Source organism: Nemorincola caseinilytica, assembly GCF_039540515.1.
Taxonomy (GTDB): domain Bacteria; phylum Bacteroidota; class Bacteroidia; order Chitinophagales; family Chitinophagaceae; genus Nemorincola; species Nemorincola caseinilytica.
Map to the genome: position 1 here is coordinate 1 of NZ_BAABFA010000008.1, position 230686 is coordinate 230686.

203 protein-coding genes and 2 tRNA genes (1 of these 205 cut by a window edge) are annotated in these 230686 nt (G+C 52.0%); 110 read left to right on the forward strand and 95 right to left on the reverse strand.

What is annotated here, in order from left to right:
* From ABD843_RS04990 to ABD843_RS05000, 3 genes are all read left to right on the forward strand, one after another.
* Positions 1-196 (forward strand): T9SS type A sorting domain-containing protein (locus ABD843_RS04990; RefSeq protein WP_345079437.1); only part of this gene is annotated, 196 nt, incomplete at its 5' end.
* A 248-nt stretch (positions 197-444) separates the two neighbouring features.
* A complete protein-coding gene (locus tag ABD843_RS04995) occupies positions 445-1023 on the forward strand; it encodes a D-sedoheptulose-7-phosphate isomerase (RefSeq protein WP_345079441.1) in 579 nt (192 codons plus the stop codon).
* 5 nt (positions 1024-1028) lie between these two features.
* Entirely contained in the window at positions 1029-1607 is a 579-nt protein-coding gene (locus ABD843_RS05000; RefSeq protein ID WP_345079444.1) for a D-glycero-alpha-D-manno-heptose-1,7-bisphosphate 7-phosphatase, read from the forward strand.
* A gap of 81 nt (positions 1608-1688) precedes the next feature.
* Here the strand turns inward: ABD843_RS05000 and ABD843_RS05005 are convergent, their stop codons facing one another.
* From ABD843_RS05005 to ABD843_RS05020, 4 genes are all read right to left on the reverse strand, one after another.
* A complete protein-coding gene (locus tag ABD843_RS05005) occupies positions 1689-2306 on the reverse strand; it encodes a hypothetical protein (protein WP_345079447.1) in 618 nt (205 codons plus the stop codon).
* A gap of 68 nt (positions 2307-2374) precedes the next feature.
* A complete protein-coding gene (locus tag ABD843_RS05010; protein ID WP_345079450.1) occupies positions 2375-3616 on the reverse strand; it encodes a sigma-54 interaction domain-containing protein in 1242 nt (413 codons plus the stop codon).
* A gap of 17 nt (positions 3617-3633) precedes the next feature.
* Entirely contained in the window at positions 3634-3996 is a 363-nt protein-coding gene (locus ABD843_RS05015) for a nucleotidyltransferase family protein (protein ID WP_345079453.1), read from the reverse strand.
* A gap of 3 nt (positions 3997-3999) precedes the next feature.
* Positions 4000-5514, reverse strand: coding sequence for a MiaB/RimO family radical SAM methylthiotransferase (locus ABD843_RS05020; RefSeq protein WP_345079456.1), 1515 nt, complete (start codon positions 5512-5514; stop codon positions 4000-4002).
* A 205-nt stretch (positions 5515-5719) separates the two neighbouring features.
* Between ABD843_RS05020 and ABD843_RS05025 the strand changes: the two genes are divergently transcribed.
* A complete protein-coding gene (locus ABD843_RS05025) occupies positions 5720-7075 on the forward strand; it encodes a Fic family protein (RefSeq protein ID WP_345079459.1) in 1356 nt (451 codons plus the stop codon).
* 92 nt (positions 7076-7167) lie between these two features.
* Here ABD843_RS05025 and ABD843_RS05030 read toward each other — a convergent pair whose 3' ends face one another.
* The 5 genes from ABD843_RS05030 to ABD843_RS05050 all read right to left on the reverse strand — a co-directional run bounded on the left by ABD843_RS05030 (position 7168) and on the right by ABD843_RS05050 (position 11764).
* The gene (locus tag ABD843_RS05030) at positions 7168-7503 is read right to left on the reverse strand and encodes a dihydroneopterin aldolase (protein WP_345079462.1); all 336 of its coding nucleotides are present in this window, start codon (positions 7501-7503) and stop codon (positions 7168-7170) included.
* 122 nt (positions 7504-7625) lie between these two features.
* Complete coding sequence (locus ABD843_RS05035) at positions 7626-8648, reverse strand: GHMP family kinase ATP-binding protein (protein ID WP_345079465.1); 1023 nt, start codon at positions 8646-8648, stop codon at positions 7626-7628.
* A gap of 82 nt (positions 8649-8730) precedes the next feature.
* Positions 8731-9528: a hypothetical protein gene (locus tag ABD843_RS05040; RefSeq protein ID WP_345079468.1), complete on the reverse strand. Its 798-nt coding sequence runs from the start codon at positions 9526-9528 to the stop codon at positions 8731-8733.
* A gap of 96 nt (positions 9529-9624) precedes the next feature.
* Positions 9625-10632, reverse strand: a complete 1008-nt coding sequence (locus ABD843_RS05045) for a hypothetical protein (RefSeq protein ID WP_345079471.1) — start codon at positions 10630-10632, stop codon at positions 9625-9627.
* Positions 10571-11764 (reverse strand): WG repeat-containing protein, encoded by a 1194-nt coding sequence (locus ABD843_RS05050; protein WP_345079474.1) that lies wholly within the window; start codon positions 11762-11764, stop codon positions 10571-10573. The genes ABD843_RS05045 and ABD843_RS05050 overlap by 62 nt, the downstream gene beginning before the upstream one ends.
* A 176-nt stretch (positions 11765-11940) precedes the next feature.
* Between ABD843_RS05050 and ABD843_RS05055 the strand changes: the two genes are divergently transcribed.
* Entirely contained in the window at positions 11941-12813 is an 873-nt protein-coding gene (locus ABD843_RS05055; protein ID WP_345079477.1) for a hypothetical protein, read from the forward strand.
* 7 nt (positions 12814-12820) lie between these two features.
* On the opposite strand, the gene ABD843_RS05060 is transcribed toward ABD843_RS05055, so the two are convergent.
* The 3 genes from ABD843_RS05060 to ABD843_RS05070 form a co-directional block, all read right to left on the reverse strand.
* Positions 12821-13600: a hypothetical protein gene (locus ABD843_RS05060; protein WP_345079480.1), complete on the reverse strand. Its 780-nt coding sequence runs from the start codon at positions 13598-13600 to the stop codon at positions 12821-12823.
* Between the two features lie 111 nt (positions 13601-13711).
* Positions 13712-14710 carry a glycosyltransferase family protein gene (locus ABD843_RS05065; RefSeq protein WP_345079483.1) on the reverse strand — a complete coding sequence of 333 codons (999 nt, stop codon included), beginning with the start codon at positions 14708-14710 and terminating at the stop codon, positions 13712-13714.
* 38 nt (positions 14711-14748) lie between these two features.
* Complete coding sequence (locus tag ABD843_RS05070) at positions 14749-15630, reverse strand: UDP-2,3-diacylglucosamine diphosphatase (protein WP_345079486.1); 882 nt, start codon at positions 15628-15630, stop codon at positions 14749-14751.
* A gap of 240 nt (positions 15631-15870) precedes the next feature.
* On the opposite strand from ABD843_RS05070, the gene ABD843_RS05075 reads away from it, so the two are divergent.
* Positions 15871-16422 carry a hypothetical protein gene (locus ABD843_RS05075; protein WP_345079490.1) on the forward strand — a complete coding sequence of 184 codons (552 nt, stop codon included), beginning with the start codon at positions 15871-15873 and terminating at the stop codon, positions 16420-16422.
* Between the two features lie 62 nt (positions 16423-16484).
* Here the strand turns inward: ABD843_RS05075 and ABD843_RS05080 are convergent, their stop codons facing one another.
* Genes ABD843_RS05080 through aat form a run of 3 tightly spaced genes read right to left on the reverse strand, consistent with a single transcriptional unit; the run spans position 16485 to position 17740 of the window.
* Positions 16485-16862, reverse strand: a complete 378-nt coding sequence (locus ABD843_RS05080) for a hypothetical protein (protein ID WP_345079492.1) — start codon at positions 16860-16862, stop codon at positions 16485-16487.
* Between the two features lie 5 nt (positions 16863-16867).
* A complete protein-coding gene (locus ABD843_RS16370; protein WP_425575668.1) occupies positions 16868-17053 on the reverse strand; it encodes a type II toxin-antitoxin system HicA family toxin in 186 nt (61 codons plus the stop codon).
* 39 nt (positions 17054-17092) lie between these two features.
* Positions 17093-17740 (reverse strand): leucyl/phenylalanyl-tRNA--protein transferase, encoded by a 648-nt coding sequence (aat, locus tag ABD843_RS05085; RefSeq protein WP_345079494.1) that lies wholly within the window; start codon positions 17738-17740, stop codon positions 17093-17095.
* 144 nt (positions 17741-17884) lie between these two features.
* Between aat and ABD843_RS05090 the strand changes: the two genes are divergently transcribed.
* Together ABD843_RS05090 and ABD843_RS05095 are read left to right on the forward strand one after the other, a co-directional pair.
* Positions 17885-20119 carry a carboxy terminal-processing peptidase gene (locus ABD843_RS05090; protein WP_345079497.1) on the forward strand — a complete coding sequence of 745 codons (2235 nt, stop codon included), beginning with the start codon at positions 17885-17887 and terminating at the stop codon, positions 20117-20119.
* A 117-nt stretch (positions 20120-20236) separates the two neighbouring features.
* A complete protein-coding gene (locus ABD843_RS05095) occupies positions 20237-21229 on the forward strand; it encodes an aspartate-semialdehyde dehydrogenase (protein WP_345079500.1) in 993 nt (330 codons plus the stop codon).
* Positions 21230-21379: 150 nt separating this feature from the next.
* On the opposite strand, the gene ABD843_RS05100 is transcribed toward ABD843_RS05095, so the two are convergent.
* The 6 genes from ABD843_RS05100 to ABD843_RS05125 all read right to left on the reverse strand — a co-directional run bounded on the left by ABD843_RS05100 (position 21380) and on the right by ABD843_RS05125 (position 29690).
* Positions 21380-22357 (reverse strand): GSCFA domain-containing protein, encoded by a 978-nt coding sequence (locus tag ABD843_RS05100; protein ID WP_345079503.1) that lies wholly within the window; start codon positions 22355-22357, stop codon positions 21380-21382.
* A gap of 24 nt (positions 22358-22381) precedes the next feature.
* Positions 22382-22951: a phosphoribosylglycinamide formyltransferase gene (purN, locus tag ABD843_RS05105; RefSeq protein WP_345079506.1), complete on the reverse strand. Its 570-nt coding sequence runs from the start codon at positions 22949-22951 to the stop codon at positions 22382-22384.
* A 32-nt stretch (positions 22952-22983) separates the two neighbouring features.
* The gene (locus ABD843_RS05110) at positions 22984-23541 is read right to left on the reverse strand and encodes a DUF4199 domain-containing protein (RefSeq protein WP_345079509.1); all 558 of its coding nucleotides are present in this window, start codon (positions 23539-23541) and stop codon (positions 22984-22986) included.
* A 2-nt stretch (positions 23542-23543) separates the two neighbouring features.
* Positions 23544-24812 (reverse strand): dihydroorotase, encoded by a 1269-nt coding sequence (locus ABD843_RS05115; RefSeq protein WP_345079512.1) that lies wholly within the window; start codon positions 24810-24812, stop codon positions 23544-23546.
* 47 nt (positions 24813-24859) lie between these two features.
* On the reverse strand, positions 24860-26893 hold the full coding sequence (locus tag ABD843_RS05120) for a BatA domain-containing protein (RefSeq protein WP_345079515.1): 2034 nt from the start codon (positions 26891-26893) through the stop codon (positions 24860-24862).
* Between the two features lie 121 nt (positions 26894-27014).
* Complete coding sequence (locus ABD843_RS05125; protein ID WP_345079518.1) at positions 27015-29690, reverse strand: Ig-like domain-containing protein; 2676 nt, start codon at positions 29688-29690, stop codon at positions 27015-27017.
* A 279-nt stretch (positions 29691-29969) separates the two neighbouring features.
* Between ABD843_RS05125 and ABD843_RS05130 the strand changes: the two genes are divergently transcribed.
* A complete protein-coding gene (locus ABD843_RS05130; protein ID WP_345079521.1) occupies positions 29970-31718 on the forward strand; it encodes an ABC transporter ATP-binding protein in 1749 nt (582 codons plus the stop codon).
* Between the two features lie 139 nt (positions 31719-31857).
* On the opposite strand, the gene galE is transcribed toward ABD843_RS05130, so the two are convergent.
* Positions 31858-32892, reverse strand: a complete 1035-nt coding sequence (galE, locus tag ABD843_RS05135) for a UDP-glucose 4-epimerase GalE (RefSeq protein WP_345079524.1) — start codon at positions 32890-32892, stop codon at positions 31858-31860.
* 201 nt (positions 32893-33093) lie between these two features.
* Here galE and ABD843_RS05140 point away from each other — a divergent pair, with 201 nt between their 5' ends.
* The 6 genes from ABD843_RS05140 to ABD843_RS05165 all read left to right on the forward strand — a co-directional run bounded on the left by ABD843_RS05140 (position 33094) and on the right by ABD843_RS05165 (position 36390).
* Entirely contained in the window at positions 33094-33255 is a 162-nt protein-coding gene (locus tag ABD843_RS05140) for a lmo0937 family membrane protein (RefSeq protein ID WP_345079527.1), read from the forward strand.
* Between the two features lie 116 nt (positions 33256-33371).
* The gene (gene dnaN, locus ABD843_RS05145) at positions 33372-34493 is read left to right on the forward strand and encodes a DNA polymerase III subunit beta (RefSeq protein WP_345079530.1); all 1122 of its coding nucleotides are present in this window, start codon (positions 33372-33374) and stop codon (positions 34491-34493) included.
* Between the two features lie 52 nt (positions 34494-34545).
* Entirely contained in the window at positions 34546-35055 is a 510-nt protein-coding gene (locus tag ABD843_RS05150; RefSeq protein ID WP_345079533.1) for a gliding motility lipoprotein GldH, read from the forward strand.
* 61 nt (positions 35056-35116) lie between these two features.
* Entirely contained in the window at positions 35117-35881 is a 765-nt protein-coding gene (locus ABD843_RS05155; RefSeq protein WP_345079536.1) for a UDP-2,3-diacylglucosamine diphosphatase, read from the forward strand.
* 60 nt (positions 35882-35941) lie between these two features.
* Positions 35942-36151: a 2-oxoisovalerate dehydrogenase E1 subunit beta gene (locus ABD843_RS05160; protein ID WP_345079538.1), complete on the forward strand. Its 210-nt coding sequence runs from the start codon at positions 35942-35944 to the stop codon at positions 36149-36151.
* Complete coding sequence (locus ABD843_RS05165) at positions 36148-36390, forward strand: type II toxin-antitoxin system HicA family toxin (RefSeq protein ID WP_345079541.1); 243 nt, start codon at positions 36148-36150, stop codon at positions 36388-36390. Before ABD843_RS05160 ends, ABD843_RS05165 begins: the two co-directional genes overlap by 4 nt.
* Before the next feature lie 6 nt (positions 36391-36396).
* Here ABD843_RS05165 and ABD843_RS05170 read toward each other — a convergent pair whose 3' ends face one another.
* Entirely contained in the window at positions 36397-37086 is a 690-nt protein-coding gene (locus ABD843_RS05170) for an aspartate/glutamate racemase family protein (protein ID WP_345079544.1), read from the reverse strand.
* Positions 37087-37298: 212 nt separating this feature from the next.
* Here ABD843_RS05170 and ABD843_RS05175 point away from each other — a divergent pair, with 212 nt between their 5' ends.
* The 6 genes from ABD843_RS05175 to atpA all read left to right on the forward strand — a co-directional run bounded on the left by ABD843_RS05175 (position 37299) and on the right by atpA (position 42532).
* Positions 37299-38012 carry a glycosyltransferase family 2 protein gene (locus ABD843_RS05175; RefSeq protein ID WP_345079547.1) on the forward strand — a complete coding sequence of 238 codons (714 nt, stop codon included), beginning with the start codon at positions 37299-37301 and terminating at the stop codon, positions 38010-38012.
* 282 nt (positions 38013-38294) lie between these two features.
* Positions 38295-39308 carry a F0F1 ATP synthase subunit A gene (atpB, locus tag ABD843_RS05180; RefSeq protein WP_345079550.1) on the forward strand — a complete coding sequence of 338 codons (1014 nt, stop codon included), beginning with the start codon at positions 38295-38297 and terminating at the stop codon, positions 39306-39308.
* Positions 39309-39373: 65 nt separating this feature from the next.
* A complete protein-coding gene (gene atpE / locus ABD843_RS05185; protein WP_345079553.1) occupies positions 39374-39625 on the forward strand; it encodes an ATP synthase F0 subunit C in 252 nt (83 codons plus the stop codon).
* A 172-nt stretch (positions 39626-39797) separates the two neighbouring features.
* Complete coding sequence (atpF, locus tag ABD843_RS05190) at positions 39798-40292, forward strand: F0F1 ATP synthase subunit B (protein WP_345079555.1); 495 nt, start codon at positions 39798-39800, stop codon at positions 40290-40292.
* Positions 40293-40312: 20 nt separating this feature from the next.
* Positions 40313-40876, forward strand: a complete 564-nt coding sequence (atpH, locus tag ABD843_RS05195; RefSeq protein WP_345079557.1) for an ATP synthase F1 subunit delta — start codon at positions 40313-40315, stop codon at positions 40874-40876.
* A 75-nt stretch (positions 40877-40951) separates the two neighbouring features.
* The gene (atpA, locus tag ABD843_RS05200) at positions 40952-42532 is read left to right on the forward strand and encodes a F0F1 ATP synthase subunit alpha (RefSeq protein WP_345079560.1); all 1581 of its coding nucleotides are present in this window, start codon (positions 40952-40954) and stop codon (positions 42530-42532) included.
* 288 nt (positions 42533-42820) lie between these two features.
* On the opposite strand, the gene ABD843_RS05205 is transcribed toward atpA, so the two are convergent.
* Positions 42821-43345 carry a DUF4402 domain-containing protein gene (locus ABD843_RS05205; RefSeq protein WP_345079563.1) on the reverse strand — a complete coding sequence of 175 codons (525 nt, stop codon included), beginning with the start codon at positions 43343-43345 and terminating at the stop codon, positions 42821-42823.
* A gap of 202 nt (positions 43346-43547) precedes the next feature.
* Between ABD843_RS05205 and ABD843_RS05210 the strand changes: the two genes are divergently transcribed.
* Complete coding sequence (locus tag ABD843_RS05210; protein WP_345079566.1) at positions 43548-43982, forward strand: GNAT family N-acetyltransferase; 435 nt, start codon at positions 43548-43550, stop codon at positions 43980-43982.
* A gap of 4 nt (positions 43983-43986) precedes the next feature.
* On the opposite strand, the gene ABD843_RS05215 is transcribed toward ABD843_RS05210, so the two are convergent.
* Positions 43987-45531 carry a T9SS type A sorting domain-containing protein gene (locus ABD843_RS05215; protein ID WP_345079569.1) on the reverse strand — a complete coding sequence of 515 codons (1545 nt, stop codon included), beginning with the start codon at positions 45529-45531 and terminating at the stop codon, positions 43987-43989.
* Positions 45532-45691: 160 nt separating this feature from the next.
* On the opposite strand from ABD843_RS05215, the gene ABD843_RS05220 reads away from it, so the two are divergent.
* Genes ABD843_RS05220 through ABD843_RS05230 form a run of 3 tightly spaced genes read left to right on the forward strand, consistent with a single transcriptional unit; the run spans position 45692 to position 47952 of the window.
* Positions 45692-46117 carry a cobalamin B12-binding domain-containing protein gene (locus ABD843_RS05220; protein ID WP_345079572.1) on the forward strand — a complete coding sequence of 142 codons (426 nt, stop codon included), beginning with the start codon at positions 45692-45694 and terminating at the stop codon, positions 46115-46117.
* 45 nt (positions 46118-46162) lie between these two features.
* Positions 46163-46942 (forward strand): enoyl-CoA hydratase/isomerase family protein, encoded by a 780-nt coding sequence (locus ABD843_RS05225; protein ID WP_345079575.1) that lies wholly within the window; start codon positions 46163-46165, stop codon positions 46940-46942.
* Positions 46943-46974: 32 nt separating this feature from the next.
* On the forward strand, positions 46975-47952 hold the full coding sequence (locus ABD843_RS05230; protein WP_345079578.1) for a hypothetical protein: 978 nt from the start codon (positions 46975-46977) through the stop codon (positions 47950-47952).
* Positions 47953-47966: 14 nt separating this feature from the next.
* On the opposite strand, the gene ABD843_RS05235 is transcribed toward ABD843_RS05230, so the two are convergent.
* Positions 47967-48524 carry a cob(I)yrinic acid a,c-diamide adenosyltransferase gene (locus tag ABD843_RS05235; RefSeq protein WP_345079581.1) on the reverse strand — a complete coding sequence of 186 codons (558 nt, stop codon included), beginning with the start codon at positions 48522-48524 and terminating at the stop codon, positions 47967-47969.
* Between the two features lie 48 nt (positions 48525-48572).
* Positions 48573-49274, reverse strand: coding sequence for an ABC transporter ATP-binding protein (locus ABD843_RS05240; RefSeq protein WP_345079585.1), 702 nt, complete (start codon positions 49272-49274; stop codon positions 48573-48575).
* A gap of 51 nt (positions 49275-49325) precedes the next feature.
* On the opposite strand from ABD843_RS05240, the gene ABD843_RS05245 reads away from it, so the two are divergent.
* Complete coding sequence (locus tag ABD843_RS05245) at positions 49326-50156, forward strand: 4-(cytidine 5'-diphospho)-2-C-methyl-D-erythritol kinase (protein WP_345079588.1); 831 nt, start codon at positions 49326-49328, stop codon at positions 50154-50156.
* Positions 50157-50357: 201 nt separating this feature from the next.
* Here ABD843_RS05245 and ABD843_RS05250 read toward each other — a convergent pair whose 3' ends face one another.
* Complete coding sequence (locus ABD843_RS05250; RefSeq protein ID WP_345079591.1) at positions 50358-52049, reverse strand: formate--tetrahydrofolate ligase; 1692 nt, start codon at positions 52047-52049, stop codon at positions 50358-50360.
* 150 nt (positions 52050-52199) lie between these two features.
* Complete coding sequence (locus ABD843_RS05255; RefSeq protein WP_345079594.1) at positions 52200-52616, reverse strand: BrxA/BrxB family bacilliredoxin; 417 nt, start codon at positions 52614-52616, stop codon at positions 52200-52202.
* Positions 52617-52836: 220 nt separating this feature from the next.
* On the opposite strand from ABD843_RS05255, the gene ABD843_RS05260 reads away from it, so the two are divergent.
* Both ABD843_RS05260 and ABD843_RS05265 read left to right on the forward strand, forming a co-directional pair.
* Complete coding sequence (locus tag ABD843_RS05260; protein ID WP_345079597.1) at positions 52837-53682, forward strand: tetratricopeptide repeat protein; 846 nt, start codon at positions 52837-52839, stop codon at positions 53680-53682.
* A 74-nt stretch (positions 53683-53756) separates the two neighbouring features.
* The gene (locus tag ABD843_RS05265) at positions 53757-54815 is read left to right on the forward strand and encodes a class I fructose-bisphosphate aldolase (protein WP_345079600.1); all 1059 of its coding nucleotides are present in this window, start codon (positions 53757-53759) and stop codon (positions 54813-54815) included.
* Positions 54816-54896: 81 nt separating this feature from the next.
* On the opposite strand, the gene ABD843_RS05270 is transcribed toward ABD843_RS05265, so the two are convergent.
* Complete coding sequence (locus tag ABD843_RS05270) at positions 54897-55418, reverse strand: RNA methyltransferase (protein WP_345079603.1); 522 nt, start codon at positions 55416-55418, stop codon at positions 54897-54899.
* Between the two features lie 63 nt (positions 55419-55481).
* A complete protein-coding gene (locus ABD843_RS05275; RefSeq protein WP_345079606.1) occupies positions 55482-58448 on the reverse strand; it encodes a serine hydrolase domain-containing protein in 2967 nt (988 codons plus the stop codon).
* 161 nt (positions 58449-58609) lie between these two features.
* On the opposite strand from ABD843_RS05275, the gene ribD reads away from it, so the two are divergent.
* Positions 58610-59680 (forward strand): bifunctional diaminohydroxyphosphoribosylaminopyrimidine deaminase/5-amino-6-(5-phosphoribosylamino)uracil reductase RibD, encoded by a 1071-nt coding sequence (gene ribD / locus ABD843_RS05280; RefSeq protein WP_345079609.1) that lies wholly within the window; start codon positions 58610-58612, stop codon positions 59678-59680.
* 7 nt (positions 59681-59687) lie between these two features.
* Here the strand turns inward: ribD and ABD843_RS05285 are convergent, their stop codons facing one another.
* The 4 genes from ABD843_RS05285 to ABD843_RS05300 form a co-directional block, all read right to left on the reverse strand.
* Entirely contained in the window at positions 59688-61145 is a 1458-nt protein-coding gene (locus ABD843_RS05285) for an aldehyde dehydrogenase (RefSeq protein WP_345079612.1), read from the reverse strand.
* 135 nt (positions 61146-61280) lie between these two features.
* Complete coding sequence (locus ABD843_RS05290) at positions 61281-61544, reverse strand: hypothetical protein (RefSeq protein WP_345079614.1); 264 nt, start codon at positions 61542-61544, stop codon at positions 61281-61283.
* 112 nt (positions 61545-61656) lie between these two features.
* Positions 61657-61794, reverse strand: a complete 138-nt coding sequence (locus tag ABD843_RS05295) for a hypothetical protein (RefSeq protein ID WP_345079617.1) — start codon at positions 61792-61794, stop codon at positions 61657-61659.
* A gap of 436 nt (positions 61795-62230) precedes the next feature.
* A complete protein-coding gene (locus tag ABD843_RS05300) occupies positions 62231-62755 on the reverse strand; it encodes a hypothetical protein (RefSeq protein WP_345079619.1) in 525 nt (174 codons plus the stop codon).
* A 569-nt stretch (positions 62756-63324) separates the two neighbouring features.
* Between ABD843_RS05300 and ABD843_RS05305 the strand changes: the two genes are divergently transcribed.
* From ABD843_RS05305 to ABD843_RS05330, 6 genes are all read left to right on the forward strand, one after another.
* Entirely contained in the window at positions 63325-63957 is a 633-nt protein-coding gene (locus ABD843_RS05305) for a hypothetical protein (protein WP_345079622.1), read from the forward strand.
* A gap of 219 nt (positions 63958-64176) precedes the next feature.
* Positions 64177-64249 (forward strand) — tRNA-Ser (locus tag ABD843_RS05310).
* A gap of 124 nt (positions 64250-64373) precedes the next feature.
* On the forward strand, positions 64374-65372 hold the full coding sequence (locus tag ABD843_RS05315) for an IS1595 family transposase (protein WP_345079625.1): 999 nt from the start codon (positions 64374-64376) through the stop codon (positions 65370-65372).
* A gap of 53 nt (positions 65373-65425) precedes the next feature.
* Complete coding sequence (locus ABD843_RS05320) at positions 65426-65776, forward strand: hypothetical protein (protein ID WP_345079628.1); 351 nt, start codon at positions 65426-65428, stop codon at positions 65774-65776.
* 276 nt (positions 65777-66052) lie between these two features.
* Positions 66053-66628 (forward strand): RNA polymerase sigma factor, encoded by a 576-nt coding sequence (locus ABD843_RS05325; RefSeq protein ID WP_345079631.1) that lies wholly within the window; start codon positions 66053-66055, stop codon positions 66626-66628.
* A 47-nt stretch (positions 66629-66675) separates the two neighbouring features.
* The gene (locus ABD843_RS05330) at positions 66676-67794 is read left to right on the forward strand and encodes a trypsin-like peptidase domain-containing protein (RefSeq protein ID WP_345079634.1); all 1119 of its coding nucleotides are present in this window, start codon (positions 66676-66678) and stop codon (positions 67792-67794) included.
* 66 nt (positions 67795-67860) lie between these two features.
* On the opposite strand, the gene ABD843_RS16375 is transcribed toward ABD843_RS05330, so the two are convergent.
* The 7 genes from ABD843_RS16375 to ABD843_RS05360 all read right to left on the reverse strand — a co-directional run bounded on the left by ABD843_RS16375 (position 67861) and on the right by ABD843_RS05360 (position 74951).
* Positions 67861-68250 (reverse strand): type II toxin-antitoxin system VapC family toxin, encoded by a 390-nt coding sequence (locus tag ABD843_RS16375; protein ID WP_425575671.1) that lies wholly within the window; start codon positions 68248-68250, stop codon positions 67861-67863.
* A complete protein-coding gene (locus tag ABD843_RS05335) occupies positions 68237-68464 on the reverse strand; it encodes a hypothetical protein (protein WP_345079637.1) in 228 nt (75 codons plus the stop codon). Before ABD843_RS05335 ends, ABD843_RS16375 begins: the two co-directional genes overlap by 14 nt.
* A 58-nt stretch (positions 68465-68522) precedes the next feature.
* On the reverse strand, positions 68523-70625 hold the full coding sequence (gene recG / locus ABD843_RS05340) for an ATP-dependent DNA helicase RecG (RefSeq protein ID WP_345080346.1): 2103 nt from the start codon (positions 70623-70625) through the stop codon (positions 68523-68525).
* Between the two features lie 97 nt (positions 70626-70722).
* Positions 70723-72090: an SGNH/GDSL hydrolase family protein gene (locus tag ABD843_RS05345; RefSeq protein ID WP_345079640.1), complete on the reverse strand. Its 1368-nt coding sequence runs from the start codon at positions 72088-72090 to the stop codon at positions 70723-70725.
* A gap of 23 nt (positions 72091-72113) precedes the next feature.
* Positions 72114-73361 (reverse strand): OmpP1/FadL family transporter, encoded by a 1248-nt coding sequence (locus ABD843_RS05350; RefSeq protein ID WP_345079643.1) that lies wholly within the window; start codon positions 73359-73361, stop codon positions 72114-72116.
* A 135-nt stretch (positions 73362-73496) separates the two neighbouring features.
* Entirely contained in the window at positions 73497-74195 is a 699-nt protein-coding gene (locus tag ABD843_RS05355) for a ComF family protein (RefSeq protein WP_345079646.1), read from the reverse strand.
* A gap of 21 nt (positions 74196-74216) precedes the next feature.
* On the reverse strand, positions 74217-74951 hold the full coding sequence (locus ABD843_RS05360) for a hypothetical protein (protein WP_345079649.1): 735 nt from the start codon (positions 74949-74951) through the stop codon (positions 74217-74219).
* A 97-nt stretch (positions 74952-75048) separates the two neighbouring features.
* Here ABD843_RS05360 and ABD843_RS05365 point away from each other — a divergent pair, with 97 nt between their 5' ends.
* Together ABD843_RS05365 and ABD843_RS05370 are read left to right on the forward strand one after the other, a co-directional pair.
* A complete protein-coding gene (locus ABD843_RS05365) occupies positions 75049-75297 on the forward strand; it encodes a hypothetical protein (protein WP_345079652.1) in 249 nt (82 codons plus the stop codon).
* The gene (locus ABD843_RS05370; protein WP_345079655.1) at positions 75294-75557 is read left to right on the forward strand and encodes a Txe/YoeB family addiction module toxin; all 264 of its coding nucleotides are present in this window, start codon (positions 75294-75296) and stop codon (positions 75555-75557) included. Before ABD843_RS05365 ends, ABD843_RS05370 begins: the two co-directional genes overlap by 4 nt.
* 10 nt (positions 75558-75567) lie before the next feature.
* On the opposite strand, the gene ABD843_RS05375 is transcribed toward ABD843_RS05370, so the two are convergent.
* Positions 75568-76647: a chorismate mutase gene (locus ABD843_RS05375; RefSeq protein ID WP_345079658.1), complete on the reverse strand. Its 1080-nt coding sequence runs from the start codon at positions 76645-76647 to the stop codon at positions 75568-75570.
* A gap of 191 nt (positions 76648-76838) precedes the next feature.
* On the opposite strand from ABD843_RS05375, the gene ABD843_RS05380 reads away from it, so the two are divergent.
* Complete coding sequence (locus ABD843_RS05380; RefSeq protein WP_345079661.1) at positions 76839-78617, forward strand: AMP-dependent synthetase/ligase; 1779 nt, start codon at positions 76839-76841, stop codon at positions 78615-78617.
* 187 nt (positions 78618-78804) lie between these two features.
* Here ABD843_RS05380 and rpsU read toward each other — a convergent pair whose 3' ends face one another.
* Complete coding sequence (gene rpsU / locus ABD843_RS05385) at positions 78805-79002, reverse strand: 30S ribosomal protein S21 (RefSeq protein WP_345079664.1); 198 nt, start codon at positions 79000-79002, stop codon at positions 78805-78807.
* A gap of 313 nt (positions 79003-79315) precedes the next feature.
* Here rpsU and ABD843_RS05390 point away from each other — a divergent pair, with 313 nt between their 5' ends.
* Positions 79316-80662, forward strand: a complete 1347-nt coding sequence (locus tag ABD843_RS05390) for an NHL domain-containing protein (protein ID WP_345079667.1) — start codon at positions 79316-79318, stop codon at positions 80660-80662.
* Positions 80663-80764: 102 nt separating this feature from the next.
* Here the strand turns inward: ABD843_RS05390 and ABD843_RS05395 are convergent, their stop codons facing one another.
* Positions 80765-82495, reverse strand: a complete 1731-nt coding sequence (locus tag ABD843_RS05395; RefSeq protein ID WP_345079670.1) for a M3 family oligoendopeptidase — start codon at positions 82493-82495, stop codon at positions 80765-80767.
* A 437-nt stretch (positions 82496-82932) separates the two neighbouring features.
* Complete coding sequence (locus ABD843_RS05400) at positions 82933-84612, reverse strand: NAD+ synthase (protein WP_345079673.1); 1680 nt, start codon at positions 84610-84612, stop codon at positions 82933-82935.
* A gap of 140 nt (positions 84613-84752) precedes the next feature.
* On the opposite strand from ABD843_RS05400, the gene ABD843_RS05405 reads away from it, so the two are divergent.
* From ABD843_RS05405 to ABD843_RS05415, 3 genes are all read left to right on the forward strand, one after another.
* Positions 84753-85574, forward strand: coding sequence for an SDR family oxidoreductase (locus ABD843_RS05405; protein ID WP_345079676.1), 822 nt, complete (start codon positions 84753-84755; stop codon positions 85572-85574).
* 253 nt (positions 85575-85827) lie between these two features.
* Complete coding sequence (locus tag ABD843_RS05410) at positions 85828-87084, forward strand: MBOAT family O-acyltransferase (protein ID WP_345079679.1); 1257 nt, start codon at positions 85828-85830, stop codon at positions 87082-87084.
* A gap of 20 nt (positions 87085-87104) precedes the next feature.
* Positions 87105-88136, forward strand: a complete 1032-nt coding sequence (locus tag ABD843_RS05415; protein ID WP_345079681.1) for a hypothetical protein — start codon at positions 87105-87107, stop codon at positions 88134-88136.
* A gap of 83 nt (positions 88137-88219) precedes the next feature.
* On the opposite strand, the gene ABD843_RS05420 is transcribed toward ABD843_RS05415, so the two are convergent.
* A complete protein-coding gene (locus ABD843_RS05420) occupies positions 88220-89119 on the reverse strand; it encodes a magnesium transporter CorA family protein (RefSeq protein WP_345079684.1) in 900 nt (299 codons plus the stop codon).
* A gap of 1 nt (position 89120) precedes the next feature.
* Positions 89121-90452 (reverse strand): DEAD/DEAH box helicase, encoded by a 1332-nt coding sequence (locus ABD843_RS05425; RefSeq protein ID WP_345079687.1) that lies wholly within the window; start codon positions 90450-90452, stop codon positions 89121-89123.
* A gap of 116 nt (positions 90453-90568) precedes the next feature.
* Here ABD843_RS05425 and ABD843_RS05430 point away from each other — a divergent pair, with 116 nt between their 5' ends.
* Together ABD843_RS05430 and ABD843_RS05435 are read left to right on the forward strand one after the other, a co-directional pair.
* Positions 90569-90790 carry a DUF2683 family protein gene (locus ABD843_RS05430; protein ID WP_345079690.1) on the forward strand — a complete coding sequence of 74 codons (222 nt, stop codon included), beginning with the start codon at positions 90569-90571 and terminating at the stop codon, positions 90788-90790.
* Positions 90791-90795: 5 nt separating this feature from the next.
* Complete coding sequence (locus tag ABD843_RS05435) at positions 90796-91044, forward strand: Txe/YoeB family addiction module toxin (protein ID WP_345080349.1); 249 nt, start codon at positions 90796-90798, stop codon at positions 91042-91044.
* Positions 91045-91075: 31 nt separating this feature from the next.
* Here ABD843_RS05435 and ABD843_RS05440 read toward each other — a convergent pair whose 3' ends face one another.
* Both ABD843_RS05440 and ABD843_RS05445 read right to left on the reverse strand, forming a co-directional pair.
* On the reverse strand, positions 91076-91552 hold the full coding sequence (locus ABD843_RS05440; protein WP_345079693.1) for a glucosaminidase domain-containing protein: 477 nt from the start codon (positions 91550-91552) through the stop codon (positions 91076-91078).
* Between the two features lie 102 nt (positions 91553-91654).
* On the reverse strand, positions 91655-92476 hold the full coding sequence (locus ABD843_RS05445) for an aminotransferase class IV (protein ID WP_345079696.1): 822 nt from the start codon (positions 92474-92476) through the stop codon (positions 91655-91657).
* Positions 92477-92579: 103 nt separating this feature from the next.
* Between ABD843_RS05445 and ABD843_RS05450 the strand changes: the two genes are divergently transcribed.
* On the forward strand, positions 92580-93383 hold the full coding sequence (locus ABD843_RS05450) for a rhomboid family intramembrane serine protease (RefSeq protein WP_345079699.1): 804 nt from the start codon (positions 92580-92582) through the stop codon (positions 93381-93383).
* A 326-nt stretch (positions 93384-93709) separates the two neighbouring features.
* Here the strand turns inward: ABD843_RS05450 and ABD843_RS05455 are convergent, their stop codons facing one another.
* From ABD843_RS05455 to ABD843_RS05465, 3 genes are read right to left on the reverse strand one after another with little or no spacing between them, the layout of a single operon-like run.
* The gene (locus ABD843_RS05455; protein ID WP_345079702.1) at positions 93710-94330 is read right to left on the reverse strand and encodes a TlpA family protein disulfide reductase; all 621 of its coding nucleotides are present in this window, start codon (positions 94328-94330) and stop codon (positions 93710-93712) included.
* Between the two features lie 36 nt (positions 94331-94366).
* Positions 94367-95170, reverse strand: a complete 804-nt coding sequence (locus tag ABD843_RS05460; protein WP_345079705.1) for a MerR family transcriptional regulator — start codon at positions 95168-95170, stop codon at positions 94367-94369.
* Between the two features lie 18 nt (positions 95171-95188).
* Complete coding sequence (locus ABD843_RS05465) at positions 95189-95773, reverse strand: hypothetical protein (protein WP_345079708.1); 585 nt, start codon at positions 95771-95773, stop codon at positions 95189-95191.
* A gap of 138 nt (positions 95774-95911) precedes the next feature.
* Here ABD843_RS05465 and murA point away from each other — a divergent pair, with 138 nt between their 5' ends.
* The 3 genes from murA to ABD843_RS05480 all read left to right on the forward strand — a co-directional run bounded on the left by murA (position 95912) and on the right by ABD843_RS05480 (position 106596).
* Positions 95912-97219 carry a UDP-N-acetylglucosamine 1-carboxyvinyltransferase gene (murA, locus tag ABD843_RS05470; RefSeq protein ID WP_345079711.1) on the forward strand — a complete coding sequence of 436 codons (1308 nt, stop codon included), beginning with the start codon at positions 95912-95914 and terminating at the stop codon, positions 97217-97219.
* A 623-nt stretch (positions 97220-97842) separates the two neighbouring features.
* On the forward strand, positions 97843-105489 hold the full coding sequence (locus ABD843_RS05475; RefSeq protein WP_345079713.1) for an Ig-like domain-containing protein: 7647 nt from the start codon (positions 97843-97845) through the stop codon (positions 105487-105489).
* A gap of 30 nt (positions 105490-105519) precedes the next feature.
* The gene (locus ABD843_RS05480; RefSeq protein ID WP_345079716.1) at positions 105520-106596 is read left to right on the forward strand and encodes a PorP/SprF family type IX secretion system membrane protein; all 1077 of its coding nucleotides are present in this window, start codon (positions 105520-105522) and stop codon (positions 106594-106596) included.
* A gap of 68 nt (positions 106597-106664) precedes the next feature.
* On the opposite strand, the gene ABD843_RS05485 is transcribed toward ABD843_RS05480, so the two are convergent.
* The 4 genes from ABD843_RS05485 to ABD843_RS05500 all read right to left on the reverse strand — a co-directional run bounded on the left by ABD843_RS05485 (position 106665) and on the right by ABD843_RS05500 (position 110642).
* Complete coding sequence (locus tag ABD843_RS05485) at positions 106665-107084, reverse strand: hypothetical protein (RefSeq protein WP_345079719.1); 420 nt, start codon at positions 107082-107084, stop codon at positions 106665-106667.
* Positions 107085-107095: 11 nt separating this feature from the next.
* Positions 107096-109162: an adenylate/guanylate cyclase domain-containing protein gene (locus ABD843_RS05490; protein WP_345079721.1), complete on the reverse strand. Its 2067-nt coding sequence runs from the start codon at positions 109160-109162 to the stop codon at positions 107096-107098.
* A 175-nt stretch (positions 109163-109337) separates the two neighbouring features.
* Positions 109338-110363, reverse strand: coding sequence for a glycosyltransferase family 2 protein (locus ABD843_RS05495; RefSeq protein ID WP_345079724.1), 1026 nt, complete (start codon positions 110361-110363; stop codon positions 109338-109340).
* A gap of 57 nt (positions 110364-110420) precedes the next feature.
* A complete protein-coding gene (locus tag ABD843_RS05500) occupies positions 110421-110642 on the reverse strand; it encodes a hypothetical protein (RefSeq protein WP_345079727.1) in 222 nt (73 codons plus the stop codon).
* A 135-nt stretch (positions 110643-110777) separates the two neighbouring features.
* Between ABD843_RS05500 and ABD843_RS05505 the strand changes: the two genes are divergently transcribed.
* The 5 genes from ABD843_RS05505 (at position 110778) to ABD843_RS05525 (ending at position 114488) form a co-directional block, all read left to right on the forward strand.
* Entirely contained in the window at positions 110778-111881 is a 1104-nt protein-coding gene (locus ABD843_RS05505) for a sensor histidine kinase (RefSeq protein WP_345079730.1), read from the forward strand.
* A 54-nt stretch (positions 111882-111935) separates the two neighbouring features.
* Complete coding sequence (locus ABD843_RS05510) at positions 111936-112289, forward strand: four helix bundle protein (protein WP_345079733.1); 354 nt, start codon at positions 111936-111938, stop codon at positions 112287-112289.
* Between the two features lie 147 nt (positions 112290-112436).
* Positions 112437-113435, forward strand: coding sequence for a beta-ketoacyl-ACP synthase III (locus ABD843_RS05515; RefSeq protein WP_345079736.1), 999 nt, complete (start codon positions 112437-112439; stop codon positions 113433-113435).
* 78 nt (positions 113436-113513) lie between these two features.
* Positions 113514-113584: transfer RNA gene (locus ABD843_RS05520), tRNA-Cys, on the forward strand.
* Between the two features lie 229 nt (positions 113585-113813).
* Positions 113814-114488, forward strand: coding sequence for a hypothetical protein (locus ABD843_RS05525; protein ID WP_345079739.1), 675 nt, complete (start codon positions 113814-113816; stop codon positions 114486-114488).
* Between the two features lie 19 nt (positions 114489-114507).
* Here ABD843_RS05525 and ABD843_RS05530 read toward each other — a convergent pair whose 3' ends face one another.
* A complete protein-coding gene (locus tag ABD843_RS05530; protein WP_345079742.1) occupies positions 114508-115371 on the reverse strand; it encodes a YicC/YloC family endoribonuclease in 864 nt (287 codons plus the stop codon).
* Between the two features lie 166 nt (positions 115372-115537).
* Between ABD843_RS05530 and ABD843_RS05535 the strand changes: the two genes are divergently transcribed.
* The gene (locus ABD843_RS05535) at positions 115538-116878 is read left to right on the forward strand and encodes a murein hydrolase activator EnvC family protein (protein WP_345079745.1); all 1341 of its coding nucleotides are present in this window, start codon (positions 115538-115540) and stop codon (positions 116876-116878) included.
* Positions 116879-116918: 40 nt separating this feature from the next.
* Here the strand turns inward: ABD843_RS05535 and ABD843_RS05540 are convergent, their stop codons facing one another.
* Positions 116919-117317, reverse strand: a complete 399-nt coding sequence (locus ABD843_RS05540) for a VOC family protein (protein ID WP_345079749.1) — start codon at positions 117315-117317, stop codon at positions 116919-116921.
* 467 nt (positions 117318-117784) lie between these two features.
* Between ABD843_RS05540 and scpB the strand changes: the two genes are divergently transcribed.
* On the forward strand, positions 117785-118417 hold the full coding sequence (gene scpB, locus ABD843_RS05545; RefSeq protein ID WP_345079752.1) for an SMC-Scp complex subunit ScpB: 633 nt from the start codon (positions 117785-117787) through the stop codon (positions 118415-118417).
* Between the two features lie 115 nt (positions 118418-118532).
* Positions 118533-120194, forward strand: coding sequence for a M20/M25/M40 family metallo-hydrolase (locus ABD843_RS05550; RefSeq protein ID WP_345079755.1), 1662 nt, complete (start codon positions 118533-118535; stop codon positions 120192-120194).
* A 74-nt stretch (positions 120195-120268) separates the two neighbouring features.
* Here the strand turns inward: ABD843_RS05550 and ABD843_RS05555 are convergent, their stop codons facing one another.
* From ABD843_RS05555 to ABD843_RS05585, 7 genes are all read right to left on the reverse strand, one after another.
* On the reverse strand, positions 120269-121675 hold the full coding sequence (locus ABD843_RS05555) for an MBL fold metallo-hydrolase (protein ID WP_345079758.1): 1407 nt from the start codon (positions 121673-121675) through the stop codon (positions 120269-120271).
* Between the two features lie 128 nt (positions 121676-121803).
* A complete protein-coding gene (locus tag ABD843_RS05560; protein ID WP_345079761.1) occupies positions 121804-122226 on the reverse strand; it encodes a molybdenum cofactor biosynthesis protein MoaE in 423 nt (140 codons plus the stop codon).
* 3 nt (positions 122227-122229) lie between these two features.
* Complete coding sequence (locus ABD843_RS05565) at positions 122230-122472, reverse strand: MoaD/ThiS family protein (protein WP_345079764.1); 243 nt, start codon at positions 122470-122472, stop codon at positions 122230-122232.
* 102 nt (positions 122473-122574) lie between these two features.
* A complete protein-coding gene (locus tag ABD843_RS05570) occupies positions 122575-123948 on the reverse strand; it encodes a hypothetical protein (RefSeq protein WP_345079767.1) in 1374 nt (457 codons plus the stop codon).
* 184 nt (positions 123949-124132) lie between these two features.
* The gene (locus ABD843_RS05575; protein ID WP_345079770.1) at positions 124133-126832 is read right to left on the reverse strand and encodes a TonB-dependent receptor; all 2700 of its coding nucleotides are present in this window, start codon (positions 126830-126832) and stop codon (positions 124133-124135) included.
* A gap of 208 nt (positions 126833-127040) precedes the next feature.
* Positions 127041-127652 (reverse strand): ribonuclease HII, encoded by a 612-nt coding sequence (locus tag ABD843_RS05580; protein WP_345079773.1) that lies wholly within the window; start codon positions 127650-127652, stop codon positions 127041-127043.
* Positions 127653-127746: 94 nt separating this feature from the next.
* The gene (locus ABD843_RS05585) at positions 127747-128085 is read right to left on the reverse strand and encodes a nucleotide pyrophosphohydrolase (RefSeq protein ID WP_345079776.1); all 339 of its coding nucleotides are present in this window, start codon (positions 128083-128085) and stop codon (positions 127747-127749) included.
* Positions 128086-128181: 96 nt separating this feature from the next.
* Here ABD843_RS05585 and ABD843_RS05590 point away from each other — a divergent pair, with 96 nt between their 5' ends.
* From ABD843_RS05590 to ABD843_RS05600, 3 genes are all read left to right on the forward strand, one after another.
* Positions 128182-129141, forward strand: coding sequence for an AAA family ATPase (locus ABD843_RS05590; RefSeq protein ID WP_345079779.1), 960 nt, complete (start codon positions 128182-128184; stop codon positions 129139-129141).
* A gap of 11 nt (positions 129142-129152) precedes the next feature.
* Entirely contained in the window at positions 129153-129626 is a 474-nt protein-coding gene (locus ABD843_RS05595) for a DinB family protein (RefSeq protein ID WP_345079782.1), read from the forward strand.
* Positions 129627-129773: 147 nt separating this feature from the next.
* Positions 129774-130388: a hypothetical protein gene (locus ABD843_RS05600; RefSeq protein WP_345079784.1), complete on the forward strand. Its 615-nt coding sequence runs from the start codon at positions 129774-129776 to the stop codon at positions 130386-130388.
* A gap of 54 nt (positions 130389-130442) precedes the next feature.
* On the opposite strand, the gene ABD843_RS05605 is transcribed toward ABD843_RS05600, so the two are convergent.
* From ABD843_RS05605 to ABD843_RS05615, 3 genes are all read right to left on the reverse strand, one after another.
* Positions 130443-130925: a TlpA family protein disulfide reductase gene (locus ABD843_RS05605; protein WP_345079787.1), complete on the reverse strand. Its 483-nt coding sequence runs from the start codon at positions 130923-130925 to the stop codon at positions 130443-130445.
* Between the two features lie 204 nt (positions 130926-131129).
* Positions 131130-132800 (reverse strand): T9SS type A sorting domain-containing protein, encoded by a 1671-nt coding sequence (locus ABD843_RS05610; RefSeq protein ID WP_345079790.1) that lies wholly within the window; start codon positions 132798-132800, stop codon positions 131130-131132.
* 198 nt (positions 132801-132998) lie between these two features.
* Entirely contained in the window at positions 132999-133520 is a 522-nt protein-coding gene (locus tag ABD843_RS05615) for a hypothetical protein (protein ID WP_345079793.1), read from the reverse strand.
* Positions 133521-134033: 513 nt separating this feature from the next.
* Here ABD843_RS05615 and lpxD point away from each other — a divergent pair.
* Positions 134034-135068 carry a UDP-3-O-(3-hydroxymyristoyl)glucosamine N-acyltransferase gene (lpxD, locus tag ABD843_RS05620; RefSeq protein ID WP_345079796.1) on the forward strand — a complete coding sequence of 345 codons (1035 nt, stop codon included), beginning with the start codon at positions 134034-134036 and terminating at the stop codon, positions 135066-135068.
* Here lpxD and ABD843_RS05625 read toward each other — a convergent pair.
* From ABD843_RS05625 to ABD843_RS05635, 3 genes are all read right to left on the reverse strand, one after another.
* A complete protein-coding gene (locus ABD843_RS05625) occupies positions 135065-135919 on the reverse strand; it encodes an SAM hydrolase/SAM-dependent halogenase family protein (RefSeq protein WP_345079798.1) in 855 nt (284 codons plus the stop codon). The genes lpxD and ABD843_RS05625 overlap by 4 nt on opposite strands.
* A gap of 25 nt (positions 135920-135944) precedes the next feature.
* Entirely contained in the window at positions 135945-138002 is a 2058-nt protein-coding gene (locus ABD843_RS05630) for a hypothetical protein (RefSeq protein ID WP_345079800.1), read from the reverse strand.
* Between the two features lie 288 nt (positions 138003-138290).
* Positions 138291-142709 (reverse strand): beta strand repeat-containing protein, encoded by a 4419-nt coding sequence (locus ABD843_RS05635; RefSeq protein ID WP_345079803.1) that lies wholly within the window; start codon positions 142707-142709, stop codon positions 138291-138293.
* Positions 142710-142944: 235 nt separating this feature from the next.
* On the opposite strand from ABD843_RS05635, the gene ABD843_RS05640 reads away from it, so the two are divergent.
* Complete coding sequence (locus ABD843_RS05640; RefSeq protein ID WP_345079806.1) at positions 142945-143841, forward strand: helix-turn-helix transcriptional regulator; 897 nt, start codon at positions 142945-142947, stop codon at positions 143839-143841.
* A 211-nt stretch (positions 143842-144052) separates the two neighbouring features.
* Here ABD843_RS05640 and pdxA read toward each other — a convergent pair whose 3' ends face one another.
* Both pdxA and ABD843_RS05650 read right to left on the reverse strand, forming a co-directional pair.
* Positions 144053-145123: a 4-hydroxythreonine-4-phosphate dehydrogenase PdxA gene (pdxA, locus tag ABD843_RS05645; RefSeq protein ID WP_345079808.1), complete on the reverse strand. Its 1071-nt coding sequence runs from the start codon at positions 145121-145123 to the stop codon at positions 144053-144055.
* 25 nt (positions 145124-145148) lie between these two features.
* Complete coding sequence (locus tag ABD843_RS05650) at positions 145149-146579, reverse strand: leucyl aminopeptidase family protein (protein WP_345079811.1); 1431 nt, start codon at positions 146577-146579, stop codon at positions 145149-145151.
* Between the two features lie 120 nt (positions 146580-146699).
* On the opposite strand from ABD843_RS05650, the gene rsmA reads away from it, so the two are divergent.
* The 9 genes from rsmA to ABD843_RS05695 all read left to right on the forward strand — a co-directional run bounded on the left by rsmA (position 146700) and on the right by ABD843_RS05695 (position 159812).
* Positions 146700-147458: a 16S rRNA (adenine(1518)-N(6)/adenine(1519)-N(6))-dimethyltransferase RsmA gene (gene rsmA, locus ABD843_RS05655; RefSeq protein ID WP_345079815.1), complete on the forward strand. Its 759-nt coding sequence runs from the start codon at positions 146700-146702 to the stop codon at positions 147456-147458.
* Positions 147445-148395 carry an NAD(P)-dependent oxidoreductase gene (locus tag ABD843_RS05660; RefSeq protein WP_345079818.1) on the forward strand — a complete coding sequence of 317 codons (951 nt, stop codon included), beginning with the start codon at positions 147445-147447 and terminating at the stop codon, positions 148393-148395. Before rsmA ends, ABD843_RS05660 begins: the two co-directional genes overlap by 14 nt.
* Positions 148396-148614: 219 nt before the next feature.
* Entirely contained in the window at positions 148615-152433 is a 3819-nt protein-coding gene (locus tag ABD843_RS05665) for a carboxypeptidase regulatory-like domain-containing protein (protein ID WP_345079823.1), read from the forward strand.
* Positions 152434-152491: 58 nt separating this feature from the next.
* On the forward strand, positions 152492-156517 hold the full coding sequence (locus tag ABD843_RS05670) for a hypothetical protein (protein WP_345079826.1): 4026 nt from the start codon (positions 152492-152494) through the stop codon (positions 156515-156517).
* A gap of 64 nt (positions 156518-156581) precedes the next feature.
* The gene (locus ABD843_RS05675; protein WP_345079829.1) at positions 156582-157670 is read left to right on the forward strand and encodes a PorV/PorQ family protein; all 1089 of its coding nucleotides are present in this window, start codon (positions 156582-156584) and stop codon (positions 157668-157670) included.
* Positions 157671-157757: 87 nt separating this feature from the next.
* On the forward strand, positions 157758-158231 hold the full coding sequence (gene greA / locus ABD843_RS05680) for a transcription elongation factor GreA (RefSeq protein ID WP_345079832.1): 474 nt from the start codon (positions 157758-157760) through the stop codon (positions 158229-158231).
* A 3-nt stretch (positions 158232-158234) separates the two neighbouring features.
* Positions 158235-158633 carry an HIT family protein gene (locus tag ABD843_RS05685; protein ID WP_345079835.1) on the forward strand — a complete coding sequence of 133 codons (399 nt, stop codon included), beginning with the start codon at positions 158235-158237 and terminating at the stop codon, positions 158631-158633.
* A gap of 99 nt (positions 158634-158732) precedes the next feature.
* Positions 158733-159458 carry a lipoprotein signal peptidase gene (locus ABD843_RS05690; protein ID WP_345079838.1) on the forward strand — a complete coding sequence of 242 codons (726 nt, stop codon included), beginning with the start codon at positions 158733-158735 and terminating at the stop codon, positions 159456-159458.
* Between the two features lie 9 nt (positions 159459-159467).
* Entirely contained in the window at positions 159468-159812 is a 345-nt protein-coding gene (locus tag ABD843_RS05695) for a cell division protein ZapA (protein WP_345079841.1), read from the forward strand.
* 8 nt (positions 159813-159820) lie between these two features.
* Here the strand turns inward: ABD843_RS05695 and ABD843_RS05700 are convergent, their stop codons facing one another.
* Together ABD843_RS05700 and ABD843_RS05705 are read right to left on the reverse strand one after the other, a co-directional pair.
* Positions 159821-161107 (reverse strand): UDP-N-acetylmuramoyl-tripeptide--D-alanyl-D-alanine ligase, encoded by a 1287-nt coding sequence (locus tag ABD843_RS05700; RefSeq protein ID WP_345079844.1) that lies wholly within the window; start codon positions 161105-161107, stop codon positions 159821-159823.
* A gap of 80 nt (positions 161108-161187) precedes the next feature.
* Positions 161188-162534, reverse strand: a complete 1347-nt coding sequence (locus ABD843_RS05705) for an SUMF1/EgtB/PvdO family nonheme iron enzyme (RefSeq protein WP_345079847.1) — start codon at positions 162532-162534, stop codon at positions 161188-161190.
* A 456-nt stretch (positions 162535-162990) separates the two neighbouring features.
* On the opposite strand from ABD843_RS05705, the gene porU reads away from it, so the two are divergent.
* Both porU and porV read left to right on the forward strand, forming a co-directional pair.
* A complete protein-coding gene (gene porU, locus ABD843_RS05715) occupies positions 162991-166734 on the forward strand; it encodes a type IX secretion system sortase PorU (protein WP_425575676.1) in 3744 nt (1247 codons plus the stop codon).
* Between the two features lie 86 nt (positions 166735-166820).
* A complete protein-coding gene (porV, locus tag ABD843_RS05720) occupies positions 166821-168020 on the forward strand; it encodes a type IX secretion system outer membrane channel protein PorV (protein ID WP_345079850.1) in 1200 nt (399 codons plus the stop codon).
* Positions 168021-168107: 87 nt separating this feature from the next.
* Here porV and ABD843_RS05725 read toward each other — a convergent pair whose 3' ends face one another.
* A complete protein-coding gene (locus ABD843_RS05725; RefSeq protein WP_345079853.1) occupies positions 168108-168629 on the reverse strand; it encodes a hypothetical protein in 522 nt (173 codons plus the stop codon).
* A 96-nt stretch (positions 168630-168725) separates the two neighbouring features.
* Between ABD843_RS05725 and ABD843_RS05730 the strand changes: the two genes are divergently transcribed.
* Entirely contained in the window at positions 168726-169169 is a 444-nt protein-coding gene (locus ABD843_RS05730) for a nucleoside deaminase (RefSeq protein WP_345079855.1), read from the forward strand.
* 4 nt (positions 169170-169173) lie between these two features.
* Here the strand turns inward: ABD843_RS05730 and gldD are convergent, their stop codons facing one another.
* On the reverse strand, positions 169174-169761 hold the full coding sequence (gene gldD / locus ABD843_RS05735) for a gliding motility lipoprotein GldD (protein WP_345079858.1): 588 nt from the start codon (positions 169759-169761) through the stop codon (positions 169174-169176).
* 107 nt (positions 169762-169868) lie between these two features.
* Here gldD and ABD843_RS05740 point away from each other — a divergent pair, with 107 nt between their 5' ends.
* The 10 genes from ABD843_RS05740 to ABD843_RS05785 all read left to right on the forward strand — a co-directional run bounded on the left by ABD843_RS05740 (position 169869) and on the right by ABD843_RS05785 (position 178072).
* Entirely contained in the window at positions 169869-170183 is a 315-nt protein-coding gene (locus tag ABD843_RS05740) for a DUF3467 domain-containing protein (protein WP_345079861.1), read from the forward strand.
* 47 nt (positions 170184-170230) lie between these two features.
* Positions 170231-171769 (forward strand): glutamine-hydrolyzing GMP synthase, encoded by a 1539-nt coding sequence (gene guaA, locus ABD843_RS05745; RefSeq protein WP_345079864.1) that lies wholly within the window; start codon positions 170231-170233, stop codon positions 171767-171769.
* Positions 171770-171976: 207 nt separating this feature from the next.
* Positions 171977-172732 (forward strand): TauD/TfdA family dioxygenase, encoded by a 756-nt coding sequence (locus ABD843_RS05750; RefSeq protein ID WP_345079867.1) that lies wholly within the window; start codon positions 171977-171979, stop codon positions 172730-172732.
* On the forward strand, positions 172732-173709 hold the full coding sequence (locus ABD843_RS05755; RefSeq protein ID WP_345079870.1) for an aldo/keto reductase: 978 nt from the start codon (positions 172732-172734) through the stop codon (positions 173707-173709). The genes ABD843_RS05750 and ABD843_RS05755 overlap by 1 nt, the downstream gene beginning before the upstream one ends.
* Positions 173710-173928: 219 nt before the next feature.
* The gene (clpP, locus tag ABD843_RS05760; RefSeq protein ID WP_345079873.1) at positions 173929-174624 is read left to right on the forward strand and encodes an ATP-dependent Clp endopeptidase proteolytic subunit ClpP; all 696 of its coding nucleotides are present in this window, start codon (positions 173929-173931) and stop codon (positions 174622-174624) included.
* A 211-nt stretch (positions 174625-174835) separates the two neighbouring features.
* Positions 174836-175420, forward strand: a complete 585-nt coding sequence (locus ABD843_RS05765; RefSeq protein WP_345079876.1) for an adenylate kinase — start codon at positions 174836-174838, stop codon at positions 175418-175420.
* Positions 175420-176424: a GTPase ObgE gene (obgE, locus tag ABD843_RS05770; RefSeq protein ID WP_345079879.1), complete on the forward strand. Its 1005-nt coding sequence runs from the start codon at positions 175420-175422 to the stop codon at positions 176422-176424. The genes ABD843_RS05765 and obgE overlap by 1 nt, the downstream gene beginning before the upstream one ends.
* Positions 176421-176720 (forward strand): rhodanese-like domain-containing protein, encoded by a 300-nt coding sequence (locus tag ABD843_RS05775; protein ID WP_345079882.1) that lies wholly within the window; start codon positions 176421-176423, stop codon positions 176718-176720. Before obgE ends, ABD843_RS05775 begins: the two co-directional genes overlap by 4 nt.
* Positions 176721-176768: 48 nt before the next feature.
* Positions 176769-177743, forward strand: a complete 975-nt coding sequence (locus tag ABD843_RS05780; RefSeq protein ID WP_345079885.1) for a MauE/DoxX family redox-associated membrane protein — start codon at positions 176769-176771, stop codon at positions 177741-177743.
* A gap of 77 nt (positions 177744-177820) precedes the next feature.
* On the forward strand, positions 177821-178072 hold the full coding sequence (locus tag ABD843_RS05785) for a hypothetical protein (RefSeq protein WP_345079888.1): 252 nt from the start codon (positions 177821-177823) through the stop codon (positions 178070-178072).
* A 3-nt stretch (positions 178073-178075) separates the two neighbouring features.
* On the opposite strand, the gene ABD843_RS05790 is transcribed toward ABD843_RS05785, so the two are convergent.
* The gene (locus ABD843_RS05790) at positions 178076-178924 is read right to left on the reverse strand and encodes a hypothetical protein (RefSeq protein WP_345079891.1); all 849 of its coding nucleotides are present in this window, start codon (positions 178922-178924) and stop codon (positions 178076-178078) included.
* Positions 178925-179029: 105 nt separating this feature from the next.
* On the opposite strand from ABD843_RS05790, the gene ABD843_RS05795 reads away from it, so the two are divergent.
* Positions 179030-179557, forward strand: a complete 528-nt coding sequence (locus ABD843_RS05795; RefSeq protein WP_345079894.1) for a glycoside hydrolase family 73 protein — start codon at positions 179030-179032, stop codon at positions 179555-179557.
* A 5-nt stretch (positions 179558-179562) separates the two neighbouring features.
* On the opposite strand, the gene ABD843_RS05800 is transcribed toward ABD843_RS05795, so the two are convergent.
* On the reverse strand, positions 179563-179982 hold the full coding sequence (locus ABD843_RS05800; RefSeq protein ID WP_345079897.1) for an acyl-CoA thioesterase: 420 nt from the start codon (positions 179980-179982) through the stop codon (positions 179563-179565).
* A 104-nt stretch (positions 179983-180086) separates the two neighbouring features.
* On the opposite strand from ABD843_RS05800, the gene ABD843_RS05805 reads away from it, so the two are divergent.
* On the forward strand, positions 180087-180578 hold the full coding sequence (locus ABD843_RS05805) for a hypothetical protein (RefSeq protein WP_345079900.1): 492 nt from the start codon (positions 180087-180089) through the stop codon (positions 180576-180578).
* Between the two features lie 9 nt (positions 180579-180587).
* Here the strand turns inward: ABD843_RS05805 and ABD843_RS05810 are convergent, their stop codons facing one another.
* Both ABD843_RS05810 and ABD843_RS05815 read right to left on the reverse strand, forming a co-directional pair.
* A complete protein-coding gene (locus ABD843_RS05810; protein WP_345079902.1) occupies positions 180588-180767 on the reverse strand; it encodes a hypothetical protein in 180 nt (59 codons plus the stop codon).
* A gap of 28 nt (positions 180768-180795) precedes the next feature.
* Entirely contained in the window at positions 180796-183381 is a 2586-nt protein-coding gene (locus ABD843_RS05815) for a DUF5686 and carboxypeptidase-like regulatory domain-containing protein (RefSeq protein WP_345079905.1), read from the reverse strand.
* Positions 183382-183631: 250 nt separating this feature from the next.
* Here ABD843_RS05815 and ABD843_RS05820 point away from each other — a divergent pair, with 250 nt between their 5' ends.
* The 7 genes from ABD843_RS05820 (at position 183632) to ABD843_RS05850 (ending at position 188779) form a co-directional block, all read left to right on the forward strand.
* Positions 183632-184945 (forward strand): 4Fe-4S dicluster domain-containing protein, encoded by a 1314-nt coding sequence (locus ABD843_RS05820; RefSeq protein WP_345079908.1) that lies wholly within the window; start codon positions 183632-183634, stop codon positions 184943-184945.
* 52 nt (positions 184946-184997) lie between these two features.
* On the forward strand, positions 184998-185774 hold the full coding sequence (locus ABD843_RS05825; protein WP_345079911.1) for a (Fe-S)-binding protein: 777 nt from the start codon (positions 184998-185000) through the stop codon (positions 185772-185774).
* A 97-nt stretch (positions 185775-185871) separates the two neighbouring features.
* The gene (locus ABD843_RS05830; protein ID WP_345079914.1) at positions 185872-186234 is read left to right on the forward strand and encodes a CoA-binding protein; all 363 of its coding nucleotides are present in this window, start codon (positions 185872-185874) and stop codon (positions 186232-186234) included.
* A gap of 124 nt (positions 186235-186358) precedes the next feature.
* Positions 186359-186535: a hypothetical protein gene (locus tag ABD843_RS05835; protein WP_345079917.1), complete on the forward strand. Its 177-nt coding sequence runs from the start codon at positions 186359-186361 to the stop codon at positions 186533-186535.
* Entirely contained in the window at positions 186522-186908 is a 387-nt protein-coding gene (locus ABD843_RS05840; RefSeq protein ID WP_345079920.1) for a type II toxin-antitoxin system VapC family toxin, read from the forward strand. The genes ABD843_RS05835 and ABD843_RS05840 overlap by 14 nt, the downstream gene beginning before the upstream one ends.
* Before the next feature lie 87 nt (positions 186909-186995).
* Positions 186996-187916: a carboxypeptidase-like regulatory domain-containing protein gene (locus ABD843_RS05845; protein ID WP_345079923.1), complete on the forward strand. Its 921-nt coding sequence runs from the start codon at positions 186996-186998 to the stop codon at positions 187914-187916.
* An 11-nt stretch (positions 187917-187927) separates the two neighbouring features.
* Positions 187928-188779 carry a carboxypeptidase-like regulatory domain-containing protein gene (locus tag ABD843_RS05850; protein WP_345079926.1) on the forward strand — a complete coding sequence of 284 codons (852 nt, stop codon included), beginning with the start codon at positions 187928-187930 and terminating at the stop codon, positions 188777-188779.
* Between the two features lie 9 nt (positions 188780-188788).
* On the opposite strand, the gene ABD843_RS05855 is transcribed toward ABD843_RS05850, so the two are convergent.
* Positions 188789-189874, reverse strand: coding sequence for a sensor histidine kinase (locus tag ABD843_RS05855; RefSeq protein ID WP_345079929.1), 1086 nt, complete (start codon positions 189872-189874; stop codon positions 188789-188791).
* A gap of 715 nt (positions 189875-190589) precedes the next feature.
* Here ABD843_RS05855 and ABD843_RS05860 point away from each other — a divergent pair.
* The 4 genes from ABD843_RS05860 to ABD843_RS05875 all read left to right on the forward strand — a co-directional run bounded on the left by ABD843_RS05860 (position 190590) and on the right by ABD843_RS05875 (position 198368).
* Complete coding sequence (locus ABD843_RS05860) at positions 190590-193112, forward strand: DUF2339 domain-containing protein (protein WP_345079932.1); 2523 nt, start codon at positions 190590-190592, stop codon at positions 193110-193112.
* The gene (locus ABD843_RS05865) at positions 193090-194319 is read left to right on the forward strand and encodes a hypothetical protein (RefSeq protein WP_345079935.1); all 1230 of its coding nucleotides are present in this window, start codon (positions 193090-193092) and stop codon (positions 194317-194319) included. The genes ABD843_RS05860 and ABD843_RS05865 overlap by 23 nt, the downstream gene beginning before the upstream one ends.
* A gap of 58 nt (positions 194320-194377) precedes the next feature.
* A complete protein-coding gene (polA, locus tag ABD843_RS05870; protein WP_345079938.1) occupies positions 194378-197212 on the forward strand; it encodes a DNA polymerase I in 2835 nt (944 codons plus the stop codon).
* A gap of 181 nt (positions 197213-197393) precedes the next feature.
* Positions 197394-198368: a potassium channel beta subunit family protein gene (locus ABD843_RS05875; protein ID WP_345079941.1), complete on the forward strand. Its 975-nt coding sequence runs from the start codon at positions 197394-197396 to the stop codon at positions 198366-198368.
* Positions 198369-198371: 3 nt separating this feature from the next.
* Here ABD843_RS05875 and recQ read toward each other — a convergent pair whose 3' ends face one another.
* From recQ to ABD843_RS05890, 3 genes are read right to left on the reverse strand one after another with little or no spacing between them, the layout of a single operon-like run.
* Positions 198372-200552: a DNA helicase RecQ gene (gene recQ / locus ABD843_RS05880; protein WP_345079944.1), complete on the reverse strand. Its 2181-nt coding sequence runs from the start codon at positions 200550-200552 to the stop codon at positions 198372-198374.
* A gap of 31 nt (positions 200553-200583) precedes the next feature.
* Complete coding sequence (locus tag ABD843_RS05885) at positions 200584-201036, reverse strand: SET domain-containing protein (protein WP_345079947.1); 453 nt, start codon at positions 201034-201036, stop codon at positions 200584-200586.
* A complete protein-coding gene (locus ABD843_RS05890; RefSeq protein WP_345079949.1) occupies positions 201033-201437 on the reverse strand; it encodes a hypothetical protein in 405 nt (134 codons plus the stop codon). The genes ABD843_RS05885 and ABD843_RS05890 overlap by 4 nt, the downstream gene beginning before the upstream one ends.
* A gap of 118 nt (positions 201438-201555) precedes the next feature.
* Here ABD843_RS05890 and gcvT point away from each other — a divergent pair, with 118 nt between their 5' ends.
* The 3 genes from gcvT (at position 201556) to ABD843_RS05905 (ending at position 204032) form a co-directional block, all read left to right on the forward strand.
* Positions 201556-202644 carry a glycine cleavage system aminomethyltransferase GcvT gene (gene gcvT, locus ABD843_RS05895; protein ID WP_345079951.1) on the forward strand — a complete coding sequence of 363 codons (1089 nt, stop codon included), beginning with the start codon at positions 201556-201558 and terminating at the stop codon, positions 202642-202644.
* Between the two features lie 214 nt (positions 202645-202858).
* A complete protein-coding gene (pyrH, locus tag ABD843_RS05900; protein WP_345079953.1) occupies positions 202859-203569 on the forward strand; it encodes a UMP kinase in 711 nt (236 codons plus the stop codon).
* 199 nt (positions 203570-203768) lie between these two features.
* Positions 203769-204032 (forward strand): hypothetical protein, encoded by a 264-nt coding sequence (locus tag ABD843_RS05905; RefSeq protein WP_345079955.1) that lies wholly within the window; start codon positions 203769-203771, stop codon positions 204030-204032.
* 41 nt (positions 204033-204073) lie between these two features.
* Here the strand turns inward: ABD843_RS05905 and ABD843_RS05910 are convergent, their stop codons facing one another.
* From ABD843_RS05910 to ABD843_RS05920, 3 genes are read right to left on the reverse strand one after another with little or no spacing between them, the layout of a single operon-like run.
* Positions 204074-204550: a GNAT family N-acetyltransferase gene (locus tag ABD843_RS05910; RefSeq protein ID WP_345079957.1), complete on the reverse strand. Its 477-nt coding sequence runs from the start codon at positions 204548-204550 to the stop codon at positions 204074-204076.
* Positions 204547-205479, reverse strand: a complete 933-nt coding sequence (locus ABD843_RS05915; protein WP_345079960.1) for a hypothetical protein — start codon at positions 205477-205479, stop codon at positions 204547-204549. The genes ABD843_RS05910 and ABD843_RS05915 overlap by 4 nt, the downstream gene beginning before the upstream one ends.
* A complete protein-coding gene (locus ABD843_RS05920) occupies positions 205476-206138 on the reverse strand; it encodes a WbqC family protein (protein WP_345079963.1) in 663 nt (220 codons plus the stop codon). Before ABD843_RS05920 ends, ABD843_RS05915 begins: the two co-directional genes overlap by 4 nt.
* A gap of 139 nt (positions 206139-206277) precedes the next feature.
* Here ABD843_RS05920 and ABD843_RS05925 point away from each other — a divergent pair, with 139 nt between their 5' ends.
* From ABD843_RS05925 to tamL, 3 genes are all read left to right on the forward strand, one after another.
* On the forward strand, positions 206278-209664 hold the full coding sequence (locus ABD843_RS05925) for a methylmalonyl-CoA mutase family protein (protein WP_345079966.1): 3387 nt from the start codon (positions 206278-206280) through the stop codon (positions 209662-209664).
* A gap of 326 nt (positions 209665-209990) precedes the next feature.
* Positions 209991-215138 carry a translocation/assembly module TamB domain-containing protein gene (locus ABD843_RS05930; protein ID WP_345079969.1) on the forward strand — a complete coding sequence of 1716 codons (5148 nt, stop codon included), beginning with the start codon at positions 209991-209993 and terminating at the stop codon, positions 215136-215138.
* The gene (gene tamL / locus ABD843_RS05935; protein WP_345079972.1) at positions 215135-217429 is read left to right on the forward strand and encodes a translocation and assembly module lipoprotein TamL; all 2295 of its coding nucleotides are present in this window, start codon (positions 215135-215137) and stop codon (positions 217427-217429) included. The genes ABD843_RS05930 and tamL overlap by 4 nt, the downstream gene beginning before the upstream one ends.
* A 15-nt stretch (positions 217430-217444) precedes the next feature.
* On the opposite strand, the gene ABD843_RS05940 is transcribed toward tamL, so the two are convergent.
* The 3 genes from ABD843_RS05940 to ABD843_RS05950 all read right to left on the reverse strand — a co-directional run bounded on the left by ABD843_RS05940 (position 217445) and on the right by ABD843_RS05950 (position 220361).
* Positions 217445-218596, reverse strand: coding sequence for an AI-2E family transporter (locus ABD843_RS05940; RefSeq protein ID WP_345079975.1), 1152 nt, complete (start codon positions 218594-218596; stop codon positions 217445-217447).
* A gap of 146 nt (positions 218597-218742) precedes the next feature.
* A complete protein-coding gene (locus ABD843_RS05945; RefSeq protein WP_345079978.1) occupies positions 218743-219363 on the reverse strand; it encodes a GyrI-like domain-containing protein in 621 nt (206 codons plus the stop codon).
* A gap of 20 nt (positions 219364-219383) precedes the next feature.
* The gene (locus tag ABD843_RS05950; RefSeq protein ID WP_345079980.1) at positions 219384-220361 is read right to left on the reverse strand and encodes a DMT family transporter; all 978 of its coding nucleotides are present in this window, start codon (positions 220359-220361) and stop codon (positions 219384-219386) included.
* 178 nt (positions 220362-220539) lie between these two features.
* On the opposite strand from ABD843_RS05950, the gene ABD843_RS05955 reads away from it, so the two are divergent.
* Positions 220540-221064: a DUF4402 domain-containing protein gene (locus ABD843_RS05955; RefSeq protein WP_345079563.1), complete on the forward strand. Its 525-nt coding sequence runs from the start codon at positions 220540-220542 to the stop codon at positions 221062-221064.
* 114 nt (positions 221065-221178) lie between these two features.
* Here the strand turns inward: ABD843_RS05955 and ABD843_RS05960 are convergent, their stop codons facing one another.
* The gene (locus ABD843_RS05960; protein ID WP_345079982.1) at positions 221179-221487 is read right to left on the reverse strand and encodes a hypothetical protein; all 309 of its coding nucleotides are present in this window, start codon (positions 221485-221487) and stop codon (positions 221179-221181) included.
* A gap of 41 nt (positions 221488-221528) precedes the next feature.
* Positions 221529-222650 carry a protein-glutamine glutaminase family protein gene (locus ABD843_RS05965; protein ID WP_345079985.1) on the reverse strand — a complete coding sequence of 374 codons (1122 nt, stop codon included), beginning with the start codon at positions 222648-222650 and terminating at the stop codon, positions 221529-221531.
* Positions 222651-222826: 176 nt separating this feature from the next.
* On the opposite strand from ABD843_RS05965, the gene ABD843_RS05970 reads away from it, so the two are divergent.
* From ABD843_RS05970 to ABD843_RS06000, 7 genes are all read left to right on the forward strand, one after another.
* Entirely contained in the window at positions 222827-224311 is a 1485-nt protein-coding gene (locus ABD843_RS05970; RefSeq protein WP_345079987.1) for a T9SS type A sorting domain-containing protein, read from the forward strand.
* 72 nt (positions 224312-224383) lie between these two features.
* Positions 224384-225406, forward strand: coding sequence for a 3-dehydroquinate synthase (gene aroB, locus ABD843_RS05975; RefSeq protein ID WP_345079990.1), 1023 nt, complete (start codon positions 224384-224386; stop codon positions 225404-225406).
* Complete coding sequence (gene aroA, locus ABD843_RS05980) at positions 225403-226671, forward strand: 3-phosphoshikimate 1-carboxyvinyltransferase (RefSeq protein WP_345079993.1); 1269 nt, start codon at positions 225403-225405, stop codon at positions 226669-226671. Before aroB ends, aroA begins: the two co-directional genes overlap by 4 nt.
* A gap of 36 nt (positions 226672-226707) precedes the next feature.
* On the forward strand, positions 226708-227685 hold the full coding sequence (locus ABD843_RS05985; RefSeq protein ID WP_345079996.1) for a chorismate synthase: 978 nt from the start codon (positions 226708-226710) through the stop codon (positions 227683-227685).
* A gap of 93 nt (positions 227686-227778) precedes the next feature.
* Positions 227779-228867, forward strand: a complete 1089-nt coding sequence (locus ABD843_RS05990; RefSeq protein ID WP_345079999.1) for a T9SS type A sorting domain-containing protein — start codon at positions 227779-227781, stop codon at positions 228865-228867.
* Between the two features lie 77 nt (positions 228868-228944).
* Positions 228945-229502: a DUF6580 family putative transport protein gene (locus ABD843_RS05995; RefSeq protein WP_345080002.1), complete on the forward strand. Its 558-nt coding sequence runs from the start codon at positions 228945-228947 to the stop codon at positions 229500-229502.
* A 316-nt stretch (positions 229503-229818) separates the two neighbouring features.
* On the forward strand, positions 229819-230469 hold the full coding sequence (locus tag ABD843_RS06000) for an NAD(P)-binding domain-containing protein (RefSeq protein ID WP_345080005.1): 651 nt from the start codon (positions 229819-229821) through the stop codon (positions 230467-230469).
* Between the two features lie 73 nt (positions 230470-230542).
* On the opposite strand, the gene ABD843_RS06005 is transcribed toward ABD843_RS06000, so the two are convergent.
* Positions 230543-230686, reverse strand: partial view of an Omp28-related outer membrane protein gene (locus ABD843_RS06005; protein WP_345080008.1) — the 3' portion only. Its footprint extends 786 nt past the window's final position; 144 of the gene's 930 nt are visible here — the last part of the coding sequence; its start codon lies beyond the right edge, outside the window; the stop codon is at positions 230543-230545.

Consider the following 230686-nt stretch of genomic DNA (forward strand, 5'->3'; position numbering starts at 1 on the left):
AAGGGCCGATGAGGCGGTTACGTTCGAGGTGACGGACATGCTGGGCCAGGTGGTATACCGTGGCAGCACAGTTGCCAAAGGCGGTACACTGGAAGCACGCATAGAGCTGACCAACACCCTTGCCAACGGCATGTACATGCTGAACATGAGCATAGGTGCAGAGCGCAAAGCGTTCCACTTCGTAGTGAAGCAATAATATCACTGATAGCAATAAAAGCGACAGGCTGCCATTAGGCAGCCTGTCTTGCTTTAAGGGGGTGAGGCAATGCAGGGCAAGTATGGAAAAAAATGAACACCTGCGGCAGAACTGGCCTTTTTACCACCATAACGCATGTGTTAAATATGAACAATGACACCGACATATGCTGTGGAAAAGTATTTCACATCTTTGCAACACATTTTTTCTGATCTTCGCAAGAACAGGGTATTTTTGAGCATATAGAGATGAAAAACAGGATAAAAGAAATAATAAAAGCATCCATCGATACGAAGCAGAAGCTGATGGACGATGCGGTGCTGATGGATACCATAGAGCAGGTGACACAGGCAATGGTGACCGCTTTCTCTAATGGTAATAAAGTGCTTTTCTGTGGCAATGGCGGCAGCGCTGCCGATGCACAGCACCTGGCGGCCGAGTTCAGCGGAAGGTTCTATACAGATAGGGATCCGCTGCCGTCAGAGGCGCTGCACTGCAACTCTTCTTATATGACGGCCGTGGCCAACGACTATGGTTATGACGTGGTATACAGCAGGATAATAAAGGGTACAGGCCGCCCTGGAGATGTGCTGGTAGGCCTTAGCACTTCGGGAAATTCTGTTAATATTATCAAAGCAGTGGAAGAGGCGCGAAAAATTGGTATGATCATTGTAGTATTTACCGGTGAGGGCGGGGGAAAGCTCAGGTCGATGTGCGATCACCTAATAAATGTTCCAAGCAACGACACGCCCAGGATACAGGAATCCCATATAATGGTGGGGCACATCATCTGCGAGCTTGTGGAATCGGAATTATTTAAAAAATGACCAAAATGAACCTCTTAGAGCAAAAGCCCGATATAGACAGGAGCTGGACATTATTTCTAGACAGGGACGGCGTAATAAACATTGAATCGGTAGGATCATATATAACATCGTGGAAGGAATTCCAGTTCCATGATGGTGCGAAGGATGCCATAAAAGCGCTGTCAAAGATGTTCGGCAGAATAGTGGTGGTCTCCAACCAGCGGGGTGTAGGCCGTGGCATAATGACCATGGATGCACTATGGGAGATAAGCGCCAACCTGCGCGATGCAGTGGCAGAACATGGTGGCCGTATAGATAAAGTATACAACTGCACGGCCGTGAACGATGACGACCACAACCGCAAACCTAACGTAGGTATGGGTATGCAGGCGCAGGAAGATATTCCAGAGATAGAATTCAGGAAGAGTGTGATGGTGGGCAATAGCATGAGCGATATGGAATTCGGCAAAAGGCTGAACATGCATACCGTATTCCTCACCACCAAGCACGACCCTGTAGAACTGCCAAACGACCTTGTGGACGAGCAGTACGGCTCGCTACAGGCATGGTCAAACACGCTGGAACCGGCCGAAATGATAAGCTGATACCTCCATACAGGAGCAACATAGGATCAATAACAAATGGCTGTCTCAGGAACCTTGAGACAGCCATTTTACATTACTGCATTATTTGTGTGCAGCAAAGGTATAGTGGGCTCCTATGGCATACTGTGCGCCCGGGCATACATGCATGCCACCGAACACTCCGAAATTATCTGTTATTCTTACTTTGGCATGTACCAGGCGTATCCCCAGATCTAAAAGGTTATATGGGCGGAATGTCTTGTAGATAGAGACGCCCATGCTATCAATAAAATGCATTGAAGATCGGGTGTGGTGTATTGCGATCCCAACGCCCGATCCTATACATATCTTACTCCTATTCAGGTAGTAGAAGTCGGCAGTTGCTGTAAATGCATGATCGCGCGACCAAGTGTCTTGCAAGTAGATAGTGCCGTTACGGGGGTCTTGCCATTGCTGCATGCCGGTACCCGAATTGTAGTAGGAATATAGTAAGCCTGCGCTGAACCAACGGGCCACCTGGTATTCGCCACCGGCAATGAGGCAACCGCGCGTAACACCACGGGTTGCCGTTGGTTCTTTCCAAAGCGCGCCCGGCAGACCATAGGCCCCGATGGCAGTGATAGAACCTTTAGAGAAGGCAGGTTCAGGCTTTTCGTTCTTGTCTTTTTTGAAGGAACAAAGACCGGATATGAGCAACAGGCCCATGAGTATTTTTTTCATAAGGTGTGCAACATACAAAAGATGGTGGTATCTCTCAAATGAAAAAGAGGCTTCAAAGCCTCTTTTATTTATTCGTCTATGTTGTACTCTTTTATCTTGCGGTAGAGTGTTCGCTCGGATATGCCCAGCTCTGCGGCCGCATCGCGGCGGCGGCTCTTGTGTTTGCGCAGCGCCTTGGTAATATATTCCTTCTCCCTGTCGGCCAGCAGCAGGGTCTCTTCTACTTCCTCGTGCCGGGTGTTGGGCTCTATGAGGATGGGTGTGGTGGTGGCGTTGTAATTGATGGGTGCATTGGTATGCTCCGGCTCGTTGTATACAGGTACCAGGTTGCCCGTGCCTGATGGCTCTACGGGTGTATAGCCCTGGTGCTGTGCCACATCGAATATCATCTGCTTCAGATCGTTCATATCCTTCTTCAGGTCGAAGATGATCTTGTACAGTATATCGCGTTCGGTACGGAAGTCGGAATTGCCACCCATAGCGGGTGTGCCGGATGCCGATACCACTGCCAGGCTGCGCGAGCGGTCGGCATGCTGGGGCAGGAAACGCTGCAGCGCATCGGCAGTGATGTACTTGTCGGTAGATAGCACAGATATCTGCTCGGCAATGTTCTTCAGCTCGCGCACGTTCCCGGGCCAGGGGTAATTGACCAGCACCTGCTGCGCTATTGCATCCAGCTGCACCGACTGTGTTTTATAGCGTTCTGCGAAATCGCCGGCGAACTTGCGGAACAGTAGGGGGATATCCTCTTTCCTGTCGCGCAGAGCAGGTACACGGATGGGCACTGTGCTGAGGCGATAGTAGAGGTCCTCGCGGAAGCGTCCCTGCGAGGTAGAGTCCAGCAGGTCGCGGTTGGTAGCGGCTATCACACGCACATCGGTCTTCTGCACCTTCGATGAACCCACGCGTATGAATTCGCCGGTCTCCAGTACACGCAGCAGGCGTGCCTGTGTGCCCAGCGGCATCTCACCTATCTCATCCAGGAATATGGTACCGCCATTCACGGTTTCGAAGTAACCCTTGCGGCTATCTACCGCACCGGTGAACGAACCCTTTTCGTGCCCGAAGAGCTCACTGTCTATAGTGCCCTCGGGTATGGCGCCACAGTTCACAGCTATGAATGGATTGTGTTTGCGCGGAGAGAGCGCATGAATGATCATGGAGAAGACCTCCTTACCCACACCGCTTTCGCCCGCTATGAGTACAGAGAGGTCGGTATTGGCCACCTGTACCGCTGTATTGAGTGCATGGTTCAGCGCAGGCGAATTGCCTATGATACCGAACCTGTTCTTTATGCTTTGAATATCCATTCCCTAGTAGATAGTAGTTAGTAGAAAGTATATGGTCGAAAGTAGAAAGCTGCTGCCTGAACATTGTTATTGGCATATATCAATTGCTTATCCCTATCGATACTTTTGATAAAAAATGGGTTCCGCATTTTTTCCTCGGCCACGAGATCTACCTTTCTTCCCAGCATATCCTGCAAGGTGAAAAGCAGGTCGAAATAATTGTCGGCATAGTCCATTTCGGGTATGTCTTCCTTCCTGAAGCGGTATAACAGGTCTATGTCGCTACTGTCATTGAAGTGGTCAGGTCGCGTAGTGCTGCCTATAAGATACAAAGACCTGACGTGATGCTTTTTGCAAACATCCCTGATGGCTTGTATGTTATTTTCTATAAGCGCTATCATGGTCTACATCATTTCTCCCATCAGCGTGGCCGATGTGGCGCTGCTGATGGTAACGGTGGCATAGTCGCCTTTCTGCAGTGGCCTTTCGTTCTTGGGGAACACCACTACCTTGTTCTGCGAGTTGCGGCCATACCAGTGCAGGTCGCTGCGCTTGCTATCGCCCTCTATCAGTACCTCGAAGGTCTTACCTATATCGGCCTTATAGCTATCGCGCGAATGGCTGTTCTGCAGGTTTATTATCTCTATCAGCCTGCGTTTCTTCACATCTTCGGGTATGTCGTCCTGGTAGCGGCGGGCGGCAAGGGTGCCGGGTCGCTCGCTGTAAGAGAACATATATGCCATATCGAACCGGGACAGCTCCATGATGGAGAGCGTATCCTGGTGCTCTTCCTCGGTCTCGGTGCAGAAACCCGATATCACATCGGTGCTCAGGCCGCAGTCGGGCATTATCTCGCGTATGCGTTTTACCTTGGCCAGGTACCACTCGCGCGTATAGGTGCGGTTCATGAGCTGCAGTATGCGGGTATTGCCGCTCTGTATCGGCAGGTGTATGTATTTGCAAATGTTGTTGTACCGCGCCATGGTGTGCAGCACATCGTCGGTAATGTCTTTGGGGTGCGATGTGCTGAACCTGATGCGCAGCAGGGGCGATATGAGGGCCACACGCTCCAGCAGCAGGGCGAAGTCTACAGCCCCCTCCAAACCTCCCCCCGAGGGGGAGGCTTTCCCCTCATTTTCAGATGTTTGCGAAACATCTCCCTCCCCTCGGGGGAGGGCCGGGGAGGGGCTATAGTAGTAGCTATCCACGTTCTGGCCCAGCAGTGTCACCTCGCGATAGCCTTTTTCAAAGAGGTCGCGGCACTCGGCTACTATGCTCACGGCATCGCGGCTGCGCTCGCGGCCACGGGTGAAGGGCACTACGCAGAAGCTGCACATATTGTTGCAGCCGCGCATGATGCTTACAAAGGCGGTCACGCCATTGCTATCCAGCCTCACCGGCGATATGTCGGCATAGGTCTCCTCGCGGCTCAGCAGTACGTTCACGCTCTTCTGGCCACCTTCGGCCTCGGTGATGAGGCCCGGCAGGCTGCGGTAGGCATCGGGGCCTACTACTATATCTACCAGCTTCTCTTCCTCCAGGAATTTTGCCTTCAGTCGCTCGGCCATGCAGCCCAGCACCCCTATCAGCATGCCGGGGTTCTGCTCTTTCACCTTGCGGAACGACAACAGGCGGTTGCGCACCGTTTGCTCGGCCTTCTCACGAATGGAGCAGGTGTTGAGCAGCACCAGGTCGGCCTCTTCGAAGTTGCGCGTAGCGCCAAAGCCCTCTTCGTGCAGTATAGATGCCACTATCTCACTATCGCTGAAATTCATCTGGCAGCCATAGCTTTCGATGTAGAATTTTTTATCAAATGAGTTCGGGTCTCCCGCGAAAGGCGCATATGCCTCTCCCTGCCTTGTCTCCTCTACGTCCTTCCTGTATAACTCGGTGTGACGTTGTTGCAGTGTTTCTGCCATAATTTCCGATCTTCCTTAATGGGCAAAGGTACGAGAAATGAATAAAAGGTATATTGTTAGTATAGGCCGAGATATGTAAAAGAGTTCAAAGTTTGCATGCTCTTTTGACATTCGATAATGACTTTTGTAACTTAGTTATTCTACAATAGATTTGAGCCCAGCAGATCTGTTGTAGAATAATTTTTAGAAGAAAGGAATTAAACTCATGATAACTTCATTAAATAAAGTAGATATACTGACTAAACAATTACGAGAATTGTTGCCTATGGACCCAGCAGATAGGCAAAGGCTGACTAAAAAATTTCGTCTTGAGTTCAATTACAATTCTAACCATATTGAGGGGAATACTTTAACATACGGAGAGACAGAATTATTGTTGATACTAGGTGATACAAAGGGCAGTCATACAATGCGTGAATATGAGGAGATGAACGCACATGATCTCGCTTTCCAGATGGTGGAAGAATGGGCTAAAGATAAAGAACGACCATTGACAGAGCGTGATATAAAAAACCTAAACGAAATAATATTGGTCCGTCCGTTCTGGAAAGATGCAATTACTCCAGAAGGGAATTTAACCCGAAGAATGATAAAAGTGGGAGATTATAAAGAATATCCCAACTCTGTGCGATTGCAGAATGGTGAAGTATTCGAATATGCAAGACCCTCTGATGTGCCAATATTAATGCAGGAACTGATAGATTGGTATAGAAGTGAGGAAGGATCTTTACACCCTGTTGTTTTGGCCGCTATGTTGCATTATAAGTTCGTGAGGATACATCCTTTTGATGATGGTAATGGAAGAATATCCCGACTTTTAATGAATTATGTAATGTTCCGTAACGATCTGCCTCCGGTCATAATTAGATCTAGTGAAAAGGTGAATTATTTACATGCACTAAATAGAGCTGATATAGGGGATCATGAAGTTTTCATCGATTATGTTGCACAACAAGTGATATGGTCATTAGAATTAGCTATTAAGGCAGCGAATGGAGAAAATATTGATGAAGTAGGAGATTTGGATAAGAAATTGGCTCAACTTAAGCGAAAGATCGCGCAGGTGTCGGATAATAGGGTTGAGCTGAAGCGTAGTATTGAAGTAATACGTTCTGTAGCAAGAGATGTAATAGCTCCCATTGCAATAGAATGGGAAAATAAGCTCAAGGAGTTTGATACTTTTTTCTTTTCTAGAAGTGTGCATATAGCTGCTACAGGCACAGGTAAACAGGGAATTTCAATGAGCGAGACGTTTGATCAGTTTTATAAAGAACAGTTGGCGGCATCGTTAAAGAAGGGAACGCTTATAACTGAGATAAAACTCATGGTCAGCTTTATTCGGCTACGCTCAGTTCAGAATAACACCAATTATAATGGTGGTGAGATCAAATTTCTATTTCATATGAATGCATATGAAATAGAATGTACAGGCCTGAAAAAAAGTATCAGCAAGCTTTATGATCAGACCTTGAGCAAGAATGAGATAATGCATATCGTAGACCATGTTGGTAATTGGTTTCTTAACAATATTGAAAAAGTAATTGAAAATGGAGGAAGCTAATCTCTTAACTATATGTCCTGCTTAAAATTACCAACCACATTTGACCACTTTCTTTTGAAGCTCTTTTGGTCTGTGCCTTCCAATTTTCCTATTTACATTTCATAGCATACCTGCGAATAGCCCACCTCGCCGGCCAGAGGTGGGTGCATCTTGCGCACGGCTATGCGCACTTTCTGCGCCATAGGGAAAAGCTCATATGTGGCTGCGTGAATACCCTGTACCAGGGTTTCCAGCAACCGCTGGCCGGGTATGGCAAATACATCGTGCACGGCCTTGTGCATCAGCGAGTAATCGGCAAATGGCCACGGCTGCGCATCGGGCAGCCATATATCCACATCGGTCTCGAAGGTGTTGTCGCGGGTCCATTCCTCGGGGTAGAGGCCTATGGGCGCCTTTACTACTATCTTATGAAGCGATACAGTGAGCATGGGTCGTCTTGGTTAAGCCCCTCCCGGCCTCCCCAAAGGGGAGGAGATGGCCTGTTGGGAGGCACAGTGCTGGTGTCTGTTGTATGCAATATCTTCATGTGGCATAGTACTCGTTATTTATTTCAGATGCGCCAGGTGAACAATCCTCTTTCGGTGAACTGGTAGGGGCTGATGCTGCCGCCAAAGGCCTGCAGGGTCTGCTGCACGGCATAGCGGGTATTGGCCGGGCAGTAGAACATCATGAACCCACCGCCGCCCGCGCCCGATATCTTGCCGCCTGTAGCGCCTGCTTTAAGAGCTGCCTCATATATCTCGTCCAGCGAGTCGTTGGAGATGCCCTTGGCCATCTGCTTCTTGAAGCGGAAGCCATAATCGAGTATGCTGCCTATCTCGTGTATGTTGCCTTTCAGTACGGCCTCCTTCATCATCTGCGCCTGTTCCTTCAGGTGGTGCATGGCCTCTATGGACCGCTGGTCCTTATCGGTCACATTCTTGCTCTGCGCCTCTATGATGGTAGATGACAGCCTGCTGGTGGCCGTGAAGTAGAGCAGCAGGTTATTGCCCAGCTCGTACAGGTATTCGGGTTTAATGCGCAGGGGGTTCACTATTACTTTATTGCTGTCGTAGAACTCCATGAAGTTCACCCCGCCAAAGGTGGCGGCATACTGGTCTTGCTTGCCGCCTGCCATGCCCAGGTCCACACGTTCTATATCGTAGGCCGCCTGTGCTATATCATAGTCGCCCAGGGGCAGATTCATCCATTCGGCAAATGCGCCCAGCAGGGCCACCACTAGTGTAGATGAGCTGCCGAGGCCCGAGCCTGCAGGCGCATCGACATGCGTAGTGATACGGAAGCCCGATGGTACCAGCCCGTATTTGGCTACCACATAGTTGTACACACCGGCCGCGAGGTCCAGCGTACCATCTATAGGCAGTTGCTCGGCCAGCGGGTAGGTGATGCTCTCATTCCTGTCGGTGGCCTCTATTATCACCTCGCGTATAGCCAGCGGCTCTATAGTGGCCGTGGCATAGAGCGATATGGTGGCATTGAGTATGGCGCCTCCATATATATCGCAGTAGGGGCTTACATCGGTACCGCCGCCTGCCAGGCCTATGCGCAGTGGCGCTTTGCTTCTGTATATCATAAACAGGGCTAAATTAATGAATAAATGCGTGCGGTATGACCTCTATGGTATACGGCACGCATTTGCGACGGCAGTGCTAGACCTAGTCTATAGCGTAGGAGTTAATGATATTTCCATCAGGGTCTTCCATGTAAATGGACAACTGACCATTGGTGCGGTCGTTGTACCTGCGGGCAAGCTGCTTCAGGTCGTCCACCTTTCCCGCATAGGTATATATGAAGTTGCGGTAGTATTCTGTTCGCTTTGCATCGTCCTCCTTGGTGAAAGTATTGCCCGGCAATACCGTTATGCGGTCGTACTGCACGGCCTCGCCTACGAAGGGCTGCGCACCATAGTATACCAGGGAATCGATGAAGCTTTGCGTATGCGCGAATGCTGTACTGTCGAAGCTATATATGACACCCAGTACGGTATTCTTTGGCAGCCTGCGCAGCACCTTGTTGATGAATGTCACATTATTGCCCCCATCGTAGAACACTATGAAGGCGCTATCGGTGACGGTGACAGAGCCATACATAGTGACACCATTGTTCACTATAGACAATGGGTATACCCCATTGGCAAGCTCGTACTGAGCATCGGTACGCGCATTATCCCTTCCGGGTTCGCAACCACCTCTTATCGAAAGACCCTGCAGGGAAAGCCTTATGGTTCCCTGGTCGAGCCTGCTGTCGGCGGGTGATATGTAATAATTATTGCAGTTCAGCACCTCTGTAGTGCTCACTTCTAGGGACAGTTTCTTCATGGCGCGCCATTCGTGCATGATCACCTCGTACTGGCCATTGTATGGTACCTTGATGGTGGGCGGTTCGGGCGGTGTGCGGCGGCACGCGGCCAGGGTACAGGCAACGAATAAAAGGAGCAGTGTGGTCTGTCTCATAAAATGGTGTTTTTGTGATGAATGGGCGTGAAAGGTATTACCCATATAGTATTCTGCTATGCCAAGATATTGCAAATTAACGTATTCTTAGATGAATTATTGTCCTAATGCATCGGCATATATATGGCCCCGCGGTGATACCAGCAGGTATTGTGTGGCCTTTGTGCCGGGCAGGCGATATTCTATACGCTGCAACATGTTGGCGCCGGAAGCATCGTAGTACAGCTCTTCTGCGTCTATCATGACGGTGGAATGGTGCAGCGTAAGCGGAGTCGGTGCGGCCGGGAACCGCAGCCCGCTGAACAGTTCTTTACCTTGCCCGTTCAGCAGCATATCCCCGGCCATGAAATGGCTATTGCCCAGCGAAATGAGGTCTTTGTACTTATAGGCGATGGCGGGATATTGTAGCTTGCCATCGGGGGCCATCACTGCTTTGTTGCCGTTGCTGTCCGTCACCATCACGCAGCGGCCGGTGTAGGGCGTGCCATATGCGGCCACACCCTTTGGCAGTAGACTGTTGTCGAACTCCTTATTGCGGAAAGTCTTTATCTCGCGGCCCGCACTGTCTATTATCATGAACCCATTGCCAATGGCGGTATCTATAAGCGCATAGCAGCGGCCGTTGTAGGGCAGCGGAAATGCTATCTGCCGTGGCTGAAAGGCCAGGCGTGTACGCCAGGCAGTATCTATAATGCCGTACAGGCTATTCTGCCTGGCTATCATAAGGCCATATTCCCTGTCTATGGCCAGTGGCATAGGCCCCGGCCCCGGAGCAACGATATAGTTGCGCCCTGTGTCTACTATGGCATAGAGCATAGCGCTATCGGGGGTGCGTGCGCGTACGGTAAAATAGCGAGCCATACCCCCATTCGGATGTGTGTGGTAGCGCTCTGCTATGTGTATGGACTCGAATTTCTGCCCATCCTTTACGAAGTATCGGCTGCCGTACACATCGGGTATGCCCAGCTCGTCGGTGATCCAATGCACTGAGCCCCTGTTAGATCCGCCACAGCTCCAGCTTTCGCGCGGATTCCAGTAGGGATCAAGCTCTTGCTCGCTTTTGCGCCAGCGGCCTGTAGCCGTTCTCCGGATCCAGCGGGCCATAACGGCTTCTGCGGTATATGCGGCCATGCCAGTCTTCGGCATTGGGGTATCTGCGCATTACCTGTGCGGCATTGTTGTAATAGACGTGCGCTATCAACTGGTCTTTTTCGTTCCTTTCTATTTTGTCGTAGTGCGTGGCCAGCAGTAGCCTGCCATCGCTGCCAAAGAGCCATGCGCCATGTACCATAAGTACCGTGGTGGTGGCGTTCAGTCTTTCGGGGCGCATAGCGCCATAGCTATAGGGTGGTGGTACCACAGGCTGCACCATCAGGTTGCCCAGCATGTCTACAAAGCCGGCGGTATCCTGCCGGTATATGATGAAGCCTTCAGGATATATATCGTTCTGGTGCTTTATCCTGCTGTAGCGGGGCTGTATCAGTACCTTGCCTGTAAGGTCTATTACGCCTGTACCGGTATCGCTTACCGTAATGAAGAAGGGATATTTTGTAGGCTGTGGTGCCGGGTAGTGCAGGTCTGAGCCACCCTGGCGATACTGGTAGTAGTATTTGGTGGGTGTGGACTCTTGATCGGGGTTATAGTCCCGTACTCTCAGTGCCGTAATGTCTTTGTATACCGGTGCCGCTATATAGCGGCCTGCAGTATCTACAATGCCATACCGCCCATTGCGGCGCACTTTGAAGTAGGCATACTTGTTCCAGTGGAACATCTCCAGCAGTTCTATCTCCTCCATCTCGAAGGGTATGAGCGCATGCCCATCATTGCGCAGTACGCCATACCTGCCCTTTATGCTGGCTATAAGAAAACTATGCCGTGTATACTGTGCATGGCGGAAGCGTGCTTTGGTACTGTCGTACAGCAGGGGTATCACTACGTTGTTGGCACTGTCTATATATCCCCATTGGCCTGCATCGTTATGGCAGTTCAGCAGCGCGTTGTCCAGGTTCCTTCTCAATATGCCGTTCCAGTGGCGCGACGGTGGTATGATGTAGCGCCCCAGTGTGTCTATGAGGCAATAGGCGCTGTCTTTGCGCACCACCGCCATGTGGTGGTAAAAGAGCTTTGCCTCCTGCCATTGCGGGGCGATGACGATACGCCTGCTGCTATCGCAGTAGCCCCACAGGTCTTTTTGCCTGTAGGGTATGAGACGGGGCTGCTGCGCCTGCGCCGCCATGGTGCAAAACAGGATCGCGATAAGAAGGTAACGGATAAGGTGTATCATCTGCTTATAAGGACGGATAACGGTCGCCCGGCCTTGGGTATAATGCATATAAAATTCGGATAAAAAATGAAGTTCTGTGCATAGGCCTGTTCGCAGGCATTTTTCAGACATTCGTACCTTAGAGCGCAATGAACAATAAACTGAGATACTGTATAGCCATATTGATGATGGCGCTGGCCATACCGGCAGCAAAGGCACAGGTGGCTACAGGCGGCAATATAAAAGAGGTATACAAAAAGCTATCGCCCAGGTATTATATACAGGCGCCGCCACTATCGCCGTGGGCCGAGGGGCAGAACATGCTCTTCGTATGCGACAAGCCTTTTCCGCTGGACTGTGATGTGGTGTTCCTGGCCCTGCACGATACATCGCTGGTAGGCGCGTACCTCCCGGCCGATACGGTATTTCTCTTCGATAACGATGGAGATGGTAAACTGGGAATGCCCATAGAACCCTTCCTGCTGCCCGTATGGGCCATAAAGCGGCATACGGTAGTGAGGCCGCGCGACACGGCCGTACTGGCAGTGCTGGACCGTATGTACAACAATGTGCTACAGGGAAACGAGACGCGTGTGGATGAGCAACTATCGGACCAGTATGAGCGGTACAAGGTGGATATGACCATGCCCAACCGCCACATCATATTGCTGTTCGATAACTACCAGGCGCTGGGCCGCTACCACGAGCAGCACCACCGCGTTGCCGATCCGCGCTTGGGTATAGCCTATATGAAGGCCCTGGCCGAAGAATGCACCACCCTGTATGGCAGGATACCCGCCATAGTGCAGGTGTATATGTGCGAGGCGCTGATACGCGCACATATGATGGATGCCGCACGCATTCACCTGGAAAAAGCGCTGGAACTCTACCCCGATTCTGTACCACTGCAGATATATGCCTACAGGCTGGAAGAGAATACCAAACAACAGCAAAAAATGCTGAACCGCCTGCGCGAACGCTATCCGCAGCACTGGGCGGTAAAGGCCATGACAGAGGAGTAAGGCAGCATCACCAGCCGGTACCTGTGCCGAAGAACTGGTGATCGGTGGTGAGGGCTATCTTCACATTGTCGCCATACCTTTTGAAGCGGTTCACGAGGGTGGTGATGTCGCTGGTGACGCCGGAGAAAGTATAAATGAAATTCTTGTATGGCCGTGGCATAGAGGGGTCCTTCTCATGCGTGAAGGTATTGCCTGCATAGGCGGTAAGGCTGGTGTATGATACCAGCGGGCCTGTGAAATCGGCAGCGCCATAATACTCCAGCGAATCGAGGAAGGTATCGGCTACAGCCGCATAGCCGCTGGCATAGTCTATGGTGCCCCAAAGTGTTTTGTCGGGTATGCGGTTCAGGTCGCTGTTGGTGAAGGTTATATTGTTGCCACCGGGATAGCTGATGGTGTATTTACTGTTGCTAACTGTAAGGGTGCCTGCCTTATCTGAGCCATCGCAGCTTATGGTAAGGTTGTAGGTCTTTACACCCAGTATGCCCAGCGATGGGGTATCTGTGGCCGGGCCATTGCCCGATGAGCAGGTGGCCGGCGCCGATACGCCGCTTACCTTCAGGTCTACGGTATTGCTGCCTATGGTAAGGGTATGACCTACGCCGTAGTTCAGGCAATTGAGGTCGGTATTGGACTTTATGAGCAGGCGCAGCTTACCGTCCCACGACTCGGACATGGTGAGGTTGTAGCCATTGGTATACTGGAACGACTGCGCAGGCAGGTCGTTCTTCTTGCAGGAGCCGAGTGCGGCGGCGCACAGCAGCAAAAGGGAGATGGTATTTTTCATATGGTGTCAATATTAAATATTCTTTTTGGAATAAAATAGGTATGTCTTGATATTCAACGGGTTATTGAATATCAAGACAGCTAATAGTAGGCCGATGGTTTGCCAGGAGCGCTAATTTGTTTTGAGGCCATGTGTGCGTATCACATGGGCTATTATATCGGCCGTCATATCGGGATAGTCGGCCTGTATGGGGCGGCCTTCGGCCAGCCAGCGGCGTATGATGTCGTAGTGAGGCGTGTCCAGCGTTTTGGCTACGGAAGCGCCCATAGATGCGGCCCCGGCGGCATTGCATTGCTGCTCGTACTGCACCTGCATGGGTATCACCAGTACTTTTTTGCCCAGGTACATGGCCTCGGCGGGGCCTTCAAAGCCTGCGCCGCATAGCACGCCTGCTGCTGAGGCCATGCTTTCTACGAATGCTTTGTTGTCTATCTTGCTGATGGTGACATTGCCTGCGGTGAACGGCTGCTTGTTGTGCTTGGAGAATACCTGCCACTGCGCCTCGGGGAACTGCGAGAGGTGCTTTACTATTGTCTCATCGCTGTAGGCTGGCAGGTATACGGTATAATGGCCTTTGTTGGTAGGGGTGAGGGCGCGTATCTCGCGGCGTATAACGGGTGTATAAATGTTCTCGCCATAGGCTTTGAAATGAAAGCCGTAGCCCGCTATCACAGGGGCATATCGCCGCAGTACCAGCTCGCCTACCAGGTCGCCCTTATCGGGGCGTGGGGCGGCGGGGTGCAGTACTGCATACTGGTGGCTCAGCGATACGCAGGGTACCTTCCTGCGTTTGCATGCCCATGCCGATATAGGCTCGAAATCGTTGATCACAAGGTCGTACTGCTCTACGGGTAGTGTGCGTATGTCGCGCAGCAGCCGAAAGAGCTTCATCCGCTTCGCGGTGTCCCAAATGTCCACCCCTCCGTTCTTGCCAAAGATGAAGCTCATGCCATAGCGCTTATACTTCACGGGGAAGGGTACATCCACATCGCCCTGTATGCCGCTTATCAGTACGTCCACATCGCCATGTTTCACCAGCTCGGGGTACACATCGCGTGCACGGCTCAGGTGCCCGTTGCCGGTGCCCTGTATCGCAAATAATATCTTCATCAGGTATGCTCGCTAAAGGTAAGATGTTCACGAAGTTATCACCCTTCTGCCACAAGTGAGGGTGTTTTTTCGTCGTTGCGGCCCTGCTTCATGTTCAGCTCCAGCAGCAGGCTTTCCATCATCTCTTTCGATGACTGTTTGTTCTTGTTCTTGCCAATGTCTATGGCCTGTGCCACGGGGTCGTTGGCATAGCTGTAGATGCGCCACTGGCCATTGTCATATTCCAGTGCGGTAAGGTTCTCTATCCAGTCGCCGGAGTTCATGTAGGTGACACTGCCGTTCTTCGTGGTCACCTTCTTTATCTCCGGGTGATGTATGTGGCCGCATATCACATGGTCGTAATTGTTCTCGGCGGCTATCTCGCATACGGTCTTCTCGAAATCGTTGATGAATTTCACCGCGCTCTTCACAGTGTTCTTTATCTTTTTGGAGAAAGAGAGCTTGCCACGGCCCATTTTCTGCGATATGAAATTCACCAGGCGGTTGATGAGGATAAGGGTATCATAACCCACAGCTCCCAGCCTTGCCAGCCATTTGCTGTTCTGCATCACCACATCGAACACATCGCCATGAAATACCCATACGCGCTTGTTATCTATCTTCAGCGATAGCTTGTTCACTATCTTCAGCGCACCCAGGTTGAAACCCTTGAAGCGGCGCAGCATCTCGTCGTGGTTTCCGGGAATGTAGTATACGGGTACGTCCTTTGCCATCAGGCCGGTGAGGTGCTTTACCACCATCATATGGGTGGCAGGCCAGTACCGCTTGCTGAACTGCCATATGTCTATGATGTCGCCGTTCAGTATCACGGCCCGGGGCTTTATGCTTTTCAGGTAACGAAGCAGTTCTGCCGCATGGCATCCGTAGGTACCCAGGTGAACGTCGGACAGTACCACGATGTCCACTTCTCTTTTTGCCATTTATGGTCTCGGTACGAGCATTTGGTCATACAAAATGACGGATATCGTATAAATAGAACATGAATGTGGAGTTAAATGAATATTAAGTGAACACATTTTAACATATTAATTGATAGTAACTAAACTGTGCACGCTTTAAAATATCGGTGACAAATGCTGGAAACAGGAACGCACTTGTGTTCCTTCCGGCTCCATGTGGTATCTTATATCTTTATTTTTGGTGTCTAAACGCTGCTTTCTATGTTCCGCAAAACTCTTTTTATCCTGTTCGTGCTGCCTGTTATGGGTGCCGCCATCATGATGTCCTGTGGCAAGGCCGATGGCTATATCTGCAATATGAATACCCGGTTCGATATAGAAAGAGATAGCGTATCGCCGCGTACAAAGCCTATGACCATTGTTCTGGAAGCCTATCAGAAGCTCACGAGCAATTGCTCTGCTCCTATCGTCAACCCCTTTCTCAGCACGAGTTATGCGATGCAGCCCGCATGCATAAAATGGCTGAACGACATAAAATGGAGCACGCTGACCATATCGTTCGACAGGCCGCTGCCTATGGGTGGCGATACCCTGCATGCAGGCGCCAATTTTATCGACCATCCGCTTATCAATGGCAGGAACAAATTCAAAAAGGAGACCGACTGCCATGCCGTAACATACAGGCAGGTACTGAGCGCGGACATTGTAAGGAAGATAGCCTTTGATACAGGTATTTACCAGATGTCCGTTCACTGCGAGACCTCCGATAACCGCATCATAGACCAGGTGTCTGCGATCGTATTCGAACGGTAGTTGTACAGGCTGAGAAATGTACTCAATTCGGGCAATCCAGCCTCTTTGTCTGTTATGGTGTATCAGAGCAGAAAGCGTACTGCAGCCAATTCACTGCCCAGCTGTTGTACACCTTTCAATATTCTTTGTGTTTGTGTGGCAGATGGCTTTTTGATGCCCTTTATATATTGGGCCAGCAGGCTTTGATCCATGCCTATACGTTCCGAGAGTGCTTTTGCATTGATCACTTTATAGAACTCGAAGAATTGAGAAAGTTCCAGTGTTATTTTCAGGTCTTCTTCTTTTATGGTCTTGCCCTTTTCTTCAAAATACAGGTTCAGCGCCGCTATCATATTGTTCTTCAATGTCTCCAGGTCTTTGCCTGTGGTATATACAGGATGTTTTGCAGCATATGCCGAATATCCCGTCCTAGTGCGTTCTACTATCATTTCGATCTTCATGGTCACTATATTAACCCTGCGTCTTTTTTGATCTTCAACTCAAGGCCCTTACCCACTTCGCTGCTGCCATGATAAGGGCAAACTATCTGACCTTTTTTGACAGGATGCTTCATTGTCATATGGCTTCCTGTTTGCCTTACAACGAACCATCCATCGCGTTTCAGTAATCGTACGAGCTCCGCAGATTTCATTTTTACAAAAGTAATAAATTTATTACTTCAGTTTCCTTGCTACACCCACTGCCGCACCATCTCCACAAATTCCTTTCGCGGTATCATCCTTGCGCCCAGGCTTTGCAGGTGTGCGGTATGTACCTGGCAGTCTATAAGTTGTACGCCATGCTGTTGCAGGTGCTGTACCCAGTTGATAAAGGCGAATTTGCTGGCATTGCTCACCCGGCTGAACATGCTCTCGCCAAAGAACACCTTGCCCAGCCATACACCATAGAGGCCGCCCACCAGTTGCCCATCTTGCCAGGCCTCGGCACAGTGGGCATGGCCCAGCCGGTGCAGTTGTGTATAGGCATGCGCCACATCGGGGCTTATCCAGGTACCATCCTGGCCGGGACGTGGCACCTGCATGCAGTGGCGTATCACCTGGGCAAAGCCGGTATTCATCCTGAACTCGAACGTGCCGCTTCTTAGCACCTGCCGCATGCTTTTGCTCACCCGCAGCCCGGCGGGGTACAGCACAAAGCGGGGATCGGGGCACCACCACAGGGGCGGCTCGTCCTCGTTGTACCAGGGGAATATGCCATTGCGGTATGCCAGCAGCAGCTTGTCGGCCGAGAGGTCGCCACCGGCGGCCAGCAAGCCATCGGGCAGGGCGTTCTCTACAGGCGGGAACCACAGCTTATCGTCGAGAATGGTGAGGCGCATCAGATGGTATCTTTGGGGGGCAAAAGTAACGCCGAATATCCCCCGCAATTTAACATCAGCGCGGTTTTTGATTATACTTTTATTAACATGAATTGGTCTACATTTGTTTAAGAAGATACCAAGTAATTTATTATGTTGCAATTCATGAAGAATAAGATCCTGATACCGTTGATGGTAATAGTGGCGCTGGGCGCATTTTTCTCTTTCAGATATGTACATGCTGCGGGTAGCAATACACAGCAGCGCCGCGCGCTGGTGATGGAGACCGTGCTGAAGACGATACAGGCCGCACATTTCTCTCCCCGCCCTATAGACGATACTTTTTCGGCCAGGGTATACAGGGGCATGATGTCTGCCTTCGATGGCGAAAAACTCTACTTTACCAAGGCCGAGGCCGATATGCTGAAAAAATACGAGTTCAGCATAGACGACCAGATACTGGCAGGCTCTACCGAGTTCTTCGACTCGTTCGAGGCGGCCTACCTGCGCCGTGTAGATGCTTCGGAGAAGATATATGAGAGCATCCTGAAAAAGCCGTTCAACTTCAATACCAATGAGACCGTGCAGCTGAACACAGAGAAAGGCCCGCATGGCGAGGAGACCGAGACGCTGATGCTGAACGCCGAAAAGGCCGACTATGCTGCCGATGAGAACAGTGTGGCCGAACGCTGGCGCAAACACCTGAAATACCGCGCACTGGCAAAGTATGTGGACCTGAAGACCGAGCAGGACAAGAAGAAAGAGAACAAAGACTCTGCCAATGTAAAGACACTCACCAATGCCGAGCTGGAAGCAAAGGCCCGCCAGGACGTGCTGAAAAGCAACCAGCGCTATATGAAGCGCCTGCGCAAGGTGAAGTCGGACGAGCGTTTTGCATTTTATGTGAACAAGCTCACCGAGACCGAGGACCCGCATACGTCTTACTTCCCCCCGGTAGAAAAGAAGGCTTTTGACGAGCGCATGAGCGGTAGCTTCGTAGGTATAGGCGCCCGCCTGAACCAGAACGACGACAAGACCACTGTGGCCTCTATCATCATAGGTAGCCCATCGTGGAAACAGGGTCAACTGAAGGCCGGCGACGAGATAATGAAGGTGGCCCAGGGCGATAAGGAACCTGTGGACATATCGGGCTACGAGATAGATGATGTAGTGAAGCTGATACGCGGCGAAAAGGGCACCGAGGTGCGCCTGACCGTAAAAGGCAGCGATGGCGCCGTGAAGGTGATACCCATCACCCGTGGTGTGGTAGAGATAGAAGAGACCTTCGCCAAGTCGGCCATCATACAGAGCAAGAACGGCCCCGTAGGCTTCATATATCTGCCTGAGTTCTATGCCGACTTCAACGGCACCAGCGGCCGTACCAGCAGCAAGGACGTGGCCGCAGAAGTAAAGAAACTGAAAGAGGCCGGCGTTACCGGCATCATACTGGACCTGAGGTATAATGGCGGCGGCTCGCTGAACGATGTGGTGGAAATGTCCGGCATATTCGTGGGCCGTGGTCCAGTGGTGCAGGTGAAATCGGGCCATTCTTCACCATCGGTACTGCGTTCGCGCGGGTACGATACAGCCCTCTATAGCGGCCCGCTGGCCATAATGATAGACCAGAGCAGCGCATCGGCATCAGAGATACTGGCCGCGGCCATGCAAGACTATGGCCGCGCTGTGATAGTAGGTTCTACATCGTTCGGCAAGGGTACCGTGCAGAAGATGGTATCGCTGGATGATATGATAGATGCGCCTACGCGCCTGGCCCTGGCAAACAGTGCAGGTGCCGAAGAGAACGCCTCGCTGGGATCGCTGAAACTGACCATGGAGAAATTCTACCGTGTGAACGGAGGCTCTACTCAACTGAAAGGTGTACGCCCGCATATAGACATGCCGGACCCATACGATGGCTATGACGATGAAGAGCTGGGCGAACGCCACAACAAGTCGGCGCTGCCATGGGACGAGGTGCCTGCGGTGTCTTACAAGGCTGCCAACAGCATATCGAACCTGGACGATGTGGTGGCTATGAGCAATGCGCGTATAGCGGCCAATCCCACCTTCAAGCTGATAAGCGAGAACTCGCACCTCATAAAGAAGAAGAGGGATGAGAACAAAGTATCGCTGAACGAGACCCAGTACCGTAAGGACCAGGAAGAGACAAATTCCATATCGAAGAAGTTGGAAGAACTACAGAAGAACGCCACCCTGCTGGAAGTGACCAACCCACAGGAAGACCTGGCCAGGATAAACCTGGATACGGCATCTGTGGCCAAGAACAAAGATTGGCTGAAGGCCCTGGGCAAGGACATCTATATAGCCGAGACCGTAAATATCATCAACGATATAAAGAAGGGCGGTATGAAGGTGAACATGGGCACAGGTATGAAATAACAGACCACTGATGACAGATATCCGAACGGCCATCTCCACAAGAGGTGGCCGTTGCTTTTTTTGCTACCCGGTGAGCGGTGCGGATCGTTTATCTTTGCACCCTAACAAGTACATACAATGAAAGTAGCAGTAGTAGGCGCCACGGGCCTTGTAGGCAGCACCATGATGAAGATACTGGAAGAGCGCAATTTCCCCGTCACAGAGCTGATACCTGTGGCCTCAGAGCGGTCTGTAGGTACAAAGGTGACCTATGCCGGTAAGGAGTATGCCGTGGTATCGGCTGCTACTGCTATTGCCATGAAGCCTGCACTGGCATTGTTCTCGGCAGGTGGCAGTGCCTCGCTGGAACTGGCTCCGCAGTTCGCTGCGGTAGGGTGTCGCGTGGTAGATAATTCATCGGCATGGCGTATGAAGGCGGGTATAAAGCTGGTAGTGCCAGAGGTGAACGGCGATGTGCTGACCCCCGAAGATATGATCATTGCCAACCCCAACTGCAGCACCATACAAATGGTGATGGTGCTGAACCCTATTCATAGAGTCTATGGCATAAAGCGCGTGGTGGTAAGCACTTACCAGAGCGTAAGCGGAACAGGCCAAAAGGCCGTAAAAGAGATGATGGACCAGCGCGCAGGCAATGCTGCGAATAGTGTGTATCCCCACCGTATAGACATGAACGTGCTGCCGCACATAGATGTGTTCATGGAGAATGGCTATACCAGGGAAGAAATGAAGATGACGCAGGAGACCTGCAAGATAATGGGTGATGATAGCGTAAAGGTGACAGCCACTACTGTGCGTGTACCCGTGGTAGGCGGCCATAGCGAGAGTGTGAACATAGAGCTGCACCGCGATTTCGACCTGAACGATATTCGCGAGATGCTTAGCAACCAGGCAGGCGTGATAGTGGTGGATAACCCTGCTATGAATGGCTATCCCATGCCTATAGAAGCCGAGGGGCGCGATGAGGTGTTCGTGGGCCGTATGCGCCGCGATGAGACACAGCCCAATACCCTGAACTGCTGGATAGTGGCCGACAACCTGCGCAAGGGCGCCGCCACCAATGCCGTGCAGATAGCCAAGCTATTGTACAATAACGGCTGGCTTGGTTAATGTGCTGAATGCAATAATGCGACAATGTGGAAGAAATGCGACAATGATATGTTCAGAAATACCTTCCGGTAGGCACGGTCCAAAACCACACTATCATTTTGTCTCCAATTATCGCATTGTCGCATTGACCAAATTATCGCATTCCCCGCATTATCGCATTTCAAAATAAGCTATCTCCTCTTTCATATCCAGCATGGGATAGCGCTCTGCAAGGGCTTTGCATTTGGCCAGGTAGCTTTCCATGAATTTGCGATGTGCATTGGTATCGGGGAAGCGGGTACGGTGCGCGCGGGCGGTCATTATCTCTCCCACCTGTTTCATTACATCATGTATAGCAGGGTCTATGCATGCTTTCATAAAATGTTCCCATACAAAGGTCGTTGCTGCAAAGTTGGGGTGTACCATATCTATGTCGTAGTAGCGGTGATCGCGCAGTATGTCTATCACCAGCTCGTAGGCCGGGAAGTAGTAGGCGTGTTCATGCATGCCACATAGCTCGTGTACAGCCTCCAGCAGGCGGGCCTTGCTGCGGTTGTTGTCCACCACGCCATCGCGTATATGGCGCACAGGGCTTATGGTAAAGATCACCTTTGCATATGGGTTAGCTGTCTGTAGCCGTTGTATGGTGCCATTCAGCGCGGCTACTATCTCCTCTATTGGCAGCAGCCTTTTCTCGAACCACTGTGCGGGCGCACGGTGATTATTGGCCACATGTTTGCCGCTTTCCCGCAGGTAATACTGGAATGCCGACCCCAGTGTGATGATGACCTTATCGGCCTTGCGAATGAATGCTGCGGCCTCTTCCTGCGCTCTATTGATACCGGCCAATGCGGCGGTCTTATCGGTATGCGAGAAGCGTGTGTGGTGGTCCCAGCTGTTCCATAGCTCATTCAGGTAAAAGAGGTCGGCTTCTGTGTATCGTTCACCTGATATATAGCTGTCCAGGCTCTGTGCCACGCTCAGCGGGTTGAAGAGTATGCCATGCGGGTTCTGCAGCACATGGAATTTGTAGTGTTGCAGCCTGTCGGCCATATGCTCGGTAAAGCAGGAGCCTATGAGCAGTATGTTATCAGTATAGGTGATGGGCCCGGGCAGTGGCGGTATGTCCAGCGATAGCATCATTTGCATATCCCAAAAGTACCTAAATGAACGCTATGCCTCCATATTATCCAGCAGGAACTCTATGGTGCGGGGGAAGTAATAATGCTCCAGCTTGTGTATCCTTTTGGCTAGTGCCCCGGGTGTATCGCCGGGCAGCACATTGCAGTGGGCCTGCAGTATCACATTGCCTTTATCGTACTCCTCGTTCACATAGTGTATGGTAATGCCCGAATGTGTTTCGCCCGCAGCTATCACTGCGGTATGCACATTGCCGCCATACATGCCCTTGCCACCGTACGATGGTAGCAGCGCCGGGTGTATGTTGATGATCCTGTCGGGGAAGGCCTGCGTGAGCGCCGGCGGTATCTTCCACAGGTAGCCTGCCAGTATGATGAGGGCAGGAGCGTGCGCCCGCAAAGCCGCTACAGTAGCATCGTCGTCAAATGTGTGCCTGTCTATCATCATCACAGGTATACCTTCACGCTCGGCTATGTTCAGCACACCGGCACCGGGCTTGTTGCATACTATAAGCGATACACGCGCCTTGCCATTGGCCTTGAACCACTCTATGATGGCCGCTGCATTGGTGCCTGTACCCGAGGCGAATATGATGAGGTTCAAAACGGATCTTTTAAATAAAGATGAAAAATGCGCTACTGCAGGTTATCGAACACAGGGCGGGGTTTCTTGATGATGAGGCTCACTATCAGCCCCAGGAAGCTATCGAGCAGCAGCCCGCCCATGTAGCTCATTATAGTGTTCTGCAGGTTGAACTTCCTCGACTTCTCTATGTCGTTCAGTGCCTTGTCTATCTGCTCATCGGGCAGCTTGGCTTTTTCCATGGCGGCCAGTGTGGCGTTCTTCACCTTATCGGTAAAGCCGGGGTCTATCACATATACATACAGGTAGTTGTAGGCAAATGAAAGTGTGCCTGCTACCAGCACTATCACAAATGCCGCGCCGAACACTTCTCTCAGCTCTATATAGCCGCCGTTGGCCTTGCGTACATTGGCCAGCATAAAGCCCAGTATCACCAGGTACACCAGGTAGCCTATACCTTTCAGCAGCATGTACAGGAACAGCGCATTGGCCGTCATGTTCAGCACGGTGCCTATGATAATGTAGATGACGCCCAGCACCAGGCCATTCATCATGGCCATTTTGTTGCGTGCTGCGGTGCTCAGTGGTTCGGATGATGTGATGTTCGCCATGGCTATTTGTTGATATGAACTTTATTGTTGTTGATGATACCCAGTACCTGCCCTGCAAGCGCCTGCCCTGCGAAGGGGTTGTTCACACCCTTCGACCGACCCTTGCCTGCTGCCAGTGTATAATTGCCTGTAGTAGTAAAAAGCGTCAGCGATGCCTGCGCACCTTTTGCAATGCTCTGCTCCCGCAGCCCGAATATCTTTCGTGGGGTAGTGGTAAGCGCCTCTACCAGCCTTTCTATACCTATGGTCTTGCGGATGCTGTCCCACAGTATGTTGTAGGCCAGCTCCTGTATGGCCATGCCTTCTGATGCATATTCCAGTTCTTTCTGCTTGGCGTCCCACTCGTGTGGGTGGTGGTGGCTGCCTATACAATCTATGGTGCCATCCTTCAGCGCGGCCACCAGAGCCTTCCTGTCGGCCTCGGTACGCAGTGGAGGGGCTACTTTGTAATTGCTGTCGTAGCCACGCATGGCCTCGTCGGTGAGGGCCAGGTGGTAGGGCGTTACAGAGCAGGTCACGTTCACGCCTGCTGCCTTTGCCTTGCGTATCATATCTGCCGATGCTGCAGTAGTGATACCCGATATGTGCAGGCGCGATCGCGTATAGCGTGCCAGCTCCACATCGCGGTACACCATCAGTGTCTCTGCAAGTTGCGGTATGCCTGCCATACCCAGTGCTACCGATACCGGGCCCTCGTTCATGAGGCCTCCCTGCGACAGGGCAGCATCTACGGGTAGCTGCATCACCACCCCGTTGAAGGCGGTCACATATTCCAGCGCCTTCATCATCAGGCCCGGGTTCTGTATAGGGTGCCAGCCGTCAGAGAAGGCTATGGCGCCTTGTGTGCGCATATCCAGCATCTCGGCCAGTTCCTTGCCATCGGCATTGCGGGTGGCTGCGCCTATAGGGTGCAGGTTCACCACATTGCCAGTGGCCTTTTGCTGCACATAGCCTATAGTGGCACGGTCGGTAAGGGCGGGGCGAGTATTAGGAGTGATCAGCACATCGGTAAAACCGCCTGCGGCTGCAGTGGCCAGCCCGCTCTTTATGGTCTCCTTATGCTCGTAGCCGGGTTCGCAATAGTCGGCAAAGGTGTCTACCCAGCCGGTGCTCACGCACAGGTCGGCGGCCTCTATCACGGTAGCATTATCTGTTTTTATGCCTGTGGCTATTCTTGTTATCACGCCGTCTTCCACCAGCAGGTCAGTGACCTTGTCGTGGTGTGCCGATAGCGGGTCTATGACCCTTGCCTTGCGTATGTGTACCTGCATGTGGATGAACTAGATAAAAATGTGCAACGGCATCTGCCGTACTTATACTATGCCGGGCGGGGCTGCTTCCGCGCAAGCAGGAAGGTCTCCAGACCCAGCATCACGATGGCCAAAATTACGCAAACTTTCCAAAGCGGGAAGTCGGCGCCTGTGCCGGTGGCCGCTATATTGCCACTGTTGTTTATCTCCTTCCACCTTATATTGTCGCCCTTCCATTCGTTTTGCAGGGCGGCTATGTCCCTGTAGCCCGGCTGCGACTCGGCCTTGTCCTGGTTCAGCGCTACCTGTGTGCTGTCGGCACCGGTAGCAGTAAGTGTATAGAAACCCGGGTACTGCAGCACATTGCCCACATATACATCCAGCCCGGCGCCATTGGGCCTTTGCTGGGGTACTACGTCCACACCGGGGGCATAGGCATGCAGTGTGTTGCGCTCCGATACATTGGCCAGTGTTATGTACACAGGCTCCTGCGAGCCCGCTCTTACGGCATATACGCTGCCGCCTCCGCCCTGCATGGCCATGAGGTATAGGAAGGGGGTAAAGAAATAGCTGCCGGGGAAATTGCCCGAACTGAGGTCGGCGCTGGTGGCAGAGAGGTACAATGCCCCGCGCGATGGTGTGAACTGCGCCAGCATGGGGTCGCCATTGCGGAAGGAAAGTACAGACCGCTGGTTGGCGCTGATGCCTGCCGTTACCACATAGTGCCAGTTGGCCACGGGTAGCTGCACATTCTCGGGTATTTTCTCAAAGAGGTCCTTTACCAGCGGGCTGCCCTGCTGTAGCTGGCTGGCGGCCTGTATGGCGGTATCTATGGCCGTAAGCTGTATATCGCCCACCTGTTTCAGCCCCTCGTTCAGGGCCTGTATATTGGTGGTGCGGCCGGGGAACACACACATGCTCTGCCCGGCCTGCAGGGCCTCGTTCATTTTACGGCCCATTGCATCGTCTATGCGGGTGATGCCGTTCAGTATCACCAGGTTGTACTGTTTCCAGTCGGTCTGTATGGCTGTGCTCACATCGGCCTGGTTCAGGCGAAAGCCATTGTATGCGCGGAAGGCCGCCTGTATGTATGGGTTCAGTTGTCCCTCGTTCAGCGCCAGTACCGATAGGTTGGGGGCGCAGCGCGCTGCTATGCGGAATGTATCGTCAAAGCGCATCACTGCATCGTTGAGCGCCAGCGATATCTGCTGCCAGCCTGCACCACTCACCTGGAAGGTAAGGGTATCTATACGTTCATTACTATCGTCAAAACTAAGCGAGGCGGCGCTTTTTACCTGCCCGTTCACCGACAGGTTCAGTACCAGGCTTTCTTTGGGCGCAGTGCCTGCATTGCGGGTATGCACCACCACATAGTTGCTCCTGTCGGCCTGCAGTACGGGGGTGGTGAGGTAGGCGGTGTCTATGTACACATTGCCGGCCTCTGCTGCCTGCACCGGTATGCCGTAGAAAGTGATGTGCTGCATCTGGCCTTTGGATGGCGGTGCGGGGAATGCGCTCTGCTGAAAGTCGGAGTAGTAGTACAGGCCGGCCTCGGTAGCGTTCTCGTTCTGCCGCGCTACTTCGGTCTCGGCCACTATCTTATCTACACTGAGGGTAGCGGCCGATATATCTATGGCCTGTATGGCGGCATATGCCTCGCCCATCTGCTGGGCATGGTAGCCTGTGGGTCTGTCGTTGGTGAGTACCAGGAAGCGTGTGCCGGGGCGTGCATTGCGTACCTGCCGTGAGGCGGCATCTTTGGCTATATCCAGCATGCGGCGCGGGCCCATGGCCGCACCCATGCTGTAGGAGTTGTCTATGTAAATGACCTGTAGCTGCCTGCCGCCTGCCGTTTTTTCCTTGTCGGGGAAGAAAGGCTGTGCAAAAGCGAATATGAGGAAGAAGAGGAACAACAGCCTTGCTGCCAGCAGGGCCTTATACCTTATTTCCGACCGTTTCCGGCTATTGAGCTGTATGGTCTTCAGGAAGCGGGTATGGGGAAATAGTACCGTCTTGTACTTGCGCAGGTTGAACAGGTGTATCAGCACCGGGATGGCCAGTGTGACGCCGGCCGCCAGGAAGAAAGGGTACAAGAAACTCACCGGGCAAATATAGTGGAATGGGGTGTTACGACAAAAGTTAAAACCTTGCGCATACAGGGCAGTGGTAAAATGCGCAGGCCGCCTACATACGGGCGGCCTGCGCATGAGGAAATGTATGGTCCTATTGTTTTATCAGCTTGTGTACCGATCGCTGGGTGCCTGCATCGTCGTACAGCATCACCATGTACAGGCCCGGTGCCAGCCTGCTTATGTCCACCTCGTGTGCATCTCCCTGCGCTATCAGCACCTTGCCCTCTGTGCTGGCTACCAGCGCGCGCACCCTTACAGGCGCATCTATGTTTATGGTGGTTGTAGCAGGGTTTGGGAATATCCTGTAGCGGTCCTTGCCCATGGCCGGGTCTGTAGTGCCCATGAACTCCCTGTAAGGATGCTTTATAGAGAAGCCCGCACAGTCATCGCTATTGGTCACCTTTACATAGTAGTAGCCGTAGTAGAGGGCCGCTGTGCGGTAGGTAGTAGCACCCGGTATGAGGCCCTGCAGGCTGTCGTACCACTGGTAGGTAAGGTAGCCGGTATCGGTATAGAAGGTGTTGGTGGCCGCAACATAGGAGATGCCGGGCGCAGGTGCGGGGTTCACCGCTATGGTCTTGTTCACGCTACAGCCGGTAGGCAGTGTATAGCGTACTATGGCCGTGCCGCCGGTAAGCACCGTCACCACGCCCGTTGCAGGGTTCACGGTGGCTATGGCGGGGGTAAGGCTGCTCCATGTGCCGCCGGGTGTAGCGCTGAACAGTGTATCCTTATCGGCCGCGCATTTTATCTCATCCGCACCCATTATAGGCTCGGGCAGCGGGTTTATGAGTACCGATGTATATGCAGGGCAACCTGCAGGTGTGGTATACGTTATATCGCCCATACCTGCCGACACACCCGTTACTACTCCTGTGCCGGGGTGAATGGTGGCTATAGACGGGCTGCCGCTGGTCCATACCCCGCCGCCTATGGCGTTGGCCAGCGTGGTAGTGGTACCGGGGCATGCCTGCATGGTGCCTGTTATGGCCGGTGCCGCAGGTTCTATCTGTACCGCTTTGGTGGTATAGCAGCCTCCCGGCATGGTATAAGTGATGGTCACATTGCCGGGTACATAGCCGGTTACCAGCCCCGATGACAGCAATACATCGGCCAATGGTGGTGCGCTGCTGCTCCAGGTGCCGCCTATGGTGGCATTGGCCAGCGCTGTGGTGCCGCCTACGCATACCGTGTCACGTCCTACTATAGGTGCAGGCAGTGCATTTATAGTGGCGGCTACGGTAGCAGTGCCGCAAGCATTGGTATACGATATAAGGGTGATACCGGCGCTCATGCCTATCACCAGGCCCGCAGGGGTCACCGTTGCTATGGCGGGTACAGCGCTGCTCCAGGTACCGCCGCCTATGGCATTGGTCACCGTCATAGACTGGCCTACGCATATGGGTATAGCGCCCATTATAGGGTCAGGGGCGGGATCTACTGTGACCACTGCTGTAGCCGTACACGAAAGCGCCGATGTGTAGGTTATGGTGGCCGTACCATCGGCCACGCCTGTTACCAGCCCTGTACCAGGGCCCGATACCGATGCTGTGGCTATGCCGGGTGCACTGCTGCTCCAGGTGCCGCCTGTACTGGTGTTGGAAAGTGTAGTGGTAGCGCCGCCCTCGCACACGGTGAGTGTGCCCGCTATAGGCCCGGGTGCGGGGTTCACGGTTATGGTCTTGGTCACAAAGCCGCAACCCGTAAAGGTAATGGTGGTAGTACCTGATGATACGCCCGTTACCAGGCCCGATGAGCTCACAGTGGCCACGCCCGGTGCGCTGCTGCTCCAGGTGCCGCCGCTAACGCCGCTGCTGTATGTGACAGGCGTACCCAGGCATACTATATCGGGGCCTGTGATAGTGGTAGCTACAGGGTCTACTGTCACCGCCTTCGTAGCATAGCAGCCTGTAGCGGTAACAGTATAAGTGATGTTGGTAGTGCCGCCCGATATGCCGCTCACTACGCCGCCGCCGCTCACGGTGGCTATGCCTGGTGCGCTGCTGGTCCACGCGCCGCCGCCTACGCTGGCGGTGAGGGTGGTGTTATTGCCCTGGCATATGGTAACGGGTGTGGCAGGTGTGATGGCAGGCAGTGCGTTCACCGTTACTACCCTTGTGGCCGCACATGTGCCTACGGTATAAGATATGGTGGTAGTACCTGCCGTTAGGCCAGTAACTACGCCGCCCGCTACTGTGGCTACACCGGGTACGGTGCTGGTCCATACGCCGCCGGGTGTGGTGCTGGCAAGGGTGGTGGTCTGCCCGGCACATATGGCCGCAGTGCCCGTAAGCGCCGATGGCGATGGCGATATAGTGATGGTCTGGGCAGATGATGTATAGTCTGGCGTACATGCGCCCGTAGAGGCCCATGTAACGTAGCAGAAGTAATAGTATGTGCCTGCTGTGGCAGTAGAAGGTGTATAATTGAGCGTGCCCGATCCGCCGGCAGGCGATGTGCCGCCTCCCGGGCCTCCGTAGGCCGTAGATCCGGGTATCGATGTGCCGCCTGTTGTATTATAATACCACTGTTCGGTATAGTTCACACCCGCATTCAGGATACCACCGCCCAGTGTACACTGGTCATATGTAAGGGTATTGGCGCTGGCGGCCGCTCCCTGGCAGTAAGATGTTGTGCCTGTCATAGACAGCGTAGTACTGGGTGTGTAAAGGTTGGTAAGGCAGGAAGACTGCGAAATGGTGATGAAAATGGCGCAGGCCAGCAGATATAAACTATCAGTGAATGGGTGTGTACTTGTTCTCTTCATAAAAAACCGAGTTATAAAGCGTGAAACAAATAATGGTACTGTATCTATTAAGCTATAGGCGTATCAGCAGATGGTCATGTTAGCTAATTTACGCTTTTCTGAAGGCATTTTATCAAAAAATATTTACATGTATTTTTTATAATAACAATAAATTTGTTTTTGCAATACATAAATAATTTTGTTAGTGTCTATTAACTGAATGGTAAACTCACTTTAACTAAAAGCACACATCGGGCGTTTTTTGCTGTAGAATGGCAGAACCCCGACCTTTGCTTTTCGATGAAGGATCTCCGCTCGCTCAATAAGTATTTCATAAAGTATAAATGGCGTTTGTCGCTGGGTCTATTGTTCGTGGCCATCTCCAGCAAATTCGCAGTGATGCCCGGCAATGTGATACAGCAGATGCTGGATAAGGTGGTGGCCATGAGCGCGCAGCAGAACAGGGGAGAGGAGATCTTTGGCATAGTACTGCAGGGAGGCCTGCTGCTGCTGGGCCTGGCACTGCTGCGCGGTCTTTTCATGTTCATGATGCGGCAGACCATCATAGTGATGTCGCGCCACATAGAGTTCGATCAGAAGAACGAGATATATGCCCACTACCAGCGGCTGCACACGGCATTCTTCAAGGCCAATTTCACCGGCGACCTCATGAACCGCATATCGGAAGATGTTTCGCGGGTGCGTATGTATACAGGGCCATCTATCATGTATTTCACATCGGTGGTGTTCCTGGTCATTTTCTGTGTATGGGATATGCTGCGGGTAGATGTGTGGCTTACCGTTTGCGTAGTGGCCCCGCTGCCTTTGCTGGCGCTGTCCATATTCTACGTCAACAAGATCATACACCGCAAGAGCAGCCGCATACAGGCACAGCTCTCGGCGCTCACCACTACCGCGCAGGAGTCTTATTCGGGCATACGCGTCATCAAATCTTTCGTGCAGGAGCGCAACATGATGCGTTTCTTTGAGACCACCAGCGAGCAGTACCGCAAAAGCAGTATAGATCTGTCCCTTACAGAGGCGGTCTACTTCCCGGCCATGAACCTGTTCATAGGTTTCAGCATGCTGTCCACGGTGCTCATAGGCGGCTACTTTGCCATCAATGGGCAGATATCTACAGGCAATATCGCGCAGTTCGTCATTTACATCAACCTGCTCATGTTCCCCATATCCAGCATAGGAATGGTAGCCAGTATGACACAGCGCGCAGGGGCATCGCAGGCGCGTATAGACGAGTTCCTGCATACAAAGCCGGCCATTGTGAGCCCCGCCAATGGCATAGCCACACCACCCGCTGGCGATGTGCATTTCAATGATATATCGTTCACCTACCCGCATACGGGCATCACTGCCCTCAGGCATTTTTCGCTGCATGTAAAAGCAGGGGAGAAAGTGGCCATAATAGGCAGAACGGGCTCCGGCAAATCTACCCTGGCACATATGCTGCTGCGGATGTACGATACCACGGAAGGAGCGCTGGAACTAGATGGCCACAATGTGAACAGGTATGACCTGGATATACTGCGAGGCGGCATAGCGTATGCGCCGCAGGAGGCCTACCTGTTCTCCGATACCATACTGAACAATATTCGCTTTGGCAGGGCATCTGCTACAGAGGCCGAGGTAAAAGAGGCCGCCCGCATGGCCGACCTGGACAAGGATATAGCGGGCTTTCAGCAAGGCTATGAGACGGTAGTGGGCGAGCGCGGCGTGATGCTGAGCGGTGGGCAGAAACAACGCATGGTACTGGCTCGTGCACTGCTGAAGAAGAGCAATATACTGCTGCTGGACGAATGCCTGTCGGCAGTAGATACACAGACCGAAAAGACCATACTGAACAACCTGGGCACTTACCTGCAGGGAAAGACAGTGCTGGTCATCACGCACCGTATATTCACCAGCTGGGCGTTCGATAAGATCATAATACTGGACAATGGCAACATAGCCGAGCAGGGCACGCACGATGAACTGATGGCCCTGGATGGCAGGTATGCAAAACTATACAGGCACCAGACCGAAGTGGCATAGCCCCATCCCGGCCCTGCCTGCGGCAGGCAGGCTTCCCCCGAGGGGAAGGAGATGATATCTGCATGTGTTTATTTCCAAAAGAATGGCCGGTAGATAAATAGCGTATTGCCGCATTACCGCATTCTCCACATTATCGCATTTAAGCTGATGCTTTCTTAGCCTCGGCCAGTACTTGCTCCCAGCGCCATGCGGTATCCATCATGGCATCAAGGCCATACTGCGTTTCCCAGCCCAGCAGGTTCCTGGCGCGGTCGTTGTTGGCATATATCTCTACTATATCGCCCGGCCTGCGTGGGCCCACCTTGAAGTTCAGCTTCATACCCGATACGCGCTCGAAGGCGTCTATCAGCTCCAGCACCGTTACCCCATTGCCTGTACCCAGGTTAAAGACCTCGCAGTTGTTCTTGTTGCGGTCCTCTATTATGTACTGCAGGGCGCGGGTGTGTGCATTGGCTATGTCCATCACATGTATGTAGTCGCGCACGCAGGAGCCATCGCGAGTGCCGTAGTCGTTACCGAACACGGTCATTTCCTTGCGTTTGCCTATGGCGGTCTGTGTTATCACCGGTACCACGCTTTCGGACAGGTCCTGGAACTCGCCTACAAGGGCCGATGGGTGCGCGCCTACGGGGTTGAAGTAGCGCAGCAGTATAGCGTTGAAATGCTTGTGTATAAGGGTGAAGTCGCGGCATATGGCCTCGCCCATCTGCTTGGTGCGTGCATAGGGCGATTCCGGCTCTACCAGCGGCGCCTCTTCCGATACCGGCAGCATCTCGGCATTGCCATATACCGAACATGAGGATGAGAACACGAAGTTGTCCACATCGAACTCCTCAGCACACTGCAGTATGTTCAGCAGAGAGTTGATGTTGTTGCGGAAGTACAGCAGCGGGTCGCTTACAGACTCGGGCACCGACTTGTATGCTGCAAAGTGTATGATACCCACTATATCGGGGTTCTCCAGGAAGATGGCCTCAGTATCGTCCAGGTCGCAGAGGTCTACTTTGTAGTTCTTCACTTTACGGCCGGTCACCTTCTCTATGCCATCCAGCATTTTCAGCGAACCCTTCGACAGGTTATCTACCGATATCACATCGAAACCGTTCTGTATCAGGTCTACTATGGTGTGACCGCCTATATATCCGCAACCCCCGGTAACGAGTATCTTCTTCATATTCAAAGTTTTTCTGTGAGTGTGTGTTGGTTTTGCAAATATATGCGACAGGACAGTTCAGAAGTATTATTTCTGATAGTTACTACCGTGCCCGTCGGCAACAGTTGCAGTATTACAATGGGTAGTATATAGTTGTAAAAAACATATTCCGGGGCATCGGGCAATTGACGTGGAATAACTATTTTTACTCTTTCACCGAATATGATATTACGCGGCCTACTGTACATTATCTCCGTCACCCTGTTCATAGGGTGGGCCGTGGGGTTTTTTCTGTGGCGGCCGGGTCCGCTTATACACATCATGGCCCTGCTGGCAGTGGTGGCTCTTATGCTGGGCATTACCCGCAAGGAAGGCATCCGCTGATCGGCACATTTTTTCCACATTCCTTTTCGGGCACATAATTTTGCTTTTATTTCAGATACCTTTGTTGCCCAACACACTATTTCTGGAATTCTAACATCCCAAATACATTTTTTATCATGCGTTTCATCGTCACTTCCTCAGCGTTGCTCAAGAATCTGCAGCAGATAGGCGGTATCATCAGTGCCAACAATGTGCTGTCCGTACTGGAAGATTTCCTGTTCCACCTGCAGGGCAATACGCTTACCCTCACCGCTACCGACCTTGAGACCATGATGCGCGTGCAGATGGAGGTGAACAATGCCGAGGGCAATGGCCGCATATGCATACCTTCCAAGATACTGCTGGAGTACCTGAAGAACCTGCCCGACCAGCCGGTGACATTCAACATCAGCGAGACCGACCTGTCGATAGACATGTCCAGCACATACGGCAAGTACCGTATAGTGGGCGAAAAGGCCGATGACTTTCCCAAGGAGCCGGCTCCTGCCGATACTTCTACCTTCTCTATGTCTTCCATAGCGCTCATAGAGTGCATCAGCAAGACCCTCTTTGCGGTGAGCACAGATACCCTGCGCCCCGCCATGACGGGTGTATACTTCGAGATGGCGCCCGATGGCCTGGGCTTCGTATCTACCGATGCGCATCGCCTGGTGCAACTGCGCCGCAACGATATCTCCTGCCCGTCGGCAGGCGGCTTCGTAGTGCCGCGCAAGCCGCTGCAGCAGTTGCGTGCCACTCTACCTACCGATGAGTCGCAGTTGCAACTGGCCTACAACAACAGCCACCTGTTTGTGACCGGCGAGCACATAAGCCTTAGCTGCCGCCTCATAGACGCCCGCTTCCCCGATTACCGCGCGGTGATACCTGTGGACAATCCCTACAGGCTCACTGTGAACCGTGCCGATTTTGCCAGCGCCCTGCGCCGCGTGAACATATTTGCCAACAAGACCACCAACCAGGTACTGCTGGATATAAACGGCAACAGCCTGGGCATAAGTGCGCAGGATATAGACTTCTCTTACGAGGGCCGCGAAACGCTCTCCTGCCAGTATAGCGGCGAGGATATGAAGATAGCCTTCAACGCCAAGCTGATGGTAGAGATAGTGAACAACCTGGATGGTGAGGAAGTAGTGCTGGAGCTGAGCACACCTTCGCGCGCGGGTATATTCCGCTCTATAGACAAGGCCGACAATGAGGATCTGCTGATGCTGCTGATGCCACTGATGGTGGGTATATAAGTTATTGTGGAAGCGTAAAAAAATACGGTCGTTGTTGTCTCAGGGTCTTAAAATGGTTTCAAAAAGGGCATCGTGGCGCGGTGTAGCGCTGGTGCTGTGCATGGCTATACTCTTTGCCGCCTGCCAGCCGGTACCGCACTACCAGAAGCACGAGGCCATACCCCACAATGCGTGGGACTACAATTTCAAGCCCTCTTTCACGTTCGATATCACCGACTCCAATTCGGTATACCAGCCCTACTTCATCATACGCCATACACAGGCATACCCCTACAACAACCTGTGGATGTGGCTGTACATAAAGACCCCGGGTGATACCGTGGCCACCAAGGCCCGCATAAACATAGTGCTGGCCGATGCCGGTGGCAAATGGCTGGGCCGCGGTATGGGCGAGATATACGAGCAGCGTATGCCCTTCTCTCTCGGCGACTCTGTAGACCTCAGCCGCCCCGGCACCTACACCATAGCGCTGGAACAGAACATGCGCATCAACCCCCTGCCCGAGATACTGCACATAGGTGTGCGCGTAGAGAAAGTGGCGCCCAGGGGAATGCGGTACTAACGCTACAATTCATAATTCAGCATTCATAATTCAGAAGTATTTTTGCCACCATCTATAGCACATGGTATTACCCGCAGGTAAAAAAATATATTTTGCTTCCGACTTCCACCTGGGAATACCCGACCATGCTACCAGCATAGAGCGCGAAAAGCGCATTTGCCGCTGGCTGGACGAGATACGGCCCACTGCCGAGCAGCTGTTCCTGGTGGGCGATCTTTTCGATACATGGTTCGAGTATAAGAACGTGGTGCCGCGTGGCCATACCCGCTTTATGGGCAAGCTGGCCCAGCTGCGCGACGATGGCCTGCACATAGAGGCCTTCACCGGCAATCACGACCTGTGGATGCTCGACTATTTCCACCGCGAACTGGACATACCTGTACATCATGGCCCTATAGTCAGAGAGGTGAACGGAAAAAGATTCTTCATAGCCCATGGCGATGGCCTGGGCCCCGGCGATACCGGGTACAAGATACTGAAGGCCGTGCTGCGCAGCCCGCTATCGCAATGGCTATACCGCCGCGTGCATCCCGATACGGGTGTGGGTATGGCCTCATGGTTCAGCAGGCTGGGCCCCAAGCATGCCGATATGCCTGTGAAGGGTTTCCTGGGCGAGGATAAGGAGATGCTGGTGCAGTTCTGCCTCGAAACGCTGAAGAAAGAGCATTACGACTATTTCGTTTTCGGCCACCGCCACCTCGCATTAGAACACCCGCTGCCGCAGAACAGTCTCTACATCAACCTCGGCGACTGGATACGCTACGACAGCTATGGCGTATTCGACGGAAAGGATATGCGGCTTGAATATTACAAGGAAAAGGGTTAGGCTTCCGATGCAGGTGGCCTGCTGATATAAATGCCTTAAATTTGTTGAAAACAGTTAGTGATGAACGAGATAATATTCGTAGTAGAGGAAAGTGATGAAGGAGGATATATCGCTAAGGCGCTAGGTACAGGTATCATTACCGAGGCGGAAACAATAGAAGAACTAAGGGAGGCTGTAAAAGAGGCCGTTCATTGTCACTACGAGGATGAGGCTACACGGCCCAAAATGATACGGCTACACCTGGTAAAAGATGAGGTTTTCGCAGCATGAGGATCCCAAGAGACCTTAATGGCAAAGAACTTATAGCCAGGTTGCGGGTATTGGGCTACGAGCCTACCCGGCAGACAGGAAGTCACATTCGTCTTACAACACTGCAGAATGGGGAACATCATATTACCATCCCCAACCATGACCCGTTAAAGATCGGTACTTTGTCTGCCATACTCTCGGTAGTAGCAGACCATTTCAATATCAGCAAGGAAGAATTACTCCGCAAACTTTTCCAGTAACAGTTATTACCCCAGGCTGAACGCTACCGCGGCCGCAGCATGTATGCGTGTGGTGTCGAACACGGGTACGTTCACATCTTCCTGCGTCAGCAGCATGGGTATCTCGGTACAGCCCAGTATTATGCCTTCGGCACCCTGTGCCACTAGTTCGTCCATTATATGCAGGTAGCGTTGTTTGGTATCGGCGGTAAAGATGCCCTTGCCCAGCTCTTCAAAGATGGTGTTGTGTATATAGGCCATATCATCCTGTGCCGGCACCAGGGTGGCTATGCCGTGTGCCGCCAGCTTCTGCTTGTAGAAATCCATGGTCATGGTAGGCAATGTACCCAGCAGCCCTACCGTCTTTAGCCCTTTGTCGTTTATGGCCTGTGCGGTGGCGGTGGCTATGTGTATCACCGGCATATTCGTAGCCTGCTCCAGCGCCTCGGCGAACATGTGCATGGTATTGGCGCACAGTACTATGGCCGTTGCGCCACCATCCTTCATATTGTTGCAGGCGGCTATGAACTGGCGCAGCAGCTCGTCCTTCCTTCCGCCGTCCACCAGGTCTTTCACCTCGCCATAGCTGAAGGAGTGCATTATGCAGCGCGAGTAGTATATACCACCCAGCCGCTCGTTGATGCCCTCATTTATATACTTGTAGTAGTCTACGGTAGATACCCAGCTGGTACCACCTATAAGGCCAAGGATCTTCATGGTATAAAAGTACGTTATGGGAAGTAGATAGTATGTAGTAGATAGTAAATGGTCGCGAGTCTAGTGCAACATATTTACCTATCCATTGTTATCGTTTTTTGTGGCCCTCTACTATCTACTACATACTATCTACCCGCACTTTTTGGCTTTCTACCGTCTACTGTCTACTTTTGTCGCCACTATAACGGTAATTGCATATATAAGAATACCCGATGAGCACGCTATCTATTGTCATTCCTGCATACAACGAGGGCCCTACCATTCACCGCATACTGAATAAAGTAAAGGCGGTGACCCTTGTGAACGACATGAAGAAGGAGGTGATAATAGTGAACGACTGCTCTCGCGACAATACCGAAGAGGCCATTATGGCCTACAAGCAGGCCAACCCCGAGCTGCCGATAAGCTACTACAAGCACGAGGTGAACCAGGGCAAGGGCGCCGCCCTGCACACAGGCATAGCCAAGGCCACGGGCGACTATGTAGTGATACAGGATGCCGACCTGGAATATGACCCCGAGGAATACAACATACTGCTGAAGCCTATACTGGCCGATTTTGCCGATGTCGTTTATGGTTCCCGCTTCATAGGCGGCAAGCCGCACCGCATACTCTTCTTCTGGCATTCTATAGGCAACAGGTGGCTTACCATGGCCTCCAACATGTTCACCAACCTGAACCTGACCGATATGGAGACCTGCTACAAGGTATTCCGCCGCGAGATGATACAGGGCATAAAGCTGGAGGAGAAGCGTTTCGGCTTCGAGCCCGAGGTAACGGCCAAAATATCGCGCATACCCAAGGTGCGCATATACGAGGTGGGCATATCGTACTACGGCCGTACCTACGAGGAAGGCAAGAAAATAGGTATGAAAGATGCCTTCCGCGCGCTCTACTGCATCATCAAGTACAATCTTTTCCGCTAGGCCGTACCCGTGCGCCCGGTACTTTTGGTGTTCCCGTGCCATTATATTTTTTTCTCTCCGAAAAATATTTTTTGAGAACATAAAACACATATCTTTGCGCAAAATTTCAGAGCGGTAATGTGTCGTAAACGTCTCTTTTCCTTATTGATAGTGGCTTTCGGACTGTTTTGGGCGGTGAATTCCTCATTTGCACAAACAGAAGAAAACCACGAAAATGCCACTTCTGAGAGCCATGAAGCGGCCACAGAAGAAAAAAAAGAAGGAATTAACATTACCGAACTGGTGTTCGGCCACGTTGGTGATTCTCACGAATGGCACCTGTTCAGCCTCGAGGGCGAGCATGGTCATGAGACCGAGGTAGCCATGCCGCTGCCCGTTATCACCTATCGTCCCAAGACAGGCGAGTTCTCTATGTTCTCTTACAGCAGGTTCCACGGTGGCTGGTATCTCGATGAGTTCGGTAATCACATCAGCAATACCTCTTATGACGGCCTGTATGTAGAAAAGAACATGAAGGAGAAGATACGCGCCGATAATGGCGATCCCGTATACGACCTCTCTATCACCAAGAACGTACTGTCTATGATGATATCTGTTGTCATCATACTGCTGCTCATGACATCGGCCGCAAAGAAGTACAAGACCGCAAGCCTGCAGGCTCCCAAGGGTTTCCAGAACGCGCTGGAGTCTGCCATCATCTTCATCCGCGATGAGGTGGCCAGGCCCAACCTCGGTCCCAAATACCTCAAGTTCATGCCCCTGCTGCTCACCGTATTCTTCTTTATATGGGTGAACAACTTGCTGGGCCTGCTGCCCGGCGGCGCCAATTTCACAGGTAATATAGCTGTTACCCTCTGCCTCTCTATCGTATCTTTCATAGTGATGGTGGTAAAGGCCAACAAGCACTTCTGGGGTCACCTGCTCAATCCTCCGGGCGTGCCTACAGGTATCAAGTTCCTGCTGGTGCCTATCGAGATAATTTCGCTCTTCATTAAGCCTATAGCGCTTACCATACGTCTTTTCGCCAACATACTGGCCGGTCACATAGTTATATTGTGTGTTATATCCATGATATTTATCTTTGGTGCCCTTAGCAAGGGCATAGGTATAGGTTTCGTACCCGTATCGCTTGCTTTCGGTGTGTTCATGTTCATGCTGGAGTTGCTGGTGGCCGCCATACAGGCGTTCATCTTCACCAACCTCACAGCAGTGTTCATAGGTCAGGCGGTAGAGGAAGGTCATGGTCACGGCGACGAGGCCCATGGTCATGAGGCGCACGGTGCAGCGCACCACTAATTGAGTTGACAATAGCATTTTTAATATAGTACAAAGAGTTTTTTTTAATTTAAATCCATAGTAACATGTCAGTATTGAACACAATTATGCTGGAAGCCGCAGGTCTGGCTAAAGCAGGTGGCGCGATCGGCGCAGGTATAGCAGCCCTGGGTGCAGGTGTTGGTATAGGCCAGATCGGTCGTGGTGCGGTAGAGTCTATCGCTCGTCAGCCAGAAGCTTCAGGCGATATCCGCGCCAACATGATCCTGACCGCAGCGTTCGTAGAAGGTGTTGCCCTGTTCGCAGTTATAGCAGGCATCCTCGCTATCGTAATGTAAGGTCACAGACGAATTTAACTGCATCCAATGCAAAGGGCCGAGGATGCAGTTATTTTAAACCCTATATCCCTGAAGGGACTTTCCCTTCAGAGCCGAACAGTGAATTTTTAACCAAATATATTTAACCATTCCCTTGCCCCCCTTTTAGGGGCCGGGGGTATAACTTACGAATATGGATCTGCTGACCCCGGAACTCGGTCTATTCTTCTGGACGCTCGTAGCGTTCCTTATCCTTTTCTTCATCCTGCGCAAATTTGCATGGGGACCCATCCTCAGCTCTCTGGGCGAGCGCGAGAAAGGCATAGCCGACTCTATAGCCACTGCCGAAAAGGTAAGGGCCGAAATGAGCCAGCTGAAAGCCGATAACGAAAAGCTGATGGCAAAGGCCATAGAAGAGCGCACTGCCATGCTGAAAGAGGCAAAGGAAATAAAGGACCGCATCATAGCCGAAGCGCATGAGCAGGCCAAGGCCAGCGCCGATAAGATAAAGACAGAAGCGCAGCAGCAGATAACCCAGATGAAGAATGCCGCGATGACCGAAGTGAAGAACGAGATAGGCAACCTGGCAGTAGAAGTGGCAGGCCGCATACTGCGCAAGCAACTGAGCACTGCCGAAGGCCAGGACGAGTATGTGAAAATGCTGGCAGAGGACATCAAACTGAACTAGTCAAACTCATTTAGAATAAAATGCAGAACCCACGTCTTGCATCGCGATATGCGAAATCGTTAATGGACCTTGCCGTTGAGCACAACGACCTTGATGCTGTGCTTGCCGATATGCGCACCCTGCAGGGAATATGTGCTGTCAGCCGCGATTTCGAGCTGATGCTGCGCAGCCCGGTGATAAAGGGCGATATGAAGCTCGGCGTCATCAACGCTGTGCTGGAGAAAAGCAAGATGAACAAGCTTACCAAAGCATTCATACACCTTCTGGTAAGCAAAGGCCGTGAAATGAACCTGCCCGAGATAGCAACTGCATTCATAGCTAGCTATAACGAGCTGAAGCGCATAAAGACAGTAAAGCTCACCACCGCCCGCCCTGTGAACGACAAGGTAAGGGATGGGATAAAAGCAAAAGTGGCCTCCTTCATGCCCAATGATACCGTGAACATGGAGACCTCTGTGGACGAAAGCCTGATAGGCGGTTTCGTGCTGGAGGTAGGCGACAAACTGTTCGATGCCAGTGTGAGGAGGAGCCTCAGCGAGATACGCTCGAAGATAACCGACCACTCTTACGAAAGCAAGATGTAAGCCCTCCCTTCCTCCCCCAAGGGGAGGAGATGGGTTTTTTGATATTTGAATATTAACTTTTGAATTTTATAGTATATGGTTGACATTAAACCAGATGAGATATCGGCGATACTGCGCCAGCAACTGGCCCAGGTAGACGGTGGCGCCAGCCTCGAAGAAGTAGGTACCGTATTGCAGATAGGCGACGGTATCGCACGCGTTTACGGTCTTACAGGCGTACGCCAGGGCGAGCTCGTTGAGTTCGACAATGGTGTAAAGGCCATAGCCCTGAACCTCGAAGAGGACAATGTGGGTGTGGTACTTATGGGCGACTATAAGGGCATTCGCGAGGGCGACAAAGTGCGCCGTACCAACAAGATCGCCTCTATAAACGTAGGCGAAGGCATGGTAGGCCGCGTGGTGAACACCCTGGGCGAGGCCATAGATGGTAAAGGCCCCCTGAAAGGTGAGCTGTATGAGATGCCACTGGAGCGTAAAGCGCCGGGCGTTATATACCGCGAGCCGGTGAAGGAGCCCCTGCAGACAGGTATCAAGGCGATAGATGCGATGATCCCCATCGGCCGTGGCCAGCGCGAACTTGTTATCGGCGACCGCCAGACAGGTAAGACGGCTATCTGTATAGATACCATCATCAACCAGAAAGAATTCTACACTGCAGGCAAGCCTGTATACTGTATATATGTTGCCATAGGCCAGAAGGCATCTACCGTTGCCGGTGTGATGAAGACCCTGGAGGACAATGGCGCCATGGCCTATACTACCATAGTAGCGGCCTCGGCTTCAGACCCTGCCCCGCTGCAGTTCTACGCTCCGTTCGCAGGTGCTGCCATAGGCGAGTACTTCCGCGATACAGGCCGTCCTGCACTGGTGATATATGACGACCTTTCGAAGCAGGCCGTGGCCTACCGCGAGGTGTCGCTGCTGCTGCGTCGCCCTCCGGGCCGCGAGGCTTATCCCGGAGACGTGTTCTACCTGCACAGCCGTCTCCTGGAGCGTGCTGCCAAGGTCATCAACAACGATGAAGTGGCCAGGAACATGAACGACCTCCCCGAGAGCATTCGTCACATGGTGAAAGGTGGTGGCTCGCTTACCGCCCTCCCCATCATCGAAACGCAGGCGGGTGACGTATCGGCATACATCCCTACCAACGTTATCTCCATCACCGATGGACAGATATTCCTCGAGTCGAACCTGTTCAACGCCGGTATCCGTCCGGCCATCAACGTGGGTATCTCTGTGAGCCGCGTGGGTGGTAACGCGCAGATCAAGTCGATGAAGAAGGTGGCCGGTACACTGAAGCTGGACCAGGCCCTCTACCGCGAAATGGAAGCCTTCTCTAAGTTCGGTGGCGACCTCGATGCTGCTACAAAGAACGTTATCGACAAGGGTAGCCGCAACGTGGAAATACTGAAGCAGGCACAGTTCAACCCATATAGCGTAGAAAAGCAGGTTGCTATCATCTACCTGGGTACCAATAACCTCATCCGTGAAGTACCTGTGAAGAACACGCGTGCTTTCGAAGAGATGTTCCTGCAGCAGATGGAGCTAAAATACTCCGATGTTCTGAAGGAGTTCAAGAAAGGTAACCTGCCTGAAGAAGGTCTCGCCAAGATGGTGAAACTGGCCCAGGACCTGATACCCCAGTTCAAGAACTAAGTAAAATAACATTATAACCTTACAGCCCCCGTACCACAAGTGCGGGGGCTGTTCTTTTGCCGGCACCTTTTCCGATACGGTCATTGTGAAGCCTGTAGTATCTATTGGCCATAAGGCAGAAGCGACCTTGCGAACCATTATGAACAGAGTAAGAAGCCATCAGGGTCATCAAGCGCATCCCTGTCTGCCGACAGGCAGGCTTGCATCATGGTTCAGGACAATGTGCAAAACAAAAGCGCCCCGAAAACGGGGCGCTGCACCAAACCTATATCACTATATTCTTTACTATTAGTTGTAGTTCACCGTTACGGGTACACCGGTAGCGTTGGTGTACAGACCAGATGCCTGACCGGCAGCTACGTTCAGGGTAGCACCTACGTTCAGGGTCTCAGTACCACCTGCGCTCAGGGTACCTGTGGCAGAAGGTGAGCTTGTGAAGTTGTCTACGGTCATATTGTGTGAAGAACCATCAGTTATTGTGCAAGAAGTAGGAAGAGTTATTGCGTAAGTATAACCACCCTGACCAGAAACTGTGAAGCTGGCAGCAGCTACAGTACCTGTAGTAGCAGGAAGGGTAACACCACCTGCACCTCCTGTGGTACGGGTACCTGCAGGGGCCAGGACAGCAGTACCGGCTATGGTAGCAGACACGGCCACGTTACCGAAGTTCATGTCTACTGTCTTAACGATAGATATGGGGGTGATGATGTTAGCAGATGCAGAAGCAGTAGCAGTGGCCTGGGCAAAAGAGCTGTTAGAGAAAGATACCAGGGCAACAGTTGCGAGAGCGAGAGACTTGAAGATGTTTTTCATTGTAGTTCGTTTTTGTTTGTTTTATGTTTTAGTTTGTTTGTGTTTGACAGGTATATAACCAACGCTGTGCCAGAAACGCAAAACATTGAAAATCAAACGATTGATTTTTGGCATGGCATGCCAAAAATCCATTCGGTGGATATAAATTCCAATAAATGGAAAATGACGCAAGTGTAAGGGCAAAACATCATACCTTAGCTATATGCCCGACATACATATAGCTTCCGCCACCGCCGCCAACCTCGATGCCATTTACGGTTTTGTATGCGCACTGGAAGAGCAGGTATTTGACAAAGAACTGCTGCGTGGCTATTATGAACACTGTCTCTCTTTGCCGCATCATCACTACCTGGTAGCTTTTGTACAGGGTGTGGCAGTGGGTTATATAAGCTGCCATGGGCAGGTGCTGCTGCACCACTGCGGCATTGTGTACGAGATACAGGAGCTATATGTGCAGGAACAGCACAGAGGCATGGGCATAGGTGCCCGGCTGGTGAGGGCCGTAGAAGATATACTGGCCGCAAAGGGATATGCCTCGCTGGAGGTATGCTCCGGCACCCGGCGTACAGATGCACACCGGTTCTACCAGCGCATGGGCTTCAGGCATACTTCTTTCAAATTCGTAAAGGAGCCGTAGGCAGTTACTGTTTCAGTACTTTTTCATGCCTTACTACATTGCCGTCCTTACTGGTGGCGGTCACCATATACATACCGGGAGGAAGATCGGAGATGTCTATATGGTCGCTGCCATTTACACTCTTTAGTATGCCCGAGAGCATGTTCCTTACCGTGATGTGCGCATCGGTCATATCCCTTATGTATACCGGGCCGGTAGTAGGGTTGGGGAACAGGTACGGCACGGATGAGCTATTTACATCTGCTACATCACTTGTGCCGCCCAGGCCTACTATCCATATGTCAAAAGAGCCATAGCCTGCCAGAACATCGCCTTCGGCCCATGTGGATGTTCCTGCCATTATATACTGCCCGGCTCCGGTCTGTATGGTGCAGTTGGCAGCCTCGTAGCCCGTAGTGCTACCGATACATTTATCCCATTGTATAGCGCCGGTGGCCGATAATTTCAGCACCCATACATCAGTGTTCCCTTTATGGCCATGTACATTCCCGTCTCCGCCCGTTACCCAGCCCGATACGATAAAGCCGCTATCGCTGGCCACCTCTATCCCATTGGCCCCATCGTCCATGGTACTACCGTAGCATTTTTGCCATAGTATATCGCCTGTGGCCGATAGCTTTAGTACCCACATATCGCCACCACCTACTTTGGTGGTCAGGTCTCCATTGGTAGAGTTGCTGCCGCCTGCTACTATGTAGCAGTTGTCCGGGGTGGCCCTTATTGCTTGTGCATAGTCGGCCGTGGTGCCGCCATAGCAGCGTTTCCATACCATATCGCCGGTAGCCGATATTTTGGCCACCCACATATCCTCAAAACCATGGTTGTCCGTCATGTCATGATCGGTAGAGTAGGTATCGCCTGCTATTATGTAGCCCCCATCGGCGGTCTGTATCACCGACATCAGGTTGTCATCATAGGTTCCCCCATATGTATGCTGCCATTGTATGGCCCCTGTTTTCGATAGCTTCACCAGCCACATATCATAGCCACCCTTATTTTCGGTCACATGGCCGTCGGCCGATGAGGTGCGGCCTGCCACTATATACCCGCTGTCCGCGGTCTGTTGTATATCGTATCCATACTCGTTGTCCGTGCCACCTGCTATCGTTTGCCACTCTATATCGCCTGTTGCCGATAGTTTCAGTATCCACATATCGAAGCCACCCATATTGCCCGTCAGATCGCCTGCGCTGGAATTGCTGCTGCCACATACTACGAAGCCGCCATCCGTTGTATTGCGCACTGCGTAGCCGTAGTCACTTTCGGGCCCGCCATGGTCGCGTTGCCACATTAGGGTGCCTGTAGCAGACAGCCGGGCCACATACACATTGTACCCATTGCGGCCTGTGGGCATGACGGGTGCAGTACTAGCATGCGTACCCGACACAACGATGCCGCCATCGGGTGTTCGCTGCAGGCCGTATACAAGGTCCTGCCCGGCATCTCCCAGGGTCTTTTGCCAGGCTATGCCGGGTGTTTGTGCAATGCTCTTCCCCGCAGGGAGAGCAAGAACGGCAGCTATTAATAGCCGGAAAAGGAATGGTCTCATAAGGTAGTATTTTGGGTATATATATTAAGACGAGAAAAAACAGGGTAATCTTGGGTCAAGATATATATTATCGTTGCAGTCATATGCGATAAAGCTAATAAGGGGGGTATGCTATGCGAACCAGCCATAAATACTTACTTTTACGCCCTAAAGTAAGGTGATGAGTAACGAACGGAAACGCCCGGTGCGCGTGCTTGTGGCCAAGGTAGGCCTGGATGGGCACGATCGCGGTGCAAAGGTGATAGCCACCGCGCTGCGCGATGCCGGCATGGAAGTGATATACACAGGTCTGCGCCAGACCCCCGAAATGGTAGTGAACACCGCCCTGCAGGAAGATGTGGATGCCCTGGGTATCAGCATCCTCAGCGGTGCGCATATGACCGTGTTCCCCCGTGTGATGGGGTTGATGAAGGAAAAAGGCATGGACAATGTATTGCTCACCGGCGGTGGCATAATCCCCGACGAGGATATGAAGGAGCTACAGGGCATGGGTGTAGGCAAGCTCTTTCCCCCCGGCACATCTACCGCCGATATAGCAGGATATATAACAGATTGGGTGTACGAGCACAGAAAAGAACTACTGTAGCATTAACACACGGTATACCCTAATAACGAACATAAACACACCGCAATGTACCAAACGATACTGACCACTCTGGAGAATGGTATCTGTACCATTACCATAAACCGACCCGACAAAATGAATGCCCTGAACAAGGACGTGATAAACGACCTGGGGCAGGCGCTGGAAGAGGTCTATAACAATAACGAGGTACGCGCGGCCATCATCACCGGCGCGGGCGAAAAGGCCTTTGTGGCCGGCGCCGATATAAGCGAGTTCATACCCCTGGGCGACCGGGAGGGTGCACAACTGGCACAGCGGGGCCGCGAGCTGGTATTTGACAAAATAGAGAACTGCCCCAAACCCATAATAGCGGCCGTGAACGGTTTTTCGCTGGGTGGCGGCTGCGAGCTGGCCATGGCCTGCCATATAAGGGTGGCCTCGGTAAATGCCAAGTTCGGCCAGCCGGAGATAAACCTGGGTATCATACCTGGCTATGGCGGCACACAGCGCCTCACAAGGCTGGTAGGCAAGGGCAAGGCGATGGAGATGATAATGACCGCCGATATGGTAGGCGCCGAAGAGGCAAAGGCCCTGGGCCTGGTGAACCATGTGGTGGCCTCCGAAGACCTGCTGACCAAGGCAAAAGAGATACTGGCCAAGATAGCGGCGAAGCCGCCGCTGGCAGTGGCCAAAATAATAGCCTGTGTGAACGAGGGCGCAAATGCCGACCCCATGGGCTTCGATAATGAGATAAGGAGGTTCGGCGAGTGTTTTGCCACAGAAGATATGAAAGAAGGTGCCGCCGCTTTTCTTGAAAAAAGAAAACCTGTGTTCAAAGGAAAATAATTTATTATCTTCAACCTTCAAATTTTCAGTACATGCAGGCTAAGGTTATCCGCATCTTATCGGTATTATGTATCTTATTGGCTGTGGGCTATACATCCATGGCGCAGAAATACCGCCCTTTCCGTGCGAATGTGGACCAGGACGGCTGGGCCATAGGTATGAACATCGGTGCTACCGACCTGTGGGGCGATGTGGGTACCAATTCTTTTGTAGATCATTATACCAATAGCGGTTATACATCCAAACTGTGTTTCATGGGTGGTATGTTCGGCAGGTATACCTTTCACCCCAGCTTTGCTATAAGGTTCCATGTGAACTATGGCGTGTTCTATGCCACCGACAAATGGAACGAAGATGGTGTAAAGGGCAAAAGCCTGATAGAAGGTAACGACTATGTACAGCGTTACCTGCGCGCGCAGACCGCCAGGACCTCTATAGCAGAGGGTGCGGCCCTGTTCGAGTTCTACCCCCGCCGTTTCAATGTTACCGGCAAGGCATACCGCAGGGGACAACCCTTCATAGCTGCAGGTCTTGCAGTGTTCCACTTCACGCCCTACAGCACTGTGGCCGATGGTAATACCTTTGTGAAGACCTACGATCTTTCGCTGGAAGGACAGGGCTTCGGCTCGGGCTATCCCAAGAAGGCATCGCGCGTACAGCCTGCTGTGCCGCTTTGCATAGGGTACAGGTGGGACATAGGCTCGCGTCTGAACCTGGGTATAGAATATATGTACCGCATGACATTCACCGACCAGCTTGACGGTGTGAGCGGTAAATACATCAGCCAGTTCGAATTCGAGCAGAACCTGTCGCCTGCCGATGCGCAGACCGCAATGGCGATAGCCGATAAGACGAAGTATTACAATCATGCCCTGTCTAACACGCCCGGCACATTCCGTGGCAACCCCGACAATAACGACTCTTATTCTTCATTGGCCATCACCTTTGCCTTCAAGGTGCCCAGCCGCGACCGCATATGGTGGACGACAAAGAAATTCGGCAGCAAATAACAGTTACGAGCTTTCTATACACGAGCGCGCCAGGGTATCTCTGGCGCGTTGTTTTTGTGCCCTATATAGCGCGCCAGTGTGAACAGCATATCCGACAGGCGGTTCAGGTATTGTATCACTATGGGTGGTATCACCTCCTGCTGCTCCTGCATGGCCACGCATATACGCTCTGCGCGGCGGCATACACAGCGCGCTACATGGCAGGTAGATGAGCCCAGGTGGCCACCCGGCAGTATGAAGGAGCGCATCTCGGGCAGGGTCTCGTTCATCTCGTCTATACGTTGCTCCAGCCAGGTCACATCGGTCTCGTGCAGGTCGGGCAGTTTCATCTTTACTTCCTTGTCGGGGTTGGTGGCCAGCACTGCGCCCACGGTAAAGAGCCTGTCCTGCACCTCGCGCAGCCACTCGCTTATGGTAGCATCGGCTGCCAGGTCGCTCACCATGCCTATGTAAGAGTTCAGCTCATCTACAGTGCCATAGCTCTCTATGCGTATATGGCTTTTGGGTACGCGTACACCGCCTATCAGGCTGGTACCGCCCTTGTCTCCTGTCTTGGTATATATCTTGAACACGGTCTGTCTCGTTAATGGTCAAAAAAAATGTGGGGATGGCCCCGCGCATCATTTGTGTGCAGTGGCCTGCTGCCGTATGTCCGATTCCACCACACCATCGCGCACGCGTATCACGCGCTGGGTATAGTTGGCTATGTCTTCCTCGTGCGTTACCAGTACCACGGTATTGCCCTGTGCATGTATGCTGCCGAAGAGTTCCATTATCTCTACCGATGTTTTGGTGTCCAGGTTGCCCGTAGGCTCGTCGGCCAGCAGTATAGATGGATTGTTGATGAGGGCGCGGGCTATGGCCACACGCTGGCTCTGCCCGCCCGATAGCTCGTTGGGCTTGTGGTGCGCACGCTCTGCCAGGCCCACCTTCTGCAACATGGCACGGGCGCGCTCTTCGCGCTCCTTGCGGGCTGCGCCGGAGTATATGAGGGGCAAGGCCACGTTCTCCCATGCCGTCAGACGCGGCAGCAGGTTGAACTGCTGGAACACGAAACCTATCTCCACATTGCGTACATCGGCCAGTTGGTCGTCTACCATATTGCTCACGTTCTTGCCGTTCAGCACATAGGTACCGCCCGTTGGCGTATCTAGGCAGCCCAGTATGTTCATCAGTGTCGATTTGCCCGATCCCGATGGCCCCATCAGTGCCACATATTCGTTCTTGTTTATCAGCAGCGATATGCCTTTCAGTACAGGCAGCTCCTGCTTGCCCATGAAGTAGCTCTTGCGTATGTCTTCAAGCCTTATGACCTCTTTCATCCTTTTTCTACCCTGTAGAATTTCAAAAATACGCATAATTTCACCCTTTCTATGGTCTGTTTTCCCAATTGTAAGATCAACCTGGGCCTGTTCGTCACCGCCAGGCGCAGCGATGGCTACCACGACCTCGCTACTGTGTTCTATCCCCTTACCCCGGTGCATTTTTCGCCGGGCAGGGAAGCGGCAGGCATAAATGAAAATGACCCGGTGCTGAACGATGTGCTGGAGGTAGCACCCGCCACTACTGGCACAGCACAGCTGCACATGAGCGGCCTGCCCGTAAGCGGCGATAAGAACGACAACCTGGTATGGAAGGCATATACCCTGCTACAGCGCCATCACGGCGATAAAGTGCCGCCGCTGGATATATACCTGCACAAGGCCACACCCATGGGTGCAGGCCTGGGTGGCGGCTCTGCCGATGGCGCCTATATGCTGCAGCTACTGAACGACCAATGCGGCCTGGGCCTCACCCGGGAAGAGCTGGCGGCATATGCATTGCAGCTAGGGTCCGATTGTCCTTTCTTTATCTACAACACACCACAGTATGCCACAGGCAGGGGAGAGGTGATGGAGCCTGTGAGCATAGATCTTTCGGCATACCGCATAAAGGTGATATGCCCGGGCATACATGTGTCCACGCGCGATGCCTTTGCGCAGATAACGCCCCGCCCCGCGCCTTTCGCCCTGCGGCAGATAAGCACACTGCCCATTGCCGAATGGCGGCACCACATCCTCAACGATTTTGAGAAGACGGTCTTTGCCATTCATCCGCAGATAGCCGCCATCAAACAACAGCTATACGATGAGGGCGCACTCTATGCCTCTATGACGGGTACCGGCTCGGCAGTATACGGGATCTTTGAGAATGCGATAATGTGAGGGAATGCGATAATGCGGTAATGCGGTAATGTGAGGAATGTGAGGAATGCGATAATTTGTTTTTGGAGTAGGCAGATTTGGCAATTCAAAAATGTGGATAAGCGACAAAAATTTAAAAGGGAATAACACATCTTCAATAGAACAAAAATGCGATAACACGTTTCCGCATTATCGCATTTTTCACATTACCGCATTGTCACATTAACTCAAACCCTCTATCTCGCCGTTTATCAGTTTTATATGCATGGCCTGTGGGTCCTTTGGCAGGCCGGGCATGCGCATTATCTCGCCTGCTACTGCCACTATGAAGCCCGCACCTGCATTTATCACCAGGTCGCGTACATTGATGGTGAAGCCCTCGGGGGCGCATATCTTCTTCTCGTCGTCAGAGAAGGAGTACTGTGTCTTGGCCACGCACACAGGCAGGTTGCCCCAGCCATTGGCCTCGAACTGTTTCAGCTTCGTAGCTGCGCTGCCGCTGAAGGTGACCGCGCCTGCGCGGTATATCTTGGTAGCTATCTTCTCTATCTTCACGCGTATGCTGTCCTCCAGCTCGTAGGTGAAGTTGATGTCCTTCGATGGGTTGTTCTCTATCAGGTCCACCACCTTCTGTGCCAGGCTGGCCGCACCCTCGCCACCACTTACAAAACCGTTGTTGATGGCAAATACCACGCCTTCTTCCTCGCACACACTTTCCAGGTAGGCTATCTCCTCGTCAGAATCGTGCTTGAAGCGGTTGAACGATACTACCACGTTCTGCCCGAAGCCCTTCATGTTCTGTATATGCCTGCGCAGGTTGGGTGCGCCGGCCATCAGCGCTTCCATGTTCTGCTTCGTTATGTCTGCTGCGGGTACGCCGCCATGCAGCTTCAGCGCTGCGGTAGTGGCCACTATCACAGTGGCCTTGGGGCGCAGGCCCGACAGGCGGCACTTTATATCCAGGAATTTCTCTGCGCCCAGGTCGCTGCCAAAGCCCGATTCTGTTACCACATAGTCGTTGCAGCTCAGGGCCATCTTGGTGGCGAGTACCGAGTTGCAGCCGTGCGCTATGTTGGCAAATGGCCCGCCATGTACAAAGGCAGTGGTGTTCTCTGTGGTCTGCACCAGGTTGGGCAGTATGGCGTCCTTCAGCAGTACGGTTATAGATCCTGCTATGTCCAGGTCCTTCACGGTGAACGGGGTCTTGTTGCTGCGGTAGCCCAGCACTATGCGCTCTATACGCGCCTGCAGGTCTTCTTCACTGGTGGCCAGGCAGAAGAGCGCCATTATCTCTGATGCCGGTGTGATGTCGAAGCCCATTTCGGTAGGTATGCCATTGGCGCTGCCACCCAGGCCCGATACCATGTTGCGCAGCGAGCGGTCGTTCACATCCAGCACGCGGCGCCACACTATGCGCTCCAGCGCCTTATCGGTATTGCGGTTCTGGTACTGGTAGTTGTCCAGCAGGGCGGCTATCATGTTGTTGGCACAGGTAATGGCGTGGAAGTCGCCTGTGAAGTGCAGGTTTATGTCTTCCATGGGCAGTACCTGTGAATAGCCGCCACCGGCCGCGCCCCCCTTCATGCCGAAGCAGGGCCCCAGGCTGGGCTCGCGCAGGGCCACGGCGGCCTTCTTGCCTATATAGTTCAGGCCCAGAGACAGGGCCACACTTGTCACCGTCTTGCCCACACCGGCCTTGTTGGGGGTGATGGCCGTTATCAGTATCAGGTTGCTCTGCTGTATCTTCTGCTCGTTTATATAGTGAAGCGGCACCTTTGCCTTGTACTTGCCATATGGTATTATATCGTCGGCATCTATGCCTATGTTGCGGGCTATCTCGCTGATGTGTTTCAGTTTCGTAGACCTCGATATCTCTATATCTGAGGGGAATGACTTTGAGGCTGTCTCTGACATGGTATTTATATTTTGACTTGAAGATAATACAATTATATACTACTCGTGCAAAAGATATGCTACGGCTAACGGAACCATAGCATAGCGGGAATAAGAAGGCCTGCCAGATGTGATATCCGGCAGGCCTTGCAGTTATTTTTGCTTATTGTATTAGCAGTATGTCTCGAAAGCCTGTATCAGGTTGGCGGCTATCATCTGTGCCGAGCGGCCCTCTATGTTGTGACGCTCTATCATATGCACCACCTTGCCGTCCTTCAGCAGGGCTATGGCAGGCGATGATGGCGGGTATGGCAGGAGATAGTGGTCGCGTGCATGCTTCACGGCATCGGTATCAAAGCCCGCAAAGCTGGTGGTGAGGCGGTCGGGTACCTTGGCAGCGTTCTTTACGGCCATCAGTACACCGGGCCTGGCAGTACCTGCAGAGCAGCCACATACACTATTTATCATCAGCAGGGTGGTACCGGCTTGTTTCAATGCGTTATCTACCTGCTCGGCCGACAACAACTCTGAGAACCCCTGTGTGGTCAGCTCGGCCTTCATAGGGGCTACTATCTGTTCTGGATACATTGTATTTTATTTAGTATATTATGCAACTATTTACATAGCAAAGTTACGACAAGAAGCATAACAGGCATCTACCATGCTTATAGATAAGCTCTCTATGGCTATAAGCGCATGTGCAGGCTATGAGCACACGTCGTACATTTGAAGATACCATATGAGATACCCAACTGTTATATACCTGTTCCTGTTTTGCTGCCCGTTTATATCTGCAGCCAGGCAAAGCATGGCCGACAGCCTTATGACCCTGATGAAAGTACCACCGCCGCCCAAGCCCGATAAGACACAGGCATTGGAGATATACGAACGCCGTGGCGCCGAGGGCAATGTAAATGCCATGATAGATGCCGGCCTGCTGTATGAGCGTGGCGATGGCATACCGCAAGACGACAAAAAGGCCATAGAGTGGTTTCAGCGCGCGGCCGACAAAAAACATGTATGGGGCTATTGCGACCTGGGCCATGTGTACCGCAAAGGAAGAGGCACGGATACTAACTCTGCCCTGGCCATGACGCTATTCCTTAAAGCCGCAGATATGCGCAATGCCAACGCCATGAGCCAGATAGGGCAGATGTATGCCTATGGCGAGGGGGTAAAACAGGACGATAAAGATGCGCTGCACTGGTTCATAATGTCGGCAAAGGAGGGCACAGAGCCGTGGGCCATGATACATATAGGCCGCTGGTACCGCGATGGCAGGGCCGTACCGCGCGATCCTGCCCGGGCGCTGGAGTGGTTCACGAAGGCGGCAGATAAAGGCAATAGTGATGCCATGAACGATATAGGCGACCTCTTTAACAGCGATAGCAGCGGAATGACGGACAGGTACAAGGCCATGGAATGGTACACCCGCGCCGCCCTGAAAGGCGATACAGATGGGCTGAACAGTGTGGCGTGGAAATACCGCATGGGCGAGGGTGGGGTAAAGAAGGACAATGAAAGGGCCGTGATACTCTACAGGGCATCGGTATGGCGGGGCTGCAGGGGGGCAAAAAAGCACCTGGCCGACATGTACAAAAAGGCCCAGGTACCCGAAAAATACCGGAAGGAGATAGGTATACTTATGAAATAGCACCCCCAATTTCCCTTTCCGCTTTTAATTTTTTTAAAATACCTTTGCACCCGAATATTAAAAATTTAACCATAATGTCACTTAACAAGATCCAGGACCTTTTGGGCGATAAGGCCGAATATTATCTCGGTCATACCTGCACCACCATCAGCAAAGATTCCATACATCTGCCTGCCCCGGGCCATATAGATAATGTATGGACACAGTCCAACCGCAACATACAGACCATACGCAGCATCAGTGCCATAGCCGACCACGGTCGCCTGGGCGGTAGCGGCTATGTATCTATACTGCCTGTAGACCAGGGTATAGAGCACAGCGGTGGCGCATCTTTCGCTCCCAATCCCATATACTTCGATCCTGAGAATATCGTTAAGCTGGCCATAGAGGGTGGTTGCAATGCCGTAGCCTCTACTTATGGTGTGCTGGGCTCTGTGGCCCGCAAGTATGCCCACAAGATACCCTTCATAGTAAAGGTGAACCACAACGAGTTCATCTCTTACCCCAACAAGTTCGACCAGATCATGTTCGGCACCATAAAGGATGCATGGAACATGGGCGCTGCAGGTATAGGCGCTACCATATACTTTGGCAGCGACGAGAGCGCACGCCAGATAGTAGAAGTGGCCAAGGCCTTCGAATACGCGCACGAGCTGGGTATGGCCACTGTACTGTGGTGCTACCTGCGCAATGGCAGCTTCAAGAAAGATGGCGTGGACTACCACACCGCTGCCGACCTCACAGGCCAGGCCAACCACCTGGGTGTGACCATACAGGCCGACATCATAAAACAGAAACTGCCTACCAACAACGGTGGCTACAATGCCATCAACTTCGGTAAGACCAGCAAGCTGGTATACGACAAGCTCACTACCGATCACCCCATCGACCTGTGCCGCTACCAGGTGGCCAACTGCTACATGGGCCGTGTAGGTCTCATCAACTCGGGTGGCGAGTCTAAGGGCGCTACCGATATGGCCGAGGCAGTGATGACAGCCGTGGTGAACAAGCGTGCAGGTGGTATGGGCCTCATCAGCGGCCGCAAGGCGTTCCAGAAGCCTATGGCCGAGGGCGTACAACTGCTGAATGCTATACAGGATGTATACCTCGATAGCTCTGTGACCATAGCCTAATAACGTACCATACGCATACACATAAAGAGAGGGGCCGCATCAGTGATGCGGCCCCCTCTTGCATTTGGTCAGGGATCATTATTACTTTCTCACCATTTCCCAAAGCACCACACCTACGGTAACAGATACGTTCAGTGAATGCTTGGAGCCCCATTGAGGTATCTCTATACATGCATCTGCCAGCGAGAGTGCGGCATCGCTCACCCCGGTGACCTCGTTGCCGAACACAAGTGCGGTACGCTCATACCTTCCTCCGGCACCGGTAAGCGATATGCTGTTGTGCGCCTGTTCTACTGCTGCTATAGTATACCCTTTAGCTCGCGCTGCCGCTATGGCCTCGTTCACCGTAGCGAAATGTCGCCATGCTACTGTATCGGTAGCGCCGAGAGCGGTCTTGTGTATATCGCGGTGCGGTGGCTGTGGGGTGTAGCCGCACAGGTACAGCTCCTCTACCGCAAAGGCATCGCAGGTGCGGAACACAGATCCTACGTTCTGCATACTGCGTACATCGTCCAGTATCACTATGAGCGGATGTTTGGGTGCAGCCCTCTGCTCTTCGGCAGAGGGACGACCCAGTTCGTCCATTGTCTTGCGTTGTATCACTTGCTAAGGAAGTAATTGGTTTAAAAAGGTAATTAGTTAAAAGGTCAATAGGGCTGAGGCATACTACTCTCCCGTATTCACCTGCACCTTGTATACCTCGGGGCGGGCCGTATTGATGGGTATGCCTAATGCCTCGTAGATATAATCCTGCGCTACGGTGCGTACACTCAGCTTGTTGATCTTGGTGTTGGAGCTGGAAGGATGTACCCTGTTTGACAGGAAGACGAACACCACACCACTTGCCGGATCGGCCCAGACACAGGTACCGGTAAAGCCCTGGTGACCAAATGTGAGCGCGCTCCACCTGTCACCTGCTCCACCGCCATTATCGGCCTCGGGCAATGCCTTGTCGAAACCCAGGCCACGGTGACTGAGCTTGCTGCCATATGCCGTGAACTTGTCTACGGTGCTTGCCCTGAAATAGGTCTTGCCTGCGTAAACGCCTTTGTTCATCAGCATCTGGAAGATAACGGCCACATCGTTCGCCGTAGCGAAAAGACCGGCATGACCACCTACACCGCCCAGCATGGCCGCGCCGGGGTCGTGTACATAACCGCAGAGCACACCGGGCCTGAAGCCGGTCTCTATCTCTGTGGGTGCTATATTGGTGGCGTTCATATACCGCAGTGGGTTGTACATGATGTTCTTCAGTCTTAGCGGCTTGTAGAACTCATCCTCGGCATAGCGGTCTATAGGTTTGCCTGTTATCTCCTTTATTATAGCCGCCAGAAAGTAGAAGTCCAGATCGCTGTATACCATCTTGCCCTTGTTATCAAGCTTGCTGTCGTATATCTGCTGCCACATGGTATCTACATAGTCATCGCGCAGGAAAACGGTGTTGCATACCTGTACCGAGTAACCGGGCTGTTTGGTACTGCGGTAGTGGTCGGGCTTTATCTTACCACTCTTGTCTACCACATCTTTGTAGAAGGGTATCCAGCCTTTCAGCCCGGCCTGGTGCAGCAGCAGGTCCTTTATCTTTATATTGGCCTTGTTGGTTCCGCGTGCCTGCGGCAGGTGGTCGGCAATGGTACTGTTCAGGTCTAGTTTTCCCTGCTCGTACAGCCGCATCACCGCAAGGGTGGTAGAGAGTACCTTGGTGCAAGATGCCACATCGTACATAGTATTGGCATCTACCTTCTTATGCTTCTCGTAATCGAGGTAGCCAAAGGCCTTGTCATAGAACACATTACCATTGCGCGCTGCCAGTACGCGGCAGCCTGGGAACACACCCTGTGCTATACAGCGCGCCATGAACATATCCAGCTTATCGAGCGAGGCCTGCTCTACCACACCTGCCTCGCCAGGGAAGGCAGGCCGCAGCACTGCTGATGGTTCTTTCAACTTCACCTTCAGTGCGAATGGTGACGGGCATACACTCTGGCCATCGGCACATGCGGTGACGGGCAGCTTGCCTTTGGGCTTCAGCTTCTTCAGCAACACTTTGGCCATAGTAAGCTGCGTAAGTGTATCATCCTCGTAACCCACCAGCACCGAGCCCGCACCGCAGAAGTATTGTGTGGCATATGCATTGCCCATCAGCACTATCATCACATTGCGCATACAGGCAGCCTGCTGCAGGAAGGCTATCCCCTCGTCGCCTATGCCATAGTTGCCACCGGGCGTGAAGTTCATGCTATGCACAGCTACTATGACGGTGCTGTACTGAGACAGTTCTTCCAGTATCTCCTGCGCACGGTCTGCGCCAGAACCTTTGGGCAGCCAGTGTGCCTTTACATTGTCGAAACGGTCCTCCAGCGCTTCGTATAGTGGTGTGGATGTAGACGCATTGATGCCCACATAGCCTATGCGCATGGTCTCGTTCAGCTTCTTCAGTACCTGGTTGTCGTCCTTTACCAGGGTAATGGCTGCACGGGCCGTACGCGCACGAATGCTATCGGTGGTCTCGTTCAGGTCTGCTACTATGTTCCTTGTCTCTATCTTCTTCCACGATGACAGGCCTGCATCGTACTTCGCGCCCAGTATCTTTTTTACGCTTTCTTCCAGTCGATCCATGGGTATGGTACCACTATCTATAGCACCCTTTATGCGGGCTATGGCAGCGGGTACATCCTGCGGAAAGAGCAGTATATCATTGCCTGCAGCAAAAGCACGCAGGTCGGCCTCGCCGGGCTCGAAGTAATTGGTAAGCCCCTTCATGTTCAGCGCATCGGTGATGACAAGCCCATCGTAATGCAACCTGTTCTTCAGCAGGCCCGTGATAGTAGCATATGACAGCGTAGTAGGCAGGTGCGGCGTACCCTCTATGGATGGCACTTCCAGGTGGGCCACCATTATGCTCTTTACCTTCTCTGCTATCACCTGGCGGAAGGGGAAAAGTTCTACAGAATCGAGCTGACTGACGGAGCGCGATATAAGTGGCAGATCGGCATGAGAATCGGTACTGGTATTGCCATGCCCGGGAAAGTGCTTGGCACAGGCCATAACGCCATTCTTCTGCAGGCCGCGTACATATGCGCGGCCCATACGCGCTACCTGTGTCTTCTCCTCGCCAAATGAACGTGAGTTGATGACAGGATTGGCAGGGTTGTTGTTCACATCCACATCGGGGGCGAAGTTGATGTGCATGCCCAGCCTCTTGAACTGTTTGGCGATAGCCGCAGCCATACGCGATACTATGCCTGTATCGCGTGTAGCGCCCAGCATCATTTGCCGGGGCATGGGCTTCACACTATCAAGGCGCATACCTACACCCCATTCGGCATCCATACCTATGAGCAGGGGCACATTGGCCATGCCCTGATACTTGTTTGTAAGCAGGGCCTGCCGCGCAGGGCCGCCCTGCATGAATATAAGGCCACCTACCTGGTGGTTGGCGAGCAGCTCGGTCACCTTATCCTCGTTATAGTTCTTACCACCCGAATAGGCGCTGACCATGAACAACTGTCCTATACGCTCTTCCAACGTGAGGCGTTCATAGACATCATTCACCCAGTTCTCTTTCTCTGCATTCTCTATACGGCGCGGCTTGCCCCGGTATACCGGCTGGGCCGCTACTACGCCGGCCATTACTGATAATAAGAGAGAAACACATACTACTTTCCGGAGGGATATACGCATAAAACAAAAATAACCCTATTCGCGTAACTATATACCCACCGTTGCACGCGTACATTCTTTTAAGGTTTCGTTTTTGCACATTCTTTATACATTTGATAATATTGAGACAGATGTCGCACGAACACTATATGCAGCGCTGCCTGCAACTGGCGCAGCAGGCCAAAGGCCATACGGCCCCCAATCCTATGGTGGGGGCGGTGCTGGTGCATAGCGGCCGTGTGATAGGCGAGGGCTGGCACCACCACTATGGGGCCGCACATGCCGAGGTGAACTGCCTGGACAATGTAGCGGTGCAGGATAAGCACCTCATTCCCGAGAGCACCATGTATGTGAGCCTGGAGCCCTGCGCGCACCAGGGCCTTACGCCACCTTGCGCACTGCGGCTGGTGGCAGAGAAAGTAAAGCATGTAGTGATAGCCAACAAAGACCCCTTTGCAAGGGTGAACGGCAAGGGCATAGCCATGCTGGAAGGCGCGGGCATACAAGTGACCACCGGCATAATGGAGGCAGAGGGCCTGTGGGTGAACAGGCATTTCTTTTGCGCGCATACCCACAAGCGACCGTATGTGATACTGAAATGGGCACAGACAGCCGATGGCTATATAGGCACTACCGGCAGGCGCAGCATACAGATATCGGGGCCGGAGAGTATGGCGCTATCGCACAAGTGGCGCACCGAAGAGGGGGCGATAATGGTGGGGCATACCACTGCACTGAACGATGACCCGCGGCTGACCGCAAGGCTGCACCATGGCAAGCAGCCACTGCGCATAGCGCTGGACCGCGATCTATCGCTGCCGTCAACGCACCACCTCTTTGACGAGGATGCAGCAACATGGATAGTGAACGAGCGCGATGAAACTATAGCAGGTAATGTACACTACATACAATTACCCTTTGATGAGCAACTGCTGCCCGCACTGCTTACAAGGTTATACGATGCGCACATACTATCGGTAATAGTAGAGGGTGGCGCAGCGCTGCACCGCAGCTTCATACAGCAGGGGCTGTGGGATGAAGCCCGGGTGATAACAAGCCCACTACAGGCCGGGGAAGGGCTTGCGGCCGCAATACCTAAGGGCCATGTAGCTGCATATACGCAGCAGGTGGGCAAAGACACCCTACAGATATATACCCGCCGTGGCAGCGCCTATAGCTATATACAGGGGCAGGAGCTGTGACCCCTCACTACAACTCTATACACACATTCTTTGGCTCGGTAAAGAAGCGGAGCGCATCCCAGCCGCCCTCGCGGCCCACACCACTGTTCTTAAAGCCGCCGAAAGGCGTGCGTAGGTCGCGCAGCAGCCAGCAGTTCACCCATATGATACCGCTCTGCACCTTTGCAGCCACACGGTTGGCACGGCTCACGTCCTGTGTCCATATGGTGGCGCTAAGGCCATAGTCGCTGGTATTGGCAAGTTCCAGCGCCTCTGCTTCGGTCTTGAAGGGTTGCAAGGTCACCACCGGGCCGAATATCTCTTCCATATTGGTGCGGCATTGCGCCCACAACCCTTCTATGATGGTAGGCTCTATGAAAAGGCCATTGGCACAGCGGCCTTCCAGTTTCACCGGGTTGCCACCCAGCAGTATCTTACCGCCCTCCTGCCTGGCCAGCTCTATACAGCTCAGTACCTTGTCGTAGTGCAGCTTGCTCACTACCGCGCCCTGGCGGCTGTGGTCGTCCAGCGGATCGCCGACGGTGAGCTTGCGCGCGCGGGCTATGAAGTCTTCCTTGAATTTTTCGTAAATGCTCTCTTCTACCAGTATGCGGCTGCCGCACAGGCATATCTGCCCCTGGTTGCTGAAGGACGATTGCAGCGTAGTGCGCATCATCTTTTCCCAATCGCAATCGGCAAATATGATGTTGGGGTTCTTGCCACCCAGCTCCAGCGATATCTTCTTGAACATAGGTGCGGCAGTGGCGGCTATATCGCGCCCGGCGCGGGTGCTACCTGTAAATGATATGGCCTTTATGGCAGGGTGTGCTACTATGGCCGCACCACAGCCGGGGCCCGTACCATGCAGTATATTCAGCACACCTGCGGGCAGGCCTGCCTCTATGCATATGTGGCTAAGCAGGTAGGCCGTCATGGGGGTGACCTCGCTGGGCTTGCTCACTACGCAGTTGCCGGCAGCAAGGGCTGGCGCTATCTTCCAGGTAAAGAGGTAGAGCGGCAGGTTCCACGGCGATATGCAGCCCACTATACCCACAGGCTGGCGCAGGGTATAGTTTATCGCCTTGTCCTCCATATTGTGGCTCTCGGTGCTGAAGTGCATGATGCCCGTAGCAAAGAAGCGGAAGTTGCTGGATGCGCGCGGTATATCTACCCGCTTGCTCAGCCACAGCGGCTTGCCATTATCGTTGGTCTCGGCAAGGGCCAGTGCATCCAGGTTGGCATCTATGAGCTCGGCTATACGGTTCAGTATACGAAAGCGCTCCTCTACCGGCGTAGTGCTCCATGCAGGGAAGGCTGCCTTTGCGGCAGCTACTGCAGCCTCCACATCATCGGCATCACTATCGGGCGTGTGGCTGTAATGCTCGCCCGTAGCGGGGTCTATGTTGGGGATATACCTGCCGTTGACGGGTACCTGCAGGGCGCCTGCTATGTAATTGGCTATATGAGCCGGAGCTTTAAGATCCATAGCGCAAAAATAGGAGGATAAAGTGGGAATGTGATATTACGGAACGCCTGCGCCTGTGAGTATTCGTGCGTTGCGAACGCACTTCCGCTGCATCCTCGTTATAAACGAGGACGAGATAAAGTAGCAACGCTATTATCAGCCCAAAAAGACAAAGCCACCTTGTATCCTGGGCAGCACGCGTATCAGCATATCGGGGTTGCCGGTGGCGGGAGTCCTGAATTTGTAGTCGAAAATGACCTCCAGGAAAAAGCCCATTTCGCCATTGTAGTTCTGCGCCCTGCATATTATCTGCTGCAACAGCAGGTTCGTGTCGTTGTCGCGCTTATTTAGCTCTTGCGCTATCTTCGGGTCGGCCTTTACAAAATCGATGGCATTTACATAAAGATGTGATGGCTGCATAGTTTAGTGGTTTTTAAAAAGAAGATAATTTTAAAATTAAAAATTTAGGTAACAATACCCAGTTACACGCAATTTGTATGAATGAAGAAACCGCAAGGAATGTGTAAATTCTTTACGGTTTCTTTTTATCTTTTGATTTAGCATCCCTTACCACGGCTCCAATTAAGTCCATGAAGGTGCCCTTCGTTTCTAATGGCTTTTCATAAGGCTTACGCTTTTTAGGGCCGACTTTCTTTGTTGCTTTAGCCATATCGCAAAGATAGGATTATCCAAACCTTAATAAAAGCAAAAAAAGAAGCAATACTCCTCCCATGAAATGTAAGTATTTCATGAGATATCCATATTTTTTCATCCATTCATGCTTTTGAATGTTTTCGTTGTACAATTTTGCTCCCCATATAGATGCTATGAAAAAATATGGAGACATGATCAGGATCTGAACTATTACTCGCATGGCGTTCTAAGTATTTTTATAACATTCCGAATAAACCAAACAGCACTGTATAGCATGTAAATAAAGGAGGTAGCCAATATTGGTAATGTCAATATTAGATATATAAAATTGTAGTTATTCTCCTCATTTCGCGTTTCTGAAAAAAGCCAATAAGAAACATAAGCCAATGTGGACGGTAGAAACAATTGCATTGGCGCAATAGCCAAAACTTCAAATAATTTATCGGTTTTGGTCATGACACAACTGTTTTATACTCTGGAATATGAATATTGTGATGTCCTTTAAATGTTTCATATTTCTCAATATCATCTTGTGTGACCGGCAGATTATCTACCATGTATTGATATATAAACGCAGCCTCATCAAGCTTCCCTTTTGATATATAACCTTGGGCATAAGCACGCAACTCCGCCAATTGTGTTTGAGCATCATAAGAATTGTCTATTTTAAATCTTATGAACTTTTTCTTTACCACACCAGATATGAACAATACTATTATTGGGAAACAAAACGCTGCAAATGCACTCCACCCCGCATCTCTATTAAGATTTTGCATTGTGTTGTATACCCATACAGATGAAATTATTCTCACGACAAGTTGTGCCCAAATAAGGTTTGGCGTACTATCTGCTGTAATAAACACAGAATGATTGATAAAGGTCCAAATGACCATAAGAAGGACAGCAACAGTGGCTGCAAAATATTGTCTGGGATATCGATCGTCGTAGGTGACCGATGGGATAACTTCTACTTTCATTGTCGTATGTTTTAGGTTATAAAAAAGAAGGCGTAACGTGTATTTCCTTTTTGCAACCTAAGGCCTACGACAGCCCACTAATACAAAAAGATACAGTTACGCCAGGCGATGGCACACCGTAAATAATCTCTTGTATTAGTAGTTGCTTCTTTGAGGTCGTAGTTCTAGGTTGCAGTTTACTATCCAGCAGTGTCAATTTATATTCTAACCCCTACATAGGCTTCATTTATTGTTTGAAAAGCAAATTTACAACTCCTACTCGCAAATAAATAAGGTTTTATATTTTGTGGACATATCACAGGCAATGTCGTCAAAGAATCTTAAGACAAAACTGCAAGCAATATTCTTCGGGAAAATACCCCCTGTATTTCAATTAGACAGGGGGTATTGCTCTTAAGAAAGCTCTCAAAAAACAAGGAGTATCTAGCGACAAACTCACAATAGATGACCTGTCAAAGATTAATTTTGCCACGCTCATTTCTGACCTTAACACTGCACATATTTCCAAGAAAACAAATACCATAAGTAAAAGCCAAGAAGAACTAGAGCAAGATGTCGAAATAGCAAAAATGGACATTGGAACAGCCGCTAGATATGAACTTATGGAGCTATCCCAAGATCAATCAATACACCCATTGGATAAATATGTCTATTGTCATTTTTGGAGAAGGTACTATGAAAATTGGGGCTATATCTATCAAGTGGACATCATACAACACCAAGCACAATTCATTGAACAATTAAAGCAATTTGAAACTTACTATTTCAGCACGTCAATGGCTGAATTTTCTGACACTCAGACCCCATCCAAAGAACCTCCTGTTTTATCTGATATATGGAATCGTGGAGAGCGTGTTCTTGAAGTAATATCCAATGAACTATATGATGCGGGATATATAGAAGATCCAATGGATTTCAAGATGGCATTCTACACAAACACCAATAGCAAATGTAATTGGATAGGCACAAACACCTCACTTCTTTACCTACTTACCATCGCGTTACATAGGCATATAAAAAACGTTCCCAAAACAGTAAGAGACTTGTCTGCGTCTCGCTTCCTTATAAATGGGAAAGAGAAGTCCCAAGAAATCACTAGAACAATATCGGCCAAGGTTAAGCCTCACCTTGTAAAAGACAAAACAGAACTTAATGCCGATTATAGAAAGATTTTTCTAATCCTCGAAAAGTCTTTACAGTAAAGAAATGTAACTGTTTTTGTAACTATCGTAACCCTTCCGTAACCATTTTTTGAAACCAAATTGTCGGCACAATAAATGTCCCGGTAGGACATTTGTGTAAATGAAAAAACCCACCTGGCAGGGTGGGCAATTCGTTTAAAAGTTGGGCCGTTCAGGTTTGATTATTGTTGGCTACCCACCCACGATAAATCGGTTCGACTCCGATGCGGTCCTCTTAATGCGCTTGTAGTTCAAGTGGACAGAACAGTCACCTACTAAGTATCAAATTTCGGTTCGACTCCGAACGGGCGCACTATGCTGTAAAGATAGCACACTGGAATAAAATAGACAAAAATTTTGTGGATAACCCAATAAAATAATTAGCACGAGTTGCACGCAAAATTTGTATCTTTGCTGTAGCAAAACACACCTACGTTATGCAGTTCAAATTCAAGACAATTCAAGAGTTCAACGACTTCTTCAAGGATGAAAGGACATGCTATGAATTTATGGAACAGCAGCGCTGGGGCAATGTGGCCGTTTGCCCACACTGCGGCACTGCTAAGGCTCCATACAAAGTGAAGCCTCGTGGCATGTTTAAGGATATTCCGTCGTATCGTTGCTCTGAAAGAACTTGTGACCTGCCATTCACAGTGAGGACTGGAAGTATATTTGAAGGAAGCAAAGTAGAGTTACGCAAATGGCTACAGGCTTGTTATGAGATAATGACCAGCAAGAAGGGCATTAGTTCTCATGAACTGGCAATCAGGATAGGGGTCAGCCAAAAGACAGGATGGCTGATGAACCACAAGATCCGCACTCTACTTCAAGAAACTGCTCCACAGTTGTTGGGCGGAAATGGTAGTCCTGTCCAGGCAGACGAGACATATGTGGGAGGCAAGAACAAGAACCGCCACAAGGATAAGAAAGTCGAAGGTTCACAAGGCCGCAGCGCGGCAGATAAAACGCCAGTTGTTGGACTGATCGAGAAGGGTGGTAAGGTTATGACATTCGTTACAGAGAATACGAATGCCGACACCCTGAATACTATCATCAACGACAATGTAGCAGAAGGAGCCACGATAGTAACAGATGCGTATCGTTCATACTCGACCATCGGTAACGCCTACGAGCACATCACCGTAAAACATGAAGAAGGGGGCTACATAACCGAGCGCAACGGCAATAAGTTCCACACCCAGAATATTGAGAACTTTTGGAGCCAGCTAAAAAGGGGGTATGTGGGTATTTACCACTACATGAGCCCACAGCACCTCCACAGGTACTGCAACGAATTCGCTACACGCTACAACCTACGCGAACAAAACAACCTTGATCGTGTATTGTTCGTAATCAACAACACGAATACAGAGCGCATTACTTACCGCACTCTAACACCGAACATTCCTAAATTCCTGAAAAGGCCCAAGGAATAAATTGGTATTTTGGGCGAAACACACACATGCAATTCCACACTACCACTAGACAAATGGCCTTGAAATATCAGGCTGACCATATGTATCTTATAGATAAGGCGTATTTCATCAACCCCAAAGATGAAAGAAGATATCTTATCAGAGCCATAATAATATTGCCATCCGACAGGGAACTATTTGAAAGTATGGCAGACTTGATAGTGCAATATTATCTAGGCCACGCTCAAATAGGACAACTCCGAGCCATGTCGGAATCTTACAATAAAGACGAGTTTACTGTTGTTTTGTTTGGGCGAACAGATTCATTATCGGATCCAGTGGTTGCGTATGCGGCATTGAGCCAATTGGTAACAGATACTGGCGAATTAACGGTTGGTTTTCCTTTCCCACTATCGGAACGCTAGGTCTTATCTTGGTTGTTATTTTCTTTTTCATAGTAGACGCTATGTTGTTAACTTTAAATGAAATATCTATACGTTTGCGTGTAAGTGGGTATTGTTACCAAAATTTATCTAAATAAAAGCAAGCTAGGTAGAGAATTAAATTAACCTGTAGTGATCTCTTGTGCGTTCTTGTCCCTCTCCAGACCTTATTTTTGCAATAGCAGTGTCATTAACATGCTCTTATAACAAAAAAGTAACGATGTAGGGGTTACTTTTTCCATAAAACGGTATCAACTAGTGCAAAGCCTGACGACCACGGAACAAGATCTTCTAGCTGCGCTTGCCAGCGGGCAGCGTGCGGCCACGGAACAGATATATCGCCAGAACTATCACATCATAAGCGGATGGCTGATAAAGAATGGCGGTTCGGCAACGGATGCCGCCGACCTGTTCCAGGAGGCGATGGTGGTGTTGTTCGGCAAGGCGCAGGAAGAGGAGTTCAGGCTGACGTGCAGTATAGGCACCTACCTGTTCGCCATAAGCAAGCACCTGTGGTACAAAAAACTACAGAAGCAGAGCCGAAACCCGGTAGCCCTGTACGACAATACAGGTGCGGAAGACGAGGAAGAGACAGGAATAGCATACGAGGACGATATAAACGTACACCATGAAAGAGAGGCCCACTACGAACAGCTGGATAATGCGCTGGACCAACTGGGCGAACCCTGCAGATCGATACTGAAGGCTTACTACCATCACGACAAGAGCATGCAGGAAATAGCGGCCGACTTTGGGTATACCAACCCCGACAACGCCAAAACACAGAAATACAAGTGCCTGGCACGGCTGCGCAAACTGTTCTACAGTATGTGAGGCGGCAAGGAAATGATAAATGTTTCGATAAAGATCTGTAAGAGAAAATGTCTGTCAATAGAACCAATATTTGGGAGCTCGCGGAAGCCTATCTCGCCGGCACCCTGCCACAGGACGAGTTCGTAGCGCTGAAGCTCAGGCTGAGTACTGATGCCGCATTCGCTACAGAATTCTACGAGGCTACCGACCTTATCCGCTCTGCTACCGATAGCGGCAAGCACAAGCGCTTCCGCGCCATGCTGCGCGATGTACACCAGCAGCAGACCGCCGTACAGAAAGAAAAAAAGGCAAAGCTGGTGCTCTTCTCTCCGCAAATGTGGCGCACGGCAGGTGTGGCCGCCAGTGTGGCCTTCCTGGCCTCTACCATTACCTTCTGGAGCCTGAAACCATCGCTGAACAAAACAGAATCGAAGTACAATACCATAAGCCGCGAGGTGACCGGCCTGAAAATAGAGCAGGCAAAGCAGAACGAGAAACAAAAGAAGCTGGAACAGGACCTGGTGGACAAGACCCGCAAGGTGACCCCGCCACCATCTGATATAAAGACCACCGGTACGGGCTTCGCGCTGAGCAACAATGGCTACTTTGTGACCGCCTACCATGTGATACATGACGAGAACGGCTATGGCGACTCGGTATACATACAGGCCCATGACGGCCAGTACTACAAAGCATCGCTGGTGACATTCGATGCCAATGCCGATGTGGCCATCATGAAGGTGGACAAGGCAGGCTTCCGCTTTGGAAAGGGAGAACTGCCATATACCTTCACACAGTCGAAATCGGTGCTGGGTACGCATATCTTCACCGTGGGCTATCCTACCGACGACATAGCATATAGCGAGGGTTACATAAGCAGCCGCAATGGCTATGAAGGCAACAAGATGCAGTATACACTGGAGCTGCCCGTAGGCCATGGCCAGAGCGGATCGCCGCTGGTAGATGGAAAGGGCAACGTACTGGGCCTGCTGACGGCCGTAGGGTCGCACTCGGAAGAGAAGACCTATGCAGTAAGCACCAAAGCCATTACCGCCCTGCTGCACAAGCTGCCCGATGAGAAGAACATAAAACTGCCCAAGCATGCACGCATAGCGCACATGGGCCGCGAACAGCAGATAGAGAAAATGGAAGAATATACCTTCTCTGTAAAGGTGTACAAGAAGTAAGACCGATATTCAACTAAAATAACAATGCCGGGCATGGGTAATGCCCGGCATTGTTATTAGGTCTGGTCATTTCAGTATACTTATACCATCTATTTCCTGAAAATGCTTATCTGTAGTATATAAAGGCATATTGTACTGCTGAGATATAGCTGCGATCCATATATCGTTCTCTGGTATCGGTCGGCCTTTCTTGACCAAGGTAGCCTTCACAGCGCCATATATCTCAGCGGTCGTTCTATCTGGCACTACCGACCTACAATTCAACATGAAAGAGCGTATCAAAGATATGTGCTTTGCAGGGTCGGCTGACCTGTATGCACCATAGAACAATTCTCCTTCTACTATAGTAGGGACATATATCTCGGCGATCGACTCTAAACGGTCTACCACATTATTATTCTTCTTAAAAGCATGAATGATAATACTGGTATCTAGAAGGCATCTATTTCCAATCATCGGGATGTATTTGTTCGCAACCTTCTTCTATATTTTTCATCATTTCTCTTGCCTCCACATCATTCAATGTTCCGGCAAGTTCGCTGAAACTTTTTTTGCCGGGCATGGGAAAGGCATTACGAGAAATGACCGTTTCTACCTCATCGAGAACAGCTTCATTATCGATCTTTAGTATCTCTTCTATCAGATGCAGTTTTTTGGTCTCGCTGATCATTGCATATAAGTTGATCTGTATCTATACAAAGATACTAATATTATACCTGCCATTGCGATCAGCTTATCTTGCCCCAGTGGGCCTGCTTGCGCTGCTGCGAGAGGGTATAACGCAGGGGCTGGTTCTGTGCCAGGGCCAGGGTGGGGTCGGCAGTGAGAAGGTGAAGGGCAGCAAGGCGTGTCTCTTCCAGTATGCCGCTGTCCTGCACTATATCGGCCAGTTTGAATTTGAGCAGGCCGCTTTGCTGCGTGCCATGCATATCGCCCGGGCCGCGCATGGCCAGGTCTTCCTCTGCTATCCTGAAGCCGTCGGTGGTGCTTTCCATTATCTTTAGCCGCTTCAGGCTTTCATCAGATACTTTACTGCCCGCCATCAGTATACAGTAGGACTGCTCGGCGCCACGGCCCACGCGCCCGCGTAACTGGTGCATCTGCGACAGCCCGAAACGCTCTGCGCTCTCTATAAGCATCACCGATGCATTGGGCACGTTCACACCTACCTCTATCACTGTGGTGGCCACCAGCACATGGGCCTCGCCCTTTACAAAGCGGTGCATATTCCGCTCGCGCTCACCGGCCTCCTGCCGGCCATGCACCATGGCTATGCGGTAGCGGTTCTCATCGAACCACACCTTTACCTGGCCATAGCCTTCCATAAGGCTCTCATAGTCCAGCTTCTCCGATTCCTCTATGAGGGGGTATACAATGTATGCCTGCCTGCCCTTATCCACCTCCCTGCGTATGAACTCCATCACCTTTGCCCGCTGCATATCGCGGGCCAGTATGGTCTTTATGGGTTGGCGGCCCGGTGGCAGCTCGTCTATCACCGATACCTCCAGGTCGCCATACATGGTGAGGGCCAGTGTACGCGGTATGGGCGTAGCGGTCATCACCAGTACATGCGGTGGCAGCTCGTTCTTCTGCCACAGGCGCGCCCGCTGCCCTACGCCAAAGCGGTGCTGCTCGTCTATCACTGCCAGGCCCAGGTTCCGGAAACGTACCTCATCTTCTATGAGCGCATGCGTACCTACTACTATGCGCAGGCTGCCATCGGCCAGTTGCTGCAGTATCTCTTTGCGGGGCTTGCCCTTCACGCTGCCTGTGAGCAGGCGCACCTCTATGCCCATCTCCTGCAGCAGCCCGGAAAGGCCGGAGAAATGCTGCTGCGCCAGTATCTCGGTAGGCGCCATTATACATGCCTGGAAACCATTGTCCAGCGCCAGCAGCATAGACATGAGGGCCACTATGGTCTTGCCGCTGCCCACATCGCCCTGCAGCAGGCGGTTCATCTGCTTGCCGCTACCCGTATCCTGGCGTATCTCGCGCAGCACGCGCTTTTGCGCATTGGTGAGCTCGAAGGGAAGATGTTCTTTGAAGAAGTTATTGAAATTATCGCCCACCTTATCGAAGCGCCAGCCGGCCTGTGCCGTATGCTGTAGCCGCAAACGACCTATGAGCATCTGCGACAGGAAGAGCTCTTCCCACTTCATGCGGTGACGGGCCACCTGTTCATGCTCCTCGGTATCGGGGAAGTGCAGCCACTTCAAAGCCTGGTAACGGCTGCAGAGCCTGTAGCGGTTCATTATTTCGGGTGGCAATATCTCTGTCACATCGCCGGGCTTTAGTTTCTCAAAGAGGGCCTGCGTGAGCTTTGCAAAAGAACGATTGGTGATGGAGCGGCTGCGCAGCTTCTCGGTAGTAGGGTACATGGGCTGCCTGCCGGGCGATGCCGTCTCAGCACTCAGCAGCTCTATCTCGGGATGCGCTATGTTGATGTTGCCATTGAATACGCTGATCTTGCCATATACCAGGTAGCGCTCGTTCTGCTTCAATGTCTTTTTCATCCATTGCGCACCCTGGAACCACAGTAGCTCTATACGGCCGGTATCATCGTACAATGTGGCTACAAGGCGTCTTTTGCGGCCCTCGCCCTCTTCTATTATGTTCACCAGTGTGCCCTGTAGCTGCACATACTCCGCGCGTGGGTCTATGAAACCTATGCGGGTTATCTGCGAACGGTCGGAGTAGCGGTAGGGGTAATGGTGCAGCAGGTCGGCAAAGGTGGCGATACCCAGCTCGGCCCGCAGCAGCTCGCCGCGTTGCGGGCCCACACCCTTGAGGAACTCTATGGGCGACTCTAATATGGATGCTACATTGCTGATGGCGCAAAAATACTATGGAAGGAAGAATGAACTATGGCGGAGTATGAAAAAAGCCCTGCATGTGGCAGGGCTTTTCCTTTATTTTTCGGCATATCCGTTATGGGAATTTCACGCCGGGATATTTGTTCACGTCCGTCATAGGTATGTTGGATTTGAAGAACGCATTGATAGCTTCTATGATCTTGTTGGCCACCAGTGCATTGCCGCGTGCATTCAGGTGAATGGCATCGAGCGAGAAAGCGCCGCCCGATACGAACTCGGTAGAGTAGTTGATACCATTGTAAGTGATACCGGTGGACAGTGTTTCGAAGAACTGCCTCATATCCACATAGGGAAGATTGCGGTCGCGGGCCTCTTTCTGTATGTAACCGTTGAAGCTGGTAACGGCATTGCGTATGTTCTGTAGCTCGTCGGTAGTGAGCACATACTCGCGGGGTATGGGTTTGGTACTGCCCCAGCCTGCGCAGGTGATAGAATCCTGTGGTACGGTAATGAGCAGCAGCTCACCGGGAACTGCCTGGCGTATGCCTCCTACATTATCCCTTATTATGTAGTAGTTGTCACCTGTGTCGAATATCTTGTTGTTCACATCGGGGTAGAGGGCCATAAGCGTATCGGCAAAACCCTTGCTGGTGATGTGCAGGCCATTCATGGGCCTGGTGGTAAAGTAAGGCAGCGCAGTGATGTCGGGTATGCTCAGCAGGGCACCGAAAGCGCCTGTGCTGGTAAGTGCGGTAAGCACACTATCATAGTTGGCCGCGAACACAGCATCGGGGGTGATGTCGTTAGAGTTGTAGATGTTCAGCGTTACAGGTACCGCAAGGCGCGATCCGTTGCCTTGGCCACCTGATACTGCATAGCCCAGTACATCGGTTATACCCAGCCACAGGGTGAAGAATGTGGGATGCACATTGTACACACGCGCATATATCTCATCGAGCGGGCGCTTGGTGGGGTCGTAGAAATACCTTCTTGCATAAGCATTGGGGCCTGCATAGCCCTGTACGGGTATATCGGCCACGCGCAGCTTGGGTACCGATACGTTGTTCACCTGGTTGTTGTTCACAGGGTTCACGAACCGCCAGCTACCGTTCGAATCGAGCGGCAGGGTGGTCTTTACCGGCGCCATAGATATCTTACCGTCGCAATGCGTAACGGTGCTCAGTACCAGCTTGGGCTCGGGATAACCGTTGTCGCCGGTCACCAGTGGCTGTATGAAGGGCCCTACTGCGCCTTTGCCGTCCTTTATGGTCTCGAACTGCTCGAACAGGCGCTGCGGATAGGAATTGAGCTGACCTGATACGGTAAGGCTGTTATCGCCATAACCTGCAGTGAAGGAGCAACCTACCGCAAGGTAATTGGTGAAGTTGGCATTGCCGGAAGTGGCCGGAGTAGTAACATTGGCATTCGGCCTGCACGCCGCGAACATGAATGCGACCGCTCCAATGGCATATATCTTTTTCATCTTTCGAGTTTTATTCAATTTTTTTAGAAGTTATAGTACAGACCTATAGCAGGTACCGCAGCAGTGCTCTTGTACACACCGCTGAAGCCACCGAAATCGTACGAGCCGTTACGCTTCACGCCGTTAGAGCCTTCGAAGGCGGCCATTATGGTAAGGCCGCGCACGGGCTTCACGGTAAGGCCGCAGGTAAGCACTACGCGGTCGGCATCGGGAAGGTCGGGAGATACGAACCCGTTGGTAACAGGGGTAGGATCGTATGCTGCACCGCCCATTATAGATACCACACTGCTGATACGGTAGCTGAGGCCCACCCTTGTGGTAAGCGTGTTGCGATAATGACGAGGTGCGCGCACATTATGTAAGGAAGTAGTGGTCTGTGCGAAGTCGAAACGCAGAGAATCGTATGAGTTCCAGCCGGTATAGTTCAGATCCAGCTGCAGGGTCAGGTGCTCCAGCGGGCGCCAGCCCACACCTGCCGATACCACGCCCGGCAGCGGCATACGCGCATCGAACTTTGTACTGGGGAAAGAATCTTTCAGGGAAGTTGGCACGGTGAATTTTGCCGAGCCGCCCTCTACATCCATATTCACCTGCGAGCGGTAGGTAAGGCCGAACTGCAGGTCGTCATGCACCTTCATCTGCGCACCTATATTGAAGCCAACGCCGGTGGCATTGCCATGCAGGTGTGCCTGGCCGTCGTCTATATCGGCGCCCAGGTTGCCATGTATAGGCATAGCCTGCCTGAAGTCCACAGAACCGGCGGCGAACACGAAGCCGGCACCTACCGACAGCCATTCTGAAGCGCGATAGCTGACCGTAGGCTGGAAGAACACCGTCTGCAGGTCTACCGACTGCACTATGTATTTACCCAGCCAGTTGTCGTCCCACTTCATACCGGCGCCAAAGGGAGTATATATACCCAGGCCCAGGCCGAAACGGCTATCTTCCGCTATACGGCCGCCGATGTAGAAATTGAACGGGGTGAATGTCTGCGATGCTGTGCGCTCGTTAGAAGAAGTAACACCCGAATTCTCGCGGTTGCCATATGCGGTGCTGGGCATAATGAATGCCATGCTGCCATACATCTGTATACCTTTGAGCCGGGCCACACCGCCGGGATTGTAGAATATGGTAGAGGCATCCCATGGCCAGGCAGTACCTGTGCCGCCCATTGCCATCTGTCGTACCCCCTGCAGATTGAGTTGGTAACCGCCACCAAAAGACGTTGCTGCGGACAGCAACAATGATGCGGTGATCAATTGTTTCTTCATGTTCGTTTTGTTAAGAAAATAATGAACAGCGTTCGTTTTGACAAATCGGGTATTAAGGTATAGTGAAATAACTATAAAAACAAATACCAGTCGTAATTTCCTGCAAATATAGTCGTTGCGTGGAGTATTTCACAGCTATACGGCAATGCCTATGGTAGCAATACTGATGCGAACACCCGCTGCGGCCAGCAGCGCCTGCGCACATGCCTCTATGGTGGCGCCGGTGGTCAGTACATCGTCTATTATCAGTATATGTTTGCCGCTGATAGCGGCAGCGTCAGACAAGGAAAAAGCGCCTGCCATGTTCTCGGCCCGTTCCTGGCGGGTCTTGCTGGTCTGGCTTTCGGTATAGCGCACACGGTGCAATAGCGTATCAGACACAGGTATGCCCAGGTCGCTGCCCAGGTCCTGTGCTATCACCATACTCTGGTTATAGCCACGGTCGGCCTGCCGGGAAGCATGCAGGGGCACGGGAATAATGAGATCGATATCGCCACCCCGGCCTGCAGCGTGCAGGCTGGCAGCAAAGCGGCGTCCCAGGAAGGTGCCGATATCGGGCCGGTTGCGGTATTTAAGGCCGTACAGCAGGTGCTGCAGCAGGCCATCGGTAGTGAACCAGGCATAAGATGTGGCCCACACAAATGGTATGCGGCCCGAAAAGCGTACCTCGGTCTCATTGCCGGGCATGGCGTGGTAGCCGGTCTCGGGCAGTTGGTCTGCGCAGCCTATGCACATCACCTGCTCACCGGCCACCAGGGGCTTGCGGCACCCATCGCACAGTGTGGGGTAGAACAGGTGGGTGAACCCCTGCCGTAGCTCGTATAACGATAACATACTCATTTACAGACACGAACATTACCTGTACAGGCGGAAATAGTATTTTATCTTGTTCTCTTCCAGTATCATTTCCCCATCCTGGCAGCGCAGCACCTTCAGGGTGCGGGTACTTTTGCCCGAGCAGTTGAGCGACTGGCCGCCACCCAGCTCGGTGATGTACCACGATGGTTTGCTGTCGGGGTCGCTGCCGCTGTACAGGAAACCCTGCTTGCCATCGGTAGATGGGCCGGTGATGTAGGCCGACCGTATGTTCTCTGCAGGATCTATAGTGCCGGGCCCCTCCGTTTCGCGCTTGTATACCGACCACCTGCCTATCATTACATCTATATGGTTCACGGGTCGGGCAGAGTCCTGTTTCCTGAGCACTATGTTCTTCAGCGTATCGGACAGGTCGGGCACAAGGTGAAAGATGCCGCTGGCATTTATGAGCACCAGCCTGTCGGTAGTACGGGCCAGCACCTTGTAGCGTACGGTGCCCATATCCAGCAGGCTGTCTTCCGAAAGCTTGTATACCCCCTCGTACACGAAACCCTTGCGGTTGCGGTAAGAGAAGGAATCCCTGGGCATGAAGTGGATAAAGAGGGTATCGGTGAAGGTCTGCCGCGTGCTATCGGGCAGCATGCGCACGGTCTCGCGCCAGCGGCCGGGTATTATCAGCTTCTGCTTTTTCTTGTCCTTATTATCTATACAGAAAGCCACTGCCGGTACCAGCAGCAATATACCCACCAACAATGTTACAAGCCTGCGCATCATGACAAATGTATATAAACGCGGGAAATGGCGTATGTAGTATGTGTTAAAGTGGATGTATGATCCTGTATCGAACCCTTTTTCGGATTATATTTGTAATATGGACGCCCTCATAAAGATCTCATCCTCCGAATTCAATGAAGAGGTGTTTAAAAAGATAAAAGAGCTGATCGGTAGTTTTGGGAATTCAGAAGTAACGATCGCCGTCAGATCCAGTAGTACTACGCTACGCAAGGAAACCAAAGAACAATATTGGGATAGGCTGAAAACAGCTGCTGCCGACCTTGAGAACGGGAAAGGCACTGTATTCACTATGGATGAACTGGAAGCATTCATGCGTGGCAAATGAGAAAGGTCGTATTCTCCTCCTCTGCACTAAATGACCTAAGGTCATACCGTTCCGGAAACCAGAAACTTGTCTTTAAAATTCTGGAACTCATTACCGAGATACAAAAAGAGCCCTTTAAAGGCACCGGCAAACCGGAGCCACTGAAAGCCAACTTACAACGATATTGGTCGAGAAGAATAAATGATGAACACAGGCTTGTATATAAGGTATCTGATGACCTTATTGAAATAATATCCTGTTACGGCCATTACGACCAATAGGCCATTTCTCTTACTCCTTCACACTTTTCCCTGCCGCCTGCTCCAGTACGGCCAGTTGTATGCGTATGCTCTCGTGGTGTATCTTCTCATACAGCTCGGTGATGAACTCCTGCGTGAGGCCCTGTGTGAGGCCTCGGGCACCACGGGTCTCTACTATCTCGCGCCAGCGGGCAGGCTGGTAGGCGGTCATATTGCATAGCTGCTTCACGGCGCCTACCTGGGCACTTAGCTCCATACGGCGGGCTATGAGGTCCACTATCTCGGCATCAAGGCTGTCCATAAGCTGGCGCAGGTATTCCAGTTGTTCCTGTCCGCTCATGTCATGCGTATGCTCGTCGCGCACTATGAGGCCGGCAAGTATGGTAGCCAGTTGCGCAGGTGTTATCTGCTGGGCGGCATCGCTCAGGGCGGCATCGGGTGTGGGGTGTGTCTCTATCATCAGCCCGTCGAAGTGCATATCCAGCGCCTTCTGCGACACCTCGGCTATGCGGGCCCTGTCGCCGGTTATGTGGCTGGGATCGCAAAATACGGGCAGTGCCGGCCTGCGGCGCTTCAGCTCTATGGGCACAGGCCAGTTGGGCTGGTTGCGGTAGCCATTGGCGGCCGTATAGCCCGAAAAGCCACGGTGTATGGCCGCTATATCTTTTATGCCTACTTTCTCCAGCCGCTCTATAGCGCCCTCCCACAGGGCCACATCGGGGTTCACGGGGTTCTTCACCATCACAGGTATATCCACCCCGCGCAGGGCATCGGCTATGTGCTGCACCTGGAAGGGGTTGACGGTAGTGCGGGCGCCTATCCACAGCACATCTATGCCATACTTCAGGGCCAGTTCCACATGGGCGGGGTCGGCCACCTCAGTGGTGATGGGTATGTTGTAGCGTTGTTTTGCCTCTTGCAGCCATTGCAGCGCTGCCTCGCCATGCCCTTCAAAAGAGCCCGGCCTGGTGCGCGGCTTCCATACGCCGGCGCGCAGCAGTTGTACATTCATGCCCGAAAGGGCGGCAGCTACGGTCAGCACCTGTTCCCTGTTCTCTGCACCACATGGCCCGGCTATGATATAGGGCCTTGCCGATCTGAAAAATGACATGATGCAAAGGTAGGTAATGTGCAAATGTGGGAATGTGCCAATTCGACAATGTGGGGGAATGCGGCAATGAGTGTATGTGGATCTCTGTATATTTTACTGGTACGTCATACTTAGCATTGCCCATTATCAAATTGGCACATTGACGCATTGTCGAATTGTCATATTCCCGAATAAATCATTAAATTTAGGACATGATACAACGCCTCTTCGATATAGTACAGCAACGTGCGCAGCAGACCCCCGATGCCACCATGCTGGCCGCCAAAGAGAACGGCCAGTGGCGTACCTACCCCTGCAAAGAGGTATGGGAGACCGCACAAAGAATGGCCGGTGGCCTGCTGAGCAAGGGTATAGCGAACAGTGTGCTGGAACCCGATGCGCAGGAAAAGATTGCCATCATATCGCCCAACAGGCCGGAGTGGATGATAACGGACGTAGCAGTGCAGCTGACAGGTGCAGTGCTCACACCGGTATATCCCACCATCAGCCCTACCGACCTAGTGTATGTGCTCACCGAGGCCGAAGTAAGAATAGTCTTTGTGGCCAATGCCGATATATATGCCCACTTCAAAGAGGCCCTGTCGCAGGTACCATCACTGCAGAAGGTGTACTCCTTCGATGTGCTGGACGGTGTGACCCACTGGACCGAACTGCTGAAAAGCGATACCCGCCCCGACGAGGCTCTGCTGGCGCGCATAAAGCCAGAGACACTGGCCACCATCATATACACATCGGGCACTACGGGCAACCCCAAGGGTGTGATGCTGACCCACAACAATATAGCCAGTAATGTACGCGATTCTATACCGGCATTCACCTTTGCGCATGCCAATGCAAAGGCCCTGAGCTTTCTGCCGCTGAACCATATATTCGAGCGGATGGTGACGTATGTGTACATACATTCCGGCGTATCTATCTACTATGCCGAAAGTATGGATACCATAGGGCTGAACCTGAAAGAGGTAAAGCCACTGGTGTTCACCACCGTGCCACGCCTGCTGGAGAAGGTGTATGAGCGCATCATGAACACGGCCATGGAGCTGAAAGGCATAAAACGCGCCCTGTTCTTCTGGGCGCTGGGGCTAGGCAAGCAGTACGATAATGCCAGGCCCGGCAGCCCATGGTACCGCCTGCAGCTATGGCTGGCCAACAAGATCATCTTCAGCAAATGGCGCGAGGCGCTGGGAGGAAATGTGAAGGCCATAGTAACAGGCTCTGCGGCCTGCCAGGAAAGGCTGGCGCGCATATTCACATCGGCCAACATAATAATAATGGAGGGCTATGGCCTTACCGAAACATCGCCGGTGATATCGGTGAACCGCTTCGAGAGCGAGAACAGGCGCATAGGCAGCATAGGCACTCTTATAGATAATGTAGAAGTAAAAATAGCCGAGGATGGTGAGATAATGGTAAAAGGCCCGAACGTGACCATAGGCTATTATAAACACCCCGAGCTGACAGCGGCCGCCATGAAAGATGGCTGGTTCCTGACGGGCGACATAGGCCAGTGGATAGAAGGCCGTTTCCTGAAGATAACCGATCGCAAGAAGGAGATCTTCAAAACATCGGGCGGGAAGTATGTGGCGCCGCAGGCCATAGAGAACCGCATGAAGGAGAGCATATACATAGAACAGATGATGGTGACGGGAGCTAATATGAAATTCGTAGCAGCGCTGATAGTACCATCGTATATGCAGGTGCGCAAATACCTGCGCGACCATCACCCATCGCTGGCCATACCCGAGAACAATAAGGAGCTGATAAAACTGCCCGAGGTAATGGCCATCATACAGAAGCAGGTAGATAAGTACAACGAATTTTTCAGTCACCCCGAACAGGTGAAGAAATTTGCGCTGCTGGCCGATGAGTGGACCATAGACAGCGGCGAGCTAACGCCATCGCTGAAGGTGAAGCGCAAAGCTATAGAGCAACGCTATGCACGGCAGATAGAGGAACTGTATACGGGGTAATGGCCTGTGTATATATACATTGCAAAGGGTCGCCCGGGTAAGAGGCGACCCTTTGCTTTTTTACTGGTAACAGAAATAGGCCGCCTGTATACAGGCAGCCTATTTACATATATGGCATATGCCTCATGGGCATACGACCAATGAATACTATATCAAAACAAAGACGGGAGAACGCCTGCCCTGTGGCTTATGCCTCAGAAGCACCCATTTCCATCTGCCTGCGGTATATCGCTTTCAGTATCTGTGTGCGACGTACTATGGAAGGCTTTGTGAATGACTGACGTTCGCGAAGCTGGTTGAGCGTACGAGATTTCTCGTATTTCTTTTTGTACTTCTTAAGCGCTTTGTCTATGTTCTCGCAATCTTTTGAATCTATTATAAGCATAACTAATACCCCCTTTTAGCTTTGGGAGCGCAAATATAGCCGATCATTCTCACATCAGCAAATCTTTTATCACTGCTTTTTTCTGCCGGGTATAGGTTACCGCTCCATTATCAATTCCCTCTGCCCGTCCGGCCTGTATATGCTTAATTGGATATTAGAAAGGATCATAGTAATTTAGCACAGGATATCCATGCCCCCGGCCCACCAAGGCCGGGCGAAGGGTCTATTTAGCATTACTGTATATAAAATGTGGTCTTGTATATACTTTGGCCTTGTATCGAAGTAATTATCAAGATGTATAAATACTATTATTATGAGTTCTATTTTTTCGCGCTTCCAGGTAATGTTCGCTCTTGTACTGTGCTGCGGCCTGCCAATGCTGGCCACAGGGCAGACCATGTCTACCTTTGCAGGTACAGGCAAGGGCACCGATTATGGCGATGGCGGCTATGCCCTTTATGCAAAATTCGATGATATAGTATATATGCTGGCCGATGCCAATAGCAACGTATATGTGTCCAGCGGCCATAAAGTACGCAAGATAGATGCTTCGGGTATCGTGAACACCATAGCAGGCTTTGGCGTATCGGGCGGAAAGTCGGGCGATGGCGGTCCTGCCACTGCGGCCAAGCTGAACGCTCCCGGCGGTCTGGCACTGGATAAGGATGGCAACCTGTACATATCCGACTCCCGCAACAACTGCGTGCGCAAGGTAGACCGCGAGGGCATCATCACTACTGTGGCCGGCAATGGCATTGCCGGTTTTACAGACGATACACTGGCCATACATGCGAAAATGACCACCCCCACTGCGCTGGCATTAGACTCTGTAGGCAACCTGTATATAGCAGAATCGGGCGATGGTAATATAAGGATACGCAAGGTAGACCAGGCCACAGGCCGCATCAGCACCTATGCCGGTACCAAGTCTACAAAATATCCGCAGGTGAATATGGCCGATGGCCTGCCCGCCATCGAAACGCGTATCATGTCGGTAGCGTCTATGCTGTTCATGCCCAATGGCGACCTGCTGTATATAGATGCCATATTCGGCGTGCTGCGCAAAATAACACCCGATGGTAAGGCATACACCGTATGCGGTACCTGGAAGTCTACCACGGTAGGAGATGGCGGCCCGGCAGCAGTAGCATCGCTCAACAACCCTGTGGGCCTTTGCAAGAACGCGAAGAACGACCTTTTCATAGCCGAGGGTGGCGGACGCCGTGTGCGCAAGATAAATGCCGATGATGGTGTCATCAACACTGTTGCCGGCGGCGGCACACAGGCCTCGGGCGATGCGCTGGATGTAGCGCTGTACCCGCTTACGGCCCTGGCCATAGACCCATATGGCAACATGTTCCTGGCACAGAGCACAAAGACCATACTGTACTATTCTGCCAATACACCTAAAGATGATGAGGCGATGATAATATACCCCAACCCATGTGTTGCGACAGCATATGCCACATTACCATCGGGTGTACAGGAAATAGCCAAGGTATATGTACTGGATGCCAGCGGCCGCGTGGTGAGCATGTCTGAAGGGCCTACGAACATGGCCATAGGCATACACTTCGAAAAGGCGGGCACATATGTGCTGCAGGGGATTTCCAAGAATGGCAAATGGTCGGGCAAGGTATCGGTGGTAAAACCACAATAGTTCCGCACCTCTATAAAGTGGAGATACCGTGTTCGGTATAATTAGATAATGTGCTGAAAAGGTCACCGGCCATTTTCAGCACATTATCTGATGTTGTAAATGTTATTTCACTCCCATTTCCCTGAGTGCAGGGGCCACAAAGTCTGCTATCTCTTTTATATATGCCGGCGAAAGGTCGAAACGGATACCCGCTGTGGCATATAGTTCTTTCAGGGTCTTGGTATAGCCCAGGCTTAGGGCATTCATATAGTTCTCCAGCGCCTGCTCCTTGTTCTGGCGGTACTGGCGCCACATGGCCAGTGCGCCCAGTTGTGCTATACCATATTCTATATAGTAGAACGGTACCTCGAACAGGTGCAATTGTTTCTGCCAGAAGCTCTTGCGGTATTCTTCATAGCCGCTCCAGTCAGTTATACCGGTAGAGAACTCGCTGAGTATGCTTATCCATGCGGCCTCACGCTCCTGTACCGTATGGCCGGGATGTGTGTACAGCCAGTGCTGGTATTTATCTATAGTAGCTATCCAGGGCAGTACGGTTATGATGCGCTCCAGCTCTTCCAGTTGCGCACGGTGCAGTTCCTGTTCGTCTTTGAAGAACACATCCCAGTGCTCCATCGTAAAGAGTTCCATGCTCATGCTGGCCAGCTCGGCTATTTCCATAGGGTACTCTTTGAAGGCCGATAGCTGCAGCGGGTGCGACAGGAATGAGTGTACCGCATGACCACCCTCGTGCATCATGGTTATCACATCGCCCATGGTGCCTGCCGCATTCATGAATATGAAGGGTACACCTGTCTCTGCCAGAGGGCAGTTGTAGCCGCCGGGCGCCTTGCCTTTGCGGCTCTCCAGGTCCAGGCGGTTCATCTGCTGCATGGTGGTAAGGCAGCCGCTGAAGTAGGGCGACAGTTTGCTGAACACTTCTATGGCCTTCTCTGCCAGCTCGCTGCCGTTGGCAAATGGGCGCAGTGGCTCGGTGCCTGCGGGTTCGGCATCACCATCCCATGGGCGCATCACATCTACGCCCAGGCGCTGCTGCCTGTGCTTTATGAGCATGGCCTGCAGGGGTACTATATGTTCGCGCACGGCATCGTGAAAGGCGAAGCAGTCCTCTACCGTATAGTCGAAACGGCCCAGCTCGCGGAACTTGTGGTCCCTATAGTTCGCAAAACCCGCATTCACGGCTACCTGCTGGCGCAGTGCCAGCAGCTTGTCAAAGAGGTCGTTCAGCTTGTCCTTATCGGCCAGGCGGCGTTTCGCTATCTTGCCAAAGACCTGCTCGCGCAGTCTGCGGTCGGGGTTCTGCAGAAACCTTGCCGCCTGCTGCAGCGTATATTCCTTACCATCCACGTCCACGCTCATTGCGCCCGATATCATGCCGTATTGCTGTGCCAGCAGGTTCAGGTCGGTCTGCAGGGGCACGTTCTCTTCGCGGTACAGTTTTATGGCATTGTCCACACCACGCAGGTAGGGGAAGTACTGGCTCTTGTCCAATCCCTCTGTGTATGGGCATGCCATCAGTTTCTTATTCAGTTCGAAGGAGAAGGGTTTGATCTTCGGCTCTATCTCCATGCAGAAGTAGGTGAACGCCTCTTCGTATTCTTTATTGGTGGTATCGCATGTCATGCGTATCTGCCGCCAGCAGGCATCCTCGTTCACTACGGCTTCCAGTTCGCTCACATCGTGCAGCCATTTGTTCAGCGCCATGGGGCTGTCTATATCGCGCGATACCAGCTCTTCATAATATGGTCGCAGCGAATCCCAATCAGTGATATTGTGGTCGGCAGGAAGAAATGTTCTTTCTTTTACATGCAATGGAGCGAAGGCGCGGTTCATGGAAGGTTCTTTATTTAGGAATGCAAGGTACGCGCAACACCCTAAAAGTTGTTATAAATATAGTAGCAGGATGATAGTTGAATATTGTTTTATCATTAAGTGTTTTGTCGATACTTTATATTGAGAAAATATAAAATATTCATTCTTCGGGCGGTTTTAACCCAAAAAATGCTCAGGAACACTCAAAAGATCGCAAGATCCTTGTAAACAGGCCCGATCAGATACATATTAATGTTATATCTATAAAACTGATCAGTGGCTAGGGCAATTCCATTTTTTTGCTACCCCCGTCCATAGTATATTTGCATCAAGTTGTGAATTTAATGGGTTAGTAAGTAAGAGCTGCTGGATTCCTCCGGCGGCTCTGTTTTTTTAGAATATCCCATTACGAACGATAAGGTACACGATCATTTACCTTTCCCTTTTCCCTCACCCTTTCACCCCAGGTACTTACCCACTATAGGCATACGCCTGCCCATACCGAATGCCTTTGGCGATACGCGTATGATGGGGCAGAACTGGTTGCGCTTGTATTCGTTATTGTTCACCAGCCGCAATATGCGCGATACCAGTGCCGCATCATATCCCATCAGTATTATCTCGCGCGGGCCCATGCGGCGTTCTATGTATTGATATAGCACAGGGTCCAGCAGGTCGTACTCGGGTAGGCTGTCGCTGTCCTTCTGGCCAGGACGCAGCTCTGCGCTCGGCGGTTTGGTTATTATGTTCTCAGGTATCACCTCACCATTCCTGTTGATGTAGCGCGCCAGTGCATATACCTGCAGCTTGTACAGGTCGCCCAGTACGCCCAGGCCGCCGGCCATATCGCCATATAGTGTGCCATAGCCTGTGGCCAGCTCGCTCTTGTTCGATGTGTTCAGCAGTATGTAGCCGAATTTGTTGGCCAGCGCCATTACCATACCACCGCGTATGCGCGACTGCAGGTTCTCCTCGGCCAGCCCAAAGGGCAGGTCTTTGAACACAGGCCGCAATGCGCTGCCATACGCATCGAACACATCCCTGATGGCTATGGTATCGTAGGGATTGCCCAGGTTCTCAGATAGCGCCACTGCATCATCTACCGAGTGAGAGGTAGAGAATTGCGAAGGCAGCAGCAGTGCATGTACATTTTGCGGGCCGAGCGCCTCGCAGGCCAGCGCCAGTGTCACCGCGCTGTCTATACCGCCCGATGAGGCCACTATGGCCTTGCCAAAGCCCATCTTCCCGAAGTAATCTTTTATGCCCAGCAGCAGTGCCTGGTGTACCTGCGCTATGTTCATCTCCGGCTGCAGCTCGGCCATATCGGGCAGCGCCCCTGCCAGTTTGGTAGTAGCAGCGGCCGCGGCATTCAGCCTGCCGTCGGGTAGCCATTCTACCATGGTCAGGCTTTCTTCAAAATAGGGCAGCTCTGTGGCCACACTACCGTCCCTGTTCACTGCCACCGATCCGCCATCGAACACTATCTCCGTCTGCGAGCCTATGGCATTGCAGTATATCATGGGCAGGCCATATTTTTCCACATTGCGGCGTACTATGTCCTTGCGCCCTGCAGCATGCAGGTAGTCGAAGGGCGATGCGCTCAGGTTCATCATTATATCGGGCTGCTGTGCCATCAGCTCGTCCATGGGGCATATGCGGTACAGCGGGTCGTTGCCCAGGTTCCATATGTCTTCGCATATGGTCACGGCCAGTTTCCTGCCTTTGAATTCCAGCACCTGCCACTGGAAGGCAGGTTCAAAGTAGCGGTACTCGTCAAAAATATCGTAGGTAGGCAGCAGGGTCTTGTTCACCACACCCTTTATCTGCTGCTCGTACAGCAGGCATGCACTGTTGAAGAGGTTCTTGCCCTTGGGGTCGGCATTGCGGGTGGGGCATCCTACCAGCACGCCTATGGTATCGGCGGCCAGGCGTATCCTGTCCAGCGCGGCCAGAGCCTGGTTCACAAAGTCGTCGAACTCCAGGAAGTCGCGCGGCGGATACCCCGTTATGGCCAGCTCTGAGAAGAGCACCAGGTCTGCTTCCTGCTGCTTTGCGGTAGCTATCGCCGCCAGTATCTTTTCTGTATTGGCATCGAAGTTGCCTATGTGGTAGTTCTGCTGCGCTAAGAGTATCTTCATATGCCCTGCTTGTGATGCCCTGCAAAATTAAACAGTTCGGCCCCAATAGTCGTTACAGAATGATCAATATTAATTGTGGCGGCACAGCTATACTTCTTTCGGCAAACCCAGTAACTTCGTTATACATCAAACACAGAGCTATGACATTCGCAGGAAGGACCGCATTCATCACAGGTGCCAGCCGTGGTATAGGAGAGGCCATAGCGCTGAAGCTGGCATCGGCCGGGGCCAATGTAGTGGTAGTAGGCAAAAGCATACAGGAAGACCCGCGGCTGGGCGGTACCATACACAGTGTGGCGCAAAAGGTGAACGAGGCCGGCGGCAAAGGCCTTGCCGTGCAGTGCGACATACGCGATGAAGAGCAGGTACTACAGGCGGTGCAGCAGGCCGTGGCCATATTCGGCGGTATAGATATACTGGTGAACAATGCATCGGCCATATCGCTCACAGGCACCGAGCAGACCGAGACCAAACGCTTCGACCTCATTCACGACATCAATGTGCGGGGTACTTTTATAGTTACCCGGCATTGTATACCTTTCCTGCGCAAGGGTACCGACCCGCACATACTCACCCTTTCGCCACCCATAGACCTGTCCCCCAAGTGGATGGGCCCCTGCATAGGGTATACCATGAGCAAATACAGCATGAGCATGATGACCCTGGGCTGGGCCGAGGAGTTCCGCAGCGCGGGCATAGCTGCCAATTCGCTCTGGCCGGTGACCACCATAGCTACGGCCGCCGTGCGCAATATACTGGGTGGCGATATGCTGGTGCAGCGCAGCCGCAAACCTTCCATACTGGCCGATAGCGCCTATTATATACTATCGCAACCCTCGCGCGAGTGTACCGGCAACCACTTCACCGATGAGCAGGTAATGGCCCTGCAGGGCATTACCGACCTGGACAGCTATGCTGTGACACCGGGAGGACCACTGCAAAAAGACCTGTATGTTAACTGATCGGGAAAAATGTTTTAACTAACTAATAAAATGTTATTGATCAGTTATATTCAGCATACGTTTTCGGTTTGTACTATTTTTGCGCCCCAGTATGTTGTTCAATACTATTGAGTTCGCAAAATTTTTTGCGATAGTTCTTGTTGCTTATTGGTCCGTCCATCGCTGGCGCGACGCTCGTAACCTTGTCTTGCTCGGGGCGAACTGGTATTTCTACAATAATCTGCATTATACTTTTCCCATTTACCTGCTGAGTATGATAACCGTAGGTTATCTCTTTGCCAGGGCCATAGAAAAGCAGGAAAACCAAAGTACACGCAAGGCCATACTCACTGTGGGTATCGTCATACTCGGGTTCGGGCTTACCTACATCAAGTACAGCGGCCTTATACTGGGCAATATCACCGGCCTGCAGCAATGGCAGGCAAGTGCGCTGCATATATTGGTACCACTGGGTATCAGTTATTACACCTTCTCCTCTATAGGCTATATAGTAGATGTGTACCGGCGCAGGCTACCTGCCGAGCGCAATTTCATCACCTATTCGTCCTATATCAGCTTTTTCCCCCACCTGCTTTCGGGGCCCATACCTTCTTCGGTGAATGTGCTGCCGCAGTTCAGCAAGATAACCATACCCGACCTGGCCAAGATAGAGCACTCGGCGGGAGAGATAATATGGGGCCTGTTCAAAAAAATGGTGCTGGCCGCCCATGCCGAAAAGGTGGTGAACTACTGCTATGCCTCTTATGACGACCAGAACGGTAGTACGCTTTTCCTGGGGGTCATGCTTTTCAACCTCTACCTCTATGCCGATTTCTCTGCCTATTCCGATATAGCGCGTGGCGTAGGCCGCCTGATGGGTATAGAGCTCACACAGAACTTCAAGATGCCCTTCTTCAGCCGCAACCCGGGTGAGTTCTGGCGCAGGTGGCATACCTCCCTGCGCAAATGGATGCTCGATTACCTGTACCTGCCATTGGGCGGCAACAGGGGTGGCAAGCTGCAATATATAATGGCCATCGTGTTCATATTCTCGTTCAGCGGGCTGTGGCATGGCGCCAATATGACCTTTGTATGCTGGGGCCTGCTGAATGGTATCTATTTCATTCCGTACATCCTCACCGATAGCATGACGCGCTATAAAGATATAGCAGGTGCAGGCAGGCTGCTACCCTCGCTGAAGGAGACCGGCCAGATAGCTTTTACCTTCCTGCTTACCACCCTGTCGCGCATATTCTTCCGCGCGCCGAACATGACAGTGGTGAACGGGCTGGTAACAAAAATATTCTCTGTAAGTATCTTCGCAGCGCCTATTAAGATCGTTTGGACAAAGGTGATCATGTTCGTACCTATGCTGGCCTTCGAGTGGGTGCAACGTGAAAAACTGTATGTGCTGCAACTGAGCAGAACGAACGCATACATCAGAGTAGCAGGCTACCTGGCAGTGATAGTGCTGACATGGCTGCTGCACAAAGAACAGAACGCAAGCGAATATTATTATTTCAAATTTTAAATATTAAATACCCCATAAAAATGAAGAAACATATAGTTGTATCAATGGCGCTGGCAATGCTGGTGAACACAGGCTGCGGCGACAAAAAAGCAGAAGAGGCCGCACAGGCACAGCAGGCACAGACAAGCAAAGAGGTGAACGAGATAGAGCAAAGGAACAAAAAGGTAGAACAGCTGAACGAAGAGTACCGCGAGATGCCTGATGAGAAGTTGTTCGAGAACAACGGACAGAACGGGCCTGTATACACAGAATTGAAGAAACGCTATTCTGAACAGCTAGCCACCCTGAAGCAGAAAGTAGAAGGTACAGGTGCAAAGTTCGTAGTTGTACTTATTACGCCGGAAGTAGGTAAGGGTATGACGGATTTTACAAGGTATGGCCATCCACACATAAAGGCTACATGTGCAGAACTGGGCATTGAGTACTACGACCTTGGCCCGGCTATCGCTTCGCAGGATGCACATGTGATAACGCAGGTGCCAAAAGACGGGCACTGGTCTAAAAAAGGAGCGATATTCCTTGCCGACCAGCTGGATCCGATACTGAAAAAACATGCCGGTCACAAAAGCACTACCACATACAAGGATACTGAGCGCCCCGAAACATTCGGCGACCTTGCTCCGAACTCAGATGAGGTACTGGATGGGGGTAAAGACCTGCCATACAGGCTCATTGGCAATGCCCAGGGCCTGAGGATGGACCATAATGTGAAATTCCCCAAAGCAAAACAACACATATTGTTCATGGGCGGATCGCAGATATACTCTCCATTCCTCGATAATGAATTCATTGCCACCTCTATCCTGCAACAGCGCCATCCCGATATGGAAGTGATGAATGCGGCTATGTGGGCCGGCTGTACAGATGACTTCCTGTCTCTGTGGGATGAAAAGGCTAAATATTCTGAGCCGGATGTGGTGATAGTGCAGACGAATGGCACAGATATCCCCGACCTGTTCTTCTCGAACCGCAATCACCTTGCCCGTTCGAAGAAGCCATACTATCCTTCAGAGGTAGAAGAGAAATACTTCAGGGAGCGATACAGGAAGTAATATTTCCCTCTCATAAACATAAAGAGCAGAGCCCTTTACGGTTCTGCTCTTTCTTATTTATAGCGGGCCATCCTCACTGCATGTTACATCCATCGCTTCCGCCTGAACCAGAAGAAGATAACGATGACCACTACGGCCATAGCTCCCAGCACCACCGGGTAGCCGTGCCGCCACTCCAGCTCGGGCATATAACGGAAGTTCATACCATAGATACCGGCTATGAAGGTGAGCGGCATAAAGAACACCGAGAATATGGTAAGCACGCGCATGGTCTCATTAGTGCGCTGTGCCGATATGTTGAAGTACAGGTTCAGCAGGTGGGTGGCGTTCTCGTACATAGAGTCGTAAAGGCTCTTCTGTTTTATGTACAGGTCGCGCACATCGCGCGTATAGGCATTGGCCGTTTCCTCGCGGTCCATCTTGTCTACTATGTCGTAGGTGTGCAGCAGCAGCCTGCGCATCACTTCCAGCTTCTGTTTCATGAAGTATAGCCCCTTCAGCAGCGGTTCTTTCCGCACCGTCAGGAACACCTTTTTCTCGTACAGGTCCAGCTGCTCATCTATGGCCACGGCCGGTTCGTCGAATGTATGCAACCCTGTACGCACCAGTACGTTCAGCACATGAAAGGGGCTGGTGCAGCGGTTGGTATGCACATACGTCTGCTGTATGGTGTGTATGGGTTCCCACGGCTTGCGGTGTATGGTGATGATGAACCGCTCCGATACGAATATGGCTATCTTGCCCGTGAGTGCCTGCACGGTATCGGCCTCGTCGTGGGCAGTGGTCATGTATACACGCAATATGATGAAGGTATAGCCCGTGAACTGCTCGTACTTGGGAAGGTGGCCCGGCTGCAGGCAGTCCGATACCGATGCCGGGTGCAGCCCATATTGCTGTGCTATCCCTTGCAGCTCTTCTTTGGTCGGGTCGGTAACATCCAGCCACTCAAAGGAGCAGTTGTCTGTAGCGAGTTCTGTGGTCATGTCACTTTTTTTTAGCGCCCCTTGTCTTTGGCTTGCCGTACTTGGCCCGCATCTTTTCCTTGTGGCTTATCTTCACGTTCACCTTCTTGTTCCTGGCCAGCTTTTCATGAAAGGCCCCTCCCGAGTCTGTTACCTTTGGCAGTACTATCAGGGTCTCTCTCATATGCACCTTCGGCAGCTCATCGTCCGTCAGCACGTCCGATATCTCCAGGTCCTCAGGCAGGGGCGATACAGGTATCTGGTAGCTCATCAGTTTTTCTATGGCGGCCAGCGCTTCCATTTCGCGCTCTGTGGCAAAGGTGATGGATATACCCTTCCGGTCGGCGCGGCCTGTGCGGCCTATACGGTGTATGTACGACTCTGCTTCTTCCGGCACATCGAAGTTGATGACGTGCGTCACCTCGGCTATATCTATACCGCGCGCCACGAGGTCGGTAGCTATGATGAAGGTATAGATGCCGTTGCGGAAGTTGCTAACGGTATTGAACCTGTGGTTCTGTGCCTTGTTAGAGTGTATCACGCCTACCTTGCCGGGGAAGCGGCCCTCTATGTGCTCGTACAGCTCATCGGCCAGTTTCTTTGTAGCGGCGAACACAAGCACCTTCGTCATTGCCTCATCGTTCGATAGCAGCATTTCCAGCAGGTTCACCTTGGTATGGAAGTTGGGCACATGGTACAGTTGCTGGTCTATATTGCTAAGGGGTGTGCCTGCAGGTGCGGCCTCCACACGTTCGGGGTCATTGAAGTAGGTCTGCATCAGGGCCTCTACCTCGGGTGTTATAGTGGCCGAGAAAAGCAGGTTCTGCCTGCGGGGCGGCAGTACATCCAGTATGTTGTTTATTTGCGTGCGAAAGCCCAGGTTGAACATCTCGTCCACCTCGTCTATCACCAGGCGTTTTATGTTCTTCAGCCTCAGCGATCCGTGCAGCACCAGGTCCATCAGGCGGCCGGGTGTGGCCACTACCACATCGCAACCGTTCTCTGCCTCCAGCACATGTGTGCGCATGTTCACGCCGCCGTATACACCTATGGCCACCACGTTCATGTAGGTGGTCAGCTTTTTTATCTCTTCTGTTACCTGCAGCACCAGCTCGCGCGTGGGTACTATTATCAGTATCTGCGGGTAGCGGTCTTTGGCATACTGCCACATGCGCAGGCAGGGCAGCAGGTAGGCCAGGGTCTTGCCCGTGCCGGTCTGTGCTATGCCGCACACATCCCGCCCCGACATGATGACGGAGAATATCTTGTGCTGTATAGTAGTAGGATGCTTGTACCCAAGGTCATCCAGCGCGTTCAGCAGCGGTGTGCTCAGGTTCAGTTCTCTGAATTCCATGTTGGCCATAATGCTTCAACGAAGATAGCGCAAACGGCCAATTCACTAGTGTGTTTAGAAGGATATGGTGGCGAAGTATTGGCCGTAGAAATATCTTATTGCGTAACTTTGTTCGTATGAGTACCCTAACTATTCATCCGGCCGATATGGATCAGGAAACAGCTATAAGACTGTTTCTCGATGCGTTGCACGTGAACTATAAGACCAGTGAGAAAGAAACAGACGAAACGGAATATTTGTCTGCTTCGCCTGCAATGAAAGAACATTTGAACAAGGCAGTGCAGCAGGATAAGAACAATGAGGGTTCACAGGTCAGCCTCGATGATATATGGAAGTGATCTTCATGCCCACAGCTCTTGAAGACCTGGAATTTTGGAAAAGGTCCGGAAGCACTATCATTCTCAAGCGCATCAGGCAATTGCTGGAGGCTATACAAAAGGAGCCCTTCACAGGTATAGGTAAACCAGAAAGGTTAAAACACGATTGGGCAGACCTTTGGTCGAGACGTATAAACGAAGAACATAGACTGGTATACAAATGCGAGCAGAACAAGGTCATTGTTTATGCCCTTCGGTATCATTACAAAAAATAGACCGTTCGGAAATGCTGTGGCAGTGCCATGCTTACAGCTTATGAGAATGCAGTACGCTGTTTATCTTCTGCTCCCATTCCTCGGGGCTTTCCGAGTAGCCCGACAGGCTCATGGCCTTTATCCATGCCTGAGGGTCCTTGTTGTTCTTCAGCTTTGCGTAAAATCTCTTGCGCGTAAGCATATTGCAGAAGTCCAGGTAAGAGGCATACTCATTATCGTACTGCTTATAGCGGCTTTTGTGCCCGCGGTGGTTCACATACCTGTTACGGCCCACTATACCGAAGTGATTGTTCAGCACCTTTGCGGTAGCGCCCGCGCCGCCTGCCGACTCTACAGTGGCCACGGCCAGTATCACCGATGGGGGAATACCATAATGCTCGCCCAGCAGTGTGGCCAGTATCTTATGGTCGGTGATATACTTCTTGTTCTGCGCATTGGCGGTAACTACCACCAGCAGCAGGGTAAGAGTTATCAATGTCCTCCTAAGTGCCTGTTTTACCATTGTCATAGCATTACATTTAGTTCAAAAGGGCATGCAAATTTACGGAACTTTATAATGCGTTCTGTGGAAAAACTGTTAAAACTGTGACATGTAAGGACAAAATGGCAATTATCGGTCCTGAAACAAGTCTTTGTATAGCTGCTGTATAATGCTATTGCCGTACTTGGTGTCGCCTGTTGTTCGCACCCATCGTATGCCTTTTATGGCATTGGTAAGAAATACCTCATCGGCCTGTTGCAGTGTCTCTATTGGTAGTGGCGTCTCTGTTATGCCCGGCACTGTGGCCAGTATATGCCGCCGCATCACACCCGCCACACAGCCCTCTGCCAGGGGTGGGGTATAGATGCTGCCATCCTTTACCCAGAAGATGTTGGCTATGGTGCTCTCTGCTATCCGCCCATGGGTATTACATACCAGGGCATCGTTCCACTTTTCGCGCCCGGCCTGCCGTGCTGCCATGCTATACACCAGCGCATTGCACGATTTCAGGTTGCTCATGCTGTCGGCGCTCTTGGCTACTCCTGTGGCAATGCCCGTTACCAGCCCGTTCTCGTTCAGCAGCAGATCGCTATCGTTCAGCGGGTAGCATTCTACCAGGTAGTGCAGCATGTCATCCTCAGGCCCGAAGATGCCGCCATTACTGCCAAATACCTGCAGGCGCACACGGCACAGCCGCTCCAGGCCGTTCTTGCGCACGGTACGCAATACTTCTCCCTCTAGCAGGGTGGGGGAGAAATGGGCCGGCAACACAAAATGTAACTGTTGCAGCCCAGCCAGCAGCCGCTGCCAATGGTACGCTGCCAGCCGTATGGCGCTATCCCTCACCAGCATGGTCTCGAACAGGCCATGGCCATACCGGAAGGCAGTATTGCCTGCCGGTACCTGTGCCTGCTCGGCGGGTATCATATGGCCGTTATAGTTGGTAAGCATATGCAGCGGCTAAAGTTACAGCATCGTTAATAATATGTGCAGGGCACAGCTGGTACTGACCGGCGTTTGCTGCTCGTTGGTCGGTTTATCTTTACATTTGCGTATGTTCAATTCGCGCAGGGGTGGCATGCAAATGCCGCCGGTAGTTCTGAATCTTATTATCATCAATGTCGTCGTTTTCATCGCGCAGAACCTCATGCACGGTCGCCTCGACGACCTGTTCGCGCTGCACTACTGGCATTCGCCCCTCTTCAGGTGGTGGCAGTTGTTCACCCATATGTTCATGCATGGCAGCGAGCTGCACATATTCTCCAATATGTTCGCACTCTTCATGTTCGGGCGTGTGCTGGAGCAGTCCTTAGGGCCCCGCAGGTTCCTCATGTTCTACCTCATATGCGGCCTTGGCGCGGCTTTCTGTCATCTTTCTGTACTCTCCCTGCAGTTCGGTTCCTTTCACGATGCCTTTGTACACTACCAGCAGCATCCTACCCTACAAGAGTACGCACAAATGTTGCAGAAGGGCAAGGTCACACACCCTGTATTCGGTACCATTCTCTCTCACTGGAGCGATAACCCCACCTGCCCCGATTGTGCCCAGGTATCCATCATGAAGCTGAACGAGTATTTCACCGGCCTCATCAACGAGCCTACGGTAGGCGCCTCGGGCGCTGTGTTCGGCCTGTTGTTCGCCTTTGGTTATATGTACCCCAATGTAGAGCTGATGCTGCTCTTCCCTCCCATACCCATAAAAGCCAAATGGTTCGTAGCAGGTTATGCCGTGTTCGAGCTTTTTGCCGGGGTCAAGAACTCTGTGGGCGACAACATAGCGCACTTCGCCCACCTGGGTGGTATGCTCTTTGCCTTCATCCTCATCAGGGTGTGGCACATACGGCGGTCTATGTGGTGATAGGTAAATGCAGGATACAGCCCCTCCCGACCTCTCCTGAATGGCTAGCATGTACCCCACATCTTTTGTGCAGTTATAAATATCCTTTGGAAATGCTCCGTAGGAGCAAAAGGTTTGCAGGAATATTCTTTTATCGGGTCTTTGCTCCGTCAGGAGCTACCCACTATACAGGGTAGCCCGCTACGGGGCATAACAGCATGAGGGATACGTTTAACTACTACAAACATGTAGCCCCTCCGGGGCAAGCATCAAGTAAGCACTTGTGGGCACATGGTAGTCCCAAGAAGGAGAAGGTGTTATCTGGCACTTTTGCGTGGCGAATTTTATTACTTGCGCTGGCCGCCTATTATACTTACCAGGTCCCATTCTACGCTCTTGCTCACGGTCTCGGTGATGCGGCCTATTTCATCATCATTGCTGTTCAGCACCACTATGGTGGGCAGTAGTGCTATGTTATACCGCTTTGCCAGTTGCTGCGCGGCAGCGTTATTGGTGGTCTTGGTGCGGTCCATGCCTATCAGCATCAGGTCTTCCCATGCTATATTTATTTTCTCCAGCACCTTGAAGAGCTGTGGCAGCAGGTGCTGCGAGTCCTCGCACCATGTACCCAGGAATATCACCAGCTTGTAGTTGCCTATGGTCTTTTGCAGGTAGTCGGTAGCGGTGGCATCGGGGTTGTATTCGTCCATGCCGTGCGGCAGCCAGGAGAAGGTAGGTTCCTGTTCCATATCGCGGTAAGAGAATATGCCCTTGTACACTACCTGTCCGTTCTTCTCGTCCTTCAGGCTGGCATGGTCGGCAGTGCGGGTGGTCATTACCTGCTGTAGTGTATCTTTTGGTCGCATGGCTACTGGTCTTACTTTTCCTTCGGGTGGCATCTGTGCTGCTGCCGTCATGCTTATGGCCGTTATCAGCAGCGCCATCATGTATTTCATCGGTATGCGCATCTTCCTGTCTTTTAGTGGTGAAATGCCTGTGTGGTATCACAGTTGGTCGCGCAGTATCTGCAGCTTGCTGCGCAGGGCCAGCAGCGAGTCTTTCAGGCTTATGGTGGCCACCTCGCGTTTGTTCTGCTCTTTCAGTCTTGTCTTGGCGCCCGACAGGGTAAAGCCGCGTTCCTTCACCAGGTGGTATATGGCGCGCAGCTCGCGCACCTGGTCGGGTGTGTACAGGCGGTCGCCTTTGCGGGTGGTGCGCACCTTTAGTTTGAACTCATTTGTCCAGAAGCGTATGTGCGATGTCTTCACGCTGAAGAAAGATGCTACCTCGCCTATGCTGTAATAGTTCTTGTCGCCCTTCCAGTCTTCGGGTATTATATTGGCTGCTTCTTCGGCTACAACGGCATCGGCCTCATCTATGGCCACGTCTGTTTCTTCCTGTGGCGCTGTGGTGGCTGCTATAGGTTCTGTTGTCGTTTCCGATATGGTGTCTGATACCGGTTGTTGTGTCGCTTCTGTTGCAGCGGCATATTCTTTCTGCAGTATGGCCTCGGCCATATACTCGTATGATACACCCAGCTCATCCAGCGACAGGTTGCTTACCATAGGCTCTGCCTCTTGTGGTATGGCCTCGGGTGCAGGCATTGCCATGGCTTGTGGTGCAGCCCCGGCACTTGCATCCTGCGTTGTTGGCGCGGCTTCCGGGCTTATTTCTTCTTTTTGTTCAGCTTCCGGGCCGGGCTCTTCTTTAGTGGCCTCTTTGTCTTTCTTACCGCGTGTCTTAGCGGCAGGCTTTTGCGGGCCTGGCACTATCTCTTCTCCAAAAAGGGTCACTATGCGCGTGCTCATCTTGTGCGTATTATGCTGTTATTTCACCGGTGCCGGGGCGAACTGGGTGGCGCGCAGCTCGCGTACCTCTTTTGCTTTTTTCGCCTGTGCTTCTTTGCTGGCTTCCAGCTCTTTTGCCATTGCTGCGTTCTTTGCTTCCAGTTGTTTCATTTCCACTTCTTTCTGCTGTATCGCTTCCTGGGCGGCTATCTGCCCATCCAGGCGTTGCAGGTATTGGGTCACTTTAGCTGCTGTAGCGGCATCATTGGTGGTGGTCACATAGTTGTCATAGCCCTTCGATGCCACCATGTATACCGTTGTCTTGCCTTTCTTGCTCCTCACCCTGTAATAGTAGTCGCCCCTGGTATCGCTCACGGCAGGCCACTGTGCGGCCTTGTATGCCTGCACCCCTTTTTTGCGGCTGCTGCGTTTCAGTTTGGCATCTTCCATGTTCTTGTCCAGTACAGCAGCGGTAACGCTCTTGTCGTGCCTGTATGTGGCGCTGAAGGCCCACATCTTTTTCTTACCCATTTTCACATTTCCCTCTTTTACTTCCACCTCGCTTTGCGCATATGTGGCCAGGGGAAGCATGAATACCAGCAATAGCAGTTGTAGATACCTCATCGTTCGCATTTTTGATATAGAATTGTTTTTCAGGCTAGTTAGCTGGCATAAAAGTACGACAATAATGAATTTAAAGACGACCGCTCCATGCCCGGCGCTCTTTATGCCTATCGCATATGTCCGTATCTTGCGTGCAATATGAGTACCGTATTCGAGATAAGGGGTGGCCGCCAGCTGAGTGGCGCCATCACGCCCCAGGGCGCCAAGAACGAGGCTTTGCAGGTGCTTTGCGCCGCCCTGCTCACCGACGAGCAGGTCACCTTCACCAATGTGCCCGATATAGCCGATGTGAATGCCCTGTTGGATGTACTTGCAGAAATGGGTGTGAAGGTAGGCCGCCCGGCCCCCAATACCGTGGTGCTGCAGGCCGATGCCATAGATCCCGATTACTTCGCCACGCATACTTTTCGCAAACGTTCCAGCCAGCTTCGCGGTACTGTGATGCTTGCAGGGCCCATGCTGGCCCGCTTTCGCCGCGCATACATACCGCAGCCCGGTGGCGACAAGATAGGCCGCCGCAGGCTAGATACCCACATCCTGGGCTTTGAGCGGCTGGGGGTAAAGTTCGAGTACGATACCGAGCTGCAGATGTTCTCCCTCAGCGCCGACCGCCTCACCGGTACACGCCTGCTGCTGGAAGAGCCCTCTGTGACCGGCACCGCCAATATGGTGATGGCCGCAGTGATGGCAGAGGGTATCACTACCATCTACAATGCTGCCTGCGAGCCATACATACAGCAGCTATGCCTTATGCTGAACCGCATGGGCGCGCGCATCAGCGGCATCAGCAGCAACCTGCTCACCATAGAGGGCGTAGCTAAGCTCTCCGGCACAGATCATCGCCTGCTTGCCGATATGATAGAGGTGGGCTCCTTCATAGGCCTGGCCGCCATGACCCAGAGCGAGCTGACCATACGCAACGTAGATGCCCACCAGTTGGGCCTTATACCCGATATCTTCCGCCGCCTGGGCATAGAGCTGCACCTGCAGGGCGATGACATATTCATACCCGCGCAGGAGCACTACCGCATACAGAAATTCATAGATGGATCCATACTCACCGTCTACGATCATCCGTGGCCCGGCTTCACGCCCGACCTGCTGAGTATAGTGCTGGTAACGGCCACGCAGGCCAAGGGAACTGTGCTTGTGCATCAGAAGATGTTCGAAAGCAGGCTGTTCTTCGTAGACCGCCTCATAGAGATGGGTGCGCAGATAGTGCTTTGCGACCCCCACCGCGCCGTAGTGATAGGGCTGGACAAACAGGTAGCTCTTCGCGGCATCAACATGGTTTCGCCCGATATTCGTGCGGGTGTGGCCCTGCTTATAGCGGCCATGTCGGCCACGGGCAAAAGCACCATACAGAACATTCACCAGATAGACAGGGGCTACGAGCGCATCGATGAGCGCCTCAATGCCCTCGGGGCCGATATCCGCCGTGTGTGATGCTTTTTTATTACCTCCCGGTAAAACCTTATGCCAAGAAATATGCTTGTATCGTACTAACAATGCAAGTGTATGGTACGCCCTTATATGCACAGGTCATTTACCATTTCATGCAGATATTTTTGTTGATAGAATGTATCTGCATCATGTATGCATAAGTGGGTGACAGGCAATAGTGGAGAATAAGGATATGCATAAAACTAGCTTTCAATGCATTTTTTGAATTTTTATATATGAGGCTGGCTACTCATAGGCGATAGCTATGCGGAATGGTTTTTGCCCGCTGAATGGGACCATGAGATCATCATCGGGAAAAGGATCATGGGAGAATAGGATTTTATATGATCTTTAAATATGAATATTAAAACGTGAACACATTATAATATGTAAACGATCGTTAGGATTTTTTGAAAAAAATAACGTACTTTTCGGACCGCATATTATTTTTAGTATGTTCACACTCCCTTGCCGCACTTTTTTTTAACAAAAAAGAAGGTGTGTAATGGGGAGAAAGTATATTGAAGGAAGTATGCCTGCTGTTATTCACAGAGGGCGGGAAAGGATGAATGGAAAGGCCCCGGGACGGGGCGAAAAGAACAAAAATTACTTATAAAAACGGTAGTATGAATAATTTCTTACGAGCGCAATTAAGACACTTTCAGAACAACTCTATCAAGCCGTTGAAATGGTCTTATTTAAGCATGGTATGCGGGCTGATGCTTGTAGCGTCGCTGGCAGCGCCTGTGCGTGGTCTTGCAGCTATAGGTTTCTCGGGCGGTAACATCACGCCTACGCCGCAGCTTGTGTGCAGTGGCAGTGTGGGTTCCTTCACCTTCACGCCTACTACCTGCTCGCTTCCTGTAGGCGCCGACTGGACCGCTGACTATGCCATCGACTCGTTCGACTTCGTTACGCTCAACTGGCTCACACCTGCGTTCGGTACTGTTTCCGGCTCTATCTCGGCAGCCTCGCCTACTGTGGTCTATACTACCGATGTGCTCATTTCTTCTGCATGTTACCAGCTTCGTTACCGTGTAAGGCTTACCAATATCACACAGCCTTGTATACCGGGTACTACCGCGTTCAACTCTGGCGATGCCGTGCTTAATGTATGCCCTGCGGCCGATCCTATCACAGGCCCATCGGCTGTCTGCGTCAACGGTACCATCACACTTGCTACTACCTCTACAGGCGGCGCCTGGAGCAGCTCTGCATCGGGTATCGCATCGGTAGGTACCGATGGGGTTGTTACTGGTCATGTTGCCGGTACTGCAGACATCATATACACACTGCCCGGTGGCTGTACTGCCATACACCCCGTTACTGTCAATGCCAATCCTACTGCCGTTACAGGCCCTACTGTGGCCTGTCAGGGTACCACTGCTACTTACACGCTGGCGGGTGGCCCTGTACCGGGCACATGGAGCAGCACAGACCCCACGGTAGGTACCATAGACGTAGCTACGGGGGTATACACTGCATCGGCCACCAACTCAGGCCTCAGCACCATCACCTTCACCAATGCAAGCGGTTGTACTTCATCTCTTGCCATCACCATCAATCCTTTTCCCAATGCCATAGGCTGTAATACCGCCATGTGCTTTGGCGACAGCATAAATCTTTGCAGCACCACACCGGGTGGTGTATGGACCAGTGGCGATCCTTCCGTTATCACTATGGTCGATCCTGCTACAGGCCGCATCACACCTACATCACCTACAGCAGGCACTGCCACTGTATCTTATACGGTAGGCGGCTGTTCTGTTACCACCATTGCTACCGCTACGGCTGCGCCCAGTTCCATTGTAGGGCCCACAGTAGTTTGCGAGGGCGCCACCATCACGCTTACCGGCAACCCCGGCGGCGGTACATGGAGCACCACTACACCTGCTATATTCTCTGTGAACCCCGGTACGGGCGATGTGCTGGCACTGGCTGGCAGTGGCGGCAGTACCGGCACCGTTGTGTATCACCTCGGTACCTGTACGCTCTCAGCAACAGTATCTGTCAATGTATCGCCTACTCCTATAATAGGTGGCCCGCAGCTTTGCGTAGGCCAGACGGTCACTTTCACCAGTACTCCTGCCGGTGGCTTCTGGACCCGTACACCCATAGTTGGTACGCTCAACATCACTACAGGTGTGTTCACGCCGCCATCTACGGTAGGCACGGTCACCATATCTTATACGCTGCCCGGTACCGGCTGCCGCACTACCAAGGTGGTGACCGTAGGTGTAGCCCCCGATACCATTACCGGCCCCACCATCGTTTGCCAGAATTCCAGCATCACTATGTGTAATGCTACCTTCGGTGGCGACTGGGGTACTATAACAGGTGGTACAGGTACCGCCACTGTGAACCCCGTGTCTGCGGGATGTACCAGTGTCACAGGTACAGCACCAGGTACCGTTATAGTTACATATGCGCTCAGCGCCACGGGTTGTTCTACCTCCAAGGTCATTACCGTGGACCCCGCACCTACTGTGATAACGGGCCCTGACTATGTGTGCCAGGGGCAGACCTCCAATTACAGCAGCTCGCCGGGCCTGGGCCTGTGGACCATAGCGCCCACCACAGTAGCAACGGTAACACCGGCCACCGGTGTTGTGACCGGTGTTGCTACAGGTACGGCCACGCTCACTTATACATTGCCCAATGGCTGCTCGGTAAGCAGGGTAGTTACTGTGGCCACTACGCCCAGCACCATCACAGGTATACTGGCCATATGCGTAGGGCAGAGCACTACACTTACCAGTGCGCCTCCCGGCGGCACCTGGATGGGTACCGATACTTCTGTAGCCTTTGTAGATACACTACTGGGTACAGTTACAGGCCGTTCTCCGGGTGCTATAATAGTTACCCGCACGCTGCAGCCATCGGGTTGTAATACTACTACCGTAGTTACTGTCAATCCCCTGCCGCCTGCCATCACCGGTTCGCTGCAGGTATGCCAGTTCGAGTGTACTACGCTCTCTAACCCGATCCCGGGTGGTACATGGAGCAGCCTTATAACAGGCGTGGCCACCATAGGTTCATCTTCGGGTGTGGCCTGTGGTCACCTGCCGGGTACTACTACCATATCTTATACATTTACTTCTACAGGCTGTAGCCGCACGGCGGTATTCACCGTGAACCCGCAGCCGCTGGCCATAGACGGTACATTGAGCGTGTGCGTGGGTTCTACTACAGTGCTCACCAACTTCTCTCCCGGCGGCCCCGGCACATGGACCAGCGGCAACCCTGCTGTAGCCCCTGTTAACCCCACTACAGGTATGGTAACAGGCGTATCTGCAGGTACTGCCAATATCACTTATACACTGCCTACAGGCTGCGATACCTTTGCTACCGTAACGGTGAACCCGCTGCCGGCAGCTATAACAGCTACTAACGGTATACATACCTGCGTAGGATCGTGCAAGCCACTGTCCAACGCATCGCCGGGTGGTACATGGTCTTCACAAGATCCCAGCATAGCCACCGTGCATCCATCGCTTGGTACACTATGCGGTGTCAATGTAGGCACTACTTTTATCACATACACACTGCCTACAGGCTGTATCACTGTATCTATAGCTACGGTACAGCCTACACCGCCACTGCCCATAGGCACCGATAGCGTATGCGTAGGCAGTACGGTTACCTTCACGCATGATACAGCCGGTGGTACATGGAGCAGCGGCAACCTTGGCGTTGCTACAGTGTTCCTGGGTACAGGCGTTATCACAGGTGTGTCGCAGGGCACTGCCAATATCACTTATACCACTCCTATAGGTTGTACTACGTTCCGCACGCTCACAGTTAATCCTGTTCCGCCTGCCATCACAGGTACGCTCTATATGTGCGTTAACAATACAAGCACCCTCAGCAATAGTATGCCGGGTGGTACATGGGTAAGCGGCACTACATCTATTGCCGTGGTAGGGTCCAGTACCGGTGTGGTCACCGGTATCAGCGCAGGTACTACGCTTATCACATATGTGATGCCTACAGGTTGTATGGCCACCGCCGTAGTAACGGTATATCCGCTGCCTGTTATCACAGGTTCGGTGCTGGTATGCCCCGGCGTGGCGTCTACGCTCAATGCTACGCCTGCAGGCGGTCTGTGGACCAGCTCTCCCACTTCTATAGCCACCATCGGTTCGCTTACCGGTGTGGTGATGGGTGTTAATCCCGGTACGGTAAATATCACTTACATACTTGCCAGCACCTGCCAGGCGCATGTTACGGCCACTGTACAGCCGCTGCCTGCGGTCATCACCGGCCCCGACCAGGTGTGCGTTGGCTCCGATATACAACTGTTCAACTTCACCGGTGGTGGTGGTACATGGAGCAGCAGCAACCCTGCCATAGGCTCTGTGGGCGTTACTTCGGGTATAGTAACAGGTGTGTCGGCCGGTGTGGTCAGCATAACTTTCACTGCTACTACTACAGGTTGCGTCATCAGCAAGCTTGTAACGGTCAATCCGTTGCCATCTGCCATCACCGGGCCATCATCGGTCTGCGTAGGCTCTACCATTACATTGGGTAGTACACCTCCCGGTGGTACATGGAGCGTTTCGGGTGGTCATACCTCTATTGTTTCCGGTACGGGCGTTCTTACAGGTGTATCTGCCGGTGTGGACAATATAACTTATACATTGCCCACAGGCTGTATAGCGGTACGCTCTGTTACTGTCGATCCGCTGCCGGCGGCCATAGCAGGCTCACTGCATGTATGCTTTGGCAATACGGCTACTATATATAGCGGCCCTGCGGGCGGTACCTGGACATGGACGAATGCTACAGGTGTCATCAACCTCACACCACTTGTAGCCGGTTCCGATACTGCTACCATCACGGGTATCACACCGGGTACTGCTACTGTTACCTATACACTGCCTTCGGGTTGCGAGGTAACTACTACTGTTACTGTAGACTCTCTGCCCGGCCCCATCACCGGCCTGCTGAACATATGCGTGAACGATACCACCACGCTGCACAGCTCATCGCCTGGCGGTACATGGAGCAGCGATAATGTGTTCATAGCAGTTATCAACGGGACATCGCCCACTACTGGTCTGCTGGCCTCTGTATCGGCAGGTACTGTTACCATCACTTATACACTGCCTACGGGTTGCTTCATCACAGCCGTTATGACCATCAACCCCATACCGCAGCCTATATTGGGCCCGCTGGCTATCTGTAAGGATGATGTGGTAACACTCTCTAACGTCACTACCGGCGGTATGTGGACAAGCGGTAACGGCGCCGTAGCTACCATAGGCTCTGCCTCGGGTACTGTTACAGGTATAGCTCCGGGTACCAGCGTCATCACATATACGCTGCCTTCAAGCTGCTCGCGTACTGCGGTGCTTACGGTCAATCCGCTGCCGCTGCCCATCACAGGGCCGCTCAGCATTTGCCGTGGCGATACCGTTGTACTTACAAGTGCTACCCCCGGTGGTACATGGAGCAGCGGTAATCCCGATACAGCCTTCATCTTCATGCCTTCCGGCATCATGATAGGTATATCGCCCGGCCCTGCCACCATTACCTATACATTGCCTACTGGCTGTAAGGCCACAACGCTCGTCACTGTCAACCCCATACCTACTGCGTTCAACATAGCAGGCAGCAGGGTAGTATGCCAGGGCCAGTCGGCTACGCTCAGCCATCCCACTATGCCGGGTGGTACATGGAGCGCTACGCCCACCACTGTGGTCACTATAAATGCTACTACGGGTACCTATACAGGTATATCGGGCTTCGGTACGGCTACCATCAGGTATGTAATGCCTACCGGCTGCGATACCTTTATTACAGTTACTGTCAACCCGCTGCCTGCTGCTATAACAGGTGTACTGGCGGTATGCGTGGGTAATACATCCCTGCTTTCCAGCACTACCCCCGGTGGTACATGGAGCAGCAGCAGCCCCGGTGTTGGCACTATCGATCCTAATACAGGTCTGTTCACAGCAATAGCGCCTACCAATACGCTTATCACATACAGGCTCACTGCCACAGGTTGTGCCGTAACGGCCGTAGCTACTGTTAACCCACTGCCGGGTACTATCACAGGCCCTGCGTCTATGTGTCTCGATGATACTGTTGTTATCGGCAGCACGCCTACTGGTGGCTCATGGAGCTTCTCTCCATCGGGCATACTCAATGTCATAGCCATACCGCCTAGCTTCGGTACTGCTTCTGTAGTAGGTGTCAGCCCAGGTACTGCTACCATTACATATACATTGCCTACAGGTTGTTTCCGTACATCTACCTTCACGGTAGACTCTTTGCCAAACCCCATAGTAGGCCCCGATACGGTGTGCGTAGGTTCTACCATCATACTGGCCAGCACGCCATCAGGCAGCAGTGGCTCGGGTACATGGTCGTTCACCAGTACTCCGGGTGGTGTTATATCCATCGCACCGTTCGCTTCGCACCCTGACTCTGCTACCATCACAGGTATACTGCCCGATACAGCCCTCGTTACCTTCACCAATGGTCATGGCTGTACGGCCGGCCATACGGTGTATGTGCGTCCGCTGCCTGCAGGTATCACCGGTCCTACCAACGTATGTGTGGGTTTCACCATTACCCAGGCCAGCGCTACTGGTGGCGGCAAATGGAGCATCAGCGATACCACCATACTCACAGTAGTAGCCTCTATCGATTCTGTTACCGGTGTGGTCACTGCTATATCTCCGGGTACGGCTATGGTCACATATAAGCTGCCTACCAGTTGCTATGTCACACGCATCATTACGGTGAACCCAGTGCCCGATGTATCTATAGTTTCTTATCCAAGCCTGGTATGTAAGTACGCAAGTGTAACGGTAAATGCTACGGGTGCAGGTACAGGGGGCAACTATACATGGACACCGCCTACAGGCCTGTCGGCCACCACGGGTGCTACAGTAGTTGCCAGTCCCACCATTACCACCACTTATACAGTAACGGGTACTACGGCCGCAGGCTGTTCGGATACCGCAGTGGTAACGGTATGGATAGATTCACTGCTGAACGATATCACCATTACCGGCCAGGACTCTATATGTATGGGCGATTGCACTACCCTTATAGCTAAGGGCCGTGAAAGCACTTACTTCGAATGGAGGCCGTCCACAGGTCTGTCATGTACTATATGCGATACCGTTACGGCATGCCCCACTACTACCACGGTATACAATGCCCTGGCCATAGACTCGCTGGGTTGCCGCGACTCGCTCTTCTTTACAGTGCGTGTGCTGCCGCTGCCGCTCATGACGGTATCGCCGAACCCCGTTATAGTATGTAACGGCAGGTCCACACAGGTGAATATCACAGATGCATCAGGTACTGCAGGTACTACATTCGAGTGGTTCCCCAATGCATTCCTCTCTTGTGTTGTTTGTCCAGACCCCGTTATATCCGCTACCTCTAACCTTGTATACAGGGTGATAGGTGTTACGCCGTTCGGCTGCCGCGACTCTATAAGGATACCGGTGACCGTACTGGATAGCGCGTTCAACAGCATCAACAAGGATACCGTTATATGCGAGGGTGCAAGCGCACAACTGTACGCCATCAGCTACAATCCCGATGGTTCAAGGTCCGATTTCCGCTGGTCGCCCACTACCAACATGAGCGATCCTACCATATCGAACCCAGTGGTGACACCTATAGCTACCACTACATATAGTGTTGCCATCACGCCTAACGTATGCTTCCCCGATACGCTCTACACTACCGTTGTTGTAGTGCCCGCGCCGGAGATCAGCATTACGCCTAAGAGCTCAACGGTGGCACCGGGTACGCCTGTTACGCTTACGGCCAGCATAGATAACCAGGTGGTCGTTAGTTCTTTCGCCTGGACCGACCCAGCTACACTGTCGTGCTACGAATGTTTCCGTACCGTGGCCACGCCTAGCGTTACCACTACCTATACGTTCACTGCTACATCGGTATATGGTTGTACCAGCTCTGCTACGGCTGTTGTGAATGTTGGTTGTGAAAGCAGCCAGATATATATACCCAACTCCTTCACCCCGAACGGAGATGGTATGAACGACCGCTTCTATGTACAGGGCAAGGGTATAGGCAAGGTCACCAAGTTCCTCATCTATGGTCGCTGGGGCCAGCTTGTATACGAGGGCTACAACCTGGATGTGAACGATGCCTCAAGAGGCTGGGATGGCCAGTACAAAGATGTGATGATGCCTCCGGGTGTGTACTACTATGTGGTAGAAGCTACATGTAGCCTCAATGGTACCCTGTTCACATACCAGGGCGATGTGACGATAGTAAAATAATTATTGAGTTAATTCGATAAAAGGATAGAAATGAAGCGTTATTTAAAGGTCTTATCTGCAGGTGTTCTCGTTGGTCTCGGCCTTACTGCGCGTGCGCAGAACGATATCCACTATTCGCAGTTCTATGAGAATGCGCTCTTACGCAACCCTGCGCTCACGGGTATCTTCACCGGCGACTACAAGCTCGGTTTCGATTACCGCAGCCAGTGGGCCCAGGTATCAAAACCGTACTCTACGGTAATGCTGTCTGGCGAAACGCGCATACTCGTGAACCGCGAGCTGTACGATTACCTCAGTTTCGGCCTTGCCATAGACCATGATAAAGCAGGTTCTATAGATTTCGCTACCACGCGCGTCTATCCGGCTATCAGCTACAACAAGTCGCTGGAGGATAAGTATTATTCTTATCTCTCGGTAGGACTTACCTGTGGCTATGTAGGTACTTCTCTGAACCAGTCGCGTATGACCACCGCCAACCAGTATGTGGGCGGTGAGTTCAACTCGGGCAATTCTACCGGCGAAAGCGTATCTTACCGCAGGCAGAGCGATTATGACCTGGGTGCAGGTGTGAGCCTCAACAGCTCGCTCGATCAGAACGGGGCGTTCAACTACTACCTCGGTGCCAGCGTTTACCACATCAATACTCCCTCGCAAGACCTTGCTGCTACAGAACCCGTGAACCTGAATATGAAATGGCAGTTCAATGCCGGTTTCCACTCTTCGTTCAGCGAGCAGTTCGGTGTCACTGTTCATAGCAATGTAAGCTACCAGGCGCCCAGTACAGAGTATGTGTTCGGCGGCTTCCTCACATGGCGCAGTGTGCCGGTGGGCCTGCCCAGCGTGTTCGCGCTCAATTTCGGTGCCTTCTACCGCTATACCGATGGCCAGGGCGATGCCTTCATACCTATGGTGCGTGTCGATTACAAGGATGTATCTGTAGGCTTCACGCATGATGCCACAAGGTCGGCCCTGGCATCGTCCATACCGGGTACCAGCGCCACCGAGCTTACGCTCTACATCCGTGGCAACTACCTGCACAACAAGAACCCCCGCGATCCTGTATTCTGTCCCCGTTTCGAAGACGTGAACAACTACAACTTCAGGTAACAGCTATTGCATACATACAACAAAACGGCCGTGGTACTCCACGGCCGTTTTGCTTTTTATCACAGGGCTCAGAAGGGTAGCCCTTCTTTTTCCCGTTGCTCCTTTATGAATTCGGTGTCAAAGGTGAGCTTTTTGCATACAGGCGCTTTGGCATCCATCATTCGCCAGAAGGGGGTTATCTGCTTCAATGGTTTGCCCTCATTGTATGCCTCCCATGCCGCCTCTGCCACTATGCGCAGAAATATACCTGCCGTCAGCGGGCATGTATATTCGGCATTATGCTCGGCCGCCAGGTCTTTGCGCATCTGCAGTATGCCGGTGTGCGTGCCGCGTGGTATGTTGCGCACATATGCATCCACTATGGCAGGTGTGGCCACCAGCATGGTAGCCCCCTCGGGTATATCGGCAAATTTCTTTTCCAGCCGTTCCACCTTCGGGCCGTCGCCGGCCGCCAGCTTCTCTTTCCAGGTCTTGCGTTTATATGCCATATAGTGTGTGTTTATTTTTCTCCTTCTACAAAGTACATGTTCATCTCGCCCTTGTTGCGTGCGTTTATCATGCCCCTGTGTGTGCAGCGGAACCGCTCCCGTATGAGTACATAAGTGGCCTCTGATACATTGATGCGCCCCGGTTCGCTGCTCGATTCCATACGGGCCGCCGTATTCACGGTATCGCCCCATATATCGTAGGCGAATTTCTTTATGCCCACTATGCCAGCTACCACACTGCCGCTGTGTATGCCTATCCGTATCCGGAAACTGTTTTGCGGCATCATTTCCCTGCGGGCCTTCATAAAGGCCAGTATCTCCAAGGCCGCCTTTGTCACCTTCGCAGCATGATCGGGGTCGGGTAGGGGCAGGCCGCTCACTGCCAGGTAGGCATCGCCTATGGTCTTTATCTTCTCTATCCCGTATTTCGATATGATCTCGTCAAAGGTGCGGAAGCATACATGCAGCTCATCTACCAGTTCTTGCGGGCTCATGCGCTCGCCTGCCTGGGTAAAGTTCACAAAGTCGGTGAACATCACACTCACGTTGTTGAACAGTCTTGCATCCGAATGCCCCGTCTGTTTCAGTTCTTCGGCTATCTCGCCCGGCAGTATGTTCAGCAGCAGGTCGTCCGATCTTTGTTTCTCTGTCTTCAGCTCATCGTTCCGCCTTTCCAGTTGTTGCTTCTGGGCCACTACCTCGGCGGTGCGGGTCGTCACTTCGTGCTCCAGTTCCTCCTTGCGGCTCTCTATCAGCCTGGTTCTTTCCAGCTCCTGTGCTATCGTCTTGTCCGATAGCTCTTTTACCTGCTGCAGGTTGTTCTTCAGTTGCTTGTTGATGTAGGCAAAGTTCCATGCCAGGAACAGCGACATAGATACCGGCAGGGCCATGAACGACAATGCCGCCAGCCCCAGGAATACGGCAGCTCCTACCGAGTTCTCTTCGTCGAAGGTGAGCCCCTGGTTGGCAGCTATGTATATGAGGGTGCAGAAAAGGAATATGGCGAACATCAGTACACCCACACCTATTATCCGTGCGCCTCTCACCTTGCGCACTATGGCTTTTATTATCAGCACTATGGTCTCCAGCAGCACCAGCACTACCAGCGCATACAGCCCTATGCTGCCCAGGTTCTTATAGTCTTTCGATAGCCATATGGCCAATGGGAAAACAAGGCATTGTACCGATATGATGGTGAAGCGCAGTCTTTTCTTGCTGAAAAGCTCATTCACAAAGCCGCTCAGCGAAAAGCATATGAGCGATATGATGGTAGGTATGCTATAGTAGCTCGAAAGCTCTATGGCAGGGCTGGCCGTGCCCGAGGTCAGCCATGCAGTATAGAACAGCAAGGCGAAACCCATGCAGAAAAGGCTGAAGAACAGGTTCGACCGTATGCCCCTGTTATACAGGTACAGAAATAGGTGCGATGTAGATAGCGCTATGAAAATGCCGAACATCAGTATGAAGATGAACGTATTGCTCACTAGCTTGTTATTGGCCACACTCGTAAAATGCTGCGCCGTCATTATGGCTATGTCAAAGCCCACCGCGCTCGAATTGTAGGTGCGGTAGTTCTTGTCCGCATCATAGTTAGCGTACCGCACTGCCAGCACATGGTGCGCCGCTCTCGTCAGCACAAAGTATGCAGGGTCGGTAAAGGGGTTCACATACCTGCTGCTGTCTCGTCCATTTATCTTGCCATAAGTGCGTATCCGCTCCCCGTCCAGGTACACCTCCGATGCACCCATATGTGTCAGTGTCATGGCCAGCGGCACATTCACCATGCTGCTGTCGGCCACAAAATGCAGCCTGAACCAGCCTATCGTATAGTTGCGGTAGTAAGGCACGTTATGTACCATGCTGTCCATGTCGGTGTTCACCGTCTGCCATCGGCTATCGTCAAAGGCAGTGTCTGCCCATCTGCGCTCATCGCCGGGGCTGTATAGCCACTCTTTCCCCAGTACATTGCTGCTTATGATGCGCTCCTCCAGTTGCAATACCTTATACCGTCCTGTGTCGGGCTGCGGTAGCGCAGCCAGTGGCATTAGTAGAAGCAGTATGGTGATAAGCCTTCTCATAGCGCCGGTATGACCATAAGTTAAAGGTAATGATCGTTGCGGGAATGATAAAACATCGCACACAAAGTTCATTTGCAAATATATCGGCTAAGTACGCAGATATGTTACTGCCTGGGGAATATGCATAGTTCTATACCTAGAATATCTCAACGGTATTGTTTGTGGCAGACAGGAATTATTTATCCCGCAGCGCCCTGGGTTTCCACCCAAGGTCGGTAAATAGCTTGCGGCGCAGCAGAAAGTAGTCCCACACTATGCTGCGGCGGTATATGCCCTCTTCGTTGCGTGTGGTTATCAGTTTTTTGTTCTCGCGCCTGCGGCCCAGCCATTTGCCTATATCGCGGTAGCAGTGGAAATGCGCCTTCACGATGATGAGCATCTCTTTTATATCGCCCTTCAGCAGCAGGCGCAGCCCGGCCACACCATCCAGCACCAGCCTCATGGGGAAGAGCCACACCAGTTTGCTGCTTTTCTCGTTCTTCAGCAGCAGTATCAGGTTGTTCCTGAAGTTGTAATACAGCTTTTGCGGGCTGCCATAGCTTATCACGCTGCCGCCCACATGGTACACCGTCGATGAGCCCACATACCCTATCTTATATCCTGCGTTCTTCAGCCGCCAGCACAGGTCCACCTCTTCCATGTGCGCATATAGCTCATTGTCCAGACCGCCTACCTTGTGGTACAGGTCGGCCCGCACCATAAAGCACCCGCCCGATGCCCAGAACACCTCTATATCATCATCGTACTGGTTGTGGTCCTTCTCTATATCGAAGAAGATGCGCCCTCGGCAGAAGAGGTAGCCATATTTATCCATAAAGCCCCCGCCCGCACCTGCGTATTCAAATTTATCGCGCTCGCGGTAGTAGCGTATCTTGGGCTGGCAGGCGGCCAGCATAGGTTGTGCCTCCATGGCCGCTCTCAGTGGTGGGAACCATCCATGCGTCACCTCGAAGTCGGCGCTCAGCAGTATATAGTATTTGGCCTCTATCTGTTTCAGGGCCTCGTAGTAGCCATTGGCAAAGCCATGGTTCACCTCTATGCGCAGCGTCTTTACCGTAGGAAAATTGGTCTGCACATACTGCAGCGTATCGTCGGTCGATGCGTTGTCGGCCACTATCACGTCATAGCCGGTGTGGGCCTCGGCCACAATAAGGGGTAAGAAAAGCTCATGCCACTTGGCGCCGTTGTAGCTTAGTATCACAACGGCTGTGTCATGCTGGCACGAGATCATGAGCTTATATAAGGTAAAAAGAAGGGTTTATTTATACTTCGGATCGTACAGTGTGTTGTCCGGCACTTTTACGTCCGCATTCTTCTGGTATTTGTGCTCCCACAGGTTGTAGCAGCCCGACCACGCGAATATGAAAAAGCCGAAGAACGACAACAGGAACAAAAAGCGCGATTTGGAAGGCTTGTTCAGCTCTATATCGTGTGGGTTGTCTATCTCTGTGCCGTTGTGGTCTTGATGATGTGTATTCATTGGAATATGAAAAGTTACTCTCGCAAAAATAATAGTAATTCCCTAAAGATCATAATATTTTTACAGTACACCCGTTAAGGGGTCGTGACCACTCTGATGCGCCAATATCTCAACTGGAAAACATATCTCGCCATTGTGGCGCTGCTCATTGTGGCCGCCTCTCTTTACTATACCGACCGGCTTGCCGCACAGCTGGCCATAGAGGAAAAAAAGAAGGTGGAAGAAGTGGCCGATGCCCTGAAGATACTCAGCGACCCCAGCAATACCAAAGACCTGGAGACCGCCGTGGCCATCAATACCATGGCGCAGAACAAGACCATTCCCCTCATAATAGCCGATGAAAAGGGCCGCATAAAGGATAAGATAAATATCGATAGCAGCCGTGCCCTGGGCCGCAGCAACTATGCCGAGCTGCAACTGCAGAAATATCGGTCCCAGCACGCCCCCATCAAGGTTGATTATGGTACCGGTATCGATTATGTATACTATGGCGAATCCTTCCTGCTCACCCAGCTTCGCTACTTTCCCTATGTGCAACTGGCCATCATAGTGCTCTTCCTGGTAGTGGTGCTGCTGGCCCTCAATGCTGCCCACCGCAGCCTGCAGAACCAAGTGTGGGTGGGCCTGTCAAAAGAAACGGCCCACCAGATGGGCACACCCCTCAGCTCTATGGAGGGCTGGCTGGAGCTGCTGCGCGACGACCACAACAATATCGATGCCATTGCCGAGATGCAGAACGACCTGGACCGCCTGAAGCTCGTGGCCGATCGCTTTGGCAAGGTAGGCAGCGCGCCCAACCTGGAGGAGGAGAACCTCATAACCCGCCTGCACAATATGGTGGCCTATATGCAGAAACGCAGCCCGCAGAAGGTGCGCATAGCCCTGCATACTAGGGAAGATGATGTGCGTGTCAATATCAGTGGCCCCCTGTTCGACTGGGTAATGGAGAACCTCATCCGCAATGCACTCGATGCCCTCGCCGGCCAGGGCAATATCGATATCACCGTCACCAATACGCCCCAGCAGGTATGGGTCGATGTTCAGGATACCGGCAAAGGCATACCTGCCCACCAGGTAAAGAAAGTCTTCACGCCCGGTTTCACCACTAAGAAGAGGGGCTGGGGCCTTGGCCTCTCCCTTGCCCGCCGCATCATCACCATTTACCACCACGGGTCCATCTTCGTCAAGAATAGCGAGGTAGGTAAAGGCACCACATTCCGCATCATCCTCAGGCGGTAATTATGAACTATGAGTTATGAAGTATGAATTATGAAGTTTACATATTGTTAGGATATGAAGCAAGATGTTGTAAAAGAGAAGAGTTTTTCATTTGCAGTTAAAGTGGTGAACCTGTACAAGTTCTTGGCAGCAGAGCAGAAGGAATATGTGATCAGCAGGCAACTTTTGCGGTCAGGTACCTCCATAGGTGCCAATGTCCGCGAAGCACGAAATGCTGAAAGTAAACCCGATTTTATTCATAAACTGGCAATAGCTCAGAAAGAATGTGACGAAACATTGTATTGGCTAGACCTTCTTAAAGAGACGAACTACATAGATATCAGCACACACAATAGCTTTTCTAGCGATGCGAATGAACTTCTACGCATTTTAAAAAGCATTATCCTCTCCACAAAGAAGGGCCTGTGACCAACTCTCTGATCATTGTCATATGCAATGGTTCGTACTTCATACCTCAAATTTTATCTTTCATAGTTCATACTTCATAACTCATACTTCATAATTCATAATTCCTACTTTAAACTTCATTAATTTTGCCGTCTAATCTCGAACTAAATGCAGAAGATACATGCTGCTATAACAGCAGTGGGCGGATATGTACCCGAATACAGGCTCACCAATGCCGAGCTGGAAACGATGATGGATACATCGGATGAATGGATACAGACCCGCACAGGTATAAAAGAGCGCCGTATACTGAAAGGAGAAGGAAAGGGTGCCAGCGATATGGCCGTAGAAGCAGTAAAAGTGCTGCTGGCCAAGCGAAATATAGACCCGAAGGAGATAGAGATGGTGATATGCGCCACCACTACCCCCGATATGCAGTTCCCCGCCACGGCAAATGTGATATGCGATAAGGCCGGCCTGACCAACGCCTGGGGCTATGACCTCAATGCGGCCTGCAGTGGCTTCATATTCGCCCTTACTGTGGGTTCGCAGTTCATAGAAACAGGCAGGCACAAGAAAGTGATAGTGGTAGGGGTGGATAAAATGAGCTCTATCATGAACTATGAGGACCGTACCACATCCATCATCTTTGGTGATGGTGGCGGGGCCGTGCTGCTGGAGCCCGATACCGATGGGTATGGTATCATAGACTCCATACTGCGTACCGATGGCGCCGGCCGCGTGTTCCTGCACCAGAAGGCCGGCGGCTCTGTAAAGCCCGCCACGGTAGAGACGGTAATGAACAAGGAGCATTATGTATACCAGGAGGGCCAGGCGGTATTCAAATTCGCGGTGAAGAACATGGCCGATGTGGCCGCCGATATAATGGAACGCAATGGCCTCACGGCCGAGAACGTGGCATGGCTGGTACCCCACCAGGCCAATAAGCGCATCATTACCGCTACGGCAGAGCGCATGCAGCTGCCACCCGAAAAAGTGATGGTGAACATAGAGCGCTATGGCAATACCACCAATGGTACCCTGCCGCTGTGCCTGTGGGAGTGGGAGTCGCGCCTGCGCAAGGGCGACAATATAGTGCTTGCGGCCTTCGGTGGCGGTTTCACATGGGGCTCTACCTATATACGCTGGGCATATGACGGCCAGTGATATGTGCTGTAAATAAATGCGTGCTCATGTAGTGGGTAGTTGCGCAAAATGTGATCTTTTACTACATTTGCACACCAAGGTCGGATGGCCGAGTGGCTAGGCTCAGCTCTGCAAAAGCTGCTACAGCGGTTCGAATCCGCTTTCGACCTCACTTAGAAAATGCAATGGGCTGTAAGTCGATCACTTACAGCCCATTCTTTTTGTCGGTGGTACAGATACGGTTGCTGTGCCTGCACAAGGTACGGGCGTTGTAAACGCCTTGCCGTGGCATCCAGTTACAAACGGGGACGAGTGGGGTATTGGAGGGGTCCGGTTTTCTTTCTTACAGCAATTATTTGTATGTATGCTCAATTATTCGTATCTTAAAAGAAACGGGTTATGAGTAAAGTATGTTATAGCTGTGGGGTTCCCTTAAAGAAGAATGTAAATAGGTCTAAAGAGCATGTTCCAGCAAAAAACCTATTCGATGGTTTTGAAAAACCTTTAACGAAGAATATAGTAACAGTTCCCGCATGTACTACATGCAATGGCGGATATTCCCATATAGACCAAAATTTGCGAGACCTACTGGCTATTAAAAATAATGACCCGAATAGTAAGGTAGAATTTACTCGTAAAGGCGCAACGTCTATAGTTGTTCATTCAGATTGGAAAGAGCGGGTAACTATGGACAATGCCGGGAATGTTACTGCTGTATCTTTTGGAGAAAGAGACCTTTGGCTGTATCACATAAAGAACTTTAAAGCCCTATTTTTTGATAAATACGGAACGCCTATTCCGGGCGATTTTCAAATTGATGCCATCACGAAATATAGCGAAGAACACGCAGGCATGTTCTATACCTTTTTCAATCACGCTCCGGACATTGCAGAATGGCAAGTATCGGGGCATGAAGATGTCTTTAAGTACATTTTGCACGAAGTCAGTTTGTCGCAACATGGCGGCATTAGCTCATTGGTGGGTTTGTTCGTTTACCACGGCGATATAAGAGTGCTTGTAATTGCGTGCAGAAACGCAGATATAGCGGCAATGAATAGCCATTATAGACACTAACATTACGATAAAGTGCCTGCTATAGTATGTTCAGCACCTGTTCCTTGGCTTTTTCCAGCTCGTCCTTCATGTTTATCACTATCTGCTGTATCTCGGCATGGTTCGCTTTCGATCCCAGGGTATTTATCTCCCGGCCTATCTCCTGCAGCACAAAGTTCAGTTTCCGGCCTATGGCCGTATCGTTCTCCTTTATTATGCTGTGAAAATAGGTACAGTGCTGGCGCAGGCGCATCTTCTCTTCCGATAGGTCCATACGCTCCAGGTAGTATATCATTTCCTGCTCCATGCGGTTGGCATCTATCTTTTCCTTGCCTACCATTTCCTCCATCCACTGGTTTATGCGGGTGCGTACGCGCTCTATGCGTTCGCCTTCCAGCGGCGTCACTTTTTCATGTAGCGTTTCTATATTGGTTATTCGCAGGCTTATGTCGCGCAGCAGGGCCTCGCCCTCGTGCAGGCGGTGTGCCATCAGGTCTTCGGCCGCGCTTACTATCACTGCGCGTACATGTTGCCAGTCTGTCTCGGGCAGTACGTCCTGGTCTGCGGCCACTACCTCGGGCATACGCATCAGTGTCGATAGTACATTGTCCTCGGGTATGCCTATCTGCTGCGCTATCTGTTTCATACCCTGGTAGTAGAACAGGGCCAGGTCGGTATTCACCACCATCGGTTTCGATGCTCCCTCCTGCTTCACCGATACTGTCAGGTCTACCGTGCCGCGTATCAGCAGGTTGGCCAGCAGCGATCGTATGTCCAGCTCATAGGAGCGCAGTATGGGCGGCAGCTTGGTGTTCAGGTCGAATTGCTTGCCGTTCAGCGCTTTCAGTTCCACCACTATCTGCCTGTGGTCAACGATCGTCTCGGCCCTTCCGAAGCCGGTCATAGAATACAGCATATGGGATATGATTATATCGGGAAACGCAAATGTCGTGCAAATGCATGCATGTAAAGGGGTTTTGTGCAAAAACTTTGTAAAAACATCTTAAAACCGCAAAAAGCTCCCTTATGGGGTCTATATTTAGTTATTTTTGCCCACATCCTTCTACGGCATGCGCATACTTCTCACCGCCATATTCCTTGTCCTGTCCATGGCCGCTATGGCCCAGTCGGGGCAGGTGCAGTACAGCATGTCCAAAGACACGCTCATACAGCGCCGCAAGGCTATAATGGAGGCCATAAACGAGACCGAGCGCCAGCTTGCCGCCATCAAAAGCGATAAGCAGGCCACTATGGGCCAGCTGCGCGCCCTGCAGAACAAGCTGGCCGACCGCCAGCGCCTCATAGGCAACATAAACCAGGAGCTGAACAATATAGACCACGACATAAGGGCATCATCCCGCGAGGTACAGACACTGAAGCAAAAGCTCGATCAGCTACAGATACGTTACGCACAGTCGCTGCGCTACTCGTACACCACGCGCAGCTCTTACGATATGCTCGCCTTCCTGTTCTCCTCGCGCGATTTCAACGATGCCGTACGCCGTATGAAATACCTGAAGAAGTTCAGGGATTTCCGCAAATACCAGGTAACGCAGATAGCGCAGACACAGACACAACTGAAGACCAAGATAGGCACCCTCAATGCCGTGAAGACCGAAAAAGACCAGCTACTGAACACCCAGGTGCAGCAGAAGCAGGTGCTGCAGCGCGAGACCGACCAGACCAACCAGGTGGTGCAGGACCTGAAGACCAAAGAGAGCAAGCTACTGGCGGATATAGAGAAGAACCGCAAGGTCACCGCCCGTATCAACAAAGCCATCAACGACCTCATAGAGCGCGAAATGGCCAAGGCCACCGCCGAGGCCCGCAAGACAGGTAAGGGTACCTCCATCAAGTCCTCATCGGGCGATGATGGCACTACCAGGCCCCCCACGGTCAACGACCCCACTACCACACGCACGCGCCCCCGCGAAAAGCCTGATGTAGAACTGTTGCTCACCCCCGAGGATGTAGAGCTGGCCGAGAACTTCGAGGGAAACCGCGGCCGCATGTACTGGCCTGTAGAGAAGGGCTACATCACCGACCACTATGGCAAGCACCCGCACCCGCTGGCGCCCAAGGTCATCATCAACAACGATGGTATAGACATACAGACCGACGAGAACGCCCGCGTGCGCTGTGTGTTCAAGGGTGTGGTATCTACCGTGTTCTCAGTGCCGGGCGGCAATGCCAAGATAGTGATGGTGAAGCACGGTAACTATTGCACCGTATACAATGGCCTGGCATCGGTATCGGTACGCGCCGGAGACGAGGTGAATGCCAAGCAGACCATAGGCACCGTAGCCATCAACGATGAGGGCCAGCCCGTTATCAACTTTCAGATATGGAAGGCCCAGGGCAAGGGCAATGCCACCCTCAACCCCGAGCTATGGATAGGTAAGGCACGCTAGTGCGGCGGCATTACCATTCGTTCCGTTCATTTACTGCCGTTTATTTCGCGGGGTCCTGCTGTGGCACCGGCAAGGCAAAGTGTGGGTTGTATATCACGCCCACAGGGTTGCCCCATGGGTCGCGTACCGACGCCACTACTATATCGCCGCCTACATCTGCAGGTTCCTCCAGAGGCGTGGCACCGGCTGCTATGAGTGCATTGTATGCCTGCTGCACATTGTCCACTCCCCAGTATACACTGCCGCCTACACCGGGTGGTGTGGCATGCGCCTCGCTGGGGTGCAGCCCCAGCTCATAGCCGCCCACATTATAGCCCACATAGAAAGGCTCATCGAAGTACGGCTCTATGCCGAATACATTACCATACCATTCCTTTGCCTTGGCCACATCGGGCACCATATATACTACGGTGCGCAGGCCATGAAGTTTTACTGCCATAGGTGAAGTGTTTTTTTAGAAAAGTAAATGTAGTGGAAGGCTTCCACTACTACCCCTTGCAAAGGAAGAATGTGGATATGATAGGTTTGCACTCGCATGAGAGCTACGTCTCAGGCGGGTCTCCTCGCCAAGCTATGAGCGCAGGCAGGGACCCGCCGCCCACTGGAGCGCGAGTTAGCCCAGCGCCCTCTTGCCGCGCACAGATAAATCAATGTACGACCTCTAGATGCACAGCAGGTCTTTTCTGCAAGACCCGATCAAGCCTATCCTTCCACCTTTCCCATCAAGGTTCTGAACATAATTAATTGACCTGCAATATAATGTATCTCGAAAAGCCTTGCCGCGATAAGGACATTCTATGCACACGCCACACACCTGCAAACCGAGTTATGCACACCTGTGCATTACTTCGTTACGGCGGCATTTCTATGTGTGGTACTTTCGGTATGTAAACAGCAAGAAAAGCTATGGATATAGAACAACTGATGCCACATGTAGAGGCGCTCATCTTTGCCAGCGAAAGACCACTGACGCAGATAGAGATGACCGAGATACTGGGTCAGGCGCTGGAAACAGTGATAGAGGCCGAACGCATCGCTACCTGCCTGGAAGCGATACAGGAGAAGTATAGCGCAGAGTACTATCCATTCCAGCTCATGGAGACCGGTGGCGGCTACCAGTTCCTTACCAAGAAGCAGTTCCACAAAACGGTGCTGCAGCTCAATGGCGAGAAGAACATCAAAAAGCTCTCTACCGCAGCCATGGAGACCCTCTCTATCATAGCCTACAAGCAGCCTATCACCAAGAGCGAGATAGAATATATACGCGGTGTAAGCGCCGACTACAGCATACAGAAGCTGCTGGAGAAAGAACTGATAGTGATAGCCGGCCGCAACGAGGACATGATAGGCAAGCCGCTGGTATATACCACATCCAAGAACTTCATGGACTACCTGGGTATCAATTCGCCTGCACAGCTGCCCCAGCTCAAGGACATCACCGATATGCAGATAGTGATGCCTACCAACGCTACCGAGGCCACACCTGCCGATACCCCCGGCCTGGTGATAGCCCCCAATACCCTGAAACAAGCATCGTAAAACATTTAGTAAGCAACAATAGAATTACGAATTCACAACCTGCCGCTCCCACAAAGGGCGGCTTTTTTTTAGAGTACAAGAGAGTAATATGTACATTTGCATCTCAAAAGATATTATGGCCCGCCATAGCGCCACATACCTGTTCAGTTTCCTTTTCCTTGCGGGCCTGAATGCCCATGCACAATCGAAAGCCGACAAGAAAACGCTGGCACAACTGCATACCGATATAGAATACCTGGCATCGGACGCGCTGGAAGGGCGCCGCACAGGTACTGCCGGTGAGCAGAAGGCGGCCGAATACATAGAGAAACGGTATCAGCAAATGCATATACCGCCCTATAAAGGCGGCTATTTCTACCCCTTCAGGTTCACTTATGGCAAAGCCATAGAGCCTGATACCCGTGTGAACATCAACAATGTGAACCTGTCTACACCTGCCGACTGTTTTCCTATGCCCTTCAGTGCCAGCAAACATGTAGCCGAGACCATACTGCCCGATGTGCTGGAACAGGAAAGCATATGGCTGGTATCGCTATATGCCGATGCCGATGAGGCCAATAACCCCCACTTCGATTGGGAGAAGACCACTTTCGACAAATGCCGCGAGGCAGCCAAGCAGGGTGCCAAAGCAGTAGTGTTCTACGATAATTTCGGTTCCAGGTATGAGCCGGAGTTCAACCGCCACTCTGAGTACGAGGCGGTAGATATACCTGTGATATTCGTATCGCACAAGGCATACAAAAAGGCCATTGCAGACCGCAGTGCGGGCAAGCAGGGCATAGTGGTGGACCTGAACATACACCTGGGCAAAACAGAGCGCAGCGGCAACAACCTGGCCGCGTATATAGACAATAAGGCAAAGTACACAGTAGTGCTGGGGGCACACTACGACCACCTGGGCTATGGCGAGGACCACAACAGCCTGCATGCCAATGCAGGCAAAGACCACCTGGTACATCATGGGGCCGACGACAATGCCAGCGGCACGGCCGCCCTGCTGGAAATGGCAGGCCGCATAAAGGCCAACAGGAAGCTGAAACACTTCAATTACCTGTTCGTGAACTTCTCGGGCGAAGAGCTGGGCCTGTATGGTTCCAAGGCATTCGTAAAGGCCGAAGGGCTGGACAGCAACAAAATAGCCTACATGCTGAACATGGATATGGTAGGCAGGCTCAATGACAGCACACATGCTCTTACTATAGGTGGTGTAGGTACATCGCCCACATGGGCAAAGGCCGTAGAGATGGCCGGCAGCAACTTCAAGCTGGTGATAGACAGTGCGGGTGTTGGCCCGTCGGACCATACCAGCTTCTATAATGCCGGTATACCTGTGCTGTTCTTCTTTACAGGTACGCACAAAGATTACCACAAACCCACAGACAAGGCCGACCTCATAAACTATAATGGAGAGCTGCTGGTACTGAACTATATAGACCGTATAGTGGCGGCCGTGGACAAGGAGGGTACAAGACCTGCCTATAGGGTGACCAAACAAGCCACTGTAGGCAAAACAAGGTTCAAAGTATCGCTCGGCATCATGCCCGACTATACATTCGATGGGGGTGGTGTACGCGCCGACGGTGTGACGGAAGGACGCCCTGCGGCCAAGGCAGGTATAAAGGCCGGTGACATCATCACCAGGCTGGGCGAGCACAAGATACAGGGCATGCAAAGCTATATGGAGACCCTGGGCAAATTTTCGCCCGGCCAGCATACCGAAGTGACCATACTGCGCGATGGCAAGGAAATGACCCTGCCCATAGAGCTGAACAAATAACATAAGCATTCCGATAATGAAAAGCCCCGCAATGTTCTTGCGGGGCTTTTCATTATATCGATCGCAGGTTACTCTTATGCCTTTACATTATCGGGATGCACTATAGCAATGCCTTTCTGGCTTTTTATCTTACCGAAGCCACCCAGTACATTCCGCAGGTTGTGGTAGCCCTGCTTTTTCAGTAGCGATGCCGCTATCACCGAGCGGTAGCCACCTGCGCAGTGTATGTACAGGTTGTGCGTATCATCTATTACGGCTATGTTCAGCGGGTCGGCAAGGGTATCGAGGGGTATATTGGTAGCGCCCTTCACATGTGCCGCATCGAATTCGCCCGGTTTGCGTACGTCTATCACTTCCAGCAGGTCGTCGTGCGGCATATCCATTGCCAGTTCATCGGGTTCTATGTCTATTATCATGTCTATGGGCTCGCCTGCGGCCTGCCATGCTTCATAGCCGCCTTCCAGGTAGCCCTGCACATTGTCTATACCTACCCTGGCCAGGCGTATGATGCTCTCCCTTTCCTTGCCCTCCTCTGTCACCAGCACCAGTGGCTGGTCGTATGGCAGCATGGTACCTGCCCACTCTGCAAAACGGCCATCCAGGCCTATGCTCACCGAGCCGGGCACGAAACCCAGTGTAAATATGGTGGCCGGTCTTGTATCCAGTATCCATACACCCTCCTTCGTTCTTTCTTTGAAAGCCGCTATAGAAAGGGCCTGCATACCGGTGCCTATCACATCGGTCATGCTGTCATATCCTTCTTTATTGATACGGGCATTGATGGGGAAATATACAGGAGGCTTGGACAGCCCGGTGGTAACGGTCTTGACGAACTCATCCTTTGTCATTTCCTGCAGCGCATAGTTGGTGGCCTTTTGCGCACCTATGGTACTGTGCGTCTCCGGCCCCAGGCTTTTGCCGCACGACGAGCCGGGCCCGTGCGCAGGATATACTATTATGTTATCGTTCAGCGTCTTTATCTTGTTCTGCAGGGTATCGTACATCATACCGGCAAGCTCTTCCTTGCTCAGGTTGCCGCTGAAGAGGTCGGGACGGCCCACATCGCCTACAAAAAGGGTATCGCCGGTAAATATGCAATATGGCTTGCCACCCTCTTCGTGCAGCAGGTAGCAGGTGCTTTCCAGCGTATGTCCCGGTGTGTGTATAGCCTTAATGGTGAGTTTACCTATTTTGAACTCTTCTCCGTCTTTGGCCATATGTATGGGGAAGGATGCATTGGTATCGGGGCCGTATAATATGGGTGCGCCTGTACGCTGCGAGAGCTCTATATGCCCACTTACGAAATCGGCATGGAAATGCGTCTCGAAGATGTATTTGATCTTTACGCCCTTTTCTGCTGCCATTTGCAGGTAAACATCCACATCGCGCAGGGGGTCTATCACTGCTGCCTCGCCGTTGCTGGCTATAAAATATGCTGCCTCGCTCAGGCAATTGGTGTATAACTGTTTTACGTCTACCATCGTTCTTTTGGGCCGGGATACTATTTTCCCATGCCTGTTGCAAAAATACTATAAACCCATATGAAAACTGCCATTGCTATATAAGATCGCTCTATATCTCTGTGACCTTGCTGCCTGGCAAATATGCACTACGGATGCGCTGCCACCCATATCTCCCCATCTTCAAAGACCTCCTTTTTCCATATGGGTACTGTCTGTTTCAGTGTGTCTATGGCATAGCGGCATGCCCGGAAGGCCGCATCGCGGTGCGCGGCCGATACGGCTATTATCACCGCTATGTCGCCCACCTGCAGGGCGCCTGTGCGGTGATGTATGAGCATTGCATGCAGCGGCCATTGTGCGGCTGCGCTGCCGGCTATTTTCTGCATCTCGCTCAGGGCCATGGCCTCATATGCTTCGAACTCCAGCCGCAATACCTTTCGGCCCTTGGTGCTATCGCGTACCGTGCCCACGAATATATCTATGCCACCACTCTGTGGCGACATCACCCCGGCTATGCATTGCGCCACATCCAGTGGTGCGGCAGAGATATGTATATCGTACGTTGTCATTTTCTATCCTCCGCTTACAGGGGGTATTATGGCCACTTCGTCGCCGGGCGATATGTGGTCGTCAATGTTGGCATATTTACCATTCACTGCTATAGCGAAGGAAGTAAGCCCGGAAAGTGCGGGGAATTGTCCCTTTAGCACACTTATAAGCTGCTCTACGGTACTACCCTCAGGCAGCGATATACCTATGGCCGCACCGCCCATTATCTCGCGCGCTATGCCAAATGCAAATATGTTCAGGGTCATCCGTTATCGCTCTTTGTGTGCCAAAGATACGCCAGGTATAAAAAAGTATCGCGGCCCATACAGGCCGCGATACTTTTATCATTCACGCTTTAAGGTCAGGGTTTAGAACTTCGTCCAGCTCTTCCACCATGTATCGCCTACGCTGCAAGCGCCGCGGTAAGATACTGTAGAGAAGAAGCTACCCAGCCTGCCGGTGCTCACTACACCTGTAGTAAGTACAGAGCCGCTGTTGGGGTTGGGGTTGAAGCTGGCGCCCGAAGCATATGCTGCAGACAGGCCGGCATCAGATGTATTGGTCACAGAAGCATTGTTCCATGAAGGGTTGGTAGTGGTAAGGAAAGTGTTGAGCGAACCGAGTGAGGTAGAAGATGTACCTACTGTGTCGAAAGCCTTAGATATACCACCTACTGTAACACCTTTGAACTCTATAGCGCCAGAAGACATGTTGTTAGCGCACTTAGAACCGTCGAGCAGTATACCTGCTGAGGGGAAGCCAAGCAGTACAGAGTTGATGATAGCAGGGCGAGAGTTCCTTCTTACATGCGCAGCACGCTTGTAGTTGGTGTTCACTGTGGTAGTGCTTGTCTCTTTAGGGCCTATTATTGTCATGTTGGCAAAGGTAGGTGCAGTGAACGGTGTGTTATCTGAACCGGTAGCATCGTTATCTACCTCGAAGCCATTGCTGCCCGATATATCCGCATCAGCAGGATCGGTGATGGCTATACCGAACTGTACATTGCCACGGAAACCGAAGTCAGCATCGAAGTTGTCATCGTGTGTTTTGTAAGAGATAAGGTGCGAACAGTTCACCGTGCCGCCGAACCACTCGAAAGCATCGTCATAGCCATAAGAGCACTGTACATAGTCTATCTCGGTGCCACGGCCTACTGCGCCCATTGTCAGCGAGTTCAGCTCCTTATCGGGCTGGAAGGGGTAACCTGCATATTCTATGCGTACATACTTCAGCTTACCTGAGTTGTCATTGTCATCGGTACCACCGTATATGCCGTCACCGGCAGAGTTGTTCACTCCGCCTTCTATTTCGCCCTGGCCGGGTACGCTGTTGAAGGTAGCATTGGTAGTGGCCTTGCCCAGCAGCACTATACCACCCCAGTCGCCGGCAGCAGGTGTACCTTCGTTAGACGTGAATACTATAGGGCTGTCTACAGTACCTACGGCCATTAACTTAGCACCACGAGTTACCACTATACCGTTCTTGCCTTTTATGGCTTTTATGGTAGCGCCCTTGCCTATTGTGAGGGTAGCATTGTTCTTCACATATATCATGGCGCTGATGGTATAGGTCTTACCGGCCCACAGGGTCCTGTCAGATGTGATATCGCCACTCAGTTCATAACCAAGGGTATCTTCTGTAGGTGTTACCGGTGTTACGGGGTCGGGGTCGTTGTTTTTCTTTTTGCAGGATACTGCAGCGAGGATCGATACAGCAGTGATCGCGAAAATGATCTTTCTCATGTGCTTTTTAAATTTTGCACAAAGTTCATTTGGCTATGTTACGGCAATATTACCCCAACATTAAGCGAATGATATATCTGCCATGATGTACACAATAGAATAGACCCGGATGCACCGCATCAGTAACACAAAGAGGCCTCCTGTACAGGAGGCCTCTTTGCTTGTTGTATGCTATGTGTACGTCTTAGAGGTTGTACATGAACGACACGGATACCGTAGTGCCGGTGAGCCTGGATATACGCAGGAAATCGCCGGTAACATCGTATGTGCCGTTCCCGTTGATGTCCTGGTAGAAATTGGCCTTCTTGTTCAGCAGATCGGTAACAGACAGTTTCACCCCTGCTTTGTCTTTGAGCAGCTTTTGCGATATCTGCATATCGAACAGGGGCCTTGGCGCTTCCCATATATTGGGGTTCTCCTGGTTGCCTACCAGGAATATCCTTCTGCCTATCATGTTGAAGAGCAGGGTAATGCTGGTGCCCGACCTCTCGCCATCGTACTGCAGGCCGCTGTTGATAACGTATGGAGACTGACCCTGCATAGGCCTGTCCACCTTCAGCTTATCGCCGGTGCCGGTAGTTACCTCAAAGTTCACATTGTTGAAGATGTATGATGCATTGGCGAATGCCGTGAAACGCTCTGCCACACCGGGAGCAATGAAATCGAGACGCTTGCGGAACTCTATCTCGGCGCCATAGCTGCGGGCAGATGGTGCATTATTATAAGTGAACGAGAATGTATTGACACCCGACTCGTTGTAGAACTGCTCTATGGGGTTTACAAAGTACTTGTAGAAAGCGCCAACAGTGAACATCTCGCCCGAGCGGGGGTAGAGCTCATAGCGCAGGTCGAAATTGCTGATCTTGGTGCGCTGCAGATCGGAGTTGCCCTGCACGGCTGCCAGCAGCTCGAAATCGTAGAAAGCGAATGGAGACAATTCCCTGAATTCGGGCCTTATAACTGTCTGCGATGCGCAGGCGCGTATATTGGCCTTTTCGGTAGGCTTGTATGTGAAGTTCAGAGATGGAAGGAAGTCTCCAACGTTCCTGTCCACGCTTACAGGCTTATTGCTCCTGAAACCGTTCAGCACCTGGTTGAAGTTCTCATAACGTACGCCCCATACCAGCCTGTACTGCTCGCCAAAACTATTGTCCAGCATCACGAAGCCTGCATTCAGCAGGCTGGATGCGCTATAGTCATAGTCCTTATCGCTCAGCTCATTGAGCTGAAAACCTGTATCGCTCATATTCTGCACGGCGAACAGTTCATTGGCAGGCAGGGTAAGCAAAGCATTGGTGCCACCTACCATACCGAAGGGCCTTGAGTTGAATGTCCTTGATTTTGTCTGGCCCATGTAGCCCGCCTTTATAGTATGGTTGCGGCCAAAGAGGGTGAAGGGTTTGAAGGCGTCTACGCTGGCGTTCACTATATTGTCGGTGAGGCGGGAGTAGAGCATGCTGGCCGATGCAAGCGATGGCAGGCCGCTGGGTACTACGGCCAGGAAGCTGCTATCACCGTCAGATCTGCGGTATTCCATCCTTCTCAGGTTGGGCTGGTTCTGTGCCAGGTTCACATAAGATGTGTTCCAGTTTATCTTGGTCTTTGCTTTCTCCAGGAAATGGTTACCCGCCAGTTGTCCATTGACGAAGGACGTAGACTTGAACGCTTGCTGGAAAGCCATTACATCGCCGCCATAATCGTTGTTGCGGCCATTGCGGATGAGGGTATTGTTCTGCGATGTGATGTTGTAAAGACCTTTCAGAGATATCTTGTTGTTCTTGTTCATTTCCAGCGTCACATTGCCCAGCGCACCCCACAATACTTCCTCGTTGTAAGACTCTTCGTTGAAATCGAGTGTTTTCTCTACGGGGTCGGTACCCTGGTTGTAGAAGGTGCGTGTCACTTCTGTGCGCCTGTTCTGCTTATTGTAGCTTACTGCCGCTATTGCGCCAAGGGTTTTGCCACCCAGCACCTTCTTGTTCATACCTGCTGCCGCCTGGAAGTTGGCATTGGGCGCACCGCTGCGCATCTCATAGCCCCAGTTGTTCTCCAGGCCTTTCGATATCTCTATACGCTGCGCCTTGGTCAGTTTCCTGAAGTTGTCCTTGTCGGGCACGCTCGATGGCAGTGCCCTTGTACCGTCGTCTATACCCAGCCAATCCAGCTTTCCGCCATTGTAGTGTGCGAAATCCTGTCCCACGGTCTGCATATTGGCGCCTGAACCTACCTGGAAGGACATGAAGTTCTTAGAAGGTACATCTTTGGTGTTCACCTGTATGAGGCCACCGGCGAATTCGCCGGGAAGATCGGGTGTAGCGGCCTTGTTCACTACTATATTCTCTATCATGCCCGAAGGGAACAGATCGAAAGAGAAGCTCTTGCGGTCGGGCTCGGTGCTTGAAAGCAGGGCTCCGTTCAGCGTGGCCTGGTTGTACCTGTCGGCAAGGCCGCGTACTACCAGGTATTTACCATCCTGTATAGATGCGGACGATACCCTTTTCAGTACTTCACCTGTATTCCTGTCGGGCGAGCGGCGAATGGCCTCGGCCGATACTACCTGCGCTACCGTATTGGTATTTTTCTGGTAGGTGATCATGGCGCTGATGTTCTCCTTCTTCATAGAGGTCTTCACCACCACATCGGCCAGCTGGGTAGCTTTTGCCTGTCCTATTATCACGTTCACCTTGGCTTCTTTTTTGTCTTCTACCACTATATCGGCCACTTCTTTAGCCTGGTACCCAACATATTTTACTTCTATAGTGTATGTGCCTGGGGCTACCTCCAGCACAAAGTTGCCATCTATATCGGTAGTGGCGCCTGTGGTAGAGCCTTTTACCATCACTACAGCGCCTATAACGGTCTCGCCGTTCTTCTCGTCCGTCACTTTTCCGGTTATTTTGCCACCGGCAAGCACATTAAAAAAAGAGAATAATAAGAATGAAATTAAAGCCAGGCTTCGCATCGAATAAATTTTGATGCAAAAGTCCGCTTCCAATATTATCATATTGTTACGTCAAGTTTACGCTTGGGTTAAGTTAATATTCCGGAAATATTCCCTTAACATGACCGGTAAGTTGTGGACAGGAAAAGGCTCAGTTCTGCACGGACGAAGCTATCATAGGCGCCTCTGCGCAGGGGGCGAACGAGCGGCGGTGGTAAGAGGTGATGCCATGCTGCTCTATACCGCGCAGATGGGCCGGTGTACCATAACCTTTATTGTCGTTCCAGCGGTAGTGGGGGTACTCGGTGTGTATGCGCATCATATATTCATCCCTGTGGGTCTTGGCCAGTATACTGGCCGCGGCTATAGACGCATATTCGGCATCGCCCTTCACTATGCACTTGTGCGATATGCCGAAGTAGGGCGGAAAGATATGCCCATCTATGAGCAGTAATTGCGGCCGGGCCGTGAGGGCATCTATGGCCTGGTGCATAGCGCTGAAAGACGCTTTCAGGATATTGATGCGGTCTATCTCGGCAGCATCGCTCATGGCCACGGCCCAGGCAAGGGCCTCGTGCTCTATGATGGGGCGCAATTCGTTGCGGTGCGCCTCGGTCACCTGTTTGCTGTCGTTCAGCAATGGGTGGTGGAACCCGGCAGGCAGAATAACGGCCGCTGCGAACACAGGTCCCGCAAGGCAACCCCTGCCGGCCTCATCGCAGCCGGCCTCTACCAGGTCTTTCGTATAATTCAGCTTCAGCATGTACCACTACGCTCAGTGTGGCAAAAATACGGGAATACGCCCTGCGAAATGCATAGGCCCCTCCCCATCCCTCCCCCCAATGGGGAGGGCGGTGTTATTTCAGCTTGTCGTTCTCGCGGTGGCGCCCGGCATCGCGTATGTTCTTTTTCTCAAAGTTCTTCTGCAATGCATCGGTCAGGTCTATACCGGTCTGGTTGGCAAGGCACATCAGTACCCACAGCACATCGGCCATCTCGTCGCCCAGGTCTTTGTTCTTGTCGCTCTCCTTGAACGACTGCTCGCCATAGGTGCGCACCATGATGCGCGACAGCTCGCCTACCTCTTCCATGAGTATGCCCAGGTTGGTAAGCTCATTGAAATACCGCACCCCTACGGTGCGGATCCAGCCATCTACCTGCTGCTGGGCCTCGCGTATGCTTATGTCTGGTGCCACTAAGTGTATTTTTGTTTGTTTACGCAAAATAATGGAACTTTCCCGTTCGATAAAGGCCGGGTATACCATTCCGGCACAAACAGCAAAGGACAACCGATGTACGCAACAGATATAGCCGCAGCCGATGCGCTGAAACAGAAAGTAAAGGATATAAGGAAGAACATAGGCAATGTGATAGTGGGCCAGGAAGATGTGGTGGAGAAACTGATAATAGCCATACTGTGCAACGGCCATAGCCTGCTGGTAGGTGTGCCCGGCCTGGCCAAAACACTGCTGGTAAAGACGATATCGGATGTGCTGGACCTCTCGTTCAAGCGCATACAGTTCACCCCCGACCTGATGCCGAGTGACATAGTAGGTGCCGAGATACTGAACGAACAGCGTGCGTTCCAGTTCATAAAAGGCCCCATATTCGCCAACATCATACTTGCGGATGAGATAAACCGTACGCCGCCCAAAACACAGTCGGCACTGCTGGAGGCCATGCAGGAGCGCAATGTGACGGCGGCCGGTGTGGTATATAAACTGCCCGCCCCCTTCTTTGTACTGGCAACACAGAATCCCATAGAGCAGGAAGGTACATACCCCCTGCCCGAGGCGCAACTGGACCGTTTTATGTTCCAGGTGACGCTGGACTACCCCAGCTTTGCCGAAGAGGTGACCGTGGTACGCAATACTACTGGTGCCCGCGTGCCCGAGCTGAGCAAGGTGATGAGCGCTGAAGAGATACTGTACTTCCAGGAGCTGGTGAGGCGTGTGCCGGTGCCCGATAATGTGCTGGAGTATGCCGTAGGCCTGGTGCAGAAGACACGCCCCGGCACTGCGGGAGCAGCCGCGGCCGCTACGCAGTACCTGGCCTATGGCGCAGGGCCGCGTGCCAGCCAGTACCTGGTGCTGGGCGCCAAGTGCCACGCACTGGTGAACGGCAAGTACTCGCCCGATATAGAAGATGTACGCGCTATGGCAATGCCTGTACTGCGCCACCGTATACTGCGCAACTATAAGGCAGAGGCAGAAGGCATGACACAGGAGGCGCTCATAAAACAACTGATGTAAAAAATATCACCATGGAGAACCTGCAACAGAAAGCGAACTTCCTGAGGAGCGGATATACCGCCATGCTGCAACAACTGGACGAGAATGCCGGTCGTAAATGGGGCAAAATGAATGTGCGCCAGATGATAGAGCATATGAGCGACTATATACGCATAGCCAGCGGCCGCACCTATATGGATGTGATAACACCCGCAGAGCACCTGCCACGCATGCAGGCGTTCCTGGAGAGTGAAAAACCGTTCAGGGAGAATACGCCCAACTCGCTGATGGCCGATGAGCCGCCAGCGCTGCGCCATACAAGCAAGCAGGCCGCCATAGCAGAACTGCAGGAAGAGGTGGACCATTTCTTCAAAGCATATGAGAGTGAACCGGGCAGGGCCGTCAACAATCCGTTTTTCGGTGTGCTGAACTATGACCAGCAGGTGCAACTGCTGTACAAGCATAGCACACACCACCTGCGCCAGTTCGGGGTAGATATGCAGTAGGGTGGGCTGCTTATTGCGGTCGTATGCTGTATCGCACTAACTTTTGCCTATTCCGATACGCCCTTACCAGATATGGATATACCTATGAGCTTATATTCCTATCATATTCTTTAACTTTACAAGATACAGGTCAAAAACAGCAAGCATATGCTTAGAAGATACGCCTCTACGATATTCATGATGGCCATAATGGGTGCGGGTGCCACGCAGGTGGCGGCCCAGCAGTTCCAGCGTGATGCCAGTATAATTACATACCTGGGTCGCAAGTTCAAGATGGCGCCGGTAGCTGTGAGGGATGATAAGGGCACCCGTGAGATGCGATCGCCCGTGCAGATGGACGGCAAGATCATATACGCTGCCGGCGAGGTGACCACACCATCGCGGTGCAAGCTGGCAGATGGTACACTGGAAAAATACCTGGTGGATGGCCTGAGCGAAAAACTAAAGGCCGAGAAATGGCCCGATGGCACCTACCGCATAAATGTACACTCGGTGATAACCGATGAGAGCGGCAAGGTAGTGTTCTTTGCTTATGAAGGCACCAGCAAGAAGAATGGCGACTCGTGGACATCGGTGAGCGATGGCCCCATACCTACTACGGTGCAGAAACTGATATTGCAGGCGCCTATGCACCCCGCTATGTACGAGGGCAATGCGGTCATTGCCTACAACGACATGTACCTTGATGACAACGACATAGTGGTAAAGAACCACACTATAGTGTCTTACGCCAGGAATAAAGAAAGGGCTTCGAAGCACTAGTGCTGCGGCGCAGTTCATTATCAGAGGCGGCTCCGGGATACCGGGGCCGCTTTTTTATTCCTTCATCATCTTCTCTACTATGGCGGCCACCTGCTTTTCGGTGACCTGGCCCTCTATGAACCTGCGCTGTTGCCTGCTGGGGTTTACTATGATGGTAGCAGGTATAGAGCCCTCCCATGCGGCATCTACCTTGGGCACAAAGACATTGGGGTCGGTATCGCTGAGCCATATCACCTGTGGCAGCAGCCGCTTGCGCTGTATGAAGGTATTGAGCTTCATGGGGTAGTCGCTCTTGAAATCGAGGCTGACGAGGAGCACACGCACGGGCCTGCCCTCGAAGCGCTTATGCAGCTCGTTGAACTCGGGCAGCTCCTGCACACAAGGGGCGCACCATGTGGCCCAGAAGTTGATGATGTAGGTAGTATCTTTTGAAGAGGTGCTGCGTATCACCTGGTCCATGCTCATGGCAGGTATCTGCGCGTGCGCGCGTGCCCCGCAGCAGATGATGACCAGCAATACTATCCAATATCGTCTCATGGTATGGTAGTTTAGCATAGTAAAGGTAAGGCACCAAGCTGAACCATGATAGTATGAGAGCACTGCGATGAGGAGGTGGGTCCCTGCTTGCGCACAAGGCTTGGTGAGGAGACCCGCCTTTTACTTTAGAGCCAATGTTCGCGCGGGGGATCATTAAAATAAACGCAATGCGAATATTTGAAATGTACCCTTAGAAACAGGCTCTTATTGTTTAGTAATTATTTTATGGATAGTGGCTGGTGAGCTGCCGGAAATAGTGCATATATAAATGCCAGGTGGTATTGGGGAAAGGTCAATAGTGGCTGATGTATGAGGTATTGAAGCGGAGAGGATCTGCCTGCCGGCGACATCGCAAAGAGTGAGGGCGGATACGGCGGTGCAGGAGGGGCAATGGATGGTTAGGGATCCACTGACGGGGTTAGGGTATATGTTTATGGTGGCATTGTTCCCGAGTGTATTTACTGCGGTTTCGCATTCGTTCACTGTGATGTATCTTACGGCAAAGCATTCGCCTTCAGCAACTTTGTAGGTAATGGTGGCTGTGCCTGCACTAATGCCTTTGACTTTACCAGTGACGAGATCGACCGAGGCAATTAGCGGGTCGCTGCTAGTCCACAGGCTGCCGGGTATGCTATTGTAGAGCATGATGCTATCTCCTATGCACACGTTGGATGGGCCGGTAATGGTATCGGCAACACCCTGTACTTTCCATACAAGGTTGGGCAGGCTGAATGCCGTGCCGTGGGGGTAAAGGTTGAGGGTGCTATCGGTATAATCGCATGCGGTGCCTGCGGCATTGGGGTGGTTAATACTATTGAGGTAGTAGGGGCCGCCCGCCACAGCCACATATATCTTACCGTCGGGCGCTAACCGTAATGAGTGCGGCTGGCAGGCATATGGGCCGGGCGAAAATGTGGTGAACCTTGTGCGGGATGCTTTTATGGCTGCGGGATCGGATAAGGAAAGGTCTAACTGGATAATGAGGTTGGTATCTATGCTGGTGGCATAAAGCTTGGTCTTGTCTGGAGAGAATTCGGCACTGTAGAGGGCTTCGGAGGCTATTTGCCGGCAGTTGCTTATAATGCCTGTAGAGGGGTTGAAATCGTACAACTCACCCGTGCCACGTTCAATGATAGAGTTTAACTGATAGCATGCCAGGAATAAAGACCGCCTGTCGTGGCTGCACTTCATGGCACCATGATGGTATCCATTGCCAGCAAAGGGAAGCGCAGTAGCAGAGAACAGACCTACATTTTGTACAAGGGGTGGGCTAATGCCATGTTTGGTAATTTCATAAACGTAAAAAAGAGATGAGTCTGAGCGGTGGGCCAGCAGCCAGATGTTGCAATTATTGCCGGCAATGGCTATCATTTTTTCGCTTACGCTATCCATGAGGAAGGTGTTTGCGGTGCCGGGCACCACATCGCCCAGCCCGCCATCGAGGCTCATATCTATTACCGAGTAGGAGAGCTGGCATACATTATAAATGCCGCCCCATGGCGAATAGGAGATGGAGAAGAGGTAATACTTATTAGTATCATTAAGGAAGGGTACTATAACGGCACCCTGTGTGGTGCTGTAAGAATCGAAATCGGTGGGTATGACGGAAGTGCCGGAGGGCATTACATTGCCGAGGCGGTTATGAACAGTTTCCCCTTCGGTGTAGAATAGCAGCTCTCCATGAGAATTGGCAATACTTGCAGCGCCCTCGAATGCGCGTACAGAGGATATACTGACAATGGGAGCGCCGGAGGTGAAATTTACCAGTACGCTATCCCCAAATGCCCAAACCTGGTTTTCGGGGATGTAATACTGGGCATTGCCATACATGCAGCAAAGCATTATGGTGCAGCAAGTGAGTATAAAGGCTTTCATGGTACATGGGTGCAGGTGTAGACAAATATACCAAAAATTGGCTTATGATGTTGCGAACTGTTTCCATCCTGCCGTAGCTACAAGCTACGGCGAACTGGTATAGACACAAGTCGAAAAGACTTACTAGGAGTAGGACACAAGTGAAAACACTTGCGGCAGTGGGGGGGGGCTCAAGGCTTGGCGAGGAGACCCGCCTTTTTACTTTATAATCCTTCCCTCGAGAATTGAACGTCTAATTAATCTGTAAAACGAAGACAACTTTTTCCTATTGCCTGCCGAACAATTATTTGCAGCATTTTTAAATGAACTATCGATGCAGGGGTATTCCTTAGGTTCGCAATCGATCTGAAATTCACCCGCTATTTCATCCGCCCAATCTTCAATAAATGCGCTGTCAATATTTTTGCTCGACAAAAATGACATTAAAAAATTAGGGTTCCATTCTACAAATTCTTTACAAGCCAGGCCCAATGCTTCAGATAACGCCCCATCCGCTTTTGGGAGCATTTTGCTCACTAGAAAAATATAAAACGGCCGTGTCTTATTGTTGGACGTTTTTAAACTGTCTATTATCGAAAACGTTCGATCGTCATCAGATGCCCTAAATTTCCCTTGATAAAAACTCTTTGCATTTTCAGATATCAAGGGGTCATTAAGATAATGTGATATTTTTTGCAAAGGTTGACAAAAGGATTCCTTTCCATAAAATATTGTTATCAAAAACAGAAGATATATCGTGCGATGCATTACGATAAAATTAAAGAATCCACCCAGTAAATAAGCGGCTTCTTATCATTTGCGTATTAATGCCTAAAGTATTGTTGTGTGTTGGACACCAATGGAAAGCACTTTGCGCGATGAGATAAGTAAAAACAATTAGGGCCCCATACTGGGCGATAGTACCAACCCGATAACATAACTAAGTGAGATGAAAAAAATGATCGTCAGCGAGAGTATTATAACTATTCCGCGCAAGCCCTTTTGGTTCCCCCATCGCCAAACGAGAAAATATGCCGAAAACATACAGATCATGAAAAGCAAAAACACTAACATTAGTTCCATTCTTCAAGATCTTTTGCAATAAGATCAAGTTTTAGAGCGAGCAGAAGTAAAATAGAAAAGAGATCGGATCGTGAATGACAAACATCGCCCGAGGGCCCTGATAGCTTTCTGAACCACTGAACATATTTTTTTCAATGTTTTTTTCTATTTTGCTCTGAAACATATCACACTATGCAATTCAGCGCGAAACAGATAGCCGGTATATTAAATGGAACGATAGAAGGGAACCCTGATGTGACGGTAAGCACCCTGTCGAAGATAGAGGAGGGACGGCCGGGATCGATATCGTTCCTTGCCAACCCGGTATATACCCAGTACATATATGGCACTGATGCATCGCTGGTGATAGTGAACAAAGATTTTGAGGCCACTGCCCCCATAAAGGCCACGCTGATACGCGTAGAGAGCGCGGCGGCCGCCTTTGCAAAGCTGCTGGAGATGTATGACCAGGTAAAGCGCAACAAGACAGGCGTATCGAAACAGGCATACATATCGGATAGCGCAAAGGTGGGCGAGGGGCTGTATCTGGGCGAATTTGCGGTGATAGGCGACAATGCCCGCATAGGCAACAATGTGAAGATATACCCGCAGGTATACATAGGCGATAATGTGACGGTGGGCGATAACACCACCATATATGCGGGTGTGAAGATATACTCTGACACGGTGATAGGCAGCAAGTGCATCATACACTCGGGCACGGTGATAGGCAGCGATGGTTTCCGTTTCGAACCGCAGAACGAGGAGGGCCAGCGCAAGGTGCCACAGATAGGCAATGTGGTGATAGAGGACGATGTGGAAATAGGTGCCAACTGTGCTATAGACCGTGCCACACTGGGATCGACGATACTGAGGAAAGGTGTGAAATTCGACAACCTGATACATATAGCCCACAATGTGGAAGTGGGCGAGAACAGCTACTTGGCGGCCTGCAATGTGATAGCGGGATCGACACGGATAGGCAAGAACTGCATGTTCAGTGGGCAGGTAGGTATAGTAGGGCATTTGCAAATAGCCGACAATACCATCATCACCGCACAGTCGGGCATATCGAAGAGCATTACCAAGGCGGGTGAGGTGCATATGGGGTCGCCGGCCTTTGATGCCAACAAATACCGCAAGGCATACATACACTTCCGCAACCTGGACAATATAGTGCAGCGTATAGACAAGCTGGAAAAACAGAACAAGCAGCAACAGGGCTAGAAGCGTATGCGCACTGTGTTGTAATATAGTCTGGAGGGGTCGGAAGTATCGAGCAGGAGCCGCTCTGCGGCAGAGCCGTGATTGACGGCTATCTCCATATGGCCTGCCTTGTTGAAACGGCAGAGGGAGTGCCCCACGGGTACATCGTTGTAATGGTGGCTGATGGCGGCTATCTGCTCTATCTTTACCCGTTTCTGTTTCTTATCGTTCTCTTGTTCGTAGAGCATTGTGGGCGCATCTTGCGCCACATTCAGTATCACCTCTATACCAAACTCTTTCATGCCCACCAGCTCTTCGAATTCGTGCCTGCGAATGTCGAAGGTGACATTGCCATACCTGTCTACACGCAACACCCTGCAGTCCACACTTGCACCGGTGGTCTGCAAGGGCAGTAGCGGCTTTAATGCCTGCAAAGAGATGGGCGTATGCGGCAGTGGATCTGCCGCATGTATGCGTTGCAGCATTCGTGCGGCGTCCTGTATCCATGTGCCGGTATGGTATGGCTTGCCGTATGTGTGGCAGAGGCATGCAAGGGCAGCGGCCTCGTCGCCAAGGGCTAGTGGCAGCAGGCCATTATCGGGCGCGATGAAGTAATGCCCCTGCCATGCGATGAGCGCCATGGACGGGCGGCTACCCACGAAGAGCGCTACAGGAGCGATATGCACCGTTCCTGCCGGGAAGTAGTGCCATGCCGATGCCAGTATGTGCGCGGCTTCGCGCTGGCTTTGCGGTGGTATGTGGTGCGTAAGGTCTGTGAGCTGTGCATGCGGCAGGGCAGAGAGCAGCGTACCCCGTACCGTAGCCAGTGCGGGATCGCGGGTGCCGAGATCGGTAATGAGTGTGACCATCATGCAGATACCTTGTAAAGATACGCCACTAGCGCGTTTTGAGCATCTGGTAGTATGCAGGGTCTATTTGCCTGAAGCCTAGCTGCAGTGCCTTTTCTACATCCTGCAGTGCTGCGGTCTTGTTGCCCTTTTGCGTATAGCAGTAAGAGCGGGAGTAGTAGATCTCTCCCATTTCGGGCATGAGGGAGAGGGCCATCTCGAAGTCCTTCATGCCCTCGTCGCAGCGTTTTAGGCGCTGGTAGAGCCTGCCCCTGTTGAGCCAGGGAGCGTACATGTCGGGGTTCTGCGATATGGCAATGCCATAGTGAACGAGCGCGGAATCGGTCATACCCTTCATGTCGAAGTAGTTGCCGTAGTTGCTGTGTACCTCCGGGAAGTAAGCCTTGGCAGCGATGGCATTGCGGAAGCAGATGCCTGAGGAGTCGAGATCTTGTGTAATGGCATAGGTGATGGCCAGGCCCAGGTATGCATTGGCGGTGCCCTCGGTATTATTGAGCTTGAGGGCGGTATAGTAGTAGCGCTTGGCATCGGCATATTTGGCGGCACCACGCTGCAGCTCGCCCATAGATACGATGGGGTTGACGAACTTGGGATCGAGGGCGATGGCCTGCGACAGCAGGTAGTATGCCGAGTCGTAGCAGAGCCTGCGCTCGGCCTCGTTCACGCTTTCGTTGAACTTGTTGAAGTAGTGGAAACCAAGGTTGTTCCAGGCATTGGGGGCAAGGGGTTGTTTCTCTATCTCGTCGCGCCAGAGGGTGGGAGTATCGTACCAGTCCTTGCAGCGGGCCGATGTGGCGATGCCCAGTACCAGTGCATATGTGCCCAGGGCGGCGAGGGCCATTTTCCCTTTGCCTTTATCACGCTCGAAGAGCACAGACACATACCAGCCGGCTATGAAGAACAGGCCCAGGTAGGGGATGTAGGAATACCTATCGGCAAGGATGGCGCCACCTACGGGTATGAACTGCAGTAGCAGGGCTATATTGATGAGGAAGAAGAGGGCGCCGAAGAGTACTGCGCGGTTGCGGCGCACGAGCCAGAGCCCTGCCAGTACGGCCAGCGAGAGTGCTATGTATATGTAGTATTGGGCAGGCAGCACACCATCGGTCTTGGGAGGGTAGGGGTAGAAGCAACTGAGGTTGGCAGGTACAACGGCCTTCCAGAGATATGTGATGAGGGCATAGCCGCCCACGGCCAGGCGCTCGATGGGACCATACTCTACGCTCTGTGTGGCCAGGGAGCCGAAGGCTTTCTGGTCTATCATGGACCTGATACCGAAGGCGATGGATATAGCCAGCAGGGGTAGTTTTTCCAGCAGCAGGGATGTGCGCCATTTTCGTTCTGCGTAGAGGTCTATGGCCATGAGGGTGACGGGCAGTGTGACCGCCACGGGCTTGGCCAGCAGGGAACAGAGAAAAAAGAAAATGATGGCCGCATACCACTTATACCTGCCGCTGCCATGGGCCCTGCGGTAGTAGAGATGACCTATACATGCGGCCACATAGAAAGTGCCATACAGTACATCTTTGCGGCCGGAGAGCCATGCTACAGATTCGACATGCATGGGGTGTAGGCCGAAGAGCAGCGCCGTAACACCCGCTGCTACCTGCCGCCCGGTGAGCTTTTGTACGAAGACATAGACCAGTATGGTGACAAGGATGTGCAACAACACATTATCGAGGTGGTAGAGCCAGGGGTCGAGGCGAACAAAACTGTACTCTATGGCATAGCTGAGAATGGTGAGCGGGTGGTAGTTGCCCATGATGGCCGTAGAGAATATATTCTTCAGGCCCTGTGCACTGAGGTCCTTTATAAGTGCATTGTCGCGGATATAGCCGGGATCGTCCCAGTTGGTAAGGAGGTTCTGCAGGCTGGCCTTGTAGAAGGTGAACGTGAGTAGCGCTATGATACCCATGACCACATAATGCCCCCGCCGACCGGCAAACCAGCTTTGGCCTGGCTCTTTCGCTTCTTTACTTCCCTGCACCGATGGCCTGCCTGCGGCAGGTGAACCTGCTGTGCGGGATGAGCCTGCTGTACGCGATGGACCCGCTGTGGCCTGTGGTCTGTTCCTGTTCTTTGCCATGAGACACTAAAGTACTTAGCATGATCGGGAATACAAAAAAGTGGATCTCGTGCGTTGCGAACGCACTGCCATTGCATCCTCTTCACAGGCGAGGACGGGTCACAGACGAGCTAGCTTATAACAAGGGGACAGGTCACGGGCAAAAGAAAAATACACAAAAGGCGCACAAGGGTATTGTGTGAACAAGGCCACAAGGTACATGCCGGGATATATCATTTTTGATGCCCGATAGGTATAAAAAGAAGGGCCCCACATGTGGGGCCCTTCCTGTATGCGAAGCAGATGATGCTATTGCTGTTTTATGAGCTTCTGTGTTTTGATAAGGGTACCATTGCCATCGAACAGGGTGATGATGTAGATACCATCGGCAAGACCTTTGATGTCTATGGTCTTTGCCTCCTGTACATCTATGAGCGCCTTGCCATCGACACTGCTGATGAGTGCGCGTACCGATACAGGCGATATGATGTTCACCACATTGCTGGCAGGGTTGGGGAATATGCTTGCATCCACATCGTTGATGCTGGTAACGGCAGTGGGGCCTTTCCAGTCGGTGAGGACATAGGTAGCAGATACCGACTGGCAGCCATTGGTATCGGTAACGGCCACTTTGTAGTTGCCATTGCCGGTAACTGGTGTGCTCCATGATGTAGCGCCTGTAATGGGCAACAGGTCTTTATACCACTGGTAGGCGATATAGTAGTTGCCTGTGCGCACCGACGAACCATTGTAAGATACTATGGGGTTTGGCAGCGGTACGCTGCTCACCTCTATGACATTGGTGCTGATGGTGCAGCTACCCGGTACATTCACCACACAATGGTACAGTCCTACCGCGGCGGCAGTGAGCGTAGGCCCATTAGCGCCGCCTATAGGCGATCCATTGAACTGCCACTGGTAATTGAGCGCACTACCAAGGCCCGATACGCTGGTAGACAGCAATGCGCTACCGCCCCAGCAGAATTTGGCAGGGGTGAGCGCGAGTGTAGTAGCGCCGCTGATAACGGTAACAATGGTATCGGCATGGGTCATATCGCTGCAGCCGGTAGTAGGGTCGGTCACCATTACCCTATAGCCGCCGCCTGTGGTGGCCAGGTAGGTAGAATTGGTGGCAGCAGGTATGGGCGTGCCATTTTTATACCATTGGTAGTCGAAGCCCAGTGCAGCATCGAGCACTACGTTGCTGCCTATGCAGAACAGGCGGATACCGCCGGGAGTGATGCTGACATCGGGCAGTGGGTTCACTACCACGGCGAACGCTGTAGATGTAGCCGTACAACCTGCGGCATTGGTGACCACAACAAAGTAGTTCTCTGCCACTGTAGCGCTGTAAGCCATGCTTGTAGCCCCGGCTATAGCCCCGGTGGCATCGTGCCACTGGTAGGTATAGCCGGGGCCTGATGCTGCGGTGAATGTGACATTATCGCCATCGCAGATGGTAAGCGGACCGGAGGCCGATACGGCATTGGAAGGCAGTGCGCTTGCCGTAACAGCTACTGTAGATGATACCGCCCAGCAACCTGCCGGATTGGTAACGCGTACCGCATAGCTGCCAGATGTGGTGGCATTATAGGTATCACTAGTGGCGCCCGGTATGGCAGTGCCGCCAAGCTCCCACTGGTAGGTGAGACCTGCACCAGTATTGGCCTCCAGCACAACAGGGGTACCTGCGCAGGTAGCAGTGGTGCCGCCCGGTACAGTAATGGTGGCCGTAGCAGGAGTGACCGCAACGGTCATGGGTACAGATGTGGACGAGCAGCCGGATGCTACTATGACCTGTGCGTGGTAGCTACCTGCCGCTGATGTGATGAAGGTAGGGGAAACAGCGCCCGCTATGGGGCCTGCCGCATTGTACCACTGGTAGGAAACACCGGGCGATGTGCTGACGGTGAGTGTAGTGAAACCACCGGGGCAAAGTACAGTATCGCCGATGGCCGTGAGTATGGCCGGCGGTGCTGCCGATACAGTAACAGTAGTATTGACAGTGCAACCCGTAGAGGTCTGCGTATATGTGATGATGGACGTACCACCTGTGACACCGGTATATACACCCGTGCCCGATACTATAGTAGCCACAGATGTGGTGCCGCTGGCCCATGTGCCGGGCGTTGCACTATTGGTAAGTGTGGCGCTGGAGCCGGGGCACAATACCAGCGGACCGCCTATGGCAGGTGGTGGTGTATTTACCGTCATTGTGCGAACACGATAGCAAGAGTTAGCTATGGTATAGGTGATGTTGGCAGTGCCTGTGGCCGAACCTGTGACCTCGCCGGAAGCATTGACCGGTGCGGTGGTGGCATTGCTGCTGCTCCATGTGCCTGCCGGTGTAGAAGTGAGCGTGACCGTGGAACCAAGACATACCGAAGACGGGCCGGTGAATGCCGTAGGCAGGGAGTTGACCGTAACTATTCGGGTAACAAAGCAGCCACCACTGGTATAGGTGATAGTAGCAGTACCTGCCGATATGCCTGTGACCACACCGCCCGATGATACTGTGGCCACCAGTATATTGCCGCTGCCCCATGTGCCGGGAGTGCTGGTAGAGCTAAGTGTAGTAGTGGCGGCTATACATACGGTAGCAGTACCTGTGATGCCCGAAGGTAGCGGGTTCACAGTTACAGTGGCCGTTCTGATGCAACCATTGGTGCCGGTAACGGTTATTACCGATGTACCTGTGGCAACGCCCGTTACCACACCTGTAGTAGCATTTACTGTGGCTACTGTAGTGTTACCGCTGGTCCAGCTGGGGGTAGGCGCGGTAGTGCTGAGTGTAGTATTGCTATTGAGGCAAACAGAGAGCGAGCCTGTGATGTTACCTGGCAGTGCCTGTACGGTCACCTCCCTGGTGGCGGTACAACCCGATGTGGGCAGTGTATATGTGATGGTAGCATTGCCACCTGTAGTGATAACACCTGTTACCGAGCCCGATGAATTGACGGTGGCTATGCTGGTATTGCTGCTGCTCCATGTGCCGCTGCCTACGCTGTGGCTAAGCGTCTGCGACGTATTGGCACACATGATGGCCGTGCCGGTGACGGCCGCAGGAGCGGCATCTATCGTTGCTACGGTGGTGATATAGCAGCCTGTAGAGGTAGCCGTATAAGTGATGGTGGCCGTACCAACGTCCACTCCAGTCATACTGCCGGTACTTGCATCTATGGTAGCTATAGCCACATCAGAGCTGGCCCAGGTGCCGGTGCCAGATGTATTACTGAGCGTGGTACTATTGCCCACACATATGCGCGTATCGCCGGTAATGGCCGCAGGCAAGGCATTCACGGTTATGGGTGTATGGCTGGTGCAACCGAACGGCGTAGTGTATGTGATATCTGCCACTCCGGCGGCTACGCCCGTTACCACACCTGTAGTGCTGGCAACGGTGAACTTGGTGATATCGGCGCTAGACCATGTGCCGCCTGCCACCACATTGGCCATGGTGGTGGTAGTGCCCGGGCATACGGTGGCTGTGCCAGTGATGCTCTCTACAGAATCGACCGTTATGGTCTTCTCTGATGTACAACCCAGGCCCAATGTGTATATAACGGTATCGGTACCGGCGAGCAGCGAAGTGTATGTGCCTGTGCCCGCATCTATGGTGCCCAGTGTGGTGTGGATATTGCTCCACGCGCCGCCGAATGTGGCTGTTGCAAATGTGGAGCTTTCTCCGCGGCACAGCGCAGTATCGCCGGTGACGGGGGTAGCCACTATGGGTGCTACGGTAACCACTGCACTGGTATAGCAGGTAGGGGAAGAATAGATAATAGTGACAGTATCGGCCGATACGCCTGTGACCCAGCCCGAAGTATCGATCACGGTAGCTACTGCGGGGTTCATGCTGCTCCAGGTGCCATCGGTACTAAGGTGAGAGAGCTTTGTGTGTGACCCTATACAGGTATTGAGCTCCCCGGTAATGTCGGCGCAAATGAGGGTAACAGAGTAGTTGTCGAAATAGGCATTGAAGGCATCGGGGCCTGCACCCAGGTATTTAGCGCTGTAATTGGCATAGAAGCCAAAGGTGGTCATGGGTATGGATGTATAGGAGGCATCTACCACTACACCTACGGGCGTGAGTACACCCGATGAAGGCACAGAGAAGCCGCCGGTACCATCATCGCGTACAAAGAGCGTCCAGCGTGTGGTAGAGGGGTCGAACACTACACGAATGGTAGTATAGTTGGTAGGGGCGAAAAGGAAGGGACCGGACGAGATGATAGGCGTGACCGTACCCAGCAGGCCCCCGGTATACTTTACAAGCTGTACCCCGAAAAGCAGAGCGGGGTCGAACATAACTGCGTATCCGCTGCCGGCATTGCGTACATCGGGGTTATCGCAGGCCAGTATGGCCACGGCATTGTCAAAGCCATCGCCAAGGCCCGAGGGATCGAGGCCGGTACGCATATTGAACGTCCATGAGACGATCTGGGTATTGAGGCCGATAGTGGTATTGAAAGGCGTAGTATAGGTAGATAGCGGAGCCGTGGCCTGGGCGAACCCATTATTGATAAGCCCTACCGGTGAGGTGCCCACGCTGACCCATGGGGCCAGCTGATTGGGGGTGAGCAGGACGCTACCCGCAGAGCCACCTATCTGTACATTGGCAGAGCTGCCGGGGTTGAAATCGGTGTTGCCCGTGACCACCGTATAGCCTGCAGGAGCGAAGCCTGGAGGAGCGGTGAAGTCATCGCTGAAAACCGTTGTTTGTGCCAAAGCTAGCTGGCGACCGGCTAAAAGGGCAGCAATAAGAAAACAAAAACGTAACATTTTGGTCATGGCAGTATTACATTGATCTTGAAGAACAGCAAGGTACTAATAATAAACTAATTTACAAAAAAAATAATATATTGTTTATAATTCGTTGAGATGCAATTACTAGCAATAAATATAGGGTAAAGGCCGTCATACGATCGTAAATTGCAATATACCACAGTATACCGCCCGTACTATGTATGCTAACAAAGCCCTTACCTTTGTGCCCGTGATAGAACTGGCCATACATACAAGCACACACGCCTATGCGGTAGACCGTTTCCTGGGCAATGCCGCACGCACGCTGCACACTGTGGCCATACAGGTGAACAATGCCGTGACGGCAGAGCGCATAGAGGTGTTGCTACAGGGCGATGAGACGCCTGCCGAGGACAGGGGCATGCTATTCCTGTACCCGGTAGACGATAACAGGTATTGCCTGCAACTGTGCTACATACAGTATGCCGACCAGCCTAGTGCGGCGCCTGTGGTGTACTCGTTTCGCTTTTTGCCAGACTTCTTTACACAATTCTCTGCCGAGGCGCTGACGGCCAACAGGCCGTTCCGCTTTGATGAGACGACAGAGATGCAATTCACGGTATGTACGCGATCGCGCGCGCTGTTGCAGCAGGTAGAGCAGGAGTCGCAGGCCACACCGCTGATACGGTCGCTGATGTATACCGAGCATGCTATGCACCTGCTGCGCCGTGCGCTGGAGTGCATCACACTGCCCTTTGCGCCTTGCCAGGTGCCTGCGTGCCGCTTCCTGGCATACGAAAGCGAGCGCGAGAAGATAGAACTGGCACGACAGATAATAAACGACAGCCTGGACCAGCCGCTGACCATACGCGAGCTATCGCGCAAGGTGGCCATGAACGAGTGCTACCTGAAAAAGGGCTTCAAGGCCATAACCGGCAATACGATACACGAATACCAGCAATCGCGCCGCATAGACCGGGCCAAAGAGCTGCTGCAACAGCAGGGCCTGTCGGTAACGGATGTGGCCAATACGCTGGGCTATAGCAGCATATCGCACTTCAGCACTGCCTTCAAGAAGATGACGGGCATGAAGCCATGCGAGCTGCTGGCATGACCCTCTTGTCAATTCGTTAAAGGCAATTGGTTAAAAGGGTAAAGAGGTAAAAGGTTAAAAGGTTTCCGTGTGATAGGGTTAAAGGGGTAAAAGGTCCCTGTTATCTGGTGTTCTCTTCTTCTTTCTCTTAGAATATTTTCAATAGAAAAAGGTGCCAACTTAACATTGGCACCTTTTGACTATTTAACCTTTTACCCCTTTAACTATTTAGTTATCCTTCCGATCTTTCCTTCTCTATCTTACCGCGGCGCATGGGATTAGCGGTGTTCTCGGCATAGTTGGCGCGCTGGCGCAGCAGATCGAGCGCCTGGAAGACCGCTTCGCGGAGCGATGAGGGATCGGCGATGTCTTTGCCTGCTATATCGAATGCGGTACCATGATCGGGCGAGGTGCGCACGATGGGCAGGCCTGCGGTATAGTTCACACCCTCGCCCTTGGCCAGTGTCTTGAAGCCTACAAGGCCCTGGTCGTGGTACATGGCCAGCACACCATCGAACTGTGTGTAGTGGCCGCTGGCAAAGAACGCATCGGCGCTGTAGGGGCCGAACACAAGGGCGTCCTTCTGCTTGTAAGCCTCTACCACGGGGCGTATGATGGTCTGCTCCTCAGAGCCTATCTGCCCTTCGTCGCCGGCATGTGGATTGAGGCCCAGCACGGCTATGCGCGGCTTGTCTACCCCGAAGTCCTTGATGAGGGCCTCGCGCAGTATGTTCAGCTTGTTCTGCAGCAGCTCTTTGGTGATGGCGCCCGCTACCTTTGATATGGGTATATGCTCTGTGGCCAGGGCCACGCGCAGCGAATGGCTGTAGAGTATCATGAGCACATCCTTTGCTCCGAATTTCTCTTTGAAGAAGGGCGTATGGCCTGTATAGGGAAAGTCGGGCAGGTTGGTATTGCTCTTGTGTATGGGGGCGGTGACAATAGCATCGAGCTGGCCATCCTTCAGGCACTGGGTGGCCACCATCAGTGAGCGCACGGCATATTTGCCACCTATATCGGTGAGCACACCCGGCTGTATGGGCACATCCTCTTCCCAGCAGTTGAAGATATTGACCTGCTTGGGGTTGAGCTTGGTAAGGTCCTTCGTACTATTGAAGTTGATGACCACGTCGGCCGTGAGCTTGCGGTAGAAATTGATGACCTTGTTGGACGAGAATATGACCGGGGTGCAGAGGTCGAGTATACGGTTGTCGGCAAAGGTCTTTATGATGACCTCTGTGCCTATACCGTTGAGGTCGCCCGTGGTGATGCCTATTACCGGTTTTTCGCTATTTGTATGCATGAGTTGGTGCTATAAGGTTATTCAATTATTTGCCATAGTGCATAAGGAAGTCTAGCAGCATGCGGATGCCGCAGCCCGTGCCGCCTGAGGCCACATAGCCTTTCTTTGCGGTAGCGAAAGATACGCCTGCTATATCGAAGTGCATCCACGGATAATCGGTGAAGTGCTGCAGGAACTTGCCGGCCGTCATGGCACCGCCTGTAGGGCCGCCTATGTTCTTTATATCTGCTACGTCAGAGCGTATCTGGTCGCCATACTCATCCCATAGGGGAAACTCCACCAGGCGCTCGTACTGCCTGTCGCCACTGGTGCGCAGGGCCTGTTTCACATCATCGCCCGCAGTGCCCATGCACACTATACCATGCTCGCCCACCGCTGCTGAGGCAGCGCCTGTGAGCGTAGCGAAATCAATGACCAGCTCGGGCTTGTAGCGCTTGGCCCAGTGCAGGGCATCGGCCAGTATCATGCGGCCCTCGGCATCGGTGTTCAGCACCTCTACCGTGGCACCGCTATACATGCGTATCACATCGCCGGGGGTATATGCTTCCTCTCCGGGGCGGTTATCGGTAGCGGGTACAAGGGCTATGACGTGCAGGGGTAGCTGCATACGCGCTATGGCATACATGCTGCAGCTTACCACGGCTGCGCCGCTCATATCGCTCTTCATACGGTCCATAGAGTTCGGGGTGGGCTTCAGCGACAGGCCGCCGGTATCGTATACCACGCCCTTGCCTACCAGCACTATGGGCTTTTTGTTCAGCGCCTTTTTAGGCACATACTCCATAATGGTAAATGTAGGCGGCTGCTTGCTGCCCATGTTCACGGACAGGAGGCCGCCCATCTTTTCCTTTACTATGCGCGCCTTGTTGAGCACCGTTACCTTGAAGCCTGCCTCGCGGCCCAGCTCGCCTATCTCTTTCGATAACTGCTCTGCCGAGAGGAAGTTCACAGGCTCGTTCACGAGGGTGCGTGCTTTGTATATAGCATCGATAGTGACCTGCAGTTGGGTCACCTCTTTGAGCGTGGCAGAATCTTTGGCAATGAATATGCGTAGCAGCGAGTTGGTGAGCTTCTTTGCCTCGGTACGGTACTTGAGGAACTGGTAAGAGGCCAGTGCTGCACCCTCGGCCACCAGCAGGGCGGCATTGGCAGTAGCAGAAAGGTTGGCAATGGCTACCTCTGCCATCTTGTATTTATTGCATACCGACTGGAGGTCGGCACCGGCCTTGCGAAATGCATCGCCGGTCTGCGCTGCGGTCTTTTTGGGCTTCACCATTAGAATGAACTGGTAGCCACCATACTTGTTGATGGTGACGAAGGTCTGCTCGGCGGCCAGGCTGTCGGCCGCATACTTGCTTTCTTCGGCAGAGAGGCCCTGTACCTCGTTCAGTTTATCTGCGCTATCTAGTATCCATGCCCTGGAGGCAGTGGCTTTTTGCTGTATCTTGATCTCCATGCTGTGTAAGCGTATAATGGGCGAAGGTAACGTTAAGATGAAAAAGTAAAAAAGTAAAAGTAAAAAAGGGTATACGGCCTTATAGGTACTATGCAGGGGCCAAGTTCGTACTTTTGCGCAGTGTATACTTTAAAGAAAAGCCTGGGACAGCACTTTCTGCATGACGAGAACATGTGCCGGAAGATAGTGGCGCAGGTGCGACGCACCCCCGGCATGCGCCTGCTGGAAGTAGGCCCCGGCGGCGGCGCCATAACCAAGTACCTGCTGGAATGGCCCGATGTGGACTACAAGGCCATAGAAGTGGACGAAGAAAAGGTAGTGTACCTGAACAAGACCTACCCCGCCATAGCAGGCAAGGTGATACTGGCCGATATACTAAAGGCCGAAGTGCCTTTCGAGGGGCATTTTTCGGTGATAGGGAACTTTCCGTACAATATATCGTCGCCTATACTCTTTCGTATGCTGGAATGGGAGCCGCAGGTAGATGAGATAATAGGCATGTTCCAGAAAGAGGTGGCGCAGCGGGTGGCCGCAGGGCCGGGATCGAAGACGTATGGCATACTGAGCGTACTGATGCAGGCGTTCTTCACGGTGGAATACCTGTTCGATGTACATGAGAACTGCTTTACCCCGCCGCCTAAGGTGAAAAGCGGTGTACTGCGGTGTACCAACATACAGAACCCGCACGGTATAGACAACAAGAGAAAATTCATAAACCTGGTGAAGACGGCCTTCAACCAGCGGCGCAAGACCCTGCGCAACGCCCTGAAGGGCCTGTTGCCGGCCGAGGCGCTGACAGACCCGTATATGGATAAGCGTGCCGAGCAACTGTCTGTAGCCGACTTTGTGACCTTATATAGAAGATATGTACAGCCCTGATCATATGCCCAAAGTGCTGATAGCGGCCCCGGTACATGATGTGCTGATAGATGGGCTGAAAGAGATTGGTTATCAGTGTGTTATGCAGGAGCAGATAACGCAGGCGACGGCTTTGGGGCTGGTGGGCGATTGTGAGGGCATCATCACATCGACCCGGCTGCAGCTGGACAGGGAACTGATAGATGCCGCGCCCCGCCTGCGCTGGATAGGCCGTATGGGCAGCGGTATGGAGGTGATAGATGTGGCCTATGCCGCCCAAAAGGGCATAACCTGCCATGGCAGCCCCGAGGGCAACTGCAATGCCGTGGGGGAACATGCGCTGGGCATGCTGCTGGCGCTGGTACGGCGAATAACATGGGCCCAGTGCGAGATGCAGGCAGGTGTATGGAAGCGCGACGAGAACCGCGGCATAGAGCTGGAAGGCAAGACCGTGGGCATAATAGGATATGGGCATACGGGGCAGGCATTCGCGAAAAAGCTGAGGGGCTTTGATGTGCGGATAATGGCCTATGATAAATACCGTACAGCACCTGTACCCACGCCGGTGGAAGCCTGTACCGATATTGCCGATATATACAGGGAGGCCGATATAGTGAGCTTTCATGTGCCGCTGCAGGCCGATACCGTACACTACTGCAACGAGGCCTTCATAGCCGCCATGCAAAAGCCTTTTATACTGGTAAATACATCGCGCGGGCAGGTGGTGGACACCCCGGCGCTGCACAACGCCCTGCTGACGGGCAAAGTGATAGGGGCCTGCCTTGATGTCTTTGAGCAGGAGCCGATAACAAAAGCGCAGGGCGAACTGCGCAATATCATCGGTACAATGATACGCATGCCCAACGTGATCCTCACCCCCCATATAGCGGGATATACGCACGAGGCCCTCTACAAAATGAGCCATGTACTGCTGCAAAAAATAGCCGGAAAGGCCTGATATAACAGAGAAAGAACGCAACCGTAACTTTTTTTTAAGAAATACCCAAGATGGGGGTATCATTTTTCGTCTATATAGTGTGACCAGATGGTTTTTTGCGTATACAAAAAGTATCTGGGAACTACGGGTGAAAAGAAAATAATTATGTTGGGAAATGTGATCTTTAACAGATTTTTTTATCTTTACGCCTCATTTGCTAATAATTTATTAATATAGGATATGATACGTAAACTACGTTACCTGCTGTTTTTTGTCTTTATCGGCCTATCAGCATTTGTGTATGCCCAGGGAGAGATCTATGGAACGGTGCTGGATGAGAAGAAGCAACCTGTGATAGGCGCTATCGTCAATGTATCTCTGGGCGGTATAGTAAAGGGTGGTGCTGCTACCGATTTCGACGGTAATTACCTTATCAAACCACTCGATCCCGGTACATACAACCTTACTGTTCAGTATACCGGTTTTGCAAAGACCGAAGTGACAGGTATAATGGTGAGCAACGGCAGGGCCACCCAGAACGTGACCCTGGTACCGGCTACATCTACAACGCTGGGTACGGTGACCATCACTTATAAAAAGCCCCCCTTCAACAAGGATGGTATAGGTATCACCTATGATGCCAAGGATATAAAGGCGCTGGCCACTACCGAGGTAACGGATATAGGCAGCCTTACGCCGGGTGTATACCAGTCGCAGCGTGGTAAGGGTACCAGCATAGGCGGCGCCCGTAAGACAGGTACACTGTACATAATAGACGGTGTGCAGGTACAGAACATAGGCGAAGAGGCCAATACCGGTATCAATATGTCGCAGAACGCGATAGAGCAGATGGAGGTGATCACATCGGGCATACCTGCGAAATATGGTGACGTATCGGGTGGTGTGGTGAGCATCACTTCGAGGGGTGTGGCCAGGAAGACATCGGGTAGTGTGCGTGTACAGCAGTCGGTAGACGGTTACAACAACAGGCTGGTGAACTTCTCTGTAGCAGGCCCTCTGTACAAGAAAAGGATAGACAGTGTGACAAAGAAACCCGTACTGGGCTTTGCGCTGAGCGGTGACTGGTATGACGACCACAACAGGTACCCTACCTATGACAAGCAGTGGGTAGTGAAGGACGATGTGAAAAGGAACCTGGAAGAGAGGCCACTGCAGATAGTATCGGACAATACCGGAGCGAGGGTATATAACTACTCTTCTAACTATATCACCTTCAAGGATATGGAGCAGAGGAAGATACAACCCCGCAACAGGACACAGGAAATGCGCTTTAACGGCAAGCTGGACTACCAGGTGGCAGACAACCTGCGCGTGATAGGCGGCGGTATGGTGAACTATGTAGTGGATGATGAATATAGCCGCCAGGGAAGCCTGATGGCCCCCGAGGCTACTTTCAGCCGCAGGGACCTCACTACCCGTGGTTTTATACGCTTTACACAGAAGTTCGGTAAGATGAACGATACATCGGCCCGTAACAACATCATTTCTAATGCGTTCTACAGTGTTCAGGCCGACTTCCAGAGGACCTCTACCGGTCGTCAGGACCCTAACTTCAAGAAAGATATATTCAAATACTCTTATGTAGGTAAGTTCGCCGACAGGCCCAGGACCAATATATATGGTTTCAATACGGACTCTATAAGCGGCAAGCAGGGTATAGTGCTGTTGGGCTCGGCCTCTAACGGTTACGACTTCACACGCTCTGAACTGAACCCCGTACTGGCCAACTATACTACACAGTACTACAACTCGCTGGAAGGTAATGTACCTGCGAACATACTGACCATACAGGCAAATAACGGTATGGCCAACGGCGACCAGCCACGTCCTACCTACAGTGCCAACGGTGTAGGTCTTTTCAACAGCCCCGGCTCATCACCCACTTACTATCAGACATTCAACTCTGACCAGTACGCACTGGACGTGAATGCCTCTTTTGACCTGAACACCGGCAAAACAAGGCATGCTATCGAGTTCGGTCTGTACTACCAGCAGCGTATCATCAGGTCTTATGCCGCACAGGCCAACCTGGGTGGTACACAGTCTATATGGAACCAGATGAGGAACCTGGTAAGCTCTGTAGACAACCAGAACCTGAGGCTGGATAACCAGAATCCCATCTTCCGTGTGAACGGTAAGGATTATACATATGTATCGAGCGGCGTAGTAGGCCAGGGTACTTTCATAGACAATGCTACCGGCAACCCTGCCAACATCATCCCCGGCCCTATGGATACTATCTACTACAACCTGAAGAACGTAGGTACAAGTTCTTTTGACAAGAACCTGCGTAAGAAACTGGGCGTGGCCGATAATGCTATGATAAACATAGACAACCTGGACCCCAGCACTTTCTCTCTTGACCTTTTCTCTGCCGACGAGCTGCTGAACCTGAGCGGTAACTCATTCGTAGGCTACTATGGTTATACTTATACAGGTGCCAAGCAGACAGGTACAGTGAACTTCAACGACTTCTGGACACAGAAGAACGAAAGGGGTGAATATACACGTCCTATAGGTGCATATGCTCCTACCTACATAGCAGGTTATATACAGGACAGGTTCAACTACAAGGATATCAACTTCAACATAGGTTTCCGCGTGGACCGCTACTCTGCCAACACGAAGGTGCTGAGAGACCCTTATTCTCTGTACCCTGTTACTACTGTAGGCCAGGTGTCTGGTGCACAGAACTTTGTAAATGGCGGTGCTCACCCATCTAACATTGGTAACGACTATGTGGTATATGTGAACGATAACAACTCATCTAATCCTACCATCATCGGTTACCGCGATGGCAACAACTGGTACGACCCTACCGGCAAGCTGATACAGGACCCATCACTGCTGAAGCAGTATTCTGATGGCCGCGACCCTCAGCCTTTCATCCAGTCTCAGTACAAGGATATAAAGATGACGGACAGCAACTTCAACCCCAACCTGTCTTTCACCGACTACCAGCCACAGGTCACCATCATGCCTCGTATACAGTTCTCTTTCCCTATATCTGACGTGGCCAACTTCTATGCACACTACGATATATATGCACAGAGGCCTTATCCTACCAGCCTGGGTAATGCTACTGCATGGGATTACTTCAACTTGTCTGCCGCAGCGCCCACAGGTGTGATAGCTAACGCCAACCTGAGGTCTCAGAAGACGTTCGACTACGAAGTAGGTTTCCAGCAGAAACTTACCGACCACTCTGCCCTTACCCTGTCGGCTTTCTACAAAGAGCGTAAGGACATGATAGCTATAGTACCATATGTATATGCATATCCGTACACTTACCAGACCTATGGCAACCGCGACTTCTCTACAACAAAGGGTTCTACCATGCTGTATGACCTGCGCGCTACCAACCACCTGAAGATGACGGTATCTTATACCCTGCAGTTCGCAGAAGGTACAGGATCGAGCTACAACAGCGGCCGTGGCCTGCTGAACAACCTGATACAGGAAGGTCTGCCTAACCTGCGTTATGTAACATTCCTGGATGTGGATTCAAGGCACATCATAGCTGCTAACGCAGACTTCAGGTTCAATGAAGGTGAAGGCCCTGTAGTAGGTAAGAACCACATACTGCAGAACGCCGGCGCCAACCTGATACTGAGGACGAGGAGCGGTGAGCCTTATACAAGGTACTCTGACGCCCTTGGCCAGACAGTGGTAGGTGGCGTGAACGGTGCAAGGCTGCCATGGCACTTCGGTATGGACCTGCGCCTGGACAAGGATTTCGCTCTGAAATTCGGCAGGAAAGGCGATGCTGCTGAAGGCAAGATGCCTAAGCGCGTAAAGTATGTAAAAGGTATAGTGATGATAAACAACCTGCTGAACACACGCGAAGTACTGGGTGTACACGGCTTCACAGGCCGTACGGATGACAACGGTTACCTGGTGTCTTCTTTCGGTCAGCAGTTCGTACCTCAGCAGATCAGCCCTCAGTCTTACAACGACCTGTATACCATATACATGAACAACCCTGCATTCCTGAACTATGCAAGGACAGTATCGCTTGCAGTTGAATTTAACTTCTAATAATAATATATAATCATAGGTTATGATGCTTAGAAATAAAATACAGTTTTTACGCGCTATGGTGCTGCTGGGAGCAGGGGTGCTAGGTATTACCGGTGGGGTAAGCGCGCGAGAGAACGTAGGAAAACGCGACCCTAAAGCCCAGCAACTGAAGTCCACTGCTTCGGGTTGCCAACCTTCGGTATCGTCTATAGACCTTGATATCAATAACGTACGCGCCCGCCTGATGACCGGTGGCGATATGTGGTGGAACAATGGTGCCGGTAATGCTGCTTATGAGATACCTAAGGGATCGGGCAGGCATTCACAGTTCGCTGCATCTTGCTGGATAGGTGGTTATGATAAGCAGGGTCAGCTAAAGGTAGCCGCACAGACCTACCGCCAGGATGGTAACGACTACTGGCCGGGAGCGCTGGACGACCAGGGCAAGATAACCTCGGAAAGCTGTCAGGTATGGGACCATTTCTGGAAAGTGGACAGGTCTACCATCAACAGGTTCAAACAGGCCTATAAGATAGGCGCCGACATAAAGGCTTCGGATTATGAGGTTATCAATACATGGCCGGCCGTTGGCAACAACAACGTAGTGGGCAATGGTGGCAAGATAACCCTTAACCCTGTCAATACATACGCACCCTTCATAGACGTGAATGGCGATGGCAGGTACCAGCCTGAAGAAGGTGAATATCCCGATATAAAGGGCGACCAGTACATATGGTGGGTGTTCAACGATGCGGGTAACGTAAAACAGCAGTCTCTTACCGCCGCTATGGGCATAGAGGTGCAGACCAGCGGTTTTGCATACGCTACACAGGACTTCCTGAACAATGCCACTTTCTATAACTACCGTGTGATAAACCGTGGTACGCTGACGATAGACAGTACCTACATAGCTGTGTGGGACGATGCCGATCTTGGCTACTACATGGATGACTTCATAGGTTGCGATACGGCAAGAGGTTTGGGTATCCTTTATAATGGTAGCAATAACGACGGCCAGATAGCAGGTAACCCCGCTAACAGCTATGGTCTGAATCCTCCGCAGATAGCGTTGGATTATTTCCAGGGCCCTAAGCGTCCTATAAAGATCAATGGCAAGGATACTATTGAACAGTTGAAGATGACGAACTTCACTTACTACAACAATGACCCCAGTATCATAGGTAATCCTACCAACGGTATACAGATATACTACTACATGACAGGTTCTATCAGGAACGGTCAGCGTTTCTCTTATGACTATACCGGACCCGCAGTGCCTTCAAAAGGCTATGGTGCCGGTCCTGTTTCGAATTATGTGTTCTGGGGCGATCCTTCGGATAACACACAGTGGTCCGAGTGTGCCTGCGGTAACAACCCCGGCGACCGTCGCTTTGTGTTCTCTTCCGGACCCTTCCAGCTGATACCCGGTGCTATAAACGATATCACCTTCGGTACGGTATGGGCTGCAGGCCAGGGCGGTTGTCCTTCTGCTAACTTTAAGACCATAAAGAACATAGATGACGGTGCCCAGGCACTGTTCGATAACAATTTCAAGACCATAGAAGGCCCCGAGGCTCCAAGGCTTGTGGTGCGTGAGCTGGACAAGAAGCTGATATTCTACATGGTGAATGACTATGGCAGCAATAACTATGGTGAGAACTACGGCCGTAGCGATGGTAAATACAACGATTCGCTGCTGTACCACCAGGTAGTAGTGAAATCGAAAGGTGTGAGCATCGACTCTCTCTATAAGTTCCAGGGTTATCGCGTGTTCCAGCTGGCCAACAGCCAGGTTACTGCTGCGGAAATATTCGACCCCAATACGGGTGAAGTGGACGAGAGCAAAGCGAAGGAAGTATTCCAGTGCGATGTCGCGGACAGCATTTCGCAGATAGTGAACTATGTGAAGAGCATAAGCGTGAGCGATACCACACATGCTGCACAGATAAAAGTAAAAGGCAGGGATAGTGGCATAGTACACAGTTTCCAGCTGACACAGGACGCCTTTGCTACCGGCAACGATAAGCGTTTTGTGAACTACCGCAACTACTACTTCGTAGCTATAGCTTATGCATATAACAACTTTGCCAGCTTCAATCCAAAGAACACCGTAAATACACAGGATGTTCCTTACCTGGCCAGCTCGCACGGTGCAGGTGGTACAGAGATAAAGGTAGTAACGGCCCTGCCAAACCCTGCCAACGGAGCCATGGGCGATGTGATAAATTCTGATTATGGCGCAGGTGTGATAGTGAAGAGGATACAGGGTACAGGTAACGGTGGCAATGATGTAAAGCTGGATGAGGCTTCGGAAGAAGAGGCGCTGACCAAGAACGCCGTTGCCCAGCCTACATACCAGGCCGGCTTCTCTCCTATAGACGTGAAAGTGGTAGACCCTGTAAAAGTACCTGCAATGGATTGGGTACTGCAGATACACGGTACCAATACGATACTGGGTGTTGGTGCAGCGGCTATACCCGGTGGTATAGATGCAACTTCGGGTTCATGGACACTTACAGGTTATAAGGATGGAGCGGTAGCTGATGTGATATACAGCGAGCGTGACCTCGGTACGCCTAACGAGCAGATACTGGAGAAATACGGTATATCTGTAGACATCAGGCAGGTAGCACATCCCGGTAGTAAGATAAAGAATACCAAGAATGGCTATATAACTTCTGATGTAAAATTCAATAATCCTGAACAGCCTTGGCTGTGGGGCGTACAGGACGAAAGCGACAGTAGCTTTGCTAACTGGCTGAGGTCTGGTGCAGTGAGCCACTTCAACTCTGTATCGTCTACCAACCCATGCTATTTCAATGACTTCGCGATAGGTACCAACTATGTGGATGAGAAAGGCCAGTTCGCATCTATGTTCGCCGACTTCACGCCAATGAAGTCGACATGGGGCCCTTATGGTCTCTCCGCTTACTGGTATGACGGTGGCACCTTCCAGTCGGGTACAGGCTCATTCGCAGTGTGCGGTCACCATATAGGTGCGCACAAGCAGACCCTGAACAACATCAAGTCTATGACCGATGTGGACCTGGTATTCACCAAAGACAAGTCTAAATGGACAAGGTGCGCTGTGATAGAGACACAGGAAGATACAGCTCTTGCAGAGAACAAGGGGAGGAAGTTCTACCTGCGCAAGCACAAAGGCTGGAACCTGGAAGTAAGTGGAGATGGTAATTCACCTGTTTACTCTGAGAGCGCTGATGATGAAGGTATGTCATGGTTCCCCGGTTATGCCGTCAACCCTACCACAGGCGAAAGGCTGAACATTGTATTCGGTGAGGACTCTTACCTGTCTTCTGACCAGGGCGACGATATGATCTGGAACCCCGCTGCTCCTAAGGGTAACAACGGTTTCAATCCTTTCGATAACTCTATAGAGTTCGGCGGGAAGCACTATACATACGTTCTCACAACGAAATACGATAGCTGTAAAGAATTCGTGAGCAATGTGAAGAGGGCCACACCTAGCAATACATTCCTGAGGACAGCTTATTCTACATTCCAATGGGCAGGTATACCAATGCGTAACCCACTTGTGAAGTACCTGTCTCTGCAGGAGGGTCTGATACCTACTACCACAAGGCTGAGGTTCAGGGTAGACAGGCCTTATATGTCTTATGCTGCAGTAGACTCTAATAGCGCGTTCGCTAAGCCAGGTACCAACCTGAAAGCAGGTGAGTGGACAAACCCATACTATACTTTCAGCACGAAGGATATGGCCAAGTCGGACCTGGTGGACAACCAGCAGAGGGACACAGTACTTGATAAGATACTGGCCGTGCCTAACCCATACTATGGTTACTCTGGCTACGAGAAAGCAGGCAGCCGCTACGATACCAAGATCAGGATAATAAACCTGCCTGCAAGGGCCAGTGTGAACATCTACACACTGGATGGTATACTGGTGCGTTCTCTGTCGAAGAGCGATCCCGGTGTTCCGTACCTTGATTGGGATATACGCAACACTGCAGGCCTGCCTGTGGCCAGCGGCATGTACCTGATACATGTGAGAGCTGAGGGCATAGGGGAAAAGGTGATCAAATGGTTCGGTTCGCTGCGCCCGCTAGACGTGACCCAGTATTAATACAGATCTTAGTTCCGGGCGGATATCCGCCGCCCGGAACAATAAATAATCATTCAACTTACTTATGAAACAAGGATCAATAAAATCAGTTGTTACCATACTTGCAGTAGGTATGTCTCTGAGTGCAGTAGCAGGTAATAAGGACCGTTCCGGCCAGGCAGGTGCACCCGAGCTATCTATCAATCCATGGGCGCGCACTACCGGTGTCTTCGGTATCAATACGCCACACATCACGGGTGTAGAGGCCATGAAGACCAATATAGCGGGTCTGGCGGCCGTGAGCGGTACGGATATAGGTGTATCGCGCGGACAATACCTCGCAAATACCGGTATCAACATCAATAACATAGCTGTAGGCCAGAAGATAGGAGAGGCAGGTGCCATAGGTATCAACCTTATGTCTATGAACTTTGGCGAGATAGTGAGCACCGAATACAACATGCCGGAAGGCTTCGGCACTTTCCGCCCACAGTTCCTGAACCTGCAGCTGGGCTATGCCAAGCAGTTCTCATCGCATGTGAACGCAGGTGCGGCCATCACCTATGTGTCTGAGCAGGTGGGCAACGTGGGTGCGCTGGGCGTGGCCTTTGAAGGTGGTATACAGTATGTTACCGGTAAGAGGGATAACTTCCACTTCGGTATCACGCTGCGCAACCTGGGCAGCAACATGCGCTTTACAGGTACCGGTTTTTCTGTGAATGCCGACAAGCCGCAAAGCTCTCCGTCTTTCGTGGTGTCGCAGCAGTATCCTACCGAAAAATTCGGTATGCCTACATACCTGAACTTCGGTATATCTTATGATATATACCTGGACGAGCATCATATAACCGGAAAGGACAGCCTGCCCAAGCATAAGCTGACGGGTATAGCCAACTTCCAGTCGAACTCTTTCAATAACGACTACCTGGGTGTAGGTGCAGAATACAGTTTTAAGGATATGTTCCTGCTGCGTGCTGCTTACCGTTACGAAAAAGGTATAGGTAACCTGGAGAAGACCACTACCATGTACTCCGGCATAGCTGCGGGCGCTACAGTGCAGAAGCGCTTTGGTGAGGATAACAAAGGTCCGCTGGTAGCCATAGATTACTCTTACCGCCCTACGCAGCGCCCTGCGAACGGTGTGCATATGATATCGATACGTTTTTCGCGTTAACTATATTTTTGTATTTTTACCATTGCAACGCTTCTGTTATGCAGAGGCGTTGTATTTTTTTTCTATACCGAATAAAAAAGTTGAATTATGTCTGATCTGAATTACCTGACCAAAGAGACACTTGCCCAGATGAAGGACGAGCTGAACAAGCTGAAGACGACGGGCCGGGCCGAAATAGCCAGGCAGATAGCTGAGGCCAGGGAAAAGGGCGACCTGAAGGAAAATGCCGAATATGATGCTGCCAAGGAAGCGCAGGGCCATCATGAGGCGAAGATCGCGCAGCTGGAAAGCGCCATAGTATCGGCACGCGTAATAGATGCAAAGGACATCGATACCAGTAAAGTGTCGATACTGAGCAAGGTGACCGTGACGAATATGGGCAATAAGAAGACCGTGGTATACCAGATAGTTTCGGAAAAAGAGGCCGATCTGAAGCTGGGGAAGATATCGTCTACATCGCCGATAGGCAAGGGCCTGCTGGGCAAGCAGGTGGGTGAGGTGGCCGAGGTGCAGGCGCCCAGCGGTACATTCAAATTCCGTATAGAAAGCATAACTATCTAAGCTATGCCTACCATTTTTTCTAAGATCATAGCCGGAGAGATACCCTCTTATAGAATCGCAGAGAACGAAGACTTCTTTGCCTTCCTGGATATATTCCCCATACGCGAGGGACATGTACTGGTAGTGCCTAAGACCGAAGTAGACAAGATCTTTGATGTAAGTGACGAGTTGCTTGCCAAATGGCTGGTATTTGCAAAGCCTATAGCGCGTGCTATAGAAAAGGCATTTGCCTGCAACAGGTGTGGTATAAGTGTGATAGGGCTGGAAGTACCGCATGCGCATATGCACCTGGTGCCTATAGACTCTGCCGACGACCTGAACTTTACCCGCGCGAAACTGAAGCTGTCGCCGGATGAGCTAAAAGACGTGCAGCGCAGGCTTCTTGAGGCCATGGCACAATAAATGAGGAATGTTAATTGTAATTGCACCTTCCTTTCATTTACCCGGTGGTGTGCGTTTGTATAGTATATTTGCCCGGTCACCTATAGCAAATTTTTAAGATTGAAATATCGTAACGCCTTATTGATAGTATTGCTGATAGTGGTCGCAGACCAGGTATCGAAGATCTGGATAAAGACACACTTTGCTAACGGCGATGATGTGCGGGTCATAGGCGACTGGTTCAGGCTGCACTTCATAGAGAATGAAGGTATGGCCTACGGCATGAAGCTGAGCGAATCGCCTATAGGTAAGATAGTATTGTCGTCCTTCAGGCTGGTGGCCGTGATATTTGGCTTCTACCTGCTGAAAAGGCTGATAGAAAAGGGGTATGGGCGCGGTATGCTGATATGTGGCGCGCTGATACTGGCCGGCGCCATGGGCAACCTGCTGGATAGCATGTTCTACGGCCTTATCTTCAGCGAAAGTCCTTATTCCTGTTTCTCGGGCAACTACGACAGCATGCAGCACCTGCTGCAGAACCACAACAGGGAGGCCGTAGCACACTTCACACAGTTCGGCAAGGGATATGGGTCGTTCCTGCAGGGCAGGGTGGTAGATATGTTCTATTTCCCCATCATAGAGACCACACTACCCCGCTGGGTGCCTTTCTGGGGAGGGCGTAATTTTGTCTTCTTCGAGCCGGTGTTCAACCTGGCCGATGCAGCTATATCGATAGGTATCATCACGCTGCTGCTGTTCCAGAAAAAGCTGATGCACCATACGGGTATGCCGCAGCAGGATGCAGTGGCCACCAATAATGATACGAATGCCACGGTATCGTCGTAAATTAGACCTATGATATCGCAGGATAAGCCATCATCGCCATCGCAGGAACAGCCGGAAGAAGGCATGCTACCCATTACCGTATGGCTTGCTGGCCGCAGCTACCGCATACGCATAGAGCCGGGCGAGGAATCAGAAGTGCGTAAGGCGATAAGACTGGCCGATCAGAAGATAACAGAGCTGCGTACCCACTATGCAGGCAAGGACGACCAGGATTTTATAGCTATGTGCCTGCTGAGCTATGCTACAGACAGTGCCATACATGTGTTCAGCGATCCGGTACTGCAGGATGAGATAAAGAAACTAAGCAACAAGATAGACAGGGCACTGCGCAACTCGGGGAAGGAAGAAGAGTAAACGCTACATCATACCAGTGCATCGGCCATTACCTCCATACGCGAACCACGCGAACCCTTGATGAGTATAGCGCTATCCTGCGGCTGGTGAGCCCGCACATAGGCTGCGGCCTCGGTACTGTCTGCGAACCACCTGAGGCCATTCTGCAGGCCACTGAACTCCTTACCTACCAGTATCACATCTTTCCATTCGTAGCTATTTATAAGGGTCACAAGCGCGCGGTGTTCATCGGCCTCGGCAGGGCCCATCTCCTTCATTGCTCCTATCCATAGTATCCTGTTATTAAGGGGCGAAGCAGCGAAATTGGTTATAGCGGCCTGCATGCTGGATGGGTTGGCATTGTAGGCATCCAGTATCACCTTGTTGGTACCCTTCTGTATCCACTGAGAGCGGCTGTTATCGGGCATGTATGCCTCTATAGCGGCCTTGATGGCAGTGGGGGCTATACCGAAATGCAGGCCTACAGCAATGGCCGTCAATACATTGGGGAAATTGTAAGCGCCTACCAGGTGGGTATCTATCCGTACATCGGTACCCGTATGGGAGAATACTACGCTAAGGAAGACATCTTTCATTACCGGGCTACCGGTATAGGTAGCATTACCGGCGCCATAGGTGACCTGCTGCACCACACCTGCGGCCATTTGCTGCAGGTATTCCATATCGGTATTGCGAAAGACGGTGCCATTATGTGTGCGCAGGTAGTCGTATAGCTCGCCCTTGCCTTTACGCACGCCTTCTTCGCCGCCAAAACCCTCTATGTGCGCCTTGCCGCAATTGGTGATGATACCATGTGTAGGCTCTGCTACGAGGCAGTAACTTTCTATTTCCTTCTGGTGATTGGCGCCCATTTCCACTACGGCCACCTGTGCATCTTTCTGTATCTGCAGCAGGGTAAGGGGAACGCCTATGTGGTTGTTGAGATTACCGGTGGTGGCATAGGTGGTATACTGTTGCCGCAGCACGGCAGTAACAAGCTCTTTGGTGGTGGTCTTGCCGTTAGAGCCTGTGATGGCTATGACCGGTATATTGAACTGCCGGCGGTGGTGCCTTGCCAGTTGCTGTAGGGTGGCCAGAGCATCGGCTACCAGTATACAACGCTCATCTTTGGCATATTCCTGCTCGTCTACTACGGCATATGCAGCGCCGGCATCCAGTGCTGCAGCGGCAAAGGTATTGCCATTGAAGCTGGCACCCTTCAGTGCAAAGAAGATACCACCCGGGCGTATCTTACGCGTATCGGTGAGTATGATGGGATGGCGCAGGAAAATATCGTATAACTCGGTTATGGACATGACAGAAGGATATGGTGTGTAAAAATAAAGATCCCCTTTCGTTCTGAAAGGGGATCTGAGAATATTGTTGTTATAAATTATTACCTCTTGTGGTATTTCTGCCTGCCGAAGCTGTTGCCACCGGGCTGAGCATCGCCGGTAGGGCTGCCCAGGCGGTCCATCACACAACGGAAACCGATGGTAGATGATGACAGGTAACCCTGCATATAGCGGCGAGTACCGGGCGACAGCCAGTAGGCACGATCGGCCCATGAACCACCTTTATAAACCTTGGTAGAGTCGTTAACGAGAGACATAGAACCGAAGTTGTATGCCGACTGAGAAAGGCTATCACCATCCCTGTAGTTGTGCAGCCTGCCGCTGCGTATCTCATAGCGATTGTTGTTCCTTACTTCCTCATCGGTAACATATGCCTGAGGTATGTGGCCTATGCTGTCTTTTTCTTCGATGGTATAATCTTCCTGATAGAGGTATTTCATGTACTCATTACCACGGAACGGACGGAAGTCATCCACATCAGCATGAGAGCCGGGGCGGTAAGTATCCATTACCCACTCGTTCACGTTGCCGGCCATGTTGTAGAGACCGAAAGCGTTGCGCTGGTATGCTTTTACATATGTAGGACCATCAGCATTGTCGTTGAGGCCACCGGCAACACCCATGAAGTCGCCTTTGTCGCGCCTGAAGTTAGCCAGCAGCTCGCCCTGGAACTGGTTGTGCAGGCCTGAACGTGTGGTGTTCTTGGGGCCGAAAGGCAGAGAGTTACGATCTGTGAGAACTTCCTCACCACGGCGACGCTTGTTCTCGGGGCTTGGGTTGTTGCCTATGAGGCCCAGTGCCGCATATTCCCATTCTGCTTCTGTAGGCAGGCGGAAATCGGGAACGAATATGCCATCACCATAGTCTACAGGACGCTCACCGGAACCGTTAGGCTCGAGGTCGGTCTTCTTGGTAACAGAAGAACCCTCGTACTGTCCGGCCATATAAGATTTGGTAGTGAACACGTCCTCACCTGTCTGGTTCACGTTGGGGTTCTGAAAGCGCAGGTGTATGAGCAGACCTTCATTGTAGCGGTCTGTACGCCAGTCACAGTATTCTTTTGCCTGGAACCAGCTGACACCAACTACGGGGTAGTGGTTGTACGCGTTGAAGTTGAAATAGTTCTTTACATAAGGCTCGTTGTAACCGAGTGCAGAGCGCCATACCGTTTGGTCGGGCATAGCACGAACATACATTTCAGGATAATCGGTGAAGTAGGTACGCTTTACCCAGTATGTATATTCGCGATAGCTTTCGTTCTCCAGCTCGGTCTCGTCCATATAGAAAGAGGACACCGATACTGTGCGCCTCACATTGTCACTTTCGAGAGTTGGCATCTCATCATCCACAGCACCCATCGTAAAACGACCACCCTGCACAAATACCATTCCGATAGGAGTAGGCTGACCTTGAGGTTCAGTTACTTCGAAGCCACCCCAATCGCGATTATTACGCTCCCAGCCTGTGGTCTGTGATATCGAACCGCCCTTTCCTTTCTTTACAGATTGTGGTGTGCAAGCAGAGAAGAATGTTGCCGAGCCGATACAAAGCAAGCCTAAGCCTATGAGTTGTCTTTTCATAATTTTCACTAAAAAAGTTATGCTCTTTGCAGGTATTTTGTTAAAAGCAGTTACAATGATACCGCGATCTTTTTAAATTTTCAAGTATTCAAGATGTTTTTTAAAAAAAGATCCTGTTTTTATTTTTTCAGATGTAATATCTAAAAAGATATGACGTTAGTTATTTAACACCGCCAGTAGCGTATGTTTTGTACGCGAACGGGCATTAAACCGTAATTTTACTTAACTTTTTTCAAGGCTTGTGCCAAAATCTGATAAATGAGAATGAAAAGGATATTCCCTGCCCTTATCGCATCGTTCGGCATGCTAGCAGCATGGCTGCCTGCCGCTGCCCGTACCGAGACCTATAATGTGAACAATGACGAGATATATGGCGGCTATATAGTTAAAAAGATATGGCTGGACCAGTATGCCACGCCCAAGGTATCGGTAGGTGATATAATCTATGCCGATGCGGCCATACCGGCAGGTATAGAACCCTCTGCACCGCAGAACGTGCAGCTAGTGCTGGGCATGGAGCTGAAACGCCCGCTGGTACTGGTGCGCATACCTGTCTATTCGAAAGATGCGAACGGTGTGGGACACAAGGTGACCGCCTTTTCGCTGACCATAACAGAAGATGCACAGCAGGCCTCGGCGCCGGTAGCTGCAAAAGGTACTGCGAGCGATGTAACGACCTCGGTACTGAGCACAGGTACCTGGTACAGGATAGGCATCACCCGCACGGGTTTCCATAAGATAGATGCGGCCCTGATGACCGCTATGGGACTGAACCCCGGCCTGGTGAACCCTGCCAACCTGCGTGTGTATGGCAATGGCGGCAGAATGCTGCCCGAGCAGAACTTTCTGCCACGCGCCGTGGACCTGGAAGAGAACGCTACCGTGGTGAACGATAACGGCAATGGCATGTTCGATGCGGGTGAGCATGTGATATTCTATGGCATGGGCCCGCAGGGCTGGGATGCCGACAGCGCCAGCGACCGTTTCTCGCATGTGAAGAACCTGTATACCGATACGGCCTACTATTTCATCACCTTCGATAAGGGGCCGGGCCTGCGGGTGCAGGAGCAGGCGGCAGCGCCGGGCGGCAATGTGACCGTTACCGACTTCAACTACTACGACATGCACGATGTGGACCTTGTGAACCCTCCCGGTTTTGGTAAGACGTGGTATGGCGAGCAGTTCAACCCTCTGGCGGGCAACCTCACACAGTCCTTCAACTTCGACCTGGGTGCGGTATCGACCAATGTGCGTGTACGGGTATCGATGGGTGTGATAGGCGAGGGTGGCAGCAACTGCAATGTGCTGGTGAACGGCGGCATGGTGGGCAACCTGGCATACCCGCTGGGTACGGGCGAAAGCACGCAGATACAGATAAAGAACGGAGAATGGCCTGCTGCGGCACCGGCCGCCAGCGCCTTCGTGACACTGGGCTATACACCATCAGGCGGATCTGTGGCCTACCTGAACTTTGTGGAAGTAAATGCACGCAGGCCGCTTGCCATGAGCGGCGACCAACTGAGCTTTCGCGACCTGAGGAGCTATGGTGCAGGCAAGGTGGCAAACTATGTGCTGCAGGGCGCTAACAGCGCTACACGCATATGGGATGTGACCGACCCGCAGATGCCGGTGGCACTGAACGGCTCGCTTGCGGGAAGTACCTACACCTTCTCCCGCGATGCGGCCACGCTGCATGAATTTGCGGCTATGAACAGCCAGAACGTATACAGCCCCGTATACTCGGGCGCGGTGGCCAACCAGAATCTGCATGGCGCTGCACAGGTAGATAACATCATTGTTACCAACAAGGCATTTTTACAGGCCGCGAACGACCTGGCCAACTACCACCGCACTCACGACAACCTGCGGGTACTGGTAGTGACGCCGGAGGAGATATACAACGAATTCTCATCGGGCGGGCAGGATATAAGCGCCATACGCGACTTCGTGCGCATGTTCTACAAAAGGGCGGGTACCGATGTATCGCAGATGCCGCGCTACCTGACACTGATAGGCGCCGCCTCTTACGACTACAAGGACAGGCTGCCCAATAACTCCAATTTCGTGCCCGTGTTCGAGTCGGCAGAGTCTTCGTATGACCTGGCGGCCGTGCTGACGGACGATTTCTATGGTTTCCTGGACGATAACGAGTACATAGAGAACAACCTTATCTACAACACCCTGGACATAGGTATAGGCAGGCTGCCGGCCCGATCGGTGGAGGATGCCGGTAACATGGTGTACAAGATAATGAACTACAAAAGCCCTGCCACACTGGGCCCATGGAGGCTGGCATCGACCCTGGTGGCCGACAATGCCGATGGCGCAGGTGACCATATGGAAGATGCCGAGCAGATGGGGTCGCACATTACCGGCACTACACACGGCCTGTACAACCACAGCAAGATATATGTAGATGCCATACCGCGCATAACCACCCCGGCAGGCGCCCGTTGCCCCAATGCGCTGGCTGCCATAGCCGACAGGGTATACAAGGGCACTATGCTGATAAACTACAGCGGCCACGGCAATACACAGGTATGGGCCGAGGAGCGTATACTGACCCCCGAGGATTTCAACAAGTGGAGCAATGCGAACATGCTGCCCTTTATGGTGACGGCCACCTGCGACTATGGCCAGTATGACCATCCGCAGTATGTATCGGCCGGGGAACAACTGGTGATAAAGAAGAATGGCGGCGTGATAAGCATGCTGACCACTACTGCCGCCGTATATGCCAACTACAATAATCCGCTGAACGCGCTCTTCCTGAAGACACAACTGGCGCAGACATCGGGCGGCGAATGGCACACTTTCGGCGAAGCATCGCGTATAGGTAAGAACGCTACCTATGCTACATCGATAAACCCGAACGAGCTGGCCAACTACCGCAAGTTCGCACTGCTGGGCGATCCTGCGCTGAAGCCCAATTTCCCCGAGCACTTTGTAGAGATAGACAGCATAATGGATGTAGCCACATCGGAGCCTGCCGATACCGTGAAGGCGCTGGGCGCATACCGCATCAGCGGCCGTGTGCATGATGCCGGAGGGTCTACCCTCACAGGGTTCAACGGCATACTGTCGGTATCGTTCTTCGATAAGCCGCGCACTATATCTACCATCACCACGGTGAACAAGACCTTCAAGCTGCAGGACAACCTGGTGTATAAGGGCAAGGTGAGCGTGACGGATGGCAGGTTCAGCTACACCTTCATAGCCCCCAAGGATATAAACTACTACTATGGTACGGCCAAGATAAGCCACTATGCACACAATGGCGTGACCGATGCTGCAGGCGCCGATACCAGCATAGCCGTGGGCGGTTTCTCTGACAACCCGGTGATAAGCGACAAGCCGCCGGTAGTGCAGCCCTACATCAACGATAGTATGTTCCAGAACGGTGGTGTGACCGGTACTAATACCTCGCTGTTCGTATCGCTGTTCTCGGAGACAGGTATAAACGTATCGGGTAACAAGCTGGGGCACGACCTGACCGCCGTGCTGGATGACAACATAGAGCAGCCCTACATACTGAACGACCACTACGAGACAGCGCCCAATACCTACCAGCGCGGCTATGTGAATTTCCCCATAAACGGCATACCCAATGGCCGCCACACCATAACGGTGAAGGCCTGGGATGTGAACAACAATTCGGGCGAGGGTAGTGTGGACTTTGTGGTGGTGGATGGTAAGGTGATGGCCATAGAGAACCTGGGCAACTATCCCAATCCGTTCAGCAACAGCACCCGTTTCGTTTTTGAGCACAACCACCCCGATGAGGACCTGAACGTAAAGATCAACATCTTCAATACCGCAGGCGCGCTGGTGAGGGGTATAGAGCAGCAGTTCACTCCCACGGGCAGCAGAACGGCCGAAATAACATGGGACGGCACCGATGATAATGGCTCAAGGCTGGCATCGGGCATGTATGTATACCGCATGATGATCACTACCGATAAAGGTTACAGGTCCTCTGCATACCAAAAACTGGTGATCGCGCGTTAACACTTCGGTTCACAAAATTATTGTTGACCATATTGGCAAAAAGAGATATTTTTGCTCAACATCAGATAAATATAATAAATTATACAATGTCAAGAAAACTTGGTCTATCAGGCTTGTTGTTGCTTACAGGAATGTCGGCTTTACAGGTGAACGCTCAGGGTACAAAGTCAAATGTGAACGGTACAAGCACTTCATTCGTAACTACTGCGGTCCCCTTTCTGCGTGTGTCGCCCGATGCCCGTGCCGGCGCTATGGGTGATGCAGGTATAGCTACATCTGCCGACCCTAATGCACAATACTGGAACGTAGCGAAAATGCCTTTTACAGATAAGACCTATGGTATCTCTGCCACCTATACCCCATGGCTGAAGGACCTGGTACCCGATATATTCCTTGCCTACCTTTCGGGCTATGCCAAGTTCGGCCAGGAGCAGGAGCAGGCCGTGAGCGCATCTATGCGTTACTTCTCGATAGGTAACATAAACTGGACCGACTATATAGGCAACTCTATAGGTACAGGTATGCCACGCGAGTATTCGTTCGACCTCGGCTATTCCCGCCGCCTGTCAGACTACCTGTCGGCCGGTCTTACCATGCGCTACATACACTCTGCCATCGCTTCGGGTGTTAACACCTCGGCTACCGGTTCGGACTACAAGCCGGGCAACGCATTCGGTGCCGACCTGGGTATGTTCTATACCAAGTCCGTAGAAAAAGAAGAGTATCATACAAATACCTTCAACTTCGGAGCTGTGCTGAGCAATATAGGTTCTAAGATCACCTACAACTCTACCCGCAGGGACTTCATACCCATGAACCTGGGCGTAGGCGCTGCCTATACCATGCAGTTCGATGCGTTCAACAAGATCACCTTTGCACTGGACCTGAACAAGCTGCTGGTACCTGCCATAGCATCTACCTCGGGCGATACTACTATATCTGTACCTAGCGGTATCATCAAGTCGTTCTCTACCGGCGACCAGCTGGCCCAGATAAATGTGTCCCTTGGTGCAGAATACTGGTACCAGAACACTATCGCCTTCCGTGCAGGTTACTTCTACGAAGACAAGAACAATGGCGACCGCCAGTTCCTGACCACGGGCCTGGGTGTACGTTACAATGTGTTCCAGCTGAATGCTTCGTACCTGGTACCACAGGGCTCGGGCACCAACCGTAACCCACTGTCGAACACGCTGCGCTTCACGCTCATGTTCGAGTTCGACCAGATGTCTGGCGGCGGCGGATCGGATGACTCATCAGAAGATACCAAGCCCGAAGGCCAGTAAGGTCTATCAGGTATACGATATAAAAGAGAATGTCCCGGCCGGTCCGGGACATTCTCTTTTATATGCTGTTGATATGCGGTGATACTATCAGTGCTGGAAAATGAAGATAACGATGGTGAAACCGCCTTCCTTGTTGTAGGTGGCCTCCATGGTAATGTGTGGCGGCAGGTCCTTTATATTGGCGCCTTCCTTGTATTCTTCCACATCTTTCATGAAAACTACCTTTTTCAGGTCGCCCAGGCCGGCCACCACGTTTTCCTGCAGGGTCATTTTATAGCCCAGGGGGGTGAGGCAATCGCTCAGTTTTTTCTTGTATTCCTCGTATACGGGTGGCAGCTTATCCTTATCGGGGGTCTGTATGAGGGCGCCTTCGTAGAAGAGGCCCATGGCCTGCACTATCCTGTAGCCTATGGTGCCGGGTATCTTTATGCTGCTGGCCCACATGCTGGCATTCATGTTCGCCTGCATCTGGCGGCCCATTATGTTCTTAAAGTCGTTGGGGGCGTCCTTCATGATGGCGTTGACGGCCTCGCAGAAAGAGCCGGCCTGTGCATGGGCAGCGCCATATGATGCGGCCGCAAGGGCCATGGTGGTAAGAAAACGTTTCATAAACATGCTGCAATATAAACATATCGGCGTTTTGGATGACGGGGCGAGGGGTGTTTTAACACATTGCAGCGGCGATACCGTATTTTCGCCTTCTGTATGTTCGATGATGAATACTATATGCGGCAGGCCCTGCGCGAGGCACAACTGGCCTTTGAGGCCGATGAGGTGCCCGTGGGCGCGGTAGTGGTGTGGGGCGACAAGATAATAGCCCGTGGTCACAACCAGGTAGAACGCCTGAACGACTGCACCGCCCATGCCGAGATGATAGCCCTGACAGCGGCCTTTAACGGTATAGGCGCCAAGTACCTGCCCGAGGCCACACTGTATGTGACGGTAGAACCCTGCCTGATGTGCAGTGGTGCGCTGTACTGGTCGAAGATAGGGCGGATAGTATATGGGGCATCGGACCCGAAGAACGGCTACAAGAAGACCACGGGAGAGAATTGGCCTTTTCACCCAAAGACACAGCTATCTAACGGGACCATGGCGCAGGAGTGTGCGCAACTGATGAAGGATTTCTTTGCACGCAAAAGGCAATAAATGCTTACTTCCACTTGAGGGTGAGCATCATGTGCTCTATATCCTGCAGCAGGAAGTCGGTGGCAGGGCGCAGCGAATCGGCATTGGGCGATACATCGAAGTAGAGCGCACCGCGTATGAAGTGCTTTACGGAATCGGTAGCGGCGAACTGGTGGCGCGATGCGGCATTACCCCCTATGGTGAATATCATACACTGTACACCATTTTCGTTGGTAGTGGCCTTCTGGTCTATATAGTCGGCCTTTTCGTGGTGAAAGTAGGAAAGCCCCCAGGAGTCGTCCACCAGCTTGTACAGGGGTTGTTCCTTCGTTATTTCTTTGTAAGTGATATTGATGATGCCACCAAGGTCTTTGATGTACATATTTACCCAATATTTATTGAACCCTTCCTTATTGAACACCGTATCGTCCATGATGGTGCTGTTCGCAGGGTATTCGAACGAGTAGGGGAAGCCCGGGCGGTCGAAAAGCAGGTATTCGTGGCGCGTGGGGGTGTCTATCCTGAAATAGCCCGAGGGCTTGGGATAATATACCGGTGGCCGGCATGATGCCACACACAACAGGACCACTAGAACGCCAAGGAGTTTACGCATGGGGCGTAAAGATAGCACTATCGGGGTGAAAGCGGTGATGTTACGAATAGTTGTAGCTGCATATCCGTGAATTTGATCTAATTTCGCGTCTCCAAAACATAAACAATATGACAGACCAGACAGCAGGCGAACAGCAACTGAACATAGAGCTAACAGAAGAAATGGCGGATGGTGAATATGCCAACCTTGCCATCATCACCCATTCTTTCGCAGAGTTCGTGATAGACTTTGTGAACGTAATGCCCAATGTACCAAAAGCAAAAGTGAAATCGCGCATAGTGATGACCCCGCAGCATGCCAAGCGCCTGATGCGCGCCCTGATAGACAATGTGAAGCGTTTCGAAGGCCAGCATGGCGTGATAAAGGACCAGGAGACACCTGCAGTTCCTTTCAACTTCGGCGCACCTCCTGCCCAGGCATAATGCGCTACGGCCTGCAACTGCCACTACAAGGGTAAAAAACTACATATATGAACGATAAGATACTGATACTCGACTTCGGCTCACAGTTCACACAGCTCATAGCCCGCAGGGTGCGTGAGCTGAACGTGTATTGCGAGATACAGCCGTGCACCAAGGCGGTAGTATATGACGATAGCCTGAAGGGCATCATCCTTTCGGGCAGCCCCTTCTCGGTGAACGACCCACAGGCCCCCAACCCCGATATAGCTGCCATGGCCGCACGCCTGCCACTGCTGGCGGTATGTTATGGCGCCCAACTGCTGGCAAAGCAGGCCGGTGGAGAGGTAGGGAAGTCGACCCACAGGGAATACGGCCGCGCCCACCTGCAGGATGTGACCCACGACCCGCTGATGGCCACTATAGCCGAGGGATCGCAGGTATGGATGAGCCATAGCGATACCATAAAGCAACTGCCGGATGACTTTACCGTGATAGCCCGTACCGAGGCCATACCTGTAGCAGCATACAAGGCCAGCGCACGCTATGCGCCAAACCCTGTATATGCCATACAGTTCCACCCCGAGGTGACACACAGTACTGATGGCGGCCAGCTGCTGAAGAATTTTATAGTGGACATATGTGGTGTGCGCCAGGACTGGACACCGGCGGCCTTCATACACGAAACGGTAGAACGCATAAAGCAGGAGGCCGGAGATAAGAAGGTGGTGATGGCGCTGAGCGGTGGTGTGGACTCTACCGTGGCGGCCACCCTCATACACAAGGCCATAGGCGACAGGCTGTACTGCATATTCGTAGACAATGGCCTGCTGCGCAAGAACGAGTTCGAGCAGGTGCTGGAAGGTTACAAACACCTGGGGCTGAACACTAAGGGGGTAGATGCCCGCCAGCGCTTCTACAGCGAGCTGGATGGTGTGACCGACCCCGAGAAGAAACGCAAGATAATAGGCCGCCTGTTCATAGACGTATTTGATGAAGAGGCGAAGAAACTGACCGATGTGAGCTTCCTGGGCCAGGGTACCATATACCCCGATGTGATAGAATCTATGTCGGTGCATGGTCCATCGGCCACCATCAAGTCGCATCACAATGTGGGCGGGTTGCCGGAGACCATGAAGCTGTCGCTGATAGAGCCGCTGCGCATGCTCTTCAAAGACGAGGTGCGCCGTGTGGGCCGCGAGCTGGGTATAGACGATATTTTCATAGGCCGCCACCCGTTCCCCGGCCCCGGCCTGGGCATACGCATACTGGGCGGCGTGACCGAAGAGAAGGTAAAGATGTTGCAGGAGGCCGATGCCATATACATACAGCACCTGCGCGACAGTGGTATGTATAAGGAGGTATGGCAGGCAGGCGCCATATTGCTGCCCGTGCAGAGCGTGGGCGTAATGGGCGACGAGCGTACCTACGAATATACCTGCGCACTGCGTGCGGTGACATCGGTAGATGGTATGACGGCAGATTGGGCACACCTGCCCTACGAGCTGCTGGCGCGTATATCGAACGATATCATAAACCGGGTAAGGGGTATAAACCGCGTGGTGTACGACATAAGCAGCAAACCACCCGCCACCATAGAGTGGGAGTAACGGCTTTACAGTGTAAGCTTTAAATAATTGTAACGGCCTACCGTAAGCTCTGCGGTAGGCCGTTTTTGTTTATTTTGAGGCCGTATACGATAATGGGCTGCTACCATTAACAGAAAATGAGCCTGTGGTGACCAACGTCATTAGCGGGAACAGAACAAATAACTAGCTTTGCGGCATTAATTCATACATCAACAAAAACAGGCGATCATGGGTCCATTTTTTCTGAAAGAGGTAAGCTATACCGATACCCCCGGCTTTGCAGATACATTCAAGGATACACTGAAAAAGTACAAAGTGGTACACCTGAAAGATGTGCCGCAAGGCATAGATCATATGCAGTTCTACTCTGACCTCACAGACAGGCTGGGAGAGATAATGAATGTGGATGAGGACATAAAGACAGGCAATGCCAACAGCGATATGCGCTGGACCGACGTGCGCTACGACAAGGCCAACGATTTCACCTTCCGCCATGCCAATACACGCCAGCCGCTGCATACCGATGCCGCATACATGAACATAGAGCTGGATGTGAACTTTTTCTTCTGTACCGTACAGGCCGAGATAGGTGGCGCTACCACTTTCTTCGACTCTGACGATCTGATGTACATACTGGAGAAGTATGAGCCCGCCCTCTTCGAGCGGCTGAAAACAGTAGATGTGGACTTTGGCAAGGGCGAGGACCAGCGCAAGACCCGCAGGATAATAGATACCGACGACCGCGGCGTGAAACTGAACTGGAACTACTACCGCGTGATGCCCGACAACAAGCCCGAGGTGATAGCTATGTGTGAGGAGTTCCACAAATTTCTGGAGGAGAAGGTAGTGGCCGGCGGCCTGCTGACCCCAGTTTACCTGAAGCCCGGCGATGCCGCATTTTTCCAGGACGACAGGCTGCTGCATGGCCGCAACTCTTTCTACGGCGCGCGCACGCTTATAAAGGGTGGCTTCAACTTCAATTGATGACAAAAGAGACACGCCTCTCGCTGCAAGGCACCATTGCAGGCCGCATAGGTTTTGGCTGCTGGCAACTGGCGGGTGCATATGCATCGGCCAACGGCAGGCCTAATGGCTATGGCGACATAGACGAGGCCGAAGGCATACGCGCCATACACTATGCGCTGGACAATGGTATCAACTTCTTCGACACGGCCATAGGGTATAACGACGGGCACTCGGAAAGGGTGCTGGGCAAGGCATTGGTATCTTATACAGGAAGCGCCGGTGTGCGCCCCGTGATATGTACCAAGTATGAGGGTTGGCCCGGCATGGAAGGGCTGCAGGACTTTGCTGCCGATATGGAGAGGAACGTGGACATGAGCCTGCAAAGGCTGGGTATGAAAAGCCTGGACATGCTGCTGCTGCACAACCCGCCCGATGACCTGGACCTTTCTGCTATGGATCTGGCCCCCTTTGAAAGGATGGTGGCAGCGGGCAAGATAAAGGAATATGGCGTGAGCTGCCGTACTGTGAAGGGTGTGGCCAATGTACTGGAACATGGTTTCGGTAGCGTAGTAGAGGCCGTGTATAATGTGCTGGACAGGCGGTATGAACCCTTTTTTGCGCATGAGGCCTATGCGCGATACACATTCATATGCCGTGTACCATTGGCGTCGGGCTTTGTATCGCCGCGTACGCTGGCCGAGGATAGGGTATTTGCCGGTAACGATATACGCAGCAACTTCAGCAGCGAGCAGGTAGAATGGGTAACGGGGGCGGTGCGCTCGCTGGCCTTCCTGAACGAGCTGGAGGGAGGCATTACCGTAAGTGCCCTGCGGTTCCAGCTTTCCAACCCTTATAGAACGATAGCCATACCGGGTATAAAGAATGTGCGCCAGGCAGCGGATGCTGCGCTGGCCATGCGCCTGGGCCCACTGCCGCAGGATGTGGTGCAGCGCATAGCCGATGCCGTGCCCGAGGTGTTCTATAAATGGCGGTGATCTCCTCTCTACGGAATAGGTTTTGCTATTATGGCTCCTTTTTCGCCGGGGGCCATTCTTTTTGGCATGTAGCAGCTATTAAAAAGTGCTGTCGTATATCATGTATGTTTACTGTGTACGGTATTTTTCTGACATTATGTCGTTATCTTCGGTGTGGATCAGATCTTGATGATACGATACAAAAGCAACCTGATAAATACATACAAAAGCAAGAATAGAATGAACCAGAACGAATTTCGCAAATATGCTATAAAGCATCATGGTATCAGCAGCCTCACGGTGGATAGCTATACCTCTTCGCTGAAAATGCCACAGGCCCTTACGCCATACATCATAGAAGAGCGCCCGATGAACGTAGCCTCTATGGACGTTTTCTCGCGCCTGATGATGGACAGGATCATATTCCTGGGCGAGCCCATAAACGACTATGTGGCCAACATCGTTACCGCGCAGCTGCTGTTCCTGGAGAGCACCGACCGTACACGCGATATACAGATGTACCTGAACAGCCCCGGCGGCAGCGTGTACGCAGGCCTGGGTATATACGATACGATGCAGATCATAAACCCCGACGTATCGACCATATGCACCGGTATAGCGGCCTCTATGGCAGCCGTGCTGATGTGCGCAGGCGCCAAGGGCAAACGCACTGCGCTGAAGCACAGCCGTGTGATGATACACCAGCCACTGGGCGGTGCAGAAGGCCAGGCTAGCGATATAGAGATAACCGCGCGCGAGATAGGCAAGCTGAAAAAAGAACTGTACGAGATAATAGCCACACATTCTGGCCAGAAGATAACCAAGGTAGAGAAGGACAGCGACCGCGACTACTGGATGACCGCACAAGAGGCCAAAGAATACGGCATGGTAGACGAGGTGCTGGAGCGCAATCCCCGCAAGACAGATACGCAGTAAACTGCGCTAGTATATAAGATATGCCGCACCCCGCCGATAGGTGGGGTGCGGTCTTTTAGAGGAGATACTACAGGGGATAAGGCTTTTTGTATCAGGGCATTGGCAGCGAACGATAGGGTATGTATGTGGTGTGTGATGCGACGTTGAATTTTGTCTCTACTTATTCGCCAAATATGATTATTTTTGCAACATATTAACCAATATTCATTTCATGTTCAATCTAGTCTTGTTCGGCCCTCCGGGCAGTGGGAAAGGCACTCAATCGGAAAACATAGTAAAGACCTACCAGTTACAGCATATATCTACCGGCGACCTGCTGCGCGATGAGGTGAGCAGGCAGACCCCCCTGGGCACCGAAGCAAAAAAATACATGGACCAGGGTATGCTGGTGCCGGACGAAGTAGTGATAGGCATGATAAGCGGCAAGATAGACGATGCACCCGATGCGCGTGGTTTTGTTTTTGACGGGTTTCCCCGTACCAGCAACCAGGCCGAAGCGCTGGACAAGCTGCTGGAGTTCAAGAACACGCAGATACACCTGGTATTATCGCTGGAAGTACCCGAGAACGAACTGATAGCCCGCCTGGTGAACAGGGGCATCACATCGGGCCGCAGCGACGACAACGAGGAAGTGATAACCAAGCGTATAAAGGAATACCACGCCAAAACAGAGCCTGTGGCACGCTACTACAGCGAGCAGGGCAAGCTGGAGCGTGTGGCCGGGCATCATCCTATAGATGAGACCTTCAAGACCCTCACAAAGCACATCAATAAGTACCTGTTACCAGTAGCATAGTGGAAAAAGGCAATTTCGTAGACCATATCCGCATATACTGCCGCTCCGGCAAGGGCGGAGCGGGGAGCGTACACTTCGAGCGCAATAAGATGGATGCCAAGGCCGGCCCAGATGGCGGCAATGGCGGCCGTGGCGGCCATATAAAGCTGCGCGGCAATGCCCAGTTATGGACACTGCTGCACATGCGCTATTACAAGAACGTACTGGCACAGGATGGCGTGAATGGCTACAAGAATAACAGCACAGGAAGTGATGGCGATGATATAGTGCTGGAAGTGCCGCTGGGCACCGTGGCCAAGGATATGGAAAGCGGCGAGCAGGAAGTAGAGATACTGGAGGATGGCCAGGAAGTGATATGGATACGCGGCGGCCGCGGCGGCCTGGGCAATGCCAACTTTGCCACGCCTACCAACCAGACACCCGACTACGCACAGCCCGGCGAAATGGGCAGCGAGGGCTGGAAGATACTGGAGCTGAAGATACTGGCCGATGTGGGCCTGGTGGGTTTCCCGAATGCGGGAAAATCGACCCTGCTATCAGTGCTGAGCGCGGCAAAGCCCAAGATAGCCGATTATGCATTTACCACACTTACGCCCCAATTGGGCATAGTTTCTTACCGCGACAATAAGTCGTTCTGCATGGCCGACCTGCCGGGTATAATAGAGGGCGCTGCCGAGGGCAAAGGCCTGGGTCACAGGTTCCTGCGGCATATAGAGCGCAACTCGGTACTGCTGCTGCTGGTACCTGCCGATAGCGACGACCACGAGCGCGAGGTAGAGATACTGATAAACGAGCTGGAGGAGTACAATCCCGAGCTGCTGCAGAAGCGCATGATAATAGCCGTGAGCAAGAGCGAGATGCTGGACGACGAGCTAAAGCAGGAAATAGCAAAGACACTGCCTGCCGATATACCGCATGTTTTCATTTCGGCGGTGGCCAACCAGGGACTGGTGCAACTGAAGGACGAACTGTGGAGGGCCCTTACCGCAAAGGACGATATATGAACCAACTGACACCTGCCGAATTGCAACAGTGGACCCGCGAAGGCCATGACTTTGTATTGGTAGATGTGCGCGAGGGCTGGGAGCGCGAGGTATTCAACATAGGCGGGCTGCACATACCCATGGGCGAGCTGCCCGCCCGCATGAACGAGATACCCACCGGTACCGATGTGGTGGTGTACTGCGCCAAAGGCATACGCAGCGTAATAGCCATACAACGATTGGAGAGTGCCGGCCGCACCCGCCTCTATAACCTGGCGGGTGGCATGTATGCCTGGCAAATGGCGCATACCGTATAGGGTAAATGTAACGGCTACTTGCACCGTATAGCTTAAATTTGTGGGTATATGCGCTACGTTACCCAGGGTCTGCTTATACTTTTATCCCTTATCACAGGTGGGTTGTTCCTTTACTCTGCATGGACCAAGGTGCTGCCCATTCAGCCGTTCGAGTATACTATAGTAGAATACCTGCACCTGCCGTGGCTGCCTGCGGCCATACTGGCGCGCCTGCTCATAGGGCTGGAGGCCACGCTGGGCGGGCTCATAGTGCTGCACCTCTTTGGCGAGGGCAAGCGGGTGCTGAAGGGTGCGGCCGCGCTGCTGGTGGTCTTCAGCGTATACCTGGTGTGGCTGTGGGCCACTGCGGGCGATGATGTGAACTGCGGCTGCTTTGGCGATGATATATTCATGAGCCCGTCGGTATCGCTGGGCAAGAACGCGGTGCTGCTGCTTTTTACACTTCTGCTCATACGCTACCACAAGGGGCTTGCACTGCCCAATGCCAGGGTACGCAATACGGTGAATACATCGCTGTTCTTTGCAGGGCTGGCGCTGCCGTTCATACTTTTTCCTATGGCCATGGGCGAGCCCGACTGGCTGAAAAAGTCGATGTACAAGCTGGAAGTGGCCCCGCTCTACCACCCCATAAAGGATGATACCGCCGCACTGCGTGTGCCATACCCCGATACGCCATCGGTAGACCTGACGCATGGCAGGCATATAGTGGCATTCGTAAGCCCATCGTGCGAGCACTGCCGTATAGCCATGCGCAAGATGAGCCTGATGAAACGCTCGGACCCGTCTATGCCGTTCTTCATGATAATAGGCGGTATAGCCAGCGACCTTACCGACTTCTGGAAATACACCCATGCGCAGAACATACCTTATATGCGCCTGCACCGCGACCCCTTCCTGAACTATACCGGCGGTAGATTTCCCCTGATAATATGGGTGGAAGATGGTATGGTGATAGCGACGGCCACCTACAACACACTGGAACAGCGTGATATAAAAAGGTGGGTAAATGGTAAATTGAAATGAGCAGCAGGCGACCGATACGGCCGGGTGGTGTATTACGCGAAATACTGTAGATTTGTGGGGGTAAATTCTTTCTTTTTATGAAACGTCTGGCACCTGTTGCGTTAATAATGATATCGGCAGTAATGCTGTTCACATCCTGCAAGAGAAAGGAATATACATGCTGGTGCCGCATATCGCAGCCCAGTGGCGCAGTGATAGAAGAAAATTCGCTGGGCCTGTTGGGTATAAACAAGGCAGAGAAAAAGTGCATGGAATACCAAGACAACAAGACCGAGGAGTTCGTAGGCTACCCCAAGCAGATACGTTGCCAGGTAATTACCGATCTGTAATGCTTATTTCATCGGTTCGGCCGCAGCAAGGTTGAACTCCCTTTCCACATTGGTATTCGCGCCGTCTACCTGCTTGCCGTCCTTGTCGGTGAGGCTGAGTGTGAGCTTGCTTTTGCCCATTGGCAGGCCGGTAATGAATTTAGGTTCCCATTTATCGAAGGTATAGGTAACGGCATCGCCTTCCGCAGGGGTAAGGGTGGCCTTTACCTTATAGCCATCGGCAGCAAGTGTACCGTTCCATACATAGAAGTCTAGCAGTACATTGGCCGTATCATTGCCCAGGTAGTCGCCCTTGGGCCGGCTGTAGAACACCATAGGCTCCTTGGGGTCTTCCATCTTTACCAGCTTGCCTTTCTCATCTACCTTGAAATGGTAGACCACCGCAGCGCCCGGCGATTTCACCGACTCGTGGTAGGAGCGCGACAGGAACACCATCAGGTAGTGCTCGGTGCCATTGGCCAGTGTCACCTCGTTCTTGGGCTCGTAGAGGGCTTTGTAGGGCTTATTGTCCAGTATGAAGTGTATGTGCTGGCCCTGTGCAGAATTGTTGCAGAGCTTATTGGCATTATCGGCGGTCTGTGCCTTCAGTTCGTAGTTCTTCACATCGAATGCGAAGCTTACCTTGGCAGAATCTTTGCCAACGGCTTCGGCCTTTACAGCGCTTATCTTCAGCGTAGCGCCTGCATACTCGGGCGATGCGCTCACGGCTGCCAGCTCGGGAGCCTTGCGTGGGGCTGGCGCAGCCTGTGCGGCAGTAGTGTCGGTATTGGTGGTCTCTCCTGTACCATTGCCACAAGATGCAAGCATGGCCACCATAGCGGCCGCAGAAAGATATGATGTAGTGCGTGTCATTGCGATGCGTTTTGTGCAAAATTAGATAAACCACCGCTAATACCGCCGGAAGAAAGGCCGTAAATGGATATTTCCTACATTCGCCGGTACAACTACCCATTACTTATGCCACATAAGCTGCTGGCTATCTTACTATTGCTGGTGCTGGCATCGTGCCACAATAAGCTGCACAAGCGGCATGTGCGCACATCGCATAAGTTCACTACTGAGGAGTATGTGGCCACCTACAAGCGTATAGCCCGCAAGGAGATGAAGAAACATGGTATACCGGCCAGCATTACGCTGGCGCAAGGTATACTGGAATCATCGAACGGGAATAGCGAGCTGGCGCGCAGGGCCAATAACCACTTTGGCATAAAATGTACCAATGGCTGGAGCGGCCGGACCTACCATGTGGATGATGATAAGCCCAATGAGTGCTTTCGCAGGTACAAACATGCGGCGGCATCGTTCGAGGACCATTCGCGCTTCCTGGCGGATCATAAACGATACGCGAAGCTCTTTGAGCTGGATAGTGATGACTATAAGGGATGGGCCAAGGGGCTGAAAAAGGCAGGCTATGCCACTAACCCCAAATATCCGCAGCTACTGATGAACCTGATAGAGAAGTACGAGCTGTACAAGTATGACTGAAGCCCCTAGAACGTGCGGCCTTCTATGCGCTCTACCGCGCTCCTGAATTCGGGTTGGAATGTTGTTTTCTCCATTTTATTGAAGTCGTAGGTCACTATCACATCGTGGGCCTCGGCGGCTACCTCGCCGGCCTCGCTGAGCACCCTGTGGTGCAGGCCGAAGCTGGTGGTCTTCATGAATTCCATACGCACCTCTACCACTATATTGCCGGGATAGTGCAGTGGCTTTATGAACTGGCACCCTGTAGAAAGCAGTATAGGCCCTATGCGGGTAGTGGCAAACGAGGCTGCTACGCCTGTGAGCTCCCAATAGTTGACCCGGGATGCCTGTATGTATTTGAAATAGGCCACATTGTTCACATGGCCGAAGAGGTCCATTTCGCTCCAGTCTATGCGCAGGGGCAGCTTTACGGGAAAGTGATGCATGGTGTGGTGGTGAATGGGAATGCCATATCAAATGTAAAAATACTTGCCAGTCACTACAACGATCTCATTTACTTTTATAGCTTTGGATAAAAATAATGCTGTTTATGAAAAAGGTGTTCCTATTCCTGGCGCTCATATCAGTGTGCAATGTGGCATCCGCACAGCAGGAGGTGTTCATGCAAGTGCTGGAGAACAAGAAAGTGTGTAACAACGAGGACGAGCTTACCTATTTCCTGCAGACGAGGTCTTTCGAGCGGAAGAACGAGAACCATTACTACCACAGCTATGCCGTGGGAAAGGAGTTCTATACCACCTGCATCATAAATACGAACACCTGCTACATTACCTACCAGACCAATAACGCAAAGGACTACAACAGCATAAAGAAGGCCATAGAAGGTATGTGTACCAAAGAGCTGGCCGCTGACAAGACGCCCTGCTATATATGCGACCAGAAGCGCATGCACGATGTGCAGGTGATATTCTCGGGCTACTCACAGGAGAGCAGGAACTACGAGATACTGGTATACCAGAACCCCGAGACCCACGAGCCCCCTTACAACCAGACGGACAGGGTAAGGCCTGCAAGAAAGTAGTGATCGTACCTATGAACGGGTATCCAGATCTTTCCGCTCTTTCAGAGTTTGAAGATGCTCTTTAGGGTCGAAGTGTTGGGCAACACCGCTGATCTGTCCTTCATTAATAGCGGTTTTTAAAGCCATGACCTGTTCGTTCTCAGATAGATGTTCGTTCGGATCGTCGATAGCTGAAATGTCATTGTTCATAACAATAGGCTTTTATTATTTCAAAACATCAGAACTGGAACTGCACACTGCCGAATATGCCGAAGTAGCGCCACTTGGCCTCGCTGGCAAGCGGCTTGGGCGTGACACGCCACACGAAGTCGAGCCGGCCCACCTGTAAGATGTTGGACACGCCTGTGCCCAGCTCCAGGTAGGGCGAGCCTTTCAGCGTTCGGAATGCATAACCCTTCTCCAGGTTCAGCAGCTGGTTCTCCTTGCTCAGGTTGCCTACCACACCCTTCGCCGTCCAGAACTGGCGGAACTTGGCCTTCTTCAGCAGTGGTATGCGGTTGAAGACACCACCACCCAGGTCGTGCTCTACGTTGAAGCCCGCATACTCATCGCTGAGGAACTCGTAGTTGTTCATCATCTGGAAGGCGTACTTGTTGTAATAGTAGTACTCATTGCCGGGATGTATCTCCAGCAGCGGGTATGGCAGCGTACCGAAGTATTTGCCTGCAAAGGCATTGTAATACAGCATACCGAACGGTGGTATGTAGTTGTTGCCGGTGAGCGCCAGGCGGGCTTTCTGATAGTTGTATGCACTATTGAGCACTCCCTTTATACCACTGGTAACGGTAAGGTTGATGACGGGATATTTACTCCTTACCACCACGCGTGTGAACTGCCCCTCTACATACTTCTCCTTCCAGGCAAAGCGGAGGTCGAGGCCTACCTCGCTGCTGATGACGCTTTTGGCGGTATTGCCCGATATGTCGCGGAATATATCGGCAGTGGGCAGTGGGGCATAGGGTGTGAACTCCCTTTGCTCCAGTATGAGCTTGTGACTGAGGCCGCTGAAGTATTGTTTGTAGAACTCTACACGGGTATCGTTGGTGAAGGCCAGCTTCCAGGGCACGCCATGCTTGCGGAAGAAGGTGCTGAATATATTATCGGCGCCGAGCTGGTCGTAGTAGTTGGTGGTCTGGCTCACATCGTTCACATGCATGGCGTAGATGTAGGTCCAGGGTGTGCGGTCTATCATCCATTTGCCGGTGACCCCGTATTTGAAACGCTCATCGCGCAGGCCATATGCCACATAGGCATTGAACTGGAAATTCTTCAGCTTGCGCGGTGTACCTATGGAGAAACGGAAACGGCTGCCCTCTACGGTATTGCGGCTATATATATTGTAGTATGGCCCTAGCTGTATAGGTCCCACATCTATAACGCCAGTGGCCAGGAAGGTGACCAGGTTCTTGTAAACGGTAGTGATGGGCATCTGGTTGATGGTGTCTACCATTTTGTAGATGGCGGCCTCGTTCTTTGTGAGTGTATCGGGGCGGTTGTTGTTCCACCATTCATCGCTCATGTGTTTGGCGCTGTCCAGCCGCACCACATCCTGTTTTACCTTGGGGTCGTCCAGCACCTTGTCCACCGTGTCGCTGTTGATCTTTATGTGGTGGTAGGTGGTGGTCTTCCTGCCTATCATGCCGGGCAGCTTCTTCGACTGGTAGGCCGAGAAGCCCGCTATGAACTTGTCCTTTATGCAGAACCATGTACTGTCTATAGGGGCGAACTCCTGGTAGAGCGCCACATTCTCCAGCCAGTTCACATTCACTTCCTTGCCCACTTCCATGCTCATGCGCTGTATGGCATATACGGAATCGACCACCCAGAAGTCGCCGGTAAAGCAGTTCTCCAGCGGGCGCTTGGGGGTGTACTGCACCAGTATTATATTGTGCCCATATGCCACCTGTGTGTCTATTATCCTGAACTTGTAGAACAGCAGGGCCTCATCGCTGATGGGGCTCACGAATTTTTTGTCGAAGACAGGCACATAGCTTTTGTATATGTTCAGGTTCTGGTGAAAGGTACCCAGAAACTTCACTACGTTCTCGTTGTTCACACCCTTTACCATGCTGGCCTTTATCACTTCGCGTGTCTTTTTGGGCTTGCGCCTGAAGTAGTAGTCGGACAGGGTCTCGGTGAGGTATAGCGGCAGGTAGGGCTTGCTTTCCGATACAGTGTCGAGGTTGTTGTAGATAAAGGAGTAGCTTTTCAGCAGCGGTATCTTCTCGAACTGGTCCTTGGTGAGGCGCTGCAGGTCGGCCTCCAGGCGGTTGTAGGCTTCGTAGGCATAATTGTCGGCCCGGTCGGGGTCGTTGTAGGGTTTGCGCTCTATGACCTTGCGCATCAGCAGTATGGCGGGATCCTCTCCTGCATGTACGGTCACCTCGCCCAGCGCCATCACGGCACGCTCCATCTCTATGATGAAGTTGTATTCCTTCTTTTCCCTGTTCAGCAGTTTCCTTACCCCCTTATAGCCTATGGCCTCGGCACGCATGGTATCGGAGGGTAGTTTGTCGTACTTCAGTATGAAGTTGCCATCGAGGTCGGCGGCGGCGCCCTTGCCTGTGCCAAAGAAGAACACCGTGGCAAAGGGTATACCCTCGCCGGTGGCAGCATCTACCACCTTGCCGTGTATGATGTAGCCGCTCTGCGGGCGGCGGGTGGTCTCGGTCTGGGGCTTGGGTGTTTCCGGCAGTACGAAGTCGAGCGTGTCTATGACGGTAGTATCGGGCTGTATGCGCGGGCGGGCAGTAAGGGTATCCCTGTGGCCTGCCGTGTCGGTGGTCTGCGCCCATGCCGACATATAAAGAAGCAATAAGAGAACCGTACCAGCGAAGTGCCTAAGCCCCATGTTTATAGCAAGCGAATACCAAGCAATGTAGTGAAATTAGGGAAGAACTTCGTTACAACAGTATGGCAGATAGTTATATTATGGTACAGTAAGGCATGGCGAACACCCTTGCCGGTGGTATGGATGCACGGCTTGCACGGCAGGGCCGTATTTGGCTTTTGGCCCAAAACCTGTTACTTTCGGGGTCAAAATCAGTTCGCTGATGCATATAGCACAACAATTACTATTCATCATTTGCGCGGCAGCGGCCATATATCTTTTTTCGAAGAAGGTAAAAGAACTGCGCCGCAATATACTGCTGGGAAGGGACGAGGACATAAGCGACAATAAGGACAAGCGCTGGAAGAACATGATACTGCTGGCCCTGGGACAGAAAAAGATGTTCAAAAGGCCGGTGCCCGCCCTGCTGCACCTGGCCGTATATGCGGGTTTCATCATCATCAATATAGAGATACTGGAGATATTCATAGACGGTATCAGCGGGCAGCACCGCATCTTCGCGCCGCTGCTGGGTGGGTTCTATTCGTTCGTCATAGGGTTCTTCGAGGTGCTGGGCGCGCTGGTGCTTGTGGGTTGTGTCATATTCCTTATTCGCCGCAACTGGCTGAAGCTGCGCCGCCTGAACATGGCCGAGCTGGATGGCTGGCCGAAGAACGATGCCAACCTGATACTCATTACCGAAGTGGTGCTGATGTCGCTGTTCCTGATAATGAACACCGCCGACCTGAGGCTGCAGCAACTGGGGGTGGAACATTATACGCGTACAGAGCCTTTCCTCATCACGCAGCACCTTACAGGCATGTTCGACGGAGTGCATGTGGCGGCTATAGAGGCCATAGAGCGTATATGCTGGTGGGCGCATATAATAGGTGTGTTCGCATTCCTCAATTACCTGCCTTACTCCAAGCACCTGCACATAGTGCTGGCCTTCCCCAATGCCTACTACTCTAAACTGGTGCCCCAGGGCGAGGTAAGGAACATGAAGGAGATACAGAACGAGGTACTGTATATGATGGAACCCGATAAGGCCCCTACCGATGCCGTAGCCCCTACCAGTTTTGGGGCCAAAGACGTGACCGACCTGAGCTGGAAGAACCTGATGGATGCCTACTCTTGCACAGAGTGTGGCCGCTGCACGGCGGTATGCCCTGCCAACCTTACAGGTAAGAAGCTATCGCCACGAAAGATAATGATGGATACGCGCGACAGGCTGGAAGAAGTGGGCGAGAACATAAACGTGAACGGGGAGTGGAAAGATGATGGGAAGTCGCTGCTACACAACTACATAACAGTAGAAGAGCTGCGTGCCTGCACCACCTGCCAGGCATGCGTAGAGGCCTGCCCGGTGACGATAGACCCGCTGGATATAATAATGCAGCTACGCCGCAACCTGATAATGGAGGAGAGCAATGCGCCGGGCGAATGGAACCTGATGTCGAGCAACATAGAGAACAACATGGCCCCTTGGAAGTTCAGCCCCGATGACAGGGATGCATGGGTGGCCGATGTGAACTAGTGCCGCAGAGAACCGGAGAGAAATAATAAAACTTACATTAGAAGCAGCAAAGATGACAGTAAAAAGCATGGCAGAATATGCCGCGAACGGCGAAACGCCTGAAGTATTGTTCTGGGTAGGGTGTGCAGGGTCTTTCGACCAGCGTGCACAGCGCATCACCAAGGCTTTCGTGCAGATACTGGATAAGGTAGGCGTGAAGTTCGCTATACTGGGTAAGGAAGAGATGTGTACCGGCGACCCTGCACGCCGTGCGGGCAACGAGTTCCTCTTCCAGATGATGGCATACAACAACATCAATACCATGAACGCCTATGGTATAAAGAAGGTGGTGACCATATGCCCCCACTGCTTCAACATCTTTAAGAACGAATACCCCAGGCTGGGCGGCAACTACGAGGTGATGCACCATACCACCTTCCTGCAGCAACTGATAAACGATGGCAAGGTAGTACTGAAGGATGGCGGCGCCTTCAAAGGCAAACGCATAACCTACCACGATAGCTGCTACCTGGGCCGGGGCAATGGCATATATGAGGCCCCGCGCGAGGTGCTGCAGGCCTTTGATACCGAGCTGGTAGAGATGAAACGCTGCCGCAGCAATGGTATGTGCTGTGGCGCAGGCGGCGCGCAGATGTTCAAAGAAGAAGAACCCGGCACCACACGCGTGAACTTTGACCGGGCCGAGCAGGCGCTGGAGACCGGCGCTACCATCATAGCTGCCAACTGCCCTTTCTGTACCACTATGCTCACCGATGGCATAAAGAACAAGGAGCAGGAGGACAACGTAAAAGTGCTGGATATAGCCGAAATGGTGGCCATGTCGCTCTGATATCACCCGCACTCATAAGCATATCATAATTCTTGCACCGAATGGCTGCGGGGCTGTGCCATGTATGTAACTTTGTATATAGCTAAAGCAGGCGAATATGAAGAACAAAACACTGGTATTGGGCGCATCGGACAACCCCGGCAGGTATAGCAATATGGCCATGCTGCAACTGCAGCGCAAAGGGCACGATGTAGTGCCCGTGGGCAAGAAGGCCGGTACCGTGAACGGTATGGACATACAGACCACTATGCCGCAGACAGAGGACATAGACACAGTGACCCTCTACCTGAACCCCGACCACCAGAAGGCCTATTATGACCAGATACTTATGCTAAGGCCAAGGCGCATCATCTTCAACCCGGGAACGGAGAACGAAGAGCTAGAGGAAATGGCCGCACAGAATGGCATAAAAGTGATGGAGGCATGTACGCTGGTGATGCTGAATACGGGGCAATACTGATGCCTACCAGAAATTTTTTGCCGTCATATCCCAACAATAGCTAAGTACGTTGTTGGGATGTTATTAACGAAGACGCCCTTATCGGACCTGTGAGTGTTTTAGAATTTTTTTTTAATTTTAGTGAATGGTACTTGTATTGAAAAGGGGCGCTACTGAGAAAGAGATACTTTCTATCAGGAAAAAGCTACAGAAGAAGAAAGGCCAAAAAGGAGGAGTTGATCTAAGCAGGCATTTCGGTACGATAAAGCTGAAAGTAGATCCTATGGATATTCAACGTAAGTTGCGCGATGAATGGGAATAACTATTTGCTGGACACAAATATCGTTTTGTATATCGCCAATGGTAATGAAGATCTGAGGACATTCCTTGATCGCCAGAGGCTTAGTATTTCAGTGATCACTGAAATGGAACTATTAAGTTTCCCCACAATTACCAGGAAAGAGATCGCAGTGCTATCGAATTTCATTGCAGAGATGGAGGTGGTACCCATAGGCAGCAATGTCAAAAAAACAGCCATTCTTATTCGCAGAAAGTATAAACTCAAATTGCCTGATAGCATAATAGCGGCTACGGCCATAGTTTATGATATACCGCTCATAACGGCTGATAAGCAATTCAGGAATATAGAAGAGCTCCAGATGCTTCTCTACGATACTGATCAGAAAAGACCGTAATAACATTTGGAGGCAACACAATTCACTGGTCACACCCAAGAAAAGTATCGTAATTTACGTCTATACCTAATAGATGATATACCCACCATGCAACGCCCGCAGACCATACAGTTACACATAGCCGATCCCTGCCACGAGGACTGGAACAAGATGACCCCTTGTGCGCAGGGCCGCCACTGTACCCAATGCGATAAGACAGTGATAGACTTTACCTCATGGAGCGATGCTGCTTTGTACGAGTTCTTCTCTAAAGATCCGGGTAATGTGTGCGGGAACTTCAATGTGTGGCAGCTAGGGAGAGACATATCCATACCGCCGCAACCTCATAGCCGCCTATACCGTATGGTTGTGGCCATGGGGCTTACGCTCATATTTGCGCAGGGTACCGATGTATACGCGCAGAGCGGCCGCCCACCGGTGACACAGAGCGCAGACAAGGGAGATGCTTACAGGCTGCGTATGAGCAAGTACTCGATAGGCATGTTCAGAGGCACTGTGACCGATGAAAGAGGAATAGCGCTACCGGGCGCATGGGTGCAGGTGATACATGAGGGCGCTATAAAAGACCAGACCATGACCGGCCTGCATGGAGAATACATGATACGGTCTTTGCCGCCGGGTATCTATGAGGCGAATTTCATGTATGCCGGCCAGTGCAAGGCAAAGGTGATAAACATAGATATAGATGAGGATGTGGTATCGCAGAATGTGTGTATAAACACGGGCAATGCCCGCTTACAGGTGATACACAACCAGAAAGAGCCCGTGATACGCAAATATGAAAGTGAGCAGATACTGAACCCACCGATGTACAGCCGCAGGGGTGGTGTGAGCCCCTATTATAAAATGAATGGCGCAAGAACATGTGGCGTCATAGATATAAAGGATGAATTAGAGATACCCGAAGAGGCACGCAAAGCGGCCGGTATGCCCGAAAAGGACAGCCTGCTGGAGCCCAACAGGAAAATATATAACATGGATGATGTGCAAAAGATGCATATGCGCTAGAATGTACCGCCATGACCCGACCCAAGTATATACAGATAGACATACCCGAAGCTTGTGAGCAGGACTGGGACCAGATGACACCCTGCGCCAATGGGCGCTACTGCGACCTTTGCAGCAAGACCGTAATAGATTTCACCACATGGAGCGATGATGCATTGTACGAGTTCTTCTCGAAACAGAAAGGCGCTGTCTGTGGCAGGTATCACATATCGCAACTGGGCAGGCCTATACATATACCTCCGCAGCCGCATAGCAGGCTTTACCGCATGGTGGTGGCCATGGGGCTTACTCTCATCTTTTCGCAGGGCACCGATGTGTATGCACAAAGTAAAGCGCCTACGACCCACCAAACAGCCATTGCAAGGCAAAAGAACAATGATACATATGTCGGTATCGGCCAAATAGTGGGAACCATAATGGACGAAAAGAACCAGCCTATGGCAGGCGCGGTGGTGATGGTGATAAAGGGAGGAGTGACCAAGGGTGGTGCGGCTACAGACTTTGATGGCAATTATATGGTGAGACCATTGGATCCGGGTATCTATACCGTAGAGGTTCAGTACGCAGGCTATGCCAAATGGAGTAAGGAAGTGACCGTGAGAACGGATACTGTGACAGTGATCGCTATGCTGCAGTTAATGAATACACCTGCTAGCAATATACGGCTGGGAGGGCCAATGAAACCCCTGATAAATATGGAGAAGAGTACCAGGAGACCTGGTGCTACAGACGAGATACCGGGGCCTGCAGCGCACCCTATGCCTGTATCTGACCAGCAAAAGGAAATAGACAGGCTGAAGGGCAATGAGCCAGGCCGTAGGACCTATACGCGCGATGAGATAAAGAACATGCCCATTCGCTAGAGGCCTGCGCTATACAGGTGTATTGGGCAGGTATACATGTACATCGGTGCCTGTGCCGGGTGTGCTGCTTACGCGTATAGAGCCTGCCAGTTTTTCTACTGCTGCCTTCACCAGGTATAGGCCTATGCCACTGCCTGTGTGGTTATTGCCGCCACGGTAGTATAGGTCGAATATGAGATCATGTTCAGAGGCAGGGATGCCGCAACCATTATCTGCCACCACTATTTTTATGATGCTCTCACTGCCTCCTATGCTGATGCTCACGTTATGCCGGCCCTCATTGCGCCGGAAGATAAGAGCATTGTCCAGCACCTGGGTGATGATGATACCCAGCATGGCGGCATCGGTATAGTAGACCACATTGTCGTCTACGGCTATATCCAGGTCGGTAAGTGGTAGGCGTTCCTTATGTTTCTGGTCGTGCATGGTGCGGTAAACTATCTCTCTTGGTAGTACCGACATCATGCTGGTCTTGCTCTTTTTTACCTCTGTCACGGCCAGCAGGTCGTAGATGGTCTTCTCCATCCTGCGGGTCACTTCCCGGCAGTTGTCGAAGTATTCCTTTGCTGTCTCATCTTCGGTATCCAGTATGGCTATATCGGTAAGGCCCAGCAGCGTGGCCACGGGGCCGCGCAGGTCGTGCGACGCCCGGTATATGAACGTATCCAGCTCTTTATTCCGATAGGCCAGCGCGGCCTCTGTGGCCTTTTCCTCGTCTATATCTTTCAGCGTTAGCGATATACACACCAGTTCGTTGCTATCGTTCGTTACCGGCGCCAGCAGTTCTCTCACCCATGTAGGCGATCCATCTTTTCGCGATAGCTGCCGTTGCGTTCTGCTTACTTGCGGATCGGGGGTCATTTTGCTCAGCAGTGCAGCTATCTCTTCTTTGTCGGCTTCTGTGTAGAGCTGGGTATATCTTATGCCATGCAGCTCTTCCATAGAATAACCTGTAACTGCGCATAGCTGTGCATTGATGGCCAGCCATTCTCCCGATGGTGATAGTTGTGCCATTGCCATGGCATTCTGCTCGAAGGCGGCGCGGAAGAGCAGGTCTCCGCCCGTTGTATTCATAGTGTGTGAAAGGTCTTTCATAAGTACACGATACAGTTGGTCATATGCCCATGTCTCATTGCTGTAAAGTTCTTACTGTTTTTTTATTTTTTCAAGATGTGGACAGTGTGAAAAAGCATGTGAGCTATGCTCATTGCTGCGACGAACGGATGTGTAAAAAGTAAGCGGCCACACTGCAATGTGCATATTGTGCAAGATGATGTAGTAGTGCAGAAAAAAGAGAACACAACATCCAGGCGAATGCAGGCGATAATGAAAAAATGATGCTGCAGTATAGAATGCGTATAGGCTGAAATGCTTGCCTGTAGCGGATTTGGGTGGTATAAAAGGAAAAGTCCGGCGAGGTTGTGGGCTGCCGGACTTTTATAAAGGATGGGTTAGTAAGCACAATCCTTACACAATATTAAAAGAGATCTGGCGACAAAAAAAATAATTTATGCTTTTTGATGAGAGCGGGTGTGAAGATGTTGACACGTTATCCACAATGCATGATGCGCTGTATGAAAATGCTATAATAATGACGACACATTTTGTACATGCAAAATGAGTTGTGCGCGCATAGAATAATGCGCATATAGTGGTGTGTGCGGATGCTCTTATGAGCAGTAAATGAAGGGACAAATTCTATGCCTCGCAGCATTGTTACTTCTTTAACATAGCTGTCGATCTTGTGTTAATACTTGCTGAGAATTATGCAGCGCATGAATAATTTGTACGTTTGCGTAAACTATAATATATGACCGGTCTACTTATACTGCTATTGGTGGTCGTTGTCGCGAACATAGTCTTCACTATGAATGGTAAGGCCGAGCTGGGCGAGATCGTACTGCGACTGTCGCAGGAGATAGCGGCCATGAAAAAGCGCAATGACAGGCCTGCAGAGACGGAAGATACCAACGAGCTATCGCGCGAGATAGCCGGTCTGCGAAAGGAGATACGCGAGCTGCGTACAGACCTGCAGCAGCGCCCACAGGCCACTGTGGTGCAGCACACGCCAGAGGAAAGGACAGATACGCCGCCTGTATATGAGCCAGCTATAGCAAAGCAGCCGGCGCCACCTGTGATAGTGGAAGAGCCCATTGCCTTTGTGTACGAAGCGCCTGTGGCCATGCAGGAAGAGCCCGCTATGGCCGCATATGTTGCCGATACGGTGCAGGAAGAGCCCACGGCACCACATACAGATGCGCCGAAGTATGGCCAGGAAATGTACGAACCCGCAGCAGAGGAAGGCTGGCTGGAAAAGTGGGGCCGCAATAATCCCGACCTGGAGAAGTTCATAGGTGAGAACCTGATAAACAAGATAGGTATAGCCATACTGGTATTGGGTATAGCATTCTTTGTGAAGTATGCCATAGACAAGGAGTGGATAAACGAAGTAGGCCGTGTATCTATAGGCATAGGCTGCGGTATGATACTGACCGGGCTGGCGCACTACCTGCGCAATAGCTACCGTTCCTTCAGCTCGGTGCTGGCGGGTGGTGGTATAGCGGTGTTCTATTTCACCATAGCGTTCGCATTCCACCAGTACCACCTCATGTCGCAGACGGCGGCATTCGTTATCATGGTCGTTATCACAGGTTTTGCGGTTGCATTGTCTGTGCTGTATGATAAACTGGAATTGGCAGTGATAGCAGCAGTAGGCGGGTTCATCACGCCTTTCCTTGTGAGCACAGGTGAGGGTAACTATGTGATACTGTTCATCTACCTCATCATACTGAACATAGGGCTGCTGTCGCTGGCATGGTTCAAGCGCTGGCCGGTCATCAATACCATAGCGCTGGCCTTTACCGTACTTATATATGGCGCATGGCTGGCCAATGTGTCTATGGAGAATAAACCTGTCTCCTATTCCACCGCCCTGCTGTTCGCTACTATATTCTATGCCATATTCATAGGCATGAACATGGTATACCAGGTAGGCAAAAGGCAGAAGTTCCAAGCGTTCGATCTGTCTATTATGCTGCTTATCAGTGGTTGCTACTATGCTGTGGGCATGATATTGCTGGGGCATATAGATGGCGGCAGTTATAAAGGCATGTTCACATTGGGGGCAGGTTTTGTGAACCTGGGGCTGGCCTACTATGTGTACCGCCGCGGCGATGCCGACAGAAATTTGCTGTTCCTGCTCATAGGGCTCACGCTCACCTTCCTTACGCTTACCATACCTATACAACTGCATGGTCATGCCATCACTATGTTCTGGTGTGCAGAGTTCGTACTGCTGTATTGGTTGTCGCAGTATTCGGGTATCCGCCTGTTCGCGCAGTCATCGGCCCTTATTTGCCTGCTGGCCCTCATAAGCCTGCTTATGGACTGGGGCAGTACCATGGACAGGCATGTGGGTGCCATAACACTCATATATGATGGCGCCAAAGGTCTTGCCACCAATATCATTGCTGTTGCTGCCTATGCCGGCTACTACAGGCTCATTCGCAGATCATCGCCTGAGGGCGAGCTGCCGGGTATAGACAGGAAGTATGCAGGGCGTATAGTGCTGACCGTGTCCATAGCTATCCTCTACCTCACCTGTATATTCGGGGTGAACTATGTATTGCAGCACGAATCGGGCTATGCACTGCTGAATGTGTACTACCGCATCGTCACCGGCATATTCGCCTTTGCAGGCCTACTGCTGGCGCAGCGCAGAAAGCTGGTGGCAGAGGCGCATGTAGCCCCCCTGCTGGTATGCTTTGTTTTTTATTTCATCAGCCTGGGTTACTTGTCGGGGTTGAGGGATGATATATTATCGGGTCACAGGCCTGTTTCGGCGCTCTATGCTCATTGGTGTAGCAGTGTGCTGCTTGCGGCGCTCTTTCTGGCCACCATCCGCGCCATACGCAAAGATGCCGATACCTTCGCTCAATATACAAAGGCATTGAGTGTCATACTCAGTATGGCCATAGTAGCCTTCCTGAGTGTGGAGCTGAGGCAGGTATACATCTACCTGTTCCATACCTCTGCCAATGTATCGGTACAGGCAAGGCAGTACGACCGTGCCGGGCTTACCGTATTGTGGGCGCTCTGTTCGTTCGCTCTCATGTGGCTGGGTATGAAGCACCGCGAAAAACAGTTGCGCATCATATCGCTGGTGCTGTTCTCGGTAGTGCTGCTGAAGCTGTTCATACTCGATATATCGGGTATCTCGGAGGGGGGCAAGATATTGGCCTTCATATTGCTGGGCGTATTGCTGCTTACCGTATCTTTCATGTACCAGCGCCTTAAAAAGATCATTTTTGATGACACTGCGAACGAGAAATAGAAAATATACCCTGCTGGCTTTGCTATTGCTGGTGTGCAGTACCGCCATGGCACAGGAGTTCCGCATGCAGGCGTATATAGGCCGTGTACAGGTGCCGGGCTTCTATGCCATAGATGTGACACCGGCACTAACGGGCCAGATAGAACCCGATATGCGCGACCTGCGGCTAAAGGACAGCGCCTCAGCTTTCTTTACCCCCTACATCATTCGCAAGGGCACCATAAGGCATAACAATGTGTTCACAGAGTTGCCGGTGGTGAATACAGGTACAGATAGCATCTATACCATTACCGATATAGAGAACACTACGGGGCAGGCCTTGGCCGATGTGACACTGCTAATAGCCAATACCGCTGTAGAGCGCCTGATATCGGTGAGTGGCAGCAACGACCGCAGTAAATGGTACATCATAGACAACAATGTGTTCTGCCGCCGCTCTTATGACAATACCTCGGGCTGGTATGCGCAGACCATTCATTTTCCCCTCAGCAGGTATCGCTACTTCAGGCTGAGGATGAACAATGCACATACCGATCCGCTGAACATAATAAAGGTAGGCAGGTATACAAAGTATGAAACAGCGCCCACGGTGTCCTATATGGCCAATCCAAAGCCACTCGTATCGCAGAGGGATAGTGCTGGAGTGTCCTATATACATATATATAACGACCTGCCTCACATAGTGGAGAGGGTGCAGCTTTTCATTAGCGGACCGAAGTTCTACCAGCGCAGTGGCACTGTATCAGTACACAGCAGCGACGATAGTGATGCGGAGTACTATCCGGCTACTATATTCTCTGTCAATTCGTGGGGTAGGACCATCATACCGCTGCCTGCCACCAAGAGGGATATACGCATACAGATAGAGAACAGGGACGACCCGCCGCTGATCATAGACAGCGCAGCTACATATATAGAGGCACAGCAGATAGTGGTATGGCTGGACACCGGCAAGACCTACTACTTGTTGGCGGGCAACAGGAATGCCACTACCCCGCAATACGACCTTGTACAGTTTCGCGACAGCATACCTGAACAATTGCCTGTATTGACGCATGGGCCCTTCAAGGCCCTGGAGCGGAAAATAGCTATTGAAAAGAAAGAAGAGCGCAACAACTGGCTGTGGCCGTCCATAGTGGGGGCAGTAGTGGTGCTGGGGCTGCTCACATGGCGTTTGCTGAAAGATATGAAGCAGGGACATGGGTAAGAGCGTTATGCGGGGTAAGGGAAGGCCTCTATCTCCACTTTTCTCTTACCTTAGCATCATGCCTGAAAAGAAACTCTTCCTGCTAGATGCATATGCGCTCATATTCCGTGCGTACTATGCGCTCATCCGCAATCCGCGTATCACTACCAAGGGTAAGAACACCAATGCGCAGTTCGGTTTTACCACCACACTGCTAGACCTTCTGAACCGTGAAAAGCCCACACACCTGGCCGTGGTGTTCGATACGGCGGCACCCACAGAGCGTCATATCGACTTTGCCGAATACAAGGCCAACCGCCAGGAGACCCCAGAGGACCTGCGGGCCGCCGTGCCGGATATACAGCGCATCATAAGGGGTTTTAACCTGCCCTGCCTGGAGCTGGACGGCTACGAGGCCGATGATATAATAGGCACACTGGCGCTGGAAGCAGGTGGGCTGGGCTATACCGTGTATATGGTGACACCCGATAAGGACTACGGGCAGATAGTGCGCGATAACATTTTCCTTTACCGGCCATCATCGGGCGGCAGCGACATAGATATAATGGGCCCCGAGCAGGTATGTGCCAAATGGGGCATAAAGCGTGTGGACCAGGTAGTGGACATGCTGGGCCTGATGGGCGATGCGGTGGACAATATACCCGGCATACCCGGCGTAGGCGAGAAGACCGCCGCCAAGCTGCTGGCCGAATATGATAATGTAGAGAACATACTGGCCAATGCGGAGCATATAAAAGGTGCGATGGGTGAGAAGATACGCAATGGTAAGGACCTTGCCATAATGTCTAAAAAGCTGGCGCGCATCATCACCAATGTACCGCTGTCCTTTCATGAAGAGGACTTCAGGGTGAAGGATAAGAATGTGGAGGCGCTCACAGAGGTGTTCAACGAACTGGAGTTCCGCGCACTGAGCAAGCGCGTACTGGGCGAGGCCGATGCGGCGCCCGTACCTACCGATCTCTTTGGCAATGCGATACCCCAGAAGAAAGCCGTGACCGTGAAGGAGAACCCCGCCGCAGTAGTGAACACAGCACCAGATGCAGAGGGCGAAGAGACCATACCCGCAGGCAACTATGCCACTATACACACCACGCCGCACAACTACAAGCTGGTAACAGAGGACAAGGATATAGATGAGCTGATACAACTTTTATTTACCAAAAAGGAGATAGCCTTCGATACCGAGACCACCGATATAGATGCCAACCTTGCCGACCTGGTGGGTATGAGCTTCAGCTTCGAGAAAGGCTCGGGTTATTTTGTAGCAGTGCCCGCAGAGCGGGAAGGGGTGCTGGCCATACTGGAGCGTTTCCGCCCTCTGTTCGATAAGGAAGATGTGCTGTGGATAGGGCAGAACATAAAGTACGATATGCTGATGCTGAAATGGTATGGGCACCAACTAAAAGGACCTATATACGATACCATGCTGGCCCACTATGTGATAGACCCTGACGGCAAGCGTAGCATGGACATGATGAGCATCAAATACCTGAATTATGAGCCGGTATCGATAGATACACTGATAGGCAAGAAGGGCAAGGGACAACTATCTATGCGTGATGTGCCGCTGGAACAGGTGAAGGAATATGCTGCCGAAGATGCGGATGTGACATTACAATTGCGCACCGCCTTCGATCCGCTGCTGGGCACCAATAATGTAGGCGATGTTTTTGCACGGGTAGAGAACCCGCTGGTGCAGGTGCTGGTAGACCTGGAGTATGAGGGTGTGGGGCTGGATGTGCCCTTCCTGTCGCAGTATTCCAGCGAGCTGGGTGTGGATATAGCCAAGGCCGAGCAGAACATATATGACCATGCGGGACTGAAGTTCAACATAGGTTCGCCGAAGCAACTGGGCGAAGTGCTCTTCGATATAATGAAGATAGATAGCGGGCAGAAGAAGACCAAGACGGGCCAGTACGCCACCGGTGAAGAAGTATTGCAGAAGCTGCGCAGCAAACACCAGATAGTAGAGGATATACTGGCCTACCGCGAGCTTACCAAACTGAAGAGCACCTATGTAGATTCGCTGCCGGGCCTCATCAATCCAAGAACAGGCAGGCTGCATACCAGCTTCAACCAGGCACTGGTGGTAACAGGCCGCCTGAGCAGTAATAACCCCAACCTGCAGAACATACCCATACGCACCGACCGTGGCCGCGAGATACGCAAGGCCTTCATACCGCGCGATAGCGGGCACAGGCTCATCTCTGCAGACTATTCGCAGATAGAGTTGCGCATAGTGGCGGCCATAAGCGGCGATGAGAACATGATAACGGCCTTCAAGGAAAATAAGGATATACATACTGCTACCGCAGCGCGTGTATACGGTGTAGAAGAGAAGGATGTGACCAAGGATATGCGCCGCGCAGCAAAGGCCGTGAACTTCGGTATCATCTATGGCCAGTCGGCATTCGGGCTGGCAGAGAACATAGGCGTGAGCCGTACCGAGGCCAAGACCATCATAGACAACTATTTCGCTCAATACCCGTCTATAAAGAAGTACATGGACACATCGGTGAACTTTGCCAAGGAGCATGGCTATGTGCAGACCGTGATGGGCCGCAAACGCTGGCTGCGCGATATATACTCTGCCAACTTCACTGTGCGTGGCTATGCAGAGCGAAATGCCATAAATATGCCCATACAGGGCACTGCCGCCGACATGATAAAACTGGCCATGATAGCTGTGCATAGAGAGCTAAAGAAACAAGGCCTGAGAACAAAGATGATACTGCAGGTACATGACGAACTGGTGTTCGATGTGCCGGAGGCCGAGGTGGAGCAGGCCAAAGAGCTGATACGCACCTGCATGGAAGGCGCTATGCCACTGCCGCACGATGTACCCGTGAATGCCGAGGCAGGCAGCGGCAACAACTGGCTCGAGGCGCATTGATCATTTTTATCGTACCACATATTCACAGATAGGCACCTTTCATGGCCCCTATCTTCTTTTTTAATGACCTCATAGAACGGCAGGGTAGCGGTTTGCCGGAAAGATCCGTATTTTAGAGTATGTAAGCCCTTATCTCTCTGAAGCATGGGTAACACTACAATGCACTCAAAAAAACACTATTATGGAATACAGAAAGATGGGCCGTACCGGCCTTAAACTCAGCCTGCTTTCTTATGGCTCATGGGTCACGTTCTCGCGACAGGTAGATGACAGCGCATCGGACAGGCTGATGGGGCTGGCATATGACAGCGGCATCAACTTCTTCGACAATGCAGAGGCATACGAGGGCGGTCGCAGCGAAGAGATGATGGGACGTGTACTAAAGAGCAAGAACTGGGACCGTACATCCTATTGCATATCCAGCAAGGCTTTCTTCGGGCTGTATGGCAAGAACAACAAGCCTACGCAGCACGGCCTCAGCCGCAAGCATCTTACCGAGGCATGCCATGCAGCATTGCGCCGCATGCAGACCGACTACCTGGACCTCTTTTATTGCCATCGCCCCGACCCCGAAACACCTATGGATGAGATAGTATGGACCATGAACATACTGATGCAGCAGGGCAAGATACTGTACTGGGGCACCAGCGAGTGGGGCGCTAACGAGATACTGGAGGCGCATGAGTCGGCAAAGCACCTGGGCCTCATAGGCCCGGCCGTAGAGCAGCCGCAATACAATCTCTTCGAGCGGACGAATATGGAGCTGGATTACCTGCCGGTATTTAAGAATTACGGTATGGGTACTACCATATGGAGCCCGCTGGCGAGTGGTCTGCTGACAGGTAAATACAATGATGGTATACCTGCGGGATCGCGCCTGGCACTGGAGAACTATAGCTGGCTAAAGGAGCGCGTGATGCAGGAAGAGAAACTGGAAAAGGTAAGAGAGCTGGACAAGCTGGCGCACGACCTGGGCACTAGCCTGGCCACACTGTCTATAGCGTGGTGCCTCTGCAACCCCAATGTGACGAGCGCTATACTGGGCGCTACCAAAGAGGAGCAACTGACAGAGAACCTGAGAGCGCTGGAGATATACCCGAAGCTGACGGAAGCGATACTGGCAGAGATAGACCTGATAATGGGTACCAGGCCATAGCCCTTATCGGTTCATGCTTTTGTAGTATTCAAGGGCCATTTTTATATCGCCATAGGTCACGGCATCGCCCAGTATGTCCTTTATGGGTTTGCTGGCCGTTGCCTGGCCTGTGGCTTTTATGGTATCCAGTATGGCCGTGAGCTTACCGGGCGATACCATTTTGTGTATATCCAGCTCGCCCGTACCTACGAATGCCGCCAGGTGGTTCTCTATGGTAACGGGCGAAAGGTTGCGCCGTACGGCTATCTCCTCTACCGTCATACCCTCGTTGAAGAGTTCCAGCGTAGCGGCCATGGTATTGCTTATGGCGGGCTTCTCGGCCTTTTCCTTGCGCACGGGTTTTGCCTTCTTGAAATGCATGCGCGACTCTGCATGGTTCTTGCTCACATACTCCTGTATGGCCTGCAGGAAGGCAGCGCCATACTTGCCTGCCTTGTAGTCGCCAAAGCCCGATATGTTCTTGATGTCGGCAAAGGACAGGGGCAGATAAGTGGCCAGCTCTGTAAGCGAGCTGTCGGCCACTATGGCGTAGTCGGGCACATTCTCTTTTTGCGCCATCTGGTGGCGTATGGCCTTTAGCTGCGGCAGCAGGCGGGGTTCGTAGGTGGGTTCATTATCGGCCTGTTGTTCCTGCACCTCTTTGCGTATCACCAGCTTCAGTTGTGCCTCACCGCGCAGTATCTTCCATCCATTATCTGTTATGCGCAGTATACCAAAGGCATCATCGCTCTTTTGCAGGTAACCGCCGCCGGTAAGCTGTTTGGCCATCCACAGCCATTCGTCCTTTTTCAGGTGTTTGCCTATGCCGTAGGTCTTCAGCTCTTTGTGCGCCTGGTTCATCTTTTCCGATGCGCTGCCACGCAGCACATCGGCCAGGTAGTAGGCGCCATAGCGCTCGCCTGTGCGCACCACTGCCGATAGCAGCATCTGTGCATCTTCCGTAGCATCTTTCTCCTCCAGCGATGTGAGGCAATAGTCGCAGCTACCGCAGTAGGCCGGGAAGGCCTCGCCAAAATACTGCATAAGGTACTGCCTGCGGCAGCCTTCGTGTTCGCAATAGTCCTGCATCAGTTGCAGCTTGCGCTTCGATATGGCGGCCTGCTGCGGGTCTTCCTCATTGATGGCGAATTTGCGCAGCTTCACTATATCGCCCACGGTGTAGTAGAGTATGGCATCGCTGCGCAGGCCATCGCGGCCGGCGCGGCCTGTTTCCTGGTAGTACCCTTCTATGTTCTTGCTCACATCGTGATGTATGACGAAGCGTACATTCGATTTGTCTATGCCCATGCCAAAGGCTATGGTGGCCACTATCACGCGTATCTCATCGCGCTGGAAGGCCTCCTGTATAGTGCTGCGCGAGGCGGCATCCATACCGGCATGGTAGTGCGCTGCATTTATGCCATGGTCGCGCAGCTTTTTTGCTATCTCCTCGGTAGATGCACGCGAGAGGGCGTATATGATACCACTATCGTCCCTGTGCCTGCGTATATACTCTATGATATGGCCCATAGTGTTCTTCTTGGGCAGTATGTGGTAGTGTATATTGGGCCTGTTGAAGCTGGACAGGAACAGCTTAGGGTCCTGTAATGTCAGCCGTTCTGCGATGTCTTTCTGCGTCACCTTATCGGCACTGGCGGTGAGGGCTATCATGGGCACACCGGGCATTTCTTTTTTCAGTATTGCCAGCTTCAGGTATTCCGGTCTGAAATCGTGTCCCCATGAGGAGATGCAGTGCGCCTCATCTACCGCGAACAGAGAAGGGTTCACTTGCCGGAGGAAGGTAAAGAAAGCGGCATTATTGGCAGGTATGCGCTCGGGCGCTATATACAGCAGCTTCAGCTCGCCCGACCGGGCGGCGCGTACCACTTCCTGTTGTTCTTCCTGCGTTTGCGATGAGTTGAGGTAGGCGGCGCGTATACCATTGGCGCGCAGGGCGTCTACCTGGTCCTTCATCAGCGCTATGAGGGGCGATACCACTATGGCCACGCCCGGCAGCAGTACAGCTGGTAGCTGGTAGCATATGGATTTGCCACCGCCGGTAGGCATTATCACCAGCACGTCCTCACCGGCCAGTACGTTCTGTATGATGGACAGTTGCGAGTGCCTGAACTCGTTATAGCCAAAGAAATGGGCCAGCGCCCTGTGCAGGTATTCGGTAGTATATGCGGGTGGTGATGTAGCCATGATGTGATAGGGCGCAAAGGTCGGGAAACTATCAGATATAGCCTACACATCCCGGGGCTCCACAAGTGCAGCGCTTCTGGCCATCGTGGTGGGTCTCGCCATAGTTGCACGACAGCTCCTCGCCTGGCGCTATATCGCGCAGGGCATAGAACTCTACATGGTAGCCTATGGTGCGCATATAGGCATTGGGCCGGCAGGAATGGTTTATGTAGCGCAGCTCATTGCCATTCACCGATGCATCTATGGCCATGCCGTTCCACAGCTCCACTATGGCTATGGACTCCAGTTGTTTAGCTCTGCGGCGAGCTTCCCGTTTTGTGATGACCGCACCACCCAGCGAACCTATCTTCTTGCGGGCAGGTATAGCCGCGCCGGTATATACGCCCTTGCCATGTATGCGGCTGGCTTTTACGGTAAGCGGGTAGAATATGGGAAATGTATGCACCTGTGCGCTCATGTCGCAAAGGTAGGCAGCCTTGCTCAAAGGTCTTTTTCGGTGAGGGTGGCCACATAGTCGGCACGGGTAGCGCCATGCTCTACATAGGTCCATGCGCCGGTGAGCAGCAGGTTGGCGCGGGCGCGTGTGCCGGAGCCTATCCTGTATACCTCTACCGACCGCAGGTCTTCCATCACCGTGCCGGTCTGCTTGTAGTTGCTCACATGTCCTTTGCCTTTATCCACTATGGCTATGGTGGCGGTCTGGTTATAGCTCAGGTAGAAGGTGTCGGCAAAAAGCAGCGGTGCATCGGTACGCGCACATATGATCCTTATAGAGTCGGCGGCCAGGTTCTTTACCTTGTACGATACGACAGATGTGCGCCTGCATGCCGCCAGCGATGCAGCAACCAGGGCCAGTAGGCAGACAGATGTGTGAATTCGTTGCATTGCGAATGATACAAAGCTAGTGAAAGCTGCCATATATCTGTGTTTTGGGCATGCGGTAGTAAAAACAACAAAAGATATGAAATAGAAGATTAATTTTGCGCGCACATATTTATCAGACATGAACAACACTCCATTTACGCAGAAGCACATAGACCTGGGCGCAAAGATGGCCCCTTTCGCAGGCTATAACATGCCCATATCTTATACCGGTATCAATGAGGAGCACCACTGCGTGCGCAACAATGCCGGCGTGTTCGACGTGAGCCACATGGGAGAGTTCATACTGAAGGGCGCCGATGCGCTGGACCTGATACAGCGTGTGACCAGCAACGATGCATCGAAGCTGACCGACGGCAAAGCACAGTACTCATGCCTGCCCAACGAACAGGGCGGTATAGTGGACGACCTGCTGGTGTACTGCATAGAGCAGAACAAGGTATACATGCTGGTAGTGAACGCATCGAATATAGAGAAGGACTGGAACTGGATAAGCAGCCACAATACGAAGAACGTAGAGATGCACAACATATCGGACAAGACAGGCCTGCTGGCCGTGCAGGGCCCCAATGCCACTGCCCTTATGCAGCAGCTCACCGATATGGACATCACCGCCCTCAAATATTACACCTTTGCCAAGGGCACCTTTGCCGGTGTGGACAATGTGATAGTGAGCTATACCGGCTATACCGGTGCAGGTGGTGTGGAGATATATTTCGAGGATAAGGACGACAATGCCGATAAGATATGGGAGGCCATCTTCCGCGTGGGTACACCAGCAGGCCTGAAGCCTATAGGCCTGGCCGCCCGCGATACCCTGCGCCTGGAGAAGAGCTTTTGCCTGTATGGCAATGATATAGACGATACCACCAGCCCGCTGGAAGCAGGCCTTGGCTGGATCACCAAATTCACGAAAGACTTCACAGCCCGCCCCATACTGGAAAAACAAAAGAACGAAGGCCTGACCCGCAAGCTTGTGGGCCTGGAAATGGTAGACAAGGGCATACCCCGCCACGGCTACACCATACAGAACATGGCCGGCGAAGAGATAGGTGTCATCACATCGGGTACACAGTCGCCCAGCATGGGCAAGGCCATAGGTATGGCCTATGTGACCACCGCGAATGCCGCCGAGGGCACCGAGGTGAATGTGATGATACGCGACAAGGGTGTAAAGGCCAAAGTGGTGAAAATGCCATTTCTGCCGTAACCCTCCCGGCCTCCCTGAAGGGAGAAGATACATTGCCCGATATGATATTTTATATAAAATGATCTCCCATCGCGGAAGTCATTTTATTTTGAGGTTGGGGAGCGGTATAGAGTTTCCCCCACATTGCCATCTTCTTTGATAAGAAGAAAATATCTGCATGAAACCGTGAACTTTTTTCTTTCTTTGCAGTCTAACAACATTCCCCTCATATATAATGCTTCCAAAGTACAGCCGCGTTCTTTTAAAGCTCTCCGGAGAGTCGCTGATGGGCGACCGCAATTTTGGCATAGCTCCCCAGATGCTGGAGCAATACGCCAAAGAGATAAAAGCCATAACGGATATAGGTGTACAAGTGGCCATAGTGATAGGCGGCGGTAATATATACCGCGGCATGAACGAGGCCGAAACGGGCATAGAGCGCGCCCAGGGCGACTATATGGGCATGCTGGCCACCGTGATAAACGGTATGGCACTGCAGGCCGCACTGGAAAAGGCAGGGGTGAACACCCGCCTGCAGAGCGCCATAAAGATGGAGCAGGTGGCCGAGCCATATATACGCCGCAAGGCCATACGCCACCTGGAGAAAGGCCGCGTAGTGATATTCGGCGCGGGTACGGGCAATCCTTACTTCACTACCGATACGGCAGGATCGCTGAGGGCCATAGAGATAGATGCTGATGTGATACTGAAGGGCACGCGTGTAGATGGTATATATACCGCCGACCCTGAAAAAGATGCAACAGCTACCCGTTTCGATTCGCTATCCTTCTCTGATGTGATAAGCCGCAACCTGAAGGTGATGGATATGACGGCCTTTACCCTATGCCAGGAGAACCAGCTACCCATCATAGTGTTCGATATGAACAGGCCGGGCAACCTGCGCGATGTAGTGGCAGGCAAGAAGGTAGGTACACTGGTGAGCTAGATCGCCTTTTTCAAAGATATATGCAGGGCTGCCCGTAAGGCGGCCCTTTTTGTGCTCATTGCCCCCTCATGTATGGGCATAAAGAAGCCGCCCTGTTGGGGGCGGCTTTGCTTTATAATGAACTTTCTTAGCTCAGAATTAGTGGCCAGCTGGTGCAGGAGCAGCTTCAGCAGGAGCAGCAGTTGCAGGAGCAGCAGTTGTGTCTGCAGGAGCAGCTGGAGTTTCTTCAGTAGTTGCTGGAGTTTCAGCAGGAGCTTCAGTAGTTGCTGGAGTTTCAGCAGGAGCTTCGCTACCGCTGTTGCCGCAAGATGCTACGAAAAGACCCAGAGTAAGAGCGAGTACGCTAACTTTTACAAATTTCATGACTTTGTTTTTTTTAGATGGTTATGCATGTTTATCCCGCTTTGAGAAAAAGGTAACCCTTGCATTTTGGATATTTTTAAAAATATATTTAATTAATTGAATTTCATTTAAAATAATAAAAAAATATTTTTCAGACCCAGCTTATAAAGACGGTTTCCTTATGGTCATCTTCAGTTTCTCGGAGCTTTCTTCCGTCACCTCGAAGCCACATTTGCGGTATATGGCTATGGCGGGCAGGTTGGCGGTATGCACATACAGGTATATCTCGTGCAGGCCATCGGCAAATCCCTGCTCTACCATAAGCCGGGTGGCCTGTGCGCCCACACCCTTGCCCCAGTAGGCCGTATCGCCTATGAAGATGTGGAACTCTGCCGTGCCATCCTGTATATCGGTAAGCTGCACATTGCCTATATACTGGTCGGTGCCCTGCACGCATATGGCATAGCGGCTGCTATCGGTCTGGGCCAGCACCTTTTTTATCCATTCCTCCTCTACCTGCTCGGTCACATGTATGTTGGGGCGAAAACCGGTATACTCCCATATACGCGGATCATTTCGCCAGTGGCGCGATGTGAGGTGGTCGCCAAGGCGCAGCTTGCGTATGTATACAGGTGTCATTCGTGTATGCGTTTTATTATCTCGGCCATCTCGGCCAGGTCGTAGCGCTGGTCTATGGGCAGGCTTATGAGGTTCAGCGACATATCGTACTCTACGGTGTCCTTTAACTCTTCGGTTATGAGTTGCGGCCAGTATATGCCGCAGTATACCTTACTCTTTATCAGCTTGTCCAGCAGGGCCTTTGTTGCCAGCAGCGGGTAAGACATGCCCTCGCTATCGGCAGGCAGCGACAGCCGGTTCATGGGTTGCAGGGCGGCCTGCAGGTAGCGGTAGTTCTCTGCCCGGCGCTGGCGTGCCTGCTCATAATCTATAGAGCCCAGCAATTGCCTGGTAGAGTTCGACATCTGCTTCACAGGCTCCTCGTCCAGCATTCTTTCTATGCCTTTGTAAAAAGCAAAGTGGTCGGTTGCGGTCTGGTCTATACGGCCTACCAGGTGGCGGTACCTTTCGAATGAAAGGTCTCTTTCGGGCTCGGGCAGCAGTTTATCGGTATACAGGTAGGCGCCATCGGGCAGGCCGAAGAACTTGCGGCAGGAGTAGAACGTAGGCACACCCGGCAATGGCATAGAATAGAAGGCATGCGCATTATCCACTATGAGGGTGGAGTATTTGCGCGAGAGATGCTCTATGTAGCCATCCATCACACCATAATAGTTGATGTAGAGTATGGCCTCATCAGGCCCTACCTCGAATTCCTCGAACCTGAAGTCGTAGCCTACCTTGAAGAACTCGTAGGGCATCCCCAGCCTGCGTACTGATGTAATAAGGGCAATGCAATGATACAGGGGGATGTAAACCTTCTTATAGTTGCCCGCCCGCAGTATGTACTCGAATGCATTGCGCGCGGTATTGAGCGCCACTGCACCCTTGTGGTATTCGGTGCCATTGCGCCCAGCCTCCAGCTCTATATAGCCGCCTATCTCTTTCATATCAGTGTATAGTTGCTTATCGTTTCTTTTATCTTGTCTACCGGCCGGCTCATGCATACATCTATTATAGACAGGCTGCCTTGTCCTTTTATGAAGTTGAGCTTTATGCCGTGCTGTGCAAATTCCTCCTTGGTATACAGCTCCATACCACCTATGGGGTTAATGTAGTGGTCGCTTTTTTCGGCATTCAGTATGTTCACCAGGTTCTGCAACCGGTCATCGGTACGGGCATACCCCTCTTGCGACGATACCTTGAACTGTGTGCCTATGCCCAGGTAGCGGCTAAAGGCCATTACACTGTCTATGGCCATCTGGCTTATGGTCTCCTGCCTGCGCGAAAAAATATCCTCTACTATGGGCATCACGTCTTTGAAGTAGGGGGCACGTGCATAAGACATCTTTATGTTGCTCAGCAGCTTGGGTATATCCTTCACCTTCCAGTTCACCCCGGTGTCCTTTATCAGCTTGAACGAGCTGGCATCGGCCAGCGGTATGGTGAAAAGATATTCTTTATTGCCCGATATGATCTTGTTCCTGTTTATCCAGCCGCCCTTTATATAGTGCACATCATCATAGAAGATGAACAGGTCTACCGAGGCCACCAACTGGAAATACCCGATATAAGGACAGAAATAAGGCTGCATTATGGCCGTTCGCATGGCATGTATGGGGTAAAAGCGGGGTAAAGGTAATCAAAGCCACGTTACATTGGGGTGGCTACCGGCGTATGCATACCTACATAAGCCCCGTATTTCGTAACTTTGCGGTCCGTTTTATTAATATAATAATTATCCTGTTATGGCTTATTCTCCAAAGCATAAAATAAGGCTTGTTACGGCTGCTTCCCTGTTCGACGGGCATGATGCCTCTATCAATATCATGCGCCGCATCATGCAATCGAGCGGGGCCGAGGTGATACACCTGGGTCACGACCGTAGCGTGCAGGACGTAGTGGACTGCGCCATACAGGAGGATGCCAACGGTATTGCCATCACCTCTTACCAGGGTGGGCATGTGGAGTACTTCAAGTACATGTACGACCTGCTGAAGGAAGCTGGCTGTGGCCACATAAAGCTGTTCGGTGGTGGTGGCGGTGTGATACTGCCCGAGGAGATAAAGGAACTGGAGGCCTACGGCATCACCCGCATATACTCGCCCGATGATGGCCGCGCCATGGGCCTGCAGGGCATGATAGACGACCTGCTGATGAAGTGCGACTTCCCGACCGGCAACCAACTGAACGGCGAGGCGGGCCACCTAGGGGAAAGGGATGTGAAGAGCATAGCCCGCCTTATATCGGCAGCAGAGAACTACTCTGACCTGCCGGAGACACAGGCCGCGCTAAGAAAGATAAAGGAGCAGGCCACGCAGAGCAAGGTGCCCGTGCTGGGTATAACAGGTACCGGCGGTGCAGGTAAAAGCTCGCTGGTAGATGAGGTGGTACGCCGCTTTCTGCTCGACTTCAAGGACAAACATATAGGCATCATATCGGTAGACCCGAGCAAGCGCAAGACAGGCGGCGCCCTGCTGGGCGACCGCATACGCATGAATGCCATACGCAACAACAGGGTATATATGCGCTCTATGGCCACGCGCCAGAGCAACCTGGCAGTATCGAAGCACATACACGATGCGGTGAACATACTGAAGGTGGCCAACTATGACCTGATAATACTGGAAACATCGGGCATAGGCCAGAGCGATACACAGATAACCGAACACTGCGACCTGAGCATGTATGTGATGACGCCCGAATACGGCGCGGCCACCCAGCTGGAGAAGATAGACATGCTGGACTTTGCGGACATAGTGGTGATCAACAAATTCGACAAGCGCGGTGCCATGGATGCCCTGCGCGATGTGAAGAAACAATACCAGCGCAACCATAAACTCTTCGAACAGAAGGCCGAGGATATGCCTGTGTTCGGTACCATAGCATCGCAGTTCAACGACCCCGGCACCAACACCATGTACCGCATGCTGATGGATACCGTGGTGCGCAGAACGGGCGCTGCACTCACATCGCAGTTCACTGTAACGGACGAGATGAGCGAGAAGATATTCATCATCCCGCCGCACCGTACCCGCTACCTGAGCGAGATAGCCGACAACAACCGCGGCTATGATGCATGGGTACACGGCCAGGCCGCCATAGCGCAGAAGCTCTTTGGTATAAAAAAGACCATAGCCACCCTGCAGGAGATGAACATAGAGGACCGGGACAGGCTGATAAAGACCCTGCAGGAAGCCTATGCCCGTACCGAGATGGAGCTGGACCCCAAGAACAAGCACCTGCTGGAGACCTGGGAGCAAAAGAAGAAGAACTATACCGATGAATACTATGTCTTCAAGGTGAGGGATAAGGAAGTAAGGGTAAAGACCCATACCGAGTCGCTATCGCACCTGCAGATACCCAAGGTATCGGTGCCGCGCTACGAGGCATGGGGCGAGATACTGAAATGGGCGCTGGCAGAGAACTTTCCCGGCGAGTTTCCCTATGCTGCGGGTATATATCCCTTCAAGCGTGTGGGCGAGGACCCCGCGCGTATGTTCGCCGGCGAGGGTGGGCCGGAGCGTACCAACAAGCGCTTTCACTATGTATCGGCAGGGCTGCCTGCAAAGCGCCTCAGCACGGCCTTCGACAGCGTGACCCTCTACGGCCAGGACCCCGACCACAGGCCCGATATATATGGTAAGGTGGGCAACTCAGGCGTGAGCGTATGTTGCCTGGATGATGCCAAGAAGCTCTACAGCGGCTTCAACCTGGCCGATGCCCTGACATCGGTATCTATGACCATCAACGGCCCTGCGCCCACTATAGCGGCCTTCTTCATGAATGCGGCCATAGACCAGCAGTGCGAGCTATACATAAAGGAGAATGGCCTGGAAGCAGAGGTGAATGCGAAGATAGATGCCATATACAAAGAGAAAGGACTGGAAAGGCCCTACTACAATACATTTGGCAACAAAGACCTGCCCGAGGGCAATAATGGTCTGGGCCTGATGCTGCTGGGCGTAACGGGCGACGAAGTGCTGCCTGCCGATGTGTACCAGCAGATAAAGACACGCACACTGGCATCGGTACGCGGTACCGTACAGGCCGATATACTAAAAGAAGACCAGGCGCAGAATACCTGTATCTTCTCTACAGAGTTCTCGCTGCGTGTGATGGGCGATGTGCAGCAATACTTCATAGACAAGAAGGTGCGCAACTTCTATTCGGTATCCATAAGCGGCTACCATATAGCCGAGGCCGGAGCCAACCCTATATCGCAGCTTGCGTTCACGCTCTCCAACGGTTTCACCTTTGTAGAATACTACCTGAGCCGTGGCATGCATATAGATGATTTTGCGCCCAACCTTTCTTTCTTCTTCAGCAATGGTATAGACCCCGAGTATAGTGTGATAGGCCGTGTAGCCCGTCGCATATGGGCCAAGGCCATGAAGCTGAAATATGGCGGCAACGAACGCTCGCAAATGCTGAAGTACCACATTCAGACATCGGGCCGCTCGCTGCACGCGCAGGAGATAGACTTCAACGATATTCGCACCACACTGCAGGCGCTATACGCCATATACGACAACTGCAACTCGCTGCACACCAATGCCTACGATGAGGCCATCACTACGCCTACAGAGGAGAGTGTGCGCCGCGCCATGGCCATACAGCTCATCATCAACAAAGAGCTGGGCCTGGCCAAGAACGAGAACCCGCTGCAGGGCTCCTTCATCATAGAAGAACTGACCGACCTGGTAGAGGAAGCAGTGCTTACCGAGTTCGACCGTATAACTGAGCGTGGCGGCGTGCTGGGCGCCATGGAGACCATGTACCAGCGCGGCAAGATACAGGAGGAGAGCCTGTACTACGAAACGCTGAAACATACCGGGGAGTTCCCCATAATAGGTGTGAACACCTTCCTCAGTTCCAAGGGATCGCCCACGGTGATACCTGCCGAGGTGATACGTTCTACCACCGAGGAGAAGGAATTCCAGATAGCCACCGTACAGAACCTGTGGCAGCGCAGCGGCGATAAGAGCGCCGAAATGCTGCACAAGCTGCAGCAGACGGCCATACACAATGGCAACATCTTCGAGTCGCTGATGGAGGTGGTGAAGTACTGCTCTCTGGGGCAGATCACCAAAGCCCTCTTCGAGGTGGGTGGCCAGTACAGGCGCAATATGTAAGATCGGGTGTTAATTCAGCATAAATAATGAGGTGCCGCAGGTATTATACTACTCGCGGCACCTTTTTTCTTCGCCTTATGTCAATGGTTTGAGAATGAGATCTTTAGCGCTGCGGGCCGAATGTCCTGTACAGCTCTTAGGTATGTGAAGGATAGGGCAGAGCGTTAAAAAATAATAATGAAGTTTTACAACCTTCTTAGATGTACTATTACAGGTGCATTTCGTGTTGTAACTTCATAGCACTATACTGCCCATTTGTAGCGAACTGTAGCGATAAGGAGCGTGGCATTACAGGATGGGAATTTTTATAAATTATTCGTCACTGAATGCGCAAGGCCATTAAGGTCATACTTTGGATCCTGTTCAGTATCATACTGTTGATACTGGGTGCTGCACTATTCCTCAATTCGCAGTGGGGGCAGAACATAGTGCGCGGCCGCGCCGAGAAATTCCTTGCCGGCAAACTGCATACCGAGGTGCGGATAGGTTTCCTGGGTGTGGGTTTCCCAAAATTCGTGGTGATAAAAGATGTGCTGGTAAGAGACCGTGCGCAAGACACTCTGCTCTCTGTACGCGAGCTGAAGGTGGACATCAGCATGCTACGGCTGCTGAACAAGAAGATAGATGTGCAGCAGGTGATACTGACAGGTGTACACAGCCACATATACCGCGCATCTTACGATACCAATTTCAATTTTACCTACATCATAGATGCGTTTGCAGGCAAGGGAGATGCTACTACCGAGCCGCAAGCAGAAGAGCCTGCCGATACATCGTCTTCCAAACCCTTCACGATAGATATAGGCCGTGTGCGGCTTAATGATATACATGCCCGTTTCGATGATCATACCGGCGGTATGCTGCTGGCCGTGGACCTGGATAAACTGGACCTGCGCATGAAGAAAGTGGACCTGCAGCAGATGCGCTTTCATGTAAAGGATCTGGCAGTAGAAGGCCTGCAGACCATTTACATACAGGATACATCGTACCTGCCGCCCGATGAGGACAAGGAGCCCGGTAATGCCGACCTGCAGCTTGCGGCCGACAATATATCGCTGCAGAAGGTAGCGTTCCGGTATCGCGATAAGCTGAACAAGATGCTGTTTGCAGTGAGCCTGGGCAAGCTGGAACTGGAGCTGAACAAGTTCGGGCTGGCCGATAATGTGGTGGATGTAGAGCGGCTGGACCTGAGCAATACCGGCGCCGAGCTAGTGATGGGCAAGAATGCTACGCCGCCTGCAGTGGTAGATACCATAGTGACAATAGATACCACCGAAGGCTGGCGCGTGGCCGCAGGCAAGGTGAGGCTTGCAGGTGTGAGCTTCAGGATGGATAATGAGAACGAACTGCACCAGCCGCGTGGTATGGACTATGCACACATGTACCTGAAGGGTGTGGAGCTGGATGCCGAAAAGCTGAGGTATAGCACAGACTCTATATCGGGCGCTATAAAGCACCTGGCTGCCAATGAGCAAAGCGGGGTAAAGGTAAAGGAGCTGAGAACGAATTTCACCTACGACCCGCAGGGCGCAGTGCTGAACGACCTGTACCTGGAGACGCCCGGTACGGTATTGCAGGACCACCTGGAGGTACACTATCCCTCGCTGGACTCCATTGCGCAGCAATTACCGCTGATGCAACTGAATGTGGACCTGCGCAGGAGCAAGGTGGCCATGAGCGATGTACTGCTCTTTGTGCCCGACCTGGCACAGCAAAAGATGTTCGCAGAGAATGCCGATGCATCATTGCAACTGGAGGCACGCATCATAGGGCAGTTGAGAGACCTTGATATATCGCGCCTTTATGCGAAGGGACTCACCAATACCGAGATACTGCTGCGTGGCAGGCTCACCGGCCTGCCCGATGCCGACAGGGTGGGCTACGACCTGCACATTGCCACACTGCGCTCCTGCGCAAAGGACGTTAACCCCTTCGTGCCGGACTCTGTGTTGATGTCCGTTCGCATACCCGACCAGTTCAGTATCACAGGCAAGGTGGCCGGTACCGTGCAGGACTACAATACCGACCTCAACCTTTCCTCTACCGATGGCATGGCCTACCTAAAGGGCTACTTGCACATGTCGCCGGGTAAGGGCCGCGAGCGCTACGATATGCTCATCAACACTGCCGACCTCAATGTGGGCCGCATCATTAGGCAGGATAGTATGCTGGGCCGTGTCACTGCTAACTTTGTGGCCAAAGGTACAGGCCTCGACCCCAAGGCAATGTCGGCAAGTGTGGATGGAAACATCATATCGGCCATGGTAAAGGGCTACCGCTATCACGACATGAGGCTGTATGGCCGTATGGCCGACAAGCAGGGAGACCTGGACCTGATGTGTACCGACCCCAATGTGCGCATACAGCTAAAGGGCCATGCCGACCTGCGCGGCGAGCATCCCGCGGTAAAGGCCGATATACGCATAGACAGCATAGACCTGCAGGCGCTACGGCTATATGCCACAGAGCTGCGCGCCAGCGGTACCATACATGCCGACTTCCCCGTGCTGGACCCCGACTATCCGCAGGGCAGGTTCATATGGTGGCAGCCGGTGGTGAATGCCGATGGCAAGCGGTATTTCCTCGATAGTCTTTACATCATCTCCAGGCCATCGGCCGATACCGGGCAGAACATCATTGCCGACCTGGGCGTGCTTACTGCCAGCATCACTGGCAAGACACCGCTGCGCAAGATAGGCCCCATACTTGCCGACCATATAGACCGCCATTACAAATTCCCCAAGCGGAAAAAAGATAGTACAGGACGGGCGGCCGATACCGCGCTGGCAGCCACGCCAAAGCCATCGGATACTGCCACCCTGCCTGCCGACTATTCGCTGCATGTGGTGGCCGATGTGGTGGACAGGCCCATGCTGCGTGGCATACTGCCAGATCTCAAATCGTTCGATTCCATACACCTGCGCTGCTCGCTCACGCCGCGCACACTGCTGCTCGATGTGACCATGCCCGATATAGTGTATGGTACCACCACTATATCGCAAGGTATCGTCACAGTACGCGGTACCGACTCTGCATTTACCTACCGCATCACCGCCGACCAGATAAAGCAGAGCCAGTTCTCGCTCTACTATGCCGATATCAATGGCCGCATAGAGCAGAACCTCATTACCACCAGCATCACCCTTGCCGATGCTGAAAGCAAGGAACGTTTTGTGCTGGAGGCCAGTATGCAAAAGGTGGGAGACTCGCAGATAGTACACCTGGAGCCCGGCCTGAAGCTCGATTATAGGGATTGGGAGGTAGCGCAGCCCAACCGTATAGTACTGGCCGGTGGTGGTTTCTACATCAGCAACTTCCAGATAAGCAATGCGGGGCAGTATATAAAGGCCAATAGCGAAGCGCCCCGCGTGAATGCGCCTATGAAGATAGACATCAGCAACTTTGCGCTGGCCAACCTCACGAAGGCCATAAGCACAGGCGATACACTGGTGGCCGATGGTATGCTGACCGCAACGGTGAACATAGAGCAGTTCTCGCCGGCAACAAGGATCAGCGGAGATGTGGCCATACGCTCGCTGGTGGTGATGGGCGATACCCTTGGCGATCTGCATGTGACCGCAGACAACAAGCAGGACAATGCCATAGCCGCAAAGGTGGATCTGAAGGGTAAAGGCAATGATATAGCCATGAACGGCACCTACTATCTGAAACCTGTGAATGGCAATGACCTGAAGTTCGATGTGGATGTGAACACACTGTCTTTGCAGACCTTCGAGTCGCTGGCGCAGCACCAGATAAAGAACAGTTCGGGCTTTATAAAAGGTAAACTGGCCATACAGGGCGCTATAAAGGCCCCGAAGATAACAGGAGAGCTGCGTACCGAGGACCTTACCACTACCATCACACAGCTCAATGCTGAATACAGATTGCCTGCAGAGAAGATAGTGTTCAGTGAAGAGGGTATAGTACTGAACGACCTGGACATACACGACAAGGACAACAACAAGGCCACCATAAACGGTAAGATAGATACCCGCGACCTGGACAAGATAGATCTGGACCTGAACGTACGCGCTAACCAGTGGCGGGTGGTGCAGTCTACCGCGCGCGACAACAAGCTCTTCTATGGCGACCTGCTGGTAACGGCCAACATAAATGTGAAGGGCCCCATGGAGGCGCCCGGCGTAGATGGCACACTGCGCATACTGAAGGGTACCGAAATGACCATAGTGAACCCCGAGAGCAAGCCGGAGATAGAGAGCCGTAAAGGCATAGTGCGCTTTGTGAACATGAGAGACACAGCACGCCGTAATGTACTGGCGCCGCGTAACAGACCACCCGCACAGCGCACATCTTACCGCAGCTCTGATGTGAACGTGAACATCACTGCCGACAAGGAGGCTTCCTTTACGCTGAAGCTGGACCAGGGATCGGGCGATCTCCTTACCGTTAAAGGTGATGCGAACATCAACGCCGCCATCAACCAGGCAGGCAATATAACGCTCACAGGTATGTACTCGCTGAACGATGGCGCCTACCAGCTCAACTACAATCTGGTGAAACGAAAGTTCAGGATAGCGAAGGGAAGTACCATCACATTCGCAGGCGATCCTGTAAAGAACACTACGCTGGATGTGACCGCTGTATACGAGGCGCAGGTGCCGCCCTACGACCTTGTGCAGCGCGAGGTGTCCGATCCTGCGCAGCTCAACTACTACAAGCAGCGACTGCCCTTCAATGTGAACCTCTACATGACAGGGCCGGTGATGACACCTTACCTCTCGTTCGATGTACGATTGCCCGAGGGCAGGGCCCTGCGCATGGCCGCCGACCAGGTAGAGCTGGTGCAGAGCAAGCTGGCACAGGTGCGTACCGATACATCCGAGCTCAATAAGCAGGTATTCGCGGTGCTGGTGCTCAATCGTTTCGTTTCCGACGATCCGTTCAGCTCCGGCGCGGGTAGCAGTGCTTCTTTTGCTGCCATGCAGAGCGTAAGCACTTTTCTTGGTGAACAACTGGACCGTGCGGCCGACCGCTTTGTGAAGGGTGTGGACCTTTCGGTAGACCTGGCCACCACCGAGGACTACACTACAGGCAGCCTGCGCCAGCGTACCAACCTGGGCCTTGCGGCATCGAAGCAACTGCTGAACGACCGCCTGAAACTGACCCTGGGCAACAACTTCGAGCTGGAGGGAGCGCAGAACAATAACAACAACCAGGCTAGTTATATACCTTCCAACCTTGCGGCCGACTATATGCTTTCGCCCGATGGCAAATATGTACTGCGCGCATACCGGCAGGCATACGATGTGGGGGTATTGCAGGGCTTTGTTACCGAGGCAGGTGTCAATTTCATAGTCAGTCTCGATTACAATAATTTCAGGCGTGCTATAAGGGGCAATAGGAACAGGAACCGTAATGACAGCACAGTGATACCCCGTACACAGAAAGGACCGGCAGATACTACCGGCAAAAAAGATAAGACACCGAAAAGAAAGAAAGGCACTAAATGACATTGCGCACATATATATGGCCCCTGCTGCTTGTACTGGCCGCCATGCTTTCGGCATGCAGCAATACACGGCGTCTGCCTGCGGGCGATAGACTGTTCAGGGGCAGCAAGGTGTTCATAACGGACAATGAGGCCTCTGTAAAGGAAAGGAAGCTGCTGAAGGACGACCTTGCAGAACTGGTACGTCCCCGTCCCAACAGCAAGACGCTGGGCATGCGGCTGAAGCTGAGAGCATATACCATGGCCGGCGATACGAAGAAAACAAAGGGACTGCGGGCGTGGCTGCGCAGCAAAGTAGGCGAGCCGCCCGTGCTGACAGCAGATGTGGACCTGCCGCATAACACAGCGCTGATGCAGAATTACCTGGAGAACCGCGGATATTTTCATGCCCATGCCTCGGCACATTTCGATTCGCTGGGGAAGAAGAAGGCACGGGCCCTGTTCTATATCACCACGGGGCCGCAGTATACCATCAACAATGTGACACTGCGCAGGGACACTGCTGCCGAGGTATGGAGCGATATAAACAGCACATTCGATAAGGAGACACTACTGAAGAAAGACCAGCCCTACAACCTGGAGGTGATAAAGGCCGAACGGGCGCGTATAGACAGGATGCTGAAAGAAGAAGGGTATTACTACTTCAAACCCGACTATGTGTTCATAGTGGCAGATAGCTCTATAGGCGGCCATAAGGTGAATATGAACGTGCGGCTGAAACACCGCGAGATACCGCCCGAGGCATACAGGCGCTATACGATAAACGATGTGTTCATCTATGCCAATTACCGCCTCAGGGGCAGGGCGCAGGATACCGGCAAAGAGAACAAGGTGCCTGTAGATAGTTACTACGTCATAGACCCGAGGAAGAACTTCAAGCCACAGGTGCTGGCCGATGCCATGGTGTTCGAGAAGGGCGATGAGTATAGTATGGACATGCAGAACACCACCCTCAGCAGGCTGGTGAACATGGGCAACTTCAAGTTCGTGAAGAACCGCTTCGAGCAGGTCGGCGACTCCCTGCTGGATGTATACTACTACCTTACACCGCATCCGCGCAAGTCGCTGCGCTTCGAGGCCGGTGCGCATACGCAGAACGACAACAGGGCCGGTACCAAAGGCAGCATCAGCTGGCGGCACAGGAATACGTTCAAGGGCGCAGAGGAATTCATGTTCAAGATAAATGGCGGGTTCGAGGCCCAGTACAGCGGCCCGGTGCGCCAGCCTACCATCTACAACTTCGGTAGCGAGCTCAGCCTGTCCTTCCCGCGGTTCGTGGTGCCGTTCAAAAAGATAGAGACGCCCAGCCGCTTCATACCGCGCACCTCTATAAAACTGAAGTATAATTTCGAATCCTCGGCCAAGCTCATCAACATCAGCTCTTACAATGCGTCTTACGGCTATGTATGGAAGGAAGGTCCAAGAAAGGAGCACCAGCTATACCCGCTCAACTTTACCTATGTACGCACCGATACCGTGGGCAGCCCGCAGAACCTGGGTCTGCTATACAGCAACCTTGTGTTCAATGGCATCATACTGGGCCCTACATATGACTTCACTTACAATTCGCAGGTAGGACTGCAGAGGAAACACGCTGTCTTTTTCAGCGGCAGGGTAGACCTATCGGGCAATATACTGGGCCTTGTGAAAAAGGCCGACTTTGAGACCAACCCCGATCTGCTGTTCGGCTCCACTTACGCACAGTATGTGAAGCTGCAACCCGACCTCAGGCACTACATGCGGTTGTCGCGCACGGCATTGCTGGCATCGCGCCTGCTGGTGGGGCTGGGTATACCTTATGGCAACTCTGCCTCGCTGCCCAACATCAAGCAGTTCTGGGCGGGTGGCAACAGCGACCTGCGCGGTTTCCCCTCACGCCTGGTGGGGCCGGGCACATTCAATGAATATGATTCCGCAGGTAGCCGCAGGTTCATACAGACCCTTGGCGACATGAAGCTGGAAATGAACGTAGAGCTGCGGCAGAACATATACAAATTCCTGAACGTGGGCCTCTTTGCCGAGGCCGGCAACATATGGCTGTTCCGCGATAATCCCTCTTTGCCGGGTGGTAAGTTCACATCCAACTTTTATAAGGAGCTGGCCGCTGATGCAGGTGTAGGTCTGCGTTTCGACTTCCAGATACTGGTGCTGCGGCTGGATATGGGTATGCCCATTCGCAAGCCCTGGCTGCCCGAAGGCGACCGCTGGGTACTGGATGATATACGGATAGCCGACCCCGACTGGAAGAAGAAGAATCTCATCTTCAACATCGGTATTGGCTATCCGTTCTAGCTGTGGTGGGGAAGTTTACTTTTCGTCTGTTGCCTCATCCTTCTTATCCTCTACGCTCTCGTCGCGCTTTTGTTCCAGGTCGCGTTTTATGCGGTACATCCTGTTGCTGATGGGGCTGAGCGCAGGCCGGGTATCGCCCAGCAGGTAGCCCCACTGTTTCAGGTTCGATGACCGGTCGAAGACTATCTTCAGCACCGCCATTACAGGTATGGAAAGGAACATGCCCGATATGCCCGCCATGGTGCCGCCTATCACTATGCCTATGATGCTCACCAGGGCGTTCACCTTTACCTTAGAGCCTACTATGCGTGGCATCAGTATGTTATTGTCCAGGAACTGCACGAAGGCAATGGTACCCAGTACGGCCCATATCTGCCACATCTCTTGCGATGTGGTCAGTGTCAACAGCACACCTATAAGGTTACCTATCAGCGCGCCCAGGTAGGGTATCAGGTTCAGTATGGCAAAGGTGATGCCTATGAGTATGGCATGCTTGATGCCGAAGAGCAGCAGTATACCGCCCAGCAGCACTATGAGGTAGGCTATCTGTATCAGCAGGCCTATAAGGTAGTATTTCACTATCACCTCGGTCTCTCTCGCGGCCTCTTCTACGCGTGGGTGCTGCGGTTCTTCGAACCACAGGTATACGAAACGTACCAGCAGGTTGCGGTAGAACAGTATAAGGAACACATAGATAGGTATGAGGCCCAGGAACACGAATATATTGCTGAGCGAAGCAAATGCCGTGCTGAAATAGCCCGATACATTGTTGCCCAGCCCTGCGCCCTGTTTTTTTATCATGGCCATCTGCTGTGTCACCGATACATGGGCATGTGTGCTTATCCATGTACTTAGCTTGTTCCAGTGCAGGGTCAGGTTCTTGCGTATGGTGTCCAGGTCGCTGAGGAAACCTGCTATCTGTATAGATAGCAGCGTGGCTATACCTGCTATCACTACTACGAAGAGCAATATGCAAAGGCAAATGGCAATGATCTCGGGCACCTTGCGTGCGGTGAACCATCGCAATACCGGCAGCAGCAGCAGCGATATGAAGAAGGCCATGAGCAATGGCATGATAACGGATTGGCCAAGCACTACTATGGCCCCTGCTGCGCAAATACCAAGGGCCTCTATGGAACGGCGTACAGTAAGCGGCATTTCTTTCATAGCAAAGATGTGTGTGGATGAGTAATGGGGCCTGCATGCGCAGGCGTTATAAGTGCTCTAAAGTTACAACAATATGCCCCTGTGCCGGGGAAAACGAGGAATGTTATAACATTTTCTTCAGAAGTATAAGCACATCATCTATCCCCTTACTTCATGGGCTCTCTCAGTATGGTTCGCAGTTTGGCGGGCTCTGTCTTCCTCATGTCCGAGAGGTATATCTCGTGGTGCAGGCCATTCCGCTGCAGCCCTTCTTTCTCTATCAGCGCCATCATCTTCTGCAGCGATACAGGCTCGGTGCTGAAGGGGCCTATATGCATCATGTGCACCACCTTTGTGGCCTCTATGGTAAAGGGCAGGACATCCTTTACCAGTTCTACGCCCTTCTTGCGCAGCGCAGTGTCTTTTGCAGTGGCTATCATTTCCCCGGTCACTTGTTCAGGCATGCGTATCAGCAGGCGGTAGCTCCATTCTTCGCGAGGTATCTTTGTAGGCGCATCGGTAATGCCCAGGCCTTTGTATAGCTCTTCATCGTACCACCACTGGCCTTCCAGCTTGGGCACTGTGAAGTCGCTGCCCATTTCCTTGCACATGAATTTTATGGTGTATGCCGTGCTGTAGAGCGCCGTCACACTGGCCGCGAACCCGGGACCCGATGGGTCGCCCTGGCCTGCTATGGAAATGTAGTGCGCGGTATCCATCATGGCTATGGCGGGTTCCTTTGGCGCTGTGTAGTATGCTTTATAGGTCTTGGTGAGGTCTTGTTTCATAGTATGTATCCTGTGGATATTCAGGGCTGTGTCTTCCGTTTCTTGTTCATTATGTATACCGCCGCTATGCCTAGTATACCGCCTGCCATGGTATGTACCTGCAGTTTTTCGCCCAGCAGCAGCCAAGACGATATAGCCGCCGCCAGTGGTACCAGGAAGATGAAACTGCTGGCCTTCTCTGCACCCAGGCGGGTAGTGGTGTAAAAGTAGATGGTAGTAGCCCCCGATGTGACTATGGCCGAGCTGAATATGAGATTGCCCCAGAACCGCAGATTTGCGGTTTGTAGTGTGGCCTGCATCTCTGCCACATCTGTGAAGGGCAGGAAGCAAAGCAGTGTGACCATATACTGCCACAGGCTGAAGCTGAGTGAAGTACCATATTGCGCACCGCGTGCCGTGAACTTGCTCATCACGGCCCATGTGAGCGCGGCCATCAGGAAGTAGAGGTTGCCGCTGTCCAGCAGGGCGGCGGTGCTGTCCCACAGTTTCAGCAATGTGATACCCGCTGCTATACCCAGCAGCAGACCTATACCCTCATTGCGCGAGGGCAGCCGCCTGCTCAGCGCTATACCCAGCATATAGGCCATTATGGGGTTCATGGTGGTCACCAGTACGCCGCCTGCGCCTGCTGTACCCTTTTTTATGCCCATGAAAAAGAAGTAGCTATACACTGCAAGCAGCACGCCCGATGCGATGAATACCGGTATGCCCTGTTTCCTTAGCCGGAAGCTGATGCCCATAATGGGTAGCAGCATGGCCGTAGTGATGACAACTATAACATAGCGGTAAACGGTGAAGTTGACCACAGAGCAGTAACCCGAAAGTACCTTGCCCGAGGGCCAGCTAAGTCCCCACAGGAACATGCTGATGACCATGCCGATAATAAGAAGTTTTCCGCCGGCCTTATCGTTCGCCATAGAAGAGAATGCGTGCTGGAACGCCCCGCGAAGGTACTTATAGGTATAGCGTGCATGCCTGTTATCTTTCCACAATTTCATTTTTGTCCATTATTTGGAAGATTTATCCATGTGGTGGATAGGTGGTATAACGTGCCAAAATTCAATCGTTTGATTTTCAGTGTTTTATGTTTTTGGCACATGGTTGGTTATATACCTGTCAAACCTACCTGCGGCAGGCAGGCAAACAACAAACAAAAACAAACTAAAACGAACTACAATGAAAAACATCTTCAAGTCTCTCGCTCTCGCTACTGTTGCCCTGGTATCTTTCTCTAACAGCTCATTCGCTCAGGCCACTGCAACTGCTTCTGCATCAGCTAACATCATCACCCCCATATCTATCGTTAAGACAGTAGATATGAACTTCGGTAACGTAGCCGTGTCTGCAACCATAGCCGGTACTGCTGTCCTGGCCCCTGCAGGTACCCGCACTACAGGCGGTGCAGGTGGTGTTACCCTGCCTGCTACTACAGGTACCGTAGCTGCAGCCAGCTTCACAGTATCGGGCCAGGGTGGTTATACTTACGCAATAACTCTTCCTACTTCTTGCACAATAACTGACGGTTCTTCACACAACATGACCGTAGACAACTTTACCAGCTCACCTTCTGCCACAGGTACCCTTAGCGCAGGTGGTACTGAGACCCTGAACGTAGGTGCTACCCTGAACGTAGCTGCCGGCCAGGCATCTGGTCTGTACACCAACGCTACCGGTGTTCCCGTAACAGTGAACTACAACTAAGCCCCCGACCCCTGCCTGCTGGCAGGCAGGCCCAAAGGGAGGTGTTAAGATAAAATGGTGCAGCGCCCCCGGAAAAGGGGGCGTTACTTTTTTTTGCCATGTTGTAAAGGCGCATTATTTTTTCCGTACCCGCAATATCACATCAGAGTATTCATTGGCACGTTTTACCAATACAGGAGTATGCTCCTGTTGCGAACGCTGCAGCAGGTCTATATAAGATGGATCGGCATTGCGTGGCAGGCGGTAGAACCTTGCCGATTCCAGGAAAGATATCTCTACATATTGGTCGGCAGGCTGTGCGGGGCGTATGGCAGCCACAGTGAGGGTATACTCTACGGGCTTTTTGCCTGTGTTCTTCTTTTTGCGCGTGCCAGCACATGAGGTGAGCGCCGTACATGAAAGCAGTAAGCTCAGTATGCACATATAGCATACTGAGCTTACTGTTGTATAAAAAGGTCTTCTGTTTATGGACATGTGATGAGGGCCGCGTAATTATCCAGGGTATTGTTGGTAGCAGTGTATGCTGGGTCGGTGCTGAAGGTCATGCCCGAAGAACCTGATGGAGCATAAGAAGATGTGGGCTGTACATTTATCATGGTCACATTAGGTGTGAAGCCGGCGGCACATGCGGGGTTCTCCTGCGCGTGCAGCCATGTGGACAGCAGCACCGGCTGGTTGAACATGGCCGGATCGAAGACATATGCCTTGGGGCCTGTAGGTGTCTGCACGGTCACCAGTGGCGCCACATGGTACCACCAGCGTATGCAGCAGCCGCCCCATTTCTGGCCCTGTACGCATAGCTTGTCAGAGCCCGAATTGGCAAAGCTGAAGATCTTTTTCGTACCGTATTTGTAACGGTTGTTGATGATCCAGCACATTTTGTGTGCGCGGGCATAGCAGCCGTCTATACAATACTGGAAGGGTATGCAATAGTCTATAGCATAGGGGCCGGGCAGGTAGCAGCACTGGCGGGTGATGTAGTCGAACATCAGCTGCGCAGTGGTAAAGTCGGGTATCACATTGTTCAGCCCGGGGTCGGTAGTGTTCAGTACACCCATGGCGCTGGGGTTGTCTATCTGCTCGTTGCTCACCTTTTTCAGGTCTATGGCGCGTGCGCCTGCGGCACCATTCACTGTAGTGCGTGCAGTAGTGCTAAGCCCACCCGATACAGGTACATATGCAGCGCTCACCAGCACACCCTTCCATGGGTCGAAGCTGATGCTGAGCTGCCTGTTGTTCTTCAGGGCGTCTTTTACCGTCTGCACCAGCGTGGTGCCGGTAACGGTAAAGAACTCCGTGTTCTCGTTGAACATCACCTCTACCGAAGCACTGCCCTCTATGTTGCGTATACCTGCTACGGTCACCTTACTGCTCAGTGTATGGTAGCCACCTGCAGGCATGGCCTCTCCTGTGGTCGCAAGCGAGGTAGCGGTATTGTTCTCGTCCGTATGCGGCCCGGAACTGCATTTAGCGCCCCGCTGCAAAATGGGGTTATCCTTTTTGATGCACGAGTCGCTGAGCAGCACCATGCACGATAAAGCTGCTACAGATAGAAGCTTACGGTATTTGTATAATGCAGAGATCATAGCCTTTTTGATCGAACCGTTCATGGCACGCATGAACATATAAGTACCAAAATACATGACATTTTCCTGCCCGCCAAATATTTATGTACATTTATTTTCTTGTGTATTTTCTTTTATAAGTGAATGGAATTTGCGTTAACTTTCCATTGCCGTGCCTTAGACATGGCCACAACAAGATGAAAAGATCGTTCTCCCTACTACTTATACTATCGGCCCTGGTATGTGCGGCGCCCGCATCTGCACAGGAAAACAGAAAGCTGCCTGTGAACGCCCGCCATACGCAAATGGTATCGCAGCTTTTGCAGTTGAATACCGGGCATAATGTGGCCATGAAAAGTACCGCAGTGCCTACACAAAGGGTGATAGCCCAAAGTACCAGGGATAACATACTCGTTTCCTACACCGATTCGGTACTGCTGCGCTATACAGGCATGCGAAAGTCGAAGTACGACTATAACAACATGATATATGCCTACAACTATGCCTATAGCACTACACCTATGTTCAATTATGCAGGCATATTCAACACACCGCAGGTACAGTACGATACTTTTGTACACTGGACGATCAACCCCTTCACGATGCCTGCCTTCAACCTGTATGAGGGCAACTTCGCTACGCACAATACCGATCATAACATAGTACACTTTACACAGTTGTTCGTAGATTCTGCTACCAACGACAACCGCAGTTTTGCCAATACCTTCACTGCTACAAAGAAGATAGGTAAAGGTTGCTGGTTCAACCTGAACGCAGGTGTAGAGGACAGTGCCATGATACAATACTTTTCCTACGATGCCAGCGACCGCCTGAAGGCCGATAGTATATATGAGCGTCACCTGGGTGTATGGCGCATAGCCGCAAAAAGCTACTATACCTACGATGCGGGCGGCAACCTGGTGACCATAGACCACTATGCCAATGTGAGCGATACCTCCTTCCTGCTGCCACTGGTACAGCAATCGAAATATGTGAACACATACGATGCCAGCAACAGGCTCACCAGCGTGTATACCAGCATGCACGACGGCACAACGCTTTCGCCCTATGTAAAGGACACCTTCGGCTATAGCGGCACGCTTACCTATCACAACTCGTGGCGGCAGCACCAGTTCGATGAGATACATGGTACATGGTGGCCGCAGTACCGTATGACCAAACACATCGCATCGGGCAAGCCCGATACCATCTATCACGATGGCTGGGACAGCATACTGAACATGTGGACACCCATATCGAAGGACATAGCCAGCTATAACACATATGGCGATCCTGATACGTTGCAGAATTACCTCTATAACTGGACATCCTACTCCATCTCGCCCGACTATACTACGGTATACTATTATGAGACGTTTTCAGACACTACACCTGTAGCAGTGAAACATACTGCTATAGCGAACACGGGAAATGTGACCATCTTCCCCAATCCCGCGCATAGCACCATATCCGTACAGTGCAGCGGTATGGCCGGTGCAGGCAGCCATCTGCGCCTCACTATATACAACATGCAGGGGCAGGCCATAATGCGCCATGCCATTACCGACCCTGCGCGTACCGAAGTGCCCGTAGGTGTGCTTGCCGCAGGTATGTACTGGGTATTGGTAGACGACCCTGCTACGCAGCAGCGGTATGGCCAATGCCGCTTTGTGAAGGAATGATGATGCCATTGCATGCACCGGAATAAATGAGCTACATGCCCTCGTTTATTCGCCTTACTTTTGTTGCGGCGCATGGTACAAAAAGTAAGTTTCCCTTCAGGTACAGTGAACTATCATTTGCATAGCTCTTTCGGAGAGCTGTATGCGCTGTGTGATATGCAGCAGGCCGTCATCCTTACCGATGAGCATATAGCTGCGCTTTACCCGCACCTGCTCAAAGACCTGCGTGTCATTACCATACCTGCAGGCGAGGATAGCAAGAGCATAACTACCATAGCCCGGCTCACCAAAGAACTATTGGAAATAGGCGCCACGCGCGATACCCTGCTCATAGGCATGGGCGGCGGCGTGGTAACGGATATAACGGGTTTCCTGGCGGCTGTGTTCATGCGGGGTATACGTTGTGGCTTTGTGCCCACCACATTGCTGGCCATGGCCGATGCCGCCGTAGGTGGCAAGAACGGCGTGAACAACGGCATGTACAAGAACATGATAGGTACCATACGCCAGCCCGAATTCATACTGTATGATATACAACTATTGCAGACCCTGCCACAAGAGGAATGGAGCAACGGTTTTGCAGAGGTGATAAAATATGGCTGCATATTCGATGCCGGGCTGTTCGATGAATTGGCGCAGCATGACCTTGCATGGTATATGCAGAACAACGATGCGCTGAACAAGGTGATAGAGCGCTGCGTGGCATGGAAGAACAGGACCGTGGCAGAGGACGAACATGAAAAGGGCATACGCAAGCTGCTGAACTTTGGTCATACCGCCGGACATGCCATAGAAAAACTGTATGCGCTGCCGCATGGCAAGGCCGTGGCCATAGGCATGATGATAGCCTGCCACATCAGCGAGCAGCAGACCGGCCTTGATGCCGCCACCACACAGCAACTGGAAGCTGCACTGCAGCGGTACCACCTGCCTGTGCATATGGCCATAGACACCGCTAAAGTGATGGCGCTGCTGCAGACAGACAAGAAAAGAAAGGACGACAGTATAAACTACATATTGCTGCAAGACAAGGGCAAAGCCGTGATACACCCGCTGCGCCTGCCGGTAATAGAAAAAGCATTGGCATCATTATGAAAGCGCGGATAGTGCCGGGAAGTTTTAACGGCACGGTGAACATACCACCCTCTAAAAGCCTTACACAGCGGGCCTATGCGGCGGCCCTGCTGTATGTAGGTACCACCCTCATACACAATGCAGGCAACTCTGCCGATGAAGAGGCCGCCCGCCATATGATACAGCAGTTGGGCGCCACTGTAACGGGTTCCGGGCCTATGGTGGTCACCAGCAAGGGTATAGCCCCTGTAAGTGATACTATAGACTGTGGCGAGAGCGGCCTGGCAGCAAGGCTCTTTGCGCCTATAGCTGCGCTGCACAATAGCCCTATCACTATTGCCGGGCATGGGTCCATATTGCGCAGGCCTATGGAAGGCGTGGCAGATATACTGCCTTTGCTCAGTGTATCGCTGCAGGGTTTCAATGGTCATATACCCTTTACGGTACAGGGGCCCATGCAGGCGCGTTCTGTAGCGGTGCATACATCGGGCAGCTCGCAGCTATTGAGTGGTCTGCTCTTTGCTCTCTGTGCCTGTGCCACAGCGCCCATTACCATAACTGTCGCCGGCCTGCAAAGCAAACCGTATATAGACCTGACGCTGGATGTGCTGGCGCATTTCGGCCGTCATGTCTCGCACGATAATTACAAGGTATTCCATATCGATCCTGCCAGGTTCGAATATGCAGCACACAGGGAGCTGACCATAGAGGCCGACTGGAGCAGCGCATCGTGTATGCTGGTGGCCGGTGCCATAGCGGGCGAGGTCACCGTTCCCAACCTTTTTATGAACTCGCGCCAGGCCGACAGGGCCATACTGGATGTACTGCGCACCATAGGTGCAGATATGGACATCACCGATACGGGCATTACTGTGCGGCGGTCGCGCATGCAGGGCTTCGAATTCGATGCCGCCAACTGCCCCGACCTTTTCCCCGCGCTGGCCGCACTTGCCTCTTTCTGCGATGGTAACAGCCAGGTAACGGGTGTGCATAGGTTGTTCCACAAAGAGAGCAATAGGGTAGAGAGCATCACCGAAATGCTGTGGCGCTATGGCGTTACCTTCTCGGTAGAGGACGATACACTATACATAGAAGGCCGTGAGAAGGTACAGTATAGCTATATGGATGGCTACAAGGACCACCGCATAGTGATGGCCGCCGCGGTATGCGCCCTGCGTGCCAAGGGACCCGTTACCATTTCCTGTGCCGATGCCGTGGGCAAATCATATCCCCGCTTTTTCGATGATATGCGTCTTTGCGGCGTAGCGTGCGAGCTGCTGCCCTAGCATATAAGGCTATCCTGTATCTTTGCGCATCCTTACATGAATACATTCGGCACCATATTCCGCATCAGCATCTTTGGCGAGTCGCATGGCAGGTGGGTGGGCATCACCATAGATGGCTGCCCCGCAGGCATACCGCTCACCGAGGCCGATCTGCAGCCCGACCTGGACAGGCGCAAAGCAGGTGCGGCAGGCACTACGCCGCGCACCGAGGCCGATATACCCACATTTGCCACCGGGGTATACAATGGCCATACCACCGGCGCGCCGCTCACCATCATCTTCGAGAATGCCAATACCCGCTCTGCCGATTACGATGCGGTAAAGAGCACCCCCCGGCCCGGCCATGCCGACTTCGTGCTGCAAAAGAAATTCAATGGCTTCAACGATTATCGCGGAGGCGGGCACTCATCGGGCAGGCTCACTGTGGCGTTGGTAGCAGCAGGTGTGGTAGCAAAAAAGGTATTGGGCAGTGACATATCTGTAAAAGCCCTGCTCACCGAGGCCGGTGGCAGTACCGATATAGAGGCAGCCATAGCAAAGGCCGTAGCGCAGCAGGACAGTATAGGCGGTATAGTTGCCTGCACGGTAAAAGGCCTGCCGGTAGGTATAGGTGAGCCTTTCTTCAACTCGCTGGAATCTGTTATCAGCCATGCCATATTTTCCATACCTGCCATAAAGGGTATAGAGTTCGGTTCGGGCTTTGCTGCCGCGGGTATGACAGGCAGTACGCACAACGACGCTATTGTAGATGCGAATGGCACTACTGCCACCAACAACGCAGGTGGCGTGAACGGGGGCATATCGAACGGGAACGACCTTACGTTCAGGATAGCTGTAAAGCCTGCCAGCAGCACACCACAGCCACAGCGCACCTGGAACAATGCCACGGCATCGGTAGAGGAATTCGCTCTTAAGGGCCGCCACGACCTGTGCATAGCCCTGAGGGTACCCGTAGTGGCAGAGGCGGTCACGGCCATAGCGCTTGCCGATATGTATCTTCAGCGCCGATCATAGGTTGTCCCGGGCTCAAAATACCCGCTATATCTAATTAACGCCATTTTGTGAGGTGGGGAACGTACTTTTACACACTATCCAGGTACCTGACCAATGAAAAGAACATTATTACTTGCCACATCTATACTTACCATTACCGCCGCACAGGCACAGCATGCAACTCACAGCGCCCCCGTTACCCGGCCTGTAGTAACGGCAGCAAAGCCTACCGCCACGGGCGATACCCTTACCCTTACCAATATACCTGCCACGCAGACAGAGCGCCTGCTGTACCCTGTAGCGCCTGCTGGCAGCGGCTATACCACAGGTACCAATGTGTACAACGACAAAGGCTTTGCAGAGCGCTACTACTTCGATGCCGGTGACAGCTCTGTGAATGTGTTGGGAGTGGTAGCCTTGTTCGGCGGCAATGTCTCTGCTACATCTACTAAAAGCGTGATGCTGCGCATATGGAGCCAGACCGCACCCAAACCTATCACTGCCCGGCTGTACTACGAGGGCTTCCCCTTCGAGACACTGGACAGCCTCTCTGTACCTGCCACAAAGCTGGGTATAGGCCCCACCGCAGATACCCTGAAGGCCTTTATGTTCGCCACGCCTACGGGTTTCCTGAAGGGGCCCTTCTTCGCAGGTTATACCATAGACTACAACTTCGAAACACTCGGCCCCGATACCATAGCGCTGAAGACATCCAAGCATAACACGCGCAATACCGCTCCATATAGGCTGCGCTACAATATGGCCAATGCCGATACGGTATCGGTAGATACGCTGATAAATGTGCAGAACGCCACCCTGTGGGCCGACAATAAATGGCATGATAACTATACCGATAACGACTCGCTCTACAACGACCTGGCCATATTCCCAATAGTGGTAGTAGGTGGGCCTACCGGTACCGGCAGGGTAACGCATAAAGACCTGTCGCTGATGGGCGCATATCCCAACCCCAGTACCGGTACTGCCAATATCCGCTTTGCACTGGCAGAGGGCGCCGATGTCAGCATCACTATAATGGACATGGCCGGCCATACGGTGTATACCCGTCAACTTAGCGACTTGCGTGCGGGTGAACATACCGTACAGGTAAGTACAGCAGGCTATGCCGCAGGTACATACATATACCTGGTACGCACTGCCACAGGCAGCGGCATGGCCGGCAAAATGCAGGTAGCGCACTAGTGCGAAACGCCTTCACAGGGTATACCTTTCTGTTTTACACAATTAGTCTTACTTTTGTAGCTTGTCAATACTTTCATATGAAACGTAACAACACAGATCTCCTTATAGCCTTTTCTCTCATTTTTATATCTGCGATATCGCGAATAGTGAATGCAGAAATGGCCCTGCCCAACTTTGTACCTATAGCTGCCATCAGCCTTTTCAGCGGCGCCATACTAAGGGAGAAACGCTCAATGGCCTTCCTGGTGCCCATCATGGGGCAGTTCCTGGCCGATGCATATTTCCAGTTCTTTACCTACATACCCGGTTTCTATGGTGTTGTAGATCAGCTGTTCACTTATGCAGGCATAGTAGGCGCTACATCGCTGGGCCTGTTCATGAAGCAAAAGCCGCTTAGCATACTGGGCTTTACCCTTGGTGCTTCTGCCACATTTTTCCTGGTGTCCAACTTCGGTTACTTTGCGCGCGGCTGGAACGGTTATAACATGCAGGGCTTTATAAAGACCTATGTAGATGCCATACCATTCTACAAGAACTCCTTCATAGCCGATATGGTGGGTATGGTGGTGCTCTTTGGTGGTCATGCCATCATAGGCCGCAAGCTGGCAGCGCACGCTAGCAAGGTGCGAGCCTAAGACAATAAGTTATATATATCATATTCGGAAGATATTTTTTCAGGAAGCGGGCCGTTTGTTAACGGCCCGCTTTTATTATATTTATTATTACATGCGAGGTCAGAATAGTTAGAGATATATTTTTATTCAAATTTGTTATTGCCCCAAAAAATGTTAAAAAGTTGAGAAAGTTTTTTCTAATTTTAGTCTAAACAAACTGTACAGCATACCGTTCAGACCCATTACAGTTGACACCCCTATCCGGTCTTTGTGCTGGTAATTTCTCTGAACGAAAACATACTATACGGAGAAAACTTGAACCGAAAAAAAAGTGAAGATGGATTTCAAAAAGTTAGTATCCCTTAATATCGCCATAATAGGCGACACTGAAACTGCCGAATTGTATGCGAGGGCTTTTACCTCTGCCGGACACGAAGTATACATGGCATGCTCTGAAAAGAACGACCATGTGCAAAAAGCCGTACCGGACATTTACGGTCACATTACCTACACCACCATCTCTGAAGCAGCACGCGGTGCCGATTTCATCATTCTGGCCACCCGCCCAAAGGATGTTCGCGAGGCATCGTACTGGCTGGGCGATGTACGCCGTAAGGTGATAGTGGATGTGACGGCCAATGTGCATATACCGAACGAGGAAGACGGGGTGAAGACCGTATGCGCCATAAAGGCCATAACGGGTTCGGCACACGTTATCAAGGTATTCTACACCAAAGGGTATGAGACCATCCTGAAACCGCTCTTCAACGGTGCAAAGGTAGATATGCTGCTGCTGAGCGACAGCCGCAAGGCCAAGGAGATAACCCGCATCATGGCCATAGAGATAGGCGCCAAATATTTTTACGACTTCGGCGGTAGCGAGAACATACCGCTGTTCAACGAAATGACGCGTGTATGGCGCGGCCTGCAGCGCAGGTCTGCTGCCCATGAGGTAAAGATCAAAAGCGATATAGAACAGCAACCATAAGCATCAGCGATACTGATATGAAAAGGGCTTAGTGACACCACTAAGCCCTTTTCTTTTAACTATTCGTCTGGCCCTATTTCAGGGTCGTTTGTGCCGATTGCATTATGCGGTATGGTGTGCTTGCCGCGGTTATATAACCTATTATACGGCAATGCGCTGCCACCAGCGGGGGCTGTTTTTTCGGGTTCACGGTACGGTCTGCTATGTTCTTCGTATC

Bases quoted from the DNA above. Each gene is read 5' to 3' on its own strand.
- ABD843_RS04995 (WP_345079441.1), top strand. From the start codon at position 445: ATGAAAAACAGGATAAAAGAAATAATAAAAGCATCCATCGATACGAAG.
- ABD843_RS05000 (WP_345079444.1), top strand. From the start codon at position 1,029: ATGAACCTCTTAGAGCAAAAGCCCGATATAGACAGGAGCTGGACATTA.
- ABD843_RS05005 (WP_345079447.1), bottom strand. From the start codon at position 2,306: ATGAAAAAAATACTCATGGGCCTGTTGCTCATATCCGGTCTTTGTTCC.
- ABD843_RS05010 (WP_345079450.1), bottom strand. From the start codon at position 3,616: ATGGATATTCAAAGCATAAAGAACAGGTTCGGTATCATAGGCAATTCG.
- ABD843_RS05015 (WP_345079453.1), bottom strand. From the start codon at position 3,996: ATGATAGCGCTTATAGAAAATAACATACAAGCCATCAGGGATGTTTGC.
- ABD843_RS05020 (WP_345079456.1), bottom strand. From the start codon at position 5,514: ATGGCAGAAACACTGCAACAACGTCACACCGAGTTATACAGGAAGGAC.
- ABD843_RS05025 (WP_345079459.1), top strand. From the start codon at position 5,720: ATGATAACTTCATTAAATAAAGTAGATATACTGACTAAACAATTACGA.
- ABD843_RS05030 (WP_345079462.1), bottom strand. From the start codon at position 7,503: ATGCTCACTGTATCGCTTCATAAGATAGTAGTAAAGGCGCCCATAGGC.
- ABD843_RS05035 (WP_345079465.1), bottom strand. From the start codon at position 8,648: ATGATATACAGAAGCAAAGCGCCACTGCGCATAGGCCTGGCAGGCGGC.
- ABD843_RS05040 (WP_345079468.1), bottom strand. From the start codon at position 9,528: ATGAGACAGACCACACTGCTCCTTTTATTCGTTGCCTGTACCCTGGCC.
- ABD843_RS05045 (WP_345079471.1), bottom strand. From the start codon at position 10,632: ATGGCCCGCTGGATCCGGAGAACGGCTACAGGCCGCTGGCGCAAAAGC.
- ABD843_RS05050 (WP_345079474.1), bottom strand. From the start codon at position 11,764: ATGGCGGCGCAGGCGCAGCAGCCCCGTCTCATACCCTACAGGCAAAAA.
- ABD843_RS05055 (WP_345079477.1), top strand. From the start codon at position 11,941: ATGAACAATAAACTGAGATACTGTATAGCCATATTGATGATGGCGCTG.
- ABD843_RS05060 (WP_345079480.1), bottom strand. From the start codon at position 13,600: ATGAAAAATACCATCTCCCTTTTGCTGCTGTGCGCCGCCGCACTCGGC.
- ABD843_RS05065 (WP_345079483.1), bottom strand. From the start codon at position 14,710: ATGAAGATATTATTTGCGATACAGGGCACCGGCAACGGGCACCTGAGC.
- ABD843_RS05070 (WP_345079486.1), bottom strand. From the start codon at position 15,630: ATGGCAAAAAGAGAAGTGGACATCGTGGTACTGTCCGACGTTCACCTG.
- ABD843_RS05075 (WP_345079490.1), top strand. From the start codon at position 15,871: ATGTTCCGCAAAACTCTTTTTATCCTGTTCGTGCTGCCTGTTATGGGT.
- ABD843_RS05080 (WP_345079492.1), bottom strand. From the start codon at position 16,862: ATGAAGATCGAAATGATAGTAGAACGCACTAGGACGGGATATTCGGCA.
- ABD843_RS16370 (WP_425575668.1), bottom strand. From the start codon at position 17,053: ATGAAATCTGCGGAGCTCGTACGATTACTGAAACGCGATGGATGGTTC.
- aat (WP_345079494.1), bottom strand. From the start codon at position 17,740: ATGCGCCTCACCATTCTCGACGATAAGCTGTGGTTCCCGCCTGTAGAG.
- ABD843_RS05090 (WP_345079497.1), top strand. From the start codon at position 17,885: ATGAAGAATAAGATCCTGATACCGTTGATGGTAATAGTGGCGCTGGGC.
- ABD843_RS05095 (WP_345079500.1), top strand. From the start codon at position 20,237: ATGAAAGTAGCAGTAGTAGGCGCCACGGGCCTTGTAGGCAGCACCATG.
- ABD843_RS05100 (WP_345079503.1), bottom strand. From the start codon at position 22,357: ATGCAAATGATGCTATCGCTGGACATACCGCCACTGCCCGGGCCCATC.
- ABD843_RS05110 (WP_345079509.1), bottom strand. From the start codon at position 23,541: ATGGCGAACATCACATCATCCGAACCACTGAGCACCGCAGCACGCAAC.
- ABD843_RS05115 (WP_345079512.1), bottom strand. From the start codon at position 24,812: ATGCAGGTACACATACGCAAGGCAAGGGTCATAGACCCGCTATCGGCA.
- ABD843_RS05125 (WP_345079518.1), bottom strand. From the start codon at position 29,690: ATGAAGAGAACAAGTACACACCCATTCACTGATAGTTTATATCTGCTG.
- ABD843_RS05130 (WP_345079521.1), top strand. From the start codon at position 29,970: ATGAAGGATCTCCGCTCGCTCAATAAGTATTTCATAAAGTATAAATGG.
- galE (WP_345079524.1), bottom strand. From the start codon at position 32,892: ATGAAGAAGATACTCGTTACCGGGGGTTGCGGATATATAGGCGGTCAC.
- ABD843_RS05140 (WP_345079527.1), top strand. From the start codon at position 33,094: ATGATATTACGCGGCCTACTGTACATTATCTCCGTCACCCTGTTCATA.
- dnaN (WP_345079530.1), top strand. From the start codon at position 33,372: ATGCGTTTCATCGTCACTTCCTCAGCGTTGCTCAAGAATCTGCAGCAG.
- ABD843_RS05150 (WP_345079533.1), top strand. From the start codon at position 34,546: ATGGTTTCAAAAAGGGCATCGTGGCGCGGTGTAGCGCTGGTGCTGTGC.
- ABD843_RS05155 (WP_345079536.1), top strand. From the start codon at position 35,117: ATGGTATTACCCGCAGGTAAAAAAATATATTTTGCTTCCGACTTCCAC.
- ABD843_RS05160 (WP_345079538.1), top strand. From the start codon at position 35,942: ATGAACGAGATAATATTCGTAGTAGAGGAAAGTGATGAAGGAGGATAT.
- ABD843_RS05165 (WP_345079541.1), top strand. From the start codon at position 36,148: ATGAGGATCCCAAGAGACCTTAATGGCAAAGAACTTATAGCCAGGTTG.
- ABD843_RS05170 (WP_345079544.1), bottom strand. From the start codon at position 37,086: ATGAAGATCCTTGGCCTTATAGGTGGTACCAGCTGGGTATCTACCGTA.
- ABD843_RS05175 (WP_345079547.1), top strand. From the start codon at position 37,299: ATGAGCACGCTATCTATTGTCATTCCTGCATACAACGAGGGCCCTACC.
- atpE (WP_345079553.1), top strand. From the start codon at position 39,374: ATGTCAGTATTGAACACAATTATGCTGGAAGCCGCAGGTCTGGCTAAA.
- atpF (WP_345079555.1), top strand. From the start codon at position 39,798: ATGGATCTGCTGACCCCGGAACTCGGTCTATTCTTCTGGACGCTCGTA.
- atpH (WP_345079557.1), top strand. From the start codon at position 40,313: ATGCAGAACCCACGTCTTGCATCGCGATATGCGAAATCGTTAATGGAC.
- atpA (WP_345079560.1), top strand. From the start codon at position 40,952: ATGGTTGACATTAAACCAGATGAGATATCGGCGATACTGCGCCAGCAA.
- ABD843_RS05205 (WP_345079563.1), bottom strand. From the start codon at position 43,345: ATGAAAAACATCTTCAAGTCTCTCGCTCTCGCAACTGTTGCCCTGGTA.
- ABD843_RS05210 (WP_345079566.1), top strand. From the start codon at position 43,548: ATGCCCGACATACATATAGCTTCCGCCACCGCCGCCAACCTCGATGCC.
- ABD843_RS05215 (WP_345079569.1), bottom strand. From the start codon at position 45,531: ATGAGACCATTCCTTTTCCGGCTATTAATAGCTGCCGTTCTTGCTCTC.
- ABD843_RS05220 (WP_345079572.1), top strand. From the start codon at position 45,692: ATGAGTAACGAACGGAAACGCCCGGTGCGCGTGCTTGTGGCCAAGGTA.
- ABD843_RS05225 (WP_345079575.1), top strand. From the start codon at position 46,163: ATGTACCAAACGATACTGACCACTCTGGAGAATGGTATCTGTACCATT.
- ABD843_RS05230 (WP_345079578.1), top strand. From the start codon at position 46,975: ATGCAGGCTAAGGTTATCCGCATCTTATCGGTATTATGTATCTTATTG.
- ABD843_RS05240 (WP_345079585.1), bottom strand. From the start codon at position 49,274: ATGAAAGAGGTCATAAGGCTTGAAGACATACGCAAGAGCTACTTCATG.
- ABD843_RS05245 (WP_345079588.1), top strand. From the start codon at position 49,326: ATGGTCTGTTTTCCCAATTGTAAGATCAACCTGGGCCTGTTCGTCACC.
- ABD843_RS05250 (WP_345079591.1), bottom strand. From the start codon at position 52,049: ATGTCAGAGACAGCCTCAAAGTCATTCCCCTCAGATATAGAGATATCG.
- ABD843_RS05255 (WP_345079594.1), bottom strand. From the start codon at position 52,616: ATGTATCCAGAACAGATAGTAGCCCCTATGAAGGCCGAGCTGACCACA.
- ABD843_RS05260 (WP_345079597.1), top strand. From the start codon at position 52,837: ATGGCCGACAGCCTTATGACCCTGATGAAAGTACCACCGCCGCCCAAG.
- ABD843_RS05265 (WP_345079600.1), top strand. From the start codon at position 53,757: ATGTCACTTAACAAGATCCAGGACCTTTTGGGCGATAAGGCCGAATAT.
- ABD843_RS05275 (WP_345079606.1), bottom strand. From the start codon at position 58,448: ATGGCCGGCGTAGTAGCGGCCCAGCCGGTATACCGGGGCAAGCCGCGC.
- ribD (WP_345079609.1), top strand. From the start codon at position 58,610: ATGTCGCACGAACACTATATGCAGCGCTGCCTGCAACTGGCGCAGCAG.
- ABD843_RS05285 (WP_345079612.1), bottom strand. From the start codon at position 61,145: ATGGATCTTAAAGCTCCGGCTCATATAGCCAATTACATAGCAGGCGCC.
- ABD843_RS05290 (WP_345079614.1), bottom strand. From the start codon at position 61,544: ATGCAGCCATCACATCTTTATGTAAATGCCATCGATTTTGTAAAGGCC.
- ABD843_RS05295 (WP_345079617.1), bottom strand. From the start codon at position 61,794: ATGGCTAAAGCAACAAAGAAAGTCGGCCCTAAAAAGCGTAAGCCTTAT.
- ABD843_RS05300 (WP_345079619.1), bottom strand. From the start codon at position 62,755: ATGAAAGTAGAAGTTATCCCATCGGTCACCTACGACGATCGATATCCC.
- ABD843_RS05305 (WP_345079622.1), top strand. From the start codon at position 63,325: ATGGACATTGGAACAGCCGCTAGATATGAACTTATGGAGCTATCCCAA.
- ABD843_RS05315 (WP_345079625.1), top strand. From the start codon at position 64,374: ATGCAGTTCAAATTCAAGACAATTCAAGAGTTCAACGACTTCTTCAAG.
- ABD843_RS05320 (WP_345079628.1), top strand. From the start codon at position 65,426: ATGGCCTTGAAATATCAGGCTGACCATATGTATCTTATAGATAAGGCG.
- ABD843_RS05330 (WP_345079634.1), top strand. From the start codon at position 66,676: ATGTCTGTCAATAGAACCAATATTTGGGAGCTCGCGGAAGCCTATCTC.
- ABD843_RS16375 (WP_425575671.1), bottom strand. From the start codon at position 68,250: ATGATTGGAAATAGATGCCTTCTAGATACCAGTATTATCATTCATGCT.
- ABD843_RS05335 (WP_345079637.1), bottom strand. From the start codon at position 68,464: ATGATCAGCGAGACCAAAAAACTGCATCTGATAGAAGAGATACTAAAG.
- ABD843_RS05345 (WP_345079640.1), bottom strand. From the start codon at position 72,090: ATGAAAAAGATATATGCCATTGGAGCGGTCGCATTCATGTTCGCGGCG.
- ABD843_RS05350 (WP_345079643.1), bottom strand. From the start codon at position 73,361: ATGAAGAAACAATTGATCACCGCATCATTGTTGCTGTCCGCAGCAACG.
- ABD843_RS05355 (WP_345079646.1), bottom strand. From the start codon at position 74,195: ATGTTATCGTTATACGAGCTACGGCAGGGGTTCACCCACCTGTTCTAC.
- ABD843_RS05360 (WP_345079649.1), bottom strand. From the start codon at position 74,951: ATGATGCGCAGGCTTGTAACATTGTTGGTGGGTATATTGCTGCTGGTA.
- ABD843_RS05365 (WP_345079652.1), top strand. From the start codon at position 75,049: ATGGACGCCCTCATAAAGATCTCATCCTCCGAATTCAATGAAGAGGTG.
- ABD843_RS05370 (WP_345079655.1), top strand. From the start codon at position 75,294: ATGAGAAAGGTCGTATTCTCCTCCTCTGCACTAAATGACCTAAGGTCA.
- ABD843_RS05375 (WP_345079658.1), bottom strand. From the start codon at position 76,647: ATGTCATTTTTCAGATCGGCAAGGCCCTATATCATAGCCGGGCCATGT.
- ABD843_RS05380 (WP_345079661.1), top strand. From the start codon at position 76,839: ATGATACAACGCCTCTTCGATATAGTACAGCAACGTGCGCAGCAGACC.
- rpsU (WP_345079664.1), bottom strand. From the start codon at position 79,002: ATGCTTATAATAGATTCAAAAGATTGCGAGAACATAGACAAAGCGCTT.
- ABD843_RS05390 (WP_345079667.1), top strand. From the start codon at position 79,316: ATGAGTTCTATTTTTTCGCGCTTCCAGGTAATGTTCGCTCTTGTACTG.
- ABD843_RS05395 (WP_345079670.1), bottom strand. From the start codon at position 82,495: ATGAACCGCGCCTTCGCTCCATTGCATGTAAAAGAAAGAACATTTCTT.
- ABD843_RS05400 (WP_345079673.1), bottom strand. From the start codon at position 84,612: ATGAAGATACTCTTAGCGCAGCAGAACTACCACATAGGCAACTTCGAT.
- ABD843_RS05405 (WP_345079676.1), top strand. From the start codon at position 84,753: ATGACATTCGCAGGAAGGACCGCATTCATCACAGGTGCCAGCCGTGGT.
- ABD843_RS05410 (WP_345079679.1), top strand. From the start codon at position 85,828: ATGATAACCGTAGGTTATCTCTTTGCCAGGGCCATAGAAAAGCAGGAA.
- ABD843_RS05415 (WP_345079681.1), top strand. From the start codon at position 87,105: ATGAAGAAACATATAGTTGTATCAATGGCGCTGGCAATGCTGGTGAAC.
- ABD843_RS05420 (WP_345079684.1), bottom strand. From the start codon at position 89,119: ATGACCACAGAACTCGCTACAGACAACTGCTCCTTTGAGTGGCTGGAT.
- ABD843_RS05425 (WP_345079687.1), bottom strand. From the start codon at position 90,452: ATGGAATTCAGAGAACTGAACCTGAGCACACCGCTGCTGAACGCGCTG.
- ABD843_RS05430 (WP_345079690.1), top strand. From the start codon at position 90,569: ATGAGTACCCTAACTATTCATCCGGCCGATATGGATCAGGAAACAGCT.
- ABD843_RS05435 (WP_345080349.1), top strand. From the start codon at position 90,796: ATGCCCACAGCTCTTGAAGACCTGGAATTTTGGAAAAGGTCCGGAAGC.
- ABD843_RS05440 (WP_345079693.1), bottom strand. From the start codon at position 91,552: ATGACAATGGTAAAACAGGCACTTAGGAGGACATTGATAACTCTTACC.
- ABD843_RS05445 (WP_345079696.1), bottom strand. From the start codon at position 92,476: ATGCTTACCAACTATAACGGCCATATGATACCCGCCGAGCAGGCACAG.
- ABD843_RS05450 (WP_345079699.1), top strand. From the start codon at position 92,580: ATGTTCAATTCGCGCAGGGGTGGCATGCAAATGCCGCCGGTAGTTCTG.
- ABD843_RS05455 (WP_345079702.1), bottom strand. From the start codon at position 94,330: ATGCGCATACCGATGAAATACATGATGGCGCTGCTGATAACGGCCATA.
- ABD843_RS05460 (WP_345079705.1), bottom strand. From the start codon at position 95,170: ATGAGCACGCGCATAGTGACCCTTTTTGGAGAAGAGATAGTGCCAGGC.
- ABD843_RS05465 (WP_345079708.1), bottom strand. From the start codon at position 95,773: ATGAGGTATCTACAACTGCTATTGCTGGTATTCATGCTTCCCCTGGCC.
- murA (WP_345079711.1), top strand. From the start codon at position 95,912: ATGAGTACCGTATTCGAGATAAGGGGTGGCCGCCAGCTGAGTGGCGCC.
- ABD843_RS05475 (WP_345079713.1), top strand. From the start codon at position 97,843: ATGAATAATTTCTTACGAGCGCAATTAAGACACTTTCAGAACAACTCT.
- ABD843_RS05480 (WP_345079716.1), top strand. From the start codon at position 105,520: ATGAAGCGTTATTTAAAGGTCTTATCTGCAGGTGTTCTCGTTGGTCTC.
- ABD843_RS05485 (WP_345079719.1), bottom strand. From the start codon at position 107,084: ATGGCATATAAACGCAAGACCTGGAAAGAGAAGCTGGCGGCCGGCGAC.
- ABD843_RS05490 (WP_345079721.1), bottom strand. From the start codon at position 109,162: ATGAGAAGGCTTATCACCATACTGCTTCTACTAATGCCACTGGCTGCG.
- ABD843_RS05500 (WP_345079727.1), bottom strand. From the start codon at position 110,642: ATGAATACACATCATCAAGACCACAACGGCACAGAGATAGACAACCCA.
- ABD843_RS05510 (WP_345079733.1), top strand. From the start codon at position 111,936: ATGAAGCAAGATGTTGTAAAAGAGAAGAGTTTTTCATTTGCAGTTAAA.
- ABD843_RS05515 (WP_345079736.1), top strand. From the start codon at position 112,437: ATGCAGAAGATACATGCTGCTATAACAGCAGTGGGCGGATATGTACCC.
- ABD843_RS05525 (WP_345079739.1), top strand. From the start codon at position 113,814: ATGAGTAAAGTATGTTATAGCTGTGGGGTTCCCTTAAAGAAGAATGTA.
- ABD843_RS05530 (WP_345079742.1), bottom strand. From the start codon at position 115,371: ATGACCGGCTTCGGAAGGGCCGAGACGATCGTTGACCACAGGCAGATA.
- ABD843_RS05535 (WP_345079745.1), top strand. From the start codon at position 115,538: ATGCGCATACTTCTCACCGCCATATTCCTTGTCCTGTCCATGGCCGCT.
- ABD843_RS05540 (WP_345079749.1), bottom strand. From the start codon at position 117,317: ATGGCAGTAAAACTTCATGGCCTGCGCACCGTAGTATATATGGTGCCC.
- scpB (WP_345079752.1), top strand. From the start codon at position 117,785: ATGGATATAGAACAACTGATGCCACATGTAGAGGCGCTCATCTTTGCC.
- ABD843_RS05550 (WP_345079755.1), top strand. From the start codon at position 118,533: ATGGCCCGCCATAGCGCCACATACCTGTTCAGTTTCCTTTTCCTTGCG.
- ABD843_RS05555 (WP_345079758.1), bottom strand. From the start codon at position 121,675: ATGGTAGACGTAAAACAGTTATACACCAATTGCCTGAGCGAGGCAGCA.
- ABD843_RS05560 (WP_345079761.1), bottom strand. From the start codon at position 122,226: ATGACAACGTACGATATACATATCTCTGCCGCACCACTGGATGTGGCG.
- ABD843_RS05565 (WP_345079764.1), bottom strand. From the start codon at position 122,472: ATGACCCTGAACATATTTGCATTTGGCATAGCGCGCGAGATAATGGGC.
- ABD843_RS05570 (WP_345079767.1), bottom strand. From the start codon at position 123,948: ATGAGAAAGATCATTTTCGCGATCACTGCTGTATCGATCCTCGCTGCA.
- ABD843_RS05580 (WP_345079773.1), bottom strand. From the start codon at position 127,652: ATGCTGAAGCTGAATTATACGAAAGACCTGGTAGAGGCCGGCTGCGAT.
- ABD843_RS05590 (WP_345079779.1), top strand. From the start codon at position 128,182: ATGTACGCAACAGATATAGCCGCAGCCGATGCGCTGAAACAGAAAGTA.
- ABD843_RS05595 (WP_345079782.1), top strand. From the start codon at position 129,153: ATGGAGAACCTGCAACAGAAAGCGAACTTCCTGAGGAGCGGATATACC.
- ABD843_RS05600 (WP_345079784.1), top strand. From the start codon at position 129,774: ATGCTTAGAAGATACGCCTCTACGATATTCATGATGGCCATAATGGGT.
- ABD843_RS05605 (WP_345079787.1), bottom strand. From the start codon at position 130,925: ATGAGACGATATTGGATAGTATTGCTGGTCATCATCTGCTGCGGGGCA.
- ABD843_RS05610 (WP_345079790.1), bottom strand. From the start codon at position 132,800: ATGAAAGCCTTTATACTCACTTGCTGCACCATAATGCTTTGCTGCATG.
- lpxD (WP_345079796.1), top strand. From the start codon at position 134,034: ATGCAATTCAGCGCGAAACAGATAGCCGGTATATTAAATGGAACGATA.
- ABD843_RS05625 (WP_345079798.1), bottom strand. From the start codon at position 135,919: ATGATGGTCACACTCATTACCGATCTCGGCACCCGCGATCCCGCACTG.
- ABD843_RS05630 (WP_345079800.1), bottom strand. From the start codon at position 138,002: ATGGCAAAGAACAGGAACAGACCACAGGCCACAGCGGGTCCATCGCGT.
- ABD843_RS05640 (WP_345079806.1), top strand. From the start codon at position 142,945: ATGTATGCTAACAAAGCCCTTACCTTTGTGCCCGTGATAGAACTGGCC.
- pdxA (WP_345079808.1), bottom strand. From the start codon at position 145,123: ATGCATACAAATAGCGAAAAACCGGTAATAGGCATCACCACGGGCGAC.
- ABD843_RS05650 (WP_345079811.1), bottom strand. From the start codon at position 146,579: ATGGAGATCAAGATACAGCAAAAAGCCACTGCCTCCAGGGCATGGATA.
- ABD843_RS05660 (WP_345079818.1), top strand. From the start codon at position 147,445: ATGTACAGCCCTGATCATATGCCCAAAGTGCTGATAGCGGCCCCGGTA.
- ABD843_RS05665 (WP_345079823.1), top strand. From the start codon at position 148,615: ATGATACGTAAACTACGTTACCTGCTGTTTTTTGTCTTTATCGGCCTA.
- ABD843_RS05670 (WP_345079826.1), top strand. From the start codon at position 152,492: ATGGTGCTGCTGGGAGCAGGGGTGCTAGGTATTACCGGTGGGGTAAGC.
- ABD843_RS05675 (WP_345079829.1), top strand. From the start codon at position 156,582: ATGAAACAAGGATCAATAAAATCAGTTGTTACCATACTTGCAGTAGGT.
- greA (WP_345079832.1), top strand. From the start codon at position 157,758: ATGTCTGATCTGAATTACCTGACCAAAGAGACACTTGCCCAGATGAAG.
- ABD843_RS05685 (WP_345079835.1), top strand. From the start codon at position 158,235: ATGCCTACCATTTTTTCTAAGATCATAGCCGGAGAGATACCCTCTTAT.
- ABD843_RS05695 (WP_345079841.1), top strand. From the start codon at position 159,468: ATGATATCGCAGGATAAGCCATCATCGCCATCGCAGGAACAGCCGGAA.
- ABD843_RS05700 (WP_345079844.1), bottom strand. From the start codon at position 161,107: ATGTCCATAACCGAGTTATACGATATTTTCCTGCGCCATCCCATCATA.
- ABD843_RS05705 (WP_345079847.1), bottom strand. From the start codon at position 162,534: ATGGTATTTGTGCAGGGTGGTCGTTTTACGATGGGTGCTGTGGATGAT.
- porU (WP_425575676.1), top strand. From the start codon at position 162,991: ATGAAAAGGATATTCCCTGCCCTTATCGCATCGTTCGGCATGCTAGCA.
- porV (WP_345079850.1), top strand. From the start codon at position 166,821: ATGTCAAGAAAACTTGGTCTATCAGGCTTGTTGTTGCTTACAGGAATG.
- ABD843_RS05725 (WP_345079853.1), bottom strand. From the start codon at position 168,629: ATGAAACGTTTTCTTACCACCATGGCCCTTGCGGCCGCATCATATGGC.
- ABD843_RS05730 (WP_345079855.1), top strand. From the start codon at position 168,726: ATGTTCGATGATGAATACTATATGCGGCAGGCCCTGCGCGAGGCACAA.
- gldD (WP_345079858.1), bottom strand. From the start codon at position 169,761: ATGCGTAAACTCCTTGGCGTTCTAGTGGTCCTGTTGTGTGTGGCATCA.
- ABD843_RS05740 (WP_345079861.1), top strand. From the start codon at position 169,869: ATGACAGACCAGACAGCAGGCGAACAGCAACTGAACATAGAGCTAACA.
- guaA (WP_345079864.1), top strand. From the start codon at position 170,231: ATGAACGATAAGATACTGATACTCGACTTCGGCTCACAGTTCACACAG.
- ABD843_RS05750 (WP_345079867.1), top strand. From the start codon at position 171,977: ATGGGTCCATTTTTTCTGAAAGAGGTAAGCTATACCGATACCCCCGGC.
- ABD843_RS05755 (WP_345079870.1), top strand. From the start codon at position 172,732: ATGACAAAAGAGACACGCCTCTCGCTGCAAGGCACCATTGCAGGCCGC.
- clpP (WP_345079873.1), top strand. From the start codon at position 173,929: ATGAACCAGAACGAATTTCGCAAATATGCTATAAAGCATCATGGTATC.
- ABD843_RS05765 (WP_345079876.1), top strand. From the start codon at position 174,836: ATGTTCAATCTAGTCTTGTTCGGCCCTCCGGGCAGTGGGAAAGGCACT.
- ABD843_RS05775 (WP_345079882.1), top strand. From the start codon at position 176,421: ATGAACCAACTGACACCTGCCGAATTGCAACAGTGGACCCGCGAAGGC.
- ABD843_RS05780 (WP_345079885.1), top strand. From the start codon at position 176,769: ATGCGCTACGTTACCCAGGGTCTGCTTATACTTTTATCCCTTATCACA.
- ABD843_RS05785 (WP_345079888.1), top strand. From the start codon at position 177,821: ATGAAACGTCTGGCACCTGTTGCGTTAATAATGATATCGGCAGTAATG.
- ABD843_RS05790 (WP_345079891.1), bottom strand. From the start codon at position 178,924: ATGACACGCACTACATCATATCTTTCTGCGGCCGCTATGGTGGCCATG.
- ABD843_RS05795 (WP_345079894.1), top strand. From the start codon at position 179,030: ATGCCACATAAGCTGCTGGCTATCTTACTATTGCTGGTGCTGGCATCG.
- ABD843_RS05800 (WP_345079897.1), bottom strand. From the start codon at position 179,982: ATGCATCACTTTCCCGTAAAGCTGCCCCTGCGCATAGACTGGAGCGAA.
- ABD843_RS05805 (WP_345079900.1), top strand. From the start codon at position 180,087: ATGAAAAAGGTGTTCCTATTCCTGGCGCTCATATCAGTGTGCAATGTG.
- ABD843_RS05810 (WP_345079902.1), bottom strand. From the start codon at position 180,767: ATGAACAATGACATTTCAGCTATCGACGATCCGAACGAACATCTATCT.
- ABD843_RS05815 (WP_345079905.1), bottom strand. From the start codon at position 183,381: ATGTCGGCATGGGCGCAGACCACCGACACGGCAGGCCACAGGGATACC.
- ABD843_RS05820 (WP_345079908.1), top strand. From the start codon at position 183,632: ATGCATATAGCACAACAATTACTATTCATCATTTGCGCGGCAGCGGCC.
- ABD843_RS05825 (WP_345079911.1), top strand. From the start codon at position 184,998: ATGACAGTAAAAAGCATGGCAGAATATGCCGCGAACGGCGAAACGCCT.
- ABD843_RS05830 (WP_345079914.1), top strand. From the start codon at position 185,872: ATGAAGAACAAAACACTGGTATTGGGCGCATCGGACAACCCCGGCAGG.
- ABD843_RS05835 (WP_345079917.1), top strand. From the start codon at position 186,359: ATGGTACTTGTATTGAAAAGGGGCGCTACTGAGAAAGAGATACTTTCT.
- ABD843_RS05840 (WP_345079920.1), top strand. From the start codon at position 186,522: ATGAATGGGAATAACTATTTGCTGGACACAAATATCGTTTTGTATATC.
- ABD843_RS05845 (WP_345079923.1), top strand. From the start codon at position 186,996: ATGCAACGCCCGCAGACCATACAGTTACACATAGCCGATCCCTGCCAC.
- ABD843_RS05850 (WP_345079926.1), top strand. From the start codon at position 187,928: ATGACCCGACCCAAGTATATACAGATAGACATACCCGAAGCTTGTGAG.
- ABD843_RS05855 (WP_345079929.1), bottom strand. From the start codon at position 189,874: ATGAAAGACCTTTCACACACTATGAATACAACGGGCGGAGACCTGCTC.
- ABD843_RS05860 (WP_345079932.1), top strand. From the start codon at position 190,590: ATGACCGGTCTACTTATACTGCTATTGGTGGTCGTTGTCGCGAACATA.
- ABD843_RS05865 (WP_345079935.1), top strand. From the start codon at position 193,090: ATGACACTGCGAACGAGAAATAGAAAATATACCCTGCTGGCTTTGCTA.
- polA (WP_345079938.1), top strand. From the start codon at position 194,378: ATGCCTGAAAAGAAACTCTTCCTGCTAGATGCATATGCGCTCATATTC.
- ABD843_RS05875 (WP_345079941.1), top strand. From the start codon at position 197,394: ATGGAATACAGAAAGATGGGCCGTACCGGCCTTAAACTCAGCCTGCTT.
- recQ (WP_345079944.1), bottom strand. From the start codon at position 200,552: ATGGCTACATCACCACCCGCATATACTACCGAATACCTGCACAGGGCG.
- ABD843_RS05890 (WP_345079949.1), bottom strand. From the start codon at position 201,437: ATGCAACGAATTCACACATCTGTCTGCCTACTGGCCCTGGTTGCTGCA.
- gcvT (WP_345079951.1), top strand. From the start codon at position 201,556: ATGAACAACACTCCATTTACGCAGAAGCACATAGACCTGGGCGCAAAG.
- pyrH (WP_345079953.1), top strand. From the start codon at position 202,859: ATGCTTCCAAAGTACAGCCGCGTTCTTTTAAAGCTCTCCGGAGAGTCG.
- ABD843_RS05910 (WP_345079957.1), bottom strand. From the start codon at position 204,550: ATGACACCTGTATACATACGCAAGCTGCGCCTTGGCGACCACCTCACA.
- ABD843_RS05915 (WP_345079960.1), bottom strand. From the start codon at position 205,479: ATGAAAGAGATAGGCGGCTATATAGAGCTGGAGGCTGGGCGCAATGGC.
- ABD843_RS05920 (WP_345079963.1), bottom strand. From the start codon at position 206,138: ATGCGAACGGCCATAATGCAGCCTTATTTCTGTCCTTATATCGGGTAT.
- ABD843_RS05925 (WP_345079966.1), top strand. From the start codon at position 206,278: ATGGCTTATTCTCCAAAGCATAAAATAAGGCTTGTTACGGCTGCTTCC.
- ABD843_RS05930 (WP_345079969.1), top strand. From the start codon at position 209,991: ATGCGCAAGGCCATTAAGGTCATACTTTGGATCCTGTTCAGTATCATA.
- tamL (WP_345079972.1), top strand. From the start codon at position 215,135: ATGACATTGCGCACATATATATGGCCCCTGCTGCTTGTACTGGCCGCC.
- ABD843_RS05940 (WP_345079975.1), bottom strand. From the start codon at position 218,596: ATGAAAGAAATGCCGCTTACTGTACGCCGTTCCATAGAGGCCCTTGGT.
- ABD843_RS05945 (WP_345079978.1), bottom strand. From the start codon at position 219,363: ATGAAACAAGACCTCACCAAGACCTATAAAGCATACTACACAGCGCCA.
- ABD843_RS05950 (WP_345079980.1), bottom strand. From the start codon at position 220,361: ATGAAATTGTGGAAAGATAACAGGCATGCACGCTATACCTATAAGTAC.
- ABD843_RS05955 (WP_345079563.1), top strand. From the start codon at position 220,540: ATGAAAAACATCTTCAAGTCTCTCGCTCTCGCTACTGTTGCCCTGGTA.
- ABD843_RS05960 (WP_345079982.1), bottom strand. From the start codon at position 221,487: ATGTGCATACTGAGCTTACTGCTTTCATGTACGGCGCTCACCTCATGT.
- ABD843_RS05965 (WP_345079985.1), bottom strand. From the start codon at position 222,650: ATGATCTCTGCATTATACAAATACCGTAAGCTTCTATCTGTAGCAGCT.
- ABD843_RS05970 (WP_345079987.1), top strand. From the start codon at position 222,827: ATGAAAAGATCGTTCTCCCTACTACTTATACTATCGGCCCTGGTATGT.
- aroB (WP_345079990.1), top strand. From the start codon at position 224,384: ATGGTACAAAAAGTAAGTTTCCCTTCAGGTACAGTGAACTATCATTTG.
- aroA (WP_345079993.1), top strand. From the start codon at position 225,403: ATGAAAGCGCGGATAGTGCCGGGAAGTTTTAACGGCACGGTGAACATA.
- ABD843_RS05985 (WP_345079996.1), top strand. From the start codon at position 226,708: ATGAATACATTCGGCACCATATTCCGCATCAGCATCTTTGGCGAGTCG.
- ABD843_RS05990 (WP_345079999.1), top strand. From the start codon at position 227,779: ATGAAAAGAACATTATTACTTGCCACATCTATACTTACCATTACCGCC.
- ABD843_RS05995 (WP_345080002.1), top strand. From the start codon at position 228,945: ATGAAACGTAACAACACAGATCTCCTTATAGCCTTTTCTCTCATTTTT.
- ABD843_RS06000 (WP_345080005.1), top strand. From the start codon at position 229,819: ATGGATTTCAAAAAGTTAGTATCCCTTAATATCGCCATAATAGGCGAC.